Here is a 230,686-nt window from a genome sequence, read left to right as displayed (position 1 = left end):
AGCACTGGTGCGTGCCTACCAAGCACTGGTGCGTGCCTACCAAGCATTGGTGCGTGCCTACCAAGCATTGGTGCGTGCCTACCAAGCATTGGTGCGTGCCTACCAAGCATTGGTGCGTGCCTACCAAGCATTGGTGCGTGCCTACCAAGCATTGGTGCGTGCCTACCAAGCATTGGTGCGTGCCTACCAAGCACTGGTGCGTGCCTACCAAGCACTGGTGCGTGCCTACCAAGCACTGGTGCGTGCTTACCAAGCACTGGTGCGTGCTTACCAAGCACTGGTGCGTGCTTACCAAGCACTGGTGCGTGCTTACCAAGCACTGGTGCGTGCTTACCAAGCACTGGTGCGTGCTTACCAAGCACTGGTGCGTGCTTACCAAGCACTGGTGCGTGCTTACCAAGCACTGGTGCGTGCTTACCAAGCACTGGTGCGTGCTTACCAAGCACTGGTGCGTGCTTACCAAGCACTGGTGCGTGCTTACCAAGCACTGGTGCGTGCTTACCAAGCACTGGTGAGTGCCGCTCAAGCACTGGTGAGTGCCGCTCAAGCACTGGTGAGTGCCGCTCAAGCTCTGGTGAGTGCCGCTCAAGCACTGGTGAGTGCCGCTCAAGCTCTGGTGAGTGCCGCTCAAGCTCTGGTGAGTGCCGCTCAAGCGTTGAGGAGCGCCGCTCAAGCTCTGAGGAGCGCCGCTCAAGCTCTGAGGAGTGCCGCTCAAGCTCTGAGGAGCGCCGCATTGCCCCTTTTGAGGGGGTAAGGGGGTGTAAGGAGTGGTTTTTAACTTTGACAAAGTTCCAAATTTTGTCAAAGTTGTAATGATCAAACGTTGAGGAGCAGTTTTTAGCTTTGATAAAGTTCCAAATTTTGTCAAAGTTGGAATGCTCAGATGCCGATGAAAACGTTTCATTACCTTACCGACATTGCAAAGGTGTCGTAATGCAAGTTTTAATTATATTTGCGCAGATTTTGAAAGCAAAGCTGCATATTAAAAAACAAGAACATTCAAATTAAAAGCAAAACATACATTTGAAAACGAAATAAAATAAACCTCTATACCAACTTATACATATAAAAAACATTACGCCCCATGCATACACCCCTTCGTCACGACTGGACCTTTCAGGAACTCTACGATGTATATCAACTGCCCCTGCTCGAACTCATCTTTCAGGCAGCACAAGCCCACCGCCGCTATTTCAACCCGCGCGAGGTGCAGGTGTCTTCGCTGCTATCCATCAAAACCGGCGGCTGCCCCGAAGACTGCGCCTACTGCCCGCAAGCCGCCCGCTACCACACCAACATAAAAACACACCGCCTGCTGGAAGTGGACGAAGTTGTGCAAAAAGCACAGGAAGCCAAAGCGGGCGGTGCTTCGCGTTTTTGTTTGGGGGCAGCGTGGCGCGAAGTGCGCGACAACCGCGATTTTGACCGTGTGCTGGGAATGGTGCAGGGCGTAAATGCACTCGGTATGGAGGTATGCTGCACACTCGGTATGCTCACCGAACAGCAAGCCCAACGCCTCAAAGAAGCCGGCTTATACGCCTACAACCACAATTTGGACAGCTCCGAAGAATTTTATGGCGAAATCATCTCTACCCGCAGCTACCAAGACCGCCTCAATACCCTCGCCCATGTGCGCAAAGCCAAACTCAGCGTGTGCAGTGGCGGCATTATAGGTATGGGCGAAAGTGCCACCGACCGCGTGCAAATGATAATGACCCTCGCCAACCAGCCCCAACACCCCGAATCCGTACCCGTCAATGCTTTGGTGAGCGTAGAAGGCACTCCCCTCGAAAACCGCCACCGCGTAGCAATATGGGATATGTTGCGCACTATTGCCACCGCAAAATTGGCGATGCCCGCATCTATGGTGCGCCTGTCGGCAGGGCGTATGGATATGAGTGCCACCGAGCAAGCCCTTTGTTTTATGGCAGGAGCCAACTCTATTTTTGCAGGCGACAAACTCCTCACCACCCCCAACCCCGATTTCAACGACGACCAAGCCCTTTTTGAAACTTTGGGGCTGCTGCCGATGCAGCCTTTTACACACCAGCAAACACAAAGCGAAAAAGCACAAACGCCGGATATAGTGTGAAAAAATACTAACAAAAACAAAAATGCCGCCGCCGCTTTTCCGAAAAAAGAAAAGGGCAGCGGCGTTGTATATATATTTCCCCGACAAAAAAAACATTCCCTCCTACACTATATTTTAAAAACTATCCGTATTTTGTTTTGTATATAAAAACGGATAATGAACAATCACCAGTCGCCACTTGCCATTTATCATCAAATTCAGAGCGCACTGCCCGACGAACCCGGTGTGTATCGCTTTTTGAACCACATAGGCACAGTTATTTATGTAGGAAAAGCCAAAAGTCTGAAAAAAAGAGTGGCTTCTTATTTTGTGTCGTACCCCCAACAACAGCAAGGCAAAACCCGCGTGATGGTGAGCCATATTGCCGACATTCAGTTTACGGTAGTAGAAAGCGAACAAGATGCTTTGCTGTTAGAAAATACCCTCATCAAACAATTGCAGCCGCGCTACAATGTATTGCTCAAAGACGACAAAACCTATCCGTATATCTGTATCAAAAAAGAAGAATTTCCGCGTCTTATCCTCACACGCCATTTCCGCCGCGATGGTTCGGAGTATTTAGGTCCTTTTCCTTCTATGCACCAAGCCGCCGAAATTTTGGAGTTTTTAAAAAAATCATTCCCGCTCCGCACTTGCAATCTGCTCCTTACCCCCGAAAATATCCGCAAAAAAAAATTCCGCCCCTGTTTGGAGTATCATATCGGCAATTGCAAAGCCCCTTGCGCCGCCTTGCAGTCGGAGGCAGATTATTTGCACATTATTTCGCAGTTGAGGCATATTTTAAAAGGCAATGTAGCGGGCGTATTGCGCGAGTTGCAGCAGGAAATGACAAAAGCCGCCACCGATTTAGATTTTGAAAAAGCACAATATTTAAAAGAAAAAGCCAACTTGCTCGGCAATTATCAAAGCAAATCGACGGTGGTAAATCCTACTTTGCACAATATTGATGTATTTGGAGTGGCTGCTGATGATAAATACTTTATTGTTAATTATTTGCGCATTGCCAACGGCTCTATTATTCAAACCAAAGCCCTTGAATTAGTGCCGCAGTTGGAAGAAAGCCCCGAAAGCCTTTTGCTCATCGCCATGCAGGAATTGCGCCTCCAAAGCAACAGCCACTCCGAAGAAATTTTAGTTCCTTTTGAAGTAGAATTTCCCGAAAAAAACACCAAAGTAAATGTTCCGAAACTCGGCGATAAAAAGAAATTACTGGATTTGGCGGTGCGCAATGCCCTCTATTACAAACAACAAAAATGGCTCAAACAAGGCGAAAAAAACTATGCACAGCGCAGTTTTGATACCCTGAACCAACTCAAAAAAGACCTCCGCCTCACCGAAATACCCTTGCACATTGAATGTTTTGACAATTCTAATTTTCAGGGTAGCTATCCGGTGGCTTCTATGGTGTGTTTCAAAGAAGGAAAACCCGCTAAAAGTGAATACCGTCATTTTAATATCAAAACCGTGACAGGCATTGATGATTTTGCTTCTATGAGCGAAATTGTATGGCGCAGATACCGCCGCCTGCTCGACGAAGAAAAACCACTGCCCCAACTTGTTATTATTGATGGAGGCAAAGGGCAACTCCAAGCCGCTATGCAAAGCATTGAACAATTGGAACTGAACGGAAAATTCGCCATCGTGGGCATTGCCAAAAGATTGGAGGAAATTTATGTGCCCAAAGATAGCGTGCCTTTGTATATTGATAAAAAATCGCCCTCGCTCAAGTTGCTGCAACAAATACGCAACGAGGCACACCGCTTTGCCATCACTTTCCACAGGCAGCAGCGCAGCAAAGGCACGCTACAATCGCAGTTGTTGGAAATTCCGGGTATCGGCGAAGCCAAAGCCGAAAAACTGTGGCAACATTTTAAATCGCTCAAAAAAATAAAAGCCGCCGATGCCGTCGCCCTCCGTGCCGTAGTAGATGCCAAAAGTGCGCAAGCTGTATTGGCATATTTTTCTGCCACAAAAACATAAAATTTTGAAATTTTTTCACCCTTTTTTATAGGTAAAACTAAATAAGTTTATATTTATGACATTAAATGTCTTAAATATTGTAAAATATAGGTGTCGTTTGCACAAAGCGTTGTCTATACAGCAAAAGACAACTTCTGAAGTGGTCGGATAATATGAGCAAAACTAATTTTTAAATAAAGGCTGTCTTGTTTTAAAAAATAAATAACTTATTCATTATTAGTACATTGAACTATTGATAAATAAGATATTGCTACTACTACACTACTGACGAACATACAGGGCAAAAATATTTTTTGCCTTGTATGTTTTGGAATAATCAAAGACAGGGCTTTTGAGAGAAACTACTTTACTACGCATGCAACTGAGCAACACAGGCTACAATTCGGGCGATTATATGCCCTCTCTTTCTACACTACGCAATACGGCGGTGGCAGTAATGGTTCTGCTATTGGGGGTATTTATGGTGAAAGAAGATAAACCCGACCCTGCCGCTGAAATTGAAGTAAGTTTGAAAGAATTGAATGCTGTAGTAAAAGAAAACAAGCAAAACAGCAACCCTCAAAAAACTCAGAAACTTTGCCCATAGCCCCGCTTGCCGCCACTGTCGCCCCTGAGCCGAATATCAGTGATACATTTCGCTATGTAAATCCAGAGCCGCCTGTATCCTTGCCACCTGCTACCACCAACGAGCCGCCGCAATTAGCCGTCACTGCCACTTTACAACATCAAAACGACACCGCTTATTATCTTATCAACATCAGCAATGTCGGTGGTGCATTGTACAATTTGGGCTATAGTTCCGAAATCAAATTTGACCCCGCTTTTCCTTATGCCACGCATCTGAAACCGCAGGAAAAAATCACTTTTCTTACACACGCTTCTTTTTTCAAAAGTAAAATAAGGTCGGTATCTTTTAACTTTCAGGATAAGAAAAAAAATATCTATCGGCAGGATTGGAAAATCATTCGCAATGCCGATGGTACGCTTACTTTTTCTTTTGATTCGCCACAAGCCCTTAAATAAAATCACAGCAAGCTGTACTCAAATTTGCTGATTTTTATATGGCAGGTTGTTGGCTGATGCAATTAAAAAAATATTAACTACTTACACCGTTTGGCTGTTGTTTTTTTTATGAAAGTGATAGAATTAGAACAAGAACTGAAAAAACGTTGGAAATTTCCGTATCGCTGGGGAGTTGTGCAAAATGACGAATTAGACCAAGCCACTCGTTTTATTTATGATACCCTCTATTTTGATGAGTTGATGCAAAGATTAGAGTCGCTGCGACAGCACCCTCAGTTTGAATTACTTCAGCATTATGCCCTCAATCGTTGGTACAATTTTCAGTCGGCACGCACGGTGGAACATTTTTTTTGCAGCCAGCCGCAGGTAGTTGCCGCCCCCAACCGCAAAGACCGTCTGTGCGATTTTTATATTCAGGATATTCCTTTTGACCATAAAACCAGCGTATTTCCGCGCCAATACGGAAAAACACTTTTTGATGCCCGCCGCTACAAATCCGATTTAATTCGCTGGCTATATACGTCACAAAGCAAAGAGCAGCGTTTTCATCTAAAAAACCGCCTTTTTTTGGTTTTATACCGCAACGATGGCGAACACTGGAAACTGAAAGCCGAACTCACATTGCTTCAAAACCGTATCAAAGAGTATATGCTAAATTTTTCGCCGGAGCATTTGGTGCGCCTTCCGCTGGAGAGCGAACAGCCCACGTTGTCGGATATAATATGGGTGATTCGGTAGCAAAAAACGGGAGAAACAGCATTTTTTTGGTTTAAAAACAATTTTTAAGATTAAACTGCTACTTTCCGTAGCACTTGCAGCGTTTTACCGCTACTAAATGCTTACCTTCGTGCCGTGTTATGAATTATATCGGCTCTAAAAAAAAGCTCTCTACTTTTATTGCCTCCACCATTGAACAAGTGGCGGGCGATACGCAAATGCTCACCTACGCCGAGTTGTTTGCAGGCACGGGTATCGTGGCACGCACCCTCAAAAGCCGTTTTAAAAAACTGATAGTAAATGATGTAGAATATTACAGCTATGTATTGAATCAAAACTATATCGCCAATACCGAGCCTCTGGAAGCTGCCGTTTTTTTTCGGCAACTCAATGAATTGGAGGGCGAAGCGGGTTTTATTTTCAGGCATTATTGCAAAGGCGGCAACGGCGAACGCCAATATTTCAGCGATGAAAACGGAAAAAAAACAGATGCCATACGCCGCCGTATAGAGGAGTGGCGCAGGGCGGGCAGCATCAGCGAAACACTGTATTTTCATTTGTTGTGCGCCCTGTTGGAGCAGGTAGATTTGCTCGCCAATACCGCTTCGGTGTATGGTGCTTATTTGAAACATTTGAAAAAAAGTGCTCAAAAACCTTTGCATGTGCGTGCCGCTCCCTTTGAAATTACAGCACCGCAGCGCAATGAAGTAAAGCAAAGCGATGCCAATGTCCTTATCAATGAGATAGAAGGCGATGTGCTGTATTTAGACCCTCCCTACAACAGCCGCCAATATGGAGCCAATTATCATTTGCTCAATACCATTGCTCAGTATGAACCTTTTGAGCCGACCGGAAAAACCGGTTTGCGTCCCAATTATTACCGCTCGGCATATTGCAAACGCAACGAAGCCGCCACCGCCTTGGAATATTTGTTGCAACAGGCGCGTTTCCGCTATATTTTTTTAAGCTACAACAACGAAGGCATCTTATCTTTGGAGCAAGTGCGCCAACTGCTCCAAAAATACGGAAAATACGATTTGCTGCAACAGCCCTATCAGCGATTTAAAGCCGATACCGACCACCAACGCCGCCACAAAGCCACTGCCACCATTGAGTATTTACATATTTTAGAAAAGACATAAAAAAATTGGCACAGATTTTACCATTTTACTTCCAAATACCATTCTTCTTTATTTTGTTTGTGATGGTATAAAAGCCGCCGTTTTTCAGTTTTTCAAAACGCAGCACCCTGCACAACAAACTTTTTTACCTTTTGAAAAAAAAGAAACATCATTAAAGATTTTAATTGAACACACATCAAACATGAACGAAAATAACAACAACGTAGCTATTTATTTAGATTTTGAAAATTTAGCCCTTTCTGCCGATACCGTTTACCCTTCCAAAACACGCCCACTACTTATAGAACCCATCGTGGATTATGCCACCACCAAAGGCAATATTGCCATCAAAAGAGCTTATGCCGACTGGTCAAAGACGATGTTTATGCAATATCAAAGTATGCTGATGCAGCAAGGTTTTGAGTTGGTGCATTTGCCGGAAACCAATTCGCAGGGTAAAAACGGCTCTGATGTGCGCTTGGCGATAGATGTAATGGAGCATTTGGAAATGTACCCGAAAATCAACACCATTGTTATTGGCTCGGGCGACAGCGACTTTGTGCCGCTTATTCAGCGCGTGCGTATGCGCAGCAAAGAAGTAATCGCGATGGGATTTGAACACAGCGTGGGGCGTTTGGTAAAAATAAACAGTGTGGAGTTCAAGCCCTTGGAAGAACTGCTCGGCAGACCCGAAGAAGCCTCACCTATTTCGGATTTGCTCGCCGAACCGCTCGACCCCACAGACGGCAAAGAATTGTTGATGCGTTTTATAAAATCGCGCAGCAGCGAAGAACCCGTTTCGCTATATGGCTTAAAGCAGGATTTAATTCGCTTAGACTCTTCTTTTTCGGAAAAACGCATGGGCTTCAATTCTTTCCGGCAATTTGTAGAGTCTTTTAAGGATTTGGTAGAAAAAGTGGAAAAAGACGACAGAAGCAAAGCGAGTATGGTATATTTTAAAGAAGGTGTGATGGCGGTAGCAGTAAAAACAGAAGCACACAAAGACGTGCGCAAGGAGGCAGCTGTATTTTTGAAACAAGTGGCACGCTATCAGAAAAACATAGAAAAGCGAAAAATTTTATCCAAAGTATTATTTGATATGATGCAGGAAAAAAAGGCGATGTCTATGACACAAATGACCGAAGCCTTAGATAAAAAACTGAAAGACTTTTCAAGAATAGACATTCGGAAGTACATCAATACACTTTTTGAAGGAAAAGCACTTAAAAATTACAACCAAAACACCGAAGGTCCCCTTTTGCAACGCCCGATGATAATCCGCCCTACTATTAATAATGCCGATATTTTAGAGCAAGTGTATATTGGCGGTATCAGTTTTATTTTAAAAGATAAATACCCTACTTTGGAAAGCGAAGACATTCGCAATTTATTGGGTTTGCCTGCCGCTTCCTGATTTTGTTATAGCTTCACATCGGTTTTTTAGTAAAAAATTGCTACTATATCTATGCTACAACGACATCTTGCCCCCGCTTTGCAGCCTTTTCCGCCTTTGCGTTTTCCGTCTTACTCACATTTTTATTTAGACAACGGCATTGAGGTATATGGTATTCCCGCCACTACTTTTCCTTTGTTCAGTATAGAGTTGGTATTTGCGGCGGCGCGGCGGCACGAGTCGGCACCACAGGTGGCTTCTTTTTGCAACAGCCTCCTTGATGACGGCACTGTGCGCTATTCCGCATTTGACATCAGCGAAGCGGTAGAACAATGGGGCTGCCAACTCAGCACCACCGATGGCTACGATTACAGCAGCATTACACTCAACGGATTATCGCAGCATTTTGAGCGCGTATTGCCTCTGTTGCAGCACCTCGTGTGCGAAGCTGTTTTTCCGGAAACGGAGTTGGTGCTGCTCCAAAATAAAGAATTGCAATCGCTGCAAATACGCAAAAGCGACAGTGATTATATTGCTTCTCAATGGCTGCAATCTATGGTATTGGGCGGCAGCACACCCTATGGCTATCTCACCCGCGCCACCGACATCAAAGCCCTGCACCGTGAGCAGCTTCTTCATTTTTACCAAACACACTACACGCCGGCGCGTTGCACTATTTTTGTTGCCGGAGCTGTGCCTGCATACTGGCAGCAACTCCTCAATCAAACTTTCGGCAGCGACAACTGGGGCAAACCCGACCAGCCCGTCTTTGACGAAAAAGCCTACCCGACATACACAAAATATCGCCCGCAGCAAAAACAAAAACACCTTTCCGCCTCGCCGCAATGCTCCATAGTATGGGGTATGCCCACTATTCGCCAGCAGCACCCCGACAGTAATGCACTGTTTTTTGCCAATACCATTTTGGGCGGCTTTTTCGGCTCGCGCCTGATGACGCGCCTACGCGAACAAAAAGGATATACCTACGGAATTTATACGCAAATATCTTATTTCCTGAATGCCGCCTATTGGTCTTTATCGGCAGAAACCGGCAATGCAGTTACGCCGAAAGCCTTAAAAGAAATAAATGTAGTGATACAACGTTTTTTAGATAAACCGCCTCCAAAGAAAGAAATAGAAATGGTGCGCAATTATATTTTAGGCAATAGCTTGCACTGGATAGACGGCGTATTCAACAGCCTGAATACTTTGCGCAACAATGTATTGAACGGCTTTGAACCTACGAATGAGTTGGCGAATTTTGAGTACGATATACAAACCATCAGTGCAAAGCGCATACAAGAGGTGGCGCAACTTTATTTACAGCCTCAAAATATGTCGCAAGTAGTAGTAGGTGGTGTAAAAGATATAACAAATATATGATAAATACAGCTTGTTGAATACGAGTAATATTATTTTTTGATAATTTTGCAAATTGAATACGCCGCCGAAATTTATCAGGATATTTTTTTTTAGATGAAAGTAATAATACGATATAGATGTCGTTTTTAACATTACGATAATGAAACCTGTTTTTTATTTTACCATAATTTTATTGTTGCTGGGCAGTTTTACCGCCTTGCGTGCGCAGCATAGTGCACCTATTTTGCAATGTGTACATAATGTAAGCGGCGGCGGTGTAGAAATTGCCTGGACGGATACCGATAATTGCGGAGCAAATTTTGTGGCTACCCATATTTTTGTCGGCAACGATGCCGCCGGTCCTTTTACCAATGTACAAACCCTGAACGACCCCGCTGTCAATAGTTTTATATGGAGCAACCCTTCGGGCGGTATGGTATATGTTTTTGTTCAAAACGAATGTACCGACAACAACTCCTATCCTTCGGATACCATCAGCAATGCCGAATTGCCGCCGCCGCAAATTATTCGGGTGGAGGTATTGGGTGGCAAATCGGTGGTAGAGTGGGAGCCTGTAGAATTACCCAATGTATTTGGGTATATCATTTATGGCGATGGTCCTGTACCTATCGATACGCTCTACGATCCGGAATCGGGTATTTATCAAGATACCCCCGGTACTCCCAATTTTAATATAGAATCTTATACCGTTTCTACTATTGACAGTTGCCTCAATTCGGGTACATATAATCCCCTGCATTCCAGCATTTATTTTGAAATAGACTTTGATACCTGTACCAATGTGCTCAATATGAGCTGGACAGCGTACAAAGGTTGGGCAGCACAAGAGTATATTGTGTATAAAATAGACCCCTCTAATGGTTTTTCTATTGCTATTGATACCGTAGCCGGCACACAACTCACCTATACTTACACCGCTGACCCCACCGACCCCTATCGCGTATTTAGTATAAAAGCGGTGGGTAGCAGCATCAACGAAACTTCCAACTCCAACAGAGTACCCATTCTCTTTCCTACTTTTGATTTGCCGCAATATATTTATTGCCGCAACGCAACGGTAACAAATGAGGAGGTGAATTTGGAATGGTATGTAGAAGCAGGAGCCACACCCAACCGCCTCATTATCAATCGCGGTACAACGAGCAGCGATTTGGAAAAAATCATCAATTTAGGTTCTTTTCCACTTTCTGCCCAAATTGCCTTTGTGGATAATGGAGCGAATCCGCAGCGCGAGGCTTATTATTATAATATGGTAGCCGAAGATAAGTGCGGCTCTGATATTCTTTCGGAGGAGGTGCGCACTATGTTTTTAACCGGAAATGGTAATTTTGATTACACCAACACGATTTATTGGAATAAATTTGAAATACCACATGGTACTGTTCAGAGCTATCGGGTGTGGCGCGATATTGGTAATGGCTATCAGGCTGCGGGCAATTTAGCTCCCAACGATACCGTTTTTACGGATAATATTTCTGATATTACCCTGCAAGGCGGAGCAGAATTTTGTTATCGTATCGAAGCTATTTTTGAACTCAACCTACCCACGCCACCCGCAGTGAGCGAAGTATTGAGCAGTTTTTCCAATGATTTTTGTATCGGACAAAATTCTCGCATTTTTATGCCCAATGCTTTTCGTCCGAATGGCGGTGTAACACCTGTATTCAAGCCGCTTATTCAGTTTGCCAATTATGATGATTACAGTATGATAGTTTTTAATCGTTGGGGCGAAATTTTGTTCCAAACCTCCAATCCCGACGAAGGGTGGGACGGTACTGCCAATGAGCGCGAAGTGCCTCAAGATGTGTATTCTTATATTGTTCGTATGAAATCGCTCAATGGTTTAGAGTTGGAGCGCAAAGGAACAGTGCTGCTGTTGAGATAAAAAATGCTTTAATTTTATATTCTTTTTACCTTAATATTTTTAATCACAACAACAAAAAAAATCTGAAAATTATGACACCCAGAGAAGATGAATTTGAAGAATACGGTGAAATGGAAGATTTTGATGAGTTTGATAATTTTGGAGAGGAAGATGAAAAATCATGGGACGATGAAGGTGACAACTATGATGATGAATTAGATGAATTGGAAGCCGAAAACGATTACATGACTTGGGGCGAAGAAGAAGATGCAAGCGAAGATGCTGCTATTGATGATGACTTTTAGCTAATTATCACTCGTTCATTTTTTTTACACAGTTTTATTATAATGAAAAACGTTGTCCGTGGATGTGCAATATGGAGCACAGTGAGCGCGGATGGCGTTTTTTTTATGCCATATATCGCCGAAAAATCATAAAAAAATAAAATTCGTGTACACAAATTTTTTAGCCGTATTAAGTCGAACACTACCCTTATTTTCTGTATAAAAGAGGAGTTTTTAATTTTTGATTTAAAAAGTGTTGATATGAGGTTTGGTGGGATTGTTGGAAGATAAATTGCTGCTTAATTAATAAAAAAATAACATATACATTGGGAAAGGTATCGGATATTTTGAGGTACAGACCATTTAAGCAATATTTGGCATATCGTTTATTGATTACATTATCATTTCAGATGCAGAGTGTGGTGGTAGGTTGGCAAATTTATGAAATAACGCAAGATGCCCTTTGGTTGGGAATGATTGGTTTGGCAGAAGTAATTCCTTTTATTGCCGTGAGTTTATTTGCGGGGCATTTTGCCGACATCATCAACCGAAAAAAAATATTGTATGCCTCAGTAGCTGCACTTACTTTGTGTCAGCTGCTGCTATTGATTTTGAGTTTTTTTTCTTCATTTTTAGTTGCAAGCTGGGGCGCACCCGTTTATTTTATCATTGTTATTGTCGGTTTGGCGCGTGCATTTTTAGCACCGGCTCAATTTGGCTATTTGTCGCAGTTAATTCCGCGTGAGCAGTATATTCACGCCACTTCGTGGAATTCCAATTTGTGGCACTTCACATCTATTGCGGGTCCGGCGTTGGGTGGTTTGATATTCGGTTTTTGGGGTGTACGCTGGGCATACGGTTTTTCGTTGGCGGTAGCCTTAGCCTCTTGTTTGATTTTGTGGCAGATGCCCTATTTGCCCGACCCCGAGAGCGAAGCAAAACGCGAAAATGTATTCGACAGCATTGGCAAAGGCTTGCGGTTTGTGTTTGGAACACCTATGATGTTGGGAGCTTTGGCATTGGATTTATTTGCGGTGCTTTTCGGAGGAGCGGTGGCTTTGCTGCCCATTTTTGCGGCAGAAGTATTAAATGTGGGCGCACAGGGTTTGGGATTATTGCGGGCAGCACCGGCGGCGGGTGCATTGCTGATGGCGGTTTGGCTTACTCGACAGCCGCCTTTGGAGCGGTCGGGGCACAAACTGCTGTGGTCGGTGGCGGGTTTTGGCGTGTGTATGATAGCTTTCGCTTTTTCCAAAAATTTTTATATATCCTTCTTTTTACTCCTGTTAAGCGGCGCGTTCGACAATGTAAGTGTAGTGATACGTCAGGCAATTATGCAGTTGATTACACCCGATCACATGCGCGGCAGAGTATCTTCGGTCAATAGTATATTTATTAGCTCTTCAAATGAGTTGGGGCAATTTGAATCGGGTGTAGCTGCCAAATTGTTGGGATTGATACCTTCGGTGATATTTGGCGGAATAATGACCCTGTTGTCGGTGGCGGGCATCGGAGTTTTTAATCCGAAACTTCGGAATTTGGAATTAAAAAACCACCAACAACAGTCGTCATCTGCTTCAAAATAAATTTTCTCCTGAAGCTCTGCTTTGATATTATAAAATGCTGCGCAAATATTCCAATACCAAACGAACACCAAAAGCAGTAGCATTTTTTTGCTTGCCCACCATATTGTCGCCATAGGCAGTTCCGGCAATATCCAAATGCGCCCACGCCTGATGTTGATGGGTAAATACCTCTAAAAATTTGGCAGCTACGATAGCATCTGCCACAGGTTTGAGACTGATATTTTTACATCTGCAATATCAGACTGCAACTCTTCGGCGTAAGCGTCCCAAAGCGGCAAACGCCACAGTCGCTCGCCACTGCGTTCGCCCGCTTGCAGGAGTTGCTGCGCCAGAGTGTCGTTGTTGGTAAATAATCCGGCGGCATTAGTGCCGAGTGCCCGCACGCAAGAGCCGGTGAGTGTAGCCATATCAATCACTACGGCGGGTTTTTCTTCGCGGCAAGCAAAGGCAAGTGCATCTGCCAATACCAAACGCCCTTCGGCATCGGTATCGAGTACTTCTATGGTTTTTCCCGAATAAGAATCAATAACATCACCCGGACGATAGGCTTTGTCGCCGACCATATTTTCGGCGGCAGCCACAACGCCCACTATGTGCAACGGCAATTTCAAAGCAGCACAGGCTTCTACAATGCCCAACACGGCGGCAGCACCTGCCATATCACTGCGCATATAGTGCATATTGGCAGATGGTTTGATAGAAATGCCTCCTGTATCAAAAGTAATACCTTTGCCCACCACTGCTATGGTAGTCAGGGTTTCTTTATCAATACCTTTGGGTTTATAATCCAATACAATCATACAAGGGTCGTTTTCGCTGCCGCGCCCCACTGCCAGCAAAGCGTGAAAACCAACTTTCTTTGCCTCTTTTTTATCATATACTTTTACCTTAAAATTTTGCCTTTTTGCGGCTTCTTCTGCCCATTTTGCAAGTGTTTCGGGTGTTTTATAATTAGAAGGTGTATTTACATAATCATACACTTTGGATAAAATACGCGCCAGCGTATAAGCATTTTCTAAGGTTTCGGGCTTGATGTTGCTGCGCTTGGGCAATATCAAAGAAAAAACGGCGGTGTCGCTGTTCCAAAGAGATTCGGGCAGAGCAGCCGTTTTGTACAGACCAATACGATAAGTACCCAATACCAATCCGCAAATTAAAGCCTCAAGATGTGCGGATAAATCATTTTTCGGAATATTGAGATAAGTGCAGTCAATAACATTTTCTTCGCCGAAATAATGCTTATATTTAAACGACAAACCCTGAAATGCTTTCAGCAAAGACGGCGTATCTTCATTTTTTCCGATACCCAATAATACAATACGCAAAGTTTTGTTTTTTAGCGGATAATACAACAGCAAAACTTCTCCGGCTGCGCCCGAAAAATCTTTTTGCAGATGCGCCCCCACACTACTGTAGCGTGTTGCGAGGTCGTTGAGATGCTGAGATAAAGACTGCTGCGATAAAGGAATAATGACACAATCGCCGTTATATTTGTTGCCGATGGTAAACTGCATAAAATGAAAGTTTTAAAAAAAATAATGACAAGATGTAGTCAAAAGTTTTATTTGTGAAAAACAATATATTATTGAGCAAAGGTATGAAAATAGCTCATCTTTTAATATGATACAACTATACGCTTATCAAATTCGTAAATTTTATTGATTGGATATTTTTTCGAAGATAAAACAGTTGAAAATATATTTCCATAAAAATTAAAATACAATATTGTACTTTCGCATCAAAACATATATACAATAAAATGGGACTTTTAAGCAAAATTTCTACCAAACCCGACAGCAATATTAAGGCACAAAAAGAAACGCTGGAAGAGCAGGCTGAGGAGCTGAAAGATGAATTGTCGGAGTTGCAAAATAAAATGTTTGCCCAGCAGCAACGCGCTTTGTTGGTGATACTGCAAGGTATGGATGCCAGTGGCAAAGATGGTGTAGTGCGCAAAGCATTTGGCAAAGTAAATCCGGCGGGTTGTGTGGTACAGTCTTTCAAACGCCCCACAGATATTGAAATGGCACACGATTTTTTGTGGCGTGTGCATCAGGTTGTTCCGGCGAAAGGGTATATCGGTATTTTTAATCGCTCCCACTACGAAGATGTATTGGTGCAGCGTGTGCATAAATGGGTAGATATGGATACGGTGCGCCGCCGTTTTGAGCACATCAACCATTTTGAGCAACTGCTTGAGGACAACGGAACGAAGGTGCTGAAGTTTTATATGCACATATCCAAAGACGAACAACTCAAACGCTTGCAGGAACGTCTCGACAAACCCGAAAAACGCTGGAAGCACAATGAAGGCGACTGGAAAGAGCGCGAATTTTGGAGCGATTATATGGAGGCGTATGAAGATGTTTTTGAACATTGCAGCCCCGCACTGCCCTGGTATATCGTGCCTTCCGATGACAACTGGTACAAAGAATTTACGGTACTGAAAACAGTAGTAGAAACCCTGCGCACGATGGATTTGGCATATCCGCAGGGGTAGGGGAATAATTGAGTCTTATTCACGACATCTAAATAAATAACCAAGCTCCCAAACACTGAGCAATAATTATTCGTAAAACATTTATTTTATTTTTATTAGTTTTAGATAGTGAATTTTATCCATATTGCGCAAGAGCAGAACATAATAACCCGCCGGAATATCTCCTATATGCAAAGATGTTTCTGTAGATAGACCGGATTGCAGTATTAAATCTCCTGTAGCCGAAAATAGGCGTACTTCATCATAAGGTTGTACTTGCTCTATACCTTTTATATATACTATATCCTGTGCAGGGTTGGGTATTATATAGGGTCTGACGCTCGGGGTCGGCATCATTGCACTTTTTTTGCCGCCTTCATCTCTGCTCCAATCAGAAAAATTATTCCATACATCTTGAACTACGATGGGTTGATCGGGCAAATTTGTAATACCTGAAGCAATATTAATTTGTCCGATAATCGGAATCGTAAAACAATCAATACCTTGTATAAAGGAAACATATACAGGTACAGCAGCACTTTCAATGCTATCAATGATTTGTGTTACATAATACATACCTCCCGTAGGCGGCGAAAAACTATTTCCGCTTCCTGTTAAATTTTGCAAATCACCGTCGCTATACCAATTCAGGTAAGTATCAAAAGTAATAGTATCGTTGGGGCATATAGAGTAGGTTTCAAATAAAAAAGGTGCGGGAACATAATCAAATGTAATATTCTCAATCGGACAACCCGAAGAGCGGCTGATATAAATAGTTACCTGTCCGGTAGAATCCGGCAGTGCATATACTTTATAGGGAGGTGGAGCATAATACGGAGAAGAAGATATATATATATCGTTTATTTTTACCCAATAGCTCACCTGTTCCGTAGTATCGCTTTGCATAATATGCAGCATATTGTCGGCATCAACAAAATAAGAAACAGTTTGTGGAGGGCGTACATCTATTTGTACTTCTGATGCCGCAGTTTCAGTTCCGGTAGCATTATTTACTTTGGTTACATAGTAAATACCTGAATTGATAGCCGTAAAAGTATTGCCTTCGCTTATAAGCTGATTCAGGGTAGAATCGCTGTACCAGCGCAACACTTCGGGAAAAACAAGTGTGTCTGGTTCACATAAATTAAAAATAGTACTGCTGCCAAAAGCCGGCAATGGTGTTCCCACTGAAAAACTCGCGGAGGGGCTTTTAATATCGTCAATATAGCCAAGATTATTGCCATTGATGCTGAGGGTATAATCTCCAACGGGTAAAACACCTAAATCTAAATTTTTGTTGAGCGGCTGATGAAATACAACCGTATCTAAAGCTGTATTTAAAAATATGGAAAAATGATGTTGTTCTTCATAATAATCTACCGTCATATCTGTAACACGGCAATTATTCAGATAGCCATTGATATTGAATACGGCATTTTTGCCTGTTTCAACAGTATGCGTTTGTACTTTGGATATAGAAACCCCATTATTTGGCAAACCGCAATTCACATCATAACGAGTAAGTTTTTTGTCATTAATATGAAGGAAAAAGTGCGGAAGTTCATAAAAGTTAAAATATGTAGGACAAGTCCAATTTTGATTTGGATAATAGGTCGTTTGCGATTGTATAAATTCACATTTTTTATTACCTGTATAATCATATAAAGAGGTAAAGATATTAGAAGAATTATTCGTAAATTTTGTAAGTAGTCCCCCGATATTGCTATGTCCTGCTACATGATACCCATTATCATTAGTATAGCCGTAACTTTCTTCATACACACCCGCTACATATAAAATTAACAGTTGATTTTGATCATATAAATATCCAGTTCTGTCATAATATTTATGGCTGTTGTTTCCATATACTCCTCCCATTCCCGTACTTACAGTTGTTATTTGCATAGATCCTTTTCCTACATAATACTTGGAAAAATTATACATATAGTCAAGTTGTATCCAAAGGATATTTCCCCATTTGTCGTATTTCATGGTAAGTCCCATATTATTAAAATTTCCATGTACAATAGCTCCGCCATCGCTCGTGGATTGTAAACTACTATATTTGGTGGTAGTGGCATCTACTTTGTTCCAAAGTAAATTTCCGGTGTCATCGTATTTTTTGATAACTCCGTGATTGCCCATATTATAGATTTCAAAATAGCCACCGCCTATTGCGGCACTTCCGGTATTTGCAACTGCGGGTTTAGGGGTTTCAAAATTATTTACAATATTGCCGTTGGTATCAATTTCGTGCCATACATAATGTGTGCTGTCGGCGGTGGCGGCTTTGAGCAGTAAATTTCCGTTTTCGTTCCATTGCATGGCAGCCCAGTGTTTTTGTAACAACAAGCTGTCGGCGAGCGATAATTCCCATACCAAAGTACCGCTGCCGTTGATTTTTCCTATCCACCACTTGCGAATAGTATTATGGGTTTGTAAAAGTCCGACTACAAGATGTTGGTCGGGTGTTTCGAGTACCTGTATAGGCTCTTGTGGGAGGGTTTCATTGCCAATAGGAGTTTGCCACAAAATTTGAGCATATACATTAAAAGAAGTAAGAACGCCTATCAAAAGGCTGATTAATAAATTTTTCATAGGAAAAGTGGTCGTTTTATATAATGATGCTTACAAATTTAGCATATTTATGATAAAATTGTACAAACATTACTAAATTTATTTGTTTTTATTTAAAACACGATAATGGCAGATGAATTACAGCATATCGGTATCATTCTACAATAGGTAATAAAATCCATTAAATATATTTAATATTTCCCTCTTTATCCTTAAACTTTTTTGTCTGTGCTTTATCCAATACCTACAACTTTTGCAGAACAAGGCAAAGGTTTATTTGTTACCAAAGCAAAAATATTTTCGGCAATAATATGAAAATGAAACATCGCATCAGTATTTGGGCAAGTATTGCTCTATGGGCAAGTGCAGGCTTGCAGGCTCAATCGTTTATAGATGCCGCTACTTTGGCACAAACTACAGCTTCGGGCGGTACGGCACGCAGCAATGGTTTGGCGGGAGCAACAGCGGCATTGAGTTCCGATTTTTCGGTCGTCTCCAACAATCCCGCCGGCATTGCGGGTTATCGTAAGTCGGAGCTTACTTTTACGCCATCTTTGTATTTTTCCGACAACGAAACCGTACTCCTCAATCAAGTAAACAATGACGGTAAAGTAAATTTTAATATCGGCAATTTCGGCATTGTATTATCCGACCGCCGCACGGGAAAAAACTGGACAACCGCCAATTTCGCTTTAGGGTTCAATCGTTTAGCCAATTTTCACGACCAATTTTATATTTCGGGCTACAACGAAGAAAACTCCCTCACCGACTACTACGCCGAGCAAGCTGCCGGTATCAGCGAAACCGATTTGGAGTCGCTGGCAAATTTTGACGTAAATGGTGCTTATCAAACCTTCCTCATCAATCCCATTGCTGCCGGTGCTACCGAATATGCGGGGGCGGCACAAAACGGCAACGTACTGCAAAAAGAGTTGGTGCGCACCAAAGGCAGCGTGAGCGAACTCAATATCGGTTTGGGCGGTTTGTACAAAGATCGTTTGAGTTTGGGAGCTTCGCTGAATGTTCCCATCATCAACTACAAAATACAGAAAGATTATTCAGAACAGGACAGCGAAAACAAACACAGTAATTTTGATAACCTGAACCTCGACGAAAGTGTAAAAACCAATGGTGCGGGTATCAATTTAAAAGTCGGCGCGAATTATTATTTGGCTGATTTTGTACGTGTGGGCGTAGCAGTTCATTCGCCTACTTTTTATTCCGTTGATGAAGAATACACCACTTCGTTGCAAGCCGCCGCCGCCAACGAAAACGGCGAAATAGCATCGCGCAGTTACGATGCACCCTTCGGCACCTACAGCTACGACATTCGCACTCCGGCGCGTTTGGTGGGCGGCGTGGCACTTTTTTACAAAGACAAAGGATTTTTGAGTGCCGATTACGAATATATCAACTACGCCAAAACCAAATACAGTTCTTCGTCTGATTTTTCTTTAGATGCTTCTTATTTTTCCGACCTAAACAGCAGTATCAAAAGCAATTTGCAGGCAGCTTCCAACATTCGTATCGGCGGCGAGTTGGCTTTGGATAATTTGCGTTTGCGTGCCGGATACGCCCTATATGGCAGCCCTTTTAAAGCGGAAGGCTCGACTTCGGAGCGCAGCATTTACAGTGCGGGCTTCGGTTTTCGCGGCGACAACGTGTTTTTGATTTAGGCTATCAGTACGGAACAAAAAGCGCAGCCTACAACTCCTACACTTTGCGCAGCGAAGATACCACTTCGGCACAAATACAGCAAAACACTTCTAATTTCACCTTTACAATAGGCCCTCGTTTTTAATAGTTTTTTATTAAAAACAAAAAGTATCAAAAAAGCCTCTGACCATAACAGGTCAGAGGCTATTTATTTTTTTTATAACGTATTTATAACTAAATTGGCTTGTATAACTTCGCTACACACGCACATCGCTAAATTTGTTGTTTTTAGTATAAAAAAATATTAAGTAAGAATCATAAGTTAGTTTAAATAAAAAAATATTTATAACTAATTATTATTTAATGTTTTAAGTGAATAAAAAATTGAATTTTAGTATAAAAAAGATATATTTTTACATAAAAAAACACATTTTTTGATTTTTATTTTCAAAAAATACCCTTATATTTTTGTACATTGAAGATAGTTGTATTTTATCGAATTTGAGTCTTTGTTTTATAAATAAAATAAAAGACATCAGATGTCCAAATAAAACCATTTTTTTATCTAATGAAGTCACACTTATTCTCACTGCGTCATGGCACTTGGGGCTTTTATTCATCATATATTATCCTTTGTATAGGGCTGTTGTTGCGTGCCATACCTGCGGCGGCACAGCTTTGTACCGTTACAAATACGGCGGATTCTTTGGAGTTGATAAAATTGTACAACGCCACCGATGGCGATAATTGGGTCAATCATCAAAACTGGAACACCTCCGCACCTTTGGGTACTTGGTATGGTGTGATGGTGGACTTGCCGGAGGGCGAGTGCCGTGTGGTGGCTTTGAATTTGGGCAATAATAATTTGAACGGTTATATACCTGAACTCAATTTGCCTTATTTAAAAATATTGAACCTGCAAAATAACGACCTAAGCGGTGCTTTGCCCACTTGTACCGCTATGCAAAATCTGGAATATTTGAGTTTGCAAAATAATGAACTGAGTGGTACTATACCTGCTTTTGAAGGACTGACGCAACTAAAAAATTGCCAGCTTTATAATAATCAATTAAGCGGTGACGTGCCGGATTTTCAGGATTTGGCGGCACTGAAAATATTATATCTTCACGAAAATAATCTAAATGATAGTATTCCCGATTTTTCGGCTTTGCCCAATTTGGAGCAATTGAATCTGAGCTACAACAATTTGGAAGGTTCTGTTCCTGATTTTTCGACTTTGCCCAATCTGGAACAACTCGATCTTTCACACAATTATCTGCAAGATACCATTCCTGATTTTTCGGCTTTGCCCAATTTGGAGCAACTCCGCCTGATGGATAACTTTTTGAGTGGCGACATTCCCGACTTTTCCGGTATGCCGCAAATGCGTATTTTTCGTGTTGCCGGTAATTTATTGAGTGGCGACATTCCCGACTTTTTCGGTATGCCCCTGCTTGAAGAGCTGGATTTGTGCCATAATAATTTAAGCGGCACTATTCCCGATTTTTCAAATTTGTCAAAAGTTAATTTGTGCTTATTCAATGACAATAGTTTAAGCGGCAGTGTACCGAACTTCAGCAATATGCCCTTGCTCTATGCGCTGCATGTACACAATAACCAACTTTCGGGCATTTTTCCTTCCTTCACTGCCACGCCTTTGCTGAAAGCATTGCAAGTGTGCCCCAATGATTTTTCAGCCCCTTTGCCGTCTTTTGCTGCCTGTCCGCTTTTGAACATATACGAAGTGGACATGTCGTGTTTTGCGCCCTGCGAAAAAGTGATAGAAAGCGACTCGCTGGCATTGGTGGATTTGTACAACAGCACCAACGGCACTGCGTGGTTCAATGCCGACAAATGGCTCACAGCAGCGGCGATAATTGAGTGGCCCGGTATTACGCTCACCTCAGACCAATGTTTTGTAAAAGAAATTAACTTGGCTTATAATCATTTGAGCGGCACTTTGCCCGAATTGAATTTGCCTAAATTGGAGCGTTTTCTGATTGACCACAACGAAGTAAGCGGCTCTTTACCGCTTTTTGAAAACAGCCTTTATTTAAACGAAATCCGCTTAGACGGCAACCAGTTCAGTGGCAATATTCCCGATTATACGCATTTGACATATCTGTATTATTTGCGTTTGAACAATAATCAGTTGAGCGGCACGATACCGATGTTTTCGGATATGCCCTATTTAACGGCATTGCATTTGCAGGAAAACCAACTTAGCGGTTTGATACCCGATTTTGATAATCTGCCGCAGTTGTACGAATTATTGGTGTGTCCGGGCAATCAGTTAGAAGCCCCCCTTCCGCCTTTGAGCGGCTGTCCGAATTTGGAGATTTTTGACCATAGCTGTATCAACAGCAGCCGCATCAGCGGAACAGTATATTTTGACGAAAACAAAAACTGTATTTATGATGCCGGAGAAATGCCGCTTTCGTATGCGATGCTCACTTTCAACGAAGGGGCTTCTTATACGCTCACCGATGCCGCCGGCTACTACGAATTAGGAGCAGATACGGGTACGGTGCAAGTGCGTTTGTTGCCTTTCAATGCCCACTGGACTGCCACTTGCAACAATCCTTTTGTAGTAGATATAGAAAATTACGACCAAAATATAGATAATGTCAATTTTGGTATGCAGGCAGTAGATACCTGCGCTTATCCGGTGATTGATATATCAACACCGCTATTGCGAAACTGTGTGCCTGCCACTTATCAAGTACAATACATCAATCAGGGTACGGAAGCGATGGGCAACACACAAATCATAGTATCTTTTTCTTCTCAGATAGAAGTATTGTCGGCGAGTGTGCCTTATGTTCAGGGCGGCTCTGCACAGGAATCTATTGTTCCGGTGCCTGCTTATAATGTTTATACTTTTTATGTGCCGACATTGCAGGTGGGCGAAAGCACCGTTTTTGATATTAATACCTTAGTTCAGTGCAATTCGCAACTCACGGGTGCTACCGCTTGTGCAACCGCCGAAGTTATATGCGAAAATGTATGTCCCTTGCAGGGAAGCTCCGACTGGGACGGCTCCGATTTGCGCATTACAGGCGACTGTGCAGATAGTACTTTTACACTAAAAATCAACAATATAGGAGAAGCAGCGATGGAAGATACCACCACTATCGCCATTTATGAAGACGATATTTTGGCAACGGGGATTCTGGTGGTAAATCCTTTGGATAGCGGCGGCGAATGGGAATGGAATGATACCATTTCGGCAGGAAAAACGCTGCGGGCGGTGCTGCTCCAACGCCCCGGACACCCTTTTGAATACGACAACCCGCAGATTGTTCTTGAAAATTGCATAGTTGCTAACGCTGCTGTTTTGCCTTCGCTGGGATATGTACTCACACAATCGGAAGAAGATACGCGCCCTTTTGTAGAAACCGAATGTTACGAATTGGTGGATTCTTTTGACCCCAACGATAAAAGTGCCGCACCCAAAGGTATTGGTGAACATTACGATATACTGCCCAACGATGATTTGAGGTATCATATTCGTTTTCAGAATACCGGCACTGCCCCCGCTTTGAAGGTAGTGATACGAGATACTTTGGATATTGCGCATTTGGACATCAGTACTTTACAGCGCGGGGCGGCGAGTCACGCTTATACTTTGCAAATAGAAGACAACAATATATTGGTATTTACTTTTGATAATATCAATTTGCCGCCTCTCAGCGAAAACGAAGCAGCGAGTCAGGGATATGTGAATTTTAGGATTGCTCAGCAAAGCAGCAATATGTGGGGCAATGTGATAAACAACGAAGCTGCTATTTATTTTGATTACAACGAACCGGTCATCACCAACAACCTATACCATACCTTAGCCGACCGAGTAAAAGCTCCTAAAGATGTTATCGGTTTTGAAGCCATCAACGCCCCTGATTTATTCCAAATTTCGCCCAATCCCGCCAGCGATTTCATCACGCTCAACAGCAGTGAAACAATAGAAAGCGTAGAAATTTACGATACGGCGGGTCGCTTACGTTTAGCACAAAAAGGCATTGGTAATCAGATAGATGTGCGGCACTTGGCGAGTGGAAGTTATTTTGTAAAAGCACAAATTCAAGGAAAAAACTATATCCATCACTTCACAAAACACTAAAACTATGAGAACGATTTTTATTTTTTTGGCGATAGAATTGCGTAAAAATAAAAGCCGTAATATATAAGTTTTAAAAAAATAAGATATATTTGTATATGCGCTTGCAATATAGCAAGGTGTGTTTACCTTTTTTTACATAAAAGACAAAATTGACAGAACTATGAGAACGATTTTTATTTTTTTGGCGATCTGCTACACCCATTTTGCCACCGCCCAAATTGTGAATATCCCCGACCCAGATTTCAAAAACGCCCTTTTGAACCACTACCCCGTTATTGACACCAACAACGACAACGAAATACAGGTGGCAGAGGCGGAGGCGGTAGATTCTTTGTATTTATACAATAAAAGTATTTCAAATTTAACAGGTATTGAGGCTTTTGTGAATTTGCAAAAATTAGGTTGTTATTATAATCAACTGAGTAGTTTGGATGTTTCCAATTTAATCAATTTGCAATATTTAGATTGTTCTTCTAATCAACTGAATAATTTAGAGTTATCCAATTTGCCCAATTTGCAACATTTATCTTGTTATTCTAATGAACTGACGAGTTTAGATGTATCTGATTTAATCAATTTACAAGAATTATCTTGTTGGGGTAATGAACTGACGAGTTTAGATGTATCTGATTTAATCAATTTACAAGAATTATCTTGTTGGGGTAATCAACTGAGTAGTTTAGAGGTATCTAATTTAGTCAATTTGCAACATTTATTTTGTTCTTCTAATCAACTGAGTAGTTTAGAGGTATCTAATTTACCCAATTTGCAATATTTATTTTGTTCTTTTAATCAACTGAGTAGTTTAGAGGTAGCTGATTTACCCAATTTGAAAAAATTAGACTGTGATTATAATGACCTGACGAGTTTAGAGGTAGCTGATTTACCCAATTTGCAACATTTATCTTGTTATCATAATGGCCTGACGAGTTTAGATGTGTCTAATTTAGTCAATTTGCAAACTTTATGGTGCGCATATAATCAAATGACAAGTTTAGATGTATCTGGTTTAACCAATTTGCAACATTTAGATTGTACTTGGAATGACCTGACAAGTTTAGATGTATCTGGTTTAACCAATTTGCAACATTTAGATTGTACTTGGAATGACCTGACAAGTTTAGATGTATCTGGTTTAACCAATTTGCAACATTTAGATTGTACTTGGAATGACCTGACAAGTTTAGACGTTTCTGCTTTAAGCAATTTGCAAAATTTATCGTGTAATGGTAATCAACTGAGCAGCTTATTGATAAAAAATGGCAGAAATGAAGGTGAGTTATAATTTTATGATAACCCCAATCTCGCCTATATCTGCTGCGATGCAAGTCAATTAGCAAGTGTAAAAAATATAGCAATACAAAATGGCTTAAGCAACTGCCAAATTAATACTTATTGCTCTTTTGAATTGGGTGGTAATTACAATACTATTTCGGGTAATATTGTTTTAGATACAAATAACAATGGTTGCGATGAAAATGATGCGCCTTTGAATTATCAAATTATACAAATTGAAGATAGTGAAGAAAGCGGTTATATTACTTCTGATAATTTGGGAAGCTATGAATTATATTGTGGTAAGGATACTTATACTTTGCAGCCCTTCTTTGAAAATCCTTATTTCATCACACCCTCAGCAGTTATAAGTTTTGATACAATAAACAGTATTATCACCACCCAAAATTTCTGCATCACCGCCAACGGCACGCACCACGATTTGGAAATTACGCTTATTCCTACTTTGGGTGCTGCCCGCCCGGGTTTTGATGCCAACTATCAAATCACCTACAAAAACAAAGGCACACAAACCGAAAATGGTAGTATTTACCTCCAATTTGACGACAGCGTAGTGAATTTTGTGTCAGCTTCGCCCACCGTGGTAGCCCAAAGCGACAGCCTCCTCACTTGGAGTTTCGCCGATTTGCAGCCTTTTGAAAGCCGCAGTATTAACCTCACACTCAACCTCAATTCTCCTCAGGAAATCCCTGCGCTGAATGGCGGCGATGAAATTACTTTTCTGGCATACATCAATTATCCGCAAACAGACGAAACACCCGAAGACAACAGTTCCGCTTTGCGCCAAACTGTCGTCAATTCCTTTGACCCTAATGACAAAACCTGCTTGCAAGGCTCTCAAATTGAGGTAAAAAACATAGACGATTACCTGCATTACGTCATTCGTTTTCAGAATACGGGCAGTGCCGAAGCCATTCAAGTAGTGGTGAAAGATGAGTTGGCGGATAATTTGGATATTTCCACTTTTCAAATGGTGGCGGCGAGCCACGATTATCGCTTGCGCTTGGAAAACCGCACCTTGGAAGTATTTTTTGAGAACATCAACTTGCCCGACAGTACCGCCAACGAGCCGGAAAGTCACGGATTTGTGGCGTTCAAAATCAAAGCCGCCGACAGTGTGACAATAGGCAGCCAACTCAAAAACACCGCCGAAATTTATTTTGACTACAATTTCCCGATTGTAACGAATACGACCGAAACCGCCGTGATAGAAGACCAACCCGAAATTATCGGTTTTGAAGCCATCAACGCCCCTGACTTATTCCAAATTTCGCCCAACCCCGCCAGCGATTTCATCACGCTCAACAGCAGCAAGATAATAGAGAGCGTAGAGATTTACGATGCGGCGGGACGGTTACGTTTAGTGCAAAAAGGCATTGATAATCAAGTAGATGTGCGGCATTTGGCGAGTGGCAGTTATTTTATAAAAGCACAAATTCAAGGAAGAAATTATATTCATCATTTTACAAAACGCTAAAACTATGAGAACGATTTTTATTTTTTTGGCGATAGAATTGCGTAAAAATAAAAGCCGTAATATATAAGTTTTAAAAAAATAAGATATATTTGTAATGCGCTTGCAATATAGCAAGGTGTGTTTACCTTTTTTAACATAAAAAAACAAAATTGACAGAACTATGAGAACAATTTTTATTTTTTTGGCGATCTGCTACACGCATTTTGCCACCGCCCAAATTGTGAATATCCCCGACCCAAATTTCAAAAACGCCCTTTTGAGCCACAACCCCGCCATTGACACCAACAGCGATAACGAAATACAAGTGGCAGAAGCCGAGGCAACGGATTCTTTGTATTTATTTAATAAGAATATTACAGATTTAATGGGTATTGAGGCTTTTTTAAATTTACAACATTTGAATTGTTTAGGAAATGAACTAACGATTTTAGACGTATCTGATTTGCTCAATTTACAACATTTAGATTGTGGTTATAATCAACTGACGAGTTTAGACGTATCTGATTTAGTTAATTTAGAATATTTAAGGTGCTCTTCTAACCAACTGACGAGTTTGGTGGTATCTGATTTACCCAATTTGCAAAGTTTATGGTGTTGGAGTAATCAATTAACAAGTTTAACATTAGCTAATTTACCTAATTTACAAAAATTAGCTTGTTCTTCTAATCAACTTACAAGTTTAGAAGTAGCAAACTTGCCCAATTTGCAAAGTTTACATTGTTATCAAAATCAATTCACGAGTTTGGCATTGAATGATTTTCCCAATTTGCAAGATATAGATTGCTCTCACAATGAACTGACGAGTTTAAATATTGCTGATTTAATCAATTTGCAAAGTTTAGATTGTAGTAATAATCAATTCACGAGCTTGGCATTGAATGATTTTCCCAATTTGCAAGATGTAAATTGCTCTTACAATGAACTGACGAATTTAAATATTTCTAATTTAATCAATTTGCAAAGTTTAAATTGTCTTTCTAATCAACTGACGAGTTTGGCATTGAATGATTTTCCCAATTTGCAAGATGTAGATTGCTCTTACAATCAACTGACGAGTTTAAATATTGCTGATTTAATCAATTTGCAAGATGTAGATTGCTCTTACAATCAACTGACGAGTTTAAATATTGCTGATTTAATCAATTTACAGTATTTAGATTGTGGTGATAATCAACTGACGAGTTTAGAGGTAGCTGATTTAATCAATTTACAAGAATTATCTTGTTATTCTAATCAATTAACGAGTTTAGATGCATCTAATTTGGTCAATTTGCAAGGTTTGGATTGTTCTCATAATCAACTTACGAGTTTGTTTATAAAGAATGGTTCAGACCAAAGAAATATGGAACAGTGGGACGATTGGATTGGTTGTGCGTGGATAGAGCAAGAATTAAATTTTTCTAATAATCCCAACCTGTCCTATATCTGTTGTGATGCTTTTGAACTAGAAGAAGGAGATAGTGTTGAATATGATTATTGGGGCTACAAAAAGTATGGTATTTATCACGATTTAACAAGTAACTGCCAAGTAAATACCTATTGCTATTTTGAGCCGGGTGGTATTTATAATACCATCTCGGGTAATATTATTTTGGATACAGATAATAATGGCTGTGATGAAAATGATGTTCTGTTTGCTCATCAACTTATAAAAAATGATAGTGGAGAGGAAAGCGGTTATGCAGTTTGTGATAATTTAGGAAATTATGAGTTATATTGTAATACGGGTACTTATACTTTACAGCCTGTTTTTGAAAATCCCTATTTCATCACACCTTCGGCGGTGCTAAGTTTTGATACTACCAACAACCTCATCACTACCCAAAATTTCTGCATCACCGCCAACGGCACGCACCACGATTTGGAAATTACGTTCCATCCGCTAAATTCTGCCCGCCCGGATTTTGATGCAAAGTATAAAATTATCTGTAGAAACAAAGGCAACCAAAAAGAAAGCGGTAGTATTTACCTTCAATTTGACGACAGCGTATTGGATTTTGTGTCAGCTTCGCCCACACTTGCCGCCCAAAGCGACAGCCTCCTCACTTGGAGTTTCGCCAACTTACAGCCCTTTGAAAGCCGCAGTATTAACCTCACACTCAACCTCAATTCGCCGCAAGAAACACCGCCTCTGAACATCGGAGATGTTTTGAATTTTCTGGCATACAGCGATTATCCACAAACAGACGAAACCCCCAACGACAATAATTCTACATTTAATCAAACAGTCGTCGATTCTTACGACCCCAACGACAAAACTTGCTTGCAAGGTTCTCAAATTGATGTAAAAAATATAGACGATTACCTGCATTACGTCATTCGTTTTCAAAATACAGGCAGTGCGGAGGCAATACAGGTGGTGGTGAAAGATGAGTTGGCGGATAATTTGGATATTTCTACTTTCCAGATGGTGGCGGCGAGCCACGATTATCGCCTCCGCTTGGAAAACCGCATCTTGGAAGTATTTTTTGAGAACATCAACCTGCCGGACAGCACCACCAACGAGCCGGAAAGTCACGGTTTTGTGGCGTTCAAAATCAAAGCCGCCGACAGTGTGGCAATAGGCAGCCAACTCAAAAACACTGCCGAAATTTATTTTGATTACAATTTTCCGATTGTAACGAATACGACCGAAACTGCCGTGATAGAACTGTCACCTTTGTCGGTGGATTGGTTATATTTCAGAGGCAAGCGTGCAGTGGCGGCAAATATTTTGGAGTGGGCGACGGCGGCGGAGTATGCGAGTGATTTTTTTGAGGTACAGCGCAGCGCAGACGGTGGGAGTTGGTCGGTGATTGGGAAAGTGGCGGCGGCGGGCAAGGCGCATAGCTACACTTTCAGCGATGCGCAGCCTTTGTCGGGCTTGAATTACTATCGTTTGCGGCAGCAAAACAGAGATGGCACAGATGATTTTTCGCAGATGTTGGTGATAGGCGGCGATGCGGCAGATACACACATTTTTATTTCACCCAACCCCGCCGGCGATTTCATCACACTCAACAGCAGCGAGATAATAGAAAGCGTAGAAATTTACGATGCGGCGGGACGCTTACGCTTGGCGCAAAAAGGTGTTGCTCATCAGATAGATGTGCGGAATTTGGCGAGTGGAATTTACACCATAAAAGTAAAAATACAGAACAAAGCAATCGAGCAAAATTTTATAAAACAATAAACCGCCGACTGCGGCAGTCTGTACGCTTTTTTTAAGAGAAATATTGATAAGCTATCCAGGCAGAAATATAGGCGACAAGGCTCATAAAAACAAACTGTGCCAAAGGGTAAAAAATACTGCGTGTTTCGCGATACACTACGGCTATTGTGCTCATACATTGCAGTGCAAATACATAAAAAACCAACAACGACATACAAACCGGTATCGTAAAAAACGGCTCTCCGCTTTGTGGGTTTTTCTCATTTTGCAGTCGTTGCCGCAGTTGGAGGGTGTCATCGTCTTCGTAGTTCACGCTGTAAATAGTTGCCATCGTACCCACAAATACTTCTCTTGCCGCAAAGGAGGTGAGTAGAGCAATGCCGATTTTCCAGTCGAAGCCCAAAGGCTGTATGGCAGGCTCTATCCATTTGCCCAAATGCCCGATATAAGACGCTTCCAAAGATTTGGAGCTGATATACACTTCTTTATCTACTTTTTCTTTTAATTCAGAAGAGGCATTCCAGATTTGTTCGGCTTCGGCGGCGGCTTCCTGCATACGGTTGCCGGGACCATAAGCTGTACCCACCCACAAGATCACCGAAATGACCAAAATGATTTTTCCCGCTTCCCACACAAATATTTTTACCTTATTAAACACATTAATCAACACGTTGCCGATTTGCGGCAGGCGATAGGTGGGCAATTCAAGGGCTAAATAACTAAAATCGCGGCTTTTTACAATTTTTTTCAGCACCCACGAAGCAAATAGAGCCGCTACAACACCCAAAAAATAAAGCCCGAACATCACCATTCCCTGCACATTAAAACCTGCCCATTTTTGCTCTGCCGGAATAATGAGTGCAATGAGCATCGTATATACAGGAATACGCGCCGAACAACTGATAAAAGGTGTGACCAAAATGGTAATCAGTCGCTCTTTGCTATTGGAGATGGTGCGTGTACTCATAATAGCGGGCACAGCGCAAGCCATACCCGACATCAAAGCTACAATACTGCGTCCGTTCATTCCGAAGCGGCGCATAAAATAGTCGGATAAATACACCGCCCGCGCCATATAACCGATTTCTTCGAGTAAAGACAAAAAAGCAAACAAGAGCGCAATTTGCGGCACAAATACCAAAATACCGCTCAAACCCGACAAAATACCGTCTGTCAGTAAATCGCGCAGCCAATGTGCAGGTATTTTGTTTTTTATGGTTTGATTAATCCATTCAAAACTCCCCTCTATCCAGTCCATCGGATATTGCGCCCAACTGAAAATCGCCTGAAATATCAAAAATAATACACCTAAAAATATCAAAATACCCGCAACGGGGTGTGTAAGAACGGCATCTGCTCTATCGCTCCAAGTAAGTATATTTTTTTTTGTCGCTGTTTTTTGCACTACGCGCTCTATTTTATCAAAACGCTGCATAGTTTCCTGCACCTGCCAATCTAAACTGTCAAAATGCTCTTGTTCGCACAGAGTTTGCAGTTGTTTTTGTTGGGTAGGCGGCAAAAAAGGCAATTCGGTGCGGTGGTGCAACTCCAACCACGCATGATAGTCATTGGGAGCTTGAAGCAACTGCTGTGCTGTATGCGCCAAAGGCGGAATCTGTTGCCAAAAAGTTGTTTTTTTAGAAAAAACGGACGTGGCGGCTGGTGTATAATCTTGTAAAAATGCTTTCAATGCCGCCAAACCCTCGCCACTGCGCCCATTGACAACAAATACGGGAATTTGAAACATCTGCGACAATTTTTGTTGTTGTGCAGCGATACCCTGAGCATCATCAGCCAAATCTCCCATTGTGAGGCACAATACCAAGGGCAATCCCAAATCATAAATTTGAGAAAACAACAACAAATGCCTTTCTAAATGATTAATATCGGCAACATATACAATCAGTTCGGGATAGGTCGGGTGCTGTTCGTCTAAAAGCAATTGGAGCACGAGGCGTTCATCGGGCGAAGTAGCGTGGAGGCTGTATGCGCCCGGAATATCGACAATTTTCCAAGTTTTTCCTTCTTCCAAGTGCAGGTGTCCGCTAGTTTTTTCTACCGTCACACCCGGATAGTTACCTACTTTTTGACTAAGCCCTGTAAGTTTATTAAAGAGTGAAGTTTTGCCGGAGTTGGGGTTGCCGGCAATTGCCAACCAATGAGCAGAAGACGAGGAATCGGGGTGCATAAATCAGCTGATAACAACGAAGCAAAATTTTTTTTATTCTATCACAATCAAAGCGGCTTCTTCGGCACGCAAGGCTAAGGCTTGTGAGCCTACTTTTATATACAAAGTATGCCCTCGCAAGGAGCGGCGTACCATACAGATGGGAGCTCCGGGTACACACCCCCTTTGCATCAGCACCAAAGACATATTATTTTGCTGTAAAGCGCATATACGGCTGCTTTCGCCCACCGCTAAATGATGGGCATAACGCACAAGAATAGATGTGCTGATCATTATGTTTTTTTATTTAGACTAAATTTAAACAACAAAATTACTACTTTTGCTGTAAATTCATATAATTCATCGCAAAGTTATACATAAAAAGATGTTCTTGTATGAGATATACAAGAGTTTAAAACAGAAGAATAAATTTAAAAAAATAAAATTGGTGTAACTTTGAGCGCGCCAAGCGGCGTGATTTTTGTATGATAGTATAAATTTTCTTTGAAATTCAGGATGTAAGCGGCTTTTTTAAGAGCGGAGGCATTTTGATTGAATATAAAGGTTTTATGAAAGTATTTGATATTGAATATAAAGAAAACATATCGGTAAATGCAGCAGATACGGGTACAGCCTCTTCGTGTGGTACTTCGTGCAGCACCGGTTCGTGCAACAAGCGCAATGTATATGATTGGTTGTCGGGTATTACTTACAGTGCCGAGCGCGATGCGTTTAATATTGTAGAGGTTTCTTTTAAAAAAGGCTCGCGCAAAGCCTATTATCGCAATGTATATCATCTGAACTGCATTACGGGCGACACCGTAGTAGTAGAAACACCCACCGGCTACGATGTGGGCATCATCAGTTTAAGCGGCGAGTTGGTGCGTTTGCAACTGCGCAAGCGGGGCATTCAGGAAAATTCTGACGAAGTGCTGCGTTTGTTGCGCATTGCCAACGAGCGCGACCTTGCTATTTGGGAAGAAACCCAGCAGCGCGAAAGCGAAACGATGTTGTTGGCGCGTGTTATTGCCCGCGATTTGGGTTTGGAAATGAAAATCGGAGATGTGGAATTTCAGGGCGACGGGCGCAAAGCCACATTTTACTATACTGCCGATACGCGGGTGGATTTCCGCGAACTCATCAAATTATTTGCCCGCGATTTTAAAGTAAAAATAGAAATGCGCCAAATAGGAGCGCGGCAGGAGGCTTCGCGCATCGGCGGCATTGGCACTTGCGGGCGCGAGTTGTGCTGCTCTTCGTGGATTACGGATTTCAAAACCGTTTCTACCAACGCCGCCCGCTATCAAAATTTATCCATCAACCAAATAAAATTGTCGGGACAATGCGGCAGGCTCAAATGCTGTTTGAATTATGAGCTGGATACCTATATGGACGCATTGAAAGATTTTCCGAAAGATGCCGAAATTTTGCGCACACAAAAGGGCGATGCTCGCTTGATGAAAACGGATATTTTTAAACGAAAAATGTGGTATTTTTATGCCGATGAGCCTTTTGTAGAACTGACCGTAGAACACGCTTCTTATATCAAAAATCTCAATATACGAGGTATTATTCCCGAACAATTATTTGACGAAAATAATAAAAATCTCAAAGCAGAAGCTGCACTGAGCAAAGAAAAAGTAGATTTCGCCGATGTGGTAGGGCAGGCAAGTTTGCGCTCTTTGGATAAAAGTGACAAACGTGCCAAACGCAAAGCCAAAAAAGAGCGTCAAAAACAGCAACCGCCTTTATCTGCCGACTCTACAGCCGCCGCACCTAAAATGCCGCCACCACCAAAGCAGCAGCAGCCGGATAACAACAATAACCCGAATACAAAACCGTCTCAACAACAGCAGCAGCACAACCAAAACAACAATAATAACAACCCAAATCGGCAACACAGACCCAACAATAACAATAACGAGGCAGCAAAAGATGGGCAAAAACGCCCACAGCAACAGCAGCAGCGACCTCAACAGCCGCCGCATAAAAATCATCAAAAACAGCGTCCGCCTCATAATAACGATGCCAACAATACTAAAACACCGCCTGCCGATAATCCGCCACCGCAAACCTGAAAATAAAGCGGCAACAAACATTTTGCAACCATTCGCTCTTTATTATTGTTAGTTTTTTGAAGAAAAAAACAACATTTTTTCATTGTCAAAAGTAGCATGAGGTTTCAGGATATTTTTAAGCTGGCTTTTGAGTCGGTGCGAAGCAATTTGTTGCGTTCTTCCTTGACGCTCTCCATTATTGCCATTGGCATTATGGCACTCATTGGTATTCTTACAGCGATTGATGGTATTAAATCATCTATCAGTTCCAATTTTGCGAGTTTGGGGGCAAATTCTTTTGAAATTATCCAAAAAGGCACAGGAATTCGTATCGGCGGCGGTAAGCGGCAAAAACCCTCCGCCCCTATCAGCTATGAAGAAGCCCTTGCTTTTAAAGAACGCTACCATTTTCCGGCAACGGTGTCGCTTTCTACCGAAGCCTCCTTTGCTGCTAAACTCGCTTACAACGAAGAAGCCACCAACCCGAATATTATGGTGACGGGCATTGATGAAAATTATTTAGAAGTAAGCAAATTAGATATTGCGCAGGGGCGTGCTTTTTCGGAAAATGAAGTGCGCAACGGTACTACGGTCATTGTGATAGGCGAACAAATTGCCAATAAACTTTTCAACAACAAACCCGAAAAAGCCATTGACCGCGAAATTTCTGTGAGTAGCAGGCGTTTCAGAATTATAGGAGTGCTGGCGAGCAAGGGCAGTAGTGGTATTTTCAACAGCGACAATGCCGCCTATATTCCTTTGCAGGCGGCGCGAAATTATTTTCCTTCGCCCACGCGCAACTACAATATTCGTGTGGCTCTCAAAGATGCCTATCACGTGGACGCTGCCGTTTCGGAAGCTACCGCCATTATGCGAGCCGTGCGGCGGTTGCCTTTGAGTGTACCCGATGATTTTGAATTTGAAACTAGCGACAAACTGTCGGGTATTCTCATAGACCAGCTCAAAAATATCGTATTGGCAGCTTATGTAATCGGTGGTATTACATTAGTAGGAGCAGGCATCGGATTGATGAATATCATGTTGGTGGCGGTAGCCGAGCGCACCCGCGAAATTGGCGTAAGCAAAGCCATAGGAGCAAAAAACCGCACCATACTCATACAATTTTTGAGCGAAGCCATCTTAATTTGTCAGTTGGGTGGCGTTGTAGGCATTATATTGGGTATAGCTATGGGCAATGCGGTATCAGCTTTGGTAAAAGGTCCCTTTTTAGTGCCTTGGGCTTGGATAGCGGCGGGTGTTTTTTTCTGTTTGGTAGTAGGCGTAGTTGCCGGCATTTATCCGGCTATAAAAGCCTCACGCTTAGACCCCATAGAGTCATTGCGTTATGAATAAACAGCAAAAAGCAGTATTTTATTTCAGAAGAAAAAATTATAGAATAGCAAATAATGATTAGAAACGTAAAATTTTTTAAAGTAGAGGATATTGCATTAGCAGTAGTACCCGATAACAGCGATGATTTGGAGTTGTTTTCTACCTATATTCTTAATCTCAAGGAAGAAGATTTGCAAAATGTACTTATCAGGGCGCGGGGTGTAGGTGAAATAGAAGGCAAAAATTTGCAAACCGCCACACTTACCGTGTTGTTAGAGAATGTAGCGGGTGGCACTTTTGTAAAAATAGACAGCTTTGAAAAAGAAGCCACCGCTTTGAGCAATGAATATTGGATAAGTTTTCGTCAAAACGGCTACATGTACGACAAAAAATATGTATTTGTTGCCGAAAGTATCGTCGAAGACAATTTCAGCGACCTACCTTTGATGAACTGCAAAGGCGTGATAATCCGTTAAAATTGCAAAAAATAAAAAATAATTCTACAGATCAGCCTGAATAGCAGCAGGAACAAAAGCAGAAGCATCGCCTTTGTTCATAATAATTTCGCGAACAATAGTAGAACTGATATGCGACAAATGCGGCGAACTGATTAAAAAAACGGTATCTACCTCGGTGTTGATGGCGTGATTGAGTTGGGCAATGCTTTTTTCGTAATCAAAATCGGCGGAGGAGCGCAAGCCGCGCAGCAGAAACGGAATTTTTTGTTCCCGACAAAATTCTGCCGTCAGTCCACCAAAAGCCGCCACACTCACTTTGGGTTCATCTTTAAACAATTTTTGTATCAACGCCAATCGTTTTTCGAGGCTGTAAAGCGTTTTTTTCTGCGAGTTGCTGCCAATAGCAATGACCAAGCGGTCGAAAAGTGGCAGAGCGCGTTGCACAATTTCGTAGTGTCCCAGCGTAAAAGGGTCAAAAGAACCCGGAAAAACAGCACTTCTCGGATAAGCGGTATTCATTTTTTATGAAATAAAATACAAAAATATGCAGTAAAAGTACATGTTTTTACTCGTAGCGATACCTTAGATTTTTAAATAATTAAAAAAAACTGCACCAATGTCGGATTGTTAAAATATCCCAAAAAATAAACAAAGGATAAATTTTATATAAATAAAAAAAATAAATTTTTAAAAAACTTCCAAGTGCCTCTGTTCGTAATGAGCAGGGGCATTTTTTATCGTAAATTTTAAAAAAAACTTAGCCCACAGCATTTTTAGAAAAAAGTTTTGTATAAAAATTCAAACCTAACAATATTTTTTACATAAGTTTGTAGCAGATCATTACCGAAAATATATTTTTTAAATGTTCACATTACTTGGATTAAAACATTTTTAACTTTTTAACAGATTAATTTTTTATGGCTAATCTTTGGATAAAAAAACCTTTGGGCGACTTATTGAAGGAAGCTGGCGACTCCGAAAAGGGATTGAAAAAAACCTTGGGAGCAGGTGCGCTGATTGCTTTGGGCATCGGTGCTATTATCGGGGCGGGTTTGTTTTCGATAACAGGCGGTGCTGCCGCCGCCAACGCCGGACCTGCTATTACCATCTCTTTTGTGGTGGCAGCTTTGGGCTGCTTGTTTGCCGGATTGTGCTACGCCGAATTTTCGAGTATGATTCCTATTGCGGGGAGTGCCTACACTTATTCGTATGCCACGATGGGCGAGTTTATCGCCTGGATTATCGGTTGGGATTTGGTGCTGGAATACGCAGTGGGCGCGGCTACGGTCAGTATCAGCTGGAGTCGTTATTTCGGAAAATTTATGGAAGGTTTCGATATTCACCTGCCCGAATCGCTGATGGTGGGTCCTTGGGACGGCGGAATGATTAATTTGCCGGCAGTATTTATTGTGGTAGCGATGAGCTTGATGTTGATGAAAGGCACACAAGAAAGTTCCAGATTCAATAGTTTTATTGTAATGGTAAAATTGGCGGTGGTGATTATTTTTATTGTATTGGGCTGGAGCTACATCAATTATTCCAACTATAACCCCTATATTCCCGAAAACACGGGCAACTTCGGCGAATTTGGTTTTAGCGGCATCATACGGGCAGCAGCAATTGTGTTTTTTGCCTACATCGGTTTTGATGCCGTAAGTACAGCCGCACAAGAAGCCAAAAACCCCAAAAAAGATATGCCCATCGGTATTTTGGGTTCTTTGTTGATATGTACTATTTTGTATATTTTGTTTGCATTTGTGATGACGGGGGTTGCCAATTACAAAGAATTTGCCGGAAAAGACGGCATAGCACCCGTGGCGGTAGCAATTGACCACATGGGTACCTTTGACCCTACTTCGGGCAAAATCATACCGGATTTTCCTTGGCTCAACCGTGCCATCATTATTGCAATTTTGGGCGGCTATTCTTCAGTAATTTTGGTAATGCTGCTGGGACAAACGCGCGTATTTTTCAGTATGAGCAAAGACGGTTTGTTGCCAAAAGTATTCAGCGAGATACACCCTACTTTTCGCACACCTGCCAAAAGCACTTTGTTGTTTTTGGTATTTGTGAGCCTGTTTGCAGCTTTTGTGCCCGGCAGAGTAGTGGGCGAAATGACGAGCATTGGCACCTTGCTGGCTTTTATATTGGTGTGTATAGGCGTGATGGTATTGCGCAAAACACAGCCCGATGTGCCGCGTGCTTTTAAAGTGCCGCTAATGCCCCTCACCCCGATTTTGGGCATTATCACCTGCTTGTTTATGATGGTTTTTTTACCCGGCGACACTTGGCTGCGTTTGATTGTATGGCTTTTGATTGGATTTACCATTTATTTCGGATATAGCATCAAGCATAGCAAATTGCAGAATAAAGAGCGTTTGTAATTTTTTATTAGTGTTAAAAAATAACTTTCATTTTTAACAGCAAGGCCTAATGATACGATGGTTTTTATCCGAATATCAAAAAATCAAAATTTATACTACTTCAATAACCCTCAAAATTGAGATTCATTTGTCTGAACCTTGATTTTTGCGATTAGAGGATAGAGATAGACAGTTTTTTTGTTTTTCATTCCCTTGACTCGTATTTTCGGTTTTATACGCATATTTTATCTGATTTTAGTATAATACCAAATAAATATATAAATGACACAGTGTATAAAGTCTTCCATTTTGTAATGATATGGCTCATATTAGCAATAATATCAGCCACTTTGAATGGAATTGAATCTGTAAAACAACTATGCCAAATAGATATTTGAATGGTATAATACCCAGAATTAAGGTTCAAACTAAGTGGAGTGATTTCTGAGGAGAGTTAACCGAGTTCTGAGGTAGGAGGGATACTTCCGAAGTACCCCCCTACCTCTTTGCCACCCCCTCAGATAACATGTGTATATAGTTCGAGTTATTTATATTATCCTTATAAATAAGGAATTTTTGAAAAAAAATAGCTACCTGTAGTTGCCTACTTTTGGCTATAGTAGCGCACCCCACCCCAAAAAATGCCTCCGACCCAACAATCAGGTACAAAACAGGCAAAAATAGCCAAATCTTGAAATAGCTTTACACTTTCGCGCTTTTTAAGTTGTTGTGTTGTTTCTTTTTACCCTTAAAAAAACAGTCGTATCGCTAGGTTTTTTATTTATATCATCAAGCCACAATATTCACAATGCGCCCTTTTACCAAAATAAAACGCTTCACGCCGCCGTTTGTCCATTGTTGTACTTTTTCATCGGCGAGAACGATATTTTGAGCAGCAGTTTCGTCCAAGTCCAAAGGCATTACTATTTTGGAGCGCAATTTGCCGTTAATCATAATCGGATATTCAAAATCGCTTTCTACCAAATATTGTTCGTCGAGTTCGGGAAATGCAGCGTGATGAATACTGCCCGTTTTGTCTAATTTTTGCCAAAAATATTCGGTAATAAAAGGTGCAAAAGGTGCAAGCAAACGCAGTAAAGGCTCTAAAATGGCAATTTTGTTGCATTGCAAAGCCCCCAAATCATTCACACATACCATAAAAGCACTCACACAAGTATTATGCGAAAAACGCTCAATATCCTCGCTTATTTTTTTGATGGCGCGGTGCAATATTTTCAGTTCTTCGCGGGTAGGTGCTTCATCAGAGATGCTCCATTGCTCGTTGCGCTCGAAAAGGCGGGCAAATTTGCGCAGAAACTTAGATACACCCTCTATGCCTTTGGTATCCCAGGGTTTGTGTTGTTCGATGGGACCCAAAAACATCTCAAACATACGAAAACAATCTGCTCCGTATTGCGCTATCATATCATCGGGCGAAACGGTGTTGAATTTGGATTTCGACATTTTTTCAACTTCTACACCGCATTTATATTTGCCGTTTTCCAAAATAAATTCCGCATTTGCTAAATCGGGTCGCCATTGTTTAAAAGCAACGAGGTCCAGATAATCATCTCTGTCCACTAAGTTTACCCACACATTCATCGCGCTGCACTCGTATTGATGCAGCAAACCCGCCGATACAAAAGTATTGGGCTGGTCTTTGAGGCGATACACCATATTGGAACGCCCTTGTATCATACCCTGATTGAGCAATTTTTTGAAAGGCTCTTGTGTGTGAAGATAGCCTTTGTCGCAGAGGAATTTGTGCCACATACGCGCATACAGCAAATGCCCCACAGCGTGTTCAGAACCGCCTACATAAAAGTCCACCTGCTGCCAATAGTTGAGGGCTTCGGGCGAAGCAAAAGTTTGGTCGTTTTGTGCGTCCATATAGCGCAAATAGTACCAACTGCTGCCTGCATTGCCGGGCATTGTGTCGGTTTCGCGGATAGTGCCGTTGGGTAAAAAAGCCCATTCTTTGATATGATACAAAGGAGCTTTGCCGCCGCTGGAGGAGTAATTTTGAACCGAAGGCAACTCCAAAGGCAACTCACTGACGGGAATAGGATAGGGGAGTGCATCGGCAGCTTCGGAGTGATATACAATCGGAAAAGGCTCGCCCCAAAAACGCTGTCTGCTGAAACCCGCATCGCGGAGGCGGTAGTTGATGCGCCCTTCGCCAATACCCTCTTCTTCCACTATCCGAATAACCTCTTCTATGGCGGCAGGCACTTCCATTCCGTCCAAAAAATCCGAATTTATCATCACCCCCAATTTGTCTTCAATCGTGGCATTGGGATATTTTGATTTGTCAATAATATCAACGATGGGCAAATTAAAATGCTTGGCAAAATTATAATCGCGCTCGTCATCGGCGGGTACCGCCATAATTGCTCCCGTTCCGTATCCTGCCAGCACATATTCGCTTATCCATACCGGAATCGGTTCGTCTGTGAAAGGGTGTGTCACATAAGCCCCCGTAAATACACCGCTGATTTTCTTTTCGGCTTGTCGCTCGCGCTCGGAGCGGCGTTTTACGTATGCGATATATGCTTCCACATCATTGCGCTGCTCGGCGGTGGTAATGCTGCTCACGAGTTCGTGTTCGGGAGCGAGTACCATAAATGTTACACCGAAGATAGTGTCGGGGCGGGTGGTAAATACACGCACTTTTTGCTCTGAAGGAGCGGGCAGGGTGAGGTAAAAATCAATCTCTGCTCCCTGCGATTTTCCTATCCAGTGACGTTGTTGCTCTTTGATAGATTCGCTCCATTCAATATCATTCAGCCCTTGCAGAAGCCGGTCGGCGTAGGCGGTGATGCGCAAAAACCACTGTCGCATTTTTCTGCGCTCGGCAGGAAAACCGCCGCGCTCTGAAAAACCGTCTTTTACTTCGTCGTTGGCAAGCACGCTGTTCAGCCCTTCGCACCACCACACCTCACTTTCGCCCAAATACGCCAAACGATAATGGAGTAAAACGCGCTGCTGTTCTTCTTCGCTCATTGCTTTCCATTGGGCGGCATCAAAAGAGGCAGTATCGGTGCAAGCCGCTTTGATATTTTTATTACCGTTTTGTTCAAATGCTGCAATTAAAGTAGCGATAGGTTCGGCACGGTCGCTGTTTTTGTTGTACCAACTGTCAAAAAACTGAAGAAAAATCCATTGTGTCCAACGGTAAAAATTAGGATCGGACGTATTTACTTGTCTTTCCCAGTCGAAGTTCAGCCCGATGAGTTGTAGTTGTTTTTTGTAGGTGGCAATATTTTGAGCCGTTGTAACGGCGGGGTGCTGTCCTGTTTGAATGGCGTACTGCTCGGCAGGTAAGCCGAAAGCATCAAAGCCCATCGGGTGCAATACATTAAAACCCTTCATACGTTTGTAGCGGGCATAGATGTCGGTGGCGATGTAGCCGAGTGGGTGTCCCACGTGCAATCCTGCTCCTGAAGGATAAGGAAACATATCCAAAATATAAAATTTAGGACGGCTGCTGTTGTTGTTCACACGATAAATATGATGGTTTTCCCAAAAATCGTGGCACTGTTGTTCTATTTCATTAAATTGAATATCCATAAAAAAATAAAGCGGTAAAAAAATGAGCCTTGCAGGGTTTTTTAGTAAAATGCTGTAAAGTGAATAAAAATTAAAAATAACAATTAGGCGAAGGTTTTTAAATAAATAATGTTTTATAAAATATTTAAAATCAAATTTTTATAAAAAAAACAATACGTCTTTTTTTCTTTTTGCCTCTGCCTTATAAAAAATATTTTGCGGTATCCGCTACGGGGCTAATATATATTCGTAGCCTTCAAATTTGATGATTTTAAGCGATTTGTTTTCATAAAAATCGGGTTTTGCTATCACCGAATTATTAGAAACTCCCAATAAAGAAGGTACAAAATCATAATCGCAAAAAATGCCTTTTTTATTGGCACTTGCCAGATTTTGGCTGATATTTTTTCCTTTTTTGAATAATAAATCCACAAAATAATGGGTCATATCGTAGCCTTTGCAGGCATATTCGCTCGGAAAAATATGATAACGCTGACGATAAGCTGTGCGGAAAGCGACTTGTTCGGGATTGCTTTCATCATAAAAAAATGAAGTGCTTTGATAAACTTTGAGGCTTTCCAATATTTCTAAATTCAAATTTTCCATACTGTCCCAAGTGGGCATAGTCCATAGTATCACCGAATTGCCGGATAATTTGGAGCAAATACTTTTGGCTTGTTTTTCCTCAAAAATAGCAGCTATTACAATGTTTTCTCTGCCCACTGCCAAAGCATTTTGCAAATCGGTGCTAAAAGTGGGGCTTTCTGAATTTATTTTTTTGATATTGATATAGCGATGCTCACTGACTGCCGCATTATTGAAAATCACAGATAATTCGTTGGCGGCGTTGGCATCTTGGTCGGCGTTGCTCGTGATAAGGATAATGTCGGAAGTAGTCCAGTGCTTTGAAATATAATCGTACATTGCCTTGAAATGCGAAGTGGTGGTGGGGTTGGCGTTGAAAAAATAAGGATTTTGTACAATGCCCTGCACACGCGGCGACAAAGGAGATACCATCGGCACTTTATGTTTGAGGGCAAAATCTGCCGCTACATTCAACTGTTTGGTATAAACGGGACCGATCATTAAATCGTATCGTTGCAGGGAACTGTCGGCGTTGAACAAATTTGTCACCACTTCGGGGTGTTTTCGCTGTCGAGCAAAGTAATATTGAGTTTTGCACCGCATCGCGTATTTCTTCTAATGCCATTTGTGTACCCTGCCAAAAGTCAAGAGCCAGAATAGATTTGGAATAGATAGAGTCATTGGCACTGTCCAAATTATTATACGTTATATTGAAGGGCAATAAATAAGCTATATCATACACTGATTTTTGTTGTATGAAGTCGCTTGGTTTCTGAGGTTCGGTCTTTACGGTATCTTTTTTGCCGATGGGCGGAGCTACTATTACTGGTGGGGTGGGTTTTTCTTCGGAAACAGGCGGCGGTGGCGGTGTTTCGGGTTCTGTCACAATTACTACATCTTCATAGTCGGTGGGCGTTTTGCGTGTCAAAAAGCAACCACTTTCTACACACAACAGCAGCAACAAAGCTGTATAAATATATTGTTTCAGCATCATTCAGGCACTTTTATTGTTGCAAGTTAATGAAACTTGTTGTAATAAACAGGGTGCTGTCTATGGGCAGCTATTTTTACAAAGATTTTATAGTTTTGATGATTTCGGCGCGCCATTTGGATAAATTGCTCATTTCTACCGGATTTCCAAAATTGCTTTTTATCAGCAATTTGCCTCGCTGCCGCAACAGTATCAGTTGGGGAAATACATACAATGACATATAACCGCAGGCTGCCAGTATAAATAGCAGCAGCACTGCTTTTAATATTCCTGTTTTGGCACTGAGTATCAATAAGATAATGACATAATAAATAGAATAAAAAGCGTTAATCCTACAAAACGCACCGAATTTTCGTATTCTATTACATTTTTAAATGTCCGTTTGGCTAAAGCATCTGCCAACAAAAAAGGCGGCGCATTGAACATTGCTCCTATGACGGCGGGTATTGCCAAAGGTGCTATTAATCCTTCTATCCACAAACTTTTGTCTTTCATTTTTACGGCTTCATCGCTTACTTGCAGGCGTTCCAATTGTTGCCAATACAACTCGGCTTGCGTATTTAATTGCTGATATGCAACGGGGTTATTGAGGTATAAATTGGAAATACCTTTACACAGTTTTTGTTCGGCAAGCAGTCGCGCTTTTTGATGTTGCAACCAAGGGAGGGCATAAATGTGCAGCTCATTGCGGAGCAGCGGCAGCAGCCTTTCAACGAGGATTTCGGTGTCGGGCTGCTCAATAATAATCAGGTTTTCGGCGAGTGCTTCGCTGAGTTGCTGGTTGAATTTGCGAAAGGCTACCGCCATATTTTGCTCAAAATCGCCGCGAAAATCGGCAACAGCAATACTCTTTCCGAAATGCACCATCGCTTCGCTGCGTATTTGATTGCCATAAGTGTAGTTGATAGATACCGGAATTACCTGCAAGCCCAGCTCAAAATTTTTGGCAGATTCGGCGGCAAAAGCTATACGCGCTGTTCCTTTGCGCAAAGGGCGCAGCCGCTTTTCCATAATACAACGCGCCTCGCTAAAAATGAGTACGCTCTCGTTTTGGTGTAGAATATCCTCTACCGCCTCAAAAGTAGCCTGATTATTGCCCAATTGTTCGCGCCCCTCCTCCATACGATACACCGGCAGCATTTTCAGCACACGAAACAAAGGCAGCCAGCGTTTTTGAAACACATCGCCGCGTGCGAGGCTGTAGGGTGGTGGCAATACCGACAAATTCACCAAAGCGGCATCAATAAACGAATTCGGGTGGTTGGCGGCAAACAAAACAGGGCGGTTTTTCGGAATATGCTCTAAACCGCTTACATAGAGTTTTTTAAACAAAATTCTGATGTGTATCCACGCCAAAAAACGCAGGAAATAATACATGCGTGCTACGCTTTTTTTTTAAAATTGAAGGCACAAATATAGTTGTAAAACAACATATTAATATGTCAAAGAAATTAAACAGGAAAAACAGTGGCATATATTTGGCGGCTTCGTTTTATTTTTGCGAAAAATAATTTTAAAAAAAAGGAAAACAAAAATTGTTTAAACCTTTCTGATGGGCTTTTTTCAATACACTGATTTTTTTAAAAATTAAAACAACTTCAACATTCATCTAATCAATCAAATAAAATATACTGATGATGGACAAATTTATGCAAATGGCAATAGAGCAGGCTCTCAAAAGCCGCAGCGAGGGCGGTATTCCAATAGGCTCGGTGCTCGTGCGCAATGGCGAATTGGTAGCGGCGGGGCACAACAAGCGCGTACAGCAACAAAATCCTATTTTGCACGGTGAAATGGACTGCCTGAATAATGCCGGCAGAATTGGAAGCTATCGCAATACGGTGCTGTACTCTACGCTGATGCCCTGCTATATGTGCGCCGGAACGGTGGTGCAGTTCAATATCAAAAAAGTAATTGTGGGCGAGTCGCAAACTTTTTCGGGAGCGCGTGTGCTGATGGAAGCTCACGGCGTGGAAGTGATAGATTTGAACCTACCCGAATGTGTAGAAATGATGCGCAGTTTTATCGCCGAAAATCCCGCTTTGTGGAATGAAGATATTGGAGAGCTATAACAAAAATAATTTTTTTTAAAAAAACAACACTAACTCAACTCCAAACACGCTACATTTTCTATATGGTAGGTATGCGGAAACATATCTACGCCGCGCATAGATACAAGTTGATAGTGCGGAGCAAAAAGCGCAATATCGCGGGCTTGGGTGGCGGGATTGCAACTGACATACACAATACGGCGTGGAGCTAATGCCACTATTGCCGGTATTACATCGGCGTGCAAGCCGGCGCGTGGCGGGTCGAGTACCACCATATCAGGGCGTGGAGCTTGCTGGCTTTGCAGCCATTTTTTTACATCTGCCGTATAAAATTCACAGTGTTCAATGCTATTGAGGGCGGCGTTGTAGCGGGCATCTTCAATGGCATCGTCAATTTCTTCTACTCCAATAACCTGCTTGGCGCGGTCGGCTAAAAACAAAGCAATACTGCCTGTGCCGGTATATAAGTCATACACCGTTTCTTCACCTGTGAGCTGTGCCATTTCTTTGGTAATTTCGTAAAGGCGCAGCCCTTGTGCGGTATTGGTTTGAAAAAAAGATTTGGGACTGATTTTAAATTTCAAACTCCCCAACTGCTCTGTAATAAAACCTTTGCCATAGTGCGTGATGATGTCTTGGTCAAAAAGGGTGTCGTTGCGTTTGCCGTTGATGGCATATTGCAACGAAGTAATATCAGGAAAAGTGCCCACCACAAAATCCAGCAGCGCAGAACGCAGGGCGTGGTCTTCGCCGAAGCTGAAAGTAGCCATCCACTCGCCCGGTGGAGGCAGTGCGAACGATGAGATTGCGCAAAAAATCCGCCATGATTGCGCAAATCGTAAAAAGATAAATTATTTTTCAGGGCAAAATCGCGCACAGCATTGCGCAATTCGTTGGAGGGCGAAGGCTGTAAATAACAATGCTGAATATCCAATACTTTGGAAAAACTGCGTGGCACATGAAAACCCACTCCATTGTGTTGTAAGTGCGTTTCGTTGTCCATTTCGTGCGGATACAGCCAACGCCGATCGCTGAACGTAAATTCTAATTTGTTGCGGTAATAAGTATTTTGCTCGGCAGCAACAAAAGGCAACACTTCAAATTGTGTGTTTTTGGCAATGCGCCGAAAAGTTTCGCTGATGATATGTTGCTTAAAAATTGCCTGTTGGGGATAGGGCAAATATTGCCATTTACAACCGCCGCAAACGCCAAAATGCTCGCAAAAGGTGTGGTGCGCAAAGGCGAAGGACTTATCAGTCGTTGTATGCGTCCCTGTGCATAATCATTTTTGTTTTTTTCTACCCAAATATCCGCCACATCGTCCGGCACGGCATCTTCTACAAACAGCACTTTGCCATTTTCTAAGCGCGTCCACGCTTTGCCTTCTGCTGCCATTTGTGCGAGCTTAACATTTTCTATTACAGGGTGACGGTTGCGTTTGCGAGCCATTTATTTTTTTGGGAATTTTATAATTTTAAATTTAAAATAATTTTAACTTGTATTTTGCTTTAAATAAATATTTTATAGTAAAATTTAATTTTTAAACATAAAATAAGCTGAAGCAATCAGAAATAAAAAAGCGATGAGATGGTTGCTTTTGAACGGTTCTTTGAGATAAACCAAAGAAAATACGGCAAATACCGACAGCGATAAAATTTCTTGTATGGTTTTGAGTTGTGCGGTATTAAAAGTGCCGTGTCCGAAGCGGTTGGCGGGTACTTGAAAACAATATTCTACAAAAGCGATGAGCCAGCTCACCAAAATTACTTTCCACAACGCTATTTGTTTATATTTCAGATGCCCGTACCAAGCGATGGTCATAAACACATTGGAAATGAGCAATAAAATGATGGTACGCATTAAAAAGATTGATTTTATATGGCTATGGGCGCGGTGGGTTTGGCGGTGATGTTTTTTAGTTCGGCGATTTGGGCTGAGGGATTTGCGGCGCGAAACACGCTGCTTCCTGCCACTAATACATTTGCGCCACAGGCTATCAAAGCGGCGGCGTTTTTTTCGCTCACCCCACCGTCAATTTCAATGAGGGCGGCAGATTTTTTTTGAGCGATTAGGTTGCGCAACTGCTGTATTTTGTGGTAAGTGTTTTCAATAAAATGCTGCCCTCCGAAACCCGGGTTTACCGACATCATACACACCAAATCAATGTCGGCGATAATATCTTCCAGCACGGCTATGGGCGTATGCGGATTGATAGCCACTCCTGCTTTTGCTCCCAATTGCTTAATATGATGCACCGAACGATGCAAATGCGGCGATGCTTCGTAGTGAATGCTCACAATGGCAGCACCCGCCTGAATAAAAGACTCAATATAACGCTCCGGCTCTACTATCATCAAATGTACATCAAGCGGCTTTTGGGCTATTTGTTTCAAAGCCTCCATTACCGGAAAACCAAATGAAATATTAGGAACAAAGCGTCCGTCCATGACATCTACATGTATCCAGTCGGCGAGGCTCTTGTTCAACATATTGACGGCATCACCCAAGTGCAAAAAATCAGCCGCTAAAATGGAAGGAGCTACAATAGGAAAAGTAGCAAGCATACGATATTGAAAATATATTGTGTAGTAGTTAAAATGCAAAGATACTACAATAACTAAGACAGAATGATACGGAAAACAAAAAGCCCCCACGTTTTATGTGAGGGCTTTTTGGAAAAAAACTTTATTTTAAAATTATTTTACTTTAGGACTGTTGTATAATACTTTGTTTTTGAAATCTACATTGATAATTACACGCGCCATTTCAATAGCTTCGCCATTTTTGGCGATGGCATAATAAAACTCATCAGTTCCGAAATTGAAACCTTTGTTAGGGGTGTAATACAATTTGCCGTTGCTTTGCAACAAAGTACCACTGCGCGGCATCATATAAAACAACAAATAAGAACCTTCCGGCATTTCGTCGTTGGCTGCAATATTGAGAGCATAAGAAGTATTATTATATACAGTCAATAAATCGTCACCTGCGCTCAATGATTTCGGACAGTCGCCGATAGTGATATAAGCATATACAGGAGCACATTCGCCTGCTGCATTGCAACCATTAATCGTTACGGTATCTACCAATCCGGCTGCATTGCTCGGAGCAATGTAATACACGCAGTCGCCGGAAAGAATATTAACAGTAGCTCCCAATACAGAAGTAACACTCACCGTAGAAGCATCGGGAACGATACAGTTTTGTGGGCAAATGGTAGCAGCATGATTGGGTTCTAAACAGATTTCGGTAGGAATATTACATACGCCCGGGTCGGAGCTTACCAATATAGTTACAGTGGCAATGTCGCAATTACCCGCAGTGTCGCAAACTTTATAAGAGAAAGTAACTGTTCCGGTATAACCTACAGGCGGTGTATAAATGATTTGACCATTGTAAATGGTAGCAAAACCCATAGAAGGCTGATAAATTTCAACGATGGTCAAAGAAGCACCGCTTGGGCTTACTTCATTGCCCAATACATTTACCGATACCGGATAATCAATAAAAGTTTGTGCATAATCATCTACTGCAAAAATCTGACCGCCGTTACAATCTCCGATAGTGATGTTTAAAACAACTGTTTCGGTAGCTCCGGTATTATCGTGTGCTGTTACCGTTAATACATCGTTGGCTGCACTGCTGGTATTAGGTGTATATAAAATGCAATTGCCTTGCACCTGTACATTTGCGCCCAAAGAGCTGTTGGTGCTGTTATAAGTGATGCTGTTGTTTAAAGAACAAAAAGTAGGGCAAATGCTCAAAGACTGACCAATTTCGGTGCAGAATTGTGTAGTTTCTTCACAAGGAGCAGGTGTACCTACCGTAAAAGTTACTACTTCCGCACAAGTACCATAGTTGATAGTGATACTTCCGTTGCCTTCACATAAATTGCTGATGGTGAGAGAGTTGGTGTTTTTGGTTACAGTACCTCCGCCATTATAAGTATAGGTGTAATTATTGCCGCCTACAAAACTCAAAGCAATTTGTGCACTGCCGTTACAGTTGCTGCCTGTAGGAGCTACGGTACTCACTGAAGTGCTGATATCATAAGTGTCATCATCGCTGATGGAGATGGGATAAGTTTGTACTGAGCCGTTGCTCAAATTTACGGTCAAAGTATAAGCACCGGGACACAAGCTGCTCGCAGATACAGTGCTGCCATTTACATTGACACTACCCGTAGGAGAAAGGCTATAAGTGAAAGTACCCGGAGCCGCATTGACGGTTACTTGTGCAGTACCGCTACATTCCTGACAAAACTCTAAGTTAAAGTCGCCCGGAATATTACTTACTGCTTCGCCGGCAGCATTAGTACCAGTAGCTTTGAACCAAGTAGATAAACCATAAGTATATGTTTTGTCGTTGGCAGCCATACCCACTTGTGTAGTATATTTGTTGCCCGCAGTTTCTTGGGTTAAATACAGTTCCCATCCTGCAAAATCTCCCAAACCTGTTATTTTGCTTTTTTTGCCGTCAGTACCGGAATCCATCGTATAAAATTCCCAGTTCAAATAATGTGTGCCGCGAAGCCTTGCTCATCTTTGTAGTGGGGTTCGTTTGACATAGCTGCCCAGGTAGTGTAGTTCATACGACTTTTAAACCACACGTCCAAAGCCCATTTTTTGGTAGGTGCTTGTGCGTTATATACCGTACCTGTCAAGTGGGCAGTACCATCGGCAAAGGCTTCAAAATTGCCGGAGCCTCCTTCAAATACATAGTAAGGACCACCCGCCAAATCCGCCAGAAACATAGCAGAGTGATCTACTGCAGTGTATAACGAACCATACTCCCGCACACATTTTGGCGCATTACAATCTTGTGCATTTGCTGTAGCAATCAATGCTATCCATAAAAACAGCAGAGTTCCTAGTTTTTTCATACAATATTTTTTTAAAAAATTAGTAAATTATGTAATAAATTCTTTAATATTAAGAGAAAATAGCACGACAAAATTAGAGCATATTTGCATAACGGCAAAATTTTAATTTTATATCAGTTGTGAATTGGCACTACTTCCGTAGTAGCTTGACTGTGAGACCGTAAAAATGTCACATGTTTTTTTAGCAGAATTGTCATGATTTTTTATGATTTTGAAATTATTTTCAAAAAATAAACTATTTTTTTTTAAACTTCGTTTAAGTGTAATACTATATATCCGTAGAGCAGCAGTTTTCAGGAGGTAAAGTGTTGGCAGATACTTAACTTACTGAAAAATTTTTATACATTTTATTACACCCTATTTTTTTAAAACTTTTTATTGAGCTATGAGACAGTTGAAGATCCAAAATCAAATTACGGTTCGTGAAGGACCTGCTTTGGAAAAGTATTTGAATGATATCAGTAAATTGAAATTGCTCACTGCCGATGAGGAAACAGATTTAGCAAGGAAAACTAAACAAGGTGATGAGGTCGCTTTGGCAAAATTGGTCAATCACAATTTGCGTTTTGTGGTATCGGTGGCAAAACAATACCAAAATCAAGGCTTGCATTTAGCTGATTTGATAAATGAGGGCAATTTGGGCTTGATAAAAGCTGCCAATCGTTTTGATGAAACTAAAGGCTTTAAATTTATCTCTTATGCTGTATGGTGGATTCGTCAGGCGATTATGCACGCATTGGTGGAAAAATCGCGTCTGATTCGTTTGCCGCTTAATAAAGTAGAGTCGTATAAAAAAATATATCATGAGTTGCTGCACTTTTTGCAGGATAATCAGCGAGAACCTTCTATTGATGAATTAGCTGAGTTGGTGGATATTAGCAAAGATGATATTCGTTTGATTCTGAAAGCTGCCGACCGCCCTGTTTCTACCGACGATACCATCGGCAACGATGATGATAGTACTACTTTGTTGCAAACCATCGAAAGCAATGACGAACATACTCCCGACGAAAGTTTGATGAGTGTGTCTTTAAAAGAAGAAATAAAAAATACCATGAGTATTTTGCACCCGAAAGAAATTGAAATTCTGAATTGCTTTTTCGGACTCAATGATAATGCGGAGATGAATTTAGATGATATTAGCGAAAGAATGGGCTTGACCCGCGAAAGGGTGCGCCAGATTAAAGACCGTGCTCTGCGGCGTTTGCGCAAAACTTCTCTTAACTCGGAGTTGCGTGCTTATTTGGGAAAATAAAATCATAAATAAATCTTTTGTTTTAAATGTAATAAATATTTGTAATTATTTGTTTATCAAATGATTGCACTAATTTGAAAGCCTTGTGATTTTAAAATCGCAAGGCTTCTTTGTGTTGATACATTGGCTGTTAATATATGATAACCTGTATTTTTTATAGAAGCAAAATAGACAGAGAAAATAAAAAAAGCCTCGCCATGCAGCGAGGCTTTGATAATGCCCTATTATTAACCCATTAAATTAATTTACGTTCAAACTTTGTGTTTGTATGGAATTATTGTTGAAGGTGATTTTAACAATATACATACCGCGGGTTAAACCGACTACAGGTATTTCTGTTTGAGTAGTCACGCTGCTGTTCCATATTGTATGATAAACTGATTTTCCTTGCAAATCAAATACTTCTACTGCCTGAATTGGTGTTTCGGTATTGATAGTCACCTGATTCACAGCCGGATTCGGGAACATTGTGAAAGCTACATTTATTTGCTCAATGCCTAAAGCTGAATTATCTTCTTGTGCAGAAGTGTATAATTTAGCTACAGGGTTTTCTCCATTTTGAATGTCTTCTATCATTCCCATTCCTTCGCCTTCAGGAGCACAGTTTTCGCCCAACCAGGTGAAGTATTCTTCATCGGTGGCAAATTCGGGAGCTTCTGAAGAAGCAAGCAGGAAAACCCGGCTACAAATTCGCTGCTGCAATTATTTGCCAAATAATTAATAAATGCTTGGAAAGTTGTTAATTCCGGCATATCGGTCAAGCACTCAGGAACTTCTACCTCGTATTCTTGATTAAATGCTTCGCAGTTGGCTTCGAGATAGTCATATATAGCATCAATGCTTTCAAATTCGGGAGCGTTGGTAAGGCAGTCGGTATAAATTTGTTGCAAATAAGCCAATTCATCTTCTACTGTCCACTCCCAGTCGCCACCGCCCCAAATGCTATCGTTGTCGCCCCAATCTTCCCAATCGTCATCGCCGTTACCTCCAATAGTGTCATCATCGCCCCAATCTTCCCAATCATCGCCGCCGCCCCAGTTGGTTTGGCAATTGGTTTCGATGAAAGTATAAAGTTCGTCTAAGTTGGTGAAAGTGTTTTCGCCCAAGCAGTCGGCGTAATATTCAGAGAGCCAAGCAATTTCGTCTTCTTCTGTCCAAGTCCAAGTGCTGTCATCATCGCCCCAATCTTCCCAATCATCGCCGCCGCCCCAATCAGGTGCACAGTTGGTTTCGATGAAGGTATAGAGTTCGTCTAAGTTGGTGAAAGTGTTTTCGCCCAAGCAGTCGGCGTAATATTCAGAGAGCCAAGCAATTTCGTCTTCTTCTGTCCAAGTCCAGGCAGTGTCATCATCGCCCCAATCTTCCCAATCATCGCCGCCGCCCCAGTTGGTTTGGCAATTGGTTTCGATGAAAGTATAAAGTTCGTCTAAGTTGGTGAAAGTGTTTTCGCCCAAGCAGTCGGCGTAATATTCAGAGAGCCAAGCAATTTCGTCTTCTTCTGTCCAAGTCCAAGTGCTGTCATCATCGCCCCAATCTTCCCAATCATCGCCGCCGCCCCAGTTGGTTTGGCAATTGGTTTCGATGAAAGTATAGAGTTCGTCTAAGTTGGTGAAAGTGTTTTCGCCCAAGCAGTCGGCGTAGTATTCAGAGAGCCAAGCAATTTCGTCTTCTTCTGTCCAAGTCCAGGCAGTGTCATCATCGCCCCAATCTTCCCAATCATCGCCGCCGCCCCAGTTGGTTTGGCAATTGGTTTCGATGAAAGTATAGAGTTCGTCTAAGTTGGTGAAAGTGTTTTCGCCCAAGCAGTCGGCGTAATATTCAGAGAGCCAAGCAATTTCGTCTTCTTCTGTCCAAGTCCAGGCAGTGTCATCATCGCCCCAATCTTCCCAATCATCGCCGCCGCCCCAGTTGGTTTGGCAATTGGTTTCGATGAAGGTATAGAGTTCGTCTAAGTTGGTGAAAGTATTTTCGCCCAAGCAGTCGGCGTAATATTCAGAGAGCCAAGCAATTTCGTCTTCTTCTGTCCAAGTCCAGGCAGTGTCATCATCGCCCCAATCTTCCCAATCATCGCCGCTGATAGTGTCACCATCACCCCAGTTGTCCCAGTCGTCATCGCCGCCGCCCCAGTTAGTTTCACAGTTGGCTTCGATGAAAGTATAGAGTTCGTCTAAGTTGGTGAAAGTGTTTTCGCCCAAGCAGTCGGCGTAGTATTCAGAGAGCCAAGCGATTTCGTCTTCTTCTGTCCAAGTCCAAGTGCTGTCATCATCGCCCCAATCTTCCCAATCATCGCCGCCGCCCCAATCAGGTGCACAGTTGGTTTCGATGAAGGTATAGAGTTCGTCTAAGTTGGTGAAAGTGTTTTCGCCCAAGCAGTCGGCGTATTGCTGTTGCAGAAACTCCATTACATACTCCTCATCAGAGGGATCTATTTGTGCTTGTAAGTTATTCAGTGGCAAATATGCCAAGAAAAGTGCTAAACACCATCGTAAAAATGTACTTTTGATAATAGTCATAAGAATAAATTTTTAATATTTTAGGTTAAGAAATTTTATAAAAATTCATAGTAACACTTGCAAAGTTAGAAATAAAAAAAGCAAATATTTAATACAATCTACTGTTTTCTTACGTGTTCAAATTTTAGATATTTTTAATTTTTTAAAATTATTTACACTATTACTAATATAATTTAATGCAAAATTACTTATATATTAATTTATAATCAAGCTAAAATATTGTAAAATCTTACCTTTCCAAAAATACATTTTTAAAGTTGTTTTATAGCTTTTTTGTTGATTTTAAAATATAATCAATTGATTTGTAAATATTTATTGTATTGCCTGTACTTATAATAAATATTCAAATTTTTAAAAACATTTATTTTTTTAAAAACAATTTAACACTTTGACAGGTATTTTTATGATAATAATGTAAAATATCGTCATTCTACATTATTATATATCGGTTTTATTTATTCGGATATGGTGTTAATTAATGATGGGATAATATGCAAAATTTCTTCCATTTCATAACCCTTTTGAAGCAAGAAAGCGATAAGTTTTTGTCGTCGTTTCAGAGGATTTTCTTCTTTGATAAGCGCAAGTTTTTTTTCTGCAATTGTTTTTAATGTTTCCTGATAGCTTTCTTTGTCTATGTTCTCCAAAGCCTGCCGAATATCCGTTTCAGCGACTCCCTTTTGTTGAAGAGCTTGTCTGATTTTCAATTTTCCCCATTTTTTTATCCTAAACTTTCCTTGTGCCAACATTAACGCAAAGCGTTGCTGTTGTAAAAAATTGTGTGTTTGTAAATGATGAATAACAGACTCCGACTGTTGGGGAGTGGCTTGGTGTTTTTTTAAAAACTTTGTATTTCTTTGATAGAACGCTCCTGATAAGCACAATAATTTTCGGCTATTTGTATCAGTTTTTTTAGTTGTTGTAATTCTTCTTCAGACATAAATACAAGGATAGAAATAAAAATTTAACATTTTTTTTGAAAAAAAATTTGGCAAAAATAAAAACAGGGTTTATCTTTGCAAGTGAAAGCTTTAGTGCTATAACTACCATCGTTCCTTCCTTAAACGAACTCCCAATTCTCCCTCTTTTACGATGGCTATAGTGCTACAAAGCTTGAGTTTTTTCATAGTGGGTAGGCTGGAGGTAACTCCAGCCTATTTTTTTTGTTCTTTTTCCTGTTTTTATCGCCGAACTGTTTTTGCATGTGCTTCTATTTCGTTGCTTACCCATAAAGCCAAGCGCAGTGCCTCGTAGCCGTCCTGAAAAGTAACGGGCGGCGGCATTTGCTGGCGAATACTTTTTGCAAAATATTCCAACTCCATTTTAATGGCATTGACGGCTTCGGTCGGATTTTGAACATAGCTGATAAATTTGCTGTGTTGAGTATCTATATCCAAACGCACCGAAGAAACATCTTGCGGCTCGTCGTCGAAAAGTTGTAAGATTTCGCTTTTCTTTTCCAAAAAATCTAAACTGATGTAGGCATCGGGCTGAAAAATACGCATCTTGCGCAGGTTTTTCATAGAAATGCGACTGGCGGTAATGTTGGCAATGCAACCGTTGGCAAATGTAAGCCGCGCGTTGGCAATGTCGGGATTAGTAGATACAATGGCTACTCCACTGGCGTGTACGGCGGTTACTTCGCTGCCCACTAAGCGGCGTACCATATCTAAGTCGTGTATCATCAAATCCATTACAACGCTTACATCGGTGCCGCGCGGGTTGAAAATTGCCAAACGGTGTGTTTCTATAAATAAGGGTTGTAATTTTTTATCTTTTAGTGCCAAAAATGCCGGATTAAACCGTTCTACATGACCTACTTGCCCTATGATACCGGCGGCGGTGGCACGTTCGGCGAGTTGTTTGCCTTCGGCTAAGGTGGCGGCGAGGGGTTTTTCAATAAATATATGTTTTTTTTGGGCGATGGCTTCCAATGCCAAAACACTGTGGTGCAGCGTGGGTGCTACAATATCTACGGCATCAGTGGCGGCAATCAGGGTGGCGGCATCGGTGAAACGAGGCAGAGCAGGATAATGAGATTGTACCCAAGCGGCGGCTTGTTCGTTGGGGTCGTAAAAACCTATTACTTCAAAATCTGCTATTTCGTGAAGCAATTTCAAATGGATTTTTCCTAAATGCCCCACACCCAATAGTCCTATTTTAATCATTTTTTTATAAATATTGCTGTGATAGATTGGTATATATTTATCAACAACAAAGATACGAAGCCTTGTGGTGAATGGTGTGTTTTATCGGAATATTTTCCCTTCGCTCAAAAAAAACAGTATCCCTGAACAAAATAAAAAATATCGCTAAATTTGTTCGCCTAAACCCAAAAATATTGCTCTTATATCGTGTTGTCTTCTATTATAAAGTGGTACATGTTGCGCCGCATCGATGAAATTGAGTATTTCAAAAAAGAACCTTTGTTGAAACAGAAGGAGACATTTCTTTATCTGTTAAATGAAGGACAAGATACTGTGTTCGGCAAAGCGCATCATTTTCAGGATATTCGCAGTGTCGAACAGTATCGCACTGCCGTACCCATACGCGATTATGAAGCGTATAAATCTTATATTGATCGTGTATTGCACGGCGAACAAAATGTTTTGTGGAACTCGGAAATAAAATGGTTTGCAAAATCATCAGGCACTACATCGGATAAGAGCAAATTTATCCCCATCAGTAAAGAATCTCGCAATGAGTGTCATTATCGAGGTGGGCGTGATGCTTTGGCTTTGTATTGTCAGGCATATCCCGATACGCAAATTTTTGAAGGAAAAGGCATCGTGTTAGGTGGCAGCCACGAAATCAGCCGTTTCAATGAGACGCTGCGCTACGGCGATTTGTCGGCGGTGCTGCTCCAAAATATGTCGCCTTTGGCACGTTATCTATCTTCGCTGGATATGGATATAGCTTTGATGAGCGACTGGGAACAAAAAATAGAACGCATCATTGATGCTTCACTTGGGCAGAATATTACATTTTTGGCAGGCGTGCCTACCTGGATGGTGTCGGTGATATTGCGCATTTTTGAGCGAAGCGGCGCAAATAATCTGGCAGATGTTTTTCCAAATTTGGAGTTGTATTTGCACGGCGGTGTGAGTTTCACGCCGTATCGTGCGCAATTTACACAACAGCTCATTCGCAGCCCCAAAATGCACTATTGGGAAACTTACAATGCTTCGGAGGGCTTTTTTGCGGTGCAAGATGAGCCGGAACGCAATGATATGCTTTTGATGTTAGATTATGGTATTTATTATGAATTTGTGCCTTTGGACGATTTTTTGGGCAACCCGCAGGCGGTGGCAGTGGGTTTGGAAGGTGTGATGCTTGACAAAAACTATGTCCTGCTCATCAGCACCAATACAGGATTGTGGCGTTATGTGGTAGGCGATACGGTGAGGTTTACTTCTTTGTTTCCGTTTCGGATACAGGTAAGCGGGCGCGTGAAAAGTTTTATCAATGCTTTTGGCGAAGAAGTGATGGTGGACAATGCCGACCGCGCCATCGCCGAAGCCTGTCGTAAAAGCGGTGCTTTGGTAAGCGACTATACCGTAGCTCCGATATATTTGGACGAACACGGAAAAGGCGGACATCAGTGGTTGGTGGAGTTTAGTCAGGAACCCGACAGTTTGGCGCATTTTGTGGAGATTTTAGACCAAACCCTGCAAAGCGTAAATTCTGATTACGAAGCCAAACGCCAAAAAGACATTGTGATGCAATTACCTTTGGTGCAGGCAATACCGGCAGGCACATTTTATCGTTGGCTGAAAATGAAGGGTAAAGCCGGTGGGCAGCACAAAGTACCGCGCCTTGCCAATGAACGGCAATATGTGGACGAAATTACGGAGTTGTTGAAATCAAGTGTTCAATAAAAAAATGTAAATAGAATATCGCTTGGGTGCTGTTGAATTGCAGAGCAACCGAAAAAATGAAAGCAAAATATATCAACCCCACCCACCGACTTCGGATTTTAAAAAAAAATCTTTGAAAAACAGAAAAGAAATACAAATAGCTCAACAATTAAAAAATTTGGGCGTGGATATGGCTGTTATTCGGCAATCAACCGGATTGAGTGCGGAGGAAATACAAAAATTATAGCATACTTTATATTTTATTATAGCATGGAAACTTTATTGCAATGGGATAATTTTCTTTTTTCGCTCATCAACGGCACTTGGAGCAATTCTTTTTTTGATGCCTTGTTGCCACTGCTGCGTACCAAAGAATTTTGGGCTCCGCTCTATATATTTGTACTGGCATATATTGCCTACAATTACTCGTGGAAGCAGGCTCTTATCCTGATTGCTTTTACGGCTTTGGCGGCGGGGTTGGCTGATTTTACGAGGAGTTCTATTATCAAACCCTATTTCAACCGCTTGCGTCCTTGTAATTCACCTTGGTTGCAAGAGCAGATTCATTTGTTGGTTCCTTGCGGTTCAGGAAAAAGTTTTACTTCATCGCACGCTGCCAATCACTTTGCTTTGGCGTGGTGCTGGATAATGATATGGGGGCGACAATATCGTTGGTTGATACCCGTTTTGTTGTTGTGGGCGGCGAGTATTGCATATTCGCAGGTATATGTAGGCGTACACTTTCCGTTTGACGTATTGGCGGGCGGTTTGTTGGGCACTGCTGTCGGAATTTTTTGCGGCTCAATGGCACAAAAAGCCCTGCAACGCCATCAAGCACCGCCACCCGCCACCGCGCCCGATGATTTCGGATAGCTAACATGATTTTACCGCACTTCCTGTAAATATTGCAATGCCGTATCTTCCTGACGGCGCATTTCGGCACTTTGTGCAGCATCTTTATCCGAAAAACCCAGCAAATGCAATACACCGTGTGCCATCACACGCGCCAACTCTTGGTCAAATGTCACCTGCAAAGTATCTGCATTATCGCGCACACGCTCTACGCTGATAAATAAATCGCCGGCGATTTTTCCGTTTTGGGTATAATCAAAAGTAATGATGTCAGTGTAGTAATCGTGTTGCAGATATTGGCGATTGAGTTCGAGTAAATACGCATCGGTACAAAAAACAAGATGAATGTTGCCCGCAACCGCCTCATGCTTTTTGATGAGATAGCGTAGCCAAGCGGCATAAAAATTTTGAGGGCGTAGTTTAAATTCTAAAGGAGGCTCAGTATAAAAGGCAATGGGCATAAAAAAGTGCAAGTGGTGAGGTATGCCAAGATATAAGAAAAAATATTTACAAATAAAATTGTTATTCTAAAACAAAAAAATATATTTTATCTTTTAACACTATTCATATACGCAGGTCATTAGCCTTGATATATGTGTCTTGTTTTGGGCGATTTTTATTTTTTTAGAATACTTATCGTGTTGCTAACAAAATCTATGTTTAGACTGCAACCTTCAAAAAAATCCAAACCGAGTACGCCATCAAGAGCCGTAAGAACGTTATTAGCTAAGAAATCGTAAGAACAAATCTCTTTATTTATAAGTGTTATGTCCAAGCAAGTTAGCTTACTTAGCTTGAAAACATACGCCTCTATTGTTCCTTTCGCTGTTTCCATCGAAACCGTTTTTATTGCGTCGTTTAGTGTATAACCTGCCATTAACAGTACGGTTAGGTCTATTACGGTATGCGTTGCACCTGTATCTAATGCGAGTGTTGCACGTTCATAGTTAGCTCTTGCAGGAACTAAAATTAGGCTGTCTGCGTTGTCACGTTGAAAATTGTATACATTTTTCGTCATAACCAAAACTTGCGGTTTTTAGGCATTCTTCCCGTAAACACACAAACAGTATCTTCAAAACCTTGTCTTAGTTCTTGTATTTTATAGGCTATTTCGCGCTTATCTTTGCTATGATACAATGGCACTCCTGATAAGAGCATATCAATAACAGCTCCTACAAAGTTATCTTCGCGCATCTGCGGATTACCCACCAACACCCATTGGTCAGGGTATTGGGCTTTTATTTCGGCGATGGTTAATACTTGTGGTTGCATAATAAACGTGTTTTATAAAACAAAGTTACGCCAAATTTTGCGGAAAGGGAAGTTTTGGGGTAACAAAGCACTATTTTAGTTGATTTGTATCTATGTGTAAAATAAGACTTTTAGTCAGCAAATATAAACACGTTTCCGAAAGCACCAATACCAACAACTTTTGTTTCTCCTTCCAAACTATATTTTGTCGTTGAGAATAAAATATAATTGTCTGTGCTGACACTATTGTCAATCATTCTATCAATTATTTCCTCCCCCCCTGTTCCCACCAGACGGTTTCAGTTGACTTTTGTTTCATCATATGAGTGTAAAGCTTGTATTTAACAACCTTTTTATGGCGGTACTCATTTGGATTTGTAAAAATTGCAACAAGGGAAATTATACTTGCTATAAAAAGAGTAACCGCTTGTTTTACTATTATATCTATTTCAAAATAATCTTTTGGGCTCATTTTTGATTAATTTTGAATTTTTAAAAAATGCAATTTATTGTATATCAATTTTTTAGAAAATTTGGGTAGTCCTAAAAAAGTAATGGTGTAAAGTAAAAAGTTCCGTACCCCTCTAAATATTCAGCATACATTTTAAATCACTACCAAAATCGCTCAAAATTTGGCATTACCCTTTTTGAAATTAAGCTTATAACTAACGCTTAAACTCAATTTCAACGGTTCTGCCGTTGTCGCAAAAATTGAGGCTGTTGGCTAAGGTGCGCATAATAAAAACACCACGCCCATTGGCTTGCGCCAAATTGCGGTGATGCGTAGGGTCAGCTACTTTTTTGGGGTCAAAACCTTCACCTTCATCACACACTTTAAAATTTAAACTGTTGTTGCTGATATTTGCGTTGATAACCACCTGCTTTTGGGGATTGAAGCGGTTTCCGTGCTTAATAGAATTGCTTACAGCTTCGGTTAATACCAAAAGCATATCATGGTGCATCATACTGTCTGCGCCACATTCTCTGCTGCATTTATCCACAAATTTTTCCAACTCCGCCATACTCTCTAATTGAGAGTTCAGTGTTAATGTAAACTTTCTCACATTCAGCATATAATATATTTATAGGCGAAGAAAGTAGAGTAGATTTTATAAAAAAGTGCTTGCTTCGCTTCAAATTAATAAAAATAAAACTTAATTTGTTTTACAACAATATAAGCTAATCAGCATCAACGATTAAACATAAATATAAGTTCCGGAAAATTTTAAAAAAATATAAAATAAACTTAAATGAGAGTGATTTTTGGGTGTAAAAAATACAAATACAAATATAAATATATAATTATTATTTAATTATAAATATAATATTTAAAATATATAAAATCATGTTTTTTTATTTTTTTTGATAAAAGGAGGCTACTTTTGTGAAATGCTTGCAATGGGGTAGCGGGCTTTGGGTACAATGCTGTGGTCGGCGAAATCTTTTTTGAGGTATTTGTGATAGGCACAAATGGCAATCATAGCGGCATTATCGGTGCAGTATTGAAATTGCGGAATATACACGCTCCACTGATGGGCGGCACCCATTTCCTGCACGCGGCGACGCAATTCCGAATTGGCGGAAACACCCCCCGCAATGGCTATTTGCCGAATACCGTATTGTTTGGCGGCTTTGTGCAGTTTTTTGAGCAAAATATCCACGATGGTTTTTTGCACCGATGCACATAGGTCGCTGAGGTGCTCGCTGATGAAACCTTCGGGCTGTTTTTGTAAAAAATACAATACCGAAGTTTTGAGACCGCTAAAACTGAAATTCAAATCACGCACCTGCGGCTCAGGAAAACGAAATGCTTGTGGATTGCCTTCGCGGGCGAGTTTGTCTAAAAGAGGACCGCCCGGATATGGCAGCCCCAACATTTTGGCGATTTTATCAAAAGCTTCGCCGGCGGCATCGTCAATGGTTTCGCCGATTACTTCCATCTCCAAAAAATCTTTTACCAACACTATTTGCGTGTGTCCGCCACTGACGGTAAGGCACAAAAAAGGAAATTGCGGCAGGGGGGCATCTATAAAGTGCGCCGACACGTGCGCCATCATGTGATTAACGGTGATGAGCGGAATATCCAATGCCAGCGCAAAGGCTTTGGAAAACATAGTGCCTACCAGCAGCGAGCCGATGAGGCCGGGACCGATGGTAAAAGCAACGGCATCTAATTCTTTTTTATCAACGGCGGCGCATTTGAGTGCTTCTGCCACCACCGGCACTATTTTTTCCTGATGCGCCCGCGATGCCAACTCCGGTACTACGCCACCGTATTCGCTGTGAAGTTGTTGGGTGGCTACTACGTTAGACAATATCACACCATCGCGGCAAACGGCAGCAGACGTATCATCGCAGGAAGACTCAATGGCGAGCAGCAGCGCACACATATATTTAATTTTTAAATTGAAAAAATTGAAAAAAACTAAGGAAATTTCGGAAAACGCTGAAAATCGGGTGGGCGTTTTTCCAAAAAAGCATTTCTGCCTTCTTGTGCTTCTTCGGTGAGGTAATACAATAAAGTAGCATTGCCCGCCAGTTCCATAATGCCGTGCTGTCCGTCGAGTTCAGCGTTGAGGCACATTTTTATCATACGCAAAGCCAAAGGGCTGCGCTGCATCATTGTTTTGCACCAATCCACTACTTCATCTTCCAATTGTGGCAATGGCACTACTTTATTTACAAGCCCCATTTCCAAAGCCTCCTGCGCCGAGTACTGACGACACAAAAACCAAATTTCGCGGGCTTTCTTTTGTCCTACCACCCGCGCCAGATAGCTGCTGCCGAAGCCGCCGTCGAAGCTGCCCACTTTGGGACCCGTTTGTCCGAAAATGGCGTTGTCGGAAGCGATGCTGAGGTCGCAAATAACGTGCAGCACATGCCCGCCGCCGATGGCGTAGCCGTTTACCATTGCCACTACGGGTTTGGGTAGCGAACGAATGAGTTTGTGCAAATCCAACACATTGAGGCGCGGCACGCCGCTTTTGTCCACATAGCCGCCCACGCCTTTCACATGTTGGTCGCCGCCGCTGCAAAATGCCTTATCGCCTTCGCCGGTAAGCACTACCACACTGATTTCGTTGGCTTCGCGGCAATGCTGAAAAGCGTCTATCATTTCTTTTACGGTTTCCGGTGTAAAAGCGTTGCGATAGCGCGGGCGGTTGATGGTTATTTTAGCGATCCCTTCAAAAAATTCAAATTTTATTTCGGTGTAGGTTTTAATGGTTTCCCACTGGCGTTGGCTCATAATTTTTATGGCGGAAGAAATAGGGGTGAATAAAAATGATTTTTTCAGGAGGCAAAGATGCAAAAGATTTTTAGTTTTAAAAAAAAGGAGTACAGGACACGTTTGTAAAAATGCCAACAAAAAAGCAGCAAATGAATTTTTTTGGCATTCATTTGCTGCTTTTAAAGATATAATAATATCAAAAAGAATGTCTTGTTGTGCTAATAAACGTGTTGTCCGCCGTTGATGGCTAAGTTGGCTCCGGTAATAAAGCTGGCTTTTTCAGATGCCAAAAACGACACCAAATAAGCAATTTCGTCTGTGCCGCCCAAGCGACCTACCGGAATATTGGCTACAATTTTGTTGCGAATTTCCTCGGGTACAGCCATTACCATATCCGTACCGATGTATCCGGGCGAAATAGTATTGACCGTGATACCTTTGGAGGCTACTTCAATGGCGAGCGTTTTGGTAAAGCCGTGCATACCGGCTTTGGCAGCGGCGTAGTTCACCTGACCAAACTGAGCGCGTTGCCCGTTTACAGAAGAAATATTGATAATGCGCCCCCAATTTTGGTTAATCATGGGATTGATACAATGGCTGCAACAATTAAATACGCTGTCTAAGTTAGAACTGATTACATCGCGCCAGTGCTGTTGGGTCATTTTGCGAAAAGCCCCGTCGCGCGTAATGCCCGCATTATTGACAAGCACATCAACCACACCGATTTCGGTTTCTATTTTTTTTATCATAGCGGCTACTTGGTCGTAGTCGGCTACATCAGCCTGATACATTTTAAAATGGTAGCCCTCCTGTTCCATTTGTGCTTTCCAGTCCGCCGCTTTTTCGGCACTGCGGTAGTTGGCGATAACGCGAAAGCCGTCTTTCGATAATTTTTTGCACATATCTGTACCCAAGCCGCCGGTGGCTCCGGTCACTAATGCAATGCGAGTATTGTTATTATCCATAAGATATTGAATTTTTTTCAATAATAGGATTTTTTCAAAATGCACCAAACAATCTGCTTATTTTTTTAAAAAAACAGTTTGCCGGTATTATGTTGATTTCTCTTGCAGTCGGCTGATTTCTTGTCGTATATCTTCCAATACTTTTTCATTGCCAATATCGCCATCTATACTAAAAATAATAAAAACTCTTCCGCCGTATTCGCTTTCAAAATCGGCAAAGCTGGCTTTCATACGTTCCGAAACGGAATAGTTGCCGAAATTTGATTGAGCCGTAACAGGTTTTATCTGCAAGCCAAAAGCATATTTACCCACCCAACCCATATAATCAACATCGCCGGAGTGGTCGAGTTCGGGCGGACTTTCTTCAAAGCGAATATTGGGAAAAATATGTGCTAAACCGTCATTTATTACTGATTTTTCACGGATGTAGCCGTCAAAAGTGCGGTTGATCGTTAAATTATGGATATAATCAATACAATCTTGCAGTGTAAGGTTATTAAAAGCCTCTTGCCATTCAGGAATTACAGTAACAGTTATCTTCTCATACAAGCGTACACCAAGCTCTTTTAAAGTAGCTTCGGTGATTTTGCTGCTGTTTTTTCCATCTGTTTGAGCATTTTCAAAATACCACGCTTCCCACGCTTCGATGGTGACGGGCTGACATTGTCTGATAAGTGCCATTACCGCACCTACTTTATTGGGTCGTGACAGCTGATAGGTTTGGCAGGCATAGTTTAAGACCTTTTCTTTTTTGCCAAAGTCTTTTGAATATCGTTTAGATACTTTCTGCGACATAAATTAAGTTGTTAAATTTATTTTTATATTTGAAATCAATAAGATTATCAACCAAGGCTAATTTATTTTTAAGCAGATGCGCATTTATAAAAGTTTTATTTTGGAGATACAGATATACCATTAAATGATTTTCATTATCATGTTTTTGATTGTCAAAACGCAAAAAAACTTTTTGCCCTTTAGTTTTCTGACGTAAGAATTCGGTGGCATCTGCACTTTTTGTTTCATCTTGTTTGATACCGATTAAACGCACAATCAAGTCATTATTTAAGCGCAGCAATTCGGGGTTAATGATTTCTTTTACTGTAAAATATTCTTCTTTTTGCGTATTTTCATTACCATCTATTTTTGAACCGAATTGTAATTTTTTTATATCAATTTTTTTATCTAATTGGTGTGTATCTTCAAAAATATAAGGCAGTTGCCGGATACGTTGTTCAAAATTTATTTCGCTTTTATCCTGTGCAACAATATCTATGCGTGTATTCTCAATATGATGTTGGTGCATTTGCAATTTTTGTTGAATAACAGGTATAAATTCGGGATTAATTTCGTAACCGCAAGAATTGCGTCCTAACTGATTTGCTACAGTTGATGTTGTGCCGCTTCCTAAAAAGGGGTCTAATACATTTTCTCCTTCAAACGAAAACATTTTTATTAATCGTCTGGGAAGTTCTTCGGGAAACATAGCAATATGGGCATCTTGTTTTGCTCCACCAAAATACCAGTGCCCGTTGAAAAAAGTATTCCATTCTTCTTTGGTCATTACAGAGTGCTGTTTTTGCTCGGCGGTAGGTTTGGGCGCATTTCCCTGCTTTTTAAACAACAAAATATATTCAAAATCCAATTTTACGATGCCATTGCGCGGATAAGGAAAACTGCCCATGATGCTAGCTCCGCCGGTGGTATTCATGGTCGTGTTTTTTTGCCATATAATTTGCCCCATAAAATCAAAGCCGATGATTTCACAAAATTTTATAATTTCGGTATGAATAGGAATTATTTTGTAACGCCCATAATACACCGACCTTGCGAATTGGTCGCCTATATTGATACACAAGCGACAACCTTTGTGTAATACTCTGTAACATTCCTGCCATACTAAATTCAAATGATTGATATAGGTTTCATAATCATCATTAAATCCGATTTGGTCGTTAGTGCCATAATCTTTTAACTGCCAATAAGGGGGCGATGTGACTACTAAATGAATGCTTTCATCTTTGAGTTCCTGCATATTTCGGCTGTCGCCGTTGATTATTTTATGATACGTTTTTTGCATCTTTTTTACGATTGATGGGTAAAATTAATACAAAATACGGCATCATACCAAAGTCTCTATTTCAAGGCATTGCAATCGGGGGCGGTGTCGGCTAAATAGGGGTAGCGCACCTGACTCAAAAACAAACCCTGCGGCGGCGCAGTGATGGGAATACGAAAAGGAACGGCACGCCGCACGGTATCTTCGTATTCGTCGAAGCTGATAACGCCTTTGCCCACCCACAGCACCGTACCCACAATGCGGCGAACCATACTGCGCAAAAAACGGTTGGCGGCGATATGAAAACGTAAACGAGCGTGGGTTTCGTCGAAGATGAATTGGGTTTGATACAGCGTGCAGAGCGAGGTTTTGGAGTCGTTGCTTTTTTCAAAAGAGTGAAAATCGCTGAAAGAATGTAGGAAGTCAAAGGCGCGGCGCGTTTTTTCAAGGTCCAAAACGGCGGGTGCGGGGAAAAAAAAGCTGAAACGGTCTAAAAAAGGGTCTTTGTGCAGATGCACATAATAATCGTAGGCGCGGTAGGTGGCATCGTAGCGGGCGTGGGCGGTATCTGCTACTTCTATGATGCGTTTGGGAGCAATGTCGCGGGGGAGTAGGCGGCTGAGGCGAAAAATTAAATCGGGGTGAGGAGGGAGGTCGCTGTCGAAATGAAGAAAAAATTGTGAGGCGTGAACGCCGGCATCGGTGCGCCCGCAACCCAGACTCACAATTTTTTTGTCGAATAACTTGGATAGTGCCGCATCTAACACCGACTGTACGGTGGTATGTCGGGGCTGCGCCTGCCAACCTGAATACCCCGTACCATCGTAGGCGATTTCCAAAAAATAACGCGGCATATTTTCTTTTTCAAATTCCCAATAAAAAAAAACAATAACAACTATATCATCTGTGTTGTATGTTCTTTTTTTATTGAAAAGGTAATTTCATTTTAAAGGGCATACCGCTTTTTTCCATTTTTGACATAGAGTGCAGCATGGTACGCATTTGCTCAAATTGTTTGATGAAATTATTGACCTGTTCAACGCTGTTGCCGCTGCCCTTTGCGATACGTTGGCGGCGGCTCGCATTGGTGAGCAACTGCGGATTGCGGCGTTCTTTGAGCGTCATTGAAAAAATAATCGCTTCTATTTTTTTGAAGTCCTGATCGTTGATTTCAATGTCTTTAACAGCTTTGCCCACGCCCGGAATCATAGAAAGAAGGTCTTTGATATTCCCCATCTTGCGGATTTGTGCCAGTTGCGACAGAAAATCTTCAAAGTCAAATTGATTTTTAGATATTTTTTTCTGTACACGTTCGGCTTCTTTGGCATCAAATTGCTCCTGTGCGCGCTCCACCAACGATACCACATCGCCCATACCCAAAATACGCTGCGCCATACGGTCGGGATAAAACACATCTATTTTATCCAATTTTTCGCCCGTACTGATGAATTTAATGGGCTTATTGACGGTGTATTTGATGGATAAAGCCGCACCGCCGCGTGTGTCGCCGTCGAGTTTGGAGAGTACCACACCCGTAAAATCAATGCGGTCGTTGAAACTTTTGGCGGTGTTTACTGCATCTTGACCCGTCATGGAATCTACCACAAACAGCGTTTCCTGCGGCTGAATCGCCTGCTTTACATGGTAGATTTCATTCATCATCTGCTCATCTATCGCCAAGCGTCCGGCGGTATCCACTATCACTACATTGTAGCCGTTCTGTTTGGCATGCGCGATGGCGTTTTGTGCAATGGAAACCGGATTTTTATTTTCCGGCTCTGAATATACCTCTACTTCAATTTGCTTGCCCAAAACGTGCAACTGCTCTATCGCTGCCGGACGATATACATCGCAGGCGACCATTAGCGGTTTTCTGTTTTTCTTTTGCTTGAGATAGTTTGCTAATTTTCCGGTAAATGTTGTTTTTCCCGAACCCTGCAAACCCGACATCAAAATAATGGTAGGGTTGTTTTTGAGGTCTAATTCGGCAACCGAGCCGCCCATCAGTTCGGTAAGCTCGTCATTTACGATTTTTACCATCAACTGTCCGGGCTGCACTGCTGCCAATACTTTTTCGCCCATAGCTTTGTCTTTCACTTTGTCCGTAAACTCTTTGGCGATTTTGTAGTTTACGTCAGCAGCTACCAAGGCGCGGCGAATTTCTTTTATGGAAGCCGCTATGTTGAGTTCGGTGATACGGTCGTTGCCGCGCAACACCTTAAACGCATTCTCTAAACTTTCTTGTAAATTATTGAACATGTTTTGAAACGATACAATATATTTGTTATAAACGAAAATTAAACAATCTGACCAAAAACATCTGTACTTCTGAGCGCATTTTTATAAGACATTGTATAGATTTTCATAAGTTTCACATAATATTTCCACTATTTGCCGTTCTCTTTGACGCATATCTCCCGATTTTTTATTAAATAAAAGATAAGCACTTATATTTCTGTATTCAAAATGCGCAAAAGTTTCCGTGCCGAATTTTAATGCTGTCAAATAGCGGTATATCCTGAAACGCTGCGTATTTTCATAGTTTTCTATTGATGAATTTTGAGTATCAATACTTCTGGCTCCCGAAAAAACAAAAGAAGCCTTGGGATCATCTTTTAAAAGTAAAGGAACTACATTAGCACACGTTATCAATAAATTATTTACATCTCCTTTATTCACGATTTTTGAATATTTGTTATTGCTTTTTTTGTCTTTTTTACAATAAAATTTAATTGCAAATACATCTCCTTCGTGATAATCGGCATGGAGGATATAGTGTAGTTTTGTTTTTGGCGAATAAAATTTATAGATATTAGTAAAAAGATGTTTGCTGTTGTCTTTACAACGTTTGCATTGAATAAAAATTAAGGTATAACCTAAAGAATTAAAACTCAAGGCACTAAATGTTGGGTTGGTGTGGTGATACTTTGTTGTTTTAGGTCTTTTTTGCTCAAATATTTGCCTCTGATTGAGCCGGAATTCAATTGTATTGTTTCGGCATCTTTGAGCGAACGCCAGCCTAATCTTTCGCCTTTGGTGGCTAAGGTAGAAGCAGGTTTTATTTTATTGGGCGTTTTTTTCATGGCGCAAAGTTAAATAAATCATTTTAAACAAAAAAAATCTGTTATCAAGTAATTTTTTATGAGATAACGTATTTTCTTTAAAAGTAGTTTATAACCGAAATATCTTTTTTCAAAGATACATCATTATAAATTTTCTTGCTGCCAAAGTTTCAAAAAAGCGGTTGTAAGCGTGTCTGCCTGAATTTCTTTTACGTCGTGCTCGGCAAAGAGAGCGGCATGCGGGCTTTGGTAGGGTGTCCAAGGGAGTAGTTCTTTATTATCCCACAAAAACAACACCACTGCCGGAATGCGGTGGGCGGCGGCAATATGGACGGCGGAAGTATCGGGGGTGATGAGTACATCAAAAAGTGTGAGCAGGGTCGCAAAATCGTGAAAATTGGATAAAGGCGGTGCTGCTGCGCTATGCGTAGCTTGTGCGATGTTTTTGATGTCTTGTGCGTGGGAGGGCAAGCCGGTTATCACCACCTGAACACGCTCGCCCAAGGTGGCTTTGATGTGGCGGATAGCCTGTATAAAATTGTTGCTCCCCCATTCTTTGCTCGCCGCCGAACCCGTAATATTAATGCCTACCCGTTTTTGGAGGGGCGAAGCCAAAGGCGGTAATTGTGCTCGCAGTTCGGCTTGTCGTTGGGGGGCTACGTCGTATTCCAATCGCAATTGTGCGGGCTGCGGAGCTATGTCAAAGGGCAACAGCAATTGTGCAATGCGCTCTACGATATGTACCTTGCCGCGATGCAACAAAGGTACTAAGTGGGTGTAGGCGTGGTGGTTGTTGGGCTTATCAATGCCGAGCATTTGTTTGGCACCGCTGCCATACATAATCAATGTAGAGGTGGCTGAAGGATTATCCATTAAATCCACTACTACATCGTAGTGTCGGGCACGCAACTGTTTCAGTAGCCGGAGGGTATCTAAAGTTTTTTTATTGTATATCCACGTATGGTTGATGTATTTTTTTAGGGCATTTTGGGTGCTGAAATTAGCTTTGCCGAGCAATATATCTATGTGAGCGTGGGGAAAATGTTGGCGCAGCAGCCGAATGAGCGGAAAAGTGATGAGTACATCGCCGATTTTGTCTTGTCGCAACAGCAATATATTAGGAGTATCGGATAGTTGCAGCGACAATTTCGGCTGTGTGATTATTTGCGGCTGTGTAGTGCGTGTAGGTAAGGCTTGCATGAGCCTTTTGCGAAAAGCGAGTTCTATTTTTTTTAAGATAGGGTCGCCGCGATGCGTAGTAGAAAGGGGGGCACTCATGCCGTTTTGGTATTGTGTGATGATGCGCTGCAAAAATAGGGAGAAGTTTCAAAATAAATAAAATAATAGAGTAGTATTGTTTTTTTGGGGGTCACAATAACTATCTGCCTTTTCATTGATTGATAATACTGCAAAAAAGGATTCAGTCGGATGGTATTTCTGCGACTGAATCCCTTTCTGCTTATTTTTTTGATAAAAGATAAATATACAACCCAAAAATGCCTATAATTTCGCCAAATTTTCGCTGAGGATTTTTATTTTGTCTTCGGCATCGGCTAATTTTTGCCGTTCTTTCTCTACTACCTGCGCGGGTGCATTATCCACAAATTGTGCATTTCCGAGTTTTTTCATAATCTGCTCTTTAAAACCTTCGTAATATGCCAACTCTTCTGCAATACGCGCTTTTTCGGCGGCGGCATCTACTTTTTCTGCCGCAATTTGCACATACAATTCATCTTTATTCACCACAAACATCGCTGCTCCTTGTAGTTCGCGGTCGGTGAGTTCAAATACTTCCAAGTTGCCGCGTTTTTTTACAATAGGCATAAAATTTTGATAATCACTCGCTTGTGCGGCTTTTAAATAAGCTTTTAAAGGCTCTTTCGGCGACATTTTGTGTTTTTGGCGCACATCGCGCAGCAATGAAATAATGCTTACCGCACTGTCGCCCTGACGAATGGCTGCTTCTGAATACGCTTGTTCGGCTTTGGGATATGCCGCTATGCAAATAGAGTCGGCGGCAGCACGCGGACGCAACAGTTGGTAGGCTTCTTCGCTGATAAAAGGCATAATGGGGTGAATGAAACACAACAACTGCTCAAAAAAATGAACCGTGGCTTCGTAAGTGGCTTCATCAATGGGTTTGCCAAATTCGGGCTTTACCATTTCCAGATAATCGGCGCAAAAATCGTCCCAAAAGAAAGAATAGAGTGTTTTTAATACCTCTGAAATGCGGTATTGACCAAAGAGATGTTCTACTTCATCGGCGGTTTTTTTCAGTTTGCTGTCAAACCAGTCTATCGCCGCCTGATTGTGTTCGTTGCGCTCGCCGGCTGCCACTTCCCAGCCTGTCACCAAGCGCAGGGCGTTCCATATTTTATTGCAAAAGTTACGACCCTGTTCGCAGAGTTTTTCATCAAACAACAAATCGCCGCCCGCAGGGGCAGAGAGCAACATACCCACGCGCACACCATCGGCTCCGTAGGTATTCATCAATTCGATGGGGTCGGGGCTGTTGCCCAGCGATTTGCTCATTTTGCGCCCTTGCTTATCGCGCACGATGCCCGTAAAATATACATCGTAAAACGGAATTTCATTGCGCCATTCGCAGCCCGCCATAATCATACGCGCCACCCAGAAGAAAATAATGTCGGCAGCCGTTACCAATACTTGCGTAGGATAGTAATAATTGATTTCGGTGTCGTTTTCGAAGCCGTCGAATACCGAAATAGGCCACAGCCAAGATGAAAACCAAGTATCCACTACATCTTCGTCTTGTTTTAAGTCGGCGAGGGTGAGTCGGTCGTTGCCGCTTTGCGCCTGTGCTAATTGCAGGGCTTCGGAAGCAGTTTCGGCAACTATGTAGGAGCCGTCCGGTAGGTAATAAGCCGGAATACGCTGCCCCACCACAATTGTCTTGAAATACACCAATCGCGGATATTTTCCATCCAATGCCGATAAATATTGACATAGTTTTCAGGGAAAAAATGAATTTTTTGTTGCAATACTGCTTCCAAAGCGGGCTTGGCGAGTGCGTCCATTTTTACAAACCACTGCTCGGTGAGGCGTGGCTCTATTACCACATGGGTGCGCTCCGAATAGCCCACTTTATTGGGATTTTCCTCTATTTTTACCAAATATCCGCCTTCTTCAAGCACTTGTATCATTTTTTTACGCGCCGCAAAGCGGTCTTCACCAACAAAAAACAGGGCTTTTTCGTTGAGTTTGCCCTCTTCGGTCATAATATCAATGAAGGGCAGGTGGTGTCGTTTGCCGAGTTCGTAGTCGTTGATGTCGTGGGCGGGTGTTACCTTCATGGCTCCCGTACCAAAAGCGGGGTCAATGTATTCGTCAAAAATAACATTAACTTCGCGGTTTACTATCGGAATGATGATTTTTTTGCCTTGCAGGTGCGTGTAGCGTTCGTCGTTGGGATTGCAGCAAACAGCGGTATCCGCCAAAATGGTTTCGGGGCGGGTGGTGGCAATGGTTACCCATTCGTTGGGTTCGCCGGATACCGCATAGCGCACATAGTAAAGTTTGGAAACGGTATCTTTGTGATATACTTCTTCATCGCTGACGGCGGTTTTGGCGGAGGGATCCCAGTTGGTCATACGCCAGCCTTTATATACCAAGCCTTTGCGGTACAAATCCACGAAGGTTTTGGTAACGGCAGCCGATAGTTTTTCCTCCATCGTGAAGCGGGTGCGTTCCCAGTCGCAGGAGCAGCCGAGTTTGCGGAGTTGCTGGAGGATAGTGCCGCCGTATTTGTCTTTCCATGCAAAGGCATGTGTAAGAAATTCCTCGCGGGTGATGTCCCATTTGTTGATGCCTCTTTCTTTGAGCATTGCCACTACCTTGGCTTCCGTAGCGATGGAGGCGTGGTCGGTGCCGGGCACCCAACAGGCGTTGTAGCCTTGCATACGAGCGCGGCGTATCAGCACATCTTGAATGGTGTTGTTGAGAATATGCCCCATGTGCAAAATGCCGGTGACGTTGGGCGGCGGAATGACGATGGTATAGGCTTTGCGGTGGTCGGGAACACTGCGAAACAGTTTTTTATCTATCCATTCGGCATAGCGTTTTTCTTCTACTTCGGCAGGATTATATACGGCTGATAAAGGAGGCATATAACTCATAAAAAGATAATGTGATGTAAAAGTTAAAAAAATACGAGGCGCAAAGGTACGTTTTTAGTAGCTCAGTAATACAAAAACTTAGATGTTTGTTTTTATCAAGGCAGTTCATTGCATCATTGAGCAGCTATTACTTTGCGCACAATATCCAAAATTTCGGTTTCCAATGCCTGAGCCTTGTCTTGCATGTTTTTTCCTTTTTGTAAAATATCTTGCACAAAGTCTTTATCTTCTAAGTCGGCGGCATTGATACATACATTCAAATAAGCACCCATCACGGCACTGCGGGCACACAATGCTCCTACGCCGGCATCGCTCACCGAATTGGGATTCCCCTGCTCCGCCATTGCTTTCATCAGTGCGAGGCTGTCGAAGGCTACTTCCATCGTGCGATACGGCACTAAAATCGCCTGCCGCAAAGCGGCTTGCATCGCTGCTTTACGGGCGGTTTTTTCGGCATCGGTGTTTTTCGGCATATCAAATACCGCCATGATCGCTTTAAAAGCGGCGGTATCGGCATCTACCAAATACAACAATTCTTCTTTGTGGCGTTGTCCGCGCTCTGCCCACTGCGAAAACTCCTCCCAGCGAGTGTCCCAGCCGCGCTTGTGCGAAGATAAATTGGCGACCATTGCGCCCAAAGCCGCACCCAAAGCTCCCATATACGCCGATATGCTGCCGCCGCCCTGGAGCAGGGCTTTCGGAGGCGGTTTCGTCGGCGAAGCGCACCAAATCCATCGCTACCAAGCGTGTGCCGGTGTCGCCTTCCATTACATATTCTATCACTTTTTTGTGCGGGTCAAAAGGAGCTAAATCGTCTAAGCCGAGCGATTTTACGGCTATTTTTATCAATTCGGCTTCGCCCACACCCACCGAGCGTTGTTGTTTGCGAAGAAAATATTTTCCGGCATCTAAAAGAGCCTGTTTCGGAATTAATCCGACCAACTCCGAGCCTGTAACGCGCATACCTCTGTTTTGTGCACTTTCGCATACGGCTTCGAAGGCTTCGTGGATAGATGTAATGCCGATGTTGGTGAGATTCATGGATATTTGGCAAATGCCGTATTCTTCAATATACCAACCGATGGCTTTTACGGATTTTAATTTGCCCGCCTGACGCAAAGTTTCGCCTTTTTCGTCTTTGAGTGGTTTTCCTTTTTCGTCTGTGAGCACCCTGCCGGCTTCGCGCACATCAAAGGCTACCGAATTGGCGCGGCGGGTGGAGGTAGTGTTGAGATTGACATTGTAGGCGATGAGGAAATTGCGCGCACCAATGGCGGTAACACCGTATTTGGGATTGAAAACAGCAGGTCCGAAATCGGGCTGCCAAGCGGGGTCGGTGAGTTTTTTGGATAAGCCTTCGTATTCGCCGGCACGCACCGTAGAGAGGTTGCGCCGCTCGGCGGTGGTGGCGGCGGCTTCATAAAAATAACCCGACAAACCCAATTCTTTGCCTACGCGCTCACCCAAACGGCGGGCGTAGTGGGCGGTTTCCTCCAAAGAGATATTGGCAAGCGGCACCAAAGGGCATACGTCGCAAGCCCCAAAACGCGGGTGCTCGCCATGATGACGACTCATATCAATGAGTTCGTAGCATTTTTTGATGAGCTGAAAAGCCGCTTCGCACACCGGCTCCGGCTCGCCGACAAAGGTGATGACAGTGCGGTTGGTGGCTTTGCCCGGGTCTGTGTCTAAAAGTTGTACGCCTTCAACGGCGCGTACAGCATCACAAACGGCTTCGATGAGCGCGGGGTCGCGCCCTTCGGATATATTGGGAACACATTCTATGAGGCGTTTCACGAGATGATTGTTTTATTTTTTTTTGAAAATATATAAAAATTGAACACAAAAATAAAACGATTCGCCGTGTTGCCCTATAAAGATTTTAAAAAAACCTTCTGAACCTTGATTTTTGTATTGTCTGAAAGTAAAAAATGCAAGAATAAACTTCAAAGTTTATTCTTGCATTTTTTTAAGTTTTATGTTTCTGGTAAAAATAAAATTTTTAATACGGCGAGTGTGCAACCTTTTCAGATTTTTCAATGCTGCTCTTTTACACAAAAATTATCAAAAAACGGTTTTCTTATTTTTCTATACTCCACAGCACAAAATCGGTGGATAAAGTACCGGATATTTGAGGAATTTGTGCGCCGGAGGTTTGTGTGCCTACAAAAAACTGTGCAAAATCAAAGGCTTCCTGCAAAGAAATACAACCGTCCTCATTACCCGCTAAAAAATCGGCTTCGCCGCGCAAGCCCTCCAAAAAATAATAAGTGAAATAACCCATTTCTTTTTCGTCATACTCCTGCGAAATTTGGTCGGCGGCAGAGGCGGATATGAGCGTAAAGCCTTCGTTGAACTGATTGTAGAGCAAGTCGCTCACAGCACCAAAGTAGATGGCATCATTGACGGCGGCGGCGTGGCAGGCATCTAAGATGAGCAATTTGCGGCGGGCGGGGCAGTTGCGGAGGAGCATTTTCAAACCTTCAAACTCCATAATATCGCCATTGGCGGTGAGGTAGTGTGTAAGCCCTTCCTTTGCGCCGTGCCCCGAAAAATAAAAAATCGCCAAATCGTTTTCGGTGGCGGTTTCGCACATCTTCGTCAAAGAGCGAATGATGTTTTCTTCGGTGGCGGCGGCATTGGTAAGCACTTCTACCCAGGCGGTCTGTTTTTGATAAGCAGACTCCGCAAGCAAAAATTCGTGGAAAGCCAGCGCATCTTTGTGGCAATAGCTCAAATCATTGATGTAGGCATAATCCGAGATGCCCACAATTACAGCGTGAATTTTTTCGGGGCGTTCGGAAAAAAGCAGACAAGGGCGTGTAAGTTCCACTGTTTGAGCCGACAGCCACACCGCCCACAACAAAGCACACCACAGCAGGCTCACTTGCGCAGCACGCCTGAACCATACAGCAGAAGAGTAATACATAAAAAAAATTGGTTTAAAGATACATTAATAATATGGTGAAATCATCAGATATACCAATACGCCTGTTGCCGATACATAGAGCCACAAAGGCATTGTGTAGCGAGCCAAACGGCGGTGTCGTTCAAAGTTGCCCGAAAAAGCGCGTAAAAAAGTAAATAAAATCAAAGGCAATATCAGAGCCGCCAAAATGATATGCGTGAGGAGGATAAAATAATAAATATATTTTATCGCTCCTGTGCCGCCGTAGCGCGTGGACTCGGTGAAGGTGTGATAGGTGACGTAAGATACCAAAAACAAAGCCGACAGCACCAAAGCTGCTATATTGCAACGGCGGTGCGCCGCTATTTGTTTGTTTTTGATAAAATACCAACTCGCCAGCAGCAACACAAATACCGTTCCGTTGATGAGGGCGTGAAAAAGCGGCAAAATTTTCGGATTAAAGGGAAGCTCCAATGCCGTAGGCGGTGCTATGTTGAACAATACGACCACCAATAGCGGCACAAGCACCGATACCACCACGATGATTTTTTCCCAAGAACGGACGCTATGCTTTTCTATCATTATCAAAAGTTTGTTTATTTCAACAATCAGTAAAAATTAAGGTTGTATATTTTGAATTTATAAGCGCACTAATTTTTCGGTTTTCTGCCAGCCTGTGCCGGAAATCTGTATCAGATAAGTGCCTTTGGGCAAAGCCGCCGGCATCGTGAGCGGAATGATATGCTCGCCCGAAGGGTAGGTTTTTTTGCCCCAGTCGGCAACCTGCCCGCCGTTGATGCTCCACGCGCTCACCTGTATGGTTTCGCTGCCGTTGAGTTGTAGTCGGAGTTGTGCATTTTGTGGTGTGTGCAGCACATTTGGTATTAGGCGGCAGGCTGCGCCACCACCCGAAAGTGCGGCGGCTTCGTTGCCGTTGCCCACCAAACCCGCCTGCTCCAACGAAAACACCCCCCGCCCGTGGGTGGCTACGGCTACGGTATTGTCAAAATCGCGGGATTGTATCATATTCACCGGAACAGTACCGATTAAATCGGGGCTTTCGCGCGTCCATATTGTATTCGCTCCTGCCAAAATATTACACGAAAACAAACCCACTGTGGTACCTGCATAGTATTTCTTTTGTCCGAAATAATTATGAATATCCACCCACAGCACCGAGGGTCCACTGCCACTGCCATCGGCGTTTTCTTCTAAATTTCCGCTCACATCTTGCCAGCTTGTGCCGCCATCGTAGGTATAAAAAATACTTTTTACGCCGTAATTGGAAAATGATACCAAAATATCATCGACAGAGGCATCGTCGAGTGTAATGCAACTCGTGTAGGCATTGGCAGGAAACAGTGCGGAAGATATATTTTCTTTTACATAAACACCATTGCTGATACCTTTGAGGCGAAATACTTTGGAGCGGTCGGTGGCATAATAGAGTGCATCTTCATTGATGGTGGATTTGGCGATAAAGGAAATAGTGCCTTGCTGCAAACTATTGACGGTAGATGCGCTTATTTTTTTCCATTTATTCAAAGGTTCGTATTCATTGCTGTCCAATTCAATGGCATCTAAACTATCTAATACATACACCGAAGTAGCGTCAAAACTGTATAGTTGGTTGAAGGTGGAGGGGTCTAATACAAAAGGCTGTATAAAAAGATGCTCTTTATTGGCATCAATGCGCGTAAATCCGGTTACTTTGCCGTAGTCGTCTATGCCGAATTTAAAAATTTTACCATTTTGCCACGATAAATAATAATTATGCCGTCCGGCATCTATCGCTACATAAGCACCGTCGCCATAAAAAACTTTGCTCCACGGAAAATCGCCGTCATTGCTGTTGGTAAAATAAATGCCATTATCCTGCATACCGCCAATCATCAAATCATTGTCTGCCAAATTCGGTTCAATAGCTACGGTATAAAATTGAGAGGTAACATAGCCGTTGTTGAGGCTTTCCCACTGTACGCTGTCGGCGAGGGGAGCGGCGGTATAATGCAAGCCGCCATCGCTGCCGGTATAGAGGCGGTTGGGATATTTGTCGTTGAAGGCGAAATAATGAATATCGGGGTGATGATTGGGATATACATAATTGGAGGGGGTTTCAGTGTCGCACTGATAGCCGCCTATCCATTTGGTATGGTCAGCCGTAGTGAAGGCATCGGTGGAACGATATACGTTGGTGCCGCCTAAATACACCACCTGACAATTGTCGGGCTGAAAAGCGATGCACATATCGTAGCCATATTGCGAAGAATAGGGTGCGAAATCAAAATCGTAAAATCCGAGACAAGAGCCTTTGGGCAGGTTGGTGGTGCGGTTGTTCCAAACGCCGCCCTCGCCGCTACCATCGCCCGAAACGTAGGTGTAGTGCCACAACTGGTGGTTGTTGGTGCCGGAATTGACCAAAAAGAACACTTCGTTTTCGTTATTGGGGCAAGCCGCCAGCACCACTCTGTTGAACAAATTCGGAAATCCGGTCGGCGTTATTTTTGTCCAAGTGGTGCCATCGGTGGAGCGATACAAACCTTTGGCGGCATTGCCCGCACTCATAGCGGCATACAACACGCCGGAGGGAGTCATAATAATGTCGGTATAAGTAGATTGAGTGCCACTGCCGAAGCCCAGCACCGGTTGCCACGAGTCGCCGCCGTCTGTGCTACGCATAATGCCGTTATATACAGCCGCATATACCACATCTTCGAGGGCACTCAGGGGGGTAATATGATCCACCACCACGCGCCACACAATATCAAAAGTGCCGTCTGTGGTGTTTTCGGGGGTGTCGGCGAGGGTAGCGGGGAGTAATTGCCAAGAGTTGCCGTTGTCGGTAGATTTAAAAATACCATTGCCGGTGGTGACATTGCTGAACGAAGCGGCACTCACCACCCCGTATTCTTCGCCGGTGCCCGCATACCAGATATGTTGGCGATTGGCGCGGCGGTTTTGGGCAATGGCGGTAAAGCTGTGTATTTGGTCGGGGTTGCTTACTTGCGTAAAACTCGCGCCGCCGTCTGTGCTTTTCCAGATGCCTCCGGTTACGCCGCCGGCTATGATGTTTTCTTGGTTTTGTACATCAAAAGCGAAAGCGCGGGTTCTGCCTCCTATATTATAAGGACCTCTTTTGGTCCATACTTTATCTTCGCTGCTTTTGGCGGCGGCGGTGGGTAGGGTAGCAGCAAATGCCAATTCGCGGTGGCGCATATTGGGCGGCACTGCACCCGATTGGGGATTGCGCAGACGCTGGAGTTCGTAGGTGCGGCGGGCAAAAGCATCTTCGCGCGAGCCGATGCCTTCGGGGGTGGCTTCGTGCGGGGGGCGCACCTGATTTTGTTGGCAACTGCTCAACCATACGATACTCAAAGCACAGCACAGGGCAGGCATAGCACTAAAAATCCGCTTCATCATAAGAAATAAAAGGGGGATAAGCATTGAAAAAAACAGGAACAGAGGCTCTGGCTGGCGATAACAAGGATAAAGGAGCCTTTTCTTGCGTTCAAAGATAAAAAATACCTGATTGAAAGGAGGATATTTTTTTATTTTTTGCTCAACTTAAAAAGAAACGTTTTCGGGGTTTATATTACCGATACCCCGAAAGGGGCAGTAATATTCTACTTTTTGATTATTTGCAACAGAAACCTGAATTTGTAAAATTTTAATCAAATGTACAACGAGTTGTCAATGGCGAAAATTTAAAGGATAATTTGCCTTGTTCAGAGTACGCACTATTATTTTTATTTATATTTTTATTTGCTTTTTATATTGTGCTTTGCAAAATATAATTATTTTTGAATATTTATATTGCATTACTCAATTTTTTAAAACACAATAACTTCAGTATCAATCATAATGAATGAGAAAATCAACAAGTGGAGTACCTTATATATATATATATATATATGCGCTCTTTATGCCCGGGTTCACTGCCATTACGAATAATTTGTTGCCTGTTTTTAAGCGATATAGAATAGCCATAACGATGTCTTCTATGGGAATTTTGATTTTTGTATCTCCGATTACCCAATATTAAATGTATAACTATTCATTTTTTGATAATATTTTTGCTTGCTACACTCATTTTTGTTGATTTTTTATGATTTAGTAAAAGGTCTAAACAGAATGAGCGTATTTTTTTTAAAATTATGCCTTTTGTCTGTGCTTATTCCCTGATTTATGAAGTTTTAAACAACTTCAAAAACTTTGCAGTATGAGTTTTCGCAAAAACAAGCTGATATTAGTACCTGCGCTGCGTGCGCCCGATGCTCTTGAACCTATAAGCGCAAAATCAATTTTCGGCGAACGCATTTCGCTGCGAGCATCGAGCGTGGTTTTCCTGTTTTTTAATCTTCAAAATTTTAATATAATGAAAAAAGTAATTACACTACTCTTCGCGCTGCTTTGCGGCGCAACGGCTACTCTGGCACAAACGACGCGCTATGTAGCCCCTACTGCCACAGGCAGCGGCGACGGCTCTTCGTGGGCGAATGCCAGTGGCGATTTACACGCAATGATTAACGCTTCCGCAGCAGGCGATGCCGTATGGGTTAAGGCAGGCACTTACAAGCCTACCGCTTACCCAACGGGTTGCGTGAGTTGTAGCACCCCACGCGACTACACTTTTTATGTCAAAGACGGCGTAAAACTCTATGGTGGCTTTGCAGGCACCGAGACGGCTCTGAGCCAACGGCTCATCACGACGAATGTAACCACCCTTAGCGGCGATATAGGCACGGCAGGCGATGCCACTGATAACGCCTACCACGTTGTATTGGCTTCCACAGGGAGTGGTGGTGTGGGGGTTACTGTGGATGGCTTCACTATCACAGGCGGTAATGCAAACGGAAGCAACTATATTACTGTCAATGGGTATACTATCTACAGAAACGTTGGCGGCGGGATTTATACATATAATGGCACGAATACCATCACCAATAATACCCTTTCGGGGAATTCGGCAGACGGCGGCGGCGGGATTTACACCGAAGGCGGCACGAATACCCTCACTAATAACACCCTTTCGGGGAATTCGTCAGGCTACGGCGGCGGGATTTACACTTACTACGCCACCAATACTATCGCCAATAACACCCTTTCGGGCAATTCGGCAAGCGGCTACGGCGGCGGGATTTACACTTCCTTCGCCACCAATACTATCGCCAATAACACCCTTTCGGGGAATTCGGCAGGCAACGGCGGCGGGATTTACACTAACTACAGCACGAATACCATCACCAATAACTCCCTTTCGGGGAATACGGCAGGCAACGGCGGCGGGATTTACGCTCATGAGCATACAAATACGTTTACCAATAACACCCTTTTGGGGAATTCGGCAGGCAACGGCGGCGGGATTTACTTAGATGCCGATATGTCAGGTATAGCTAATTTCACAAACAATATTTTCTGGGGCAACCAAAAAGGGGGCAGCAGCATCGTAGCAGGGGCAGATTATTATAATAATCTTGCTATGGTTACGGTTACCTTCACCAATAACCTCTTGCAGTTAGCTTCGGGTACTTATACCGATGCAAATTACAACAATTTGGGCACACAATCTGGCAATATTTTCGAGACCGACCCACTTTTCGTCAATGCTGCCGATATAGACGGCGCGGACAATCTCCACCGCACGGCAGATGATGGTTTGTTTTTACAAAGCACCAGCCCCGCTATCAATGCAGGTACTGCCACAGGCGCACCCGCTACCGATATACTCGGCACTGCCCGCCCACAAGGCACAGGTATAGATATGGGGGCGTATGAGTGGTTTAATTCTTGCCCAAGTGTCGTTACGCTCTATGTAGATGCGAGCATCGCTGCAAGCGGCAACGGAGAAACGTGGGCAACTGCCTACAAAACTTTGGACGAAGCCCTTGCCGTAGCGCATTGTTGTAGTATTATAGATACTATCAAAGTAGCTGCGGGTACTTATCTCCCTACCAAAAAGCCCTACAACGGCTGCACCGAAATGACTACTGCTGATGCTCGTGATATTACCTTCCATCTACCCGACGGCTTGGTGCTGTGGGGTGGCTATCCCGCAGGCGGTGGCGTGCGCAATAGTGCCGCCAACGTCACCACCCTAAGCGGTGACTTCAATGGCGATGATGTCGTAACAGGTAGCGGCGCAACACTTTCTATTACAGGCAATGGCGAAAATGCTTATCACGTTGTATTGGCTTCTGCGCCAACGAGTGGCGGCATAGGCGTAACCATTGATGGATTTAGCATTATAGGGGGGCATGCGAATGGCAGTGGTCCCGTAAGCGTCAATGGAAATAACATTTATCGCTACCACGGTGGCGGCATTTTAGCCTATCGCGGTACGAACACGCTGACCAATAATATCCTATCGGGTAATTCAGCAAACTCCTACGCCAACGATGCCGGTGGCGGCATTTGCGCCTTCTACGGCACGAACACCATAACCAATAATATCTTGTCGAAAAATAGGGCATCATACTTCGGCGGTGGCATTTGCGCCTTTTACGGCACGAACACCATAACCGATAACAACCTATCAGGAAATTGGGCGAATACCAATGGTGGCGGTATAGGTACCTTTATAGGCTCGAATAACACGCTCGCTAATAATACTCTGTCGGGAAATTCGGCAGGCTACGGCGGCGGCATTTACACCAATAACAGCACGAACACACTTACCAATAATACCCTGTTGGGAAATTCGGCAGGTTGGGGCGGTGGCATTTACACAGATATCAGCAGCACGAATACCATAACCAATAATACCTTGTCGGGAAATTCATCAGGTAACGGCGGTGGCATTTACATAGGTAACAGCACGAACACCCTAACCAATAATACTCTGTCGGGAAATTCGTCAGGTAATGGCGGTGGCATTTACATAGATAACGGCACGAACACCCTAACCAATAATACCCTGTCGGGAAATTGGGCCACTAACGGTGGTGGTGGTGGTGGTGGTGTTTACACCAATAATGGCACAAATGCCTTTATAAACAATATCTTTTGGGGGAAATAAAAAAAGGAACGAATGCAAATATCTTAGCCGCAGACTATTTTGCAACTAATACCAACGGCAATATCTTCACCAATAACCTCTTGCAGTTAGCCACAAGCAATTACCCTACTGATGCAAGTTTGCCTTATGGCATAGGCACAGCCGCCAGCGGTAATATCTTTGCCCAAGACCCGCTTTTCGTAGATGCCGCCGATATAGATGGCGCAGACAATATACACCGCACCGCAGATGATGGCTTGCGTTTGGTATATGGCAGCCCCTGCATCAATACAGGTAATAATATAGGCGTAGCCGCTACTGACATTACAGGAGCAGCCCGCATACAAAACACCACCGTAGATATGGGTGCGTATGAAGGCGGTGTATGCCCCCCCAGCACCCCAACCCTCTATGTAGATGCCAGCATAGCTGTAAGCGGCAATGGTCAATCGTGGGCTACCGCCTACCAAACCTTAGACGAAGCCCTTGCCGTAGCGCATTGTTGTAGTATTATAGATACTATCAAAGTAGCTGAAGGTACTTATCTCCCTACTAAAAGCCTTACGATGGCTGCACTGAAATGACCACTGCTGATGCTCGTGATATTACCTTCCATCTACCCGATGGCTTGGTGCTGTGGGGCGGCTATCCCGCAGGTGGTGGCGTGCGGAATAGTATCGTGAATATCACCACCCTAAGCGGCGATATAGGCACGGCAGGCGATGCCACTGATAATGCCTACCACGTTGTATTGGCTGTTGGTGCTACAGGCGTTACTGTGGATGGTTTTACTATTACAGATGGTAATGCAGATGGAATAGATCCTACAAATCCTACAGGTTTTTCATATCTTAACGTCAATGGGAATAATATAAATAGAGCATACGGCGGCGGGATTTTGACCCAAGACGGCACGAATACCATCACCAATAACACCCTTTCGGGGAATTCGGCTTACTTCGGCGGCGGGATTGCCTCCCAAAACGGCACGAATACCATCAGCAATAACACCCTTTCGGGGAATTCAGCTACCAACGGCAGCGGCGGCGGGATTTATACTGATAGTGGCACGAATACGCTGAATAATAACATCCTTTCGGGGAATACGGCTTACAGCGGCGGCGGGATTTCCTCCCAATACAGCACGAATACCATCAATAATAATACCTTTTCGGGGAATACGGCAAGCTACGAAGGCGGCGGGATTACCACTTATGTTAGCACGAATACCATCAATAATAATACCTTTTCGGGGAATTCGGCTACCAGCTACGGCGGCGGGATTTTCACTGGTTATTATTGCATGAATACGCTGACCAATAACACCTTTTCGGGGAATTCGGCTACCAACTACGGCGGCGGGATTTACAGTACTGAAAACATAAATACGCTGATCGATAACACCCTTTCGGGGAATACTGCAAATGAAGGCGGCGGAATTTACACTTATTTAGACACGAATACCCTCACCAATAACACCCTTTCGGGGAATTCGGCTTACTTCGGCGGCGGGATTGCCTCCCAAAACGGCACGAATACCCTCACCAATAACACCCTTTCGGGGAATTCGGCTACCAACGGCGGCGGCGGCGGGATTTATACTAATGAGGGCACGAATACGCTGACCAATAACACCCTTTCGGGGAATACGGCTTACGGCGGCGGCGGGATTTACACCCGAGACTGCACGAATACCCTCACCAATAACACACTTTCGGGGAATACTGCACAAAACGGCGGCGGGATTTACACTTTTTACGGCACGAATACCATTAGTAACTGTATCTTTTGGGACAATCAAAAGGAGGCAGCAGTACCGTTGCAGGGGCAGATATACAAAACGATGCAGCATTTCCCGCTACCAATACCGTTACCTACTGCCTTACGCAGCAAAACAGCATTTACAGCACAGGTACTGGCATTATCAACAACCAAGACCCGCTTTTTGTCAATGCTGCCGATATAGACGGTGCAGACAATATCCACCGCACCGCCGATGATGGCTTGCAACTAAGTTGTGGTAGCCCTGCTTACAATGTAGGCACCGGCACAGGTGCACCTGCCACAGATATTACGGGTACTACACGACCACAGTTTGGAGCAGTAGATATGGGAGCTTATGAGAGAATAGAAAATTGCTGTACGGCTAATAAGGGAACCTGGGTGTATTAATGCTCTTTTTGCTCCGTATCCGGTACTTTTGTAAAAAACCCTTTGTTTTTTACTGTATATTAATGTGTATCGTGGTGTTTTTTTGTTATGTAACTTATTTTATAAGATATTAAAAACCCCAAAAAACACCTGAATATCTTTTCTTTTTTTATAATTATTTTTAGCCTTTATGCGATAATATCACCGGCATCTTCGAGATGTCGGTGATATTAATAAAACTTTGTCAAAGTTGAGTAGCCGAGTTGGGGAGTGTTTCAGCCGAATTGGGGCGGATTCTATTAAAACTTTGTCAAAGTTCGAACTTTGACAAAGTTAGGCAACCGAGTACGGTTGTTCCGTTATTCGGCACGGTTGTTCCGTTATTCGGCACGGTTGTTCCGTTATTCGGCACGGTTGTTCCGTTATTCGGCACGGTTGTTCCGTTATTCGGCACGGTTGTTCCGTTATTCGGCACGGTTGTTCCGTTATTCGGCACGGTTGTTCCGTTATTCGGCACGGTTGTTCCGTTATTCGGCACGGTTGTTCCGTTATTCGGCACGGTTGTTCCGTTATTCGGCACGGTTGTTCCGTTATTCGGCACGGTTGTTCCGTTATTCGGCACGGTTGTTCCGTTATTCGGCACGGTTGTTCCGTTATTCGGCACGGTTGTTCCGTTATTCGGCACGGTTGTTCCGTTATTCGGCACGGTTGTTCCGTTATTCGGCACGGTTGTTCCGTTGTTCGGCACGGTTGTTCCGTTATTCGGCACGGTTGTTCCGTTATTCGGCACGGTTGTTCCGTTATTCGGCACGGTTGTTCCGTTGTTCGGCACGGTTGTTCCGTTATTCGGCACGGTTGTTCCGTTGTTCGGCACGGTTGTTCCGTTGTTCGGCACGGTTGTTCCGTTGTTCGGCACGGTTGTTCCGTTGTTCGGCACGGTTGTTCCGTTGTTCGGCACGGTTGTTCCGTTGTTCGGCACGGTTGTTCCGTTGTTCGGCACGGTTGTTCCGTTGTTCGGCACGGTTGTTCCGTTATTCGGCACGGTTGTTCCGTTATTCGGCACGGTTGTTCCGTTATTCGGCACGGTTGTTCCGTTGTTCGGCACGGCAGAATTAGGGAGGATTCTATTAAAACTTTGTCAAAGTTCGAACTTTGACAAAGTTGGGCAACCGAGTTGGGGAGGGGCTGAGACCCAATACGAACAAAAACTAATTTTTTTTTGCCTCACACACAATATATGGTATAGGTAGGACGTTATAGTGGCGATATTCTATTTTATTACTACCATAAATTTTAAAACCAAATGGATTACATTCCTCGTAGCGATGCCGATTTATTGAGTTGGCTCGACAATTACAGCAAAAAAATTACCACGCACGGAGCTGCTTTGGGTATGACCGCCGCCGAAATTACCGCCGAAAAAGACCTCTGTACGGCGGTGAAGCAGGCTATTTTTGCGGTGCAAGCCAAAAAAGACGAACTCAAAGCCGCCGTGAGTGCCAAAAACGACAGCATTGCCGCCAATATTACGGGCAAACTGCGTGCTGCCATTGCCCGCAAAAAAACGCACCCCGCTTTTACGGCGGCTATCGGTGATGAGTTGGGTATCAGAGGCGGCGACGAACCCCTCAATACCGATGCCCACCTCCCCGAAGCCAAAATTGCGGTAGTGGGCAACGTGATACGCATCAGCTTTAAGAAAAAAGGCAGCGATGGCGTAAATATCTACAAACGGCGCAAAGGCACGGCACAGTGGCATTTTTTGGCACGCGACACCCGCAGCCCCTACGATGACCACATAGAATTGGAAAACCCCGCCCAACCCGAGCACTACGAGTACCGCCTTTTTGGGGTGATAGATGACGTAGAAATCGGGCAGCCCAGCCAAATTTTGGAAGTGGTATTTGGTGCGTAGCAGGGCGGCAGATATGCGCCTTCGGCAGCTTGCCTGCCCCCTTTTAGCGATGGCTTAGAAGGGGGCATTTTTTTTGTTTTCTCCAAGCCTCCCCGCAAAAAAAAACACCTCCTTTGCGTAAAAGATAAAAATATAGTTTATATTTGTTGCAGTAGAGACCATTTACTACTTGCCACAAAAAAACTAAACTGCTATGCAAAGTCGTGCGCCGCCTCAAAAACAGAGCTATTTAAAATCCTTTACATATCATAAAATAGATATGAAATAAAATCATTTTAAAACTCAAAAACATACAATAAATGAAAACGCTAATATATGCAACCCTGTTGGTTGCACTTTCAATGAGGGGGCAGGAAGTGCTGCTCACCCCCGCCCAACAACTGAGCAAAACACCGCAGGATAATGAAATAATCATAGGTGATAACAGATATGAAATATTTTTTAGAGACCGCCTCACAAAAGACACCTGTGCCACATTTGACCTGAAAGCCCATAACCCTTATTATGTAAAAGGTTTAAAGTATAATAACCTCAGTGGTTATACAGCAGATGAAGTTAAACTAAAAGTCAGAAACGGTGTAGGTCGTTACGATATCAAAGGCTTATCTCGGAAAGAAGTAATTCGTATGTTCAAGCTCTACAACACACCCGCACCCATACCGCCCGATTATATTTTTGAATCTGTATTTATTGGAGGTTATGTATATGAAATAAAAGGGGATAAAGCCATTATTAGTTATTTTTGCAAATTCTCAGGCAGAGAAAATGGGGGTGGACACAGTGGCGAATTATTATTAGCCAATCGGAGTACTTTTTTGGTACTCAACAATCAAGGCGAAGTGCTTTGGCAAATAAAACATATTCCCGCCGATGCCAACGCCGACCTTACTACCAATGGTCGTTATATCGGGATTTGCTACGGTAATTTTGCAGAAGACTATACCGGAAATTATTACGGCAAAAACGGCACCTGGATATATGACTTAGATACCAACGAAAAAATATTAGACCAAGCATTTTCTGCTGTAGGAGTAGGATTGGGAGAACGCGACAATATATTCGGTTTGCATTTAGGAGCTACTCATCGGGATAGCATAACCTTATGTGCACTTGATGTGGAAAAAAGGACTATATATACATTAACTGTTAATGAGAAAGAGTATTCCTCTAAGGCCTCAAGACCCGGGGAATATAAGAACTTAGAATCAGGGAGAGGTTTTATCTGGAAAGGGAAAACCTATAACTATGATAAAGATTTTAAACAAACCCCTTTTCATCAACCATTAAAAATTAGATAATCACCATGAAAAATATTATTATTTTACTGCTCATTTATATGGGTGCAGTAGGTACGAGCGTAGCCCAAACCTACAATGTAGGGTATCATAGTTGCACGAGTTGTAATAGCAATAATCCAAACTATAATACCAATCCCTCCTTTTTTGAGCTTACAGGTGCAGGGGTAATAGATGTAGTGTCGGATTTTGGACGCAGAAACGGAACGGGTATCAGCAATTGGCACCGAGGAGTAGATATTACCCTAAAAGACCCTGCCACAGATGATACAGACTTTCATCTTTTGTCCATTGTGGGCGGAAAGATAGCAAGAATACAGGGAAATGCTGGAGGTTTCAAACTCATTTCGATAGAAGGGAACAGCAGCCAACACCATTTCGGTTACGGGCATATTTTTGATGATAAAGATGACGGATATCCCATTCGCAGAGGAGACATGACGATAGTTCAATTTAAAAATAATGACACCCCTCCCAAAGATGAATTAGCAATTATCCACCATCCTGTTGGAGGCACTCCGGTAGCTTATGCCAATAGTATAGGTATAAATATTAACTTTACGCATCCATTTACTAATTTGGTATATTCATTGGTTACAACAAATATAGTTGCACAAAATCAACCCATTGCGCCCTTAGGAACATCCGGAAATGTGGCTTCTCACTTACACCTGTATCGGTTTGTAGATCCATATATACACGACCCGAATAACTTACTAAGCACAATATCTATTCAAGATAAAGAAAATTGCAAAGACCCCTTAACTTTATTGTCGCACTACGGCACACAATACCACCTTGATATTACTACTCAATTTGATAACGGTGGTGCAAATAGTTCAGAGGCTAAGGTTAGAGTTACGATGGAGGGTGTAGATAGTTATGGTATTGCCGTCGACCAATATTACAAAGGAGGCTTAATGAACGTAGACCAAGTGGAGGTGTTGATAAAAAAGACTACAGATGATGAATTCAATACTATAAAAGGCAAAAAATATGATTGGCGAATTTGTGAAAATTCAAGAGTAGAAAGTGTACCGCCTGATTATGGTTTTTATCCTAACAGTAGCTCTATTACAGAAAATATTGGCAGTTATACTAAACAAGGCATAATGCCTTTTGCGTATGGAAATTCCTCCTCTCTATTAAATACACCTTATGACGATTTTTATTTTACGGATTTCCCGCTTCGCATTCATAAAGATGATAACTATGGTGGTGACAATGCTAAGATGGCACCCCTCAGCGAAGCAGCCCGCTACCCCGATGGCAAATACGATTTGTTAGCAGAGGTCACCAATATAAAGGGTATTATTACACCAAGTGACCAACAAGAAATTACCATCGACAACTTCCTGCCTTACGTCAAAAGCATCGTCGCCACCAACGGCGCGCAAACTTTCGAAAGCCGCTGGGAGTGGAACGAGGGTACACAAAAACTTTGCCTAACAAAACAAGGCGGAAATTTAAACATCACCGACACTCAAATAAACCTAACTGTGCTGTGCAGCGAGCCGATGTCGGAGTTGAAGTGGTTGCTGGCAAATAATACTTCTATCAGCGGCAACCCCGATGACACTTTCACTGAGTGGCAATTTATTTTACCCGCAGAAGAAATTCTTCCGAATACTACCCAAGATCAGTATTTAAAATTGGTGTGTCGCTTTGAGGGTAAAGATATAGCAGGCAATAAGCTAATGGATTTTTCCAACAAAGCCAACCAGCCGGAACCCTGTATTAGCGGCTCCGAATTGCCTTATCGCCAAAGCAATACGCTTTTTATGAATGAGGGCGGTGGGCAGCCGTTTATAGGAGCTAATTTTGATGCCAGCCATGCTATCCCTTTCAATTGCCCTGAAAACCCTGAATGTCTCCAGCCTTCCTTCGACATCGAAACCCCCGCCGCTTGCAGCAGCAGCACCGAAAACGGTTTGCCCGCCGTATGCTTGGGCACACACGTTACCCTCCAAAACACCACCCCCAATTGCGAGGGCTGTACCTACCAATGGAGTTTCTACGGATTCACCACCTACGACGAAAATTTAGTACCCCAAACCTACGGGCAGCAAACATATCCGAGCCATTTCTCTTTTGTGGAAGGAAATGCTTTCTCTCTGAATCCTAAAATACAATGGCTCATAGATGGAGAAGTGACAATACGATTAACAGTTGCGCGCAATGGGCAAAGTGCCATAATAGAAAAAAAACTACTCAATAAAACCACTGACTGCTCGGTAACTTTTGCACCCGATGCTTCGTTAAGTTCCTGTGTTTTAGATACGCTAGGTAATGGGTCAGCATTTATAGAGGTAAGTAACACAAGCATTATAGGTGCTACTCCATCTCAATATCTGAATGACAGCCCTCTCTACAATACTTTATTTAGCTACCCTATTAATAGTCCTCCTCAAGCAGTAATATTGACACCTGCCGCAACAGCTGATGCCTCAGAAACTAAAAAAAATGGTCTATCCTATTACGGATATCCATTTTACTATATAGTCGTGAGTACCAACGGCTGCGCTTCCAATGCAGTTGCAATAGATTGCTACCAAGAAGACGGCAGCATCACAGGTTTAGAGGGCGGCGGCGACTATGATATATGTTCAGCTATTTGGGGCATACCCGATTATCAGCTTTTTGAGCAAAGTGATTTAAACGAACCGCTCTCCGTATGTGCGGGCGAAGAACATTGTGTTCGTTTTAAGCTATCTTCTAATTATTGCCAAGCCGGTTGGGATAATCCTTGCCCTTTGGGTGTGGTATTATATTTAGAAGACAATACCGTATTGGGGAGTCAAATCTTTGACGGCAGCAGCACCGAAGGCGAAATGTGTTTTACACTCCCCGCCGACCAAGTAGGTGCGCATCAGGTAACGCTGGCAGCCACTATTCCGGGGTATCCGTATTGTGCCAAATACATCACGGAGTGGCTTACGGTACAGCCGCAGCCGCAAATGCAAATACAAGCACCCACAGATGCAGTATGCTCAGGGCGCGATTTTACGATACCCCTCATCATAGAGCCGCAATATACTGCCGATAATTATACATTGAGCGTCAGCATAGAAAGTCCCTCTACTGTAACTGGTGGCACTGCCTATACTTATAATGATTATAACCCTTCAAAACCTTATATTTTAGTACAAAATTTTGTCAATAAAGGCACTACTGTCCAATGGGTTACATTTAATTATACGCTGATAGATAATGCAACAGGCTGTAGAACACAAGAACAAGTAAAAGTAGCAATAAGACCCCATTTTTCCTCTTTGTTAAACGTTGAATGTGTCAATCTGCACCCCATTACAGGTATTCATGTCAATGAATTATCCTTGAGCAACAATGGCATACGCCCTTATGTAGAGTTGGTCGTTACCGGAACCCCCTGCGATTTGAATGATATTCGTAGATTCATTATTGATGATAACAATGGTAGCACCAATAGTGCTTTTTCAAACAATGCCGCCAATGCAGGTGTTAGCAAAGGATATATTCGTTTTAAAGACATACCTCGTTGGCAGCAGGTTCCTACCGGTTCGCTTATCTTAATTTACGATAAACAAAATAAAAACAGCAGCATTAATATTCCGGACGACCCGACAGATATTAATAAAGATGGTGTATATGTAGTACCCGTTAATGATATAGGGTTGGAATGGATAGATGGCACACCCAGCCCGCAACAGAATGGTGCGAATGAAGTGCCTTATTACGAAGAGGGTATCAGCAACACAGGAAACTGGAATGCTATCAAATTGCGCAATAGCGGCGATGCTATGCAAGTGCGTACACCAAGCGGCTATTATTACCATGGTATTTCTTACGGTGATGCTTATATGCACGGCGGCAATGATAATCTAAAATTAAGCGGTAATAATGGAAGTGATAAAGTATTCAAATTTGAAGATGGTGATTTTAGGCAGCAAAGCCGTTGGCAGGTGGGTTCTACCTCTGCTCAAAGCCCGGGAATACCGAATAATCCGCTGAATGTAGCCTATATCAACGCGCTTAAATGTGATGAAACGACAGAGGAAACAAAAGCTAAAACAGCCCAAACATACCATTCAGACGCATCTGTTTTCATTCATATTACGCCCAATCCATTTGAAGATAGATTTATTATATCTGCTTACGGAACTTCTACAGAAGTGGAAAAGATGATTTTTACATTGTATGATGTACAGGGAAAAGAAATTTTACATACTGATCCTATAAAAATGGAGGATAATTATGTAGAAACTGAGATAAATGTACCGCAACTTGTAGTAGGTGTATATTTTTTAAGAGCAAGGATTTATACTAAATCCGGTATGGTAGAGCAACCATATAAATTGGTGAAAGGTTTTTAGTTTTAAACCTTATGTTTATAATACCACCGGCCTGTTAAAAGTGTCGGTGGTATTTAATTATCTCCCAAGCCTCCGATTTTAATATTTTTTTTCCGAAACATTTCAGCTTTTCAAAACCATATAGGTTTTGTCTTTAACTTTGCCCCCACTTATGCGCATTGGAATTTTTTTCGGAGGCTCTTCCCGCGAACGCGAAATATCTTTTGCCGGCGGCAGAACCGTTTACGACAATTTGGATAAAAGTTTGTTTCAGGCTGTTCCTATATTTGTGGATAGCTTCGGCAATTTTATTTTGCTCAAATGGGAGTATCTCTATAAAGGCAGTATCCGCGATTTTTATCCGCACCCGCAATACCTGCCGCAGCACGGCGATTTTGCCGATATTCAGATTTATGCCGAGTCGCTCGCCGAACACAGCTCCCCCCACCAACTCGCCGAAGGGCTGGGCGAGCGCGTACTGCCGCACCAACTCGCCGAACACATAGATTTCGCTTTTTTGGCACTGCACGGTGCTTATGGCGAAGACGGCTCTATTCAGGGCTTGCTTCAGTTTTTAAAAATCCCCTATTCCGGCTCCGGTATTTTGCCCTCCGCTATCGGAATGAACAAAGTGTTTCAAAAACAACACAGCCGCCGAAGTACCCGTTTTGCCGTCATCAGCCGCCGCCAATGGCACACCGCCGCCGCCGCCGACCTCTTTGAACACTGCAAAAAAAATATCGGTTTGCCTTTGGTATTGCGCCCTGCCAATCAAGGCTCGTCTATCGGCGTAAGTATCATCCATCATCACGATGATGCGCCTACCTTTATGCGCGGTGTGGAGCAGGCATTTTTTATCAAACGCATAGAGCAGGCGGAATGGGCAGCTAAAAACCGTCAGGAAAAATTGCTTTTTATCAAAAACCTCTGCGACATACGACATCAAATCGGCTTGCCTTTGTATATCGGCGATACGTTGCTGTACACGCCCGAAGCCGTTTTTAATGCCATAGAAGCACATTTTTTACAAGATACCGAACCCTTGCTTTTAGAAGCCGCCGACAAAGAAAATGAGGTGTTGGTGGAGGAATTTATTGCGGGAAAAGAATTTTCCTGTATTGTGTTGCGCGATGATGAAGGGCGCATCGTGGCATTGCCGCCCACCGAAATTCGCAAAGGCGGCGAAGTATATGACTATCGCTCCAAATATTTGGCAGGTTTGTCGAGCAAAGTTACGCCCATAGAATTGCCCGATGCCCAAATCAATGCCATTCGCCGCGCCTGTGTGCGTTTGTTTGAGCAATTCAGGTTCAATGTATATGCCCGTATAGATGGTTTTATCCGCCACCACGACCAAGCCATCATTCTCAACGACCCCAACACTACATCGGGTATGTTGCCTTCTTCGTTTTTCTTTCATCAGGCTGCCGAAGTGGGCTTAAATCCTTCGCAATTTCTCACTTTCATCATTCGCAACTCCCTCCACGAGCGCGCCGAAACCCTCAGCCAACAGCCGCGCAACGCAATTTTGTTGCAGCAATTAGATAAAGCACTCGAACAGCAAAAAAGCAACCCTTTGCGCAAGCAAAAAATAGGCGTTGTATTGGGCGGCTACTCTGCCGAGCGGCATATTTCGGTAGAAAGCGGCAGAAATATTTACGAAAAATTGGCTTCATCTACCCAATACGACCCCATTCCTTATTTTTTATACGGGTCTGAGCAAGACTTTTCTTTGTATCAAATTCCTATCAATATTTTATTGAAAGATAATGCCGATGATATTGCCCAAAAAATAGAAAATTATCACAAAAGCCCCTTGCTGGAGCGCATCATTGCCGAAACGCGCCCCCTGCGCCACAAATACGGCGGCGCAGTGCTGAGTGCGCCGCAAAAAGTGTCGCTGGAAACTTTGGCAAAGCAGGTGCAGGTGGTGTTTATTGCCTTGCACGGTCGCCCGGGCGAAGACGGACATTTGCAATCGCAACTCCAACAATTCGGCATTGCCTACAACGGCTCAGGAGTGGATAGTTCGCAAATTACCATTGATAAATACGCCTGCAACAATCTTTTGGAGGCAAACGGATTTGCGGTGGCGGCTCGCTATTTGGCACAAAAAACAGACTGGCAAAACAATGCAGAGGCTTTTTATAGGCTCATAGAAAATAAATTTTCTTATCCTTTTATCGCCAAACCCCACGATGACGGTTGCAGTGCCGCCGTTAAAGTCATTCGCTCGCGCGCGCAGTTGGCGGCTTATGCGCAGTTGATTTTCAGAGAAAACGCCGAATTGGGCAGCAGCGAAAGTGCCGTATTAAAATTGCAGCCCAAAGAAGAATTTCCTCAAAAGCAGCAGTTTCTTGCAGAAACCCTCATTCAGCCCGATGCCGATACGCGCCTTTTTATGGAAATTACAGGCGGAATGTTGGTAAAAGGCAACGACAAACAGCGCGATTTTGAAGTTTTTGAGCCTTCGGAAACCTTAGCTAATGCAGAAGTATTATCTTTGGAAGAAAAATTTTTGGCAGGAGAAGGTCAAAATATTACACCGGCGCGTTTTGCCGCCGATGCACAGGAAAATCGCCGTATTTCGGAGGCAGTGCGCCGCGAACTACAACGCGCCGCCACCGTTTTGGGCGTGCAGGGATATTGCCGCATTGATGCTTTTGTAAAAGTAAGCAATGCAGGGGCAATTACGACCTATATTATAGAAGTCAATTCTTTACCCGGAATGACCCCCGCTACTTGTATTTTTCATCAGGCAGCCATTCATCATTACAAACCGTATCAATTCATAGATAAAATCATTCAATACAGCCTTGAACGACAATAATAAACAACAAACCATAGTGGGCGGTGCGCTGGGCAATATTATCAACCGGCTGAATACGCGCCCTGTTTTTCGCGATGTATTGCTCGCCGCGCTGGGGCTTTTACTCGCTTTCTTTTTATTTTCCGTTTTTTTAAATATCTACACCCGCCACGGCGATGCCCAAATAGTACCCGATATTATAGGTAAAATTGCTAATGAAGAACTGGAAGATTTATTGGACGACCGCTCTTTGCGTTTGTACGTTGCCGATTGTACTTATATCAAGGGTATGGCTCCGCTGCAAGTGATAGAACAAGACCCGCCGCCGCTTTCCAAAGCTAAAAGCGGAAGAAAAATTTATGTAACTATCAATGCCGTTGAGCCGCCGCTTACGGTGTTTCCTGATATTACCGATGTGTCTTTGCACAATGCCCAAATGACTTTGAATAATTTGGGATTAGATGTAGCCGAAACTGTATATGTGCCCGATATTGCCAAAGATGCAGTATTGTATTTTGAAATGGACGGTCAGCGTATTAAACCCGGAGCTTCTATTCACAAAGGCAGCAAAATAACTTTGTTTGTTGGCGATGGTAAAGGAAATACGGAAATAAAAGTACCCGACCTTATCGGTATGCAATATACCAAAGCCCTGTTTACATTGCGCGGTTCGGGGCTGAATGTGGGACAAATATTTAAAGACGAAGATGTATATGATGCTACGCAGGGATTTGTATATAAGCAAAGCCCCGCACCCGATGCAACGGGATTGGTGATTCTGAATGCCGGCGATGCCATTAATTTATACATTCAGAAAGACCCCGTATTTGAAGATGAAATCTTGGATACAGCAACTACCACAGATAGTGTGCCTGCCGCACCTGCCGCCAACTCTGCCGCCGATACTGCGAATAAAAAACCTGCGGCAGCTCCAAAAAATACCGAAAATAAAGATGACGATGACTTTTTTTAAAAACAGCAGTCTATAATTTACTGTTGTACTTAATTTTATATGCTATCTTTGTAAAAAATCATTTTTTGTCACACACGCTACGTTGAGCCAATATGAATAGAGAGCGGCTGTTATCTTTATTGCAAAATCCTCAGCTTCTGCACGAAGTTGAGTCGGACGAATTGGATAACTTAATACAACAATATCCGCATTTTCAGACAGTGCGCCTCTTGTTGGCACAAAAAAAACAGCAGGAATCACCAAAAACCTCTTTGAGTTTTTTGCAGCAATGCGCTTTATACCTCACCGACCGCCGTCAGTTGCTGCGCTTGTTTAAGAAAAAAGAAACGACAAGCCCCCCAACCATTGCGCCCGACACTTTCGTCGCCGATCCCACGCCTTCGGCTTTGGTGTCCAAAGATTTATTGGCATTGATACAAGCCGCCGAACAAGACGATAATTTCGTTACGGTGACTTCTGCGGCGGCAGATGAAAGCACAGAAAATGTACCGAATCGGCAGGTAGAAGAAGATTTGAACAAGCTCAAAGACGAAATGCACACGACAGATTTGAGTGATTATCGGAAAATAATAGAAATGCGCCTCAAAGAAATAGAGGAGCGCGAAGCAAAAACAACTTTGGAGCACCAACTGTTAGAAGAAAACGAAGCACAACTGAAAGCGGCTGCGGCAAAAAGCGATGAAATGACAGAAAAAAAAGAACCTAAAAAAAAGCGTTCGGGCAGAAAAAAAACAGATGGAGTCGCTGCTGATGAAAACCCCGCCGGAGATGAAGCACCTGCTGCCGATGTCAAAGAAGATGGTGCAGCCCTGCGCATCAGCCGCTTGCTGGATAAAGAAGTCGGCGACTTTATGAACTCGGATATTGTCGGCAAATCTTCCGGTAATACGGAGCAGGAACAAAACGATGCTGATGATGTAAATAATAATGAAGAAGACAATGAATTGATACGCCTCCTGAAACAAAAAATTGATAATTTTAAAAGCAATAATACCCCCACAACAGAAGTTTTTCAGCAAGAAAGCGGCATCAAAAAAAATGAAGAAAATATAGCCGAAATTCAACAATTTATGAGCGACTACCAACAGCAGGAAGATGCCGAGCAACATTCAGGCACTAATTTTGCTGCACCGGAGGAAGAAGATATAGTAAGCGAAACCTTAGCTAAAATTTACGAACAGCAGGGCTTATACGAACAAGCAATGGCAGTTTATGAACAGTTGCGTTTGCAAGAGCCGGAAAAAAGTATTTACTTTGCACAAAAAATAGAAATTTTAAAAAAATTAATTTAACACATTTATAAGTCATGTATAATTTTATCACGATTTTATTAATCCTCATCTGTATATTGATTGGTATAGTGGTATTGGTACAAGCTCCCAAAGGCGGCGGATTGGCGGCAGGTATGGGCGGAACCGGCACCACCAATATGTTTGGAGGCGTACAAAAAGCATCAGACTTTTTGGAGCGTGTAACGTGGACTTTAGCCATTGCGTTTTTTGTATTGAGTATTTTATCTACCGCCTTTTTGGAAAGCGGCACTGCTACCGATAGCACTGCGCCGGCTACACAGATGGAGCAGCAATTGGAAAACGAAGGACAATAATATTTTGTCTTTTTGGTATAAAAAAGGTGTCGGCTGCAAAACCGACACCTTTTTTTATTTTTTTCTGTTGAAATATATTTTTTATTCCAACTCCCGCACCAATTTCAACATTTCCTGCTGCAAGGTTTGTGTTTTGTCGTTGGCATACCAAGTATGTACTTCGGTTACGAAATCTTCAAAACTTTTGCCGCCGCTATCTTTTTTATAAGCGTTTACTTTTTCCTGTAAGGGTGCGGGGCGCGGTCCCCAAACTGCCACTAATTCGTAGTTGTCGGCATCTAAGCACAGCACAATCGGAATGGCTTTGCCGCCGTTGGTCAGAAATTTTTCTATCAAATCGGGGTGTTGGTCGCGCAAAATGAGGCGGCACTCAATACGGTTGGCGGCTTCGGCAGCTTTTATCCACACGGGCACTGTTTGAGAGGCATCGCCGCACCAGCCTTCGGAAATAATGAGCCAGATATAATTTTGTCGGAGTTGCTTCAAAGCCGCTTCCAAGTCGGTGTTCAGGTGGGCGGTTTTGTCTAAGCGGTTCATACGTTGAATATTCAACCGGATATATTCTGCCATCTCCGCACACAGCTCAGAGCCGTCCGTATTTTTCATCGTACTCAAACTCAATTCTGTAACAGCCCGGTAGGTGGCATAGTCCGTAGATGCTTGCACCTTATCATAAAAAAACTGATTCATGCTGATAAATTTTTTGCTTTTTATAATGAGTAAAATATAATACTTTCTTAAACCTGTAATTTATTTATTATGTTGTAAATTATTGATTTTTAAATAGATAATAAAATTATTCCGTCAGGCGACGTATCATATAATTATCTACGGCTTGAAAAAGATGGACAGGTTTCATTGTACGCCAACTGATGTGCTTCAGTTCATCGTTGAAATGTATATAATTATCAATATTGCCTTCGCACATTTCTTCTGCTACTTGCTCTCTTATATTCAAAGCTGCAATCCAGCCGTTTTCGTCTTCTATATCGTTGCGCCACTCTTCATAGTAGCAATCATCTGAAAGATGAAAGTCCAGCACATTTTCAATAATTAAAATAAAATGAACGATGCCTTCTTGTATTAAATGTTTGATGATATTTTCTTTTAAAAACATAATATCATTATAGAGGCAATCGTTCCACTCGCCCATCAGTTCAATAACGGCAAAATGCTCTGTATAATCGGCATAGAGAATTTTTGCGTAGAGTGTTGCAGAGCCAAAATCGTCCCATTGCGGGTGTATGTAATAGTTGTAAATCGTTTTACTGTATTCAAATTCACTGTATTCCCTGCCATAAAAAGGGGAGCGTTCGTCTTCGGCGGCTATATACAAATCGCGCCAGCTATAAAAAGGTTCTATGGTATGCATGAGTCAGGAGCAAACTAAAAAACTAATATGCCGATAAATGCTGTATTTGCAAACAACAAAATAAGGTATTGTGTGGTTTTTAATTAACTTTTACTAAATCGTTGCAGCATGCTGTCGCGCAAATCCATCAAGCGGCGGCTGAGTCCCACTTTATAAATATGCGGGTTCTCAAAACGGCGGTGCTCTTCGGGCAACAAGGCGAGGCGCTGGGCTGCATAGCGTGCTATATCTTGAATATGTTGTTTTTCTAAAATGCGTTTGCCGTTTTGCATCACTATATGCAAAAGCTCTTCGCTCTGCAATCCTGCCACTTTCGTAGATTGATTGGAAAAAATAGGGCTGTAAATAATATCGGTGGACTTGTCTTCTTCGAGCAGCAATACGCCATCGCGATAGAAAAACCCCTCGGCATCGTAGTAGCGGCACACTTTTTTGAGGGCGGGCAAAGATACTTTTACATAATCGTTGGATATTTTTAAAGTAGGCTCTTGGTTGTACATACTCATTTTATACACACCATCTAATGCCGATTCGCCGTGTGCCGTGATGAGTTTTGTGCCTACGGCATAGCCGTCAATGGGAGCTTTTTGTAAGTCCAAACTCCGTATCAGGTATTCATCTAATTGGTTGGAAACCAATATTTTGATATTCGAAAATCCCGCTTCGTCCAGCATTTTTCGGGCTTTTTTCGACAAATACGCCAAGTCGCCGCTATCCAAACGAATGGCAGCAATTTGTTTGCCCTGTGCCGCCAATTCCTGTGCCACCGTAATGGCGTTGGGCACACCGCTTTGCAAAGTATTGTAAGTATCTACGAGCAGGGTGGCATTGTCGGGATAAATAAGTACATAATTGCGGAAGGCGGTGAGTTCGTCTTCAAAACTTTGTACCCACGAGTGCGCCATCGTTGCCCAAAGCGGCAGCCCGTGATAATAACCGCCCAATACATTGCTACTGGCATCTGCGCCGCCGATAATAGCCGCACGACCGGCGTGCATACCGCTCCAGCCTTGCGCCCGCCGTAGCCCGAAATCTATAAACAAACGATTGCCCGCCGCCTGCCGGATACGCGCCGCTTTGGTGGCAATGAGCGACTGAAAATTGAGTAAATTCAACAATAGCGTTTCAACAAGCTGGGTTTCGATAATCGTGCCTTCCACGCGCAAAATGGGGGCGGTAGGAAATACCACTTCGCCCTCGCGCGGCGCAGAAATAGTGCCGCGAAAGCGAAAATTTGCCAAAAACTCCAAAAACCCCTCGTGTAAGCCCTGCTCGCGCAAGTAGCGCAGGGTATCGGTATCGTATTGAAAATTTTCTAAAATATCCAAGAGATTATCCAAACCGGCAAAAATAAGATAGCCGCCCTCGTAGGGATTACTGCGAAAAAAATAATCAAAGGCGGCTGGCGTATCTCCTTTTTTTTGTAAAAAATAAGCCTGAGCTAAAATCAACTCGTAAAAATCGGTGTAGATGGATAATTTATCGAAGAGTTTGCGCATATCGTAAAAAAAAAATGACCGAAGGTCGTGTAAGAATGTTGAGAGGCAAATTTAAAAAAGATTTCCGCTTTGAAAACATAAGAATTGCCTTAACAAAATTTAACGGCGCGATTTAACAATTTTTTACCCACTACTGTTGTTTATATTCAAAACAATCAGCGATTTTTGCATCGTATTCGCAACGCAACAACGCATCTGAATTTTAGATTGAAAAGTAATAATTTTTTAAAATATTTTTTAAAAAAAATTATCCAAAATAAAATATGAGAAATTTTTCATTTATGCTGTTAGCTGCTATTTTCGGAAGTTTACTTACTTATGCAGCTTTTCGTCACACACTGGTACAGCAACAAAAAAATCAAAATGCTTCTTTGTTCCAACAGGTGAGCAATACCAATGCTACATCTGCTTTTATGCCCGCTATTTCCACGGCTTTTGGCGCAGCACCCGCAACCGACTTCACCGTTGCCGCCGCTAAAACCACCCCTGCCGTAGTGCATATTAAATCCAAACAAACCGCCTACACCACCTCTAATCGCGGTAGCGACCCCTTTCAGGGTTTGTTTGGCGACGATTTTTTTAGTCCTTTCTTCGGCAACCCGGGCGGAAGCCGTCAGCCCGCCGAAGCTACCGGCTCCGGCGTTATCATCAGCAACAACGGCTATATTGTCACCAACAATCACGTAGTAGAAAATGCGGACGAAATAGAAATTACGCTCTACGACAACCGCACTTTTAATGCTACCGTAGTAGGCACTGACCCCAATACCGATATTGCGCTGATAAAAATTGAAGCTGCTGACCTCCCTATGCTCGAACTCGCCAACTCCGATGATGCGAGGGTAGGAGAGTGGGTACTCGCGGTGGGTAATCCTTTTAATCTGGCTTCTACCGTAACAGCGGGCATTGTGAGTGCCAAAGGCAGAAATATTGATATTCTGCAAACCAATTCAGCGATTGAATCTTTTATTCAAACCGATGCCGCCGTAAATCCGGGCAACAGCGGCGGTGCTTTGGTCAATATTGAAGGGCAATTATTGGGCATTAATACCGCCATTGCCACGCCTACGGGCGTATATGCGGGCTATTCCTTTGCCGTGCCTGCCAATATCGTACATAAAGTAGTAGAAGACCTCAAACGCTACGGCAATGTGCAACGTGCTTATTTGGGTGTTCAAATTCGCAGTTTGGATAGCAAATCGGCTGCCGAGTTGGGCGTAAATATTACACAGGGCGTGTATGTGGACGGTGTCACCGACAATTCTGCCGCACAGGAAGCCGATATGCAGCAAGGCGATGTAATTGTAGCTATTGACGGTGTGCGCGTGAAATCGGTGCCTGAATTGCAGGAGCAAGTGGGCAAACACAATCCGGGCGATGTGATTAATGTGGGTGTTAATCGCAAAGGAAGCAATAAAGATTTGCGTCTCCGCCTCCGCAATGCCGACGGCAATACCAATATTGTGCGCAAAGAAGATGTAGCTTCGGCGGCGGCAGGGCAACTCAACAGCGTGCTGGGCTGCGAACTCAAACCCGTGAACGATAAACTCAAAAAAGAAATGGGTATCAGCGGCGGCTTGCAAGTAACCAACTTGGGCAACGGCAAACTCAAACAATATACCGACATTCGCGAAGGTTTTGTGATTACGCGTGTTGATGAAAAAGACATTAACTCTTATGAAGAATTTGCAAAAATATTGCAAAGTAAAAAAGGACGTGGCGTATTATTGGAAGGAAAATATCCGGGCGCAAAAGGTATTTATTATTATGGCTTTGCGATGTAATTGCCTGTAAAGAAAAATTTTTTTTGATATTGCCCCAAAATAGCGGTAATGTTAGAAAATAACTGATAAAGTTGTTTTTTAACATTACCGCTTTTCTTTTTTTAGGGCGTGTTTAAATTAAAATGATAACTTGTTTTCTTTGTTGGGGCAATAGGTGAAGGAATTGACAATTTAAAAAACTTATATCAATAATGAGAAATAAATATTTAGTATCAAAAAGCTATATCAGCAAAGCGTCTGTATTGGCTACCATAGAAGCCTTAGGTGAGCAATACACTTACCGAATAGTAAAGGAAAAAAATATCTTCGTGGCTTAGATGACATTGATTTGTATCGGGATATTTCCGATGAAGAATTTTATCTTATCGGATTTTGGGTGATTGATGAAAACGAGTTTTACGAGGATCCCTACATCATCAACGGAGAGAAATACTATATCGCCATCTATATGACACACCATTCAGATATTTTGCACGAGGTCAATCAACTCATCAGAGATTTGCTGGCTATTTACCCCGATATGTTTGTTTCAGATGAGTATGCCAGAGAATTTTACTCGCTGTCGGATATTCTTTCGGGCAATATACCGCCTTGGTTAAAAGAAGGGTTTGAAGATGTTGTTTGAGTAAAGGGATATTGGGTTTGTATTGGTCGTTGGTTTGTGTAGAAAAATCAGTGATATTCCTGCCATTATAGCTAAAATCGCTCACAGAAGATTTTGGCTTGGGAAAAAACCATCTTGTGCAAGAGCTGCAAGAACAACACGGCGTTATTTTTATCAAAGGAATTGACAATTTAAAAAACTTATATCAATAATGACAAACGTATATTTAGTCTCAAAGACTTACATAGATAAAGCCTCTATAGTGGCTGCCATAGAAGCCTTAGGTGAGCAATACACTTACCGAATAGAAAAGGAAAAAAAATATCTTCTTGGCTTAGATGACATTGATTTGTATCGAGATATTTCCGATGACGAAATCTATTTTATAGGATTTTGGGTAATTGATGAAAACGAGTTTTACGAGGATCCCTACAACATCAACGGAGAGAAATACTATATCGCCATCTATATGACACACCATTCAGATATTTTGCACGAGGTCAATCAACTCATCAGAGATTTGCTGGCTATTTACCCCGATATGTTGGTTACAGAGGACTACGCCAGAGAATTTTACTCGCTGTCGGATATTCTTTCGGGCAATATACCGCCTTGGTTAAAAGAAGGGTTTGAAGATGTTGTTTGAGTAAAGGGATATTGGGTTTGTATTGGTCGTTGTTTGTGTAGAAAAATCAGTGATATTCCTGCCATTATAGGTAAAATCGCTCACAGAAGATTTTGGCTTGGAAAAAAACCTCTTGTGCGAGAGCTGCAAGAACAACACGGCGTTATTTTTATCAAAATTAAACTTAATTTTTAATTTATGGCAGAAGCTAAAATAGTTTATAAAGATAATAAAGGTTTTTGGATAGCTGAAGATGCTATGGAATTAGCCTTTCAATATATATACACTGAGCTAAAAACAGGTAACTATCATTTTTCTATGATGGAAAATTTGCTATATGACTGTGAGGTAGTTATAAATGGTTGGAACAGAAGCTATTTGACTCTAACATGGAAATATGATTTGCCAAATTTGGAAGACGAACAAGAAATGATATTTCTGTTAGAAAATATTATTGTAAAATTACAAAATAAAGGAGAATACATTTCTATAGAAGAATTACAGTCTTTTACTCCCGAAGCAACAGATTGGAAAAATTTTTGGAGCAAGCCTTTTCGTACTATTAATTTATTAAATATTTTTGACGCTCTTATCAAAATGCTTAAAGGTGAATGGGATAGTACTAATTATGATATGAAAGTGAATTGGAATACGGAGGAGATTTAATATTTGCTACTATTCTATATCAATAATGACAAACGTATATTTAGTCTCAATCGTTAAAAACTCTATAATTGTCGGTCTTTACAAAGTTGATTTATAGTATATTGTTTATAAAAATTTAAACATATTCAAAAAAATAACCTCTTTTCAAGGAGTTTCCATTAATTTTAAGCCGTCAAAATTGCACTTTACTATACGCTTCGTTTTTATGATGACTTCTTGGATAAAATTTTTGGCAGCTTTGTTGTTTTCTGCCTTGTTTGTATGGACACTCAATACATCTTTTATCATCAAAGGAAAACCCCTGCCGGCAGTAGGCAAATTGTTTAATCCTTTCAGCGGCTTTTGGAATAGCGGCGAATCCGCCAAAGCCCTCAAAGGCAGCCAAACCTACGATTTTCCTGAACTCACGGGCAAAGTGACGGTTGTTTATGATGAACGCCTCGTACCCCATATTTTTGCAGAAAATACCGCCGATGCCCTCTTTGTGCAGGGCTATGTGACGGCGCAGCACCGTTTGTGGCAAATGGACTTTGCTACTCGTGCCGCCGCCGGCAGAATTTCGGAAGTCATTGGCGAGGCAGCTGTCAATTTTGATAAAGAAAAACGCCGCAAAGGAATGGTGTATGCCGCCCAAAATGCCGTAGAAGTATGGAAAAAAGATGCCGCCGCTTATACCTTGGTGGAGCAATACAGTGCCGGTGTAAATGCTTATATCCAACAATTAGCTCCCAAAGATTATCCGGTAGAGTACAAAATTTTGGATTATGCACCCGAAGCGTGGTCGCCTTTGAAAACCGCTCTCTTTTTTAAATCTATGGCAGAAACGCTCTGCTCCGAAGAAACTGATGCCGAAGCCTCCAACACCTTGCGCTACTTCGGAAAACCCATTTTTGATTTCCTTTATCCCGAATATTTTCCGCAGCAAAGCCCCGTTGTTCCCGACCAAAACGAGTGGAAAAACTATCGCTCGCTCAATATCCCCGACAGCACCGCCCTGCCAGCCGTCAAAGCTGCTGCCTATCGCTCTCTGCCCGCCGCCGACTTTAATATATGTGCCTTCGGCAACAGCGACAACCCCTATTTGAACAGCAATATTGATGATTTTTTGCAACAAAAAGATATGCATGCCGGCAGCAACAACTGGGCAGTAGCCGCGTGGAAAACCAAAAATGGCAACCCTATTTTGTGCAACGACCCGCATTTGCAGTTGAGTTTGCCCGCTATTTGGTACGAAATTCAGATACATACCCCGCAATCCAATGCCTATGGCGTATCCTTGCCCGGCATACCTGGTATTATTATCGGATTTAATGAATATATCGCTTGGGGCGAAACAAATCTGGAGCACGATGTAAGCGATTGGTACAATATACAATGGAAAAATGCCGCCCGCAACAGCTATATCATAGACGGTCAGGAAAAACCCGTACAATGGGTAGTGGAGCGCATTGCGGTGCGCGGAAAAAAAGAAGCCCTCATAGATTCGGTGCGCTACACACAATGGGGACCGGTGGTGTATGAAGACAGTAGCAATATTCATCAAAACATGGCATTGCATTGGCTGGCGCACGAAAAATCAAATGCCAATGAATTAGTGGCTTTTGTGGAGTTGGCGCAGGCTAAAAATTATAACGATTATGTAAAAGCCATCGGCAAATTCGGTTCGCCGCCGCAAAATATCGTATTTGCCTGCAAAGACGGCGACATTGCACTGACCGTACAGGGACAGTTGCCGATTAAAAATGAAGAACAGGGGCGTTTTGTGCAGGCGGGCAACGACAGCAAAAATGCGTGGCACGGTTTTATTCCGAATGAGCAGCTGCCGCGCCTCAAAAATCCCGAACGCGGTTTTGTGTCTTCTGCCAACCAACATTCTACCACACCCGATTATCCGTATTATTACAACGGCGGCTTTGACCATTACAGAGGTCGCTATCTCAACCGCCGCCTCGCCGAAATGGATAGCATCACGGTGGATGATATGAAACGCCTCCAAACCGATGCCCACAGCATCAAAGCCGAAGAAGCATTGCCTTTGCTGATGCAATTTTTAGAGCCTGCCCGCTTAGATGCCGCCGAAAAACCCTACGCCGAAATGTTGCAGGGGTGGAATTACAGCTATGAAGCCGATAAAGTAGCTCCTATTATTTTTGAAACTTGGTTTGATGAATACTATAAAATGTTGTGGGACGAAAATTTGAGTGTGCGCGATACACTGTCTATCTTGATGCCCGAAACCTACACCGCCATTGCGCTATTGCGCGATCACCCGCAGCATTTTTTCTTCGACACCAAAGCCACCCCCGTACAAGAAACCGCCAAAGATATTGTTACGCTGAGTTTTAAATCAGCCGTAAAAATCATTACAGACTGGAAAACAGCGAACCCGCAAAAAAACCTCAACTGGGCGGAATATCGCAATACACACATTCCGCATTTGGCAAAAATAGAGGCTTTCAGTGAAGAAAATATACAATGCAACGGCACAAAAACCGCCCTCAACGCAGTACAAACCGAGTGGGCTCCTTCGTGGCGTATGGTCGTGGAATTGGGCAACCCTATAAAAGCGTGGGGCGTATATCCGGGCGGGCAAAGCGGCAATCCGTTCAGCAGCTACTACCGCAATTTTGTAGATACTTGGAGCAAAGGCGAATATTACGAACTCAACTTCTGGAAAAGCCCCGAAGATGCCAAAGACAAAGTGCTGATGCAACAAAACTTTGAATAAAAGTGTTTTAAACCTACTACCTCCCTGTAAGATAAATACAACTTACGCTTATGGGAGGTGTTATTATTTTTTTTATTACTCACATCTTTTTAGTTGATTATGACTTCTCGACAAAAACTATTGGGTTTGTTGGTATTGTTTGCGGGAGTATTTTTTTCTTTTACATTTTATTATATACTTCCTGCCCTGTATGGCCGTCCGGGTGGTGCAGATGTATTGCAGCCGCTTAAACGCTATTTCCCGATTACAGATGAGTTTCAGAGCGACAATACTATTCGTGTGAAAGATACCCTGTATCATCGCATTGGACCCTTTCAATTTATAGACCAAGACGGTCTGCCTTTCAGCGAAAAAAACTTAACCGACCATATTTATATCGCAGACTTTTTCTTTACACGCTGCGGTACGATTTGCCCCAAATTGTCCAAAAGTCTCGAAAAACTCCAAACCCGCCTCAAAGATGAAAAAAACCTCTTGTTTCTGTCGCATACCGTTGATCCCGACTACGATACGCCGCAAATACTCAAAGAATACGGACAACACTACAATGCCGACTTTACACGCTGGAAATTTTTAAGTGGCTACACGCGCGATGAATTTTATCCTTTTGTGAAAAGCAATTATTTTGTAACCGCCATGCCCGGCGCGCAGGGCAGCGTGGACATGTTTGATCATACCGAAAAAATGGTATTGGTGGACAGAAACCGCATCATTCGCGGCTACTACGACGGCACCGACTCGCTGGCAATGAGCCGCTTGGTGAAAGATGTGATGGTATTGCAAGTGGAATACCAACAGCGAAAAACCATTGAATACGACCCCAAACGCGCCCCAAAAAAATAATGTATTAACCTATTTTAACCAACTAACATTTTAGTTAAATATTTTTTGCTTGTAAAACATTGCTATAAACACTTTCTTTGCAGAGCGTTTTCATTATTTCGCTCCGAGCAATGAATCATACTTTACAGGCATATCAATCACAATTGGCAGTTTGTCGGGATATTTTTGAAAAAAAAACCAAAGATTACGGCACTTCGTGGCGCATTATGCGCACCGCTTCCATCACCGACCAAATCTATATCAAAGCGCAACGGCTGCGCACTTTGCAGACTGTGCGCCAACAAAAAATTGACGATACACAGGAAAGCGAATTTATCGGTATCGTGAATTATGCTTTGATGGCTTTGATACAAATGCAATTGGGCGTGAGCGATACCGCCGATGAATTGGGCGAGACGCAGGCACTCGCCCGCTACAACGAAGCCGCACACCAAGCCGAAGCTCTGATGCTGCGCAAAAACCACGACTACGGCGAAGCATGGCGGCTGATGCGCGTGGAGTCTATTACGGATTTGATTTTGGTAAAATTGTTGCGCATCAAACAAATAGAGGACAATGAAGGAAAAACACTCATTTCCGAAGGTATTGATGCCAATTATTTGGATATTATCAATTATGCTTTATTTGCTTTGATAAAATTATCGGAAGCGATAGCATAGGTTTTATGCTATTTTTTAAAAAAATGAAAAGAAAAATATCATATTTTCAATAACAATAAAAAACTGCAATAAAAATATGAAAATATTTATGCACTGGCTGCGCTTTGTTTTGGGCACTTTTTTTGTGTTTTCAGGACTCGTAAAAGCCATTGACCCCACCGGAACAGGTATCAAAATGCAGGAGTATTTTGAAGTGTTCACCGAATATATGCCCGCACTGAGCGGCTTATTTCATACAATGGCAGAGGCTTCGCTCGCTTTTTCTATTTTGATGATTGTGTTGGAATTGATTTTGGGCATTTCGCTGCTGCTCGGTACTTTCTGGATTCCGACCATTTGGCTCTATATTGCCATTATTTTGTTTTTTACGTTCCTCACCGGATTCACCCTCACCACTAATAAAGTTACCGATTGCGGATGCTTCGGCGATTTTATGAAACTCAAACCCATTCAAACCTTTTCAAAAGATGTATTGCTCACCGTGCTGGTGTTTGTTTTTTGGTTTTTTCGCAAAAAAATAACCCCACTGCGCAACAACGAATACTGGTGGGTGGCATTGCTGGGAATGTTTTCGTTTGGAGTGGCGGCGTGGCTCACCAACAAATACGGAACAGGAGCAAAAATCAATATTATGATACTGGGCGCACTCACAACGGCATTTTATTTGTCGTCTTATTATTTCAATTTGTCAAAAAGCACACGCTACACCATGTTGGGCATTTTGTCGGTATTGAGTATTTGGTTTACGATGCGCAATGTGTGGAACGTGCCGATTGTAGATTTCAGAGCTTATAAAAATGGTACAGACTTGCGCAAATGCACCTCTTCGGAGGGCTTAGATGAAGGGCTGATAATCAATAAATTTGTGATGGAAAGCCCGAATGGTGAAAAGAAAACCGTACAGATTAAAGAATATTCGGCATTGGTGGCACAAGGCTGGAAACAAGTAGGGCGCGAAGATGACGTAATCCGCGAACCACAATTGCCGCCTTGCAAAGATTTTATTGTCACCAACGCTGTCGGCGAAGAAATACAGGCGCAGCTGCTCGAAGATAGCGGCATACAACTCTGGGTTACTTCTTACAACACCGATAAAGCCAATCGGGAAGGATTTAATCAAATGAATCCTCTGCTCAAAGAAGCCGCAGCACAGGGCGTAAAAGTATCGGGGCTGACGGGCAGCGATATTGCCCAAGCCAATGTTTTGACCGAAGGTATTTATAGTTTCAACAACTTAGATGCCACGCCCATCAAAACCATGAACCGCCCCAATCCGGGACTTATACTCATCAGCAATGGTGTGGTGGTAAAAAAATGGCACTACAATCATTTGCCTGCCTCTTACGAAGCCATGAAAAAAGAAGTGGGTTGGAGTAAATAAAAATACACACCGTATTGTGTTTGTTTTTCTTTATCGTTTTCCGCAACGATAAAAACAAAAAAGGCGAAACTGAACATTTGGTTTCGCCTTTTTTGTTTTTTTTAAAAAAATTTTTTTCAGACTTTGGGCGGTATCAAGTGCATGGCTCTTTCGGTGAGTGCCGTGATGGTGAGGCTCGGATTAACGCCAATATTGGCGGAAATCATACTGCCATCGCATATCAGCATATTTTCATAATTGAATACCCGATTATTTTTGTCAATAACGCCGCTTTCGGCATTTGCGCCCATACAAGCTCCGCCCAAAATATGTGCCGTAGAAGGAATACCCAACAAAGTTTCGGTATTCATCACCATGGCTTTTCCGTTGATGATTTTTTCTACTTTGCGGGCAATATCCTGCGCCACAGGGTTAAAAGCGGTAGGTGCTTCTCCTTCTGCCAAAGCGGTTTTTTTGAAGCCCCAGCGCGAGCGTTTCATTTGCAAAGTGGAGTCGATGCTTTCCATATACAAGAGTATTTGGGTGCGTTTGCTCCAGTCGTCAATAAGAAATGCTTTTAAATTGGCAACCGGATAGCGGAAAAAATCTTGTATCATTCGATAAAAACGCTCCGACATGGTTTTCCCCTGCACCATAGGAGCCATAAAAATGCGCCAAAATCCCGAACCTTCGGAATATTTTACCGGCTCTATGTGGCGGTTTTCGTCAATATTTACAATAGAACCAATGGCGATACCTTCGGAAAAACTCGTTTTTTTGTCAAAAGTCGTCACGCCTATCAAACTTTCGGAGTTGGTGCGCACACCCTTGCCGAGTATCGGCGACAAACGCGGCAGCGATTTTTCTTTCAGGCGCAGCAGCAAATCCATCGTGCCGAGTACTCCGCCCGCAAATACCACCCCTTTGGCGGTTACGCTTCCTTTTTTAGGAAAATATGAAAGCGACTCTTTGAAATGAATGGTATAGCCCGCGCTACCGTCTTCGTGGATTGGTACTACATCATATACTTCGGTTTCGGCTTTGATGGTGCAGCCAAATTGTTGGGCGAGATACAGATAATTTTTATCTAAGGTGTTTTTGGAATTAAAACGGCAGCCCAACATACAGCCGCCGCAGAGGGTACAGCCGGTACGCGAAGGACCCTTGCCTTCAAAATAGGGGTCGGGGACGGTTTCGCCGGGTTTGCCGAAATACACCGCCACCTCCGTTTTTTGAAAAGCCTCCGGTTTTCCCATTTGCTCGGCTAAGGTTTGCATCACTTTATCGCTTTTGCTCATATAAGGGTGTGGCGTAGCACCGAGCATGTGTTTGGCGAGGGCATAGAAAGGTTTTAGTTCCTGCTCCCAGTCGCACAAACCGCGCCACGCTCCCGAATTAAAAAAAGGAGATTTGGGCACAGGCAAAGTATTGGCATATACCAAGGAGCCGCCGCCCACACCTGCACCGCTCAACACCGCCACATGCCTGAAAATGGTGAGTTTGAAAAGCCCCGTCATTTTTAAATCCGGCAACCACAACCATTTTCGCAAATTCCAGTTGGTTTTCGGAAAATCTTCGGGCTTATTGAACCATTTTCCTTTTTCGATGACGAGTACCTTGTAGCCTTTTTCCGAGAGCCGCAACGCCGATACCGAGCCGCCAAAACCACTGCCGATAACTACATAATCGTAATCAAAATTTGTTGTTTGCATCATCTCTCTTTATATTTAAAATAAAAAAACAGTATCGGCGTTCAAAGGTTGAACATACTTTTAAAAAAAGGCAATATATGAAAAATAATATTTGGCACTGTGTTTTTTTGCTTTTTATATCCGGCATAGCTCTAAAAGCGCAAAACGAAACTCCTGATTTATTGAGAGTGTAAATTAAACTGTGCTAAAGCCAAATTTTGATATTGATAATCAGAAAGTTATAAAAAATTGACACAGTTTATTTTACAAACCCGATTTATTAGCTCAAATACCCCAATCGTACAAGCAGCATAGCCGAGCATACCTACAATATAATTTATCTCATATTCCTGCACCTGAAGGGGGTTTTTATTTTGTACTTAGAAAAAACGGTGTTTATATTGACACCCTTCATCATATCTACACTCCTGAAAAAATACTTTCTTATTATGTAGCATCGGATACCTTGTTCAGTTATCTGAGCATGACAAGTGAGTACGGAGTGGGATACACACAAGAACAAGCAATAAATGGCGAATTTTGGAGTGTTAAGAGTACGCCATTGAATACCATTTATGGAGATCTAAAACATTACAATAAGTACTTAGAGCCTTACCACGAAGAAATTTTTATATTAGTGGGCTTAGAAGATATTATTAAAATCGTAGATAGAAAGGAGGTTTTTTAACTTATTCCCATTTGGTTAATATTTTATAACTTTGTGTTATGGGCTATAGTAGAACAAAATTTGAACAAAGAGGATTTGACGAGAAAGAATACCAGAAGTATTATCATCGTCATTAAATAGAATACATACGCAAGAAATTGCGTTGCGTTTTTCTGTATAATCAAGGGAAAGAATTTAAAGAAATCCCTTTGGAATTGAACGTACACTGGCAAAGTGTGCGTAAATATATCAATGAGTATATTATGGGCGGCTTTGAGCAATTATGTAAGCGGGTTGAGCGAAAACAACCCAGCCAACTAAGCGAGTTTCAAATGTCTGATTTTAAGGAAGTTGTTTTAAATAAACGTCCTCGAGGGTAGGTTTAAAGGGGAATATTTGGACAGGCAACGAAATGAAAGCCTACCTGAAAGCCACCTATGGAGTAGTTTATAAATCAGGCATTTATGACTTATTGGAACGCTTAAATCTGAGCCACCAGAAAGCCCATTTTGATTATGGCAATGCCGATAAAGACAAACAAAAAGCCTTTGTTACAGACTTAAAAGAGCAACTTTTGGTAGCTGATGATACCACCGCCGTTTTGATGTACGACGAGTTTTCGATAAGTGAAAGACCCACCTCCTATTACGGATGGGCAGAGAAAAACACGCGCCCTTTGGTGGTTACCAATGAAAAAAACGTTCAAGACTAAACGGATTCTTAGCCATTGACCTTTTTGATGCGGATTGTCTGTTCCAAGCCAACCAAGTAGCCAAAGCCGAGCAAGTAGCTCAATATTTTGCCGATTTATCACTTATTTATCAAAATAAAGGGATTAAAAAAGTAGTTGTTTATTTGGATAATAACCGCACACATAAGGACAAAATGAAAACAATTTATCAAGAATTGACGGCTCAATTAAATCTTGAAATAGATTTTAGATACCTAACTCCTTACTCTCTAAAACTTAATTTGGTAGAGTATGCCATACACTTGATAAGGTTAAATGTGACGCACAATGCTGATTGTAAAGACTCTTTACAAAAATTTGAACAGCATATCAATGAACTAACTAAACAAAAAATATTTACTAAAAATCAAATTGTCAATATTTTACAACATATTGATGACCTTATCAATAAAAATTAATATCTATCTCACGAAAGGGAATAAATAGCAGAATTTTTTACATTTTTGTATCAGGCATAAAATGACCGAAACTGTTTATTATTCAAATAAAAGATAAAATGGAAGAAATAAAAAAAATATTTATCAATTTAGAACCGGTGGTAGCTTTTTCTATAATAGTTGGGTTCACAATTTTATTTGCTGTTTTATTAAGCAAATACCTCCAAAGACTGATTACAGAAAAGACAAAGGAGCATCAGGTAGATACTACGGGTTTTATTTTTTTAAAAAATATGATTGTGACCATTGTGTATTTTTTGGGTTTCGGCTGGGCACTATTAACGATGCCGATAACGCATACATTTGCACACTCGCTGCTTGCCGGAGCCGGAGCTACAACTTTAATATTAGGTTTTGCTTCGCAGCAGATTTTTAACAACTTGTTTAGTGGGATTTTTCTTATACTTAACAGGCGTTTCAAAATAAATGATATCATAGAATTTCAAAGCAACAAAGGAAAAGTAATAGAAATAAGTTTAAATTCTATAATAATTGAAGATGAAAACGGAGATAAAATAATAATCCCAAGTTCTACAATTTTAGGAGATAAAATAAAAATATATAAATAATAAAAGAAAAACTCCGCATACATTTTAAAGCATCAAACAGTATATTTATTTCAATAATATAAGGTTATATTTTTTTCTTTTATTCCTCATCACATCATTCTCTACACAGAAAAAATGGCTATTTTTCGCAGTATTCACGGCATTGCACCCACCTACGGGCAGGATTGCTTTTTTGCTGAAACGGCGGTTATCATCGGGCAGGTGCGTATGGGCAAGCAATGCAGCGTATGGTACAATGCAGTTGTGCGCGGCGATGTTCATTTTATCGAAATCGGCGACCGCGTCAATATTCAGGACAACGCCACCATTCATTGCACTTATCAAAAAGCCCCCACCCGTATCGGCAACGACGTATCTGTGGGGCACAACGCCATCGTTCACGGCTGCACCATTCACGACAATGTACTCATTGGTATGGGAGCTATTGTGATGGACGGCGCAATTATAGAGAGCAACAGTATTGTGGCGGCAGGAGCGGTAGTGTTAGAGGGTACGCACATAGCGGCGGGCAGTATTTATGCAGGTGTACCCGCCAAAAAAGTAAAAGAACTGAGCATAGAAACAGCAAAAGCGATGATTACCCGCACCGCACATAATTACATCAAATACAGCAGTTGGTTTGCAGAGGGCAGCAACAGCGATGACAATGAAACATCTCTATAAAATTTTATAAAAAAAACAGGTAGTAATATTTTTTATTGTCGTTAATATACATCTTTTTATATTTTTTTAAGAAAGTATAAAAATAAAAAAAACAGCCTTGTTTGGATAATACCGACAAGGCTGTTTTTTATTTATTGAAAAAAATATTATCTTATTTTTATTTAAAAACGTCGTAGCGGGTATCCGTGATTTTTGCGGCATTTTTGAGGGCTTCAAACACCGAAAAATCTACGCGACCGCGCTGCGAATTGGCTTCATTGAACTGAATAGGCGAATAATCCATTTCTGAAGGTGTAGTTTTGCGCTCTTTAATTTCAATCACATACACACCTTGGTCGCCAACGATAGGTTTTGAAGTTTTTCCTTGTTCCAAAATAGCAGCGGCAGCCTGCACTTTAGGCTCGCGTCCCAAACCGGCAACCGTAGGAGCATCAAAAGAAACTTCCTGTACGCTACGCACCGTTTGTCCCAAAGCAGTAGCAATATCCTGTACACTTCCGGCTTTGCCTTTATACTGCTCCAATATTTTTTCTGCTTTTTTCTCCTTTTTCACTTCTGTTTCTATTTGGGCGCGCACATTGTCCAAAGTGGCATATCCTTCTTCTTTTTTGTCGGTAATTACGGCTACGGCGTATTTATCTTCCACTTCATATACATTAGAAACCGTACCCACCGGATTTTTAAATGCCCAAGCAATAACAGACTCATTAGCACCCAAACCCGGAATCATATAATCACCTTTTTTGAGGTCGGCGGCATTTTGCACGGTAAGATTAGCGGCGGTGGCAGCTTTATCAAAAGCCTCCTGAGTGCGGTTAGTTCCTGCAAATTGGTTGGCTTGAGCATAAATGGCACCGGTAGTTTCGGTACTCACGGCAATATCGCGGCTCAATACGGCAATTTTGGCAGCCGCTTGGGGGATTCCTGTTTCGGTTACCTCTACCAAGTGCCAGCCGAATTGAGTCATTACTTTTTGCAACACGCCTTTTCCTTTTCCGTAGAAAATGGTTTCTTCAAAAGGAGCTACCATCATTCCTTTTTTCACCCAGCCCAAATCGCCGCCTTTAGAAGCCGAGCCATCTTGCGAAATCGCTTTGGCGGCTTCGTCAAAAGTAGTTTGTTTGCTGCTGATAGCAGTGAAGATACTGTCAATGGTGGCTTTGGCTTTGGCAGCATCGGTGCCGGCATCTATGCGACGCAAAATATGGCGTACTTTCACAGAATCGGGCACAGTGGCACGATCCAATACTTTTATAGCGGCATATTGATTATCCACACTTGCTACGGGCAACAATGTTTTCAAAGGAGCATTCATGATACTTTCGCCATCAAAACCTTTGCCGTTGAGTTCGGCTTTGGTGAAATATCCTTTGGAAAAAGGTGTATCAGAATTGCGAGCGATGAAAGTAGAATCATCGGTGGTAGATTGGAACTCACCCAACAAACCGTTTACATAAGTTTCGGCTTTCTTTTTGTCGGCATCGGAAGGTTTTACAGGAAAAGCAACAAACTTGACGGATACCGCTTCTTTTTGTTTGAATTTTTCTTTGTTGGCGTTGAGGTATTGTTTCAAATCGCTGTCGCTGAAAGCAATTTGTGAATCATCAACGGTGGTATAAGGCACAAATACATAATCAAAAGTAGATTTAAAGTTTTGATTTTCATTGACCATTTGTGCTTGCCATTTAGGCACATAAATACCTTTTTTAATTAAGTCCGTATATTTCTGACGCAATTGAGTTTCGGCGATACCTTTTTCAAATTGCGCCCACACGGTGCGGCGTTGTGCTGTTTCTTCTGCGGGCAGGTCGCCGCCGCTGAAAGAGCGAACATATTTTTTAAGCAGTTCGGGGTCGAATTGTTTGGTGGTAGGGTTTTGGAAAGTAGGCTCGTTTTTTACGCTGGGGTGTGGATTTTTTCCTGTAAATAAATCCATCAGTTCAGCACCGTTTACCGCCAGTCCTAATTCATCGTATTCTGTTTGGGCGAGTTTATCGCGCAGATATTGCTGCCACGCCTGTTCCTGAACGCGCAAGCGGGTAGCATTGTCCATATTGGGTTGCATGCGTTGTGCATTTACCAAGGCTTGGTTAGTAATTTGCTGGTATTCCTGTGCCGAAACGGGCGTTCCATTGATTTCGGCAACATTGACGCTTTGCGCGCGTCCTCCGGGACCGCTAAAAATATCCATTAACAAAAACGACAGAATGGCAACGGCAATCAGCCCTACCAGCAGTCCTACATTTTGACGAATAGAGGTAATAATACCCATTGGTGTACAATATAATTGGAGTTTAAAAAATTATTTTTTATAATCAAGAGTGCAAAAATAGAACTTTTATAAAGGATTTTCAAAATTTTAACTGCTTGTATTCTGTTTTTACCTACAATTTATGTGCTAATTTCGTATTTAGCGACTCACAACTTGTATTTTCGTGATATTTTTAATTAGATTTTATTTTTTTACTGTATAACAGGTAGCTTTTTTAAGCATCATTATCACCCACAAAACACCCTCCCTGCCTTTGTGCGATAAAAAAACACCTTCACCTTTTCTAAAAACAAGTACACAGTAAGCGTACTAAAACTTTATCTTTGCGAAGTCGCTTTTTTTATTCAAAATATGATACAACTAATTCAATACAATGACACAGATTTCAAAAATCATCAGGTAGCGCAGGTAGAAAACCTATTCAGTCTTTTGCTGCCGGACTATGTGAATTGGCTGAATATAGAACCCACCAACTTGGAAGAGGTAGAAGCGATTGCCAAATATTTTGATATTCATCATTTAATTATAGAGGATATCATCAATATCCGCCAGCTACCCAAATTTGAAGCCTTTGATGATCATTATTTTTTGAACCTTAAAATGCTGAAAATAGACCTCAAAAACAGCGAAATACTGATAGAGCATATCAGTTTTATTTTAGGTCCAAATTATGTAATCACTTTTCAGGAGCGCGAAGGCGATGTATTCAATGAGGTACGCCACCGCATAGAAGCCAATTTGGGCAGAATACGCAGGCAAAAAGCGGATTATTTGTTGTATCGTTTGGTGGATTCGGTGGTAGATGACTATATGAGAATTGTGGAGTTTTTGAGAGATGCTATCGAAGATTTGGAAGAAAAAGCACTCGCCGAGCCTTCAGGCAGTATAATACGCGAAATTACGGAACTAAAATCAGAGATTAATGTATTTCGCAAATATGTAGTACCCCTGCGCGATGAAGTAGGAAAAATGCGTAATGAGCCGGGAAAATTCATCTCCAAATCTACGCTGCACTATTTTCGTGATGTATATGACCACCTTTATTATTTAAACGCCTCTTTTGATACCTTCCGAGAGATGCTCAAAGATTTATTAGATTTGCACTTGTCGCAATTGAGCTACGAAATGAACCAGATTATGAAAACGCTCACGGTAATTTCTGCCATATTTATTCCGCTTACTTTTATTGCGGGTGTGTATGGAATGAATTTCGAATATATGCCCGAATTGCAAATACGCTGGGCATATCCTGTTTTGCTCGTTTCGATGCTACTGTTTGCGGTGGGTTCTATTGTGTATGTAAAATATAAAAATGGCTTTGATAAATATATTTTCGGGTAGTTATTGTAAGCACACAAAGCCGCCCATATTTATTGTATTTTCTTTCAAAAAATATTTTTTATTTTAAAAAGAAACTGACCGTCAATCATCTGTTAAAAAAATTCATCTTTCGTTTTTTATTTTTCTGCCGCCCGTGAAATTCCACATCAATCTAGTAGAGGCTGTTGCCGACAATTTGTACCAAATATTCAACGACAACAAAGCCGCCGACAAAGTAATAGAGCGATGCTTGCGCAGCAATCCAAAGTGGGGTGCCCGCGACCGCGCCTTCATTGCCGAAAATACCTACAACATATTGCGCTATGCGCGCTTGCTGTGGGAAGTGGCGGATACTGTGCCGCAGCACCGCAACGACTGGCTGCAATTATTCGCCGTTCAGTATATTTTATCGGAGCAGCCGCTGCCCCATTGGGATATATGGAAGCACTTAGATACAGCAGCACTGCAAGCACGCCACCGGCAGTTGGCAACACAACGCGCTGTGCGCGAGTCGATTCCCGATTTTTTGGATCATCTCTGCGAACAGGAATTGGGGGCAACTTTATGGAACGAATTGTTGCCTGCTTTAAACAGCAGCGCACCCGTGCAATTGCGTTGCAATACTTTAAAAATATCGCCCGAACATTTGCTACAACAACTTCAGGCGAGCCAAATTTCTTGTATGCGCATCGGCAAAGACCATACGTTGCAACTGCTCCGGCGGCAAAATATATTCAAAAGTGCGGCTTTTCAGGCGGGTTATTTTGAGGTTCAAGATATTGCTTCGCAACAGGTAGCCCCTTTGTTAGATGTACAAGCGGGTATGCGCGTGATTGATGCCTGTGCTGGTGCAGGCGGAAAAACACTGCATCTGGCGGCACTGATGCACAACAAAGGGCAGATTATTGCATTGGATACCGAAGCCTACAAATTGGAAGAGCTGCGCAAACGCGCCAAGCGCGCCGGAGCTTTTTGTATAGAAACGCGTACCATTGAAAACCGCAAAACCATCAAACGGCTGCACAACTCGGCAGACCGCCTCCTCTTAGATGCGCCCTGCACCGGTTTGGGGGTGCTGCGCCGCAATCCCGACACCAAATGGAAACTCAACAGCGATTTTATCGGGCAAGTACGAAACATACAAAAAGAAATTTTACAGGAATACAGTAAAATGTTGCGCAGTGGCGGAAAAATGGTATATGCCACTTGCAGCATTTTGCCCTCCGAAAATGAACAACAAATAGAGCATTTTTTGAGCCAAAACCCCGACTTCTGTTTATTGCAACAACAAACCCTCTACCCGCACACGCACCAGGGCGACGGGTTTTTTATGGCTTTGTTGCAAAAAAATTAAAACTTATCCCATCTTTTGTAAATTAAATTATTTATAAAAAAACAATGCACCGTTTCCATTGCATATCAAGTAATTATATTTTATTTTTTATCATAAAATATTGGTATTCAAATAATTAATAAAAAAAATATAGAGCAAATAAAACACACCAGACAATTAGTGTTAAAATACTTATACAATTTTATTATTTTTGATACTCATTTACTCCGTTCGCAAAGCCCCTAACCTCAGATTTATTATATGAAAAAGTACATTTTTTATTCGCTCTGTCTGCTTCTATTGTGGAGCAGTCAATTTGTCGCCGCCCAATCATTGCGCCCTGTGGCTCGGCAAATCAGCACACTCAAAGAAAGTGGCGCACTACCGAAGGTTACACCTTTCAGCCCGTACATCGCCACGCCGCCCGATGTGTCGGCAATGGTGAGTCAAGCCACTTTTTTACAACTCAATCAAGTCGCTTTGGAAGATTTATTGCAGCAATCGCCTTATGGTTTGGAACTCACACTTCCTACCACTTCCGGCAAACCCTTAGTATTGGAGCTTTTCAGAGCCAATCCTTTAGCAGAAGAATTCCTCAGTACCGAGCGCACCGCTTATGGCGAGCGCAATGTACCCTACAAAGCGGGGCTATATTATCGCGGTATCGTAAAAGGCAACGACAACTCTATGGCGGCTATCAGCTTTTTTGCAAATGGGCAAGTGATAGGAGTAATGGCTACCGTCGAAGACGGCAATATGGTATTGGGCAATGTGGGCAACAGCAAAGCACTTGTTTTTTATTACGAAAAAGATTTATTGATAAAAAACAACTTTGATTGCGGCAGCGATGACAACACTTTCGGGCAAGGCGGTGCCTTTCCATTGTTGCCCGCTTTTGAAAAATCAGCCGACTGCGAAGCCGCTATCTGTAAAACAGTGAATATTTATTTTGAGTGTGACAATAAAATGTATCTGGATAATGGCAGCAACACCACCAATGTAAATAATTATGTAAGTGGATTTTTTAATGCAGTAGCTACCATTTATCAAAATGATAATATGACGGTCGCCATTTCTGAAATTTATGTATGGACAACGGCAGATACTTATCCCAGTACAAGTTCGAGTGCAGTACTCAATCAGTTTTCAAGCAATGTAAGCACTTTTAATGGAGATTTGGCGCATTTGCTTTCTACCGAAAGTAATGGACACGGCGGCATTGCGTGGTTAGATGCGCTCTGCGGCGATGTATATTATCGCCATGCATACAGCAATATAAGCAATTCGTACCAAAATTTTCCGACCTATTCATGGACAGTGATGGTGGTAGCACACGAAACCGGACACAATGTAGCATCGCCGCACACACACAGTTGTTGTTGGCCCGGCGGTGCCATCGATAATTGCTACACCACTGAAACCTGCGGCACTACTACTTGCAGTGGCGGTCCTGCACCCACCAATGGCGGCACGGTGATGAGCTATTGTCACCTCACAAGCTACGGCATCAATTTAAACAACGGCTTCGGAGTATTACCGGGCACGCTCATGCGCGACCGCGTATGTGCCGTATCTTGCCTCAATACCACCGGAGCAATAGCAACCGCTAATTTTACTTATAATTTCACAGATTTAACGGTAAGTTTTATCAATACCTCTACCAATGCCACCTCATTCAACTGGAATTTTGGCGATGGTAATATCTCTACTGATGCCTCGCCTACCCATACATATACTGCCAACGGCACTTATACTGTTATTTTGGAAACCTGTACAACAGATTGCGGGTGCTCTACCAAATCATTAAATATCACCGTAGCTACGGGTACTTCGGGCAATGGTCCCTGCTCGGGCAACCTACCACTGACCGCCTGCACAGGAACTATCACCGATGGCAGCGGCAGTGCCAACTACGGCGATATGTGGAATTGTTCGTGGGCAATAGAAACCGACTCGGGAACAGTAATTGCCCTAACATTTACCACCTTTGATACCGAAGCCTCTTACGATTTTGTGCGCGTATATAACGGAATAGATGCTTCTGCCCCCTTGTTAGGCTCTTATTCAGGAACAAGTCTGCCACCCACATTGATTTCATCATCTAATCAAATGTACATCTCATTTACCTCCGACCCCTATGTAAACGCTACGGGTTGGAGTGCCAATTATGCCTGTTCTTCCGCAGGATATTGTACTTTGCAGGGAACAGATGCTACTTATGAATGGATAGATTCCTACAAATAGCTGCTATCCAAAATGCTTCGGGCAGCAATGGGGGTATGGAGATTTTACGTCTATTTCAGATACTTTGGTTATCGGAGATACTTATTCTTTTTATTTTAAACCTGCTTTCTTTGGCGGTACCAGCAGAAAACTGGCGAATGTGGATAGATTATAACAGCAATTATACTTTTGATGACAGTGGTGAGCTGGTGTTCGAACAAGCTATTCCTACTGCCAATAATGTAAGTGGTAGTTTTACTGTACCCGCTAACCTTACTGATAACAGCACCCGCCTGCGTGTAGCGATGAGCTATGACACCCTCTCCCCTTCTTGCGGAATATTTAATTATGGTGAAGTAGAGGATTATAGCATATATCTAAGGTCTTATTGTTCATCGCTGGGACAAACGGTAACTGATGAATGGATAGGCGGCGTTCAGATAGGAGATTTCAGCAATACCAGCGGAGCCAACGGCGGCTATATATTTTTCAATAATCTCACCGTTTCTTTGGAACAAGGTGCAAGCTATCCGCTTACACTCACACCGCAATTTTCGGGTCAAACCTGGCCTGAGTACTGGACTATTTACATTGACTACAACCACGATGGCGATTTCAGCGATAGCGGCGAGTTGGCGTATAGCTCTGGCGGTACGAGCAATGCTGCCGTTTCAGGAACTTTAACAGTGCCCGCCGCTACCATCATCGGCAGCACCCGCCTTCGTGTGGTGATGCGCTACAATACACAGGGTGCAGCCTGCGGCACTTACGACTACGGCGAAACAGAAGATTATGTAGCAATCATTTCAGCACCCGCGCCGCCACTATGCCCTGCTACGGCTACTTTGAGCGATGCTTTAGGCACACAAGTTTTCACGCAACAGGTATCGGATTATATAATCGCCAATAATACGGTGAGTGGCACGGCAGCCGTTATTTATGATGCCGCCAACTATATTGACCTCACAGACGGATTTTGGGCACAGGATTCCTGCGATTTTACGGCGATGATTGCAGGTTGCGCACCGGCAGCCAATAAACCCACACCCGCTGTTGCCGTTAAAAACCAACAAACAGCAACAGGCATCGCTGCCACAAAAGAACCGACACCTTTGATGTTGCAAGTATTTCCGAATCCGAGTCGTGGCAACAGCACTTTGCGGTTTTCGGCTGAAGAAGGGGGCAAACGTGTTGTAATTGAATTGTACAACATACAAGGAAAAATAGTACAGCATTTATACGAAGGCAGCGCAGCGAACACGATGCAGGAAGTACCGATAAATACGACACAGTTGCCGGCAGGTTTGTATTGGGTTCGTATGCAAAACGAAACAGGTACAAGTCAGGTGATAAAATTAGCGGTGCAATAGTAAAAGAACAACAGCATTTACAGAATAAAAAGAAACGGCTGCAAGCGAAATACTTGCAGCCGTTTTTATTTTTTACGAAAAAATCTTTTTCTGTTTCAGATTTTAAAAAAATTGAGCAATATTAATTTTTCAATTTTTTAAATTTATCTTTTATCCAGCTGATTTTGAAATTTTGATTGACAACTTGTTGTTTGTTTCCTTCCTGATCCACAATATTTTTTTCAATATCAATTTTGGCTTTGCGGATTTTTTCTTCCCAATCTTTAATGTCTTCGTGCAATTTTTCGTTTTCTTTTACCAATTTTTCGCCTTCTTTTTCCATTTTTTTGAGGTCGCCGTTGGCAGTATCCAATTCTTTTTCAATGGCTACATTTTCCATCAGCATACCAAAACTTTTCATAAAAGCCACTGCCTGTTCGTATTCGGTTTTAGTTTCTTCGGAAGTAATAAATTTACCGCCCAAATCAAAAAAAGCAATGATAGCAGGTACATCATTTTGAGTTACAACTTTGGCATATACGTCCATTTTGCTGCGGCTGACGGTAAGGATACTTGCACCCAAAGCCGAAATTTCGCCGCGCGAATCTTTTAATTTGGCATCACGGTTTTTCATATCGTCTTTCCATACGCGCTCAATATCTTTGGTACTCACGTTGCGAATCTCCATACGCAAACCATTTTGCAAGCCCAAACTCATATCCTGCTCCGTTTCTTCTACTTCAAATACAGGCAACTGATATTCAGGAAATTCAGGAGATTTTTGCGCCCACAAAGCCGCAGACTGCAATACGCCCAAGAACATCAAAGCCGAAAATAATAAATTCTTCATACTTTATTTTTTTGTGTTTTTTTGTTTTAAAAAGTCAAAACATGTTTTAGACCATAAAATTTCAGAAAGTTTACACGATGAAGCATTTTTTTTCAGAAAACCTGCCCCATCTGAATCCGTGCCAACAACACTGTTGCCAATGCCACCAATGCCGGTGCCGCCTGTGTAAAGAAAATACGCCGACTGACACTATATGCCCCATAAATCCCCGCCACTACTACACAAACGAGAAAAAACAGGGCTACGTTGCTTTGCCACAAGGCATCGCTGATACACAAAGACCACAGCAAACCCGCCGCCAGAAAGCCATTATACAAGCCCTGATTCGCTGCCATTCTTTTGGTAGCGGCAAACATGTGGTCGGGCATAGCTCCTTTAAAAACTTTTTTGCCGGCACTCTCCCACGCAAACATCTCCAACCACAATATATATAAATGCTCTAATGCTACCAAAGCCGTAAGTATTTTTGCTATAAAAATCATAAGAGAAATCATTTTAGTTTTTTGTCAAAGATGTTTTGATGTACTTGCTTATGTGCTGATTTTTAAATTATGTCGTTTTGGGGCATTTATTGAAAATCCTTCTATCTTTGCGCCTCATTTTTGTTACCTTTTTTATTTTTTAAAGAAAAAAATGACAAACGCCGCCGAAAATCCTTTACAAACCGCCTTTGAACAACAAATTGCCCGTGAACTCTCCTTGCGCCCTGCACAGGTAAGTGCCGTGTGTCGTCTGCTGAACGAAGGTGCTACTGTTCCTTTTATTGCCCGCTATCGCAAAGAACAAAGCGGCAGCTTAGATGAGGTACAAATTACACAAATCCGTGACCGCCTCCACGAACTCGAAGCCCTCGAAAAACGCCGCGCTTTCATTTTGGAGAGCATCGCCGCACAAGGCAAACTCACGCCCGAATTGCAAACCGCCCTCGAACAAGCTACCACTCTAAGTGTACTCGAAGACCTCTACCTGCCCTACAAACCCAAACGCCGCACCCGCGCTTCCATCGCCCGCGAAAAAGGTTTGGAACCGCTGGCACAACTGCTGTATGAGCAAAAAAATATAGATATAACAACAAGTGCTGCCGCTTTTGTATCTGCCGAAAAAGGCGTTGCCGACACCGAAGAAGCCCTCGCCGGCGCACGCGACATTATCGCCGAATGGATAAATGAAGATGCCGACACCCGCGCCGTATTGCGCAAATTATTTTTTGAAAAAGGTGTAATTGCTTCGCGTATTGCGCCGCTAAAAGAGGAGCAGGCACTCACCTACAAAGATTATTTTGACTGGAAAGAACCCATCAAACGCATACCATCGCACCGCATGCTGGCGATACTGCGCGGCACTAACGAAGATTTTTTGCGCTTGTCTATAGAACCGGAAGAGGAAGAAGCACTTTTTTTGATAGCTAAAAAACACCTCAAAGGCGCAAATGCCGCCTCCAAACAAGTGCAATCAGCCATCAGCGACAGCTACAAACGCCTGTTGCAGCCCTCTTTGGAAACCGAAATACGCAACGAAACCAAAGCCCGTGCCGACCGCGAAGCCATCGCCGTATTTGCCGAAAATCTGCGCCATATTTTATTGGCATCTCCTTTGGGCGAAAAGCGCGTACTCGCCATTGACCCGGGGTTTCGTACCGGCTGCAAAGTGGCGATACTCAACGAGCAGGGTACTTTATTAGAAAACAGTGCTATCTATCCTTTCAGCGAAGACAGCCACAAAAAACGCGATGCCGTATTATCGCTGCATCATTGGTGCAAGAAATACGAAATAGAAGCCATAGCAGTGGGCAACGGCACTGCCGGCAAAGAAACGGCTGCATTTTTGAAAAGCATAGATATACCCGAAATACCGCCCGTAGTGATGGTAAACGAAAGTGGAGCTTCTATTTATTCGGCATCGGAGGTGGCGCGGGAGGAATTTCCGAATTTGGATTTGACGGTGCGCGGAGCAGTTTCTATCGGCAGGCGTTTGATGGATCCTTTGGCAGAAATTGTAAAAATAGACCCGAAATCTATCGGAGTGGGGCAATATCAGCACGATGTGGAACAAAATGCCCTCAAACAAAGCCTTGACGATACCGTGATGAGTTGTGTGAATGCGGTGGGCGTAGAAGTAAATACGGCGAGCAAACAATTATTGATGTATGTGTCGGGATTGGGACCTCAGTTGGCACAAAATATTGTCACCTACCGCGAGCAGGTGGGTGCATTCAAAAGTCGCAGCGAATTGAAAAAAGTGCCACGTTTGGGCGAAAAGGCATTTGAGCAGGCGGCGGGATTTTTGCGGATTCGTCAGGCAGCCAACCCCTTAGATGCCAGTGCAGTGCACCCCGAACGCTACATCTTGGTAGAAAAAATGGCGAAAGATGCCGCCTGTTCGGTGCAGGACTTGATAAAAAACGCCGATATGCGCAAACGCATCGACATCAAACGCTATGTGAATGCGGAAGTAGGGCTGCCCACTTTGCAGGATATTATGAACGAGTTGGCAAAACCCGGGCGCGACCCGCGCGGTGCTTTTGAAGCACCTTCATTCCGCAGCGACCTCAACAGCATCGAAGATTTATACAGCGGTTTGGTGCTGAACGGTATAGTTACGAATGTCACCAATTTTGGGGCTTTTGTAGATGTAGGTGTGCATCAGGACGGTATGGTACATATCAGCCAAATGAGCAACCGTTTTATCAAAGACCCCAAAGAAGTAGTAAAAGTGGGGCAAAATGTGCAAGTAAAAGTGTTGGAAGTAGATATAGCCCGCAAGCGCATTTATTTAACGATGAAAGAAATATAAGGCGGTATTTTTTTTTACAGTTGTTGTTAATGGTTTCAGGCTTTTGAGTTCGGGCTTAAAATTGAAGCACCAGAGCCGATATTATTATCAAAATCCAATTAAAAACTACTCTGTGAAGTTGTTGGCACGTCAGCCCGTATGATACAAAACATAAAAGTTAGGGCTGGGCTTTATGCTGTCATTTCCAAATTAGTATTATCATTCCTGTTAATATAAAACCTGCACCTGTCAATACTTTCACTGTCATTGGCTCTTTTTTTACAAAATGAATGATAGATTTTTTGCTGGTGCTTGTTGCAACTCTGCGGAGGCATTTCTAAATAAAAAGGCATTTGCTATGACAATTAAAAATACAATTGATGTCCTAATTGCAAGTGCAGTGTCGCTACTTAAATCTTTCATACCAAACTTTGCAACTACCGAAGTTATTCCTGCGAAAAGCATAGAAATTATTGCGTAAACTATCCACTTTTCCATATTAATTTTTGTTTTTCAAGTTTTGGAAATATTTTATGACTGAAAAAAATAATTGCAAAAAGAATTATAAGCACAATACTTGTCCAAGTATTACCAAAATTTAGACCCGTCGGTTTTGTGAAATATAATTTCCAATTGTCGCTCCAATTGGGTGGATTACAACTAACACCAACCAATAGGAATTTTTACTTTTGAATATTTAGTAAGCAATGCAATAATTATCAAAACACCAATTAGTAAAATTATTCCTCCAACTAATGAAGTGTCGTTGGATAGAAAGTCCCCAAAGTTGTTCTAAAAGTGCTTGATATTAATTTGGTTGTGTCGTTCAGCAGCATAGCAAATAACATTTGGGGGAGTTAGGAGCGAGAAATTTGAAATACGAATGTTCAAATTTACGACAATATTCAATAGAAATCGAAGATTCAGCAACGCTAATTCCAAAAGTTGAGGCTTGCAATTCTGCCCCATTTTTACCAAACCGATGTGTTAGCCTTTCGTTGTTCTTTTTTCGTCATTCAATTTCGTTAAGAATGTTGCGTTGTCTGTTACAACTGTGTTGTAAGTATCAATGCAATTCATTATCTCTTTTTCAGGCCCGTTCATCCATTCATCACTTCCATAAAATGCGTCTTGGCTTTCTTTACGTTGAGCTACGCTTTCGTAATTGCGAATTAAATAAAAACTTTCTTTGTCAATAAGTGAAAAACCATAGTCAACAACATCAATTTTCCAACGTTTCATCATTGGCAAAGATTGTTCTGTAAATACTTTAATAAAATTCGCTGACGAATTTTCTTTGAGTTTGTAAATTCTTATTTCTGTTATCATTTTATTCTGCTTGCATACATATACCAATTCCATTCCCACGTTTTTCCATTGTCTGTTGAAAATGCTTGGCTCCAAACTGGATTGTCAATGTCGGTTTTGTCCCAATGAAATAATACAATTATGTCCTGTCCTTTGAATGTGTCTTTGCAATATAGCTTTCCGATATTTCCGTCAAATGAGCCAACCATTGGTGGGTCGAAGGAAACTGCGTTGCTGTCTGCCCAATAAATGCTCCATAGTTTTGTCTGTGGATTAAAAAGTCTGATTGCAATTCCTTCAAATGGTTCTCCGTCAAAAGTAGCTGAAAATTTATTCATATTAGCAAAACCTTTTAACAAATGAGTAGTGTCGTCAGTTGAGTTAAACTCTATCCACTCGTCACAGTTGTTTAGTCGTTCCTTAAGTTTTTTGTTATGAATATTCCATTTGCCTATGTAAAAGTCAAAGTCGGTGTGAGAAGAAGTTGGCGAAGCAAAAACTTCTAATTGTCCATTTTCGTTTATTTTAAAATCTTGCATATTCTTTTGTTTAATTGTTGTTTGTGAGGTGTGTCGTACTACAAACGACACTTAAAGATTGCTGTAAATATTTACACATTGTTGTATGGCGTTTTTCCTTTTTTCATCGTTTATCGTGGCGGCGTTTAGCCAACAGGACCGTTGTATGCTTTGCCCCTCGTTGTTTTCATTTTTTTATTCCCATTTGGTTAATATTTTATAACTTTGTGTTATGGGCTATAGTAGAACAAAATTTGATCAAAGAGGATTTGACGAGAAAGAATACCAGAAGTATTATCATCGTCATCAAATAGAATACATACGCAGGAAATTGCGTTGCGTTTTTCTGTATAATCAAGGGAAAGAATTTAAAGAAATCCCTTTGGAATTGAATGTACATTGGCAAAGTGTGCGTAAATATATCAATGAGTATATTATGGGCGGCTTTGAGCAATTATGCAAGCGGGTTGAGCGAAAACAACCCAGCCAACTAAGCGAGCTTCAAATGTCTGATTTTAAGGAAGTTGTTTTAAATAAACGTCCCTCGGAGGTAGGTTTAAAGGGAAATATTTGGACAGGCAACGAGATGAAAGCCTACCTGAAAGCCACCTATGGAGTAGTTTATAAATCAGGCATTTATGACTTATTAGAACGCTTAAATCTGAGCCACCAGAAAGCCCATTTTGATTATGGCAATGCCGATAAAGACAAACAAAAAGCCTTTGTTACAGACTTAAAAGAGCAACTTTTGGTAGCTGATGATACCACCGCCGTTTTGATATACGACGAGTTTTCGATAAGTGAAAGACCCACTTCCTATTACGGCTGGGCAGAGAAAAACACGCGCCCTTTGGTGGTTACCAATGAAAAAAACGTTCAAGACTAAACGGATTCTTAGCCATTGACCTTTTTGATGCGGATTGTCTGTTCCAAGCCAACCAAGTAGCTCAATATTTTGCCGATTTATCACTTATTTATCAAAATAAAGGGATTAAAAAAGTAGTTGTTTATTTGGATAATAACCGCACACATAAGCAGAAAATGAAAACAATTTATCAAGAATTGACGGCTCAATTAAATCTTGAAATAGATTTTAGATACCTAGCTCCTTACTCTCCAAAACTTAATTTGGTAGAGTATGCCATACACTTGATAAGGTTAAATGTGACGCACAACGCTGATTGTAAAGACTCTTTACAAAAATTTGAACAGCATATCAATGAACTAACTAAACAAAAAATATTTACTAAAACTCAAATTGTCAATATTTTACAACATATTGATGACCTTATCAATAAAAATTAATATCTATCTCCCGAAAGGGAATAATTTAGAAGAAGAAGAAAGGATTTGGGCAGAAAAGCACCCCAAAGAAAAAGAATTTAGGAAGCAAATACTGGAAATAAACAGAGTTAATCTTGAAAAATTCAGAAATAAAAACAAATGATATGAAAAACCATAAAAAATATTTCTGTATCATTTTGCTGTGTGTTTATTGGCTGTCATTGGTGGCAAGCGCACAAACTGCCTCCGACAAAAAATTAGGAGGTGTATATACTTTGGAGTTAAAAGATGGAACTTATCTTACTTTGATGGAAGAAGATATTCCAATAGATACCCTTTTTAAAAACAACCGAAATGGAAGATTATTAGATTGGTTTATGGAAGATAAAGATACTATTGCTTATATATATGACGAAGGGATACATGTTTACTATACTAGGATTTATAACAATAAGGAAAATGGGTTTTGGGAAGATATAGATTGGTTTAATCTGTTTTATCCTAAAGAGGGGTATCGTTATCATCAATCTTATTCGATACTTCTCACAGCGAAATTTAAAGATAAAAACACCTTGGTAGTATGGGATAAATATAAGAAAAAACAAGAGGAAGTCAGTCTGCCTGAAATCAAACGTATGAGAGAGGAAGTTTTAGGTAAAGATTTTTAAAAGATACAAAATGAACTATATTTTTTACATTTTCATATCATTTTCTTTGTTTTTGTCTCTTGCAGCACAGGAGAAAGCACTGAAAGATTATGTTATCCCGAACGAAAAATTCGACAGCCTGAATAATGTTTGGATAAAAGAACCTATTCCGTTTGTGGAGGTTGATTATGAACGAAAAAATGATACCATAACAGGCAATAAGTTATTGCGTTTTGCTGATGTGGATATTTTAGTTGGAAAAGATACATGCAATCCAATTATATCTTTACCTCGTTCCGATGAAGAGGTTGTTTATGTTGTTTGGAATGACAGCACTTTATTATATTTAAATTTAAGTTTTGTTACCAAAATACTATACGGAAAAACGTATAACCTTAATTTAAAAAATAAAATGGTTGCTTGTAGAAGTAAGAATTATTTCACGCTTTTAATTGAATATATTGGTTTTTCATATCCTGATGGTCCACTTCAAAGCGTACAAATTTTGAGCGGTGATATGCTATTGCTGAGGCACAAAAAAAGACCAAAATCTCCCATAGATAATTATAGGTTAGTTTATTTTAAAAAAAACAAAGCATATATATATGATTTATAAAATAGATATTTTTTCTAAAAAAATACGAATTATCGCTCCATCTGTGGCGTTTTATCTGCTGTGGTGTAGTAGTATGATAAATATTTCTGCTCAACATCTAACAGAGAATCAACAAAGTATTGCCAATTATTTGCTTAATGGTGAATTAAGGAATTTTGATGGTTTTCTTGATGAAAAACCTGTTCTTCGGATAGTACAGGTGAGCAGAAATAAAAAAAATAAAATATTGCTCACTTTTCCTGATGCGTCAAAATTTGCCGTACCCTCATCAAATTATTTGAGTGCCAGTATAGCTCCCAGCGACTCCAATATCGTATATTTCACCCTCAGCGACTCTCTTTTGTTTTCAGCCGCTTTCACAGACAGCCTCCGTAGCGATGTGCTCCTTTCGGTGTATCGCTACAATGCGCCCAAAAAAAGTCTGCAAGCCATTGCCGAAAAAATAATATTGGACAACAGCACCCTGCACGAAGGAAACTTGATAAAGATACGCACCCTGCACGAAGATTTGATAGTGTTGTTATATGGTACTGCGGAACAAACCAAACGCCGCCTTATACAAATTAAAAACAATACTATTGTTGTAAAAAACCTATAGAGTTGCTTATGTTTTATAGTGTGTATTATATTGCTTTGTTGGGTTTTCTTTTATGGAGTATTCAGTGCAATGCCCAGCAAACCGTTCAGGCTATAAAACCACTAATTAAAGATAAAATAGCCATTGTAGATGGTGATATTATTAGAACAAATGTCAATTTCATACAGCCTGTTTTCTCACCGATGCAGGGCGATGCTATAAAAAAACTGCAATTCTCCGACGGCAGAAGTATCGGTTATACCAAAAAAAATAAAGAATGGGATTATTTATTCAGTCTTGGAGAAGATACGCTGGAAACATCTTTTGTATGGAATGATAGTATAATTCTAAAAGCAATTTTTGGAGACATGCGCTCGACGAACCTGTCTTTTCGTCTTTATAAATATAATATAGAGCAACAGACGATACAACGTTTTACTCCATTAAATGAGTTCGATTTATATATACTTTACAACGGCATTGAAGGAAAACCAAGGGAGGGTTTATTAAGGCGCATTGCGGTCATCAGCAAAGATTTGATAGCTATTTATTACGGTGATAATTACATGAAACTGCTCCAACTCAAAGATAATGATGTCAGGCTGCATCAATTTTTAAGTTTGCAATAAAATTCATACAAAAAAAGGGAGCAACATCTAAAAATGCTGCTCCCTTTTTCGCAAAAAAGACTAAACGAAAATTGTTTAATTTTTTATAAAAATATGCTTGGCTGCTGCTTTGCCATTTTGAACGATTTCAAGGCAATATACACCTTTTGGCAAATGTGCCACCTCTATTGTTCCCTGCGGCTCGTAGCTGCTGCCTGCACTGCATACCTGCCCCAAAGTATTGGTGATGCGCAAAATGCTTTCGCCGCCTGCAAGTGCGTTTTCCAGCGACCAGTATAAATACCCGCCACTCACCGGATTGGGAGCGATGCTGCTGTGCAATGTCACCGCTGCTTCTACGCCTACGGCATCATCTGTATTCACTGCCACCGAACTGCCCAAACTTTCGCAGCCCAAAGACATATTTACGGCAGTTACCGTAATCATTACAACCTGATTGGGTAGCAGATTATTAACAGTATAGTTAGTACCCATCACCATTACCATTTGTCCGGGTTCTGTGCCGTTGTCTATATACAAATGATACATATCCACTCCCTGTACCGGCTCCCACGAAAGCGTCACACTGTTGGGTGTAATTACAATATCATCTGTATTCAACATAGGCGCGGGCAGTGCATACTGCTGCAAAAAGGTTTCGGGCAAAACATCATCGTACAAATGGGTAGTTACAAAATCCAATGCGCTGAAAAAGTCGGTTTCGTTATAGCTCCAAGGCACGTGGTCGGCTCCTTCATACACTTTGAGCCACGAAGGTACTCCCTGTGCCATTGCCCGCTCGTGGATAGGTCCGCTGCCGCATACATCTACCAAATCCAGCGTACCCAAAAGCCCCGTATCGCCCCAATACACATCTTGACAATCAAAAGGAACGGTGCCGTCCATATCGCCATGGCAACTAATAACAGGCACTTCGCCGCTATCCAAAAAATTGATACCGTTCAATCCGCCCGCCAGATTAATTACGCCTGCCACTGCCGAAGAATAGCCCTGATTTGCTCCTGACTCCAAACCGCCCCAATATGTCACCAAACTATCCAATTTGGCGGAAGCATCGCCGTTGAGGTCGCTTTCGTCCATATAGGCAACGTGCAGTGCCAAAATCGCACCGGCGGAGTTACCTCCTACAAAAATCAAAGTATTGTCAATGTTGTACGGATTACCGTTTTCTATACTTTTACGAAAATAACGAACCGCACTTTTACCGTCCTGAATGGCGCGGGTCACATAGCTCATCATCTTTACGGAGTCGGCTAATTCCAAAGCAAAATTCGCCAACTGATAATTGTAAGAAGCTGCCACATAGCCGCGTTTGGCAAATTCGGTACAAAATGCCGATATGTCGGCATCTTCTTTAGAGCCGCCCACAAAACTGCCGCCGTGTGCCATCAATATCAAAGGGCGGGCAATGCTGCTGTTGTCGTTTTTTGGATAATACACATCTAACAAACGCCCGTTGAGGTCATTATATACAATAGATGTATCTACCTGCACATCACTGAAAACCGCCGCACGATAACGATCGCATTGCGCTTCTGCCTGTTGTTGGCTTCCACATAGCCACAATAAACAACCTACTAATAAAAATCTATAATTCATAAATGTTGTTGTTGAAAAATATTTTTAATAAAAAAGAATATTGCGAGTAAATGTAAGTGTTTTTTTAAAAATCTGCCATAAACACAGCCCGTTTTTTTAAAATACAGCCTTAATTTATATCTTTTTAAAGGTTTTTAAAACAAGTTTCTGTAAAATCTTTCTAACTTCGCCGTTCGAAATTTGAAAGCAACTTAATTTTTTAATATTCTATCTGTAAAATTTATTATAATCCATATGTCTTATTTATTCACGTCAGAGTCGGTATCGGAAGGACACCCCGATAAAGTTGCCGACCAAATATCCGATGCTTTAGTAGATCATTTTTTAGCATTTGACCCCGATTCAAAAGTAGCCTGCGAAACTTTAGTAACAACCGGACAAGTGGTGCTGGCAGGTGAAGTGAAGTCTGCTACTTATTTAGATGTGCAGGAAATTGCACGCAATGTTATTCGCAAAATAGGATATACCAAAAGCGAATATATGTTTGAAGCTAACTCCTGCGGTGTATTGAGTGCCATACACGAACAATCGCCCGACATTAATCAGGGGGTGGATAAAAAGAAAAAAGAAGAACAAGGCGCGGGCGACCAAGGTATGATGTTTGGCTATGCCACCAACGAAAGCGATAATTATATGCCGCTTCCTTTGTCTTTGTCGCATTTGTTGCTGGAAGAGTTGGCGGATATTCGCCGCGAAGGTAAGCGTATGAAATATCTGCGCCCCGATGCCAAAAGTCAGGTGACGATTGAATACGACAACCGCCACCGCCCCTTGCGTGTTGATACGATTGTGGTATCTACCCAACACGATGATTTTGCGGCAGAAGCAAAAATGTTAGAACAAATCAGCAATGATGTTCAAAAAGTGCTGATACCGCGCGTAAAAGCCAAATTGCCCAAACGCCTCCAAAAATTATTCGGCAACGATATTAAATACTTCGTCAATCCTACCGGAAAATTTGTTATTGGTGGTCCGCACGGCGACACCGGACTCACCGGTCGCAAAATTATCGTGGACACTTACGGCGGCAAAGGCGCACACGGCGGCGGTGCTTTCAGCGGCAAAGACCCCAGCAAAGTGGATCGCTCTGCGGCTTATGCCACTCGCCATATCGCCAAAAACATGGTAGCAGCGGGTTTGTGCGATCAGGTATTGGTGCAGGTGGCTTATGCTATCGGTGTTGCCCAACCGGTGGGTTTGTATGTAAATACCTACGGAACAGCAAAAGTAAAAGGCACTGATGGCGAAATCGCCGAAAAAATCAGCAAAATTTTTGATATGCGTCCCTACGCTATCGAACAACGCCTCAAATTGCGCAGCCCGATGTATTCTGAAACAGCGGCTTACGGGCACATGGGACGCGCTCACCAAACCGTGAAAAAAATATTCACCGATGGCTCGCGCAACAAAAAAACAATGGAAGTAGAATTATTTACTTGGGAAAAATTAGATTATGTAGATGCTATCAAAAAAGCATTTTCATTATAGAATAAAGTCCATTTTTTGTTATTTCTGATAAAGCGACAGAGGAGTTCTAAACTTACTGTCGCTTTTTTTTATCCGATTTAAATCAATCGGCACCGACCTTGTTTTTTAGTTCTTCTTCTCTGATGTTTTTTATACTTCATTCTTGTTAATAATCGTCTGCTTTGGTGGTGTTTTACAATTGGTGGTAAGGGGTTTGGCACTTGGCGCAGTGGGGAAATCGAAACTTAAATGTTCAATTAACCACCAATGTTGATAAAAGTACGAATGCTCAAATTTAGCACTTCTGCCCCCATTATGCAAAACCATTGTTAGTGGCAGTGCTATTTTCCTGTTTGCAATTTCAAACTGTTAATTTTCAAATATTCCAAAATCTGTTCAGTTGTCTTTCCAACTAATTCATTTGAAATTTTCTCTTTAATTTCTCTAAAAGTTTTCACTGTGTCAAACTCTTTTTCGGCAATTTTCTTTTTAGTCTTCATATTCTAAAATTTCTTTTGGCGACCTAATTTCTAATGATAAATAATTCATTCTCAAATTTATAGAATTATAACCTCTAATTCTATAAACGTTTACAATGTGTTTAAAATTCCAACTAACTAAAATGTCAGCTTTATATAAAGTAGCTGTTGCAATATGTAAACAGTCGTTAAAACTTGTCTTTCCAACTACTTTTTCTTCAATGTATTTTGTTGCAAGCTCTATTATTTCTGCATTTACGATTACTCTTTCAAGGTTCTCTTTTGGCAAATTTCTGAAATAAGTTCTGATATTTTCAGGTGCTCTTAAAAGCTCAATTTCAGTCAAGTCTGAAATTTTACACGCTCAAAAAGTTATAGTGTTTCTTCCTCAAACTCTATATCATAAATGCCTCCAAAAACAGAAGTGTCAAAGTAAAATCGTTGTTTCATTTTCTATCTTGCTCAAATCTTAATAAATTTACAAAATTTCTTTTTTAACTATGTATTTTTCTTCTGTTAACGGTCTTCAAGCATTGCCACTAACGGTCTGGGGCTTGGCGAAGTGGGGGAAATCGAAACTTAAATGTTCAATTAACCACTAATGTTGACAAAAGTACGAATATTCAAATTTAGCACTTCTGCTTCCATTTTGTCAAATCCCTATTGTGCGTATGTACATTTTTTAGAATACTTCTTTCCACATTTTTGCATTTAAAAGTTTGTCAATATTTGTGTATCTCGGTCCTTGTAATGTTCCTTGTTTTGCACCTGTAAATTTTATCGGTTCTATTTTCTTTGCTTTCCCTTTAAAGTTTAGTTTGTATTTTGAGCCATCTCCATATGCTTCTATTGATTCTACTTCTGCATAATAAGTGATTGCAGAAATAGGTGCTGTCTGATATGCAGCAATGTATTTTATTTCGTTCAACTTTCCACCACTAATTCTAATTGCAAACCAACAGTCTTGATTTAAAAACACTTCTGTAAATCCGTCTTCGTTTGCCGGAACTATAATTGTCTCTTGAATATTTTTGTCTGTTTTTGTGCTGTGTTTGTTTCTTTTTAACATCAATAACTTTTGCTTTGTCAAATATTTTGATTTCTACCAATGGAAAAATGCTCAACATTTCGGTTAAAAACTCTCTTGTGTCTGCTTTTTCTGACTCGGTTAATATTGGCTCGTTTGGAGTTGTTCCATTGTCTAGAATGCAGCGATTATGTTCTCTTGCAATTTTAATTAAAGGCATATTCAAGCCAAGTTATATGTCCTCGGTTAAGTCCATTATTGCTTGAAACAAAAATAATTAGTTTCTCCCAAAACGCTTTTTCTTTATAATGAGATTCTATTCTTTTTCGAATACCATCGCCTTGTCCAATATAAACTGTTGGTAAATCTGAATTTTCTGCATATCCAATTAAAACATATATTCCTGCTTGGTCAAATTCTTTTCTGCTCTTATGCGTTTCCCAGTCGTCTCTTGACATTTCTATTCCAACGCCAGTCCAATTCATCTTTTCAATTATTTTTATTGAATTAGGATTGCCATTTGGCATAAAAAGTTTTATTGTATAAGGTCTATTGTTCATATTATTCTGTCAATTAAGGGGTCTTTTTTGTATGACGCACAACGGTTTGGGGCTTGGCGAAGGTGGGGAATTTTGAAATACGAATGCTCAAATTTACGATAATGTTCAATAGAAATCGAAGATTCAGCAAAGCTAATTCCAAATGTTGAGGCTTGCACTTTTGCCCCACTTTTGGCAGACCCTGAATTAGTAAAATTAGTAAGTTCGGTAGTAGGTATTGGCAAACGAAGTTCGTCACTACTCATTGTACAAACTAATTTTCTTGGTTTTTTGCACAGTTCGTGTTGCCTGTAGTTTTATTTTTTTTCAATTAGGGCTTCGTATAATTTACTTCTCCAATAGTTTCTAGATATTATATCATCATTCTCAAATAGGTCTTCTACTTGCCTTAATAATTCAAATAGTTTAAATGTATTGTTTACTGAGATACTTGCAAGTTTCTTTTTTACAGCATCTTTATATACTTGAAATTCCGATTTCTTCCCTTGTCCGATTTTGTATAGTATAAATTTTCTTACTTCATCCGGACTTTCTATTTTAGAAATAGTTTTAGCGTCTTGACTTACTTGCTTAATGAAGAATTCTATAAGAGTTGGTAATTCTTCAATTTTTTCGTAAACTGATTTTACGTTTCCTCTATGTGGATAGGTAAGCAAATCAACAGGAATATTTGTGTCTTCTTTCTTTAAGCCTTTAGGTTTTAAAAATATTTCCGATTTTTTATTGTTCTGTTCAACCTCTAATTTGAAAAGTCCATTAAATGCAACTGCGTTGCGTTTCACTTCATCATTTTCAAGTATTAAATTAAACGACAGAGTTAAATTGCTATTAATTGAATGTTTGTTTTGAAAAGAAAATGAAACGTATATGTTTGAGTCATCAACGGAGTAATTGTCAATATAAATTGTTTCTTTGCTTTTGTCAACAAATTTACTTAATGAAACTATTGCAACAAATGCTGAAAAATTTATTCCAAAATCTTTATAATCATTTGTTGACGTTAATGCTCTGAAATAAAATTTATTTTCTTCTATGTGATATAATAATCGTAAATTTTTGGAATCATCATTCTTTGAATTTTTTACTTTCAGATACTCTTTTATAGTATTAACTAAATCATCGTACTCATTATCCCTTAGATAATTTGCAAACTTGCTCAAGTTATAATATTCAAGTAAATCATTTTTTGCAGAATACCTGCTCTCAACGGTTAGTAAATCTTTTTTTATGTTCTTTAGAATAAATGGATTTTTAACATTGAAAACTTCAAACAATGCTTTTTCATTTTCTAGTAATTTTTTAACTTGAATGTCTCTAATTTTTGAAGGCAAATCAATCTTTTCGCATTGGTTGTCTAAAGAGTTTATTGAACTTAAAAGTTGTTTACAATTTCCAATTTGAAAAATATTATTTATTGCTGGGTCAATTTTGAAAATTGATAGCAAATCATTTTTATACTCGTCTCTCTTGTCAAAAAGTTTCAAGAGTTGTTTAGTCGAAACAAATGTTTGTGTTTCAAAATCTTTAAAATGTCTAATGTGTCTTTCTAAAATCATAATATTATTTGTTTAGTTGTGGTCTTTGAAAATTACAGGCAACATTCAGATATACGCACAAAGTTGCGTATATCAATCCAATATAGGCAAATATACGCAACTCATAAGTATATTTATATCTCTGATGTTGTTTTTTTTCTCAAATTTGTTCTCTTACTAATAGCTAAGTGCCGCTCCTCAGTGCTTTGGGCATTCCAACTTTGACAAAGTTTCAAACTTTGTCAAAGTTAAAACTGCTCTTTACACCCCCTTATCCCCCCAGGGGGAATTTGGCACGCACCAATGCTCGGTAGGCACGCACCAATGCTCGGTAGGCACGCACCAATGCTCGGTAGGCACGCACCAATGCTCGGTAGGCACGCACCAATGCTCGGTAGGCACGCACCAATGCTCGGTAGGCACGCACCAATGCTCGGTAGGCACGCACCCAGGCTCGGTAGGCACGCACCAATGCTCGGTAGGCACGCACCAATGCTCGGTAGGCACGCACCAATGCTCGGTAGGCACGCACCAATGCTCGGTAGGCACGCACCAATGCTCGGTAGGCACGGACCAATGCTCGGTAGGCACTCCTCAATGCTCGGTAGGCACTCCTCAATGCTCGGTAGGCACTCCTCAATGCTCGGTAGGCACTCCTCAATGCTCGGTAGGCACTCCTCAATGCTCGGTAGGCACTCCTCAATGCTCGGTAGGCACTCCTCAATGCTCGGTAGGCACTCCTCAATGCTCGGTAGGCACTCCTCAATGCTCGGTAGGCACTCCTCAATGCTCGGTAGGCACTCCTCAGAGCTTGAGCGGCACTCCTCAGAGCTTGAGCGGCGCTCCTCAGCGCTTGAGCGGCACTCCTCAGAGCTTGAGCGGCACTCCTCAGAGCTTGAGCGGCGCTCCTCAGCGCTTGAGCGGCGCTCCTCAGCGCTTGAGCGGCGCTCCTCAGAGCTTGAGCATTCCAACTTTGACAAAGTTTCTTACTTTATTGAGATTAAAAACTGCTCTTTACACCCCCTTACCGCCTCAAAAGGGGGAATGTGGCACGCACCAATGCTTGGTAGGCACGCCCTTAACTCAAATAATGATGAGCTAAAGCTAAATTGGGGTATTGATCGTCAGAAAGTTATAAAAAATTGACTCGACTTATTTTACAGACTCTCGCTGATGTTTCCAACGGCGGTGTGTCCAGAGCCAATCTTGGGGGTTTGTGGCGTAAAATTTGCTCCAAATGCCCCATATAACGGCGCGTGAGTTCGCCTTCGGGCAGTTGGCGCGGCGTTTCGGTGAGCAGCACATACTTAAATTCGTAGTAGCCGCGCCGCACACGCTCCACCTCTCCATACATCACTACACAATCGTAGAGGTTGGCGTATTTTTCAGGACCGTGTATGCAGGCTGTGTCTTGTCCCACAAAATCTATCCAATAGGCGCGGTCGGCATTGCTGGGATTTTGGTCGGCTACCAAAGCCAACATCACAGCTTGGTTGGCAAATTTGGCAAAAGTAGGCTCGGTGAGCGAATTGGGTGCTAAATACAAATTGCGATAGGCACGCTGATGAAACATATACTCCTCCAATCGCTTGTTGCTCATAGCTTTATACACTGCTACCGTCATTTGTTTCAAGCTCAAAGGAATACTCACACCGCCCCATTCCCAGTTGCCGTAATGCGCACCGAGCAGCATCACTTTGCGCCCCGTATCTAAATATTGCTGTGGCAGTTCGGCATTTAATACCTTAAAACGCTTTTGCAATACCGCTTCGCTCATCGAATAGCCCTTAAACGCCTCCAAAGTAATATCGCTCAGATTGAGGTAAGAAAGGCGGGCGATGTTTTTTAATTCGGCTTCGCTTTTTTCAGGAAAACAACGGCGCAAATTGTCCGTTACTACTTTGCTGCGATAGCCGATGATATGCTGCAACAATACCCGTACCGCACCCGACAAGGCGTATAATACCGGAAAAGGCATAAAACGAAAACTGCTCAACAACAAACGTACCGCATAATAACCGATGGCTTCCATAAAAAACTTTGTTTTGGCAGACAAAGATAGCAGTTTCGGGCTAAAATATAGGAATACACCATTTTTTAAAGCCGCCAAAACAAAAAAGCCGCTAACGGCGTTGATTATTTTTGCGATATTTGCGGCAGAATACATTTTATATATACATTATTCAGTTATTCATTATGTCGGAAGAAAAAAAAGTTTTAAATTTTATTGAAGAAATTATTGTAAACGATATAGCAAGCAATAAATATCAAAAAAGAGTACACACTCGTTTTCCGCCCGAACCCAACGGCTATTTGCACATAGGACACGCCAAAAGTATTTGTTTGAATTTTGGGCTGAAAAATACTTTTAACGGAAAAACTAACCTCCGTTTTGACGATACCAACCCCGTGAAAGAAGATATAGAATATGTGGACTCTATCCGCGAAGATGTGCGTTGGCTGGGTTTTGAGTGGGACGCTGAACTCTATGCCTCCGACTACTTCGAACAATTATATCAATATGCCGTGCAACTCATCAAAGCTGGCAAAGCATACGTCGATTTCAGCAGTGCCGAAGCCATCGCTGCTATGAAGGGCACACCCACCGAAGCCGGAAAAAACAGCCCCTGCCGTGATACAGGTGTAGCCGAAAATCTGGAGCTTTTTGAGCGTATGCGGCGCGGCGATTTTGAAGAAGGTGAATGTGTGTTGCGTGCCAAAATAGATATGGCTTCGCCCAATATGCACCTGCGCGACCCCCTGATGTACCGCATCAAAAAAGCACATCACCACCGCACCGGCGATGTGTGGTGCATTTATCCTATGTACGACTGGGCACACGGACTGAGCGACAGCATAGAAGGCATCACACACTCTATTTGTACGCTGGAATTTGAAGTACACCGCCCTTTGTATGAGTGGTTTTTGAAAGAATTGGGCATCTACCAACCCCAACAAATAGAGTTTGCACGCCTCAATCTCAATTATACCGTGATGAGCAAACGCAAACTCCTCGAATTGGTAAACGGCGGCTATGTGTGCGGCTGGGACGACCCCCGTATGCCTACTATTTCGGGTATGCGCCGCCGTGGTTATACCCCCGAAGCCATTCGTGATTTTGCCGAGCGGGTAGGGGTAGCCCGCCGCGAAAATGTGATAGATGTGGGATTGTTGGAATTTTGTGTGCGCGAGCACCTCAACAAAACAGCCACCCGCGCTATGGCAGTGCTGCACCCACTTAAAGTGGTTATTACCAACTACCCCGAACATCATATAGAATATGTGGAGGCGGTGAATAATCCCGAAGACGAACACTCCGAAAAACACCTGCAACCTTTTGGGCGCGAGATATGGATAGAGCAGGACGATTTTATGGAAAACCCGCCGAAAAAATATTTCCGCTTGTTTGTGGGTGGTATGGTGCGCCTCAAAAATGCTTATATCATTCGCTGCGATGCTGCCCTTAAAGATGAGCAAGGCAACATTACGGCATTGCATTGCACTTATTTTCCCGAAAGCAAAAGCGGCAGCGACACATCGGGCTTGCCTGTAAAAGGAACATTGCACTGGGTAGAAGCCACACAAGCCGCTACCGCCGAAGTGCGCCTCTACGACCGCCTCTTTTCTGACGAAAACCCTGATGGACACAAGGGCGTGGACTTTAAAGAATTTATCAACCCCGACAGCCTCACTGTGGTAGAAAACGCCCTCATAGAGCCGTTTTTGCTGCAAACCAAAGCAGGCGACCGCTATCAATTTTTGCGCAAAGGATATTTCTGTGCCGATACAGACTCCACGCCGCAAAAACCTGTGTTTAATATGGCAGTAGGATTAAAGGATTCTTGGTCAAAGGAAATGAAAAAAGAATAATCAGCGCATTGCTGTTGTAATATAAAATATCTTTTCAGGATAGAAACAAAGCATACAAAACTGAATGGTATGTTTTGTTTCTATCTTTTTTTGTGAGAAAAAAGAACGGCAGCAGCCAATAATTTATATTTTATCCGTTCAAAAATATAACAAACTTCAGCCTACGGCGTTATTTGTAAAAAAAAATATCAGGCACAATCTGTTAAACAATTTATAACCTGCTGAAAAACAGATTATTATAACACTTCTTTCTATTTATATCCATTCCCGACACACTTCAAAAATCTTTACATATATTTTTTGAAAAAAATTTTTTGTATCTAAAAAAACTCGTAAATTTAAAAGGTAAAAATTACATGCAGCTACAACAGCAAAACTATTCAGATACCATAGCCAACTATCATAAAAGGTTAAAATCGTCACAGATGAATCATACAGAAGACAGCTTATTATTGAACGCATTGAACCGCTATTTCGGTTTTAAGGTTTTTAAAGGCGAACAAAAAGAAATTATAGAAAGCCTCTTGGAGGGCAAAGACACCTTTGTTATTATGCCCACTGGCGGCGGCAAATCTTTGTGTTACCAATTGCCTGCTATGCTCAGTGAGGGCATCGCCATTATTATATCGCCGCTCATTGCTTTGATGAAAAATCAGGTGGATTTGGTGCGCGGCTATTCCAGCAACGACTCTGTGGCGCATTTTATGAACTCCTCCCTCAATAAAATGCAACTCAAAAAGGTGAAAGACGATTTGCTCGACGGTAATACCAAAATGCTCTATATTGCCCCCGAAACGCTCACCAAAGACAGCACCATACAATTTTTAAAAGAACTCAAAATATCTTTTGTAGCGGTTGATGAAGCACACTGTATATCGGAATGGGGGCACGACTTCCGCCCCGAGTATCGCCGTATCCGCACGATGATAGAAGATTTGGGACAAAAGATTCCCATCATCGCCCTCACCGCCACCGCCACGCCCAAAGTGCGCACCGATATTGTGAAAACCCTCAAATTGGAAAATCCCAATATCTTTATTTCTTCTTTCAACCGCCCGAATTTGTACTACGAAATTCGCCCTAAACTCAAAAAAGAAGAAACTATTCGCAATATCATTCAGTTTGTAAAGCATAATCAGGGAAAATCGGGTATTATTTATTGCCTCAACCGCAAAACTACCGAAGAACTCGCCGAAACATTGCAAGTAAACGGTGTGCGCTCGGCTGCTTATCACGCCGGATTGGACGCTGTGTCGCGCTCAACGGTGCAAGACCATTTTTTGATGGAAGAAATAGAGGTCATTGTCGCTACTATCGCCTTCGGTATGGGTATTGATAAGCCCGATGTGCGTTTTGTGATACACTACGATATGCCCAAAAGTTTGGAAAACTATTATCAGGAAACCGGTAGAGCCGGACGAGACGGACTGGAAGGTAAATGCGTGGGCTATTTCAGCTACAAAGATATGAACAAGTTGGACAAGTTTTTGCGCGATAAGCCCGTGATGGAGCGCGAAATAGGTGCGCAGCACTTGGGAGAGGTAGTGGCTTACAGCGAGTCGGCTTCGTGCAAACGGCAGTTTTTGCTCCATTATTTCGGCGAAATATTTGATGCTAAAAATTGTAACGGCGGCTGCGACTCCTGTGCGCACCCCAGAGAAAAATAGATGCCAAAAACTACATCAAAATCGCTGTGCAAGCCGTGCAGGATTTGGACGAAAATAGCCAGATTAAACATTTGGTGGATTATCTCAACGGTATTCGTACCCAACAAATTATCGCCCTCAAACAAGATGTTTTGCCCAACTTCGGCAAAGGAAAAGAAGAAAACTCCCATCTGTGGAACTCCATCTATCGCCAAGCTCTATTGCAGGGTTTTTTGATAAAAGATATTGAAGAATACGGTATTATTAAAATTTCCGACACCGGACGCGCCTTCCTCAAAGCTCCTTATTCGGTGATGATGGCACTCAACCACCAATACTCCGAAGAAGAAAACGCGGACGAAGGGGCAGAAGAAAAAACAGTGGCATTGGACGAAACCCTCCTCGCTATGCTCAAAGATTTGCGCAAGAGCGTAGCCAAACAAATGGGAGTGCCGCCTTTTGTGGTGTTTCAGGATATATCGCTCAATGATATGGCAACCGCTTATCCCATTACGATAGACGAAATGGCGAATATTATTGGAGTGAGCAAAGGAAAAGCCCTGAAATATGCCCCGAAATTCATTGACCTAATTGAAAAATATGTAGAAGAAAATGATATTGACCGCCCCAGCGAATTTGTAACCAAACAGGTTGCCAACAAATCGCGTATGAAAGTGAGCATCATTCAAAGCGTGGATAAAAAAATCCCTTTGCCCGAAATTGCCCGCAGCAGCAACGTGACGATGCAGGAGCTGCTCTCCGAAATAGAAAGTATTGTGTCGTCGGGCACTAAGCTGAATTTATCCTATTATATAGGCGATGTGGTTGATGAGGAATTGCAGGAAGAGGTATATGATTATTTTATGAACGCCGAAACAGACGACCCCGAACTCGCTATCAAAGAAATTGATTATGACGGCGAAGTGTCTTTAGATGATGTGCGCTTGGTGCGGGTGCAGTTTTTGAGCGATATGGCAAATTAATTTTACTGCGGATAGATGATTGTTATGGGATATTATAAATATGACCGAGTTAGAGGCTCAAAAATAACATCTCGTAACACGGACTTTGCGTCAAAGCTCCTAACGTCGCTCTGCGCAAAGCTCAAAAACGTTAGACGTAATTCTGAAATGACCGTGCTTCATTGAAAAGACAGCAAAACGGACGACAATTTTAATTGCATTTGATAGATGAATTTAAACGATAAAAACAAGCATAAATCGGACTTCAAAAAGGAACTTGACAAGTTTGCAGACAAGCTCGAAAAATATGTTTCTACCGACAATGGCGACTGGACTGTAAAGGGCTTTATTGATGTTTACAAGAACATTTACACAATCTCTTCCGACACGAAAATCGTTTCTAAAATTCTTGAAATACACATCTTTCCGCAAATCTTACAGTTTGCCGACAGCATCGGCTATAAAATCATTCTTGCCGAGAAGCAGAATTGGTATCCTGACTTGACTTTCGTTAAGAAGGACAACGAAGAAGTCAAATTTGCACTCGACATTAAAACAACTTTCAGAAGAAACGATAAAACGGCAGGTTTTACGCTTGGTAGTCACGGTGGTTATTTCAAAGAGAGAGATAAGGACAAGAATATTCAGTTTCCATACAATCAATACATTGGACATTATTGCTTAGGCGTTATTTACACACGGACAGACGTTTCAGACGACCTTGCAGAAACGGAAATTTATCAAGTTGAGGAACTTCAAGAAGAATATGAAACACCAAACAAAAAAGTTGGTGAACGTTCAGTTACGACAGTTAAAAACTTAAAATCCATTACTTCTGTAATTAAGGACTTTGACTTTTTTGCAGCAGAGAAATGGAAAATTGCAAGCGACAAGCAAGGTTCGGGAAACACTGCAAACATCGGTTCAATCTTCGACATTGAAGACCTGAAAAATGAAAATGGAATTTTCAGCAAGTTAGGTGAAGAATGGTTTGACGAATATTGGATAAATTACGGTTCGGCTACAATGGTAAAAGACGGAAAACCGACCAAAATCACCACACTTAAAGACTTCTTGGAGTTCAAAGGTAGAACTGACCTTTTGGATAAAATCGTTTCTAAAACTTCTAACAAGAAAACGAAATGAGAGTAATCGTTCCACCAATAAAAAGTCAAGGTATAAAAACCAAGTTGGTTCCTTGGATAATGGAACTTGCCCCAAAAGTTTCGGGCAAGTGGATAGAGCCGTTTCTTGGAACTGGTGTTGTAGCTTTTAATTGTGGTTACAAAAAAGCTATACTCAACGACACTAATCCTCACATCATCAATTTTTACAAGGGTATTCAAGACAAAACAATAACTGCTCCTTTAATGAAACAATATCTCGAAAGAGAAGGCGAGTTATTGAGCAAAGCAGAGAATAATGGCTACGAGCATTACTTAAAAGTTCGGACACGTTTCAATAGTGGAGAGTTTTCACCTTACGATTTTATTTTCCTCTCAAGAGCGGGTTTCAACGGAATGATGCGTTTTGGTAGCAAGGGTAACTGGAATATTCCTTTTTGTAAAAAACCCGACCGTTTTGCACAAGCATACATCACTAAAATCACAAATCAGGTTTCTACAGTTTCGCAAATCATACAACCTAAACCTGAGTGGACTTTTTACAATAAATCATTTGCAGACATTATTCCACTTGCGACAGAAAACGACATTATCTATTGCGACCCTCCATATTACGGCAGACACGTTGACTACTATAACGGATGGACTCAGCAAGACGAGGAACTTTTATTCAACTTACTTTCCGAAACAAAAGCAAAATTTATTCTTTCAACTTGGCATCATAATGACTGGAGAGAGAACGAAATGATAAATAAGTTTTGGAGCAAATTCAACATTGTAACAAAAGACCATTTTTATCATAACGGTGGCAACATTGAGAACAGGCGGACAGTTGTTGAGGCATTGGTTTGCAACTTCGACACAGACAACTTTAAAACACATAATCACGGACTGAAAGTGCAAACCCGACCTGAACAATTAGCAATACACTGGGACGAATGAGAAGCAGAACCACCGCGAACGTTTGGCAAAATGGCGGGGTGATGTGTTTCGTATGACAGTTTAGTGCTTTACCAAAGTGCAGTGCTTTGATTGAGCTTTTGTGCTAAAAATCCCCACCTTCACCAAGCCCCAATCTGAAAATCGTTTTGAAAATCGGTTTTTTATCAATACGTTTTAAAGTAAAAAAACAATATAAGTATTTACCAATAGAACACTGTAAGAGGTGCATCTTACAGCCCTTTTCTTTTAAATATTTTCGCTTGCTTCTTCATTATCGGTTAGGGCAACAACAGCTTCGGCTACATCGGAAACGGGTAAATAGCAATTTCGGTTTTTACATATATATATTTGTGTGTCGCCTGTGGCAGCAGTTGTTTTTTCGTTAAAAAAAGGCAATTCGCCGGAATCTGAAAGCGTGGCAAGAAGCATATTGGGTGCAAATATGCGATGAAAAACCTTTAAAACAGCATCGCTGTCATTACCCACTATCGCCACTTCTGAAGGTGTGGTGAGCAAATCGCAATAAAGTATGAGCCAATTGGAGAAAAAAGCAACTTGAACCTTGGAAAGTCCCTCATTCGCCTTTTGCGAAGCCAAACAAGCCTCCAACATATTTTGCGCCCTTTGGGTATAATCATCGCGCCTGAAATAAACGCCCAAAGCCAGCAGGTTGCGCGCCATAATAGAGTTGGACGAGGCTATTACATTATCCGAAATTTCGCAGCCGCGCGTCAAAATTTCACTTTGCTGCACATCGGTATAATAAAAAAGCGGCGATGCAGGGCTGCCGAAATGGGCAATGACATATTCGGTGAGTTGCAGCGCACGGTGCAGCCATCGCAACTCTGCATTGCATTGATATAAGGCAATAAAAGCAGCAATAAGCGCGGCATAATCATCTAAAAAAGCGATAATACTCGTTTCCCCTTTTTTGTAAATGCGCCGCAAACTGCCATCGGTTTGCAAGGAGGTGTTCCATAAAAATTCGGCGTTGCGCAGGGCTGTTTGTAAATAATGTGCTTCGCCCAATGCCTGATACGCATCGCAAAAGGCTTGCAGCATCAGCGCGTTCCACGCCACGATACTTTTATCGTCCAAAGCGGGGCTTATTCGTTGGCGGCGAGCCTGTGAGAGTATTTTTTTTGCCGCCTCCAAATGTACGGCGGCTTCGGGCTGCTGCTCCAATAGCGCAAAACTCTGAGCATCTTCGTACAGTATATTGCGCCCCTGCTCCCAATTTCCGGCGGCTGTGATGTGGTAGTAGGGCACTGCCACCGCCGCCTGCTCGGGGCTTAACAACTCGTTGATTTCGGCTGCCGTCCACGTATAAAATCTTCCTTCTTCGCCTTCGCTGTCGGCATCTAAGGCGGTATAAAACACACCTTCGGCGGCATTGTAAAGTTCGCGCTCTACGAACTCAAGCGTTTGCTGAATAATATGCAGATAGGTCGGTTTCTTTGTCAAACGAAAGGCTTCGCTGTATAGGCTTACGAGTTGGGCATTGTCGTAGAGCATTTTTTCAAAATGAGGCGCAAACCACAAGCGGTCGGTAGAATATCGAGCAAAGCCGCCGCCGAGATGGTCGTAAATACCGCCCTGTGCCATTTTGTCTAAGGTGAGCAGCACAAAATTGCGTGCCGGCTCGTGGCGGCTGATAAAAAAGTAGCGCAGCAAGAGGCGGTAGTTGTCGGGCATCGGGAATTTGGGTGCGCCCTGCCTGCCGCCTTCTTCCCAGTCCAAGCGTTGGAGCCAAGCGTGCATACTGTTGTCCAAGTCGCTTTGCCGAAAAGTGGCGGCACTCGCCGAAAAAGTGGGCAGAGCCGCCGCCGCTTGTACCCCCGCAACAATCGCCTGCGCCTGCTGTTCCAACTTTTCGGGATTTTCTCGCTGCATATTGATGAAAAAATGCAGCAATTCCAACCATTGCGCTTTCGGAAAATAAGTGCCGGCGTATATCGGTCTGCCGTCCGGCAGCGCAATTACGTTCAGTGGCCAGCCGCCGTTGCCTTGTATTATCTGGCATACATTCATAAAGGTGCTGTCTAAATCGGGACGCTCTTCGCGGTCTATTTTTATGGATACAAAATATTCATTCATCAATGCCGCCACTGTTTCATCTTCAAAACATTCGTGCGCCATCACATGGCACCAATGACACGCCGCATATCCGCTGCTGATAATGATAAGTTTTTGCTGAGAAAGGGCAGTTTGCAAAGCCGTATCGTTCCACGCAAACCAATTGACGGGCTGATGGGCGTGTTGTAGCAAATAGGGGCTGCTTTCGTATTGCAAATGATTGGTGAAAGGTGCGTGATTCATTTAGGAAAGAGGAGAATAAAATTTTTTATAAAAAGCAAATTCAGATTGCCTGATATAACAACAACAAAGAAAAGTACCTAGTGTTGTGCGTTTTTTTTAACGGAAAAAAGCCCCGAAAGTTATAAAGACCTTCGAGGTAATCCTCAGTAATTGAAATGAAAAAACTAATGTATGTATCTTACAAATTGAATATATCGTTGTGAATAAATATTTTTTATTTTATTTTTAATAATTTGTCTGTAATAATTTTCTGTTTTCCGTCATATATGCTTATTTCATATAGTCCTTCCGGAAGGTGCTGTGTATGGAATGTGGCAGTGTTGTTATGGAGTGTTGTGTTTAGTACATTTTGACCCAACATATTAAATAATCTGGCTTGCAGTGTTTTGTTGCTGTTCAGATGCAGGATTATTTGTTCGCTGAAAGGGTTGGGGCTACATACTAAATTTGTTGCGGCGAATGCAGGAATTTGCGCATCTGTACTTGTAATTTTTTCGTTATCCAAAGGAAACTCATCAAAGAAAGCGTCTATTTCATTGTGGCGTTGCTCTAATGTAGAGAATATATCATCTTGACAAGGCGAATAAGTAATTTCGGAGTCCCAAATTACGGCTAATGTAAAGTCGAGTTTTTCGCCGTTGGGCAGATAATGCTCGCCACTGCTAAACACCATACGAACATCGTGTGGTGTGTTGTTGCTGGTAAATTCATTCCATTCGGTCAAAGAACAAGGATTTCCGTAATATAAAATTTTTGTAGCATTGCCTTGAGGGTCGGTAAAGAAACTGCCGTCCATTTTTTTTCCGTTTAGATAATTATAGTAATGTTCCGGTTCTGAAGGGAGGTTAATCGTGGTTGAGCTAAAGCTTTTTTCATAAGTAATAAATCGTGTGATGTTAAAAGAAGTATCCTGCGAAAAAGGTGCAGGAATATATTGAAACCCTATATAAGGAAGATCACTTTTATAGTGCCCCTCATCGTAGGGGTCGCCGTTGTACGAAAAAGCAATTTGATGTTTGGGATAAAATCCTATAAAATCATCGAGATAAAAGCCTAAGTCCACATCAATATAATGCCCTACCGACACATCATTGTATGTGTTGCCGGAAAAATTGCGCACTTCGTAATGATAAAAAGTATCGTTGTTGATGGCATCATCGGTAGCAAAAGCAAAGGCTGTTATTCCCACTTCAATTCCCAGAGGTAAACCCTTGGTTTGAGTATGTTCGCCGTTGCCGTCATTTACAATATGCCACACCATTTGGTCGGTATAAGAGCCTTCTGTATCAGAATATACTACCGGATAGTCGCCGTCTAAGGGATTATAGATTTGGTCGTGGTTGGTGTCGTAAAAAGGGGCTAAATCTTTGTCGGAAGGTAGTTGAAAATCGCTAAAATACGGATTGTTTCTGCCGGGCCACTGAGCAATGGAAGCGGGTACTTGGCTGATGTCAGTGATGAGGTTGTTGTTGAATTGGGTGATAAAATCGCTGATGTCGTTGCCATATACTGTCCAGTGTCGGTCAAATTCTTCGCATAAATATACGCCATTAGTTGCCAGCGTTCCCGGAAAATAATCATTTATACTACTGCCATCAATGCTACTTTTTCGATACAATTCGGCGGCGATATGTTGGTTGTTGTATTCATCTAATGCGCTTATCCAAAGTGAACCGGCATAAATAGCGTTATGTGTTTGGGGTGCTGATTTTGGCACTTGGTACGAACCCAAAGTGTCTTCGGTGTTGTTGCTGAACATTTCTCTGTATTTCCACAAGTCGCCGCCGCAAAGAAGTGGGGTGCGCACATTATTGATGTTGAGTTCGGCGACAGCAGTACCCGCTTCGCACTGAGCCAAGATAGCAGGTGGTGTAAGCAGGAGCAGGTAACAAAGAAAAGTAAATTTCATGGCATAAAAAATATAAATATTTTGTGAAGCTATTGCAATTCATTTTTTTAAATGTAACGAAATTGTAAAAAAACAACCAACATATACACAATAATAAAAAAAGCTGCTTATCAGAAATGTAAGTAGCTTTTTTTAGATAAGGAATTTATTTTTTTCGGTCGGTTAAAACTTATCAATACGTTTGTTGTAGAGGTCTTTGCTATCCACGATGGTTTTGTTCAAATCTGCCATAATCGTGGCTACGCGCCCTTCTATATTTTGCAACCCCGAATTAATTTGTGCTATTTGCCCCAAAGCAATAGCCACTTCTAAGGCTTTTACAATATCCAAGGCTTCGTCGTGTAAGCCGCGCAACTGTGTAATGGCTTTTTCGGTTTTTTGGAGGGTTTGCTGGTACTCCAATTCGGTTTTGTTGATGGCACTGTTGAGTTCGCCGCGGGTTTTGGCATCGCGCAGCCCTTCGGTTTGTTTTTTCATCGCCGAAAACAAATTTTCGGCATCAGATTTTAAATCGGAATATTCTTTATACAAACCTTCCACTTCTTTATTCACTCTGTCCCACTCGTTATATACTTGCTTAAATTCGCTATCTACATTTTTCGCACTCTCCAATGCCTGCTGAATAGTGCCGAGCCGTTGCACGCTCTTGTCCACAATTTCGTTGGTGTCGTTTTTTTGTTTTTCAAAACCTTCTATTTGTGCTTTAAATTTTTTTTTGAATTTCGGCAAATCTTCGGGACCCTTGTAGCGGCAGGAAACGATGGTCATCAAAAATGCCAAAGACAACATCAATATTTTTGAAAATTTCATGGTTAGTTATAAAATTTATTTTTTTGTAGGAGTATTTTAATTCAATAAAATGTATCGTATAGGACGCTCACAGAAGCGTTTCGCCACTATATTTATTTTTGTTATAGGCATCAAACATACTTCTTCTTTTTAAATATATACATAGCCAATAGCGGGAAAATATATCTTTTCTTTGTGTTTTTTGAAAAAAATAAGAGTTACATACAAAGAAAGGCTGCCCGAAAACAGTTTTTTCGGACAGCCCTTGTAGGTAAAATACTAATTTTAAACAATTTTATTTGCCTTGTTGATAGCGTTTTTCTACGGCTTCCCAATTGATTACATTGAAAAAAGCGTTGATGTAATCGGGGCGGCGATTTTGGTAGTTGAGGTAATAGGCGTGTTCCCACACATCTAAGCCCAAAACCGGAAAACCACCGCAGCCGATACCCGGCATCGGGGGGTTGTCTTGGTTGGCGGTGGAGCAAATTTCTACTTTGCCGCCTTTGTGTACGCACAACCACGCCCAGCCACTGCCAAAACGGGTAGCGGCGGCTTTGCTAAATGCCTCTTTAAACGCATCAAAACCACCCAAATCGCGCTCTATGGCTGCTGCCACTTCGCCGGTGGGTTTGCCGCCGCCGGTGGGCGACATAATTTCCCAAAACAAATTGTGATTGTAATAACCGCCGCCATTGTTGCGAATGGCGGTATTAGCGGGGTCTATGGCTATTTGAAGCAGGTCTTCTATACTTTTTTGCTCCAATTCTGTACCCGCAATGGCAGCATTGAGGTTGTTGGTATAGGCTGCATGGTGTTTGCTGTGATGAATTTCCATCGTGCGGGCATCAATGTGCGGTTCTAAGGCGGTGTAAGCGTAGGGGAGTTCGGGAAGTTTGAATGACATAATTATTGTTTTTTTTATTAAAATATATTGAATAATGAAATTTAAAACTTATTTGTGGGTTTGGGGCTTGGCGAAGAAGCGGAATTAGAAGCACAAATATTCAGTTTAGTATAAATGTTTATTAGAATTCCGAATGCTCAATTTAGCACTGAATCTCGACATTTTAGTAAATCCTTGTTGTGTGCAGTGCTTTTCTATCCATATTTTTCTGTTGGTTCAAATAATGTCAATTGTTGTTTTTCGGGCAACGCTTCTAAATAATTTGATATAAATAGTTCTTTTCCTTTTTGGTCTGCACCTGCTTTTACATTTCTCATACCATACATCAACTCCCAAGGTATAATGTTGGCAAAAGAAAACAAATCTCTAATGTATTCGCTGTCGTCATAAGTTATTAGCCATTTATGTTTACAATTTTTCATATTTTCGGCAAACTTTACGTGGTCAAATGATTTGTGCATATTCCCATTTTTACCATATAATGCAGATTTTGTCGCTGAATAATAAGGTGGGTCAAGAAAAATAAAAACATTTTCGCCTTCTCGTTTTACTAATTCTTCGTAGTCTAAATTAGTAATTTTTGAACCATTGATTACTTTCGCAAATTGATTGAGTCGTTGAATACTACTTTCTGTAAATCTTCCTGTAAAAGCGTGTTCACTAAATCCGCCACTTAAACTTGTTCCTGAAAAGGTAATCCGATTGTAAATAAAAAAGGCAGCACCTCTTTCTAAATCGTTGAATGTTGCCAAATTTTCATTCAGAAATTTATGCAATTCTTTTCCAATAGGGAATTGATTCCGCCATTCGTAAATTTTGTCAATAAGTGCATCTACATCTTTTTGGGTCATTTCCCAAAATTTGTAGAGTTCATAATAAAGGTCGTTAATCCAAAATGTTTTATTAGGAAATCTTTGTTTTGCATAAATGAAAATAGAGCCACCACCTAAAAAGGGTTCTCTAAATTCATCAAATTCAGGAATAATAGTAGCTATTAAATCTACTGACCTGCTTTTCCCACCAGGGTATCTTAATGGACTTTTTATCATTTTGAATGTTGTATTTGAATGATAAAATTATTTTGCTTTGCTTCTGAAAATATTGTTTCTACTAGTTTTATTTGAAGGTCAGAAAACGTGTTTTCAGAAATGAATTGGGCAAGTTCTTTTTTTGAACTTGAAGATGTAATGATACCTTTGAGTTTTGCAGAGGTTAAGTTTAAAATTGCTTCGCTTTTCATATTATTACCATTGACAGTAACTTCTGAAAGGTTGCTGTACAAAATCATTTTCAAAAGCCCGTCTTTAATGTCGCCCTTACTTGGCAGTAAAGCGTTTTTGCTATGTTTGCCTTCAATTAAACTGACTTTGATTGGTGTGATTTTAATTTCATCAACAGTTAAAAAGTATTGACCACCTAAATAATTGGTAATGGTAACTTTTGCTTTTGAAAGTGTTGATAAACTCTCTTTTGGTTGAAGTGTAACATATTCTCTTGACTGTGCTTTTTGTGCTTTGTCTCTTGAAAATGCCATAAAAAGAGATACATCTTTGCCTATTTTCTCCTTAAAGTTTTCTAAACCGGTTGGATTGTGCAACTTCACATTTGTGGTTTGTTCAATGTTAGCATAAGAGGTTTTGACTTTATCAATAATTTTGTGCAAATTGGTATTCAATTCGTTCAAATTCCAATGTAAAGCCGAACTATGGTATTGCTCAATTTCTTTTATTTTTGACAGGACATATCTATTATCAAATTGTTGATTGGTTATTTTTTTATCAGCTTTTTCCGCTTTGTCGTAATAAGCAAAAATCACAAAAACATCTAACAATGACATCAGCGAAACGGTGTCCCATTGTATAAAATCTCTGTCGCCTTTTGCTCCTTCGTCTTTAACAATTGGAATTACAGTAATTTTCTTTGAAATATTTAAAGTATTATAAACTCGTTCAAAAGGATAGGAACGTGTTCTTTTTGGTGAAACCCATTTTGAAATAGCAAATGTATTTTTGTTACTTGTCAGCAAGCAAGACGAAGGCATTTCATTTATGTCAAAACCTTTTATTTTCACATCTTTCAAATTCTCTGTGAAAAGAACTTGATATTTTATGCCTGTTATTTTGCCAACTATGTCCATTTGTTTTTTGTCAAAAGTACAAATTTATAGATTGATTTTTTGGGGTAGGGTGTCTTTTAGCATTGCACACAACAACAAATAAGTGCATTTTCTGTATATAAAAACGGTAAAATGCGCAATTAGTTCCGTTTTTGTTTGAAAAAATCCAGCAACAAAGCCGCACAATCTTCTTGCAGCACGCCGCCGATAACCGCCGTTTTGGGGTGTAGCAAAGGCTGATGAATACACTTGAAGCCTCTTTTTTCGTCGGCAGCTCCATACACCAATTTTCCCAATTGTGCCCAATTTAGTGCGGCAGCGCACATCACACAAGGCTCTAAGGTCACATACAACACGCATTGCGACAGGTAGCGGCTGCCTAAATGATGACAAGCCGCCGTAATGCCGAGCAGTTCGGCGTGGGCGGTGGGATCTTTGAGTTGTTCGGTTTGGTTGTGTGCTTTGGCAATAATCTGGTTGCGGCACACCAACACCGCGCCCACCGGCACTTCGTCGGCTGCATAAGCCAAACGCGCTTCCTGCAAGGCATAGCGCATAAAATGGGTATCGTTCAATATTTCCATCAGATAATACAAAAAAAAATCCGAAAATAAAACCTATCCGCCGATACAGCAAATAAAAATATATCTGTGTTGTTTTGTTTGCATTTATAGACAAGTCATTGCTTAAAATTATCTGATAAATACAGTACCTTTGCACGTCCATTTAAGATTGGCACGTTTTTTTGTTCAAAATAATGAAATAATAAAAATATCAGAAAATATGAAGTTCAACGTTTCTACTGCGGCAATATCTGCTGAACTGAGCACACTCAGCGGTGCTATCAGCAACAATAGTATCTTACCCATTCTGGAAGATTTTTTATTCAGCTTGCACCATCACGAATTGCGCATTGCAGCCAGCGACCTTGAAACCTCCATGAGTACCTCCCTTCAGGTGGAGGGTATCAAAGATGGTAGAGTGGCTATTCCGGCAAAAATATTATTGGATACGCTCAAGGCATTGCCCGACCAACCGCTTGAATTTGATATTGATGATGATACTTATGCCGTTACTATTCAATCGCAAACCGGAAAATATAAGCTGGCAGGCGAAAACGGCAACGATTTTCCCCTGATTCCCGAAAACAAAGAGGGACAAGCCATTGAAATGCCGGCGACTATTTTGCTCAATGCCATCAACAAAACCATTTTTGCGGTGAGCAGCGATGAGTTGCGTCCGGCAATGACGGGTGTGCTGGTATCCATTGACCAAGAAGGCACTAATTTTGTTGCCACCGATGCCCACAAATTGGTAAAATATTCCCACAAAGCCGTCAATAGCTCGCAGTTTTCCAATTTTATTGTGCCGCGCAAAGCAATGAATTTGCTCAAAGGAGCTTTGGCGAAAGCAGAGGGTATTGTGAATATTTCTTACAACAGCACCAATGCTTTTTTTGCCATTGGCAATACTTTGCTGGTGTGCCGTTTGATAGATGCGCGTTTTCCTGACTACAACGCCGTTATCCCGCGCGACAACGGCAATATGCTCACTTTGCCGCGCGGTGAGTTTCAGAATGCCCTGCGCCGTCTTTCTATTTATTCCAGTAAAACCACTTATCAGGTTATTTTGGATATTCAGCCTGATGAAGTTATATTGAGTGCGCAAGATGCCGACTTCGCCAACGAAGCCAATGAGCGTATGCAGGCACAATACGAAGGAAATCCGATGCGTATAGCTTTCAATGCACGCTTTTTGCTGGAAATGCTCAATGTGTTGGGCACTGATGATGTATTAATCAAACTTTCTACTCCGAGCCGCGCCGGACTCATAGAACCCGTAGAGCAGCAGGAAAATGAAGAAGTGACTATGTTAGTAATGCCAATCATGATGAATTATTAGATTATTGTAGTCGGCATTATTTATCAACAGCTTATAGCTCTATAAGCCTGTAAATCAAACATATATATTTTAAAAGGTCTTTTTTTTGAACCTTGACAAAGTTATAACTTTGTCAAGGTTGGTGTGCTTGTTATAAGTATTAATGCCACGCAAAATGCGGCACCGCCCACGCAAAATGCGGCACCGCCCACGCAAAATGCGGCACCGCCCACGCAAAATGCGGCACCGCCCACGCAAAATGCGGCACCGCCCACGCAAAATGCGGCACCGCCCACGCAAAATGCGGCACCGCCCACGCAAAATGCGGCACCGCCCACGCAAAATGCGGCACCGCCCACGCAAAATGCGGCACCGCCCACGCAAAATGCGGCACCGCCCACGCAAAATGCGGCACCGCCCACGCAAAATGCGGCACCGCCCACGCAAAATGCGGCACCGCCCACGCAAAATGCGGCACTGCCCACGCAAAATGCGGCACTGCCCACGCAAAATGCGGCACTGCCCACGCAAAATGCGGCACTGCCCACGCAAAATGCGGCAATGCCCACGCAAAATGCGGCACCGCCCACGCAAAATGCGGCACCCCCCACGCAAAATGCGGCACCGCCCACGCAAAATGCGGCACCGCCCACGCAAAATGCGGCACCGCCCACGCAAAATGCGGCACCGCCCACGCAAAATGCGGCACTGCCCACGCAAAATGCGGCACTGCCCACGCAAAATGCGGCACTGCCCACGCAAAATGCGGCACTGCCCACGCAAAATGCGGCAATGCCCACGCAAAATGCGGCAATGCCCACGCAAAATGCGGCAATACCCACGCAAAATGCGGCAAGGCCCACGCAAAATGAGGCAATGCCCACGCAAAATGCGGCACCGCTCACGCAAAATGCGGCACCGCTCACGCACAATGCGGCACCGCTCACGCAAACTGCGGCACCGCTCACACAAAATGCGGCAATGCCCACGCAAAATGCGGCAATGCCCACGCAAAATGCGGCAATGCCCACGCAAAATGCGGCAATGCCCACGCAAAATGCGGCAATGCCCACGCAAAATGCGGCGATGCCCACGCCAAATGCGGCGATGCCCACGCCAAATGCGGCGATGCCCACGCAAAATGCGGCGATGCCCACGCAAAATGCGGCGATGCCCACGCAAAATGCGGCGATGCCCACGCAAAATGCGGCGATGCCCACGCAAAATGCGGCGATGCCCACGCAAAATGCGGCAGTTTTTTAACTTTGACAAAGTTCCAACTTTGTCAAAGTTGGGGGTTCAGGCGTGGAGGAGCACTCACCCAATATTTGTATTTAAAAAAAATTGAAAGAAAGATAAAATCAGTATTGTAAATATGCTTTCTGATTGCGTATATTTGCCTGTATTGGATTGATATACGCAACTTTGTGCGTATATCTGAATGTTATGGCTATGAGAAGTGAAAATATTATAAATTGTTATCCTCAAAAATTAATAACCAATGACTGAAATTAAAGAAGAAATAAAGGAAACTAAAGAAGCACTATTATCAATAAACCAAAAGAAAAAACTATTTTGGGTTGTAACAAGTATTTTAATTTTATGGTCAATATTGATTCTTTATAAATTAACAAAAACCGAATTCCAAGATACAATTGAAACATATAATAAAACAAAAGTAAAACATTTATATATCTCTGACACTACTAAAGTTGGTGTAGATAGAAGTTTTGAGATTGCTTTACAAGCATGGGAGAATACTGTTTGAATGGTTGATAAATCAATGTCAGCTTTATCAAACGACATTGCAACATTAGAATTAATGGTGACTATTTTAACGATTATTATTGGATTATTTGCATATTTAGGGTTTGTAAATCTAAATGAAATTCGGGCTAAAATATCAAATCTTGATGATGATGCAAGAAAAAAAATTGATGGTATAAAAGAAGATGCAGATAAAAAAATTGCTCTCATGGAAAAAGAAATTAATCTTAAAATATTACATGCACATAATGAAGCAAATAGTAAAATCGAAAATATTCAAACACTGGCTAATCAAAAATTAAGCGAAATTACAGGTATAAAATTACAAGGTGAGAGTATGCTCAAAATTTTAAGAAACGATGCAGATGCTACAATTAATCCTTCTTATATTGAAGCTGAGCTTGATTTTATCGCAATGAAGCTACGAGAGAAAGAATTAAAAGGTGAAGATTTTAATATAGAAGATTTATTTGATTTGGGGCGCCACCATTATGCAAGGGGATATTATCAAAAAGCAATTGAAAGATTTATGCAGGTTTATTCACAAAATGCAAAATTTCCACAAATCACATTTTATTTGGGAATGGCATATGATGATTTACCCAATTTCGATGAAGCTGTAAAATACTACACAGCTTCATACGAAAATGAAATAGAATTTAAGACTAAGGCATTAGCCTTAAGTAATAGAGCTTACACATATATTGAGAAAGCAAGGGATTGGAAACGCAAAGTGAATAATGAAAAGTCAACTGAATTTTATAAATTGGCAATCGACGATTTTAAAACTTCGTTGTCAATTTTATCCGATGATCCAATAGTTCATTACGGGTTAGCTATTGTATATCGTGAAATAGGTGACCAACAAAATGGGTTAAGTTATTTTAATTCAGCAGAAGAATTAATTCATAGAAAACATGAGTATGAAATACTTTATTCAAAAAAACAATATTCACATATGAATGAAGCGTTAAACAATTACTATCGATTTACAAAGTAAGAACCACGAAGCCATAACACAGGCTTTAATGCATATGCTGCCCTATTGGGACAGACCGTCACAAAGCCAAAACGTTAGCGGCAAGGTTAAGACGACATCAAAATGAAACATATCAGCAGACAACTTATAGACAAAAGCCAAGAGGCAATAATACTTGCTTTGGAAACCTATAACAAACCGACAATAAAATATAGAATTGAAGGTTTCTGCTTTTTTTATACGAATGCTTGGGAACTAATCTTAAAGGCGAAAATTATTGAAGACAACAAGAGTGAAAATTCAATTTATTACAAGAAAGTAAAAGGCCAACTAAGAAAATCACTTTCATTAAGAGACTGCTTAAGAAAAGTTTTTACAAATGAAAATGACCCAATTAGAACAAATATTGAAACAGTTGCTGACATTAGAGATAGTGCTACACATTTCATAATTGAAGAACTTGAAAGCATATATTCAGGATTATTTCAAGCAGGCATTCTAAACTATGTTGACAAACTAAATGAGTGGTTTGACGGCTGTATTACTGATAAATGTTCACCTGCTTTAATGACACTTGTTGGAGACAGTAAAGACATTGACCCCATTAAAATCAAGAAGAAATACGGTCCGACAATATTGGAGTTTGTTGAAGCACAAATGACCGAACTAAACAAACGGGAAAATAAAATCGGTAATTCGAAATTTAGAATACCAGTCGAGTATAAACTTGTTTTGACAAAGGTTGAAGGTGACGCAGACATTAAATTGACTGCTTCTACTGAAGGTGCAAAATCTGCTTTGGTTGTGGAAGTTGCCAAAAATCCAAACAAGACACACCCAAATTTGATGAAGCACATTTTGATAAAGGTTTCCAAAAAAATAAAAACGAAATTTACACAATATGACTTTCAAGCTGTACTTGCATTAGAGAAGATAAAAGGAAATGGAAAATTTCATTTTGAACTTGATAACCCAATTACGCATAGATATTCAGACGAATTAGTTGAATTTATTGCAAACAAAATCCAAGCTAACGGACAGTATTTAGAAAACAATAAAAGGAAATATGGTGAACTTAATAAGCAAAAAAGAAAGAAACCCAGCCGCTAATATCGTATTGGCAATATGGCGGCTGAAGTGCTTCTATAACAGTGAAGTGCTAAATTCAAGTTTTGTGCATCTAATGAAGTTTAGTGCTAAAAATCCCCGCCTTCGCAAAGCCGCAAACCGTAATTGGGGCATTGTATATGCAATATTGCGGGTATGTAATAGTTAGTGGTCATCCTATAGAAACACCCTGTAAACTTTGAACAATAAAAAAAGAATGATTTTAAACATTACAACCACTCATAAACCAGCAACCGACTTAGGTTATTTGCTACACAAGCACCCCGACAAATTTCAAACATTTGAGTTATCAGTGGGTAAAGCTCATGTGTTTTATCCTGAAAAAAGTGAAGAGAAAACAACCATAAGCGTTTTGCTTGACATTGACCCAATTGATATGGTTCGTGGAGCAAAAAATTTGGGTGGTGATGGCTTTGCCCTTGGGCACTATGTAAATGACCGTCCTTACGTTGCATCATCATTTATGAGTGTTGCTTTATCAAAAGCTTTTTCATCTGCAATGAATGGAAAGTGTAAAGACAAGCCCGAATTGGTTGATGTAAAACTTCCCTTTGAAGTTACCATTGCTGTTATCCCCGTACCCAAAGGAGGCGAAATTTTAATTAGAAAATTCTTTGAACCTCTTGGCTACCAAGTTGAATTAATAAGACATCAATTAGACTCTAAATTCCCTGAATGGGGCGACAGTAAATATTTTACTTTAAAGTTAAATCATACCATTACTACTAAGGAATTGCTATCTCATCTTTATGTCCTAATCCCAACTATGGACAATGATAAACATTATTTTGTAAGTGAAGATGAAATTGAAAAACTTTTGCAAAAAGGTGAAGGCTGGCTTAAAGAACATCCTGAAAAAGAACAAATTATTAGACGTTACTTAATCAATTTAAATTCCTTATCAAGACAAGCCCTTGAAAGATTAAGCGAAGGTGAAGAAATTGGAGACTTAAGCGATGAGTTGGTTGAGAAAACAGAAAAGGAAAAGCAAAAGGAAACTTTACACGACAAACGTATAAAACTTGTAGCTGAGAAAATAACTGAATCAGGAGCAGAGCGTGTTTTGGATTTAGGTTGTGGAGAAGGAAAATTAATTAGACAATTAATAAAGCAAAAACAATTTTCGTTAATAGCAGGAATGGACGTAGCTTACAATGAGCTAATTAAAGCAAAAGAAAGACTGCATTTTGACGAAATGTCTCCAAAACAAAAAGAGAGAATTAATTTATTTCAAGGCTCATTAACCTACAAAGACCAACGATTAGAAGGATTTGATGCAGCTGCTGTAGTGGAAGTCATTGAACACTTAGACTTAAATAGACTCAAAGCATTTGAACGTGTTTTATTTGAGTTCGCAAAACCTAAAACTATTGTTCTCACAACACCAAACCAAGAGTTCAATGTAATGTGGGATAAATTAGATGCAGAAGAAATGCGTCACGATGACCATCGTTTTGAATGGACAAGAAAAGAATTTTTGGAATGGTCAAATAAAATTGGAGAAACTTATAATTATAAAGTGGAGCTTTTCCCTATTGGAGACGAGGTTGAGAATATAGGAGCTCCTTCACAAATGGCAATATTTACTTATGGAAATTAAAGTACCCGAATTATCGCTTGTTGTTTTAATTGGTGTATCGGGTTCAGGAAAGAGCAGTTTCGCCAAAAAACATTTCAAACGAACAGAAATCTTATCTTCTGACGAATGCCGTGCATTGGTTTCAGATGATGAAAATAATCAGTCAGCAACAAATGATGCTTTTGATGTGTTGTATTACATCGCAGGTAAAAGACTTAAAAATGGCTTATTAACCGTTATAGATGCTACTAATGTACAGAAAGAATCTCGTAAGGGACTTATTGCATTAGGTAGAACTTACCACTGTTTACCTGTGGCCATTGTTTTAGATTTACCTGAAAAAATATGTGAAGAAAGAAATCAAAACAGGCCTGACCGAAATTTTGGAGGACACGTAATTCGTCAGCAAACTCAACAATTAAAGAAATCAATTAGAGATTTAAAAGATGAGGGTTTCAGACAAATATATGTTCTGAAATCACTTGAAGATGTTGATGCAGTTCTTGAAATCAAAAGAGAAAAACTTTATAATGATAAAAAAGATGAGTCTGGCCCATTTGACATCATTGGCGATGTTCATGGATGCTTTGAGGAATTGCAAGACCTCCTTTTAAAATTGGGTTATATCGTAAATAGAGTAGATGAAACTGAAAAGAATTTTGGATTTAATGTTCTTGCTCCTGAAAACAGAAGAGTGATTTTTGTTGGTGATTTGGTTGACCGTGGCCCTGATTCACCAAGCGTTTTGCGTTTGGTTATGAGTATGGTAAATTCAGGTGTAGCCTATTGCGTCCCCGGAAATCACGACTTGAAGTTGCAGAAATACTTAAATGGAAAGCAGGTTCAATTAAAGCATGGATTAGAAGTAACAGTAAAACAACTTGAAACAGAAACCACACAACTTAAATCAGCTGTAGAGAAATTTCTTTATGGATTAATTAGCCATTATGTATTTGATAATGGGAAATTGGTTGTTGCTCATGCTGGGCTTAAAGAAGAAATGCAGGGGCGTGGCTCAGGTGCAGTTCGTTCATTCTGTATGTACGGTGAAACAACAGGAGAAATTGATGAATTTGGTTTGCCTGTAAGACATAATTGGGCAAAAGAATATCGTGGGAAAGCAAAAGTTGTTTATGGACATACACCAGTTCCTGAAGCAGAATGGTTAAATAAAACCATAGATATTGATACAGGTTGTGTGTTTGGAGGTAAGTTAACAGCTTTACGTTATCCTGAAGAGGAAATAGTTTCTGTACAAGCAAAAATGGTGTATTGCGAACCTGTAAGACCAATCAACTTTAATGAAAATCATAACAAACTTAGTTCGCAACAAGAGTATGACGATTTATTAAATATTGAAGATGTAACGGGCAAACGCATTGTGCAAACAAGGCTAAGGAATAACATTACCATTAAAGAAGAGAACTCTATTGCAGCATTGGAAATCATGAGCCGATTTGCCATTAACCCAAAATGGTTGATTTATCTTCCTCCTACAATGTCGCCTTGTGCCACCAGCGATATGCCTGAATATTTAGAACATCCTGCCCAAGCTTTGAATTACTATAAGAAACGTGGAATTGAAAAAGTTGTTTGCGAAGAAAAGCACATGGGTTCAAGAGCTGTATTGGTAATTTGTAAAGATGAAGAAACAGCAACCAAACGTTTTGGTGTTCAAAATGAGGGTATCGGAATTTGCTATACACGAACAGGAAGAAACTTTTTTAATGATGCTGAAATAGAGAAAGAATTTATTGGCAGAGTGAATGAATGCTTAACCAAAACAAACTTTTGGGATAAATTCAACACAGACTGGGTTTGTTTAGATGCTGAATTAATGCCTTGGTCTGCAAAAGCTCAAGCATTACTCAAAGAGCAGTATGCAGCAGTTGGTGCAGCAGCTGGAGGAGCTTTGCCTGAAGTTGAAAAGGCTTTACAACTAGCTTTTGATAGAGGCATAAAAGATGCCCTGCCATCATTAGAAAAATTTGTAATAAAGAACAATACCATTTCAAAATATGTAAAGGCGTATCAAAATTATTGCTGGACAGTTAACTCCATTGACGATTATAAATTAGCTCCATTTCATATTTTGGCAACCGATGGACAAGTTCACTTTGAGAAAACAAATGAATGGCACATGGAAAACATTGCCGAAATCTGCAAAGGCGACACCAAACTATTTATGGCGACACCTTACAAAATTGTAAATCTAAACGACCAGACAAGTTATGACGAAGCTGTAAACTGGTGGATGGAATTGACAAAAAAAGGCGGAGAAGGAATGGTTGTAAAACCTTACGACTTTATTTCCATAGGAACAGAAGGACTTTTACAACCTGCTGTAAAATGTAGAGGAAGTGAATATCTAAGAATTATTTATGGCCCCGAATACGACTTGCCTGAAAACATAAAAAGACTAAAAAACCGTGGACTTTCTAGAAAACAATCTTTAGCCATCAGAGAATTTGCTTTGGGCGTTGAAGGACTGGAACGGTTTGTGAAAAAAGAACCATTAAGACGAATACATGAAAGTGTTTTTGGAGTATTAGCATTAGAAAGCGAAGATGTTGACCCACGATTATAGCAAAACAAAAATATTAGCGAACACACCATAGAATCACCAATATTGAGGCAGAATATCAAGTCTCAATATTGGTGATTCTATTCAACATTATCGTAAATATGAGCATTCGTATTTTAAATTTCCCATCTTCGCCAAGCCCGAAACCGTTCCTTGCTATTATAAATAATATGAAACATAAAAAACCAAAGACAATTTTCGAGTTATTGGATTATGACCAATTCCGTAAACGAATGGCCATGTACATTGGCGAAAAATCAATTTCAAAATTGGGACTATTTATGTTAGGTTATGAGATGTGCGAGAAGCTTAACGAAATAAAATCAACAGATACAAAACCTCCGTTTTGGCTTTTTTTTCAGTGGATTTGTAAATATTATAACCATAGTGGCTCTTACTACAGTTGGGACGGAATAATTCTACAGAATTGTGGGAATGATGAGGCAAAAGCCTTAGACACATTTTTTGAAAGATTCGATGAGTTCAGGACTTACAAACCAATCAAAATAATATCGGCAAAAATCACAGATTCTGAATTGAATTTTTTTCATTCACACGATGGAATAATACCATTAAAACAACTATTTGGCATAGTTATTATGGTATGGTAATTATGTCATTACCCATAGAACTTATCATAAAAGAGTCAGCAGATTACCTAAAACAGCTACATAAAAAAGCCAAAAGGAAGGGCGTTTCTAAAATAAAGATGTTGATGAATATCCAAAGCGGTATCCACCACAATCATCTTCTTGCCATCAAGTCAGGGGCTTCTGTGCGTTCGATAAACAGGTGGAAAGCTACTTACCAATCGCAAGGACTTGATGGATTGCTCAGGGACAATAGAGGTGGTGATTTCCGTAGCCAACTCGAGACAGCAGACAAGGAGCGGATATCGCAAAAGCTAAAAGATCCCAAGAATGGGTTGCGCAGCTACAAAGAAGCACAGCAGTGGCTGAAGTCGGAGTTGGGTATTGAAAAGCAATACAATACGGTAAGGATGTATCTGAAGCGAAACTTTGGCACAAAACTCAAGGTGGGTAGAAAAAGCCATATCAAAAAGGACGAAGCGGCGGTTGATACTTTTAAAAAAACTTATCAAACACGCTAGAAGGCATTAAAAATAAGGAGTTTCGTCTTTCAGGCTGCCAGTGTATAAATATTTATGTTGCTGACGAAAGCAGGGTCGGGTTATTGCCCAATATAAGACGATGCCTTACCGCAAAGGGCGTAAAACCCATCGTAGCTTACCAACATCGCTTCCAAAACTTCTATCTCTTTGGTGCCTATTCCCCCATCAACGGAGACAATCTTACCTTAGAAATGCCTTACTGTAATACGGTCTGCTTTCAAATATTTATAGATAAACTCTCCGTACAAAAGCCTGAAGAATTCAAGATAATTCTACTTGACAATGGTGCTTTTCACCACAGCCGACAATTGGTAATTCCTAAAAATATTCATCTGTTGTTTATTCCTCCTTACTCTCCCGAATTAAACCCCGCAGAGATGATATGGCGATTCATCAAGGGCAAAACTGCTAACATTATTTGCAAAGATCTGGAAGAACTCTCCGCCAAAGTCACTGATATTATCAACGATATGAGTAACGTTATCATTCAATCCATTACAGGTTGGAAACTTTTTACAAACTGTGCCTTTTAGATGTTTATTTGGTATAAGATGGACTGTGAAGGGCGGAGAAAGTATAAGAGAAAAACCGGCAGAAATACTATATGTTGTCGAATACGATAAAGAGGTTTCGGCTCAACAATTCATCATTTCAGAGATGAAAAACAAATTCACGCTGATTATAAATCATCAATTAAAAATGCAATAGGAGAAGCCGAAAGAGAATACGGAAAAGAGCTGAAATGGAACAGCATTGATGATGAAAAATTAGAAGAAGTTTACAAAAAAATAATTTATTCCCTTTCGGGATATAGATACTAATTTTTATTGATAAGGTCATCAATATGTTGTAAAATATTGACAATTTGATTTTTAGTAAATATTTTTTGTTTAGTTAGTTCATTGATATGCTGTTCAAATTTTTGTAAAGAGTCTTTACAATCAGCATTGTGCGTCACATTTAACCTTATCAAGTGTATGGCATACTCTACCAAATTAAGTTTTGGAGAGTAAGGAGTTAGGTATCTAAAATCTATTTCAAGATTTAATTGAGCCGTCAATTCTTGATAAATTGTTTTCATTTTCTGCTTATGTGTGCGGTTATTATCCAAATAAACAACTACTTTTTTAATCCCTTTATTTTGATAAATAAGTGATAAATCGGCAAAATATTGAGCTACTTGGTTGGCTTTGGCTACTTGGTTGGCTTGGAACAGACAATCCGCATCAAAAAGGTCAATGGCTAAGAATCCGTTTAGTCTTATCAAAATGGGCTTTCTGGTGGCTCAGATTTAAGCGTTCCAATAAGTCATAAATGCCTGATTTATAAACTACTCCATAGGTGGCTTTTAGATAGGCTTTCATCTCGTTGCCTGTCCAAATATTCCCCTTTAAACCTACCTCCAAGGGACGTTTATTTAAAACAACTTCCTTAAAATCAAACATTTGAAACTCGCTTAGTTGGCTGGGTTGTTTTCGCTCAACCCGCTTGCATAATTGCTCAAAGCCGCCCATAATATACTCATTGATATATTTACGAACACTTTGCCAATGTACCTTCAATTCCAAAGGGATTTCTTTAAATTCTTTCCCTTGATTATACAGAAAAACGCAACGCAATTTCTTGCGTATGTATTCTATTTGATGACGATGATAATACTTCTGGTATTCTTTTACGTCAAATCCTCTTTGTTCAAATTTTGTTCTACTATAGCCCATAATGCAAAATTATAAAATATTAACCAAATGTGAGTAATAAAGAAGATACAACTGCACTTTGATAAAGCCTGAAACCGCTTTTACTTCTACCGTTTTATTTGTAGATTTTTATTATTTCTTAAATTTAACTTTTTTCCTCGTATTCGATGCTTTCAAGGCTCATTTATTTTTTTCCATCTGTTCAATCTTCGTTAAAATTTCAAGAATCATTTCATTTTGATGCTCTAAATGCCTTAATATTATTTCAACTTCGGTTTCGGATTTTTTGTTAACCTTGAAATTTTCTTCTGCTCTTAGTTCGGCATGTTTTGATTGCAAATTTTGCCCCACCATAATTAAAGGCATAAGAAATATTTGAATCATATTTGATATAAATAACCATAAAACAAAAGCAGGAAACGGATCGAAACGCAATGGAATGGGGGCAAGGGTATTCCAACTAAGCCAAGTGATAGTCCATATAAAAATCAGAAAGAAAAAAACCATACTGCCTACATGGTTAGTAATCCATAATGCTAACTTATCAGGAAGTGATAAGCTGTTTTTGTATTTTGTGTTTATGTTATTAATCGGAGTAAAATTTTTTCTTGTTTCTTCCAGTTTTTGAATTTGTTGATGTTTCATTTTTTTATTATTCGTTGTCTGTTTTGATTGAGTAGTAATTGGCAACCCACTGAAATACTGCAAATCCTATAATGAATACAAATGACATTGTGTTAAGTATTTTTCCCGTAGAAAAGGTTATTGCAATGGCAACGATACCTGCTATAGCCAAAGCAACAGTATAAATTAATAATACCTGTTTTTTCTGAGATGGGGAAAATACAACTCCTAATGGTGGCATCATCAGGAAACCAAATATGGCAAGAGGCAACATTCTTTCGTCTGATAAGATAAAATATAACAATAATCCGACAATAAAAACACCTAAACTTGCAGCCACTAGGTTTGCACTCATTTTTTGTTTTTTACTTAACAATAATTGTCCGTATTTATTGAACCTTAGCAATAAATTACTGATGGGGGTAATTATCCACGTTGAAAATGCCAGCAAACCCAGTACAATAACGAGTGGCGTTAAATAGGGCTGAAGGGTTTCGTTGTTGCGGGCTAAAGTTTTTAATGCTCTAAAAACTAAAAAGAAAACAATAAGAAAACGCCACTGATATTGAGCTTTCAGATTATTTATCCAAAATCGGTATTTCAAAAACCAGCGATAAATGGGATTGGTAGCTTTGATGGCTTCTAATATTCCCGATTGTGCGTAGTCAGAAGAGGGGTCATTCGAGAGTGCTTCTTTAAAGTGCTCCAAGGCTTTTTTGTATTCTCCTTTTTCTAATAAACCCCAACCATAATTGGCATGGGTATAGGCATTGTTCGGGTCTTCTTTTAAAGCACCTTCTATGGTTTCAGCTGCTTCTTTGCTTCTGTTTAGTTTATTTAATGCCGTACTTCTTGTGTTGAGAGCCAATATATTTTCGGGATCTGTGGAGAGGGCTTTGTTTGCCGCTTCGAGTGCCTCGTTAAAATCCTTACGCCCCAACTTGATACTTGCCAATAATGCAAAATAATCCGCATCGTAAGGCTCTAACGAAATTGCCTGACAGATATGTTTTTCTGCCTCACCTAATTTATCCTGCATAATGGCAATGCGGGATTTGGTATAAAATAAATGTGAGGTATCGGGCGACAGCGCAATGGCATTATCAATGATACCGTTGGCTGCATCTGGTTTATTTTGCTGTAAGTTTACTTCTGCCAGTAGCGACAGGAAATGAATATTATCGGAATATTCTGCGAGCAGATTTGTAAGGATTTTTTCTGCATCTGCGTATTTTTTTTGCTCAATTAGCACCTCTGCTCTTGATAGCCTGTTATCCTCTATCATATTTACTTTTTAATTTTCATGTAAGTTAATATATCGTCATACAGTCCTGAATCATTTGCAAACAAAGCAAAATTTTTGGCGGTTGAAAACCACTCCTGAGTGCTGCTGGGTTTATGTTTTTTCAGGGCAGTCAGCAGGTCGTTTGTTTCAAGGGGTTGTATGATGCCGTCTTTAAACGAAATTTCAAGTTTTTGCTCAATTGCCAAATCAATGATTGCATCAATATCTGCACCCGAATAATTTTCCATTTTTTTGGCAATGGCTTGAAAATCAATTATTCCTGTCGGCTTGTTGTTGAGTTTTAATTTTAAAATAGATGCTCTTGTCGTTGCATCAGGCGGCGAAACAAATATAATCCGGTCAAATCTGCCGGGTCGTCTGAATGCGGAGTCTAAATTCCAGGGAGTGTTTGTTGCACCCATCACTAAAACGCCCTCGTTTGTGCTGTCAATGCCGTCAAGTTCCTGCAAAAACTGATTGATCAAATGTCTGCCACTTGATTGTTTCATATCGCTTCTACTTGCACCCAGCGCGTCAATTTCATCAATAAACAATACGCAAGGTGTGTGGTGTCGGGCTAACTCAAAAATTTCGTGCAGATTTTTTTCGCTGTTGCCAATCCACATATCCAAAATATCGTTCAGACTGACGCTGATAAATTTAGCATTTATTTGTCCGGCAGTTGCTTTGGCTATAAATGTTTTTCCGCAGCCCGGCGGACCGTATAGCAAAATCCCGCCACCGATTTTTTTACCGTATGCTTTGTAGAGTTCGGGGTGAAGAAGTGGTTTAATAATTTTTAATTCAATTTCTTTTTTTACTGCTTCCATTCCTCCCACATCACCGAAGCTGATATTGGGTTTTTGTAAAAATCGGCTGTCTGATATTTCTTCTGTTTCCGTAATTTTGCTGCTGTTTTTTTGCCGCAATTGGCTGTCGAGTTCTTCGTCAAAATAATCAGGGTCAATCGCCAAGGCTTTTTTGTATGCCTCTATTGCGGCTGCTATTGCATTCTCTTTTAAAAGCCCCTTTGCATATAGCGTAAAAACACTCAGGTCATTTGTTCCGTTTTCAATCACTTCTTCCAAAATGACATTGCAGGCTGAATAGCTGCCTTTTTTAAAAAACACCTTGGCAAGCCCGATTTTTGCTTTGTGGTCGTTGGTCAGTTTAAGTATCGCTGCAAACTCCTTTTCTGCTTCTTCGAGTCTGTTCAAAGTTAATAAAGAATCAGCCAATAAAAATCGCAACGGAGTATTGTCGGGCGAGTGCTGCAATGCTTCCCGCAGGTTGTTTATTGTGTTGTCATTCATATCTTTAATGTCATATTTCTGTCTGTTTACAGGGTGAGGTTTTAGAATTGGTGCTTACTATTGTCTGACCAACTTGTGTTATAGGATTCTTTTTTAGCTGCTTAAAAAATGAATCAGTACAAAAAGGATTATTCCAAAAATTCCAATAAGTGAAAACAAAAACAGATAATCGGCATATCGCTCCAGTTTTTCTTCTTTTATTTTATTTTCAGTTCTGATAGAAATAAAAGATAGCATTGAAGATATAGTCAGCAGCAAAGCAATAAGCGAAGTCAGTTCATCAATCAAACTGTTTTCTTTTTTATCGGCTAAATGAAAGGACGTAATTACGATGAGGCAAAATCCTAAAAGATTCGCTGAAGTTCCTAAAATATGCTGAGACGTTTTATTTGCCATTTTTGTAGCATAAAAATTTAAAAATAACAAAAACCATTTCTGAAATTTATATTATACATACCTATCTGATGCACAAAATAGGTGTTGTGGACTCTGTACGTTTTTATAGTTCAATTTGTCTTTTTGGAAACCTTCTTTTTTTTATTGCTCGCAAGTACTCCTAATTTCATTGTCAATTTTATAGTTGATTTAACAATCAATTCGTGTCTCTGCAAAAATAAAAAAATATACGCAATTCATTTAAAACAATTTCTCTGACGACAACAAAGTTTCATTTTTGCCAAAGTTGTAATTGCTGCTCTACGGCACGGATAGCGGCGGTGGTTCGTGTGTTGCCGCTGCCGCTGATGCGTACATAGTTGAGATGGCGGCTTTGCAGGTGCGCTTCGTACAAAGCATAAATTTCGGAATGATTGTGTGGGTTTTCGCGCAGGGGGTCGTAGTGCCAAGGCAGGTCGGGCACACAGAGCAAATACAAATTCTGGGGGTCGGAATGTAGTTGTTCTTCTATCCACGGGTGGCAATGCCCGTATTTATCATCGCTCCAGATTTTTATGGTGATTAAGTCGGTATCGCAAATAATAAATGGGGCTTCTGGAAATGTTGCTGCGATTTGTGCCTCCAAATTTGTTTGCCCTTGGGCTATTTGCAATAAGTCGTTTTCGCAGTAGTCGGTGCTGTTCCGCTGTTCAAAAAAAATACGCGCATATTCCGGCACTTGCGGCACACCGAAATGCGCCGCCAACGCTGCTGCTAGAGTGCTTTTGCCCGAAGACTCCGCACCTGTTATAATTATTTTTTTCGGGGACTTGCTATTTGCTGCTTCCATTGCCAAAATCCATAGATTGCCAATGCTGTAAATACTACATATTGAAATGCCGTAAGCACTAAACCTTTATATATAAACAAAGGAATTACCATTATATCTCCTGCTATCCACCAAAGCCAGTGTTCTATTTTTTTGCGTGCCATCAAATACATCGCTACCAAAAAAATGGCGGTCGTGAGGCTATCCCAAAAAGGTACATCGCTGTCGGTGTAGTGGCGAAGTAGGGCATAAATTAACCCAAAAAACAAAAAAAATAAGCCCGCATCGCGCAGATTTTCGCGGGAGCTGTTGTGCATAATTCCGCTTTGCTCATTTTGCTGCACTTGATTCCAGTGTATCCAGCCATATACGCTCATCACAAAATAATACATTTGAATACCCATATCCGCATACAATTTACTATTGAAGCAGATATATACATACAACAATACATTCACAATACCCGTAGGATAAACGGCGATATGGTTGCGTCCTGAAAAATATACGCTCAACAAACCGAAAATTACCGCTATTGCTTCCAAAGCGGAGCTTTGTACGATTTGTTGCCATAGCGTTTCAAACATAATGCGGATTTTAGTTCGGTTGCGGCTTTGGTGTGAGGAATATCAAATAGCTGAACACCAGCACATCATACACAAAATGGGCGGCAACGGCAGCAAAAAAACCTTGAACGGTGAATAAATAACCAAAAGCGCAGCTTAATGCAATGAGGATAAAACCAAAAATACTCAATTGCCAGTTTTTGGGGTTGAGATAGCCGTGCAGCATTACAAAAATAGTAGAGGTGAGCAGATTGCCCAAGTGCATTTGCAATCCCGCCCTGAAAAACAACTCTTCGCCGATAGCAGCACAAAATGAATAAAAAACAACATCGTGCATATCAATACCGCGAATATCCAATACATCTTCAAATAATTGATGGATGCTTTGAAAAGGTTTTAGGCGCACGAGCAACGTAACCAACAGTGCGCCCGCACCGCCTACCACTGCTCCCCACAGCAACTGACGATACCATATACTGCCGCCGAGCAGCACCTGACGCAAAGGCGTATCCTGAAACCAATGCACACCGAGTAAGCCCGCAATGCCAAAGCCGAATAAAGTGAGGCAACTGAGCCAAAATAAAGTATTTCTGTCGGGTTTCACAAGAGAGTTTAGCGTATTAGAGAGACGTAGTTTCAAAAAAAGGCTAACAAAAATATAGCAAAAAAAATGCTGTGTTTGTTTTCGGGCAGCAAAGGTACGTTAAAAAAAAACTGTATAACAGACAAATACTGTCTTATTCTTTCAAAAAAGGATTAAAACGGCGTTCTGTGCCGATGGTGGTGGGATCGCCGTGACCGGCATATACTTTTACATGGTCGGGTAGCGTGAGCAATTGTGTTTTAATGCTGCGAATAAGTGTATTGTAGTTGCCGCCAGGGAGGTCGGTGCGCCCGATACTGCCCTCAAACAATACATCGCCGCCGATGACAAATTGCGAGGCGGCACTGTAAAAACAAATGCTCGCCGGAGAGTGTCCGGGTGTAAAGAGGATTTTCAGGACACTGCCATTGCCAAAGCTGATTTCGTCTTTTTCAGAAATGAAACGCTGCGGCTGCGGCGACTCTTCATAGTGCATACCCCACATTTGCGTATAGGCTTTTGCCCCTTGCAAAATCGGTACTTCGCCTTCGTGTATTTCCAAGCCCAAACCATAGCGGTCGGCGATGTAGGCATTGCCGAAAATATGGTCAATGTGGCAGTGGGTATTGAGCAAGCGGCAGGGCTGTAGTTGTTGGGCGGCGATAAAATTGCTGAGTTCTTTGCGCTCGGCGGCAGTGCTGCAACCCGGGTCAATGATGAGGCAGGCGAGGCTGTCGTCCCACACCAAATAGGTGTTTTCCCGAAAATCGTTGAACGTGAAATAATGTACTTGAAGCACGGCATTAAAAAAAAGATGATAATATAAAAAATACAGCATCAAAGATAAGTATTTTTATGTTTTATCTGCATCACCGACACTTGCAAGGTATTGCCAACCGCAAGAAAAAATTACAATTCTGTACCGATATTTTTTGCGCAAGCACAAAAACGCCACACCTACAACAAAATAATTATTATACAGAAAACAGGTTGTAGAATTTCTGCTGAGGAATTAAAGCCATTTCAGGGCAATAAGTATAGCGCGAAGGGCGTTTGCCAAAAATCACACTCAGCACATAATACAAAAAATCTTCGGCACTTTGATAAACAAACCGATTGATAAATTGCAGTTTGCCCGCTTGCAGCCAAAAAATATCTAAATGGTTGCTTTCGCGGTGTATGATAAGGCGAGATGAAAAACGTGCAGAAGGCTGCAAATAATCTTTCAGCACCGAAGACAAGAGCACCGATTGAGCGTGTTTGAGCGTATAATCTTCAAAAGAACGGTCTAAAACCTCCGTCAGTGCGTGGTCAATAGCGTAGATGTTGAAATAGTCAAAACCGCGAATTTCATCGCAACGCAGTTGTACGTTGTGTTGCGGGGCGAGATTAAAATCAAAGTATTGGCGCAAATCGCTGCCGTCAAAAAATTCGTGCGGTACAAAAGTATTCAACAAACCCGACAGCGCAATCGATACATCATCAAAGCGATACGCCGAACTGAGAAGTTCATCTTTGTCTAATATATCTTTGAGCTTGCCGAAATCGTGTAAATAAGAGCTGCCATACAAAGGATAGGATTTAAGACGTTGCACACAATCTTGCATATCGCATACGGCATAAGCAAGAATATAATCAGAAATAAAAATACATAATTTACTCTTCTTCAAATCAATAGAATCAAAGTTAAGATGTTTTATACTGATATCGGAAAGTATTTTTGACGATTCCATCGTATATATATATCAAATCTGTAAAATCTTTTATAGAGTCGGATAAACTCCTTATTTAAGTTAAACTGCCGGAATGAATACTCCTCTATGGAAAATAGTTAAGCGAACATTAAGCCAAGTTTTCAGCAGTTTTTAAAATTTTTTGTATTTGCTCCTATAACTTTTTGCCAACGTTGCCTGTTCAATAATGAAATATGTAGCGGAATGTTTATGCAATATGGTGGTTTATATTTTATAACTTATTGATTTATAATATTTTATTTAGTTTACTTTATTTTGAGTTTATAACTCTTTTTGCCTTTTACACTACTTGCCTTCTTATGTCTTATTTATTAAAAATGATTATTTTTTATAATGTATATTAAATGTTGATGTCTAAAAATTTGACTATAAGTGCTAAAATCCAAATACCTTTGCTACAAAATTAATCATATTTATCAAATTACTTCATGAAATTAGTTCATCGTATGCGGCGGTTGCGTACTGGCACACTGAGCCGCGAATTATTTGCTGAAACGCGCCTGTCGCCTTCTATGTTGATGTATCCCTTTTTTGTTACTGCAGGCAACCATATCCGGCACGAAATTGCTTCCATGCCGGGTATCGCTCATTTGTCGATAGATAATTTGTTGCGCGAAGTGGAAACCTGTCTGTCTTTGGGTATCAGAAATATTTTATTGTTTGGAGTAAATGAACCGAAGAGCGAATTTGCCGCCGCCGCCCAAAGTGCGCACAGTATTGTACCGGAGGCGGTACGCGCGCTCAAAAAATCTTTCGGTGATGATTTGTATATAGCCACCGATGTGTGCTTATGCGCCTATACCACACACGGACACTGCGGCGTATTGGAGCACGGACTTATTGTTAATGATGCCTCTTTGCCTTTGCTGGCAACAATGGCACTGCGCCACGCCGAAGCCGGAGCCGATATGGTGGCTCCTTCGGATATGATGGACGGCAGGGTAGGAGCTATACGCAATGCCTTAGATGAGGCGGCTTTTGAGCATACCGCACTAATGTCGTATTCCGTAAAATTTGCTTCTTCGTATTATGGTCCTTTCCGCGAAGCCGCCAACTCTGCACCGCAGCAGGGCAACCGCAAAAGCTACCAGATGGATATTCGCAATGCCCGCGAAGCCCTCCGCGCAGCCGCCCTCGATGAGCAGGAAGGAGCTGATATGCTGATGGTAAAACCGGCTTTGGCGTTTCTTGATATTATCAAAAGTGTGCGCCAAACTTCATTGCTGCCTTTGGCGTGCTACAATGTGTCGGGCGAGTATGCTATGGTAAAAGCCGCCGCCCAAAACGGCTGGCTCGACGAAGCCGCCGTAGTACGCGAAAACCTCTATGCTTTTGCCCGCGCCGGTGCTGATCTCATCATCACCTATCATGCCAAAGATGCCCTCCAATATAATTGGATAGATTGACAACATTTTGAACCCAACTCTGTTGCTATGTGAAATTGTGCAACAAAAAAACACATACCAAGACACTGTTTTTTTCTTATGTTTGTGTATTCAAACTGTTGGTATAAAAAAAGAAAGCATTGCAAAAATTTAAACGTGAGACCTGATATGTTTTTTTAAAACATAGATCTCAAAGCGTATTAGAAAAACTGTCTTCTTTCACGAAAAAATATTTTCATGCAACTAAAAGGTACTTATACCGATATATTAAAGATTGCAGCACCAATTATGGTGTTTCAATTTGTACAAAATATTATAGGCTTTACGGATACTATATTTTTGGGCAGAGTAGGGGTGGTGGAATTAAGTGCCTGCGGCATTACATCTATCTATTATTTAATTATGGTAATGATAGGGTATGCAGTGTCGAGGGGAGCACAAATTATGATAGCGCGTTTTGCCGGAGAGGAAAAACCCGAAAACATAGGTGCAGTATTTGATACGTATATCGGCGTACAGTTTTTTTTGAGTTTAATTCTGTTTGCGCTGCTGTATTGGGGGTCGCAGTATATTTTACCTTTCTTCATACAGTCACCCGATATTTTAGAAGCCGGTTTAAAATTTTTGGAATATCGCTCTTTCGGCATTTTTTTCAGCACTTTGGGTTTTGTGTTTTTGGCTTTGTATTCCGGTATCGGCAGAACCACCATGATTGTATATGTAACCTTGGCAATGGCATTGAGCAATATGGTACTTAATTACAGTTTGATATTCGGAGCTTTCGGTTTTCCAAAAATGGGCATTGCGGGTTCGGGTTTGGCTTCCACTATCGCCGAAGCTATCGCCTCCATCATCGGTTTGTTGTATGCTGCTACAGACAGGCATATCCGCCGTTTTCATGTGTTTAAAAATATTTTTACACTCAATCGCCCCATTTTTAACGAATTATTGATGCTGTCTTACCCTTTGGTCATACAATTTTTGGTGGGCATTGGCGGTTGGTTTTTGTTGTTTACTTTTATTGAAAATATGGGACAAACCGCCTTGGGCGTATCTACCATTGCCAAATGGGTTTATACTTTTTGGGGTATTCCCACCTGGGGCTTGGCATCGGCGGTAAATTCGGTAGTGAGCAACCTGATAGGGCAAAATAAACAGAAAGACGCATTGTTGTCGGTGCGGCGTGCTATGCTGATGGGGGTGGCGGCTTCTTTGATATTGGGAGTTTTGCTGTTGATGTTTCCGGCGCATATCAACGGCATTTTTACAGACGATGAACAACTCATCGCCGGAGCTGGTCAATTGATGCCCTTGCTCGCCCTTACCTTGTTGGTATGTTCTATGGCAAGCACTGTATTCAACGGTATTATCGGAGTGGGAGCTACACGCGCTTCGCTGCTGATAGAGATGATTGCTATTTTTATTTATCTCATATACGCTTACACCGCCGTTAACTTTTACAATGTGGGTTTGCCTTATGTGTGGGCAGCCGAATTAATTTATTGGGGCTTATTGTTTATAGGGTCTCAGATTTATTTTATGCTGTGGAAAAGAAAACAAAGATTGATAATATGATAAAAAAGAAAGGTAGTGATTTAAAATGTATGCTGAATATTAAGAGGGGTACGGAACTTGTTTCTAAGAAAGATATAAGTTTTAATGATACCGTAGTGCATATCATCTTTCTTAGAAAAACAAACGGTTTGGCGACAGAGCCTTTTTAAATGTGTTCTGAAATCTCGGTTTCGCCTTTCAATATGGGTAGTTTTAGCCTTTGCGATAATATGCTTTTGAGGAGCAATGTACTTTTTTATAAGACTTCCAATCATCGGTTCGGTAGGAATCAATTTGTAAATGAGCGAGTTTTCTCATCAGAGCTTTGCAAGCCGAATTATTGCGTTTTCCGATGTAAAAAGCTAAAATTTGACCAGAATCTGCGTCATAAGCATACCAAAGCCAGCGTTTGCCTTGTTTGCGATGTTTGACAAAAGTCCACATTTCATCAATTTGGACCTTCTTAAAATGTCCTTGAACAATAGGCTCTTGTATTTGTCTGAACCACTTGCGCAAGATCAATAAGATGCCCGCGATGCTTATTCCACAGACCCTTTGAATATCTCTGATACCACTGCCATTGAAGGTCATACAGCGAACCTGCCGTTTAATACGAGGATCTGCTCCTTTGTATTTGTAGGCAAATTGAAATTGTTTTTGCACTTATAACAATAGAAATTTTGAGTACCATTGGCTTTTTGCCATTTTTTTTTACATTTGTATCCTCACAATGAGGGCAAACCACTTGAACCAGTATTTCAGACATACTAATTTAAGTTGGTTTTGCCCTTTTGGGTTGTCAATATGACAACTTTTTGCAAAAATCACCAGCATACATTCTTAATCAGTACCAAAAGAAAATAATATGAACCAAGATCTCTCACATCTGCGCCGCGACTATGGGCAGTACAGCCTCCACGAACACGAAGCCGCCACCGACCCTTTTGAGCAATTTCAGCATTGGTATGCCGCCGCCGCCGACTGCAAAGATATTGCCGAAGCCAACGCCATGATACTCGCCACTGCCGACACTGCCGCACAACCTTCGGCACGTGTGGTGCTGCTCAAAGAATACAGCAAAGAGGGTTTTGTTTTTTATACCAACTACCACAGTCGCAAAGGCAATGAAATAGCCGTTAATCCGAAAGTGGCTTTGTTGTTTTTTTGGGACGCTTTGGAACGACAGGTACGCATAGAGGGTGTGGCGCACCTTAAAAACGATGCCGCCGCCGAAGCCTATTTTCAAAGTCGTCCCCTTCAAAGTCGTCTGGGAGCTTGGGCTTCGCCGCAGAGCACAGTTATTGATGGCAGAAATGAATTAGAACTACGCTATCAGGAGGCGGTGCAGCATTTTGTAGCATTGGGCGAAGAACAACAACAACCCGCCGCCGTCATTCCCAAACCGCCGCACTGGGGCGGCTATCGCGTGGAGGCGCATACTTTTGAATTTTGGCAAGGACGCAGCAGCCGCCTCCACGACCGTCTGCGCTATACGCTGCATCAAACCACCCAAACTTGGAACATACAGCGATTAGCTCCTTAAAAAATATTAAAAAAAACACCTCTATCGCCTTAAAATACACAATGGAATAAATTTTGATATATTTTTGCAGTGTATTTCAATACAATTCTGTTTTTGCGCATGAAACGTCAGTTGTCATCGGTGCTATGCTTGTTTGCTATGGCTTGTATGCTGCTTTCCAATATCGGAATAGCAGTGAACACGCATCGTTGTTTCAGCGAAGATTTGTTTGAAGTATCTTTGTTACCCATTACACCCTGCGCCGAGCGCGAAGCAGAAAGCCACCCTGTTATTTTCGAAAAAAGTTGTTGCAACAAAGCTGCTTCTGCTTGTAAAAACAAACCAATCTCTGTTTCGCATCAGGCAGCCGAAAAAAAGAATTGTTGTTCTTATGGCGAAAAATACATCGCCAATAAGCACCATTTATTGATTTCGGCAATACAATTTTGGTCGGCCTGCTGTGTAGATATATCCTTGTTCTCGGTACAGTTGAGCAAATACTTATTTGCTGATTTATGCGCTTTCAATACGCATTGTATAGCACTTTACCTTCCCTATCTAAAATCTCCTCCTGTTGCCTTTGCAGAATTTTTTGTTCTGTTCGAGCAATTTCTTTGTTAGTGGATATGTGTTTCGCTTTTTTTATAAAGAACGAAAAAAGCAAAGCCGAAAAATGAAATATGAATTAATAAAGTATTAAAAACCAATACTTTGTTAATCGCTCTTTACATTTTTTATCACACTTACAAATTATCATTTTTTTATGAAGTATATTTTTTCACTGCGGCTTTTGTTGGCAGTGTTGGGTTATTTGCTATGGATACAGGAAAGTCAGGCACAAATTATATTGCAGGGTTCGGTAAAAGAAATCGACGAACAGCAACAGGAAAGCTCCGTTATCGGTGCGTTTTTATATTGGCAAGGTACTGCCAAAGGAGCTGTCAGTGACGAAAACGGCAATTTTGAAATAGAGCGCGTACCTCACCGCGATTCGCTCATCGTGAGTTTTATCGGCTACCAAAGTGATACACTTTATATTCCTCCCCAACACAGTGAACGTATTGATATTTTATTGGCGGAGGCGAATAGTAGTTTAGATGAAGTTCAAATCCGTGCGCGGCGCGGCTCTACTTTTATTTCAACCCTCAAATCTATCAAAGCCGAAGAAATTACCACCGATGAACTGGCAAAAGCGGCCTGTTGTAATTTGAGCGAAAGTTTTGAAACCAACGCTTCGGTAGATGTCAATTATACCGATGCTATTACGGGCGCAAAAGAAATCCGTATGTTGGGTTTGGACGGTTCTTATGTGCAGATGTTGTCCGAAAATATGCCTTCGCTGCGCGGCTTGGCTAGCACTTACGGTTTGGAGTATGTGCCGGGTCCTTGGATGGAGAGTATTCAAATTTCAAAAGGAGTGGGGTCGGTAGTGAACGGCTACGAATCTATCACCGGACAAATCAATGTAGAATATAAAAAACCGCACGAAGCCGAAAAATTACTCGTCAATGTGTATGCCGGCGATGCCGGACGCTATGAGGCTTCTTTGAATTTCAGACACAAGCTGCCCCTCAAAGGCTTTGAATCGCTGTGGCTGCTGCACGGAAATATCCTCAATGCACACCACGACCGCAACGGCGATACTTTTTTGGATATGCCCCTGCGCCAACAGGCACAAATTTATCACCGCACCCATTTTCGCTTTAAAAAACAAGAAGGGCAGTTCGGTATCAAATATTTGCAGGAAACACGCAAAGGCGGACAGGTGGCTTTTCACGAGCACGACAGCCATTTGGGTGGCGAAAACCCGTATTACGGATTTCAAAATCAGGTGGAGCGCGGCGAAATTTACCTAAAAACGGGACGTATTTTTGAGAAACCCGCTACTTCTTTGGGCTTGCAACTGCAAGGTATTTATCACGACCAAAATGCGTTTTTCGGAAAAACGGATTACGATGCCGTTCAGAAAAGCTTTTACGGCAATTTGATTTATCAGACCATTTTGGGTACGAGCGACCATGTGTTCAAAACGGGGGCGAGTTTTATCAACGACCATTATCAGGAGCAAGTCGCCGACAGCCTCTTTTCGCGCCGCGAGCAAGTGCCGGGGGTCTTTGCCGAATACAACTATATCCGCGAACACAAATTCAGTTTTTTGGCGGGTTTGCGCTTAGACCATCACAATTTGTACGGATTTTTTGTAACGCCGCGCTTGCACGCCAAATATAATTTTTCGGAGTTATCTTCGCTGCGGGCATCGGTGGGGCGCGGATTCCGGCGTGCCAATCTTTTTGCCGAAAATTCTTTTTTATTTTTGAGCAGCCGCCCCTTTGCTCTGCGAAACGGCGAAGCATTAAAACCCGAAATTGCTTGGAACTACGGCATCAACTTTACACAAGTATTTCGCTTTGCGGAGCGCGAAGGCACTTTTACGGCTGATGCGTATCATACCAATTTTTTGCAACAAAGTATTGTAGATGCTTTTTCTGATCCTAATCGTATTTTGATATACAATTTGGAAGGAAAATCGTATTCCAATTACCTGCAAGCCCAGATAGATGCCGAACTGTTGCGCCGTTTAGATGTACGCCTCGCCGGAAAAATGGAAGAAGTGCGCATCACTTACGGCACTTTGAGCGATATACAATTGCCTTTAGTGCCTCGTTTTTCGGCTTTGTTGAATATTTCGTATAAAATGCCTTTGCGCAACTGGCATTTTAATGCTACGGCACAATATACCGGCAAACAAAATCTGGCGGTGGCTGCCGCTGATGGCAAAGTGCCGCAAAGCAAAGATTTTGTTACTTTCAATGCACAGATAAATTATCATATTAAATCGTGGGAAATTTATGTAGGTGGCGAAAATTTAGGCGATTTTCACCAAGCTAATCCCATTCGCGGCTATGAGCAGCCTTTTGAGGCGGGTTTTGATGCTTCTAATGTGTGGGGACCTATTTATGGTAGAATGTTGTATGTGGGTATGCGTTGGGGCATCGGTATAAAACCCGATGAACATTGATAACAGGTCAATAAAAATTATCGTTTTTTTATTCGCAGCATAAGTCAGTATGGCTTTTGCTGCGAATTTTTTATTGAAATAGGGATACTATCCCAGTTTTGGATTGGTACAGAGCATTTTTGTCTCCTTCAGAGCAAGAAAACCGACTTCAATAACGGCGTTGCGGTGGTGTAATACGGCATAATAAGTACGCAATTAATAAATTGTTTTAGCATTATTCAGTAGCCTTTTTCTAAACTTTCTCTGTTTTTCTGAAAAAATGCGCAACTTTGCAAATGTATGAAAACAAAATTTTCTCGTAGCGGCAAGCCGCGTGTTAATGTGGTAACTTTGGGCTGCTCCAAAATTTGGTGGATAGTGAAGTGCTCATCAATCAACTCAGTGCCAACGATTTTGAAGTGCAGCACGAGGGTACTAACCGTTCCGATATTGTTATTGTAAACACTTGCGGCTTTATTGACCGCGCCAAAGAAGAATCCATCAACAGCATTTTACATTATGCCGCTGCCAAACAAAAAGGGCGTATAGATAAATTGTATGTAACGGGTTGCCTCAGTCAACGCTACAAAGATCAGTTGGAAATCGAAATTCCCGAAGTTGATGCCTACTTCGGTACGATGGAGTTGCCTTTGCTGTTGGAAGAACTCGGTGCCGACTATCGCCACGAACTTATCGGTGAACGGGTGCGGCTCACCACACCGCCCCATTATGCCTATCTCAAAATTTCGGAAGGCTGCAATCGCACCTGCTCTTTTTGCGCCATTCCGTTGATGCGCGGTAAACACGTTTCCAAAAGCATCGAAGCCATTGTTGCCGAAGCTCGCCATTTGGCTGCCAACGGCGTGAAGGAAATTATGCTCATTGCTCAGGAACTTACCTACTATGGTTTGGATATATACAAAAAACGCGCTTTGCCCGAACTGTTGCACGTCCTCAACGACGAAGCCGAAGGCATTGAATGGATACGCCTGCATTATGCGTATCCGTCCAAATTTCCTTTGGAAGTGATAGAAGCTATGGCAGATTGCCCCAAAGTATGCCGTTATTTGGATATGCCCCTGCAACACGCCAGCGATGCGATGCTCACTGCTATGCGCCGTCAAATTACGCGCAGCGAAACCGAAAAACTCATCAGCGATATTCGCAGCATAGTACCCGATATAGCTTTGCGAAGCACCATGTTGGTGGGTTTTCCGAATGAGAGCGAAACCGATTTTGAAGAACTATGCGATTTTGTTGCCGAACAACGTTTTGAACGCTTGGGCGTGTTTGAATACTCGCACGAAGAAGATACACCCGCCTATGGCTTGGACGACAATGTTTCCGCCGAAACCAAAAGCGAGCGTGCCGCCGCATTGATGGAGATTCAGCAGGAAATTTCTTTTGAAAAAAACAAAAAACTCATCGGCAAAACCTTAAAAGTGCTTTTTGACCGCAAAGAAGGCGAACATTTTATCGGGCGCACCGAATACGACTCGCCCGAAGTAGATAATGAAGTATTGGTATCGGCAGAAAAAAACTATGTGCGGGTGGGTGATTTTGCGCCAGTGTATATCCGCGATGCTGGAGAATTTGATTTAGTGGGAGAGTTGGCGGCGAGTTCTTAGGGTGATAATTTGATAAGCATCTAAAAAAAACGGACAAATTTTTATCATTCCTGCCCAACCTCACAAATAAATTACCACATCACCGATATTAAAAATGTCGGTGATGTGGCAAGAAAATAGAAAAAATAATTGAAAAATTCCTGATGCACTAAGAAAAATAACTACCTGTTTCTGCCGTATTGCTCGTGGCTCGATACCCAATCCGAAGAGGAAATCGCCGATGCCAGCGAAATTTCTCCCGCCAATACCACACCTGCCACAATTTCGGCAAATTTTTTCACTTTGCCGCGTCCGGTGCAGCCCAAAAGCCGCAAACACTCATTTTGGGTCGCCAAACCCGTTCCGCCGCCGTGTGTTGCCACTATCAGCGAAGGTATTGTGATGGAAATATACAAGTCGCGTTCAGGCGTAATTTCAGTATAAACCACCGCCGCCGAAGATTCTGACACATTGGCTACATCTTGCCCCGTAGCAATAAACATCGCCGTGATGCCGTTGGCGGAATGCAAGCCATTATTGTTTGCTCCCGACAAAATCGCTCCTACATTTGCTACATAGCTGTGATAGGCGAGTTGCTCCGGCTCCACGCGCATATTCTGTATCAGCACATCGCGCGGAATCACCACTTCTGCTACTACACGCTTGCCGCGCGTGCGCATAATATTCACCTGCGAGGCTTTTTTGTCGGTGGCAAAATTACTTTCTAAATAAAATTTACGAATCGGAGGTCCTTTATAAGCGTCTAAAATCCAACTGCAACCCGCAAAAGTGGCACGTCCTACCATATTTTGCCCTGCTGCATCGCCTGGTGGTATAGTTGAAGCGCAAAAATGCAAATTTGTTGGATAAATAAGGGTCTATATCGCGCAATTTGGCAACGCTGGAAGTGGCTTCGGCTTCTTCGGCAATTTTACTGAAATTTTCCTTTATCCACTGTACAAAGTCTCTCGCAGCACGGGCATCGTCAAATACAAAAACGGGGGCACGCTGCATAGCATCATCTACTACCGAGCAGGTAACACCGCCACTCAGGTTCAGCACCTTCATACCTCTGTTGTACGAAGCCACCAAAGTGCCTTCGGTGGTGGCAAGCGGAATGATAAAATCTCCCTGTGCGTGCTCGCCATTGATGCGCAGAGGACCTGCCAAACCGATAGGAATTTGAGCCACGCCCGTAAAGTGTTCAATATTTCCCCTAAGCAGGGCGGGGTCAAAAGAATAATGAGAAATATGCTCCAATTTCGTATTGCTGAACTCTGCCGCAAATTGTTGTCGTGTTTTAATGGCTTCTGCACTATAATCATCGTTGTTGTTGCGCGGAATACGAACAATGTGGTCGGTGGTTTCGCTGATGCTGTCTTCTACGGCAAAATGCAATTTTCCGAACTCCTGAGTACGCACCGCAATATCAATCGGGTATTTTCCGGTGGGCAGCGGCTCTATTTTACAATGCACTGCCAATACTTTCGTCAACGGAAAAGCCACCGTTTGTGCACTGCTGATGTCGGCGGCGGCAATGTGACGGTCGCCTATATCCATCGTAATCCATTGTCTATTAATTTCTTTGTCGTTAATTTTTACAGAAATTAATTCCGTAATTGTTACATCTTTGAGGCGGTTTTTCAACGAAAAAGAAACACCCTGCTCCGAGTTGGCAAGGCTGGAGCGGTTATAAAGCTGGCGCAACAGCATTTGAGGGATAATTTGCATATTCAATAATAAAAATTAGAGTGTGAAGCGTTGATGTGTGATAAAAATAAAAAAATTATAACAACAGACATACTTTCTTTGCCCAAAAATGAACATATTTTTATGCAATACGATTTTATATACCTGTGGGCTTGTTGATGTTGCGAAACAAGATAGTATTTTTTTGTATAAATATATTTTTTTTGAAGATTGAATTTTTTTTGCACAAAAAAACATTTATTAAGTCAATCTATTTTTAGTTTTTTATATAAAACGCAGCTGTTTTTACAATAATGACCAATTATATTCGCTCTTTTGCAGCATCTTCTGTTGTTCAGGAAAAATGGAACAAACGCCCTTTGATGATTGCCGGTCCTTGCAGTGCCGAAACAGAAGAGCAAGTGCTTGAAACGGCTTTGCGCTTGGCAAAAAATGATAAAATAGATATGCTCCGTGCCGGCGTATGGAAACCGCGCACTCGTCCGGGGCAGTTTGAGGGAGTGGGCACGGTGGCTTTGTCGTGGTTGCGTACTGCCAGACAAATGAGCGGCTTGCCGGTGATGGTAGAAACCGCCACTGCCAAACATGTAGAAGAGGCACTGGCGCACGATATAGATGTATTGTGGATAGGTGCGCGCAGCACTGTTAATCCGTTCAGTGTGCAGGAAATCGCCGATGCCTTGCGGGGCGTACAAATTCCGGTACTGGTAAAAAATCCCATTAATCCCGATGTGGAATTGTGGAGTGGGGCAGTGGAGCGTTTGGAGCAAGCCGGATTACAGCAAGTGGGCTTGGTGCATCGTGGTTTTTCGAGCTACGGCAATACAGATTATCGCAATGTGCCCATGTGGCATTTGCCTTTGGAAATGCGGCGGCGTTATCCCGAAAAATTGTTGCTCTGCGACCCTTCGCATATTTGCGGCAGACGCGATACCTTGCAGCGCGTGGCACAAAAAAGCATTGACCTCAATTTTGATGGTTTGATGATAGAAAGTCACCCCAATCCCGATGCGGCTTGGAGCGATGCCAAACAACAGATTACACCCGAAACGCTCAATACTTTGCTCGACCAACTGATATGGCGAAAATCCAGTACGCAAGAACCTGCATTTACTACGGCTATGAATGCTTTGCGCGAGCAAATCAATCATTTTGATGATGAAGTATTATTGTTGTTGGCGCAGCGTATGAAAGTAGTGGATAGCATAGGAAATTATAAAAAGAAAATAATATCACCATTTATCAGCGCGAGCGATGGGACGATATTTATCGCCGTTTTCATGAGAAAGCGGAGGCTTTGGGCTTAGGTAATTATTTTATCAATATGCTTTTAGATGCGCTGCGTTTGGAAAGCATACGTCATCAAACCAAAGTGATGAACGATGAATAAAAAAGTAAAAAAACGCTACCACACCCGCTCCAATAAACCCCTGAAAATGGTGATTTTTAACAAAGGAAACAGCAATAGCAACAGCAAGGCAGGTATGGCAAAAATGCGATATTGCTCGCTGTAACGGCGCAGTGTGGTTACTTCTGCTGTTGTTTTTTCAAGACGGTCGATTTCTTTGTAAATGGCTTGCAGCGCGCTTTGGTCTTGCGCATGAAAATATTTTCCCTGACAGCGTTGGGCAATTTCTTTCAGTACGGTTTCATCTAAGGGCATCAGCGTATTTTTTAGTACGGTGCTGCCAAATATATCCTGCATCGGAAAAGGTACTTCGTCATTGGAGCCAACACCGATGGTATAAACTTTAATGCCGTATTGTGCTGCAATGTCGGCGGCATCTAAGGGGCTGAGGGCTACTTTGGTGTCGGTGCCATCGGTGAGCAAAATGATAATTTTGGAGGCTGCTTTTGTTTCTATGAGGCGATTGACGGCGGTTGCCAAACCTTTGCCAACGGCTGTGCCGTCTTCCAATATTCCGGTTTTGAGCTGACTGATAAGTTGGAGCAGCAGGTGGTGGTCGGTGGTGAGGGGGCATTGCGTGAAGGCTTCGCCCGAAAAAACCACCAAGCCAATGCGGTCGTTGGTGCGGCGGCGCACAAATTCGGCGGCACTTTTTTTCATTGCCTCCAAGCGGTCAGGCTCAAAGTCGCGGGCGAGCATACTGCCCGATACATCAAGAGCCAGCACAATATCCAAGCCTTCGGCGTTGATTTTTTGTTGTTCGTAGAGTTTTTGGGGGCGTGCCAATGCCACTACCAACAGGGCAAATGCGGCGATGAGGAGCAGGGGCAGGTGCGGATACAAACGGCTGCGCCACGAGTGAACACCTCTCCATTGCTCGCGGTTGAGGTGAGAAACCATCAGCGCGGAGTCGGCGGTGGCGGCAGAATGTTGGCGGCGCAGACTATACCACACATGGCGCAATAGTAGAGCCAAAGGCAATAGCAACAGCAGCAAAATATACGGATATAAAAATATCATGGTTTTTTTACTGAATAGCGAAGTTTCTTTTCAAGAAAATAAAAAAAATAACCGAAATTAAAAACGTATGACGTTTCTTTTTTTTAAAAAAAACGCCATACGTTTCATAAAGTTGTATAAAATTTAAAATTGATAACGGTTTCGGGGCTTTGCGTTCGGGCGGGTTTCGGGGCAAAAATATTCAATAATCCACAAATGTTGATAGTAGTTCGAATGGTCAAATTTAGGACTTTTGTCTCATTTTTGGCAAAACCTTGTATGCTCGGTGCTTATGCTCATTCGATGTCAATTTTGTTTATTTCGTTCATTAGTCTGTCCGTTTCTGTCAATGCAACGATGATTTTTTGATAATGAAAAATATCATCAAACTCTAATACTCTATCCTTTCTGTCTTTGAGCCATTTTTGGGCAGGTTGATAACCGCCAATATAAAAGTCCCAAGCCACTTGCGGTACATTGTCGAAATACTGTGTGTCGTTGATGTACACTTTGCCGACCACCCCGTCCTGCGGACACCCCTCCAAAGGAGAGGAATTTGTAAAGCGAGGTTTTGTAACTGTGTTGTTTCCGTCTTCGGGATATTGAGTGATGTATTTTTCAACGGTTGGGCTTTCTAATAAATGGATTTGTCGGATTTCTCCACCCAATTTTACCAATTTCCAAAAAGTATCTTTGTCTTTTGGATAAGGCACTCTCGGAAAATCAATTTTTAAAAATTCTTTGTATTTTTCTCTGTACGTTGGCGAATGTAAAACCGCATAGATGTAATCTAAAATGTCAATAGGTGCAAAATTCCCTTCCTCCGAAGGGGTGTCTGAAGGACGGGGAGGTTCATTCCCTTCCTCTGGAGGGGTGTCTGAAGGACGGGGAGGTTCATTCCCCTCCTCTGAAGGGGTGCCCTTTAGGGCGGGGTGGTTAAAAAGCATTTCCATTACCCCACCCATGTTCTTCATTACATCTATAACAGGAATATGAATTACTGTTAAACCTAAACTTTCTAAAAATGAGTCTCTTGCTGCATCATATTCTTGTTTATCATCATGACTGCTGCCATCAATTTCTATTACTACATTGCAATTAGTGCAATAAAAATCTACAATATAATTACCAACTATTTTTTGTCTGTCAAAATCAAACCCTTTAAATTGTTTGTTTTTTACTTGATTCCAAAATAACACTTCAGATAAATTACCCGCTTTCCTCAATTCTTTGGCTCTTTCTTTGAGATTTGGATTGTAAGGTAAGTCCATGTAATTTTTGGTGTTTCTACCACCCCGACTTTCAGCCACCCCTCCAGTATTTTTACCGCCCCGGTCTTCGACCACCCCTCCATCGGAGGGGAATTTTTCGGGTACAAAAGTTAAACCTAATTTCTCTGCTATTTGCTTTACTATTTCTGGGTTTAGGTTGGGTACTCGCTCGAATTCCCCTCCTTTGGAGGGGTTAGGGGAGGCTTCAATGCTTTGTTCTTCGTTGGTTTCAGGATAAAGATATAAAGGGAAATTTTGCCTTGAATTCATCTTGTTTGATAAAATCATCTGAAACATTTTTAATAAAATGTGAGTCACCATTTCTTCAGCCAATTGTCGGTAATCCAAAGTTGTTTTTATTAAAATGTTATTCATTATTTCCTTCTGTTCTTGAAAGCAACCTTTATTATCAAAATAAGTATGCCTAATATCAAATGGTCTATATTAATATTTTAAAATTTTATTTTTCTTACTGAAAATTATTTTCAAGTTCAGGCTTTTAACTTGCCAGTTTTTCTTCTTTTAAAAATATATTTGCTTCTAATTTCATCAAAATTTAATTTATTCATTATAATATATTTATTCTTTTTGAAGTTTTTTTTATCAAAATGTAGATATCCATGGTCTTTTAGTTTTAATACCCGCATGTTTATTTTAAATATTTGAAATTTTAATTCCTTTATTGTAATTCTTTAATATTATCAAAATTCTTAGGAACAAAAAAGTAATTGGGTTTTGTAAATTCTAAAGGTTTCCATTCTAATGATTTTATAGTATTATCATTTAAAAAAATCATATTTAAACTCTCTTTTTCCTTGTAAATCAAAATGAAATACCTTGCCTAGTTCGTTTTTCTTTTTCTTTCCAGTTTTTACAAAGATATTTATGGAAACCCCTTGCATTATATCAAATACATTTTGGTCTGTAGAACCATCAGGACAAACTTCTTTTTTTCTAGCATTTCCGTGTAAATCTAAAATATAAATTTTATCATAAGTTTTAATAAATGCCAACGCATACCTCTAGAAGTTGGATTATCTAAAAACCATGTGATTGATAAATGCTAAAACTCCACTTCCGTTTTTTCTATAAAATGTTGACCGTAACGCAAGAATTTAATAGTCATCATTTATCCAAGATTGATTTTTTTTTCTTTCCAATCTTTTTATAATCTTCAATCAGTTTGCTAATCCATTCGCCATTGTTTGAAGATATTCCGCTGTAAGGCGGATTTCCAATAACACACATTACAGGCGTATCTCTTTTGATGTGATTGGCTTCGTTGGCTTCGGTGCTTAACCAATTGGCAAAGAGCGTTCCTGTGTCGGGGTGGCTTTCTTCTAAACTGTTGGTGAGGTACACGCGAAGTCTTTGACCACCCCGTCCTGCGGACACCCCTCCATTTGGAGGAGAATTTTTATAACCTGTTTCAGTTAAAAGCAAATCTAATTTTAAATGTGCCATTGCATAACTTGCCATTAGCAACTCAAAACCATTGAGGCGAGGCAATAAATGCGTTTCTACATAATTGCTCCAAATTCCTTTTTGTCCTTCAAACTTTTTGTGAATGTGTTTTATGGTTTCAGCTAAAAAAGTTCCTGTGCCTGTCGCTGGGTCCAATATTTGCACTTTGTGCACTTCCAATTCCCTTCCTTTGGAAGGGTGTCCGTAGGACGGGATGGTTATTTTTGTTTTGCTATTGTCGGCAAGTCCTTGCGGTAAATCAAATTCTGTTTTTAAAATATCATCAACAGCACGAACAATAAAATTTACAACGGGCTGCGGAGTGTACCAAACGCCACGAGCCTTTCGCAATTTTGGGTCGTATTCACTCAAAAATGTTTCGTAAAAATGGATAATCGGGTCTTCCATTTTTGTTGCCTTGCCGTAGTTTTTTAAAAGTTCTTCTACGTTGCAAGCCAAAAATATATCTACCAAACTGTCAACTATCCATTTAATACGGTCGTCAATGTCGGGCCCAGCAATGTAACCAAACAGTTTGCGTAAAAACGGATTTGATTTTGGTATAAGTTCTGCTGCTTCTTGTCGGCTAAAAGTGGGTAAAGTTGGGTCGTGCAATCGAGCCGCAAACATTCCGTAAGCAATGGTTTGAGCGTATACATCGGCAAATCCTTGAGGTGTAATGTCGTGAATAAGGATTTGCTTAAAGGCGTTCATCTGGTCTTTTAGTGTGCTGTCATCGTGGTTTTCTTGGTCACTTGTCAAGGATTTCTCAATAATATCAGAAAGAAGGCGGGCTTTGCCCGCCATCATTTCTGCCAATTTTTTTGAACTTTTTATGGTTTGTCCAATGTTGGAGCAAAAGTCTTTAATTAGATTTTCAAAACTTGCAAAGTTTTCGGGTAAAGCCTTTATTTCCCCTCCTTTGGAGGAGTCAGGGGTGGTCGCAATGGCAATTTTCATTACAAATTGTCCGTCACGATACAAATGAAAGTCGAGGTAGTCTGTAAAAATTAAGTTGTTCAGCGAAGCCTTGTATCGGTCAAACTGTTCTTTGTTACCTGTTTTCTTTGCTCCTTCAAGGTCTTTGTCGCCAATGTCTTTTGCTTCAATAAAACCAACCGGAATTTCTTTTTTGGTGAGAATGTAATCGGGAGCACCGCAACTTTGTCTTTTGGGTTCGTTGGTTGCCCTGATGTCAGGTATTAAACTTTCTAAAAGTTGTTGCAGGTCGCCACGAAACGTATGCTCGGTGGCGTTTCCAAGTTTGTAGCGTTTATTGATGTTGTCTATGTACTGTTCTAAATTCATCTATTTTATTGTAAAATTACAAACCACAAGTTACAATTTTCTGTCGGTCGGTTGATGATTGTTCGGTCGTTTTAGCATTGGGTACAACACTTACTACACCCCCAACAAGGTTTGTTCCATAATATAATCCACTACTTTTTCCAAGCTGCCCGTTTCCTGATACACCGCTAACTGGCGGTCGGCTCCGGTGCCTTTTTCTAAAATGGTCTGCACCATATTTACATAATGACGGCTATCCAAATCATCTACCACATCATCAATAAAATCCAATAATTCCATAATCAAAACGCGGGTACGCACCTCTTCTTCTTTTCCGAAATCTATCATTTTGCCATCAATGCCATACCGCGAAGCACGCCATTTGTTTTCGTTGATAAGGGCGCGGGTGTAAATCATAAAATTGAGATTTTGCTGGCGCAATTTGTAGAGTTTGGCTACCAATGCCTGAAAAAGTGCCGCCATCATCGCCGTTTCATCTACTGTAAGCGGAATGTCGCAAATACGAAACTCAATGGTCGGAAAGAAAGGATGTACGCGCAAATCCCACCAAATTTTTTTGGCATTATCAATACAGCCCGTTTTTACCAAAATGTCGATGTAGTTTTTCAGTTCGTCGTAGCTGTTGAAATAATCGGGCAAACCCGTGCGCGGAAAACGTTCAAAAACTTTGGTTCGGAACGATTTGAAACCCGTATTGCGCCCCTCCCAAAAAGGCGAATTGGTAGAAAGCGCGAAAACGTGCGGCAAAAAATAGCGCATCATATTTAAAATATGTACCGCCATGTCTTTATCTTCCATACCCACATGCACGTGCAAACCAAAAATGAGGTTGGAGCGTGCGGCTTCCTGCATTTCGTTCACGATTTCTTCGTAGCGCGGGTTGGGCGTGATGAATTGTGTGTTCCAGTGCGTAAAAGGGTGCGTGCCCGAAGCTCCGATTTTAAGCCCCAGACTGTCGGCAATTTCGGCAACGGCACGGCGGAGTTTTGCCACTTCTTGGCGTGCTTCGTCCACCGTTTTGCAAATGCCCGTACCCGCTTCTACCACAGCTTGGTGCATTTCGGCTTTTACTTTGTCATCGAGCGTGTTGGCGGCAATTTCCACGATTTTTTGTTCGTGCGATTTCAGGTTGCGCGTCACAGGGTCAATGACCATGTATTCCTCTTCTATTCCGAGTGTAAATGTGTTTTTCATAAAAAAATATAATGCGTATCGTAGTAAAAAATAATTTATTTGTATTGCGAATAATTGTATTTGTAAGATGCTTTGGGTGCTATAATATTGACAAAAGTCCAAAGTTATAAAAAAAAGGAATGTAGCCTAACAAACGGAAATATTTTTTAATGCCACTGCTGTTGTGCGTAATTTTTTGCATACTGAAAATTATATCAATAGGTTCGTTTTTAGTGATTTGGCAAGAAAAATATTCGTCGGCTCAACTAAAAATGGTAGCTTTGTAGTGCATTGATTTTTTTTATACAATGATACTCAGCGATACAAAAATCTTAGAAGCGATAGAAAAAGGCGATATATTGATAGAACCTTTCAAGCGCGAATCTTTAGGCTCTAACTCTTACGATGTGCATTTGGGGCGTTATTTAGCAGTTTATACCCAGCGCGAATTAGATGCTAAAGTACATAATCCAATCGAAGAACTTTTAATTCCGGCGGAGGGCTTTGTGCTGCAGCCCCACACTATTTATTTGGGTGTTACGGAAGAATATACCGAAACACACCGCCACATTCCGTTTTTGGAGGGCAAAAGTAGTATTGGTCGTTTGGGAATTTATATTCACGCCACCGCCGGCAAGGGCGATGTAGGATTTTGTAATACTTGGACACTCGAAATTTCGTGCATACAGCCCGTGCGTGTGTATGCGGGTATGCCCATAGGTCAGCTCATTTATTTTGAGATGTCGGGCGAAGTAGCAGTGCCTTACCACAGCAAGCGCAATGCAAAATATACCCACCGCACTATGAAGCCCGTAGAAAGTATGATGTGGAAAATAATTTTTAAAAAGTCTTTTTAAAAACACACTCTAACCGTTTATTTATCAATTGTATATGAAGAGTTATTTGCAGCTTTTGGAGAAGATTATGCAGGAAGGAACTGACCGCAGCGACCGCACCGGTGTAGGCACACGCAGCATCTTTGGTTATCAGATGCGTATGAATTTGCAGGAGGGTTTTCCTTTGCTCACTACCAAAAAACTGCATCTCAAATCTATTATTTATGAGTTGTTGTGGTTTTTGAAAGGCGATACCAATATTGATTATCTGCAAAAAAACGGCGTGCGCATCTGGAATGAGTGGGCAGACGAAAAAGGCGACTTGGGACCGGTGTACGGCAAACAATGGCGGGCGTGGCGCAGCTACGATGAGGGCGCACCCGCTATTGACCAAATCAGCAGCGTCATTGAGCAAATACAGCGCAGCCCCGACAGCCGCCGCTTGGTGGTAAGTACGTGGAATGTCGCCGAACTGCCGCAAATGGCACTGTCGCCCTGCCACTGTTTATTTCAGTTTTATGTAGCCGATGGCAAATTGTCGTGCCAACTGTATCAACGCAGTGCCGATGTTTTTCTCGGTGTTCCTTTTAATATTGCTTCATACGCCCTCCTCACGATGATGGTGGCGCAAGTATGTAATTTGGAGGTAGGTGACTATGTTCATACTTTTGGCGATGTGCATGTGTATCACAACCATTTTGAGCAGGTAGCTCTGCAATTACAACGCAACCCGCGCCCCCTGCCACAAATGCAACTCAATCCGGCAGTAAAAAATATTTTTGATTTTTGTTACGAAGATTTTACTCTCCTCCACTATAATCCCTGTCCCGCCATCAGTGCGCCGGTGGCTGTATAAACGAATCTTGATTAAAAAATCTCCTGCTTCGTTTTCTATATTGTAATTGCTTTATATTATCTTTGCTTATGCTGTGTGCTGGTTGCCGATGTAGAAGCAGCGCAGGGTGGGTAATATTTATTGCATTTTTTTAATTTTTTATGCTTTTGCAGCAATGATGAATATACATTTTTTATTGATAGTGGGATATTTAATAATAGCAGCTACTGCTTGCCAAGCTCCAAAAGAGCCGCCGCCGACCAACAATGTCCCCGCTGCTGCTGTACCTGCTGCCCCGCCTGCCCTCAAAATGCACCCCGATTACCCCAATATCCCTTTGGCAGAGCGCGGTATTACGGTAGTGAGCAAAAAGGGGTGGGACAAACAAACGATGGATTTTCATCGTAATTATTGCAGCGATATGTTGGCGAGCTTAGATAGCATTGATCGTGCTACTTTTTGTGACTGCTTTTTGGATAAAATTCAGTATTATTACGAGCCTATTTATTTCAAAGAAGCCTACGAAGACCAAAAAATATGGAATCAATATTGTCTGGCAGAGGCAAAAAAAGCGTATCTAACACAAAAAAAATAAATATTGCAGCGTTACCTTTTTTATAATACATTCGTTAGAACCACTAAAGAATAAAAAATATGAAAAAATACCATTTATGGGCTGTATTGTTGTGGTGCTTTTATTGTAGCACTCACCTGCAAGCACAAACAGTTGCAGCGAGCAAAAAAGACAGCACGCGCTGGGATATTGGTTTTAATACGACCCCTTTGTTTGTGGTTTTGCTCAACAGCGATGCGGCTATTACCATCGGCGACTATCCTTTGATTGTAAGACATTTCAATGCCGAACAAACAAAGGCGTTGCGCTTGGGCTTCGGATTGGACATTAATAAAGAACAATCTAATATCAACGGCTCTGATATAGATAGTTATTCTTTGCAAATTAATACCAAAATCGGAAGAGAACGTTTTTTTTCGCTTTCAAAACGATGGAGCGGCACTTTGGGCGGCGATGTTTTGCTGAAGTATCGTTTAAATAGAAGCACAACTACCAATTTTGAAAAGACTTTATTGGGTGAAAGACACTATATGATAGGCGGTGCGGCTACCGTAGGTGTGTTGTTTCACCTCACACCGGCTTTGAGGTTGGGAACAGAAGGCGGCTTGACAGCTATATTAGATTTTTCAAAACAAAAAACAGAATTTTCAGATCTCCCGCAATTAGACACGTCTAACTCTGCCACCGAATTTTCGGCGAGTTTGGGAGTGCCGCGTCTATTGTATCTATATTGGCTTTTTTGATGGCTTATCTTTTTTTGCATTTGATGATGAGTATGCGTTTTTGCCAAAAAGTAGTGTGTTTGCTTGCTGTTGTTGTGAGTTTGTCGGCGGTGGCGCAATCATCTTCGGTGGTGGCGGATTCTTTGGAGCAGGGCAAAAAAAAATCTCCGGTGCTGCGCCGCGAATATGGTTTGAATATCTCTCCTTTTGCGTTTCAGTTTTTACCTATCAGCAAGTCAACCGATATTTTGGGACCCACGCAACTGATGTATAAAAAATACCGCCAAAACGGTAAAATTTTCAGAATGGGAGTGGGGTTGAATATTGATGTAGAAGAGAACTCGACAGATGCCGAAGAAGAAAATAGCTTTTTTGTGTTTCGCATCGGCGCAGAGTACCAACGGCATTTGGGCGGCAAATGGTATTATTTGCGCGGCACGGATTTTACAATATATGGCGGTCATTTTAATACAGGTGCACCCAAGTTGGGCGATTTGGGTACAGGTGTTTATTTTTCTTTCGGCACTTTATATCGGCTCACGGAATATATCAGTTTTTCTACCGAAACGGCATTTTTTATTGGCTTGGGTGTAGATGCGGGTTTTCATACCCAATGGATACCGCCCTTATCAATAACGGGGCATTTTTCATTCAAAAAAATCTGACGCTGACAGAAGTTTTGTCATATTTTCGCCATTTTTGATACATAGAGCAACGTTGTATAAAAAAAAGCGTTAATTTCATCAACATATTTAAAAGCCATGGTATCTACATTATTAATACAGTTGTACTGTTTTCACAGGCTTCTTGTATGTATTGTATTTTAAATTGATTTTTCGCTGAAAAATACCTTTTGATTATTATTTACTTTTTTAAATTATACCCTATAAATTTTTTACGCAATGAAAAAGAAAATATTAGTATTGAGTTTTGCGGCTGCGGCTTTGGCGATAGCAGCAAATAGGCGGTTGCCAGAAAGAAACGCCCATAGCAGCACAATTGGGTGCTCCGCCCACTTTGCCCGCCGAGCCTTATCTGTATGCAAATGAAGAGGCTTTTACACATTTGGGGCTGGGTGGCGTGAGTAGTGTGAACAACCAAGTAGCGACTTTGGGGCGGGTGTTGTTTTATGATACACGTTTGTCGCTCAACAATGCCATTGCCTGCGCTTCGTGCCATCATCAGTCGCGCGGCTTTGCCGACCTTTCGGCGGTAAGCACCGGTTTTTTGGGCAAAAAAACCACTCGTAATTCTCTGCCTATTGCCAATGCTGCCATGAGCAATAATTTGTTTTGGGATTCCCGCACACCCGACCTCAACACTTTGGTATTGCAGCCCGTTCAAAATCACATAGAAATGGGTATGGAATCTTTGGATATGCTCAAAACCAAATTAGCCAATACCGCTTTTTACCCGCCTTTGTTTGAGCAGGCTTTCGGCACACCCGATGTTACCGAAGAGCGCATCAGCACGGCAGTAGCGCAGTTTTTGACGGCTATGGTGAGCTATCAAAGTAAATATGATGCGGGTTTAATAAATGGTTTTCAAAACTTTACGGAATTGGAAAAGAAAGGGCACGAAATATTTTTTGGCAATAAAGCTAAATGTGGTTCTTGTCACATGGGCGTTAATTTAGGTGCTTTGAGTAGTGGTTTCGGCGTTTTTGATAACGGCGGCATTGACGGTGGTATGATTGCTAACGACAGTATAGCGATAGATTGTTTCGGCTGTGGCTTCAATCCGTATCACCAAACCGGAGGCACTACCAATATCGGTTTAGATGTAGAATATAGCGACAACGGACGCGGAGAAGGACATTTTAAAATTCCTTCGCTGCGCAACATTGCCCTTACCGCTCCCTATATGCACGACGGACGCTTCAATACGTTAGATGAAGTGATAAACCATTATAGCGAAGGCATCAAACGCCACAAAAAATTAGATATTAAATTTGTAGGCAATGACGGACAAGTAGCTGCACTGCATTTGACCTCATACGAAAAACAAGCCCTGAAAGCCTTTTTGCTCACACTCACCGATGAGCATTTTGTCAGCGACCCTAAATTCTCCAATCCTTTTTAGGGTAAAAAAAATTGCTGTGTTTTGCTTGTTTTATACCATTAAAACAACTATTTGGCATAGTTATTATGGTATGGTAATTATGTCATTACCCATAGAACTTATCATAAAAGAGTCAGTAGATTACGTAGAACAGCTACATAAAAAGCCAAAAGGAAGGGCGTTTCTAAAATAAAGATGTTGATGAATATCCAAAGCGGTATCCACCACAATCATCTTCTTGCCATCAAGTCAGGGGCTTCTGTGCGTTCGATAAACAGGTGGAAATCTACTTACCAATCGCAAGGACTTGATGGATTGCTCAGGGACAATAGAGGTGGTGATTTCCGTAGCCAACTCGAGACAGCAGACAAGGAGCGGATATCGCAAAAGCTAAAAGATCCCAAGAATGGGTTGCGCAGCTACAAAGAAGCACAGCAGTGGCTGAAGTCGGAGTTGGGTATTGAAAAACAATACAATACGGTAAGGATGTATCTGAAGCGAAACTTTGGCACAAAACTCAAGGTGGGTAGAAAAAGCCATATCAAAAAGGACGAAGCGGCGGTTGATTCTTTTAAAAAAACTTATCAAACACGCCAGAAGGCATTAAAAATAAGGAGTTTCGTCTTTCAGGCTGCCAGTGTATAAATATTTATGTTGCTGACGAAAGCAGGGTCGGGTTATTGCCCAATATAAGACGATGCCTTACCGCAAAGGGCGTAAAACCCATCGTAGCTTACCAACATCGCTTCCAAAACTTCTATCTCTTTGGTGCCTATTCCCCATCAACGGAGACAATCTTACCTTAGAAATGCCTTACTGTAATACGGTCTGCTTTCAAATATTTATAGATAAACTCTCCGTACAAAAGCCTGAAGAATTCAAGATAATTCTACTTGACAATGGTGCTTTTCACCACAGCCGACAATTGGTAATTCCTAAAAATATTCATCTGTTGTTTATTCCTCCTTACTCTCCCGAATTAAACCCCGCAGAGATGATATGGCGATTCATCAAGGGCAAAACTGCTAACATTATTTGCAAAGATCTGGAAGAACTCTCCGCCAAAGTCACTGATATTATCAACGATATGAGTAACGTTATCATTCAATCCATTACAGGTTGGAAACTTTTTACAAACTGTGCCTTTTAGATGTTTATTTGGTATTATAAATAAAAAATCATTGGTTCTGAATAAACATACAGCGATTAATCATAATTGAATTGACTATAAAAAAAACAGTGGCAAGTATTCACTTGCCACTGTTTTTTGTTTTATAAGTTTTGATTTTGTTGCTGCGTTTATTTGTTTAGAGAAAGGGAATAATTGGATATAAATTTTTGCACTTCATTTTATTGCCCCATCTTCTTCTATTTTTGATGTTTTTTAGGAAGATACCCAATATTTATTTTCCTTCCAGCTCCTTCAAAAATTCCCCTGCCCCCACTGTTATCAAATTCAACTCTTTAGTTTTGGCGAGCGATTTTTCTGCCCACATTTTGGCGTTTTGCTTATCGCCGTTTTTGAGGGCGGTTTTGGCGCGGATAATCCAGAATTTCGCCAGCAAACCATCGCTGCCGCCGCTTACCGCCAATTTTTCGCCCTTTTCGCACCACTCCACCAATTTAGTCAGGCAAGCTCCTTGCGCACATATTTTGTTGAGGTTGTCGGCAGCCATAGCATAATTGCCTCCGGTGGGATTGATAAAAGTAAAATATTTTTCTATTTGGGTGGTATAGTTGTCGGGGTCGGCGGTTTTGTAGTAGCCTTGTGCGCTTGCCCACGTCATTGATTTGTTCAAATCCTGCGGGCTGAAACCGATATTGTTCAAAAAAGATTCTCCGGTGGTGCGCAGCGTTTCGTCTTTTTTCAAAATGCCACTCACCATCGTATTGATACCATAAAATTTTAAAATATTATTCACATCATCATCGCCGAAAGTTTTGCGGAAGAGGTCTTTGTTTTCCATCACATAAGCCGCCATTTTATTTTGACTGTCGTAAACATTGCGGCGTAACATTTCCCATTTCGGCTCACTGAGCATACTGTGTTGTTTGTTGGGATACAAATCAAAAGTGGCATTGATGAGGGAATTGGCGGAGGGGTCGTTCACAATCCACGCTTTTTTGATTAAAGCCTCGCCGAGTGTGCTGTCCTTCGGTGCTAAATTGCCCGCTAAAAAACGGCTTTTATCTACAAAATAACCGCTTTTGCCGGCTATTATATTTTGTACAATCGCCTTAAAATTGATGTTGTTGGGCATACCGTTGTTGATTTCTAACTGCTCGCCCTGAACGTTGTATATCAAAAATAGCGGATAAGAGCTTACATTGTAGTTGCGCGAAATTTTTTCGCCCTCCGCCGAATTTTTTTCGGTTTTTCCCATTATAAAATTGCGGTTGAGATAGTGGGCGATGGTGGTGTCGCTGTTGAAAAAACGCGCCATATCTTCGCAGTGCGGGCAGCCCTCCTGAAATATCTCAAAAATAACAGGCTTGTTGAGTTGTTTGCCTTGTGCTAAGGCTTGCTCCAAACTTTCGGTTACAAACACAACTTGTTTGGCATCGGGCGGCGGCAATTTGGGGCTGTCTTGCGAGTTGCAAGAAGTAAGCGGAAATACGAGTAATGCCGCCAACATACTCGTAAGTACAGTTTTGATATTTTTTTTCATCTTCATGATTGTATTAAAAAATAAAAATTTAACCATCAATAAAACACACTAAATTAGATATTTTTAAAAAAAACGAAAAATAATACAGCGTAAACCAAGCAATATACAAGGAAATTATGCTATATAGCTTTTTTTAAATGCTGCACATTGTGCTAATATTTGTTTTTGTATTCGGATAAATCCAACAATTATTATACCCAAGCTCCAAAAATATAAACACTGTGGGGCGAATGGCGTTAAAATCTGTTAAAACAAATTTATTTGTCGCGCTTTTTTATTCATTTTGGGTATAATTTATGTTATAGCTTTTGCGAGGTGCAATAAAATTAGATAGCTTTGCGCTCGCTAAAAGAAAAAAAACGGTACACCTACCGCTTATTTAGCAATTAAAAAAAGGATTTTCGGGGAACACTGAACTATGGCATACAATAATTATCAACTACTGATAGAAAAACTTGACCGTTTTATCCGCAAATATTATCTCAATAAACTCATCAGAGGTACGCTTTATACGGTTGGGTTGGTATTGGCGTTTTTTTTGCTCGCCACCGTATTGGAGTACAATTTTTATTTTTCCACCACCGTGCGCAAAGTGCTTTTTTGGAGTTTTGTGGGTACGGCGACGGCGAGTTTTGCGGTGTGGGTGCTCAATCCTTTGCTGCATTATTTCCGACTCGGCAGGGTCATCTCCCACGAGCAGGCAGCGAGTATTATCGGTACGCACTTTACGAATGTAAAAGACAAATTGCTCAATATTCTGCAACTCAAAGCGCAGGCGGGCAGCAATCCTTCGGAACTATTGGAAGCGGGCATTGACCAAAAAATAGACGAAATTAAACTCGTACCTTTTCGTGCCGCTATTGATTTGGGCAAAAACCGCCAATACCTCAAATACGCCCTTGTGCCTTTTGCCGTACTGTTGTTTTTGTTGTTTGCAGCCCCCAGCCTCATCAAAAACGGCGCAAACCGCCTCATCAATAATAATCAGGTTTTTGAGCGCGAAGCTCCTTTTTCATTTAAAATAAATAATGAAAATTTAGAAGTGGCGCAATACGAAGATTTTTTGCTGGAAATAGAAGTTGATGGAAATGTTTTGCCCAATGAGGCTTTTATTAACCTCAATAATTATCCCTATAAACTCAAAAAAATAGATAATAATCATTATACTTATCAATTTAATAAAGTACAGCAAGATATTGATTTTCATTTGGAATCGGAGGGTTTTCCGTCCAACAGCTACACGCTGAAAGTGTTGCCCAAACCGGCGATGCTCCGTTTCAGTGCGGCTTTGGATTATCCTGCCTACACGGGCAAAGCCGACGAAACCCTCAACAATAGCGGCGACCTCAATGTGCCGGTCGGTACTAAAATTCGCTGGAGTTTTGAAGCCCAAAACACCGACAAAGTGCAGGTGCATTTTGGCAACAATGCCCTCGCCGATGCCACCCGCAACGATGAGCAACTGTTTTCGTACAGCCAGCACCTGCTCAAAGATGCCCGCTATACTGTTTTTATTTCCAATGATAAAATCAAAAATGCCGACTCTGTTTCGTATTTTATATCGGTGACACCCGATTTGCACCCCACCATTTCGGTGCAGCAATACGCCGACAGCACCGACAACAAAATGCTCTACTTTTTGGGCGAAGCCGGAGACGATTACGGCATCAGCCGTTTGGCTTTGCGCTATCAAATTCAGCACGGCAACCAAGCCGGCACACTCAATACTTTGCCTGTAGCCATCAATGGCAGCAGCAACGCCGCCACTTTCAACTACAACTGGGACTTGCAGCAACTCAACATTCAAAGCGGCGACAAGCTCACTTATTATTTTGAAGTGTGGGACAATGACGGCGTAAACGGCGCAAAGTCCACCAAATCGCAGGTATTTAATTACGCTTTGCCTTCGGTGGAGCAGTTGGATTCTTTGGTGGCGCAGAAAAACGAAGAAATTCAAGATGCTATGCAAGATGCCGTAAAAGAAGCCAAAAAACTGCAAAAAGAAGTGAAAGATATTCAGGAAAAATTGGTGCAGAAAAAAGAATTGGATTGGCAAGACCGCGAAAAAATTCAGAAAACGCTCCAAAAACACGAGCAGTTGCAGCAGAATTTGGAAAATTTGAAAAACGAAATGGAAAAAAATAACCGCAGCGAGGAGCAGTTTAAAGAAATGTCGGAAAATATTCAGCAGAAAAAAGAGCAGGTAGAAAAAATGATGAACGAGGTGCTGAGTGATGAAATGAAGGAAATGATGCAAAAATTGCAGGAATTGTTAGACCAGATGAAAAATGAGGAAACAATGGAAAAAATGGAGGATATGAAAATTTCGGACGAGCAGTTGCAGCGCGAATTGGAGCGCATGGAGGAACTGATGAAGCAATTGGAGATGGAGCAGAAAATGGAGGAAACCATCGAAAAACTCAACGAACTGGCTGAAAAAGAAGAAAAATTATCCGAAGAAACCGAGCAAAATAAAAGCGGCAACTTAGATGAGCAGGAGAAAAAACAGGAAGAACTGAATGAGGAATTTGAAAAAGTGCAGGAGGAGATGAAAAAAATGGAAAAAATGCAGGAAGAGTTGAAGCAGGACACCGAAGATATGAAAGAAAACCAAGAGCAAAGCGAAGAAATAGAACAGGAAATGCAGGAAAGCTCGGAGCAATTGGAGCAAAATCAGAGCAAACCCGCCAGCCAAAAGCAGCAAAGTGCAGCACAAAAAATGAAAAAAATGGCGAATAAAATGCAGACGGATATGCAGGAGCAGCAACAGCAGCAGCAGGGCGAAGATATGAAAGCCGTGCGCCAGTTGTTGGAAAACCTCATCACCATGTCAAAAGACCAAGAAGATGTGATGAACCGTTTTCAGCAAACCACCGCCAACAATCCGGGTTTTGTGCCTTTGGTGCAGGAGCAATTCAAACTCAACGATGATTTTCAAATCATTGAAGACAGCCTCATTGCCCTCAGCAAGCGCGTGTTTCAGATAGAATCTTTTGTGCTCAAAGAACTCTCCAACGTAGATGCCAATATGAAAGAATCGCTGGAGCATTTGGGCGAGCGCAAAATAGCCCCCGCCGCCATCAATCAGCAGTATGTAATGACGAGTACCAACAATTTGGCTTTGATGCTCGAAGAGTCTTTGCAGCAGATGCAGCAGCAACAAATGTCGGGAATGCCCGGTAGCGGCTCTTGCGACAAACCCGGCGGCAACGGCAGCGGCAAAGGAAAATCAAAGAAAAACGCCACCGGTATGCGCCAGATGCAGGAAGCCCTGAACAAACAATTGGAGGAAATGATGAAAGGCAAAGACGGGCAAGCCGGAAAAGCGGGCAAAGATGGCAAAAAAGGAATGAGCAAAGAACTCGCACAAGCCGCCGCCCAACAACAGGCTATCCGAAATGCCCTGCGCCAACTCAATGAAGAACAAAATAAAGACGGCAAAAAACAACTCAGCGATTTGGAAAAGCTCATGGACGAAATGGAAAAAACAGAAAAGGACATCGTCAATCGCAACCTCAGCAGCGAGATGATAAAACGCCAACAAGATATTTTGACGCGCCTCCTCGAAGCCGAAAAAGCCGAGCGCGAGCGCGAAATGGACAACAAAAGAGAATCTAACAGCGCACAGGAGCGCACCAAAACCACCCCGCCCGAAATTGAGGAATACCTCAAAAAACGCCAGTCGGAGGTAGAACTCTACAAAACCGTGCCGCCTTCAATGAAATCTTACTACAAAAAAATGGTAGAGGAATATTTCAAGTCTATCAATTTTTGATGCTGTATAGATTATACCCTGCTTATTTTTAAATAAAAAAAGAGAAACATAGCGTTTGGTTTATGTTTCTCTTTTTTGTTTTGACAGAATATTGTTTGCCGTAAATCTGTAAGTTTATATCCTTAAATACTACCTATATTATTCTCAAAATTCTATCGGAAGGGCTAAAGGGTAAATGAAATGTAGCAGTGTTTAACTTTGGCAAAGTTCTAACTTTGTCAAAGTTGGGGTTGCCCACGCAAAATGCAGCAGTGCCCACGCAAAATGCAGCAGTGCCCACGCAAAATGCAGCAGTGCCCACGCAAAATGCAGCAGTGCCCACGCAAAATGCAGCAGTGCCCACGCAAAATGCAGCAGTGCCCACGCAAAATGCAGCAGTGCCCACGCAAAATGCAGCAGTGCCCACAAAATGCAGCAGTGCCCACGCAAAATGCCGCAGTGCCCACCCAAAATGCAGCAGTGCCCACGCAAAATGCAGCAGTGCCCACGCAAAATGCAGCAGTGCCCACGCAAAATGCAGCAGTGCCCACGCAAAATACAGCAGTGCAAAAGGTAAATGCGGCACCGCAAAAGGTAAATGCGGCACCGCAAAAGGTAAATGCGGCACCGCAAAAGGTAAATGCGGCACCTCAAAAGGTAAATGCGGCACCGCAAAAGGCAAATGCGGCACTGCAAAAGGTAAATGCGGCGCTGCAAAAGGTAAATGCGGCACTGCAAACGGTAAATGCGGCACCGCAAAAGGTAAATGCAGCACCGCAAATGATAAATGCGGCACCGCAAAAGGTAAATGCGGCACCGCAAAAGGTAAATGCGGCATCGCAAATGATAAATGCGGCACCGCAAATGATAAATGCGGCACCGCAAAAGGCAAATGCGGCACCGCAAATGATAAATGCGGCACCGCAAAAGGCAAATGCGGCACTGCAAAAGGTAAATGCGGCGCTGCAAAAGGTAAATGCGGCGCTGCAAAAGGTAAATGCGGCACTGCAAAAGGTAAATGCGGCACTGCAAAAGGTAAATGCGGCACCGCAAAAGGCAAATGCGGCACTGCAAAAGGTAAATGCAGCAGTGTTTAACTTTGACAAAGTTCCAACTTTGTCAAAGTTGGCGTTGCCCACGACATAAGCAACAGTGTTTAACTTTGAAAAAGCCTCAACTTTGTCAAAGTTGGGGTTGCCCACGACATAAGCAACAGTATTTAACTTTGAAAAAGCCCCAACTTTGTCAAAGTTGGGGTTGCCCACGACATAAGCAACAGTATTTAACTTTGAAAAAGCCCCAACTTTGTCAAAGTTGGCGTTGCCCACGACATAAGCAACAGTGTTTAACTTTGAAAAAGCCTCAACTTTGTCAAAGTTGGGGTTGCCCACGACATAAGTAACAGTGTTTAACTTTGAAAAAGCCTCAAACTTTGCCAAAGCTGTTAAAAAATAAAAAAAAAACTTCCCTCCTTTGAAGGACGGATTGAGGAAGGTTAAAATTACCCGTTTTTGCACTATTTTTGTGATATGAATTCACCATCTGCTTCAACGTCATCGCTTCCGCCCTCCCTATCGGCGTTTCGCTCACTGCTGCTGTTTATTGCTTTTGTCTGCATCTGCGGCATTGCCATTTCCGCCGTTTTTGCGGGTATTGCTCTGTGGGCAGGCATTGACCTGACAGCAGTGGAGCGTTTAGATGAAGATTTTTCGGCACACCTTACCTTTTTTAAATGGTTTCAGATAATTTCTTCTATCGCTTTTTTTGTACTGCCGCCCCTGTTATTTGCTGCTTATATCGCCCATAAAAACTGGAAAAAATACATCGGCATACAAAATGCTCCCGAATCGCTTCCTTTGTTGTATTGTGTAGGCATTGCCGTATTGGGATTTTCGGCAATTACGCTGCTGTTTTGGCTCAATCAGCAATTGTCGCTGCCCGCTTTTATGAGCGATATAGAAAATTGGATGCGTGCCAGCGAATCAGAAGCCGCCCGCCTTACAGAGTATTTTCTCCGCGCCGAAGGCATCGGCGATTTGCTGCTGAATCTCCTGATGGTGGCAGTGTTGCCCGCAGTAGGAGAGGAGTTGGTATTTCGCGGTACGGTGCAGCCGCTGTTGCAGCGCACGCTGAACGGCAACATACACGTCGCCATTTTGCTCACCGCCGTTATATTCAGTGCCATACATTTTCAGTTTTTTGGATTTCTGCCGCGTATGTTTATCGGCATTTGGTTGGGCTATTTGTATTATTGGAGCGGCAACCTTTGGTATCCTGTCGCCGTTCATTTTATCAACAACGGCGTGCAGGTGCTGATGACCTATTGGAGCGGCACAGAAGATTTATCAGCTTCCCAAAATATACAAATGTCTTTGCAGTTGTTTATCGGCTCGGCACTTGGCTCGGCAGGTTTGGCGTTTTTTTTGTGGAAATTTTATCAGTATTTTCAACAAAAAAACAATATCAGCGATGCAGGTGAAATGGGTAAAAATATGGGCGAGTAATCAATTGTACGAAATACAAATCGCCAAAGCTATTTTGGAAGAAAATAAAATAGCTGTACAAATTATCAATAAGCAAGATTATGCCTATTTATTTGGCGAAATTGAGGTGTATGTACCACAAGCAGAAACTATCCGCGCTCTTTTTTTGCTGCGCAAGCTCATTTCCAAAGACGAAACCTGATAAGCACCCGTGCAGCAGTCCTTTTGTTTTTGCGCGGCTGCTCGCGCTTGTGGTGTCTGTGTGGTGGTTGAGTGCAATACTTCTTGTTTTTTTTGCTCCTTACCACACAGCAACGGCACAAAACAGCAAAGTTGCACCGCCTGCCGCAGTTGCCACTGCCGCCGATACCATTTATCTGCAACTGAAAGGTGACCCCGACAGTCGCCGCCTTTTTCAAAAAGCACTGCCCTTTTTCCCGTTTTTTACCGCCACCGACTCTTTATTACACGCCCAACTCCAACAGTCTATCACCACCCTCCGCGATAACGGCTACCCTGCCGCCTCCATCGATTCCCTGCTCAAAAATGCCATCACCGACACCACCACTATATATATATATGTAGGTGCTGCCGCCCAATGGCAGCAATGGCACAGCGACAGCACCGCCGCCTATTGGTTGCAACGCTCCAAAATTTCTCTGCCCGTCTGCTCCGAACATCGCCCCTGCCTCGCAACCGATTGGCTACAACTGCGACACCGCCTGCTCCAATATCTCGAAAACAACGGCTACCCTTTTGCACAGGTTCAGTTGCAAACCGTCGCAACTACGCCCGTGGCAAGCATTCGGGTAGTGCCGCACGAGCGTATCAGCATAGACAGTATCGCCCTCAAAGGCAATGTGCGCCTGCGGCAGCGTTTTATTCAGCAATATTTCGGCATCGCACGCGGCGACCTCTACAGCGAAGCAGCCTTACAGCGCATTGAAAAACGCCAACGTCAATTACCTTTTTTAACCGCTACCCAAAAACCGCAAGTGCGTTTTGTAGGAGAAGAAGCCATCATTCATCTTTTTGCCAAAAGCACCAACGCCAACCGCTTCAGTGCTATGCTCGGCTTACAGGCGCAATCGCAGGGAAAATACGCCATCTTGGGCGAAGCCGATTTACAATTATATAATACTTTGGGGCAGGGCGAACAGTTTGCTTTTTGGTATCGTGCTTTGAACAAAGAAATGTCGGAGATAAAGAGCAAAGTCGCTTTTCTGTACCTGCCTTATCTGCCTTTTGGAGCAGCCTTGCATTTTGATGTATTCCTGAATCGCCTGCAATTCCGCGAGGTGCGCTGGTATTCAGCACTCCAATACAGCCCTTTGGCTTTTATAGATGTGCAATTTTTTGTAGAAAAAAAGACTTCCGATTTATTGCAGATAGATACACTCGCCCTGCTCGCCCAAAAGCAGTTGCCATCTCAATTAGATGTAAAAAGAACGCTTTACGGTGCAACCGTGCAATATCGTACTTTAAATGACGATATTGCTCCTACAAAGGGTTATGCGCTATCTTGCAAAGGCGGTATCGGGCAGCGCATTATCCGCAAAAACAACAGCATCACCTCTCTGCGCTTGCCCAACGACACTGCTTTTTCTTTTGCTGCCCTTTATGATGCGCTATCATTAAAAAGCACACAATGGACAATAGAAGCAAGTGCGCAATATTATTGGAATATCAAAAACAAATCGGTTGTAAAAACCGCAATTTTTGCCGCTTTTTTGAATAATATAGCTGCCGCTGCTTCTTCAAAAAACGATACCTACCGCAACGAGTGGTTTCGGATTGGAGGCATACACGCCCTGCGCGGCTTCGACGAACAAAGTATCAGCACACCTTATTATGTGCTGCCTGTTTTGGAGTATCGCTATATGCTACAGGGTAGGTCGTTTTTCTTTGCCTTTACCGAAGGTGCGCGGATAGCCGCCGCCACTGCTGCCTCCCCAAACGCCGTCACACATTTGCTGGCGGTGGGTGGCGGTATTCAGATAGCTACACAAGGCGGCGTATTATCACTTACTTATGCAAGCGGTATGCGTGAAGATGAAAATTTCAAAGTATCTTTGCAGCGTGCCAAAGTGCATGTGGCTTATATTAATTGGTTTTAGCAAAGGTGGTGAATCAAAAAAAACGTATTTATTTCTATTCTTTGGAATTAAAAACTGTGGTGAATACACTGCGGGGTACGGTAGTTTTATGTGTAATGTGTGCCTGTTTACTGCTCGGCTATACGGTATCGGCTCAAAACGAAGCACCCGCCACCGCCGATACAAGCCGCCAAACTGAGGCAGTAGCACCCGCCGTTACCGCACCGCCACCTGCCGCCGCACCAAGCACCGCACCGCCGAATAATTACAACACTGTTGGCAGTGCTGCCCCCGCTGCGGTATTTTCATCATCTTCCTACTACGAAGACGACTTCTTTCAGCCCGAACGCTCCATGCACACGCGCTTGTCGCACCGCCCTGTGTGGGACAGCCTCCTCGTAGGTCCGCGCCCTTTTCATTTTGGCTGGACAGACAGCGAACGCCTCGCTTTAGAAAATCGCTATGCCGTAGGTCCTCAGCCTTTTGTATGGGACAGCACCGCTGCACTCATTATCGCTGACTCCCTACAGTGGGATACCGCCGCCGCCGACTCCCTGCTCAATATGGCAATGCGCGACACCTGCCCCTTAGCCGATACCGTCATTTCCGCCTATCGCCCGCCCATTACGCCGCGTGCCACCGCACCGTATCAGGAGCGCACTTGGCTGTTTTATATTTTTTGTGCTTGTGTAGCCTTGTTTTTAATGGTATGGCAGGGGTTTCCCGAATACAGCCGTAGTTTGTACAAATCCCTGATAAACTATCATTCGGCACGCATTTATTTTGAAGAGCGCATTGCCCCTTTTTCGCTCCCCGATGTTTTATTAAGCATCAATTTATGTGTCATTTATTCGCTTTTTATATTCGAAGTCTATAAATTTTTTATTCCTCTGCCCTACAAAAACTACCTACCTATGTTGGCAGTACTTATTTTTTTTATTGCTTTGGTACTCTTGGCACGACTTTTCTTTTTAAAAGGAATAGCAACTTTGTTGCCTGTGGGCAATAAAATCTCTTTTTACTATTATCAAACCGTCATTACAGATATAGCAATGAGCATTTTTTTGCTGCCGGTTTTGGTAGTAGCGGTCTATTGGAATCCCACCTGGTGGTTGGTGACAGGTTTGGGAGTGGGTATTTTTTTTATAGCAATACGCTATTTGCGCGGCTTACGTATTGCTTCGGATATAATAAGTTCAAATAAATTATATTTTTTCTTTATCTTTGCGCCCTTGAAATTGTACCCTTTTTATTAATGATAAAAATATTGGCAATACTGAGCAAAAAAATAATATAAAAAACATTACTCTGTTTCAAAACACCTGCAACAACTATTTTATTTATTACTCAACCATCTCTCTTAGCTTTAAAAAAATATTGTAAGCAAATATAAATGGGACAAAATGTAGAACAGCAAGTTGATCGTGAAGTAAAATCTATTCTGATCTCGCAACCGCCACCCGCTTCCGCCAAAAACCCTTACAGCGACTTAGCAGAAAAATATGGAATTAAAATAGATTTTCGTCAATTTATTCAAGTAGAACCGGTAACTGCCAAAGAATTTCGCCGCGAAAAAGCCAATCCCTCTGATTTTACTGCTATTATTTTTACGAGTAAAATGGCGATTGACCAGTTTTTTAATCTGTGTAACGAAATGCGCATTGCTATTTCACCGGATATGAAATATTTTTGTTCATCAGAGGCAATTGCTTTGTATTTACAAAAATTTATTGACTATCGCAAACGAAAAGTTTTCTATAATAAAAACAAAAAAAATGATTTGTTCAGTATTTTAGAAAAACACAAAAGCAAAGAAAAATTTTTGTATCCCTGCGCTAATGTGCGTACTAATGAAGTACCTGAGTTTTTGGCGAGTAAGGGTTTTAACTTTGCCGAAGCTGTGATCTATAATGTAGTAGTGAGCGATTTGTCGGATTTAAAAGATATTTTTTACGATATTATTGTGTTCTTTTCTCCTTTAGAAATAAAATCTTTATACGACAATTTTCCCGATTTTAATCAGAATAACACACGTATCGCCTGTTTTGGTCAGGCTACGGCTCAGGCTATTGCCGAGCGAGGGTTGCGATTGGATATCAATGCACCTACTGAACAAAATCCCTCTATGACGATGGCTTTAGATGCTTATATTAAGAAGGTAAATAAGGTATAGTCAATAACGGACAAAAGATAGTTTTTTTTCAGGCATAAAATGCTGAACAACACGATAAATTTTGACTAAAAAATTTTTTTTTCTATTTTTGGAAAAATTTTTATTTGACATACAATATTTTGTATATTGCTTTCGTTTAAAGTGAAAATCGGACGAAATGAAGTGCAAAAAGGTTGCATCAACTTAAAAAAAAATAAAAAAAGTATGGTGCTTTATGTATTTTAATAAAAATAATTTCTCAAATTAGCAACTTCAATGCTTTTTCGCCTTCAACTCTATTTTATAACAGTGTTTTTGTGGTGCTTTTCCGCAAAATCCCAGCAAGTGGCACAACTATCGCAGTGGACACAAGTTCCGATGTTGCTCAATCCGGCGATGAGTGTAGCACAGAAGGATATTCGCTTAGATGCGGGCTTCCGAAAACAGTGGGCTGGATTACAAGGTTCGCCGCAAACACAAATATTGGCAGTAAATTTGCCAATCGTTCATTGGAATACTGGAATAGGTGCTATAGTAGGTTATGAAACTATCGGCGCAGAAACAAATTTGTCGCTGGCAATAGCAAGCGGCTATCAGTGGAAAAAAAAGCGATATACGCTGGCAGTGGGTATAGCTGCCGGAATGACACAAAAAGGTATCAACGGGGCTGCATTGATAACACCGGAAGGCGACTATCAAAATAATATAAACCATGAAGATGCTTTGTTGCCTGTAAAAAATGTAGTATCTTGGCGACCCGATGCGACTTTTGGAATATATTTTGAGAACAAAAGCTGGAACATAGGTTGCTCCTTTCAACAATTGCTACCCTTTGATTACCAATTCAGTGATATAGGAAGCAGTTTGTATGTAGCCAAAAGCAATGTGCAGTTGTATATTATGCGAAAAATAGCACTCACTCGTCAATGGTCTTTGTTGCCTTGGGTAATTGCTAAAAGCGACGGCATACAACATCAGGCAGAAGTAGCATTGAATATAAAATACGAAGAGCGATTCAGAATAGGGGCTGCATACAGAGGTTTGAATAATGCAGATGCAGCAATAGCTTCGGCGAGTGTACAACTGAACAGTATCTGGACTTTGGGATACGCCTTTGAAATGCCTTTATCAGCTATACAGCAGGCAAGTTCTGCTTCGCACGAATTGTTTATAAGCTATCGGTTCAAAGGATTGTTGCCCGATGGCGATTATAAAAAACGCTACAATACGCGCTTTTTATAAAAAAGATAAAAAATAAAAATGATAACATATTTTTTTAAAAAAAAATTAAACTAACTAATTTTAAATACACTCTTTTAAGTTAAATAAAAAGATTTTCAAAGACTTATGAAGAAGATACTTTTAAGCGGTGTTATAGGCATCGGGCTTCTAACGATGGTTGGATGCGGTAAACAAAGTGCGGAAGCAAATGGGCAACTGATTGGTGTACAAAGCGAACAAGAGTGGCGCACCATTAATCCGTATGGAATGGTGTATATCCCTTCGGGAACGTTGAACATCGGACAGGCAGACCAAGATGTGAATGCCACCCTTACCCAACGCACCAAAGCCATTTCTATTCAAGGTTTCTATATGGACGAAACCGAAATCACCAACAGCGAGTACCGCCAATTTATTAATTGGGTACGCGACTCTATCGCTTTGACGAAGTTAGATGCCTTTATCGAAAGCGAAGACGGACAACAGCGTTTGGATTGGTCGTATCCGATTGATTGGGCTGCTGAAGGAGCTGACGCAGAAGCGTTGTCAGGTATGTTTTATACCGGTGACGATCAGTTCTGGGGAAGAAGAGAAGTAGATAAGCGACAACTCAAATTTGCTTATGAGTGGTACGATTGGAAAGAAGCTGCAAAAAACAATAAAGCAGACAAATCCGGTCAGACTCGCAGTGCCTATATTCGCAAAGAAGAAGTACTCATTTATCCTGATACTTTGTGCTGGATTGGCGACTTTTCTTATGCTTACAATGAGCCGATGACCCGCAATTACTTCTGGCACCCTGCTTTTGATGATTATCCGATTGTGGGCGTGGATTGGAATCAAGCCAATGCTTTCTGCGGCTGGCGCACTAAATTGTGGAATGACTTCGCCGGAGAAAACGGTGAAACAATGGGCGAAGACTTCCGTCTGCCTTTCGAACACGAATGGGAATATGCTTCTCGCGGCGGCTTGGAAGGAGCTCCTTATCCTTGGGGGGGACCTTATATTCGCAACGACAAAGGCTGTTTGTTGGCTAACTTCAAACCCGGTCGTGGCAATTATCCCGAAGATGGCGGTTTTTATACCGTAAAAGTAGGCTCTTATAACCCCAATGGTTATGGATTATACGATATGTCGGGCAATGTGTCAGAGTGGACTTCTTCTGCTTATTTTGAAAACGCCTACTCTTTCATACACGATATGAATCCGGATATTCGTTGGGACGTAAAAGAAGATGATGCCGTGACGCTTCGCCGTAAAGTATTGCGCGGCGGTTCTTGGAAAGATATAGGATATTATCTCCAAACTGGTACACGTCACTGGGAATATCAGGACACTTCTAAATCTTATATTGGTTTCCGTACTACACTCACGTTCTTAGGACGTTCTATGGGCGATTTTAAATAATATTCTTAGCATTATCTTTATAACAAGCCCTTATTTCTTTTTAAAATTATTTTTTTGATAAAAAACCAAATCTAAAAAATAGAGCAAGCCTTTTCATACAATGAATTAGAGAGGTTTGTTCTATTTTTTACATCATTGTTTTGCTGTAAAAAATTATAATCTAATCTAATCTAATCTTTTATTTAACAATAATCATTTATTAACTAATCCATTTTAAACAACAAAAGTATTATGTTTTGGGAATCATCGTGGTTTAAGTACCTCAAAAATCTCTTAATCGGTGTGGGTGCCGCTTTTATCATTCTCGGTGCCTTATTCAAAATTTTACACTGGAAAGGTGCAAACGAAATTTTGATGTATGCGATGTTTATGGAAGCTGCTATTTTCTTCATTCAGGGTATCATTCCTCCTGCAAAAGAATACGCTTGGGAACGTGTATATCCTGAATTAGCCGGAAAAGAACCTATTGCTCGTAAAGCCGCCGGTCCTTCTCTTACTCAACAATTAGATGCTTCTTTGGCAAATGCCCGTATCGGTGATGATTTGATTAACAGCTTGGGCAGCAATCTGAAATCTTTGGGTGACAATATCGGCAAATTGACTTCAGTAGCTGATACTGCTGCTGCTACACAAGAGTATGCCGCTAATGCCAAAGCTGCTGCCAAAGCCTTGGGCGATGTAAAAGTAGCCTATGGTAATGCTGCTTCTATTGCTGCTGATTTGGGTTCTGCTACCGAAGGCACAAAAGCTTATCACGAGCAAGTGCAAATGGTATCTAAAAACTTGGCTGCTTTGAATGCCGTGTATGAATTGGAGTTGCAAGACACCAACAACCACCTCAAAGCTATGAATAAGTTCTATGGTAACTTGACCAATGCTATCAACAACTTGAATGAATCGGTAGAAGACACCAAAGTTTATAAAGATCAACTTTCAAAACTCTCCAAAAACCTTACTTCTTTGAACGGAGTATATGGAAGTATGTTGAGCGCAATGGCACAAGGTGCTGCTGCAAGAGTATAAAAACTTTTTTTTGAAGGAAAATTTATTTTTTAACACTGAAAACAATCTTTATAGATGTCTATACCTAAGGAGCCGCGCCAGCAGATGATCAACATCATGTATTTGGTGTTGATTGCCCTCTTAGCGCTCAACGTTTCAAACGAAATTATCAACGCTTTTAAAATGTTAGATAAAGGTATTCAGGATTCTAACGTGTCCGTGGATAAAAAAGTATCTAACTCTATGAGAGCATTTGAAGAAGCTGTTAAGAAAAACCCCTCCGGTCAGAAATTTTTAGATGCTGCCGGACAAGCCAACAAATACGCCGATGAATTCGTAGCGTATGTAAGTGCCTATCAAAGATACTTTGAACAACCGCGCCGGTGGTTTGGATAGTACCGGTTGGGTAAGCAAATTGGACGACCAAGAAGCACCTACCAGTTATATGATAGATCAGGCAAAAGGATCTGAGTTGGAAGCCAAAATTTTAGAATACCGTCAAAAGTTTTTGGATTTATTCAAAGGATCTGACTTTTCTGATGCCGACCGCCAAGCGATGGACCAAGCCACCTTATTAAAAGTTGATCCTGTTCCGGCGGGTTCTGACCAAAAAGACTGGGCTACTTATACTTTCCACCAAATGCCGATTGTATCCGTAATTACCATGTTGGATAAATTTAAAGGTGATGCCAAAAATACAGCTTCGGCAGCCGTGGATAAATTAAAAAACCGCGTATCGCAAGAAGAGATATTATTCGACAGCTTTGACGTAGCGATTGTACCTAACAGCCGTAATTTTATTACTGGTGAAGATATTGAAGCCGAAGTATTTTTGACCGCGTCCAGTTCGCAGTCTAAACCAAGCATCAGTATCAACGGTCGCGGCTATCCGGTAGATGCTGGCGGTCGTGCAAAATATACTTCAAAAGCGTCCAGCCCGGGCAAACAAACTTTGAGTGCCAACATCAGCTACAAAGATGGTTTTGGTAATCAAAAAAGTGTAAATAAGTCTATTGACTTTAATATTATCACTCCACCAGACCACGTTGCAGTGGTATCTCCTACCAAAATGAATGTATTTTATATTGGTGTGGATAATCCTGTTTCGGCTTCTATTACCGGCTTGCGCGAAGACCAAACAAAGGCTTCTATCAGCAGTGGTTCGATGACTAAACAAGGACCGGGTAATTATGTAGTGCGTGTAACTGAGCCAGGTACTGCCAACGTAACTGTGAGTGGTACTAAAAAAGATGGTTCAGCTATCAGCAAATCGGTGGAATTTCGTATAAAACGTATTCCTGACCCTATTCCGAGAATTGGAAAATTGTCGGGTGGTTCTATGCCTTCGGGTGAATTTAAAGCCCAACAAGGTTTGCGTGCCGCTTTGGATGATTTTGTTTTTGATGCAAAATTTGATGTAAAAAGTTTTGAAATTACCCGCGCAGCCAAAGGTGCCGACTTGGAAATTAACTTGAATGGCGGTGCTATGTTTGACGGAAAATCGCGCTCGATGATAGATAAAGCAAAACCCGGTGATATTTATTACTTTGATAAAATTAAAGTGGTAGGTCCCGATGGTACACAGCGTATCTTATCTTCTATCGCATTTAAAGTAATGTAAAAAATATTTTTACAACAACACAATATTTTTTTAAAAGAATCGTTATATACACTCCAAAACAATTTTATACCGGAACAAATTTTTACATTGAAAACGGACTAAAATTTTGTAAAATTTAAAAACTAAGAACCCGAGATGAACAATTTTAAAAAAATGGTTTTGGCATTTTCTTTAGCCTGCGGCGTGATGACGGTGGCTGTGGCGCAAGAAACCAATACGCCAGAGAAGCCCGAAAAGCCCGGCTCTGTAGAATCGCCCGACACCGGAAAAGTATCTTTCGGTATCGGCAACTATTTTAAAGAGCCTTTGGTACAAGACGGTGCTTATGAAAAAATCGCAACGAAAGAGAAAATCGCATTGCCTTACGACCAAATTCGGGAAGCCGATGTGTTCTGGTCGAAAAGGGTTTGGAGAGTAATTGATGCCCGCGAAAAAATGAACGAAGCATTTATTAATGAAAAACAACCTTTTATTACGGTGTTGTTGCGTATTATGGAGGAACACCCCGATGTAGAAGTATTTACAGATGATACGTTCACAGAGCGTCAAAAAGTCGGCGATTTACAAGGTCGTTTAAGCAGCGTGGATACCACCATGGTATTTGATTTTGAAAAAGATGACTATGTACAAAAAGTTATCAAAAACGACATCAACCCTAAAGCTTACACTAAATTCCGTATTAAGGAAGACTGGCTCTTTGACGAAGAAACATCTACCATGGTGTCGCGTGTGATGGCGATTTCGCCTATCCGCGATGTACTAGATGCGAATACCGGAGAATCACGCGGTACGGAAGCCTTAGTATGGGTTTATTATCCAAGTATTCGTCCTTATTTGTGCAAATTTGAAGCAAATATGAACGAAAATGATGCGATAAAACTTACTTGGGAAGATGTATTTGAGATGCGTTTGTTCAGCAGTTATGTAATGAAAGAATCCAACCCAAAAGACCGCCGTATTTCCGAATACGCCACCGGTCGTGATGCTCAAATGGAATCGAAACGGATTATGCAAGAACTTCAAAATAAAGAACACGACTTGTGGGAGTACTAAACCCCCACTACATAGAGTTGGTTCAGTGATTTGAATTCTGATATTAAAAGCCCCTTTCCTTGAAAAAGAGAAAGGGGCTTTTTCTTGTATAATATACCGTATTTAAAAACGACTTATCTTTACCTCGCCTAAAAAGGCAATACAACCTCATCTTCTATTCTGCTACTTCACACACATGATATTTCCTATCGGCGACCAACAAGTTCAACGCGGCTATGTCCCCTTTTTTAGCTATAGTATTATTGCAGTCAATATTTTAATATTTATCTACCAGCTATTTTTGGGCGAATCAGTCGAGGATTTTATTAATACCTTCGGCGCAATTCCTGTATCTATCGTTGCTGGCAACCATTGGTATAGTTTGTTGAGTAGCATGTTTTTGCATGGTGGTTGGGCACATTTAGTAGGTAATATGATGTTTTTGTGGGTATTTGGAGATAATATAGAAGCCACTATCGGTAATATCAGGTTTTTTGTTTTTTATCTAGCGGGCGGCATCATTGCATCTTTAACGCATATTTATTTTAATATGGACAGCGACGCGCCTATGATTGGGGCGAGCGGGGCTATTGCCGCTGTATTGGGTGCATATCTGATACTTTTTCCCCACTCGCGCATTAAAATGTTAGTGGTGATTTTTTTCTACTCCTTTTATATCCGCGCTGTATTTTTTCTGCTGATATGGATTGTACAGCAGATCGTCAGTGTTTGGCTGGATATGAACGCCACTGATGTAGAAACAGCACAAAGCGGCGGTGTAGCTTGGTGGGCACATATCGGCGGCTTTGCCTTTGGTGTAGCAGCGGGTTTATTTTTCAAAATGGTATATCCCAAACCCGCACTGATGGTTACTGCACCACAAGAGGAAGAAGAATAAATATTTTAGTAAGTTTTTTTATTACAAAAAATTCGGGTTTAATTATATGTCTATGCGTTTTATCAATACCCTATCATCATCTTTTCAGCGTGCCACAGATGGCAGTTTGCTTGGTGTTTTCAGAGTTGTATTCGGGATATTAATGCTGTATAAAGTATTGACTTTAATACAAATAGATTTTGTAGAAAAAGGACTGCTGGCAACTAAATTCCTGTTTTATTACGAAGGGCTTTCATTTATCCGTCTGCTGCCTCCTTCTATTATGCGTGTTTTGCCCTGGGTACTGATAGGCTCCGCTTTTTGGATAATAACAGGGTGGCGAAGCCGCTGGGGAGCTTTGCTGTTTTTTATAACATTCAGCTATTTGGTACTCTTAGACAAAAGTTTGTACAGCAACCCTTTTTATTATTTTATGCTGATTTCTTTTTTGTTGGCTTGCACACGCAGCGACCATAATTTTTCGCTGAGATGTGTAATGCGCAACAAAACTTTTTGGGGAAATCCGATACCCGAATGGAATTTGCGGCTTTTCCAAATTCAGTTGGTAGTGGTATATTTTTACAGTTTTATGTCAAAAATAGGCTATGATTGGTTGGTGTCGCAAGAGCCTACACGCAGCATTTTGGCAACTTATATACAAAATGGACACTGGGCAGCTTCTTTATTGGGGCAAAATTGGGTGTTGCCACTTTTTAATTACGGAAGTATGTGCTACGAATTGCTGATTGCCGTTTTACTGCTGTTTACACGCACACGCCGCTTTGCTATTGTGCTATTGGTGGTGATGGCTACATTCAATATATTCCTTTTTGTGGAAGATGTCGTTGCGCCTTTATTGATGATGGCAAATGCCATTCTTTTGTGGAATTTGGGGCATAATTCTGCTGCCGTTGCAAATAAAAAACGCAGTAGTTTTGTATTGCAACCCTACCAACAAAAATTAGTATATGCTTATATCGCTTTTCAGGTATTGTTTCCGTTGAGGCATTATTTCGTAGCGGGCAATGTGCAGTGGGATAATATCGGCGGTCGGTTTGCGTGGTTTTCCCGTACCCACATCAAAGAATTGCCCAAAGGAGAAATCACTTTTTATATCGGCGAAAAAAGCGCACCGAAGATGATGCCGGTGGTGGCGGAACGCTTCATTAATACCCAACAAATACGCACCTTGCGCGAAGACCCGCGTATGCTGATACAATTTGCAGCATTTTTGGAAGAAATAGGCAAGCGTGAGCATTTTATACAGCCATTGATTCAGGTGGATAATTTTATCAGTCTCAACCGCCGCCCACCGCAACAAATTGTAAATTCGCAGCGCGATTTATTAGAAATTTATCATCAGCAACTTCCTTACAGCCAATGGATTATTCCGATGGAGTAGAGTATGTTATTGGATTTTGCTTTTTTTTGCCCCAAGTGCCAATACGTTTGAAAAATTTTTTGTAGGCATCTATATTGAACAAAGCAGAATCATTAGCAGATTTATATACCAAAAAAAATGCCAGCGGCAGTAGGAAAAAAGTTGCAAACCACGCTCCCTGCCAAGTGCCGACCGCAAACTCTTCAGCTAATTTTTTGCCAATGGTATCTAAAATATGAAACAACATAAAAAAGATAATGGACACGACCATCGGCATACCCAGCCCGCCCTTGCGGATAATAGCACCCAAAGGCGCACCTATCAAAAACAACACGAAGCAGGAAAAAGAAAGTGAATATTTTTTGTGTAAAGTGAGGCTATATTTCATTGCTCGCTCTTTGAGGTAGTTTTGTTGGGAGCGTGCCCAATCGGCGGTGCTTTTAGCGTTGCGGGCTTCATCAATGGCACGGCGAAACCAAGCAGAACGCTGTGCATTGCCTTCAACACACAACATCGCGGCAAAATTGTCGGTGGTGGCGGGGGCAGCAGAGGCGGGCTGAAAGTTTTTTTTCATAAATGAATACATCGGTTGCAGGCGTTCTTGTGTGCCGTGTGTAATTTTACCCAAATCATTTTGTAAGGAATCCAAATGATAACGCAATTGTGCCACACTCATCATCTGATGATTGGATTTGAATAAATTTTCGTCTTTCTTCTCAAAACCAAAATCGGATAAATCTATCAGCATTTCCAATTCCTCAAATTGCAGACGCACCTGCTCGCGGTTGATTTTTTTGGAATAATTGGTTTGGGGAGTTTCGGAAAGTTCCTCGTATTTTTTGCCGTTGTATAATTTGAAGCGCAAATATTTTCCGTCTTCGGTGGATACCATCTCGCCGCGCTCGGCAACAATGACATTGCTGCAACCGCGTCCGGAGGTGTGGTCGTAAATCATCACATCATTGATGCCGATATTGTCGGGATTTTTTGAGCCGATGCGCAAAATATAGCCCTCGATACCATCATAAAAAACACCCTCTTTGATGTTGATAACCGGACGCTGCTGCACCACCGAATACAGCAAAGTGCCGAATTTGAGGTTGGCAATGGGCAACATATAATTGGAAAACAAAAAAGCCACTGCCGACAACAGCAAAGCTACCGTAGCCAAAGGCAGCAAGATGCGTTGCAGCGAAATTCCCGAAGCCTTCATCGCCACTAACTCATAATGCTCGCCCAACTTACCGAAAGTGATGATTGCCGCCAAGAGCACTGCTATCGGCAAAGCCAAAGGCACTACACTCGCCGACAAATAGAATAGCAATTCGGTAACGATGCCCACTTCCAAGCCCTTGCCCACCAAATCGTCAATGTATTTCCATAAAAACTGCATAATCAGCACAAACAGTGCAATGAAAAAAGTGGCACTGAATGGCGCAAAAAAAGAGCGAAGCAGGAGCAGGTCTATTTTTTTCAAAGCTAAAAAATGCGGTATATAATGCTGTATAAATGAGATAATAACGGCAACACGCCCTTAATGTTCAATGGTTGCCGTCAAACCTCTGTCTAAAAGTGCATCTTTGAAAGGGAGCAGTTCGGTTTCTGTACCTTCTTTTACCGAGCATCTGCCTTTAAAATGCACAATTAGTGCGCACTGCTCGGCTTGCAGGGGGTGATGCTTGCAAATATCCACCAAACATTCTATTACCCAATCAAAAGTATTGACATCGTCGTTGTGCAATATCAATTTGCTGCTTTCCTCCAATAATTCGTCCAATAGTAAATCTACTTCTTTTTCAGGGCGAATTTGCACGGCAAATATTTCTTTTTTTAACATTCGGAATGAAAAAAATAGTCAATAATATGAATGGCTACAAAGTTACAAAAAATTAAGTGCTACGGTTTATTTACCTAAAGCAAAAAGCCCTGAAATATTTTATTTCAAGGCTTCTGCTACTTGAGCACACATTTTACTAATCCAAATATTAAGGTTACAACAAAATTTTTTTGATGTTAAATATTTTTTTACTTGGCTTTTTCGGCGGCTCGCAGGCATTTGAGCATTTGCGGCAAGCGGCTTGCCATATCGGCACTGATGGGTTTGTCAAAATTATTGCCTTCTGCCGTAGTGATGCGAATATCCGTAAAATTGCCGCTGCTGAGTTTGCTGAACGATGCCTCGTCGAGGTTGCAAGAGAATAAAGCTGTCCAGCGCGCTGCATCTTTGGTTTTTTCGGCGGTTACGGCTTCGTTGCTTTTGAGGGCGAGCGTGCTTTGGTCTTTAAACAGAAAAATAATTTCCTGACCTTCTGCCAACGAAAACGGCTCTGACGATAAATATTTGATTTCTAACCATTCGCGGCTTTTTTCATAGCGTCCTACCACCGACAAATTATTGCCGTTCACTTTATGCACCCACAATATGGCGGGTTTGCTGCGCACGATTTTTTCTTTGCTGAATTTGTCCAATTCGTTTTTTTCATACACACAATCCTGCGCCGCCAACGACACAGAAACCATCATTAAAAGAAAAGCAAAAATTATTTTTTTCATATTTTTATTTGAATGAATGTATTATTTTTCAATCATAAAGCCAATTAGAGTGCGAAAGAAATAAAAGGTTTAATGCCTGCATAATTTTTTAAGAAATATTTTGCACCTCCTGCTCCAATTCTTTCAAAGCCAGATAAGCCATCAACCCTACGCCGGTGTGCAAGGCTTCTTCGTCGATGTCGAAGGTGGCGGTGTGAATGTTGGAAATGATGCCGCGTGCTTCGTTGCGAATACCCAAACGGTAAAAACAAGCATCGGTTTGGTGGCTATAATAAGCAAAATCTTCTGCGCCCATTCGCAGTGGAATATCTACTACATTTTCTGCACCCAAAAACTCAAGGGCGGCGGCTTTGGTGCGGGCGGTGAGGGCTTCGTTGTTGAATAAAAAAGGATAACCCACCAAAATTTCTACTTCGCAGCGTCCGTCCATACCGGCGGCGATGCTTTGGGCAAGTTGCCGGATTTTTTCGTGGGCTTCAAAACGCCACGCTTCGTTCATCGCCCGAAAGGTGCCTTCAATGTGCACCTCGTCGGGGATTACATTGTTGTAGCCGCCTACTGATTCTATTTTTCCGAAAGATAATACGGTGGGCAAAGTGGGGTCGGCGCGGCGGCTCACGATTTGCTGGAGTGCCACAATAATGTTAGAAGCGATAAGAATAGGATCAATAAATTCGCGTGGACCTGCAGCGTGCCCGCCTTTTCCTATCACACGCAAGTGGATTTCATCGGCGGAAGCCATCGCCAAACCTGCCCGAAAACCCACTTTTCCGGCGGGCAAAGGCGGGTGTACATGCTGCCCGAAAATGGCAGATGGGCGCGGATTTTCCAAAACGCCCTCTTTTATCATCAGCGAAGCACCACCGGGGATTTTTTCTTCGGCGGGCTGAAAAATACATTTGACAGTGCCTTGCCATTCGTGGCGCAACTCGTACAAAATGCGGGTGACGGCGAGCAGATTGGCAGTGTGGGCATCGTGACCGCAGGCGTGCATCACTCCTTCGTTGCGCGATTTGTAGGGTACGTTGTTGGCTTCTGTGATGGGTAGCGCGTCGAAGTCGGCACGAAGGGCGATGCAGGCGGTGGCGGGTTGCTTGCCTTCGATCAGTGCTACCACGCCGTTGTCGGCGATACCGCTTTGAAAAGGTACGCCTATTTTTTGGAGTTCGGACTGGATATAGCGGGCGGTTTCGTGCTCTTGAAAAGAGAGTTCGGGGTGGGCGTGTAAATGGCGACGTTGGGCTACGGTGTCGGCGTGATATTGTGTAGCGAGGTGTTTAATGCGCGCTATGAGCTTCATAGTAAATTTGAGAAAGAATTACTCTGATGTAGTTGTTATAATAATGGCTTTATTTTTTACAAAGGTATATTAGTCGGTGATAGGCGGAGCAGCAGAATACGCACAAAAATAATAATTTAATTGGTTGTAGAAATTTTTTTCAAATGCTGCTAAAGAAAGTGGGGCTTTGCCATTTAGATAATTTTTCATTGTATTGATATGCAAACCGCAACTGCTCAATAACTCATAAACAGCTTTTGGGGTGCTGCCATAATAATCAGATGCTCCCAAACCATGTTCAAAAACAATAAGAGGCTGGCAACGGCGAATGGTTTGCTCTGCCCCTTTCAATACCAATAATTCTGCCCCTTCTACATCTATTTTCATTAATCTGATGTCGGTGGTAGCGGGCAATATATCATCTAAGCGGGCGGTGCGTACTGTAATAGTAGTATCTTCTTCGTGCGGACGGTCGTAGCGGCGTTTGAGCAAACCGCTATATGCCGGATTGGATACTACATAGTTAAAGGTAGTTTCTCCGTTTTTGTCGCTCAGAGCCACATCAAAAATATGGCAAGGGCGTGATTGATATTTTTGACGCAATGCCTTATACATATCCGGTATCGGCTCAAAGGCATAGTGCAAACCTTGCGGGGCATACCTCAACATAATATCTAATACCTCCCCTTTGTGGCAACCAATATCTATACAACTGCTACCAGCACGACACCACAAACGAATTAATTGTTCGCTCTGTTGGTCGTATTGTTGATTGAGTGTAAAAGCAATAGGTATTTTCTTTACCCATTTTTTTAATAAATCTTTCAAAGTTGCTATGTCGGTGAAATCAAAAAGGAGGGTTTACCATTGCGCATTGGGATAAGCGCGGGGCAGGAATTGCATCTCTGCCAAAATATATCCTAAGGCTTCGCTGTGTCTGCCTTGTGTGCTGCCTTGGAGCATCACTGTTTTTTCGGGAATTGTCAAGCCGTTTTCCTGAAAAAAACTTTGTATCTGCTGCTGCCAAGCGGCTTGCAAGGCGGCATAATCGGGCAATATACCTTCGGCTACCAAGGGAGCAATATTTGTTTCTTGTTCAAACAAGTCGGCAGTATATTTCCAGAGGGTATCCAAAGCATATTGAGTGCGGCGCAAACTCTCTGCCGTGCCGCCCGCCAAGCGTTTGAGCCATTGGCTGCTGTGGCGCAGGTGATAGGCACTTTCTTTGAGCGATTTGGCGGCAATAGCGGCAATGTGGGCATCGCTGCTGTGGCAAAGTGCTTCGTATATCAAATTCTGAAACACATCAAACAGATATTGTTTCATCATCGTAAAAGCAAAATCGCCGTTTTCCTGCTGCACCAAAAGGCAAGAGCGAAAATGCACCGCATCGCGCAAATAGGCGAGTTGGTCGGCGGTTTGTCCTTTGCCTTCGAGGGTGGCGGCGTACTCTAACCAATTTGTTGCCTGCCCGATGAGGTCGAGTGAGATATTCACCAAGGCAATATCTTCTTCCAAAGAATGGGCTTTGCTGCACCATTGCGAAAGGCGGTGTCCGGCGATGAGCGTACTATCTCCCAGGCGCACTACAAAATTAAAAAGCTGTCTTTGTTCGGTCATATTATTCTATAAAAAAAGACAAGAAAGAAAAATAAAAAGGTACTATAAGTTATGCACCGTATTACAGATGTTGTACGCCTTCAGGAATGGTGTAAAAGGTGGGGTGGCGATAGATTTTGTTGTCGGCAGGCTCAAAGAAAGCGGCGGCATCGGCGGGGCTGTTGGCGCAAATGTATTTGGCTTCTACTACCCAGATACTCACCCCTTCGCTGCGGCGTGTATATACATCGCGGGCGTTTTGAAGTGCCATGTCTGCATCATCGGCGTGTACGCTACCGACATGCTTATGAGGCAAACCGGCTTTGCTTTGTATAAACACTTCCCAAACAGGTGTATTGTTTTGCATATTAATCAATAATTAAAAGTTAAGACTGCAATATAGGGTTTTTAGTGCAGATTTACAAATAAATATAGCATGATTTTATTGTAAATTTCCTAATTCTTTGGCGCGTTCAAAAGCTGCTTGCACCCCCGAAATAATGTCGGGATTGAGTTGTTGTTGTTCAAAAGTGTGCAAAGCAGCTTCAGTAGTGCCGCCTTTGGAGGCTACGCGCCGTATCCACTCCTGACAACTCACATTTTTTTGCCCAGCAAATGCACCGAACCCAAAAATGTTTGCAGCACCAGCAATTCTGCCTGTGCTTCCGTAAATCCGATTTTCTGCGCCGCCTCCATCATCGCCTGCATAAAATAAAATACATAGGCCGGTCCGCTGCCCGACACCGCTGTAGCAGCATCTATGAGGTTTTCGTCATCTAAATACATCACTAAGCCGGTGGTACTCAACAGATTTTGTACGTTGATGAGTTCTTTGCGGCTCACTTCGTCGCGAGCAGTAAATGCTGTCATTCCCATACCGATTTGTGCGGGCAAATTTGGCATGGCACGCACTATTTTTTTTAGCCCCGTGCCTTGCTCTATAGTGTGGAGTTTTACTCCCGCCATAATAGACAACACCACTTGATTTTCGTGCAAAAATGGGCGTATGCCGCGATAGAGCAATTCGGCATCTTGTGGTTTTACTGCCAAAATAATCAATTCCATCTGGTTGATATAAGGGTCGGGAGTTCTATATATATTGCCCAAACCTTCGCGCTCCAACTCCTCACAGAGTGGTTCGTATATTTCCAAAATATGCAAATGACTCGGACGCAATACATGCGAGTCCAAAAAACTGCGGGCGTAGGTTTTTCCCATGTTGCCGCCGCCGATAATGAGTGTATTCAAAAGTATTAAAATTATTGGTGCAAAGGTAGCTAAAAAAATAAGAATGAGCGGGTGTGCAAATTGCGGTATTTCCTGCTTTTTCCCGAATTTTTTTTAAAAAAAGCAATTGCCGAATTAATATTTCTATTGCTCAATATTTGTCTTTTTACAAAAAAAAACAGACGTGCTGAATATGCTGTCGTTTGAAATGCCTTTTTTTACATAAACTTTAATATATTTACGCGCTTTTTGTGTCGCTGATTCAGGAGTGAATGATTTTTTTAATTCAAGTCGGCTATTTTTTGTTTTTTAAAAAAAAACCTTTGTTCAGATTATTTACAACAACAATAAATTATCTATAATATATGTCATCAAAACCCGAACTCATTACACAAAAAATGCTCAAACACGACTCTTTCAGTGCGTGGTTGGGTATTGAGTTGGAAACCATCGGCGAAGGCACTTGCACCCTCGCCCTGAGCGTAAGACCCGAAATGGTCAACGGATTCGGAGTGGCACATGGCGGCATCTCCTACGCCCTCGCCGACTCCGCCTTTGCTTTTGCCTGCAACAGTTTTGGTTTGCAGAGCCTCTCCATTGAAACGTCTATCAGCCATTGCAAAACCATTCAAATCGGTGACCGCCTCCAAGCCGTAGCTACCGTGCAACAAAACGGCAAGCGCGTAGGAACTTATTATGTAGAAATCCGCAATCAACACAACGATATTGTGGCTCTTTTCAAAGGCACTTGCTACAAAACTGCCAAAGAATGGGAAGTATAAAAAGAAACTGCATTTTGATTATCTGCCAAAAAATCGTATTTTTACACACCAATAATCAGTCCTCTTTATTTATAAAAATATTATGAATTTTCAACTTTCAGAAGAGCATTTGCTCATACAAAAAGCAGCACGCGACTTTGCTCAAAACGAACTCAAACCCGGTGTTATTGAGCGCGACAGCACAATGAGCTATCCTGCCGAACAAGTAAAACGCATGGGCGAACTTGGATTTTTGGGTATGATGGTAAGCCCCGAATACGGCGGTGGCGGTATGGATACCGTATCCTATGTGCTGGCGATGGAGGAAATCTCAAAAGTGGACAGCTCCTGCTCGGTGATTATGTCGGTGAATAACTCTTTGGTGTGTTGGGGTATTGAAACATATAGCAACGAAGAACAAAAACAAGCCTATCTGCCGCGTTTGGCAAGCGGTGAAATTGTGGGGGCTTTTTGCCTCTCCGAACCCGAAGCGGGCAGCGATGCCACGAGCCAGCGTACCACCGCCATTGATATGGGCGATTATTATTTGCTCAACGGTACTAAAAACTGGATCACCAACGGCAAAACCGCCGGTGTATATATTGTAATTGCACAAACCGATGTAACTCAAGGTTCGAAGGGTATTAATGCTTTTTTGGTAGATGCTCACAGCGAAGGCGTGAGCACCGGACACAAAGAGGATAAAATGGGTATTCGCGCTTCCGACACCTGCTCAGTGATGTTTCAAGATGTGAAAGTACCCAAAAACCGCCGCATCGGTGCAGACGGCTTCGGCTTTAAATTTGCCATGAAAACTTTGGCGGGCGGGCGCATCGGTATCGCTGCACAGGCTTTGGGTATTGCTTCGGGTGCGTATGAGTTGGCTTTGGCTTATAAGCTTTTGGTGTGCCTATCAATAAACACCAAGCTATCCAGTTTAAACTTGCGGATATGGCTACCGACATTGAAGCTGCCCGCTTGCTCTGTTTAAAAGCTGCTTACGAGAAAGATGAGCATTTGGATTATACGCTCTCCGGCTCTATGGCAAAAGTATTTGCTTCTGAAACCGCCATGCGCGTCAGCACTGAAGCTGTACAAATACACGGCGGATATGGTTATGTAAAAGAATATCATGTAGAACGCCTGATGCGCGATGCCAAAATCACACAAATTTACGAAGGTACTTCGGAGGTGCAGCGCATTGTGATTTCGCGCAGCGTATTGAAATAAAAAATACTTTTTACCGAATTACAAAGAAAAGATATACCAGCCTATAAGGTTTTAAAGCCTTATAGGTTTTTTTACGTTTTTTTGATTGTTTTTGAATAAAAATGCTATGCTGCTGTCTTTAGCTTTTTATCGTTTGGCTGTGAAAACTTATACTGCCGCTATCGCGCTCGCTGCTCCTTTTCA

The 230,686-nt window shown here is 41.7% G+C and carries 193 protein-coding genes and 12 pseudogenes (2 of these 205 running past the window's edge); 108 read left to right on the top strand and 97 right to left on the bottom strand.

Annotation, left to right across the window (positions count from 1 at the left end; all coding sequences use genetic code 11):
* The 12 genes from IPL35_03200 to IPL35_03145 form a co-directional block, all read left to right on the top strand.
* A protein-coding gene (locus IPL35_03200; protein ID MBK8442469.1) for a hypothetical protein crosses the window boundary here: on the top strand, positions 1-754 show its 3' portion. Its footprint begins 662 nt before the window's first position; the window shows 754 of its 1,416 coding nt (coding positions 663-1,416); the start codon falls outside the window, past its left edge; it ends in the stop codon at positions 752-754.
* A 330-nt stretch (positions 755-1,084) separates the two neighbouring features.
* Positions 1,085-2,092, top strand: coding sequence for a biotin synthase BioB (gene bioB / locus IPL35_03195; protein MBK8442468.1), 1,008 nt, complete (start codon positions 1,085-1,087; stop codon positions 2,090-2,092).
* Between the two features lie 156 nt (positions 2,093-2,248).
* The gene (locus IPL35_03190; protein MBK8442467.1) at positions 2,249-4,072 is read left to right on the top strand and encodes an excinuclease ABC subunit C; all 1,824 of its coding nucleotides are present in this window, start codon (positions 2,249-2,251) and stop codon (positions 4,070-4,072) included.
* Between the two features lie 331 nt (positions 4,073-4,403).
* On the top strand, positions 4,404-4,658 hold the full coding sequence (locus IPL35_03185) for a hypothetical protein (protein MBK8442466.1): 255 nt from the start codon (positions 4,404-4,406) through the stop codon (positions 4,656-4,658).
* Complete coding sequence (locus tag IPL35_03180; GenBank protein MBK8442465.1) at positions 4,649-5,095, top strand: hypothetical protein; 447 nt, start codon at positions 4,649-4,651, stop codon at positions 5,093-5,095. Before IPL35_03185 ends, IPL35_03180 begins: the two co-directional genes overlap by 10 nt.
* 90 nt (positions 5,096-5,185) lie before the next feature.
* Entirely contained in the window at positions 5,186-5,833 is a 648-nt protein-coding gene (locus IPL35_03175; GenBank protein MBK8442464.1) for a hypothetical protein, read from the top strand.
* Between the two features lie 119 nt (positions 5,834-5,952).
* Positions 5,953-6,954: a DNA adenine methylase gene (locus tag IPL35_03170; protein MBK8442463.1), complete on the top strand. Its 1,002-nt coding sequence runs from the start codon at positions 5,953-5,955 to the stop codon at positions 6,952-6,954.
* A gap of 181 nt (positions 6,955-7,135) precedes the next feature.
* Positions 7,136-8,347, top strand: a complete 1,212-nt coding sequence (locus tag IPL35_03165) for an NYN domain-containing protein (GenBank protein ID MBK8442462.1) — start codon at positions 7,136-7,138, stop codon at positions 8,345-8,347.
* A gap of 51 nt (positions 8,348-8,398) precedes the next feature.
* Positions 8,399-9,709 (top strand): insulinase family protein, encoded by a 1,311-nt coding sequence (locus IPL35_03160; protein ID MBK8442461.1) that lies wholly within the window; start codon positions 8,399-8,401, stop codon positions 9,707-9,709.
* Between the two features lie 139 nt (positions 9,710-9,848).
* Positions 9,849-11,594, top strand: a complete 1,746-nt coding sequence (locus IPL35_03155; GenBank protein MBK8442460.1) for a gliding motility-associated C-terminal domain-containing protein — start codon at positions 9,849-9,851, stop codon at positions 11,592-11,594.
* Positions 11,595-11,665: 71 nt separating this feature from the next.
* Positions 11,666-11,878 (top strand): hypothetical protein, encoded by a 213-nt coding sequence (locus IPL35_03150; GenBank protein ID MBK8442459.1) that lies wholly within the window; start codon positions 11,666-11,668, stop codon positions 11,876-11,878.
* Between the two features lie 389 nt (positions 11,879-12,267).
* Positions 12,268-13,443, top strand: a complete 1,176-nt coding sequence (locus tag IPL35_03145) for an MFS transporter (GenBank protein ID MBK8442458.1) — start codon at positions 12,268-12,270, stop codon at positions 13,441-13,443.
* A 27-nt stretch (positions 13,444-13,470) separates the two neighbouring features.
* Here the strand turns inward: IPL35_03145 and IPL35_03140 are convergent, their stop codons facing one another.
* Both IPL35_03140 and IPL35_03135 read right to left on the bottom strand, forming a co-directional pair.
* A complete protein-coding gene (locus IPL35_03140; GenBank protein ID MBK8442457.1) occupies positions 13,471-13,647 on the bottom strand; it encodes a hypothetical protein in 177 nt (58 codons plus the stop codon).
* Positions 13,629-14,957 (bottom strand): leucyl aminopeptidase, encoded by a 1,329-nt coding sequence (locus tag IPL35_03135; protein ID MBK8442456.1) that lies wholly within the window; start codon positions 14,955-14,957, stop codon positions 13,629-13,631. The genes IPL35_03140 and IPL35_03135 overlap by 19 nt, the downstream gene beginning before the upstream one ends.
* A 245-nt stretch (positions 14,958-15,202) precedes the next feature.
* Between IPL35_03135 and IPL35_03130 the strand changes: the two genes are divergently transcribed.
* A complete protein-coding gene (locus IPL35_03130; GenBank protein ID MBK8442455.1) occupies positions 15,203-15,943 on the top strand; it encodes a polyphosphate kinase in 741 nt (246 codons plus the stop codon).
* Positions 15,944-16,024: 81 nt separating this feature from the next.
* Here IPL35_03130 and IPL35_03125 read toward each other — a convergent pair whose 3' ends face one another.
* Positions 16,025-18,520 carry a T9SS type A sorting domain-containing protein gene (locus IPL35_03125; GenBank protein ID MBK8442454.1) on the bottom strand — a complete coding sequence of 832 codons (2,496 nt, stop codon included), beginning with the start codon at positions 18,518-18,520 and terminating at the stop codon, positions 16,025-16,027.
* 290 nt (positions 18,521-18,810) lie between these two features.
* On the opposite strand from IPL35_03125, the gene IPL35_03120 reads away from it, so the two are divergent.
* The 5 genes from IPL35_03120 to IPL35_03100 all read left to right on the top strand — a co-directional run bounded on the left by IPL35_03120 (position 18,811) and on the right by IPL35_03100 (position 30,220).
* On the top strand, positions 18,811-20,175 hold the full coding sequence (locus tag IPL35_03120) for an outer membrane protein transport protein (protein MBK8442453.1): 1,365 nt from the start codon (positions 18,811-18,813) through the stop codon (positions 20,173-20,175).
* 548 nt (positions 20,176-20,723) lie between these two features.
* The gene (locus IPL35_03115; protein ID MBK8442452.1) at positions 20,724-24,275 is read left to right on the top strand and encodes a leucine-rich repeat domain-containing protein; all 3,552 of its coding nucleotides are present in this window, start codon (positions 20,724-20,726) and stop codon (positions 24,273-24,275) included.
* 160 nt (positions 24,276-24,435) lie between these two features.
* Positions 24,436-25,560 carry a leucine-rich repeat domain-containing protein gene (locus IPL35_03110; GenBank protein ID MBK8442451.1) on the top strand — a complete coding sequence of 375 codons (1,125 nt, stop codon included), beginning with the start codon at positions 24,436-24,438 and terminating at the stop codon, positions 25,558-25,560.
* A gap of 123 nt (positions 25,561-25,683) precedes the next feature.
* Positions 25,684-27,048: a T9SS type A sorting domain-containing protein gene (locus IPL35_03105; protein MBK8442450.1), complete on the top strand. Its 1,365-nt coding sequence runs from the start codon at positions 25,684-25,686 to the stop codon at positions 27,046-27,048.
* Positions 27,049-27,208: 160 nt separating this feature from the next.
* On the top strand, positions 27,209-30,220 hold the full coding sequence (locus tag IPL35_03100; protein MBK8442449.1) for a leucine-rich repeat domain-containing protein: 3,012 nt from the start codon (positions 27,209-27,211) through the stop codon (positions 30,218-30,220).
* Between the two features lie 31 nt (positions 30,221-30,251).
* Here the strand turns inward: IPL35_03100 and feoB are convergent, their stop codons facing one another.
* Positions 30,252-32,387, bottom strand: a complete 2,136-nt coding sequence (gene feoB / locus IPL35_03095; protein ID MBK8442448.1) for a ferrous iron transport protein B — start codon at positions 32,385-32,387, stop codon at positions 30,252-30,254.
* A 33-nt stretch (positions 32,388-32,420) separates the two neighbouring features.
* On the bottom strand, positions 32,421-32,660 hold the full coding sequence (locus tag IPL35_03090) for a FeoA domain-containing protein (GenBank protein ID MBK8442447.1): 240 nt from the start codon (positions 32,658-32,660) through the stop codon (positions 32,421-32,423).
* A 275-nt stretch (positions 32,661-32,935) separates the two neighbouring features.
* On the opposite strand from IPL35_03090, the gene IPL35_03085 reads away from it, so the two are divergent.
* The 3 genes from IPL35_03085 (at position 32,936) to IPL35_03075 (ending at position 36,231) form a co-directional block, all read left to right on the top strand.
* On the top strand, positions 32,936-34,444 hold the full coding sequence (locus IPL35_03085) for a hypothetical protein (GenBank protein ID MBK8442446.1): 1,509 nt from the start codon (positions 32,936-32,938) through the stop codon (positions 34,442-34,444).
* A 96-nt stretch (positions 34,445-34,540) separates the two neighbouring features.
* A complete protein-coding gene (locus IPL35_03080) occupies positions 34,541-35,776 on the top strand; it encodes an ABC transporter permease (GenBank protein ID MBK8442445.1) in 1,236 nt (411 codons plus the stop codon).
* 53 nt (positions 35,777-35,829) lie between these two features.
* The gene (locus IPL35_03075; GenBank protein MBK8442444.1) at positions 35,830-36,231 is read left to right on the top strand and encodes a hypothetical protein; all 402 of its coding nucleotides are present in this window, start codon (positions 35,830-35,832) and stop codon (positions 36,229-36,231) included.
* Between the two features lie 24 nt (positions 36,232-36,255).
* Here the strand turns inward: IPL35_03075 and coaD are convergent, their stop codons facing one another.
* Positions 36,256-36,732 (bottom strand): pantetheine-phosphate adenylyltransferase, encoded by a 477-nt coding sequence (gene coaD, locus IPL35_03070; protein MBK8442443.1) that lies wholly within the window; start codon positions 36,730-36,732, stop codon positions 36,256-36,258.
* A gap of 398 nt (positions 36,733-37,130) precedes the next feature.
* Between coaD and IPL35_03065 the strand changes: the two genes are divergently transcribed.
* Complete coding sequence (locus IPL35_03065; GenBank protein MBK8442442.1) at positions 37,131-38,597, top strand: amino acid permease; 1,467 nt, start codon at positions 37,131-37,133, stop codon at positions 38,595-38,597.
* Between the two features lie 768 nt (positions 38,598-39,365).
* On the opposite strand, the gene IPL35_03060 is transcribed toward IPL35_03065, so the two are convergent.
* The 5 genes from IPL35_03060 to IPL35_03040 form a co-directional block, all read right to left on the bottom strand.
* Positions 39,366-42,146 carry a leucine--tRNA ligase gene (locus tag IPL35_03060; GenBank protein ID MBK8442441.1) on the bottom strand — a complete coding sequence of 927 codons (2,781 nt, stop codon included), beginning with the start codon at positions 42,144-42,146 and terminating at the stop codon, positions 39,366-39,368.
* 207 nt (positions 42,147-42,353) lie between these two features.
* Positions 42,354-43,262, bottom strand: coding sequence for an amino acid ABC transporter substrate-binding protein (locus IPL35_03055; protein ID MBK8442440.1), 909 nt, complete (start codon positions 43,260-43,262; stop codon positions 42,354-42,356).
* Positions 43,150-43,704 (bottom strand): hypothetical protein, encoded by a 555-nt coding sequence (locus IPL35_03050; protein MBK8442439.1) that lies wholly within the window; start codon positions 43,702-43,704, stop codon positions 43,150-43,152. The genes IPL35_03055 and IPL35_03050 overlap by 113 nt, the downstream gene beginning before the upstream one ends.
* Positions 43,705-43,777: 73 nt before the next feature.
* Complete coding sequence (locus tag IPL35_03045; GenBank protein ID MBK8442438.1) at positions 43,778-43,957, bottom strand: hypothetical protein; 180 nt, start codon at positions 43,955-43,957, stop codon at positions 43,778-43,780.
* Between the two features lie 32 nt (positions 43,958-43,989).
* Positions 43,990-45,078 (bottom strand): 1-acyl-sn-glycerol-3-phosphate acyltransferase, encoded by a 1,089-nt coding sequence (locus IPL35_03040; GenBank protein MBK8442437.1) that lies wholly within the window; start codon positions 45,076-45,078, stop codon positions 43,990-43,992.
* A 260-nt stretch (positions 45,079-45,338) separates the two neighbouring features.
* Between IPL35_03040 and IPL35_03035 the strand changes: the two genes are divergently transcribed.
* Entirely contained in the window at positions 45,339-45,773 is a 435-nt protein-coding gene (locus tag IPL35_03035; GenBank protein MBK8442436.1) for a nucleoside deaminase, read from the top strand.
* A gap of 29 nt (positions 45,774-45,802) precedes the next feature.
* Here IPL35_03035 and rlmD read toward each other — a convergent pair.
* The 5 genes and pseudogenes from rlmD to IPL35_03010 form a co-directional block, all read right to left on the bottom strand.
* Positions 45,803-47,201: pseudogene (rlmD, locus tag IPL35_03030) on the bottom strand (23S rRNA (uracil(1939)-C(5))-methyltransferase RlmD).
* 84 nt (positions 47,202-47,285) lie between these two features.
* Positions 47,286-47,612 (bottom strand): DMT family protein, encoded by a 327-nt coding sequence (locus tag IPL35_03025; protein MBK8442435.1) that lies wholly within the window; start codon positions 47,610-47,612, stop codon positions 47,286-47,288.
* Between the two features lie 14 nt (positions 47,613-47,626).
* The gene (locus IPL35_03020) at positions 47,627-48,316 is read right to left on the bottom strand and encodes a ribulose-phosphate 3-epimerase (GenBank protein ID MBK8442434.1); all 690 of its coding nucleotides are present in this window, start codon (positions 48,314-48,316) and stop codon (positions 47,627-47,629) included.
* Between the two features lie 132 nt (positions 48,317-48,448).
* The gene (locus IPL35_03015; protein MBK8442433.1) at positions 48,449-50,266 is read right to left on the bottom strand and encodes a cadherin-like domain-containing protein; all 1,818 of its coding nucleotides are present in this window, start codon (positions 50,264-50,266) and stop codon (positions 48,449-48,451) included.
* The gene (locus tag IPL35_03010) at positions 50,263-50,634 is read right to left on the bottom strand and encodes a hypothetical protein (GenBank protein MBK8442432.1); all 372 of its coding nucleotides are present in this window, start codon (positions 50,632-50,634) and stop codon (positions 50,263-50,265) included. Before IPL35_03010 ends, IPL35_03015 begins: the two co-directional genes overlap by 4 nt.
* A gap of 385 nt (positions 50,635-51,019) precedes the next feature.
* Here IPL35_03010 and IPL35_03005 point away from each other — a divergent pair, with 385 nt between their 5' ends.
* Positions 51,020-51,889 carry a sigma-70 family RNA polymerase sigma factor gene (locus IPL35_03005; protein MBK8442431.1) on the top strand — a complete coding sequence of 290 codons (870 nt, stop codon included), beginning with the start codon at positions 51,020-51,022 and terminating at the stop codon, positions 51,887-51,889.
* Between the two features lie 240 nt (positions 51,890-52,129).
* Here the strand turns inward: IPL35_03005 and IPL35_03000 are convergent, their stop codons facing one another.
* The 4 genes from IPL35_03000 to IPL35_02985 form a co-directional block, all read right to left on the bottom strand.
* Positions 52,130-52,504, bottom strand: coding sequence for a T9SS type A sorting domain-containing protein (locus tag IPL35_03000; GenBank protein MBK8442430.1), 375 nt, complete (start codon positions 52,502-52,504; stop codon positions 52,130-52,132).
* Complete coding sequence (locus IPL35_02995; protein ID MBK8442429.1) at positions 52,462-54,402, bottom strand: hypothetical protein; 1,941 nt, start codon at positions 54,400-54,402, stop codon at positions 52,462-52,464. Before IPL35_02995 ends, IPL35_03000 begins: the two co-directional genes overlap by 43 nt.
* A 455-nt stretch (positions 54,403-54,857) precedes the next feature.
* On the bottom strand, positions 54,858-55,286 hold the full coding sequence (locus IPL35_02990; GenBank protein ID MBK8442428.1) for a RecX family transcriptional regulator: 429 nt from the start codon (positions 55,284-55,286) through the stop codon (positions 54,858-54,860).
* 297 nt (positions 55,287-55,583) lie between these two features.
* Positions 55,584-56,570, bottom strand: a complete 987-nt coding sequence (locus IPL35_02985; GenBank protein MBK8442427.1) for a Gfo/Idh/MocA family oxidoreductase — start codon at positions 56,568-56,570, stop codon at positions 55,584-55,586.
* Between the two features lie 213 nt (positions 56,571-56,783).
* Between IPL35_02985 and IPL35_02980 the strand changes: the two genes are divergently transcribed.
* A complete protein-coding gene (locus tag IPL35_02980; GenBank protein ID MBK8442426.1) occupies positions 56,784-58,280 on the top strand; it encodes a GH3 auxin-responsive promoter family protein in 1,497 nt (498 codons plus the stop codon).
* 249 nt (positions 58,281-58,529) lie between these two features.
* Positions 58,530-59,132 carry a phosphatase PAP2 family protein gene (locus IPL35_02975; GenBank protein ID MBK8442425.1) on the top strand — a complete coding sequence of 201 codons (603 nt, stop codon included), beginning with the start codon at positions 58,530-58,532 and terminating at the stop codon, positions 59,130-59,132.
* 11 nt (positions 59,133-59,143) lie between these two features.
* On the opposite strand, the gene ybeY is transcribed toward IPL35_02975, so the two are convergent.
* The 8 genes from ybeY to menB all read right to left on the bottom strand — a co-directional run bounded on the left by ybeY (position 59,144) and on the right by menB (position 63,609).
* On the bottom strand, positions 59,144-59,572 hold the full coding sequence (gene ybeY / locus IPL35_02970) for an rRNA maturation RNase YbeY (GenBank protein MBK8442424.1): 429 nt from the start codon (positions 59,570-59,572) through the stop codon (positions 59,144-59,146).
* Positions 59,573-59,727: 155 nt separating this feature from the next.
* Positions 59,728-60,129, bottom strand: coding sequence for a retropepsin-like domain-containing protein (locus tag IPL35_02965; GenBank protein MBK8442423.1), 402 nt, complete (start codon positions 60,127-60,129; stop codon positions 59,728-59,730).
* Positions 60,126-60,383, bottom strand: coding sequence for a hypothetical protein (locus tag IPL35_02960; GenBank protein ID MBK8442422.1), 258 nt, complete (start codon positions 60,381-60,383; stop codon positions 60,126-60,128). The genes IPL35_02965 and IPL35_02960 overlap by 4 nt, the downstream gene beginning before the upstream one ends.
* Before the next feature lie 110 nt (positions 60,384-60,493).
* Positions 60,494-60,619: a hypothetical protein gene (locus IPL35_02955; GenBank protein ID MBK8442421.1), complete on the bottom strand. Its 126-nt coding sequence runs from the start codon at positions 60,617-60,619 to the stop codon at positions 60,494-60,496.
* An 8-nt stretch (positions 60,620-60,627) separates the two neighbouring features.
* Positions 60,628-60,834, bottom strand: a complete 207-nt coding sequence (locus tag IPL35_02950) for a hypothetical protein (protein ID MBK8442420.1) — start codon at positions 60,832-60,834, stop codon at positions 60,628-60,630.
* 193 nt (positions 60,835-61,027) lie between these two features.
* Positions 61,028-61,426, bottom strand: coding sequence for an ATP-binding protein (locus tag IPL35_02945; GenBank protein MBK8442419.1), 399 nt, complete (start codon positions 61,424-61,426; stop codon positions 61,028-61,030).
* Positions 61,427-61,738: 312 nt separating this feature from the next.
* Positions 61,739-62,752 (bottom strand): tRNA (adenosine(37)-N6)-threonylcarbamoyltransferase complex transferase subunit TsaD, encoded by a 1,014-nt coding sequence (gene tsaD / locus IPL35_02940; GenBank protein MBK8442418.1) that lies wholly within the window; start codon positions 62,750-62,752, stop codon positions 61,739-61,741.
* Between the two features lie 35 nt (positions 62,753-62,787).
* Positions 62,788-63,609, bottom strand: a complete 822-nt coding sequence (gene menB / locus IPL35_02935; GenBank protein ID MBK8442417.1) for a 1,4-dihydroxy-2-naphthoyl-CoA synthase — start codon at positions 63,607-63,609, stop codon at positions 62,788-62,790.
* Positions 63,610-63,616: 7 nt separating this feature from the next.
* Here menB and IPL35_02930 point away from each other — a divergent pair, with 7 nt between their 5' ends.
* Positions 63,617-63,835, top strand: a complete 219-nt coding sequence (locus IPL35_02930; protein MBK8442416.1) for a hypothetical protein — start codon at positions 63,617-63,619, stop codon at positions 63,833-63,835.
* Here the strand turns inward: IPL35_02930 and phbB are convergent.
* The 13 genes and pseudogenes from phbB to IPL35_02865 form a co-directional block, all read right to left on the bottom strand.
* On the bottom strand, positions 63,810-64,556 hold the full coding sequence (gene phbB, locus IPL35_02925; GenBank protein MBK8442415.1) for an acetoacetyl-CoA reductase: 747 nt from the start codon (positions 64,554-64,556) through the stop codon (positions 63,810-63,812). The two genes, IPL35_02930 and phbB, sit on opposite strands and share 26 nt — an antisense overlap.
* 87 nt (positions 64,557-64,643) lie before the next feature.
* A complete protein-coding gene (locus IPL35_02920; protein MBK8442414.1) occupies positions 64,644-65,351 on the bottom strand; it encodes an MjaI family restriction endonuclease in 708 nt (235 codons plus the stop codon).
* Entirely contained in the window at positions 65,332-66,633 is a 1,302-nt protein-coding gene (locus tag IPL35_02915; GenBank protein MBK8442413.1) for a thermonuclease family protein, read from the bottom strand. The genes IPL35_02920 and IPL35_02915 overlap by 20 nt, the downstream gene beginning before the upstream one ends.
* Positions 66,634-66,689: 56 nt before the next feature.
* A complete protein-coding gene (locus tag IPL35_02910; protein MBK8442412.1) occupies positions 66,690-67,466 on the bottom strand; it encodes a tRNA pseudouridine synthase A in 777 nt (258 codons plus the stop codon).
* Between the two features lie 70 nt (positions 67,467-67,536).
* The gene (ffh, locus tag IPL35_02905; protein MBK8442411.1) at positions 67,537-68,871 is read right to left on the bottom strand and encodes a signal recognition particle protein; all 1,335 of its coding nucleotides are present in this window, start codon (positions 68,869-68,871) and stop codon (positions 67,537-67,539) included.
* Positions 68,872-68,952: 81 nt separating this feature from the next.
* Entirely contained in the window at positions 68,953-69,291 is a 339-nt protein-coding gene (locus IPL35_02900; protein MBK8442410.1) for a hypothetical protein, read from the bottom strand.
* 212 nt (positions 69,292-69,503) lie between these two features.
* Positions 69,504-69,695 (bottom strand): hypothetical protein, encoded by a 192-nt coding sequence (locus IPL35_02895; GenBank protein MBK8442409.1) that lies wholly within the window; start codon positions 69,693-69,695, stop codon positions 69,504-69,506.
* 123 nt (positions 69,696-69,818) lie between these two features.
* Positions 69,819-70,985: a glycosyltransferase family 9 protein gene (locus IPL35_02890; protein MBK8442408.1), complete on the bottom strand. Its 1,167-nt coding sequence runs from the start codon at positions 70,983-70,985 to the stop codon at positions 69,819-69,821.
* 189 nt (positions 70,986-71,174) lie between these two features.
* A pseudogene (locus IPL35_02885) lies at positions 71,175-73,801 on the bottom strand (valine--tRNA ligase).
* Positions 73,802-73,923: 122 nt separating this feature from the next.
* Positions 73,924-75,607, bottom strand: a pseudogene (ftcD, locus tag IPL35_02880) (glutamate formimidoyltransferase).
* A 283-nt stretch (positions 75,608-75,890) separates the two neighbouring features.
* Positions 75,891-76,739 (bottom strand): caspase family protein, encoded by an 849-nt coding sequence (locus IPL35_02875; protein MBK8442407.1) that lies wholly within the window; start codon positions 76,737-76,739, stop codon positions 75,891-75,893.
* Between the two features lie 24 nt (positions 76,740-76,763).
* A complete protein-coding gene (locus IPL35_02870; GenBank protein MBK8442406.1) occupies positions 76,764-77,300 on the bottom strand; it encodes a DUF420 domain-containing protein in 537 nt (178 codons plus the stop codon).
* Positions 77,301-77,357: 57 nt separating this feature from the next.
* On the bottom strand, positions 77,358-80,138 hold the full coding sequence (locus IPL35_02865) for an exo-alpha-sialidase (GenBank protein MBK8442405.1): 2,781 nt from the start codon (positions 80,136-80,138) through the stop codon (positions 77,358-77,360).
* Positions 80,139-80,937: 799 nt separating this feature from the next.
* On the opposite strand from IPL35_02865, the gene IPL35_02860 reads away from it, so the two are divergent.
* From IPL35_02860 to IPL35_02845, 4 genes are read left to right on the top strand one after another with little or no spacing between them, the layout of a single operon-like run.
* Positions 80,938-83,733, top strand: coding sequence for a right-handed parallel beta-helix repeat-containing protein (locus IPL35_02860; GenBank protein MBK8442404.1), 2,796 nt, complete (start codon positions 80,938-80,940; stop codon positions 83,731-83,733).
* Positions 83,721-84,296, top strand: a complete 576-nt coding sequence (locus IPL35_02855; protein MBK8442403.1) for a hypothetical protein — start codon at positions 83,721-83,723, stop codon at positions 84,294-84,296. The genes IPL35_02860 and IPL35_02855 overlap by 13 nt, the downstream gene beginning before the upstream one ends.
* A complete protein-coding gene (locus tag IPL35_02850; GenBank protein MBK8442402.1) occupies positions 84,293-85,678 on the top strand; it encodes a right-handed parallel beta-helix repeat-containing protein in 1,386 nt (461 codons plus the stop codon). The genes IPL35_02855 and IPL35_02850 overlap by 4 nt, the downstream gene beginning before the upstream one ends.
* Positions 85,679-85,716: 38 nt before the next feature.
* A complete protein-coding gene (locus tag IPL35_02845; protein ID MBK8442401.1) occupies positions 85,717-85,884 on the top strand; it encodes a hypothetical protein in 168 nt (55 codons plus the stop codon).
* Between the two features lie 289 nt (positions 85,885-86,173).
* On the opposite strand, the gene IPL35_02840 is transcribed toward IPL35_02845, so the two are convergent.
* Positions 86,174-86,968, bottom strand: a complete 795-nt coding sequence (locus IPL35_02840; protein MBK8442400.1) for a hypothetical protein — start codon at positions 86,966-86,968, stop codon at positions 86,174-86,176.
* A gap of 198 nt (positions 86,969-87,166) precedes the next feature.
* On the opposite strand from IPL35_02840, the gene IPL35_02835 reads away from it, so the two are divergent.
* The 7 genes from IPL35_02835 to secG all read left to right on the top strand — a co-directional run bounded on the left by IPL35_02835 (position 87,167) and on the right by secG (position 98,792).
* On the top strand, positions 87,167-87,778 hold the full coding sequence (locus IPL35_02835; GenBank protein ID MBK8442399.1) for a hypothetical protein: 612 nt from the start codon (positions 87,167-87,169) through the stop codon (positions 87,776-87,778).
* 299 nt (positions 87,779-88,077) lie between these two features.
* On the top strand, positions 88,078-89,076 hold the full coding sequence (locus IPL35_02830; GenBank protein MBK8442398.1) for a hypothetical protein: 999 nt from the start codon (positions 88,078-88,080) through the stop codon (positions 89,074-89,076).
* Between the two features lie 5 nt (positions 89,077-89,081).
* Positions 89,082-93,425 (top strand): T9SS type A sorting domain-containing protein, encoded by a 4,344-nt coding sequence (locus tag IPL35_02825; GenBank protein ID MBK8442397.1) that lies wholly within the window; start codon positions 89,082-89,084, stop codon positions 93,423-93,425.
* Between the two features lie 151 nt (positions 93,426-93,576).
* Entirely contained in the window at positions 93,577-96,234 is a 2,658-nt protein-coding gene (locus IPL35_02820; GenBank protein MBK8442396.1) for a D-alanine--D-alanine ligase, read from the top strand.
* The gene (locus IPL35_02815) at positions 96,221-97,186 is read left to right on the top strand and encodes a PASTA domain-containing protein (protein MBK8442395.1); all 966 of its coding nucleotides are present in this window, start codon (positions 96,221-96,223) and stop codon (positions 97,184-97,186) included. Before IPL35_02820 ends, IPL35_02815 begins: the two co-directional genes overlap by 14 nt.
* A gap of 92 nt (positions 97,187-97,278) precedes the next feature.
* Positions 97,279-98,478, top strand: a complete 1,200-nt coding sequence (locus IPL35_02810) for a hypothetical protein (GenBank protein MBK8442394.1) — start codon at positions 97,279-97,281, stop codon at positions 98,476-98,478.
* 14 nt (positions 98,479-98,492) lie between these two features.
* Positions 98,493-98,792 (top strand): preprotein translocase subunit SecG, encoded by a 300-nt coding sequence (gene secG / locus IPL35_02805; GenBank protein MBK8442393.1) that lies wholly within the window; start codon positions 98,493-98,495, stop codon positions 98,790-98,792.
* A gap of 81 nt (positions 98,793-98,873) precedes the next feature.
* On the opposite strand, the gene IPL35_02800 is transcribed toward secG, so the two are convergent.
* The 3 genes from IPL35_02800 to IPL35_02790 all read right to left on the bottom strand — a co-directional run bounded on the left by IPL35_02800 (position 98,874) and on the right by IPL35_02790 (position 101,663).
* Positions 98,874-99,482, bottom strand: coding sequence for a thioredoxin family protein (locus IPL35_02800; GenBank protein ID MBK8442392.1), 609 nt, complete (start codon positions 99,480-99,482; stop codon positions 98,874-98,876).
* Between the two features lie 106 nt (positions 99,483-99,588).
* A complete protein-coding gene (locus tag IPL35_02795; protein MBK8442391.1) occupies positions 99,589-100,164 on the bottom strand; it encodes a hypothetical protein in 576 nt (191 codons plus the stop codon).
* 83 nt (positions 100,165-100,247) lie between these two features.
* On the bottom strand, positions 100,248-101,663 hold the full coding sequence (locus tag IPL35_02790; GenBank protein ID MBK8442390.1) for a nicotinate phosphoribosyltransferase: 1,416 nt from the start codon (positions 101,661-101,663) through the stop codon (positions 100,248-100,250).
* Positions 101,664-101,926: 263 nt separating this feature from the next.
* On the opposite strand from IPL35_02790, the gene IPL35_02785 reads away from it, so the two are divergent.
* From IPL35_02785 to IPL35_02750, 8 genes are all read left to right on the top strand, one after another.
* Positions 101,927-103,447 carry a Do family serine endopeptidase gene (locus tag IPL35_02785; protein ID MBK8442389.1) on the top strand — a complete coding sequence of 507 codons (1,521 nt, stop codon included), beginning with the start codon at positions 101,927-101,929 and terminating at the stop codon, positions 103,445-103,447.
* A 328-nt stretch (positions 103,448-103,775) separates the two neighbouring features.
* Positions 103,776-104,072: a hypothetical protein gene (locus IPL35_02780; GenBank protein ID MBK8442388.1), complete on the top strand. Its 297-nt coding sequence runs from the start codon at positions 103,776-103,778 to the stop codon at positions 104,070-104,072.
* 190 nt (positions 104,073-104,262) lie between these two features.
* Complete coding sequence (locus IPL35_02775; protein MBK8442387.1) at positions 104,263-104,697, top strand: hypothetical protein; 435 nt, start codon at positions 104,263-104,265, stop codon at positions 104,695-104,697.
* Between the two features lie 177 nt (positions 104,698-104,874).
* Positions 104,875-105,342 (top strand): hypothetical protein, encoded by a 468-nt coding sequence (locus tag IPL35_02770; protein MBK8442386.1) that lies wholly within the window; start codon positions 104,875-104,877, stop codon positions 105,340-105,342.
* Between the two features lie 205 nt (positions 105,343-105,547).
* Positions 105,548-108,070 (top strand): penicillin acylase family protein, encoded by a 2,523-nt coding sequence (locus IPL35_02765; protein MBK8442385.1) that lies wholly within the window; start codon positions 105,548-105,550, stop codon positions 108,068-108,070.
* 99 nt (positions 108,071-108,169) lie between these two features.
* Positions 108,170-108,913, top strand: a complete 744-nt coding sequence (locus IPL35_02760) for an SCO family protein (protein ID MBK8442384.1) — start codon at positions 108,170-108,172, stop codon at positions 108,911-108,913.
* A gap of 110 nt (positions 108,914-109,023) precedes the next feature.
* Positions 109,024-109,572: a DUF1599 domain-containing protein gene (locus tag IPL35_02755; protein MBK8442383.1), complete on the top strand. Its 549-nt coding sequence runs from the start codon at positions 109,024-109,026 to the stop codon at positions 109,570-109,572.
* A gap of 76 nt (positions 109,573-109,648) precedes the next feature.
* Positions 109,649-110,953, top strand: a complete 1,305-nt coding sequence (locus IPL35_02750) for a hypothetical protein (GenBank protein ID MBK8442382.1) — start codon at positions 109,649-109,651, stop codon at positions 110,951-110,953.
* 116 nt (positions 110,954-111,069) lie between these two features.
* Here IPL35_02750 and IPL35_02745 read toward each other — a convergent pair whose 3' ends face one another.
* Entirely contained in the window at positions 111,070-112,647 is a 1,578-nt protein-coding gene (locus IPL35_02745; protein MBK8442381.1) for a GMC family oxidoreductase, read from the bottom strand.
* A 1,055-nt stretch (positions 112,648-113,702) separates the two neighbouring features.
* Here IPL35_02745 and IPL35_02740 point away from each other — a divergent pair.
* The 4 genes from IPL35_02740 to IPL35_02725 all read left to right on the top strand — a co-directional run bounded on the left by IPL35_02740 (position 113,703) and on the right by IPL35_02725 (position 115,710).
* The gene (locus IPL35_02740) at positions 113,703-114,002 is read left to right on the top strand and encodes a winged helix-turn-helix domain-containing protein (protein MBK8442380.1); all 300 of its coding nucleotides are present in this window, start codon (positions 113,703-113,705) and stop codon (positions 114,000-114,002) included.
* Positions 114,003-114,016: 14 nt separating this feature from the next.
* A complete protein-coding gene (locus IPL35_02735; protein MBK8442379.1) occupies positions 114,017-114,439 on the top strand; it encodes a transposase in 423 nt (140 codons plus the stop codon).
* Positions 114,440-114,537: 98 nt separating this feature from the next.
* The gene (locus tag IPL35_02730) at positions 114,538-115,047 is read left to right on the top strand and encodes a mechanosensitive ion channel (GenBank protein MBK8442378.1); all 510 of its coding nucleotides are present in this window, start codon (positions 114,538-114,540) and stop codon (positions 115,045-115,047) included.
* Between the two features lie 114 nt (positions 115,048-115,161).
* On the top strand, positions 115,162-115,710 hold the full coding sequence (locus IPL35_02725; protein MBK8442377.1) for a gamma carbonic anhydrase family protein: 549 nt from the start codon (positions 115,162-115,164) through the stop codon (positions 115,708-115,710).
* 157 nt (positions 115,711-115,867) lie between these two features.
* Here IPL35_02725 and IPL35_02720 read toward each other — a convergent pair whose 3' ends face one another.
* Complete coding sequence (locus IPL35_02720) at positions 115,868-117,982, bottom strand: SurA N-terminal domain-containing protein (protein ID MBK8442376.1); 2,115 nt, start codon at positions 117,980-117,982, stop codon at positions 115,868-115,870.
* Positions 117,983-118,333: 351 nt separating this feature from the next.
* Between IPL35_02720 and corA the strand changes: the two genes are divergently transcribed.
* The 4 genes from corA (at position 118,334) to IPL35_02700 (ending at position 124,228) form a co-directional block, all read left to right on the top strand.
* On the top strand, positions 118,334-119,323 hold the full coding sequence (gene corA / locus IPL35_02715) for a magnesium/cobalt transporter CorA (GenBank protein MBK8442375.1): 990 nt from the start codon (positions 118,334-118,336) through the stop codon (positions 119,321-119,323).
* Between the two features lie 133 nt (positions 119,324-119,456).
* Entirely contained in the window at positions 119,457-120,656 is a 1,200-nt protein-coding gene (locus IPL35_02710; GenBank protein MBK8442374.1) for an RsmB/NOP family class I SAM-dependent RNA methyltransferase, read from the top strand.
* 240 nt (positions 120,657-120,896) lie between these two features.
* Positions 120,897-122,879: a PKD domain-containing protein gene (locus IPL35_02705; protein ID MBK8442373.1), complete on the top strand. Its 1,983-nt coding sequence runs from the start codon at positions 120,897-120,899 to the stop codon at positions 122,877-122,879.
* Positions 122,858-124,228 (top strand): T9SS type A sorting domain-containing protein, encoded by a 1,371-nt coding sequence (locus IPL35_02700; protein MBK8442372.1) that lies wholly within the window; start codon positions 122,858-122,860, stop codon positions 124,226-124,228. Before IPL35_02705 ends, IPL35_02700 begins: the two co-directional genes overlap by 22 nt.
* Before the next feature lie 121 nt (positions 124,229-124,349).
* Here IPL35_02700 and IPL35_02695 read toward each other — a convergent pair whose 3' ends face one another.
* Positions 124,350-125,057, bottom strand: a complete 708-nt coding sequence (locus tag IPL35_02695) for a hypothetical protein (protein MBK8442371.1) — start codon at positions 125,055-125,057, stop codon at positions 124,350-124,352.
* Positions 125,058-125,149: 92 nt separating this feature from the next.
* On the bottom strand, positions 125,150-125,539 hold the full coding sequence (locus IPL35_02690; protein MBK8442370.1) for a DUF1304 domain-containing protein: 390 nt from the start codon (positions 125,537-125,539) through the stop codon (positions 125,150-125,152).
* 151 nt (positions 125,540-125,690) lie between these two features.
* On the opposite strand from IPL35_02690, the gene IPL35_02685 reads away from it, so the two are divergent.
* Entirely contained in the window at positions 125,691-127,850 is a 2,160-nt protein-coding gene (locus IPL35_02685; protein MBK8442369.1) for an RNA-binding transcriptional accessory protein, read from the top strand.
* A gap of 258 nt (positions 127,851-128,108) precedes the next feature.
* Here the strand turns inward: IPL35_02685 and IPL35_02680 are convergent, their stop codons facing one another.
* The 3 genes from IPL35_02680 to IPL35_02670 form a co-directional block, all read right to left on the bottom strand.
* The gene (locus IPL35_02680; GenBank protein ID MBK8442368.1) at positions 128,109-128,327 is read right to left on the bottom strand and encodes an EamA family transporter; all 219 of its coding nucleotides are present in this window, start codon (positions 128,325-128,327) and stop codon (positions 128,109-128,111) included.
* A gap of 489 nt (positions 128,328-128,816) precedes the next feature.
* Positions 128,817-129,158: an NIPSNAP family protein gene (locus IPL35_02675; protein ID MBK8442367.1), complete on the bottom strand. Its 342-nt coding sequence runs from the start codon at positions 129,156-129,158 to the stop codon at positions 128,817-128,819.
* Positions 129,155-129,676, bottom strand: a complete 522-nt coding sequence (locus IPL35_02670; protein ID MBK8442366.1) for a hypothetical protein — start codon at positions 129,674-129,676, stop codon at positions 129,155-129,157. The genes IPL35_02675 and IPL35_02670 overlap by 4 nt, the downstream gene beginning before the upstream one ends.
* Before the next feature lie 310 nt (positions 129,677-129,986).
* Here IPL35_02670 and IPL35_02665 point away from each other — a divergent pair, with 310 nt between their 5' ends.
* The 6 genes from IPL35_02665 to IPL35_02640 all read left to right on the top strand — a co-directional run bounded on the left by IPL35_02665 (position 129,987) and on the right by IPL35_02640 (position 133,408).
* Entirely contained in the window at positions 129,987-130,541 is a 555-nt protein-coding gene (locus IPL35_02665; GenBank protein ID MBK8442365.1) for a winged helix-turn-helix domain-containing protein, read from the top strand.
* Positions 130,542-130,555: 14 nt separating this feature from the next.
* Positions 130,556-130,960, top strand: coding sequence for a transposase (locus IPL35_02660; GenBank protein ID MBK8442364.1), 405 nt, complete (start codon positions 130,556-130,558; stop codon positions 130,958-130,960).
* 113 nt (positions 130,961-131,073) lie between these two features.
* Positions 131,074-131,607: a hypothetical protein gene (locus IPL35_02655; GenBank protein MBK8442363.1), complete on the top strand. Its 534-nt coding sequence runs from the start codon at positions 131,074-131,076 to the stop codon at positions 131,605-131,607.
* Positions 131,608-131,659: 52 nt separating this feature from the next.
* A complete protein-coding gene (locus tag IPL35_02650) occupies positions 131,660-132,202 on the top strand; it encodes a hypothetical protein (GenBank protein ID MBK8442362.1) in 543 nt (180 codons plus the stop codon).
* A complete protein-coding gene (locus IPL35_02645; protein MBK8442361.1) occupies positions 132,192-132,800 on the top strand; it encodes a hypothetical protein in 609 nt (202 codons plus the stop codon). Before IPL35_02650 ends, IPL35_02645 begins: the two co-directional genes overlap by 11 nt.
* Positions 132,801-132,808: 8 nt before the next feature.
* On the top strand, positions 132,809-133,408 hold the full coding sequence (locus tag IPL35_02640; GenBank protein MBK8442360.1) for a hypothetical protein: 600 nt from the start codon (positions 132,809-132,811) through the stop codon (positions 133,406-133,408).
* Between the two features lie 75 nt (positions 133,409-133,483).
* Here IPL35_02640 and IPL35_02635 read toward each other — a convergent pair whose 3' ends face one another.
* The gene (locus tag IPL35_02635) at positions 133,484-135,007 is read right to left on the bottom strand and encodes an alpha/beta hydrolase fold domain-containing protein (protein MBK8442359.1); all 1,524 of its coding nucleotides are present in this window, start codon (positions 135,005-135,007) and stop codon (positions 133,484-133,486) included.
* A gap of 234 nt (positions 135,008-135,241) precedes the next feature.
* Between IPL35_02635 and IPL35_02630 the strand changes: the two genes are divergently transcribed.
* Positions 135,242-136,495: a methionine adenosyltransferase gene (locus IPL35_02630; GenBank protein ID MBK8442358.1), complete on the top strand. Its 1,254-nt coding sequence runs from the start codon at positions 135,242-135,244 to the stop codon at positions 136,493-136,495.
* Positions 136,496-136,815: 320 nt separating this feature from the next.
* Here IPL35_02630 and IPL35_02625 read toward each other — a convergent pair whose 3' ends face one another.
* The 7 genes and pseudogenes from IPL35_02625 to IPL35_02595 all read right to left on the bottom strand — a co-directional run bounded on the left by IPL35_02625 (position 136,816) and on the right by IPL35_02595 (position 142,107).
* A complete protein-coding gene (locus IPL35_02625; protein MBK8442357.1) occupies positions 136,816-136,974 on the bottom strand; it encodes a hypothetical protein in 159 nt (52 codons plus the stop codon).
* Positions 136,964-137,403, bottom strand: a pseudogene (locus IPL35_02620) (PIN domain-containing protein). The gene IPL35_02625 and the pseudogene IPL35_02620 overlap by 11 nt, the downstream one beginning before the upstream one ends.
* 232 nt (positions 137,404-137,635) lie before the next feature.
* Positions 137,636-138,022, bottom strand: coding sequence for a hypothetical protein (locus IPL35_02615; GenBank protein ID MBK8442356.1), 387 nt, complete (start codon positions 138,020-138,022; stop codon positions 137,636-137,638).
* Positions 138,023-138,186: 164 nt separating this feature from the next.
* Positions 138,187-138,540, bottom strand: a complete 354-nt coding sequence (locus IPL35_02610; GenBank protein MBK8442355.1) for a GIY-YIG nuclease family protein — start codon at positions 138,538-138,540, stop codon at positions 138,187-138,189.
* A 296-nt stretch (positions 138,541-138,836) separates the two neighbouring features.
* Complete coding sequence (locus IPL35_02605) at positions 138,837-140,096, bottom strand: hypothetical protein (GenBank protein MBK8442354.1); 1,260 nt, start codon at positions 140,094-140,096, stop codon at positions 138,837-138,839.
* A gap of 250 nt (positions 140,097-140,346) precedes the next feature.
* The gene (locus tag IPL35_02600) at positions 140,347-140,862 is read right to left on the bottom strand and encodes a hypothetical protein (protein MBK8442353.1); all 516 of its coding nucleotides are present in this window, start codon (positions 140,860-140,862) and stop codon (positions 140,347-140,349) included.
* 345 nt (positions 140,863-141,207) lie between these two features.
* On the bottom strand, positions 141,208-142,107 hold the full coding sequence (locus IPL35_02595; GenBank protein ID MBK8442352.1) for a lysophospholipid acyltransferase family protein: 900 nt from the start codon (positions 142,105-142,107) through the stop codon (positions 141,208-141,210).
* 164 nt (positions 142,108-142,271) lie between these two features.
* Here IPL35_02595 and IPL35_02590 point away from each other — a divergent pair, with 164 nt between their 5' ends.
* The 4 genes and pseudogenes from IPL35_02590 (at position 142,272) to IPL35_02575 (ending at position 148,619) form a co-directional block, all read left to right on the top strand.
* Positions 142,272-143,945, top strand: a complete 1,674-nt coding sequence (locus tag IPL35_02590) for a glutamine--tRNA ligase/YqeY domain fusion protein (protein ID MBK8442351.1) — start codon at positions 142,272-142,274, stop codon at positions 143,943-143,945.
* 425 nt (positions 143,946-144,370) lie between these two features.
* Positions 144,371-146,574: pseudogene (locus tag IPL35_02585) on the top strand (ATP-dependent DNA helicase RecQ).
* Positions 146,575-146,781: 207 nt separating this feature from the next.
* Positions 146,782-147,699, top strand: a complete 918-nt coding sequence (locus tag IPL35_02580) for an EcoRV family type II restriction endonuclease (GenBank protein ID MBK8442350.1) — start codon at positions 146,782-146,784, stop codon at positions 147,697-147,699.
* Positions 147,696-148,619: a Dam family site-specific DNA-(adenine-N6)-methyltransferase gene (locus tag IPL35_02575; protein ID MBK8442349.1), complete on the top strand. Its 924-nt coding sequence runs from the start codon at positions 147,696-147,698 to the stop codon at positions 148,617-148,619. The genes IPL35_02580 and IPL35_02575 overlap by 4 nt, the downstream gene beginning before the upstream one ends.
* A gap of 246 nt (positions 148,620-148,865) precedes the next feature.
* On the opposite strand, the gene IPL35_02570 is transcribed toward IPL35_02575, so the two are convergent.
* The 7 genes from IPL35_02570 to IPL35_02540 all read right to left on the bottom strand — a co-directional run bounded on the left by IPL35_02570 (position 148,866) and on the right by IPL35_02540 (position 157,243).
* A complete protein-coding gene (locus IPL35_02570; GenBank protein MBK8442348.1) occupies positions 148,866-150,938 on the bottom strand; it encodes a thioredoxin domain-containing protein in 2,073 nt (690 codons plus the stop codon).
* 214 nt (positions 150,939-151,152) lie between these two features.
* Positions 151,153-152,847: a T9SS type A sorting domain-containing protein gene (locus tag IPL35_02565; GenBank protein ID MBK8442347.1), complete on the bottom strand. Its 1,695-nt coding sequence runs from the start codon at positions 152,845-152,847 to the stop codon at positions 151,153-151,155.
* 162 nt (positions 152,848-153,009) lie between these two features.
* Positions 153,010-153,657, bottom strand: a complete 648-nt coding sequence (locus IPL35_02560) for a DUF2959 family protein (GenBank protein ID MBK8442346.1) — start codon at positions 153,655-153,657, stop codon at positions 153,010-153,012.
* 274 nt (positions 153,658-153,931) lie between these two features.
* Entirely contained in the window at positions 153,932-154,546 is a 615-nt protein-coding gene (locus IPL35_02555) for a superoxide dismutase (GenBank protein MBK8442345.1), read from the bottom strand.
* A gap of 191 nt (positions 154,547-154,737) precedes the next feature.
* Positions 154,738-155,592, bottom strand: a complete 855-nt coding sequence (locus IPL35_02550) for a DNA adenine methylase (GenBank protein MBK8442344.1) — start codon at positions 155,590-155,592, stop codon at positions 154,738-154,740.
* On the bottom strand, positions 155,589-156,680 hold the full coding sequence (locus IPL35_02545) for a hypothetical protein (GenBank protein ID MBK8442343.1): 1,092 nt from the start codon (positions 156,678-156,680) through the stop codon (positions 155,589-155,591). The genes IPL35_02550 and IPL35_02545 overlap by 4 nt, the downstream gene beginning before the upstream one ends.
* 119 nt (positions 156,681-156,799) lie before the next feature.
* Positions 156,800-157,243, bottom strand: coding sequence for a nucleoside deaminase (locus tag IPL35_02540; protein ID MBK8442342.1), 444 nt, complete (start codon positions 157,241-157,243; stop codon positions 156,800-156,802).
* Positions 157,244-157,442: 199 nt separating this feature from the next.
* Between IPL35_02540 and dnaN the strand changes: the two genes are divergently transcribed.
* The gene (dnaN, locus tag IPL35_02535; GenBank protein MBK8442341.1) at positions 157,443-158,561 is read left to right on the top strand and encodes a DNA polymerase III subunit beta; all 1,119 of its coding nucleotides are present in this window, start codon (positions 157,443-157,445) and stop codon (positions 158,559-158,561) included.
* A 139-nt stretch (positions 158,562-158,700) separates the two neighbouring features.
* Here the strand turns inward: dnaN and IPL35_02530 are convergent, their stop codons facing one another.
* Positions 158,701-159,438 carry a hypothetical protein gene (locus IPL35_02530; protein ID MBK8442340.1) on the bottom strand — a complete coding sequence of 246 codons (738 nt, stop codon included), beginning with the start codon at positions 159,436-159,438 and terminating at the stop codon, positions 158,701-158,703.
* On the opposite strand from IPL35_02530, the gene IPL35_02525 reads away from it, so the two are divergent.
* The 9 genes from IPL35_02525 to IPL35_02485 all read left to right on the top strand — a co-directional run bounded on the left by IPL35_02525 (position 159,417) and on the right by IPL35_02485 (position 168,242).
* A complete protein-coding gene (locus IPL35_02525; protein ID MBK8442339.1) occupies positions 159,417-159,803 on the top strand; it encodes a hypothetical protein in 387 nt (128 codons plus the stop codon). The genes IPL35_02530 and IPL35_02525 overlap by 22 nt on opposite strands.
* Before the next feature lie 238 nt (positions 159,804-160,041).
* Positions 160,042-160,308: a hypothetical protein gene (locus IPL35_02520; protein ID MBK8442338.1), complete on the top strand. Its 267-nt coding sequence runs from the start codon at positions 160,042-160,044 to the stop codon at positions 160,306-160,308.
* 15 nt (positions 160,309-160,323) lie between these two features.
* Positions 160,324-161,307, top strand: a complete 984-nt coding sequence (locus IPL35_02515) for a tetratricopeptide repeat protein (protein ID MBK8442337.1) — start codon at positions 160,324-160,326, stop codon at positions 161,305-161,307.
* A 102-nt stretch (positions 161,308-161,409) separates the two neighbouring features.
* Positions 161,410-162,396: a DUF3644 domain-containing protein gene (locus IPL35_02510; protein ID MBK8442336.1), complete on the top strand. Its 987-nt coding sequence runs from the start codon at positions 161,410-161,412 to the stop codon at positions 162,394-162,396.
* Between the two features lie 214 nt (positions 162,397-162,610).
* A complete protein-coding gene (locus IPL35_02505; GenBank protein MBK8442335.1) occupies positions 162,611-164,014 on the top strand; it encodes a 3' terminal RNA ribose 2'-O-methyltransferase Hen1 in 1,404 nt (467 codons plus the stop codon).
* On the top strand, positions 164,004-166,580 hold the full coding sequence (locus IPL35_02500) for a polynucleotide kinase-phosphatase (protein MBK8442334.1): 2,577 nt from the start codon (positions 164,004-164,006) through the stop codon (positions 166,578-166,580). The genes IPL35_02505 and IPL35_02500 overlap by 11 nt, the downstream gene beginning before the upstream one ends.
* A 98-nt stretch (positions 166,581-166,678) precedes the next feature.
* Positions 166,679-167,188 carry a hypothetical protein gene (locus tag IPL35_02495; protein ID MBK8442333.1) on the top strand — a complete coding sequence of 170 codons (510 nt, stop codon included), beginning with the start codon at positions 166,679-166,681 and terminating at the stop codon, positions 167,186-167,188.
* Between the two features lie 2 nt (positions 167,189-167,190).
* Positions 167,191-167,688 carry a winged helix-turn-helix domain-containing protein gene (locus IPL35_02490; GenBank protein ID MBK8442332.1) on the top strand — a complete coding sequence of 166 codons (498 nt, stop codon included), beginning with the start codon at positions 167,191-167,193 and terminating at the stop codon, positions 167,686-167,688.
* A gap of 83 nt (positions 167,689-167,771) precedes the next feature.
* Positions 167,772-168,242, top strand: coding sequence for an IS630 family transposase (locus IPL35_02485; protein MBK8442331.1), 471 nt, complete (start codon positions 167,772-167,774; stop codon positions 168,240-168,242).
* A 284-nt stretch (positions 168,243-168,526) separates the two neighbouring features.
* Here IPL35_02485 and IPL35_02480 read toward each other — a convergent pair whose 3' ends face one another.
* The 11 genes from IPL35_02480 to IPL35_02430 all read right to left on the bottom strand — a co-directional run bounded on the left by IPL35_02480 (position 168,527) and on the right by IPL35_02430 (position 176,648).
* Positions 168,527-168,976 carry a transposase gene (locus tag IPL35_02480; protein MBK8442330.1) on the bottom strand — a complete coding sequence of 150 codons (450 nt, stop codon included), beginning with the start codon at positions 168,974-168,976 and terminating at the stop codon, positions 168,527-168,529.
* Positions 168,945-169,427, bottom strand: coding sequence for a winged helix-turn-helix domain-containing protein (locus tag IPL35_02475; protein ID MBK8442329.1), 483 nt, complete (start codon positions 169,425-169,427; stop codon positions 168,945-168,947). Before IPL35_02475 ends, IPL35_02480 begins: the two co-directional genes overlap by 32 nt.
* A 159-nt stretch (positions 169,428-169,586) precedes the next feature.
* The gene (locus tag IPL35_02470) at positions 169,587-170,051 is read right to left on the bottom strand and encodes a DUF1003 domain-containing protein (GenBank protein MBK8442328.1); all 465 of its coding nucleotides are present in this window, start codon (positions 170,049-170,051) and stop codon (positions 169,587-169,589) included.
* Between the two features lie 7 nt (positions 170,052-170,058).
* A complete protein-coding gene (locus tag IPL35_02465) occupies positions 170,059-171,315 on the bottom strand; it encodes a tetratricopeptide repeat protein (GenBank protein ID MBK8442327.1) in 1,257 nt (418 codons plus the stop codon).
* Between the two features lie 2 nt (positions 171,316-171,317).
* Positions 171,318-172,628, bottom strand: coding sequence for an AAA family ATPase (locus IPL35_02460; GenBank protein ID MBK8442326.1), 1,311 nt, complete (start codon positions 172,626-172,628; stop codon positions 171,318-171,320).
* 93 nt (positions 172,629-172,721) lie between these two features.
* Positions 172,722-173,024, bottom strand: coding sequence for a hypothetical protein (locus IPL35_02455; GenBank protein ID MBK8442325.1), 303 nt, complete (start codon positions 173,022-173,024; stop codon positions 172,722-172,724).
* Positions 173,025-173,295: 271 nt separating this feature from the next.
* Positions 173,296-173,853, bottom strand: coding sequence for an ATP-binding protein (locus IPL35_02450; GenBank protein ID MBK8442324.1), 558 nt, complete (start codon positions 173,851-173,853; stop codon positions 173,296-173,298).
* Positions 173,817-174,416 carry a nicotinamide mononucleotide transporter gene (locus IPL35_02445; GenBank protein MBK8442323.1) on the bottom strand — a complete coding sequence of 200 codons (600 nt, stop codon included), beginning with the start codon at positions 174,414-174,416 and terminating at the stop codon, positions 173,817-173,819. The genes IPL35_02450 and IPL35_02445 overlap by 37 nt, the downstream gene beginning before the upstream one ends.
* 10 nt (positions 174,417-174,426) lie before the next feature.
* Positions 174,427-174,999, bottom strand: coding sequence for a CPBP family intramembrane metalloprotease (locus IPL35_02440; protein ID MBK8442322.1), 573 nt, complete (start codon positions 174,997-174,999; stop codon positions 174,427-174,429).
* A 133-nt stretch (positions 175,000-175,132) separates the two neighbouring features.
* Positions 175,133-175,777 carry an MBL fold metallo-hydrolase gene (locus IPL35_02435; protein ID MBK8442321.1) on the bottom strand — a complete coding sequence of 215 codons (645 nt, stop codon included), beginning with the start codon at positions 175,775-175,777 and terminating at the stop codon, positions 175,133-175,135.
* A gap of 175 nt (positions 175,778-175,952) precedes the next feature.
* Positions 175,953-176,648, bottom strand: coding sequence for a DUF3822 family protein (locus IPL35_02430; GenBank protein ID MBK8442320.1), 696 nt, complete (start codon positions 176,646-176,648; stop codon positions 175,953-175,955).
* A 512-nt stretch (positions 176,649-177,160) separates the two neighbouring features.
* Between IPL35_02430 and hemB the strand changes: the two genes are divergently transcribed.
* Both hemB and IPL35_02420 read left to right on the top strand, forming a co-directional pair.
* Positions 177,161-178,138: a porphobilinogen synthase gene (gene hemB / locus IPL35_02425; GenBank protein ID MBK8442319.1), complete on the top strand. Its 978-nt coding sequence runs from the start codon at positions 177,161-177,163 to the stop codon at positions 178,136-178,138.
* A gap of 216 nt (positions 178,139-178,354) precedes the next feature.
* Positions 178,355-179,692 (top strand): MATE family efflux transporter, encoded by a 1,338-nt coding sequence (locus tag IPL35_02420; GenBank protein MBK8442318.1) that lies wholly within the window; start codon positions 178,355-178,357, stop codon positions 179,690-179,692.
* 20 nt (positions 179,693-179,712) lie between these two features.
* On the opposite strand, the gene IPL35_02415 is transcribed toward IPL35_02420, so the two are convergent.
* Complete coding sequence (locus tag IPL35_02415) at positions 179,713-179,946, bottom strand: hypothetical protein (GenBank protein ID MBK8442317.1); 234 nt, start codon at positions 179,944-179,946, stop codon at positions 179,713-179,715.
* The gene (locus IPL35_02410) at positions 179,885-180,334 is read right to left on the bottom strand and encodes an IS1 family transposase (protein ID MBK8442316.1); all 450 of its coding nucleotides are present in this window, start codon (positions 180,332-180,334) and stop codon (positions 179,885-179,887) included. The genes IPL35_02415 and IPL35_02410 overlap by 62 nt, the downstream gene beginning before the upstream one ends.
* A 202-nt stretch (positions 180,335-180,536) precedes the next feature.
* Between IPL35_02410 and pdxH the strand changes: the two genes are divergently transcribed.
* The 4 genes from pdxH (at position 180,537) to rimO (ending at position 185,819) form a co-directional block, all read left to right on the top strand.
* Positions 180,537-181,214 (top strand): pyridoxamine 5'-phosphate oxidase, encoded by a 678-nt coding sequence (pdxH, locus tag IPL35_02405; protein ID MBK8442315.1) that lies wholly within the window; start codon positions 180,537-180,539, stop codon positions 181,212-181,214.
* Positions 181,215-181,313: 99 nt separating this feature from the next.
* Entirely contained in the window at positions 181,314-181,814 is a 501-nt protein-coding gene (locus tag IPL35_02400) for a hypothetical protein (protein MBK8442314.1), read from the top strand.
* 142 nt (positions 181,815-181,956) lie between these two features.
* Positions 181,957-184,212 (top strand): TonB-dependent receptor, encoded by a 2,256-nt coding sequence (locus IPL35_02395; GenBank protein MBK8442313.1) that lies wholly within the window; start codon positions 181,957-181,959, stop codon positions 184,210-184,212.
* 335 nt (positions 184,213-184,547) lie between these two features.
* Positions 184,548-185,819 (top strand): 30S ribosomal protein S12 methylthiotransferase RimO, encoded by a 1,272-nt coding sequence (gene rimO / locus IPL35_02390; protein ID MBK8442312.1) that lies wholly within the window; start codon positions 184,548-184,550, stop codon positions 185,817-185,819.
* A 161-nt stretch (positions 185,820-185,980) separates the two neighbouring features.
* On the opposite strand, the pseudogene IPL35_02385 reads toward rimO, so the two are convergent.
* Positions 185,981-187,529: pseudogene (locus tag IPL35_02385) on the bottom strand (hydroxymethylglutaryl-CoA reductase).
* Positions 187,530-187,801: 272 nt separating this feature from the next.
* On the opposite strand from IPL35_02385, the pseudogene IPL35_02380 reads away from it, so the two are divergent.
* Positions 187,802-188,898, top strand: a pseudogene (locus IPL35_02380) (bifunctional 3-deoxy-7-phosphoheptulonate synthase/chorismate mutase type II).
* A 15-nt stretch (positions 188,899-188,913) separates the two neighbouring features.
* On the opposite strand, the gene IPL35_02375 reads toward IPL35_02380, so the two are convergent.
* The 5 genes and pseudogenes from IPL35_02375 to IPL35_02355 form a co-directional block, all read right to left on the bottom strand.
* A complete protein-coding gene (locus IPL35_02375) occupies positions 188,914-189,936 on the bottom strand; it encodes a VWA domain-containing protein (GenBank protein MBK8442311.1) in 1,023 nt (340 codons plus the stop codon).
* 275 nt (positions 189,937-190,211) lie between these two features.
* Positions 190,212-190,733, bottom strand: a pseudogene (locus IPL35_02370) (DNA methyltransferase).
* Positions 190,734-190,847: 114 nt separating this feature from the next.
* A pseudogene (locus IPL35_02365) lies at positions 190,848-191,186 on the bottom strand (endonuclease domain-containing protein).
* Between the two features lie 93 nt (positions 191,187-191,279).
* Positions 191,280-193,958, bottom strand: a pseudogene (locus IPL35_02360) (DNA methyltransferase).
* A gap of 93 nt (positions 193,959-194,051) precedes the next feature.
* Positions 194,052-195,152, bottom strand: coding sequence for a carboxylate-amine ligase (locus IPL35_02355; protein MBK8442310.1), 1,101 nt, complete (start codon positions 195,150-195,152; stop codon positions 194,052-194,054).
* Positions 195,153-195,439: 287 nt separating this feature from the next.
* On the opposite strand from IPL35_02355, the gene IPL35_02350 reads away from it, so the two are divergent.
* The 8 genes from IPL35_02350 to IPL35_02315 all read left to right on the top strand — a co-directional run bounded on the left by IPL35_02350 (position 195,440) and on the right by IPL35_02315 (position 201,309).
* Positions 195,440-195,988 carry a dCTP deaminase gene (locus IPL35_02350; protein MBK8442309.1) on the top strand — a complete coding sequence of 183 codons (549 nt, stop codon included), beginning with the start codon at positions 195,440-195,442 and terminating at the stop codon, positions 195,986-195,988.
* 34 nt (positions 195,989-196,022) lie between these two features.
* Positions 196,023-196,823: a thymidylate synthase gene (locus tag IPL35_02345; GenBank protein ID MBK8442308.1), complete on the top strand. Its 801-nt coding sequence runs from the start codon at positions 196,023-196,025 to the stop codon at positions 196,821-196,823.
* Between the two features lie 154 nt (positions 196,824-196,977).
* Positions 196,978-197,397: a hypothetical protein gene (locus IPL35_02340; GenBank protein ID MBK8442307.1), complete on the top strand. Its 420-nt coding sequence runs from the start codon at positions 196,978-196,980 to the stop codon at positions 197,395-197,397.
* A 59-nt stretch (positions 197,398-197,456) separates the two neighbouring features.
* Entirely contained in the window at positions 197,457-198,119 is a 663-nt protein-coding gene (locus IPL35_02335) for a hypothetical protein (protein ID MBK8442306.1), read from the top strand.
* Positions 198,119-198,763: a hypothetical protein gene (locus IPL35_02330; GenBank protein MBK8442305.1), complete on the top strand. Its 645-nt coding sequence runs from the start codon at positions 198,119-198,121 to the stop codon at positions 198,761-198,763. The genes IPL35_02335 and IPL35_02330 overlap by 1 nt, the downstream gene beginning before the upstream one ends.
* 334 nt (positions 198,764-199,097) lie before the next feature.
* Entirely contained in the window at positions 199,098-200,180 is a 1,083-nt protein-coding gene (locus IPL35_02325; protein ID MBK8442304.1) for a cytochrome-c peroxidase, read from the top strand.
* 174 nt (positions 200,181-200,354) lie between these two features.
* Positions 200,355-200,804, top strand: coding sequence for a winged helix-turn-helix domain-containing protein (locus IPL35_02320; protein ID MBK8442303.1), 450 nt, complete (start codon positions 200,355-200,357; stop codon positions 200,802-200,804).
* 52 nt (positions 200,805-200,856) lie between these two features.
* Complete coding sequence (locus IPL35_02315; protein MBK8442302.1) at positions 200,857-201,309, top strand: transposase; 453 nt, start codon at positions 200,857-200,859, stop codon at positions 201,307-201,309.
* Between the two features lie 253 nt (positions 201,310-201,562).
* Here the strand turns inward: IPL35_02315 and IPL35_02310 are convergent, their stop codons facing one another.
* Positions 201,563-202,828 carry a DUF255 domain-containing protein gene (locus tag IPL35_02310; protein ID MBK8442301.1) on the bottom strand — a complete coding sequence of 422 codons (1,266 nt, stop codon included), beginning with the start codon at positions 202,826-202,828 and terminating at the stop codon, positions 201,563-201,565.
* A gap of 418 nt (positions 202,829-203,246) precedes the next feature.
* Between IPL35_02310 and IPL35_02305 the strand changes: the two genes are divergently transcribed.
* A complete protein-coding gene (locus IPL35_02305; protein ID MBK8442300.1) occupies positions 203,247-206,603 on the top strand; it encodes a DUF4175 family protein in 3,357 nt (1,118 codons plus the stop codon).
* Between the two features lie 133 nt (positions 206,604-206,736).
* Here the strand turns inward: IPL35_02305 and IPL35_02300 are convergent, their stop codons facing one another.
* Positions 206,737-207,651, bottom strand: a complete 915-nt coding sequence (locus tag IPL35_02300) for a hypothetical protein (protein MBK8442299.1) — start codon at positions 207,649-207,651, stop codon at positions 206,737-206,739.
* Between the two features lie 460 nt (positions 207,652-208,111).
* Here IPL35_02300 and IPL35_02295 point away from each other — a divergent pair, with 460 nt between their 5' ends.
* The 13 genes from IPL35_02295 (at position 208,112) to IPL35_02235 (ending at position 221,875) form a co-directional block, all read left to right on the top strand.
* Entirely contained in the window at positions 208,112-209,086 is a 975-nt protein-coding gene (locus IPL35_02295; GenBank protein ID MBK8442298.1) for a CPBP family intramembrane metalloprotease, read from the top strand.
* Positions 209,052-209,267: a DUF2007 domain-containing protein gene (locus tag IPL35_02290; GenBank protein ID MBK8442297.1), complete on the top strand. Its 216-nt coding sequence runs from the start codon at positions 209,052-209,054 to the stop codon at positions 209,265-209,267. The genes IPL35_02295 and IPL35_02290 overlap by 35 nt, the downstream gene beginning before the upstream one ends.
* A 49-nt stretch (positions 209,268-209,316) precedes the next feature.
* Entirely contained in the window at positions 209,317-211,182 is a 1,866-nt protein-coding gene (locus IPL35_02285) for a BamA/TamA family outer membrane protein (GenBank protein ID MBK8442296.1), read from the top strand.
* A gap of 41 nt (positions 211,183-211,223) precedes the next feature.
* Positions 211,224-212,417 carry a DUF4271 domain-containing protein gene (locus tag IPL35_02280; GenBank protein ID MBK8442295.1) on the top strand — a complete coding sequence of 398 codons (1,194 nt, stop codon included), beginning with the start codon at positions 211,224-211,226 and terminating at the stop codon, positions 212,415-212,417.
* Between the two features lie 137 nt (positions 212,418-212,554).
* Positions 212,555-213,334 carry a uroporphyrinogen-III synthase gene (locus tag IPL35_02275; protein MBK8442294.1) on the top strand — a complete coding sequence of 260 codons (780 nt, stop codon included), beginning with the start codon at positions 212,555-212,557 and terminating at the stop codon, positions 213,332-213,334.
* 255 nt (positions 213,335-213,589) lie between these two features.
* The gene (locus tag IPL35_02270; GenBank protein MBK8442293.1) at positions 213,590-214,555 is read left to right on the top strand and encodes a PorP/SprF family type IX secretion system membrane protein; all 966 of its coding nucleotides are present in this window, start codon (positions 213,590-213,592) and stop codon (positions 214,553-214,555) included.
* A 105-nt stretch (positions 214,556-214,660) separates the two neighbouring features.
* Complete coding sequence (locus IPL35_02265; protein MBK8442292.1) at positions 214,661-215,941, top strand: SUMF1/EgtB/PvdO family nonheme iron enzyme; 1,281 nt, start codon at positions 214,661-214,663, stop codon at positions 215,939-215,941.
* A 231-nt stretch (positions 215,942-216,172) separates the two neighbouring features.
* Positions 216,173-216,964, top strand: coding sequence for a gliding motility protein GldL (gldL, locus tag IPL35_02260; GenBank protein MBK8442291.1), 792 nt, complete (start codon positions 216,173-216,175; stop codon positions 216,962-216,964).
* A gap of 54 nt (positions 216,965-217,018) precedes the next feature.
* Positions 217,019-217,339 (top strand): hypothetical protein, encoded by a 321-nt coding sequence (locus IPL35_02255; GenBank protein MBK8442290.1) that lies wholly within the window; start codon positions 217,019-217,021, stop codon positions 217,337-217,339.
* Positions 217,311-218,564 (top strand): hypothetical protein, encoded by a 1,254-nt coding sequence (locus tag IPL35_02250; GenBank protein MBK8442289.1) that lies wholly within the window; start codon positions 217,311-217,313, stop codon positions 218,562-218,564. The genes IPL35_02255 and IPL35_02250 overlap by 29 nt, the downstream gene beginning before the upstream one ends.
* 159 nt (positions 218,565-218,723) lie before the next feature.
* On the top strand, positions 218,724-219,617 hold the full coding sequence (gene gldN, locus IPL35_02245; protein MBK8442288.1) for a gliding motility protein GldN: 894 nt from the start codon (positions 218,724-218,726) through the stop codon (positions 219,615-219,617).
* Between the two features lie 175 nt (positions 219,618-219,792).
* Complete coding sequence (locus IPL35_02240) at positions 219,793-220,494, top strand: rhomboid family intramembrane serine protease (protein MBK8442287.1); 702 nt, start codon at positions 219,793-219,795, stop codon at positions 220,492-220,494.
* Between the two features lie 46 nt (positions 220,495-220,540).
* Positions 220,541-221,875, top strand: a complete 1,335-nt coding sequence (locus tag IPL35_02235) for an HTTM domain-containing protein (GenBank protein ID MBK8442286.1) — start codon at positions 220,541-220,543, stop codon at positions 221,873-221,875.
* Here the strand turns inward: IPL35_02235 and IPL35_02230 are convergent.
* From IPL35_02230 to IPL35_02195, 8 genes and pseudogenes are all read right to left on the bottom strand, one after another.
* Positions 221,859-223,331: an LptF/LptG family permease gene (locus IPL35_02230; protein ID MBK8442285.1), complete on the bottom strand. Its 1,473-nt coding sequence runs from the start codon at positions 223,329-223,331 to the stop codon at positions 221,859-221,861. The two genes, IPL35_02235 and IPL35_02230, sit on opposite strands and share 17 nt — an antisense overlap.
* 57 nt (positions 223,332-223,388) lie before the next feature.
* Positions 223,389-223,691 (bottom strand): ATP-dependent Clp protease adaptor ClpS, encoded by a 303-nt coding sequence (locus tag IPL35_02225; protein ID MBK8442284.1) that lies wholly within the window; start codon positions 223,689-223,691, stop codon positions 223,389-223,391.
* Positions 223,692-223,879: 188 nt separating this feature from the next.
* Positions 223,880-224,407, bottom strand: a complete 528-nt coding sequence (locus IPL35_02220; GenBank protein ID MBK8442283.1) for a hypothetical protein — start codon at positions 224,405-224,407, stop codon at positions 223,880-223,882.
* Between the two features lie 88 nt (positions 224,408-224,495).
* A complete protein-coding gene (locus IPL35_02215) occupies positions 224,496-225,707 on the bottom strand; it encodes an amidohydrolase (GenBank protein MBK8442282.1) in 1,212 nt (403 codons plus the stop codon).
* A 69-nt stretch (positions 225,708-225,776) separates the two neighbouring features.
* A complete protein-coding gene (locus tag IPL35_02210; protein ID MBK8442281.1) occupies positions 225,777-226,514 on the bottom strand; it encodes an FkbM family methyltransferase in 738 nt (245 codons plus the stop codon).
* 33 nt (positions 226,515-226,547) lie between these two features.
* Positions 226,548-227,306, bottom strand: a complete 759-nt coding sequence (gene paaC, locus IPL35_02205; protein MBK8442280.1) for a phenylacetate-CoA oxygenase subunit PaaC — start codon at positions 227,304-227,306, stop codon at positions 226,548-226,550.
* A 61-nt stretch (positions 227,307-227,367) separates the two neighbouring features.
* Complete coding sequence (paaB, locus tag IPL35_02200; GenBank protein MBK8442279.1) at positions 227,368-227,652, bottom strand: 1,2-phenylacetyl-CoA epoxidase subunit B; 285 nt, start codon at positions 227,650-227,652, stop codon at positions 227,368-227,370.
* 75 nt (positions 227,653-227,727) lie between these two features.
* Positions 227,728-228,533, bottom strand: a pseudogene (locus tag IPL35_02195) (pyrroline-5-carboxylate reductase).
* Positions 228,534-228,877: 344 nt separating this feature from the next.
* On the opposite strand from IPL35_02195, the gene IPL35_02190 reads away from it, so the two are divergent.
* From IPL35_02190 to IPL35_02180, 3 genes and pseudogenes are all read left to right on the top strand, one after another.
* Entirely contained in the window at positions 228,878-229,294 is a 417-nt protein-coding gene (locus tag IPL35_02190; GenBank protein ID MBK8442278.1) for a hotdog fold thioesterase, read from the top strand.
* 82 nt (positions 229,295-229,376) lie between these two features.
* Positions 229,377-230,503, top strand: a pseudogene (locus IPL35_02185) (acyl-CoA dehydrogenase family protein).
* A 106-nt stretch (positions 230,504-230,609) separates the two neighbouring features.
* Positions 230,610-230,686: the 5' end (the start) of a 3-deoxy-D-manno-octulosonic acid transferase gene (locus IPL35_02180; GenBank protein MBK8442277.1), read on the top strand. It continues 1,210 nt past the right edge of the window; only the first 77 of its 1,287 coding nucleotides appear in the window; the start codon lies at positions 230,610-230,612; its stop codon lies beyond the right edge, outside the window.

It is taken from the genome of Sphingobacteriales bacterium (assembly GCA_016711285.1).
Lineage (GTDB): Bacteria > Bacteroidota > Bacteroidia > Chitinophagales > UBA2359 > JADJTG01.
Note: the sequence above shows the minus strand (reverse complement) of the source record. Positions and strands in the feature narration are given on the sequence as shown.

What these genes read in the sequence shown, in the direction of transcription:
- bioB (MBK8442468.1), top strand. Translation starts at nt 1,085, where the DNA reads ATGCATACACCCCTTCGTCACGACTGGACCTTTCAGGAACTCTACGAT.
- IPL35_03190 (MBK8442467.1), top strand. Translation starts at nt 2,249, where the DNA reads ATGAACAATCACCAGTCGCCACTTGCCATTTATCATCAAATTCAGAGC.
- IPL35_03170 (MBK8442463.1), top strand. Translation starts at nt 5,953, where the DNA reads ATGAATTATATCGGCTCTAAAAAAAAGCTCTCTACTTTTATTGCCTCC.
- IPL35_03165 (MBK8442462.1), top strand. Translation starts at nt 7,136, where the DNA reads ATGAACGAAAATAACAACAACGTAGCTATTTATTTAGATTTTGAAAAT.
- IPL35_03160 (MBK8442461.1), top strand. Translation starts at nt 8,399, where the DNA reads ATGCTACAACGACATCTTGCCCCCGCTTTGCAGCCTTTTCCGCCTTTG.
- IPL35_03155 (MBK8442460.1), top strand. Translation starts at nt 9,849, where the DNA reads ATGAAACCTGTTTTTTATTTTACCATAATTTTATTGTTGCTGGGCAGT.
- IPL35_03150 (MBK8442459.1), top strand. Translation starts at nt 11,666, where the DNA reads ATGACACCCAGAGAAGATGAATTTGAAGAATACGGTGAAATGGAAGAT.
- IPL35_03145 (MBK8442458.1), top strand. Translation starts at nt 12,268, where the DNA reads ATGCAGAGTGTGGTGGTAGGTTGGCAAATTTATGAAATAACGCAAGAT.
- IPL35_03135 (MBK8442456.1), bottom strand. Translation starts at nt 14,957, where the DNA reads ATGCAGTTTACCATCGGCAACAAATATAACGGCGATTGTGTCATTATT.
- IPL35_03130 (MBK8442455.1), top strand. Translation starts at nt 15,203, where the DNA reads ATGGGACTTTTAAGCAAAATTTCTACCAAACCCGACAGCAATATTAAG.
- IPL35_03125 (MBK8442454.1), bottom strand. Translation starts at nt 18,520, where the DNA reads ATGAAAAATTTATTAATCAGCCTTTTGATAGGCGTTCTTACTTCTTTT.
- IPL35_03120 (MBK8442453.1), top strand. Translation starts at nt 18,811, where the DNA reads ATGAAAATGAAACATCGCATCAGTATTTGGGCAAGTATTGCTCTATGG.
- IPL35_03115 (MBK8442452.1), top strand. Translation starts at nt 20,724, where the DNA reads ATGAAGTCACACTTATTCTCACTGCGTCATGGCACTTGGGGCTTTTAT.
- IPL35_03110 (MBK8442451.1), top strand. Translation starts at nt 24,436, where the DNA reads ATGAGAACGATTTTTATTTTTTTGGCGATCTGCTACACCCATTTTGCC.
- IPL35_03100 (MBK8442449.1), top strand. Translation starts at nt 27,209, where the DNA reads ATGAGAACAATTTTTATTTTTTTGGCGATCTGCTACACGCATTTTGCC.
- feoB (MBK8442448.1), bottom strand. Translation starts at nt 32,387, where the DNA reads ATGCACCCCGATTCCTCGTCTTCTGCTCATTGGTTGGCAATTGCCGGC.
- IPL35_03090 (MBK8442447.1), bottom strand. Translation starts at nt 32,660, where the DNA reads ATGATCAGCACATCTATTCTTGTGCGTTATGCCCATCATTTAGCGGTG.
- IPL35_03085 (MBK8442446.1), top strand. Translation starts at nt 32,936, where the DNA reads ATGAAAGTATTTGATATTGAATATAAAGAAAACATATCGGTAAATGCA.
- IPL35_03080 (MBK8442445.1), top strand. Translation starts at nt 34,541, where the DNA reads ATGAGGTTTCAGGATATTTTTAAGCTGGCTTTTGAGTCGGTGCGAAGC.
- IPL35_03075 (MBK8442444.1), top strand. Translation starts at nt 35,830, where the DNA reads ATGATTAGAAACGTAAAATTTTTTAAAGTAGAGGATATTGCATTAGCA.
- coaD (MBK8442443.1), bottom strand. Translation starts at nt 36,732, where the DNA reads ATGAATACCGCTTATCCGAGAAGTGCTGTTTTTCCGGGTTCTTTTGAC.
- IPL35_03065 (MBK8442442.1), top strand. Translation starts at nt 37,131, where the DNA reads ATGGCTAATCTTTGGATAAAAAAACCTTTGGGCGACTTATTGAAGGAA.
- IPL35_03060 (MBK8442441.1), bottom strand. Translation starts at nt 42,146, where the DNA reads ATGGATATTCAATTTAATGAAATAGAACAACAGTGCCACGATTTTTGG.
- IPL35_03050 (MBK8442439.1), bottom strand. Translation starts at nt 43,704, where the DNA reads ATGATGCTGAAACAATATATTTATACAGCTTTGTTGCTGCTGTTGTGT.
- IPL35_03040 (MBK8442437.1), bottom strand. Translation starts at nt 45,078, where the DNA reads ATGTATTATTTCCTGCGTTTTTTGGCGTGGATACACATCAGAATTTTG.
- IPL35_03035 (MBK8442436.1), top strand. Translation starts at nt 45,339, where the DNA reads ATGGACAAATTTATGCAAATGGCAATAGAGCAGGCTCTCAAAAGCCGC.
- IPL35_03025 (MBK8442435.1), bottom strand. Translation starts at nt 47,612, where the DNA reads ATGCGTACCATCATTTTATTGCTCATTTCCAATGTGTTTATGACCATC.
- IPL35_03020 (MBK8442434.1), bottom strand. Translation starts at nt 48,316, where the DNA reads ATGCTTGCTACTTTTCCTATTGTAGCTCCTTCCATTTTAGCGGCTGAT.
- IPL35_03010 (MBK8442432.1), bottom strand. Translation starts at nt 50,634, where the DNA reads ATGAAAAAACTAGGAACTCTGCTGTTTTTATGGATAGCATTGATTGCT.
- IPL35_03005 (MBK8442431.1), top strand. Translation starts at nt 51,020, where the DNA reads ATGAGACAGTTGAAGATCCAAAATCAAATTACGGTTCGTGAAGGACCT.
- IPL35_02995 (MBK8442429.1), bottom strand. Translation starts at nt 54,402, where the DNA reads ATGACTATTATCAAAAGTACATTTTTACGATGGTGTTTAGCACTTTTC.
- IPL35_02985 (MBK8442427.1), bottom strand. Translation starts at nt 56,570, where the DNA reads ATGATTAAAATAGGACTATTGGGTGTGGGGCATTTAGGAAAAATCCAT.
- IPL35_02980 (MBK8442426.1), top strand. Translation starts at nt 56,784, where the DNA reads ATGTTGCGCCGCATCGATGAAATTGAGTATTTCAAAAAAGAACCTTTG.
- IPL35_02975 (MBK8442425.1), top strand. Translation starts at nt 58,530, where the DNA reads ATGGAAACTTTATTGCAATGGGATAATTTTCTTTTTTCGCTCATCAAC.
- ybeY (MBK8442424.1), bottom strand. Translation starts at nt 59,572, where the DNA reads ATGCCCATTGCCTTTTATACTGAGCCTCCTTTAGAATTTAAACTACGC.
- IPL35_02965 (MBK8442423.1), bottom strand. Translation starts at nt 60,129, where the DNA reads ATGACGAAAAATGTATACAATTTTCAACGTGACAACGCAGACAGCCTA.
- IPL35_02960 (MBK8442422.1), bottom strand. Translation starts at nt 60,383, where the DNA reads ATGCAACCACAAGTATTAACCATCGCCGAAATAAAAGCCCAATACCCT.
- IPL35_02955 (MBK8442421.1), bottom strand. Translation starts at nt 60,619, where the DNA reads ATGATTGACAATAGTGTCAGCACAGACAATTATATTTTATTCTCAACG.
- IPL35_02950 (MBK8442420.1), bottom strand. Translation starts at nt 60,834, where the DNA reads ATGAGCCCAAAAGATTATTTTGAAATAGATATAATAGTAAAACAAGCG.
- tsaD (MBK8442418.1), bottom strand. Translation starts at nt 62,752, where the DNA reads ATGTGTGCGCTGCTGCTCGCCATTGAGTCTTCCTGCGATGATACGTCT.
- menB (MBK8442417.1), bottom strand. Translation starts at nt 63,609, where the DNA reads ATGAGCCAACGCCAGTGGGAAACCATTAAAACCTACACCGAAATAAAA.
- IPL35_02930 (MBK8442416.1), top strand. Translation starts at nt 63,617, where the DNA reads ATGGCGGAAGAAATAGGGGTGAATAAAAATGATTTTTTCAGGAGGCAA.
- phbB (MBK8442415.1), bottom strand. Translation starts at nt 64,556, where the DNA reads ATGGATAATAACAATACTCGCATTGCATTAGTGACCGGAGCCACCGGC.
- IPL35_02920 (MBK8442414.1), bottom strand. Translation starts at nt 65,351, where the DNA reads ATGTCGCAGAAAGTATCTAAACGATATTCAAAAGACTTTGGCAAAAAA.
- IPL35_02915 (MBK8442413.1), bottom strand. Translation starts at nt 66,633, where the DNA reads ATGCAAAAAACGTATCATAAAATAATCAACGGCGACAGCCGAAATATG.
- IPL35_02910 (MBK8442412.1), bottom strand. Translation starts at nt 67,466, where the DNA reads ATGCCGCGTTATTTTTTGGAAATCGCCTACGATGGTACGGGGTATTCA.
- ffh (MBK8442411.1), bottom strand. Translation starts at nt 68,871, where the DNA reads ATGTTCAATAATTTACAAGAAAGTTTAGAGAATGCGTTTAAGGTGTTG.
- IPL35_02895 (MBK8442409.1), bottom strand. Translation starts at nt 69,695, where the DNA reads ATGAAAAAAACGCCCAATAAAATAAAACCTGCTTCTACCTTAGCCACC.
- IPL35_02875 (MBK8442407.1), bottom strand. Translation starts at nt 76,739, where the DNA reads ATGTATTACTCTTCTGCTGTATGGTTCAGGCGTGCTGCGCAAGTGAGC.
- IPL35_02870 (MBK8442406.1), bottom strand. Translation starts at nt 77,300, where the DNA reads ATGATAGAAAAGCATAGCGTCCGTTCTTGGGAAAAAATCATCGTGGTG.
- IPL35_02865 (MBK8442405.1), bottom strand. Translation starts at nt 80,138, where the DNA reads ATGATGAAGCGGATTTTTAGTGCTATGCCTGCCCTGTGCTGTGCTTTG.
- IPL35_02860 (MBK8442404.1), top strand. Translation starts at nt 80,938, where the DNA reads ATGAGTTTTCGCAAAAACAAGCTGATATTAGTACCTGCGCTGCGTGCG.
- IPL35_02850 (MBK8442402.1), top strand. Translation starts at nt 84,293, where the DNA reads ATGACCACTGCTGATGCTCGTGATATTACCTTCCATCTACCCGATGGC.
- IPL35_02835 (MBK8442399.1), top strand. Translation starts at nt 87,167, where the DNA reads ATGGATTACATTCCTCGTAGCGATGCCGATTTATTGAGTTGGCTCGAC.
- IPL35_02830 (MBK8442398.1), top strand. Translation starts at nt 88,078, where the DNA reads ATGAAAACGCTAATATATGCAACCCTGTTGGTTGCACTTTCAATGAGG.
- IPL35_02825 (MBK8442397.1), top strand. Translation starts at nt 89,082, where the DNA reads ATGAAAAATATTATTATTTTACTGCTCATTTATATGGGTGCAGTAGGT.
- IPL35_02820 (MBK8442396.1), top strand. Translation starts at nt 93,577, where the DNA reads ATGCGCATTGGAATTTTTTTCGGAGGCTCTTCCCGCGAACGCGAAATA.
- IPL35_02810 (MBK8442394.1), top strand. Translation starts at nt 97,279, where the DNA reads ATGAATAGAGAGCGGCTGTTATCTTTATTGCAAAATCCTCAGCTTCTG.
- secG (MBK8442393.1), top strand. Translation starts at nt 98,493, where the DNA reads ATGTATAATTTTATCACGATTTTATTAATCCTCATCTGTATATTGATT.
- IPL35_02800 (MBK8442392.1), bottom strand. Translation starts at nt 99,482, where the DNA reads ATGAATCAGTTTTTTTATGATAAGGTGCAAGCATCTACGGACTATGCC.
- IPL35_02795 (MBK8442391.1), bottom strand. Translation starts at nt 100,164, where the DNA reads ATGCATACCATAGAACCTTTTTATAGCTGGCGCGATTTGTATATAGCC.
- IPL35_02790 (MBK8442390.1), bottom strand. Translation starts at nt 101,663, where the DNA reads ATGCGCAAACTCTTCGATAAATTATCCATCTACACCGATTTTTACGAG.
- IPL35_02785 (MBK8442389.1), top strand. Translation starts at nt 101,927, where the DNA reads ATGAGAAATTTTTCATTTATGCTGTTAGCTGCTATTTTCGGAAGTTTA.
- IPL35_02775 (MBK8442387.1), top strand. Translation starts at nt 104,263, where the DNA reads ATGACAAACGTATATTTAGTCTCAAAGACTTACATAGATAAAGCCTCT.
- IPL35_02770 (MBK8442386.1), top strand. Translation starts at nt 104,875, where the DNA reads ATGGCAGAAGCTAAAATAGTTTATAAAGATAATAAAGGTTTTTGGATA.
- IPL35_02765 (MBK8442385.1), top strand. Translation starts at nt 105,548, where the DNA reads ATGATGACTTCTTGGATAAAATTTTTGGCAGCTTTGTTGTTTTCTGCC.
- IPL35_02760 (MBK8442384.1), top strand. Translation starts at nt 108,170, where the DNA reads ATGACTTCTCGACAAAAACTATTGGGTTTGTTGGTATTGTTTGCGGGA.
- IPL35_02755 (MBK8442383.1), top strand. Translation starts at nt 109,024, where the DNA reads ATGAATCATACTTTACAGGCATATCAATCACAATTGGCAGTTTGTCGG.
- IPL35_02750 (MBK8442382.1), top strand. Translation starts at nt 109,649, where the DNA reads ATGAAAATATTTATGCACTGGCTGCGCTTTGTTTTGGGCACTTTTTTT.
- IPL35_02745 (MBK8442381.1), bottom strand. Translation starts at nt 112,647, where the DNA reads ATGATGCAAACAACAAATTTTGATTACGATTATGTAGTTATCGGCAGT.
- IPL35_02740 (MBK8442380.1), top strand. Translation starts at nt 113,703, where the DNA reads ATGAAAGCCTACCTGAAAGCCACCTATGGAGTAGTTTATAAATCAGGC.
- IPL35_02730 (MBK8442378.1), top strand. Translation starts at nt 114,538, where the DNA reads ATGGAAGAAATAAAAAAAATATTTATCAATTTAGAACCGGTGGTAGCT.
- IPL35_02725 (MBK8442377.1), top strand. Translation starts at nt 115,162, where the DNA reads ATGGCTATTTTTCGCAGTATTCACGGCATTGCACCCACCTACGGGCAG.
- IPL35_02720 (MBK8442376.1), bottom strand. Translation starts at nt 117,982, where the DNA reads ATGGGTATTATTACCTCTATTCGTCAAAATGTAGGACTGCTGGTAGGG.
- corA (MBK8442375.1), top strand. Translation starts at nt 118,334, where the DNA reads ATGATACAACTAATTCAATACAATGACACAGATTTCAAAAATCATCAG.
- IPL35_02705 (MBK8442373.1), top strand. Translation starts at nt 120,897, where the DNA reads ATGAAAAAGTACATTTTTTATTCGCTCTGTCTGCTTCTATTGTGGAGC.
- IPL35_02700 (MBK8442372.1), top strand. Translation starts at nt 122,858, where the DNA reads ATGGATAGATTCCTACAAATAGCTGCTATCCAAAATGCTTCGGGCAGC.
- IPL35_02695 (MBK8442371.1), bottom strand. Translation starts at nt 125,057, where the DNA reads ATGAAGAATTTATTATTTTCGGCTTTGATGTTCTTGGGCGTATTGCAG.
- IPL35_02690 (MBK8442370.1), bottom strand. Translation starts at nt 125,539, where the DNA reads ATGATTTTTATAGCAAAAATACTTACGGCTTTGGTAGCATTAGAGCAT.
- IPL35_02685 (MBK8442369.1), top strand. Translation starts at nt 125,691, where the DNA reads ATGACAAACGCCGCCGAAAATCCTTTACAAACCGCCTTTGAACAACAA.
- IPL35_02680 (MBK8442368.1), bottom strand. Translation starts at nt 128,327, where the DNA reads ATGGAAAAGTGGATAGTTTACGCAATAATTTCTATGCTTTTCGCAGGA.
- IPL35_02675 (MBK8442367.1), bottom strand. Translation starts at nt 129,158, where the DNA reads ATGATAACAGAAATAAGAATTTACAAACTCAAAGAAAATTCGTCAGCG.
- IPL35_02670 (MBK8442366.1), bottom strand. Translation starts at nt 129,676, where the DNA reads ATGCAAGATTTTAAAATAAACGAAAATGGACAATTAGAAGTTTTTGCT.
- IPL35_02645 (MBK8442361.1), top strand. Translation starts at nt 132,192, where the DNA reads ATGATTTATAAAATAGATATTTTTTCTAAAAAAATACGAATTATCGCT.
- IPL35_02640 (MBK8442360.1), top strand. Translation starts at nt 132,809, where the DNA reads ATGTTTTATAGTGTGTATTATATTGCTTTGTTGGGTTTTCTTTTATGG.
- IPL35_02635 (MBK8442359.1), bottom strand. Translation starts at nt 135,007, where the DNA reads ATGAATTATAGATTTTTATTAGTAGGTTGTTTATTGTGGCTATGTGGA.
- IPL35_02630 (MBK8442358.1), top strand. Translation starts at nt 135,242, where the DNA reads ATGTCTTATTTATTCACGTCAGAGTCGGTATCGGAAGGACACCCCGAT.
- IPL35_02625 (MBK8442357.1), bottom strand. Translation starts at nt 136,974, where the DNA reads ATGAAGACTAAAAAGAAAATTGCCGAAAAAGAGTTTGACACAGTGAAA.
- IPL35_02615 (MBK8442356.1), bottom strand. Translation starts at nt 138,022, where the DNA reads ATGTTAAAAAGAAACAAACACAGCACAAAAACAGACAAAAATATTCAA.
- IPL35_02610 (MBK8442355.1), bottom strand. Translation starts at nt 138,540, where the DNA reads ATGAACAATAGACCTTATACAATAAAACTTTTTATGCCAAATGGCAAT.
- IPL35_02605 (MBK8442354.1), bottom strand. Translation starts at nt 140,096, where the DNA reads ATGATTTTAGAAAGACACATTAGACATTTTAAAGATTTTGAAACACAA.
- IPL35_02595 (MBK8442352.1), bottom strand. Translation starts at nt 142,107, where the DNA reads ATGGAAGCCATCGGTTATTATGCGGTACGTTTGTTGTTGAGCAGTTTT.
- IPL35_02590 (MBK8442351.1), top strand. Translation starts at nt 142,272, where the DNA reads ATGTCGGAAGAAAAAAAAGTTTTAAATTTTATTGAAGAAATTATTGTA.
- IPL35_02580 (MBK8442350.1), top strand. Translation starts at nt 146,782, where the DNA reads ATGAATTTAAACGATAAAAACAAGCATAAATCGGACTTCAAAAAGGAA.
- IPL35_02575 (MBK8442349.1), top strand. Translation starts at nt 147,696, where the DNA reads ATGAGAGTAATCGTTCCACCAATAAAAAGTCAAGGTATAAAAACCAAG.
- IPL35_02570 (MBK8442348.1), bottom strand. Translation starts at nt 150,938, where the DNA reads ATGAATCACGCACCTTTCACCAATCATTTGCAATACGAAAGCAGCCCC.
- IPL35_02565 (MBK8442347.1), bottom strand. Translation starts at nt 152,847, where the DNA reads ATGAAATTTACTTTTCTTTGTTACCTGCTCCTGCTTACACCACCTGCT.
- IPL35_02560 (MBK8442346.1), bottom strand. Translation starts at nt 153,657, where the DNA reads ATGAAATTTTCAAAAATATTGATGTTGTCTTTGGCATTTTTGATGACC.
- IPL35_02550 (MBK8442344.1), bottom strand. Translation starts at nt 155,592, where the DNA reads ATGATAAAAAGTCCATTAAGATACCCTGGTGGGAAAAGCAGGTCAGTA.
- IPL35_02545 (MBK8442343.1), bottom strand. Translation starts at nt 156,680, where the DNA reads ATGGACATAGTTGGCAAAATAACAGGCATAAAATATCAAGTTCTTTTC.
- IPL35_02540 (MBK8442342.1), bottom strand. Translation starts at nt 157,243, where the DNA reads ATGGAAATATTGAACGATACCCATTTTATGCGCTATGCCTTGCAGGAA.
- dnaN (MBK8442341.1), top strand. Translation starts at nt 157,443, where the DNA reads ATGAAGTTCAACGTTTCTACTGCGGCAATATCTGCTGAACTGAGCACA.
- IPL35_02525 (MBK8442339.1), top strand. Translation starts at nt 159,417, where the DNA reads ATGCCCACGCAAAATGCGGCACCGCTCACGCAAAATGCGGCACCGCTC.
- IPL35_02520 (MBK8442338.1), top strand. Translation starts at nt 160,042, where the DNA reads ATGACTGAAATTAAAGAAGAAATAAAGGAAACTAAAGAAGCACTATTA.
- IPL35_02515 (MBK8442337.1), top strand. Translation starts at nt 160,324, where the DNA reads ATGTCAGCTTTATCAAACGACATTGCAACATTAGAATTAATGGTGACT.
- IPL35_02510 (MBK8442336.1), top strand. Translation starts at nt 161,410, where the DNA reads ATGAAACATATCAGCAGACAACTTATAGACAAAAGCCAAGAGGCAATA.
- IPL35_02505 (MBK8442335.1), top strand. Translation starts at nt 162,611, where the DNA reads ATGATTTTAAACATTACAACCACTCATAAACCAGCAACCGACTTAGGT.
- IPL35_02500 (MBK8442334.1), top strand. Translation starts at nt 164,004, where the DNA reads ATGGAAATTAAAGTACCCGAATTATCGCTTGTTGTTTTAATTGGTGTA.
- IPL35_02495 (MBK8442333.1), top strand. Translation starts at nt 166,679, where the DNA reads ATGAGCATTCGTATTTTAAATTTCCCATCTTCGCCAAGCCCGAAACCG.
- IPL35_02490 (MBK8442332.1), top strand. Translation starts at nt 167,191, where the DNA reads ATGTCATTACCCATAGAACTTATCATAAAAGAGTCAGCAGATTACCTA.
- IPL35_02475 (MBK8442329.1), bottom strand. Translation starts at nt 169,427, where the DNA reads ATGGGCTATAGTAGAACAAAATTTGAACAAAGAGGATTTGACGTAAAA.
- IPL35_02470 (MBK8442328.1), bottom strand. Translation starts at nt 170,051, where the DNA reads ATGAAACATCAACAAATTCAAAAACTGGAAGAAACAAGAAAAAATTTT.
- IPL35_02465 (MBK8442327.1), bottom strand. Translation starts at nt 171,315, where the DNA reads ATGATAGAGGATAACAGGCTATCAAGAGCAGAGGTGCTAATTGAGCAA.
- IPL35_02460 (MBK8442326.1), bottom strand. Translation starts at nt 172,628, where the DNA reads ATGAATGACAACACAATAAACAACCTGCGGGAAGCATTGCAGCACTCG.
- IPL35_02455 (MBK8442325.1), bottom strand. Translation starts at nt 173,024, where the DNA reads ATGGCAAATAAAACGTCTCAGCATATTTTAGGAACTTCAGCGAATCTT.
- IPL35_02450 (MBK8442324.1), bottom strand. Translation starts at nt 173,853, where the DNA reads ATGGAAGCAGCAAATAGCAAGTCCCCGAAAAAAATAATTATAACAGGT.
- IPL35_02445 (MBK8442323.1), bottom strand. Translation starts at nt 174,416, where the DNA reads ATGTTTGAAACGCTATGGCAACAAATCGTACAAAGCTCCGCTTTGGAA.
- hemB (MBK8442319.1), top strand. Translation starts at nt 177,161, where the DNA reads ATGAAATTAGTTCATCGTATGCGGCGGTTGCGTACTGGCACACTGAGC.
- IPL35_02420 (MBK8442318.1), top strand. Translation starts at nt 178,355, where the DNA reads ATGCAACTAAAAGGTACTTATACCGATATATTAAAGATTGCAGCACCA.
- IPL35_02415 (MBK8442317.1), bottom strand. Translation starts at nt 179,946, where the DNA reads ATGATTGGAAGTCTTATAAAAAAGTACATTGCTCCTCAAAAGCATATT.
- pdxH (MBK8442315.1), top strand. Translation starts at nt 180,537, where the DNA reads ATGAACCAAGATCTCTCACATCTGCGCCGCGACTATGGGCAGTACAGC.
- IPL35_02400 (MBK8442314.1), top strand. Translation starts at nt 181,314, where the DNA reads ATGAAACGTCAGTTGTCATCGGTGCTATGCTTGTTTGCTATGGCTTGT.
- IPL35_02395 (MBK8442313.1), top strand. Translation starts at nt 181,957, where the DNA reads ATGAAGTATATTTTTTCACTGCGGCTTTTGTTGGCAGTGTTGGGTTAT.
- IPL35_02375 (MBK8442311.1), bottom strand. Translation starts at nt 189,936, where the DNA reads ATGATATTTTTATATCCGTATATTTTGCTGCTGTTGCTATTGCCTTTG.
- IPL35_02355 (MBK8442310.1), bottom strand. Translation starts at nt 195,152, where the DNA reads ATGAAAAACACATTTACACTCGGAATAGAAGAGGAATACATGGTCATT.
- IPL35_02350 (MBK8442309.1), top strand. Translation starts at nt 195,440, where the DNA reads ATGATACTCAGCGATACAAAAATCTTAGAAGCGATAGAAAAAGGCGAT.
- IPL35_02345 (MBK8442308.1), top strand. Translation starts at nt 196,023, where the DNA reads ATGAAGAGTTATTTGCAGCTTTTGGAGAAGATTATGCAGGAAGGAACT.
- IPL35_02340 (MBK8442307.1), top strand. Translation starts at nt 196,978, where the DNA reads ATGATGAATATACATTTTTTATTGATAGTGGGATATTTAATAATAGCA.
- IPL35_02335 (MBK8442306.1), top strand. Translation starts at nt 197,457, where the DNA reads ATGAAAAAATACCATTTATGGGCTGTATTGTTGTGGTGCTTTTATTGT.
- IPL35_02330 (MBK8442305.1), top strand. Translation starts at nt 198,119, where the DNA reads ATGGCTTATCTTTTTTTGCATTTGATGATGAGTATGCGTTTTTGCCAA.
- IPL35_02320 (MBK8442303.1), top strand. Translation starts at nt 200,355, where the DNA reads ATGTTGATGAATATCCAAAGCGGTATCCACCACAATCATCTTCTTGCC.
- IPL35_02315 (MBK8442302.1), top strand. Translation starts at nt 200,857, where the DNA reads ATGCCTTACCGCAAAGGGCGTAAAACCCATCGTAGCTTACCAACATCG.
- IPL35_02310 (MBK8442301.1), bottom strand. Translation starts at nt 202,828, where the DNA reads ATGAAAAAAAATATCAAAACTGTACTTACGAGTATGTTGGCGGCATTA.
- IPL35_02305 (MBK8442300.1), top strand. Translation starts at nt 203,247, where the DNA reads ATGGCATACAATAATTATCAACTACTGATAGAAAAACTTGACCGTTTT.
- IPL35_02295 (MBK8442298.1), top strand. Translation starts at nt 208,112, where the DNA reads ATGAATTCACCATCTGCTTCAACGTCATCGCTTCCGCCCTCCCTATCG.
- IPL35_02290 (MBK8442297.1), top strand. Translation starts at nt 209,052, where the DNA reads ATGCAGGTGAAATGGGTAAAAATATGGGCGAGTAATCAATTGTACGAA.
- IPL35_02275 (MBK8442294.1), top strand. Translation starts at nt 212,555, where the DNA reads ATGGGACAAAATGTAGAACAGCAAGTTGATCGTGAAGTAAAATCTATT.
- IPL35_02270 (MBK8442293.1), top strand. Translation starts at nt 213,590, where the DNA reads ATGCTTTTTCGCCTTCAACTCTATTTTATAACAGTGTTTTTGTGGTGC.
- IPL35_02265 (MBK8442292.1), top strand. Translation starts at nt 214,661, where the DNA reads ATGAAGAAGATACTTTTAAGCGGTGTTATAGGCATCGGGCTTCTAACG.
- gldL (MBK8442291.1), top strand. Translation starts at nt 216,173, where the DNA reads ATGTTTTGGGAATCATCGTGGTTTAAGTACCTCAAAAATCTCTTAATC.
- IPL35_02255 (MBK8442290.1), top strand. Translation starts at nt 217,019, where the DNA reads ATGTCTATACCTAAGGAGCCGCGCCAGCAGATGATCAACATCATGTAT.
- IPL35_02240 (MBK8442287.1), top strand. Translation starts at nt 219,793, where the DNA reads ATGATATTTCCTATCGGCGACCAACAAGTTCAACGCGGCTATGTCCCC.
- IPL35_02235 (MBK8442286.1), top strand. Translation starts at nt 220,541, where the DNA reads ATGTCTATGCGTTTTATCAATACCCTATCATCATCTTTTCAGCGTGCC.
- IPL35_02225 (MBK8442284.1), bottom strand. Translation starts at nt 223,691, where the DNA reads ATGTTAAAAAAAGAAATATTTGCCGTGCAAATTCGCCCTGAAAAAGAA.
- IPL35_02220 (MBK8442283.1), bottom strand. Translation starts at nt 224,407, where the DNA reads ATGAAAAAAATAATTTTTGCTTTTCTTTTAATGATGGTTTCTGTGTCG.
- IPL35_02215 (MBK8442282.1), bottom strand. Translation starts at nt 225,707, where the DNA reads ATGAAGCTCATAGCGCGCATTAAACACCTCGCTACACAATATCACGCC.
- paaC (MBK8442280.1), bottom strand. Translation starts at nt 227,306, where the DNA reads ATGACCGAACAAAGACAGCTTTTTAATTTTGTAGTGCGCCTGGGAGAT.
- paaB (MBK8442279.1), bottom strand. Translation starts at nt 227,652, where the DNA reads ATGCAAAACAATACACCTGTTTGGGAAGTGTTTATACAAAGCAAAGCC.
- IPL35_02190 (MBK8442278.1), top strand. Translation starts at nt 228,878, where the DNA reads ATGTCATCAAAACCCGAACTCATTACACAAAAAATGCTCAAACACGAC.